Source organism: Bacteriovorax sp. PP10 (assembly GCF_035013165.1).
In the GTDB taxonomy this organism is placed as follows: domain Bacteria; phylum Bdellovibrionota; class Bacteriovoracia; order Bacteriovoracales; family Bacteriovoracaceae; genus Bacteriovorax; species Bacteriovorax antarcticus.
Genome location: NZ_JAYGJQ010000003.1, coordinates 346,030 through 525,174, shown reverse-complemented (window position 1 = coordinate 525,174; position 179,145 = coordinate 346,030). Strand labels below are relative to the sequence as shown.

Genomic DNA, 179,145 nt, shown 5'->3' with positions numbered 1-179,145 from the left:
GAACTCGGAAGTTAAGCTCTTCAGCGCCGAAGGTAGTGCCAGGGAAGCTTGGTGTGAGAAAAGGTCAATGCACCCTCTTTATTTTAGAAAAACCCCGAGCTTGTCTTGGGGTTTTTTGTTTTTGGAGCTTACAAATTTTTCATGACTAAAAAATCAAAAAACATTCACATCGGACACTGCACTTCTCCTCATGGAATTAAGGGCGAATTTTCATTTGTTATTTATAACTTTGAAGAATCGGTTCTTGAAGATGGGATGATGGTGACGTTGACTCCGAGATCTGTTGCTAGTTCTGTTCCTCAGGATGGGAAAGAGTTTCAGATTAAGAAGATTAACTTTGGTAACAAAGCTATTGCGACTCTTGTGGGAGTTGATAATAGAAATGTTGTTGAAGCTATGGTTCCGTTTGATATTTATATGGATAGAGATCTTCTTCCGGAGACTGAAGAAGGTGAATACTATTTAAATGATCTTTTGGGGCTGGAGGTTTTTGATCATCACACGAAAGCTGCGCTTGGAAGAGTTGTGGACTTTTATGATAATGGTGCTCAGGTCGTTATAAAAATCAAAACAGAGACAGAGTTTATTGAAGTCGTATTCATCGACCAGTTTGTTCCGGTGGTGGATATTGAATTAAATCGAATGGAAATTATTCCGCCGATTATGGTGGAGTAAGTTAACGAATGGGCAGGAAAGTTTATAAAGATTGTGAGCAGGATGCGAACGTTCATTACTGCCTAAACGAGTGCAGGAGCACGAGATGAAAAAAATTTGGATCATTACATTGTTTCCGAATTACTTTGATTCTTTAATCAATTTTGGGATTACTGGGTCTGCTCTTCGTGGGGAACGTGGTTCCTCTCTAGAAATCAAAACTATTCAACTTAGAAATTATACTCCGAAAGATTATAAGGGTGTCGATGATGCTCCTTATGGTGGCGGAGCGGGCATGGTTATGCGTGCGGATGTTTTGAAAGAAGCATTTATGAAAGGGATTGTGGAAGATGGTGGATACGGCGACAACTTTAAAGAGAAGTTGCATGTTGTGTTTCCAGGGCCGCGTGGAAAAACTTGGGATAATTCTTATTGTAAGGATTTTGCTGCGAGATTTTCACAAGAGGGATCGAAAGATTTAGTATTTATTTGTGGAAGATATGAAGGGATTGATGAGAGATTTTTAAACCTTTATGTTGATGAGCAAATTTCATTGGGGGATTTTATTCTTACCGGTGGAGAAATTCCTACGATGGCCATTATTGATTCTGCACTAAGATTCTTTACTGGTGTTTTGGGGAATAAGGAAAGTTCACAACAAGAGTCGTTTCAGGCGAATATGTTGGAGCATCCTCAGTATACAAGGCCAAAAGTTTTTGACGGAGTCGAGGTTCCTGAGATACTGACTTCTGGGCATCATCAGAACATTGCTAAATATCAAAAAGAAGAAAGTCTAAGGATCACTAAGATCCACAGGCCGGATCTTTTGGAAAAGGATAAAAAATGAGACTTTATTTAGGGCTGGTTCACCATCCTATTAAAAATAAGCTGGGGGAGTTGGTTACAACTTCTGTGACTAATTTAGATATTCATGACATCTCGAGATCGTGTCGTACTTTTGGGGTAAAGAAATACTTCTTAGTCACGCCATTTGATGCTCAAAGAGAGCTTGTGGACTCGATTTTAGGCCATTGGGAGCAGGATCATGCAAATGCCTTCAATCCGGATAGACAAGATGCACTAGCGATTGCTAGAGCGGTTGATTCGATCGAGACAGCTATTGCTCAGATTACTGAGATTGAAGGTCAAAGACCATTGATCGCGGTGACTGGGGCAAACTTTGAAAGTTTTGACGGGGATGTTAAAGATTTGACAAAAAAGCTCGAAGTTCTTAATATGCCTTGTTTTCTATTATTTGGAACGGGATGGGGATTACATCCAATTGCGCTTGAAAAAGCGGAATATAAATTGTCTCCGATCATTTCAAAAAACTCTGATGGGTATAACCACTTGTCAGTAAGATCAGCGGTTGCGATTTATCTAGACCGTTTGTTTGGTGAGTAAGTTTTTTTAGCATCTATTCGGTAAGAACAACAACAACGTTGGTCCTCTGGGAATAGCAAAGAAGTATAGGAGTTCAATATGAACTTAGTAGACATCGTAAATCAGGATCACTTAAATCCTAAAGTAAAAGATCTTCCAAACTTTAAGTCTGGGGATACTGTTGCTGTACACACAAAGATTACTGAAGGGACAAAATCTCGTATTCAGATTTTCGAAGGTGTTTGTATCGCTTTCAAACAAAGAGGAGACATCAATGGTCACTTCCGCGTAAGAAAAGTTTCTAACGGTACTGGAGTAGAAAGAGTTTTTCCTTTCCACTCACCAAACGTTGAAAAAGTTGTAATCATTCAAAAAGGTAAGGCACGTAAAGCTAAACTTTACTACCTACGTGAGAGATCAGGTAAATCTGCTCGTATCGCTATCGATTACGATCGTAAAGAAGACTAGTCTTAATTTAAATATTAAAGTTCGCTTTATATATTCGGCCCTTCATAATAAGATTTTTGTTATGAAGGGTTTTTTTTTGAGTAAAACATGTTTGATCTTAAATATTTTAATCTAAAAGCTGAGGCATATCCGAGTGGTTTTTTTATCGCTGGTTGTGATGAAGTTGGAAGAGGTCCACTTGCAGGGCCGGTTGTGGCAGCTTGTGCTTCGATCGAAATTAAAATATTTGATATTAAAGAAATCAGATCACTTCTTCGTAAGTGGTCTAAGCTCGGTATTACCGATTCAAAATTATTAACTGCTGAGGCACGTGCGGAAATCTTGAAGAAGATTTCAGTAGATGCGATTGGGGTTGATCAAATTCTTTCTCTCTCTCATTCAGAAAACATTCAAATCAAAATTTTAATTAAAGAAATTCACGCTCCTAAGATCGATGAGATTAATATTCTTCAAGCATCACTAGAAGCTATGAAGCTTGCTATGGTGGAGTCGTGTCCGGTGCATTTACCGGGGATGATTTTAATTGATGGGAATAAAAAATTAAAATATTCGCATGAGTTGCATGAGCAAGAAGCTGTCGTGAAAGGGGATTCAAAGTCTCTACTTATTGGGCTTGCTTCAATTGCGGCGAAAGTTTATCGCGATCAATTGATGAAGGATTTAAGTGAGAAGTATCCTGGGTATGGATGGGAGCAAAATGCTGGTTATCCGACTAAGAAACACATTGAGGCCATTGGGCTTTTAGGTGTGACTGAACTTCACCGACTAACTTTTAGTGGAGTGAAGGAAGTTTATGCAGAAAGGGGATATTCTCGAATCGAAAGCATCTAAGTATTTTCATCGTGAGTGTGTTCCGGCACTCGTTTCAAGTCTTATTCTTCGTTCTAAAAATCTGGGGCAGATTGATGTCGCCTATCTTGAAAGAGATTATAAAAAAGCGTGGGTTCTTAAAATTGTGGAGACGAAATACTCCAGGTATCCATCGCGGCTTCAGATGATGAGACTTAGGGGAACACAGGACTATTTAAGTAGACTTTTAGATATGGGAGCAATTCTTGAAGTTAAATTTTGCAAAAAAGTCGATCAGACGTTAGACTTTTAGTATGAAAAAATTAATTACCGCAACATTCGTTTGTTTCACACTTCTATTTTCTTCTGTTTCTAATGCAGCAATTGATCCTAAATTAAAAATGGTAGCAACCATGGCGGGATATGGGGTTGTTGGTGGAGCACTTCTTGGAACTGCTAGTTTAGCGTTTGGTTCTGGGGGAAGATCGATTGCAAAGGGAGCTTCGCTTGGTCTTTATGCGGGGATTATTTTTGGAAGTTATATTATCTTAAATTATGAAATGAAAAAAAGAGGGTTTGGGGCCGAGTCCAAAGGCAATTATTATCCTGAGAGTGATAGCCAGTACGATAATAACGATCAGACTAATATCGCGGTTGATATCAGTGAGTACCGCCTAGCTCAGTTTGAGAGTAAAAAAGATCCGAAAAAAGAGCCGAAGTTTTTTATGAATTTAGTACATCTTGAATTTTAATCAGAATAAATAAAAATACATTTAAGATAAAAAAAATGCTCCGTAAGGAGCATTTTTTAATTTTGGAATGTTTGTTTTCTGTTACCAAATTTTTGGTTTAGATTTTCTGTTTCGTCAGTGTCGAATTCATTTTCCATAAGCTTGAAAGCATCAAAGTTATAAAGTTTGAATACTTTTAAGAATTCAGTCTTAACGTTGGAAAGTTTGATTTGAGCTTTATTCTTATTAAGAATGTGAAGTGTCTCAACAAAAATACCAATTCCTGAAGAGCCAACAAAATCCAGCGAATTCATATCAAGCGTGATTGTGCATGTAGGATTTTTCGTTGATAAATCCGTTAGCTCCTGACGAAGTGGGATTGAGTTTTCGTAATCTAAACCACCTGACATATGTACGATGATATTACCTTGAGAGTCTGTATGGATTTGGGCCTTCATTGCCATTTTGTGCGTTCCTTTTTAAAGGTTAAATGTGCTAAAATGATTTTAGCATCAATTAGCATACGCTACTCTGGCCCATCAAAATTTGCCTCTTGTGAAGGCCGGGTAGTCCAGTAAAAATAGGGGATCTCATTTGTCGGAATTAATTCTTGTGACTTTACCTATTGGAAACATGGGCGACATCACGCTTCGAGCACTTGAAGCACTAAAGACTGGGACAACGTTTTACGCTGAAGACACCAGAGTTTTCAAAGAGCTTCTCAATAATTTAGGTATTACTTATCAAGATAAATTCATTGATTCATTTCACGATCAAAGTGTCGGGAAATTAGAAATCATTCTTTCGAAAATTAAAAATGGTGAAGTGGTGCATTTGGTTTCAGATGCAGGAAGCCCGATGGTTTCTGATCCGGCCTTCCCTCTTTTAAAAAGATTAGTTGAAGAAAAAATTGCGATTAAAACTCTTCCTGGAGTAACGGCCGTTGTGACGGCGCTAGAATTATCTGCGCTTCCTCCACATCCATTTCATTTTTGGGGATTCATTGGGCGTGGGAAAGGGGAAAAGAAAGATTTCTTCAAAGATCTCGCTGGAATTTCCGGGACACATATTTTCTTTGAATCACCTCATCGCGTATTTGAAACAATTGATTCTTTTTTTGAAGTTCAACCTGACAATACACTGGTGATTGCCAGAGAACTGACGAAAACTTATGAGTCGGTTTATAGAATCACTAAAGACGATTTAAAAACGATTCGCGATAATGTTGTTGATAAAGGTGAATTTGTTTTATTATTTCACTCAGCAAGCGAGAAGAGCTCCGCAGGTTCAAGTGAAGAAGTTGTAGCACTGACTAAAGATTATTTGGAAAATGGTGGGAGTACGAAGAAGCTTGCTAAGATTTTTTCAAAAGTTTTGGGAAGTGATACAAAAACTATCTATGACCAACTAAGCCGCTCGGTAAAATAAGTCATTATTTACCTCTATCAATAAAATCCCACACTTCTTGAAAATTGTTTAAAATAGACAGAAGAAAAGTTTTTTCAAAGAGAGTTGTATGCTGGTTAGGATTATCGGTGGTCACGGTGGAGTTTCGCCTGGGTTCAGAGCAACTTCGTATTTGATTGATGGCAAGCTACTCTTGGATGCGGGGTCAGTGGCCTCAGGAATTCAAATTGAAGAGCAGTCTAATATCGATCATATTTTAATTTCGCACGCTCACCTGGATCACATTTCTGATCTGGCCTTTTTAGCAGACAATTGTTTTGGAATGAAAGGGAAACCTTTCGAAATTTACGCCAATACTCCAGTGAAAAATGCGATCATGACTCATTTGTTAAATGATGTGATCTGGCCGGACTTTACGACGCTTCCTACGAAAGAAAATCCGACATTGCGTATTCATGATGTGAAACCACTGATGCAATTGGTGCTGGGAGATTATCGCATTATGCCGATTCCTGTGAATCATTCTACGGGGGCATTAGGATTTATTATTGAAAGAAAAAATGCTTCAGTTGTTTTTACTCAAGATACAGGGCCGACAGATGAAATCTGGAAATATGCTCATGAGGTAAAAAATTTAAAAGCGATTTTTACAGAAGTGAGTTTTCCGAACTCAATGGAAAAAGTTGCGACAGCAAGTCAGCATCATACGCCTGCGACTATGAAAGAAGAGATTAAGAAAATGCCGAAAGATGTTCCGATTTTTCTCGGGCATTTGAAACCGAATTTTCAATCGCAGCTTTTTAAAGAGATTGCGGAGATTGGGGATGAGAGAATTACTATTCTTGGGTCTGGTGATACTAGTTATGTTTTTTAGAGTTCGCAAAAAGTTCATAAAAAAAAAGCTCCAGTGGAGCTTTTTTACGTTGTATGAAAATATTAAAAAGTTGAACTTCGTATTAAGAGTTTTATGAACCGTTGGAAGACGGGCCCTGCACTTAAGGCATTCCAGGCATTAAATAAATCTGACGGCTTGGAATATTGATCGGAACAAATCTCGCCGGCGCTCTTTTTGGAGCACTAGCTGCTTCTTCTTGCGCAGGAGCTTCTTCTACAACTTTCTTCCCACCATCTTTGGCCGGACGTTTATCAACACAAGTTTTCCCATCCCATTCCCATTTAATTCCAGGACGGCCCTCGTTTTCTTTCTCAATCCAATCAGCATTATCTGCAATACAAAGTTTTTCTGCGGCAGCAAGAGAGGCATCGTCTTCAGCTGGTTTCGCTTCAACTGCAGTTGCAGCTTCACTACATGTTTCTTTAACAGAGTCCCATGAGAAAGTAGGTCCCTTGTTAATTTCACAGTCCATTTGAGCTTTTGTAACTTCAGCTTTTACTTTATCAGTACTATTGTTTGGCAGATTAGAAAGTGAAGTGCCACTATTTCCATTCTCTGCTTTTATTACAGGAGGAGTCACTGGTTCTGTTTTTGGGTCTACAGTAATAGCATCAGGCTTCGTTTTTTGCCCTTCAGTAACAGTGCCTGGTTTGTTTTTTAATTCTTCATTAGCTGTTCCTGGACCTCTAGATCCAACCGGAGGAAGATTTGGATTCTTTACAACTGGTTTTGTATCTTCACTAGTAAGAACGATTGGTTTTACTATAGGAGCTTTACCACCATTATTATTGTTTGCAGCGATAGTAGGTCCTTCACAGCTTTTGCTTGATGAATTCCATCTAAAAGGATTTCCTGGAGAGCTTTTTGACTCACAGGCCATTCTCGCTTGCTTTTCGTTAACATCACCAGGAATGGAAGGTGTTACTGCTTTCGCTGATGTGACGATTCCATTTTTTGAATCAGTTAACATTGAACTTCTAGGATTGCCGTTTTGTAGGTCAGCATTCTTTGAATCACCATTCTTAGAGTTACCGTTATGTGTTTGCGATTCATAATTGTTAAGACCAGGATTTTTTAAACCATTATGAGATAGAGCAGGTGAGTTAGAGTCAGAATCATTGCCACTTTTTTCACAAGAGTATTCTGACGAATTCCATTTGAATGGAAGACCGGCAGATATTTTTGCATCACATGCAATTTTTGATTCTAGTTTTGTTCCGGCCATTGTCGGGATTGCACTACAAGATTTATTTGCAGAATCCCATTTATATTCGTACCCATATTTCTTTTGAGCAATACACTGTTGTGCTGTCTGAGTTAGATGAGCTTCTGTTAATAGAGAAGAAGATTCTTCACATGAGTTTTTCTCAGAACTCCAGTTGAATACAGATCCTGGTTTTTTTAAGGCCACACATTGTTCAAGTGAAGACACTTTTGCAAGTTCAGCTGATGAAATTGTGTTTTTCGTATCAGAGTTTGCATTTGCAAGAACAGGGAATTCGCTACATGCATTTTTCCCAGCATCCCATTTAAATGAAGATCCTTCTTTAGTTTTAATTTCACATTGCTGAGCTGCTTGTTTTAAGGCCGCGCTTGAAAGTTGAGAAGAGTATTCACCACAAGAGTTTTTCTGTGCGTCCCAGTTGAAGACTGAACCTTCTTTCTTTAAAGCAACACATTGCTCGATTGTTGAAACTTTTGCGATATCAGCTGCAGAACACTGACCTTTTGAGTTATCCCAGCTTGAAGAAAGACCTTTTTTATTAATGGCCTCGCAAGCTGCTTTTGACTTGATGTCAGAAAGAACTAGCGAACCATTGTTGGCCTCTTTTGAACTAGAAGAAGTCATGGTCTTGTCATCATCACATTCTTTTTTATCAGAGTTCCACTTTGAACCTTTAACTTCACATTGCTGAGCTGCTTGTTTTAAGGCCGCACTTGAAAGTAGAGAAGAGAATTCACCACAAGAATTTTTCTGTGCGTCCCAGTTGAAGACTGAGCCTTCTTTCTTTAAAGCAACACATTGCTCGATTGTTGAAACTTTTGCGATATCAACTGCAGAACACTGGCCTTTTGAGTTATCCCAGCTAGAAGAAAGACCTTTTTTATTAATGGCATCGCAAGCGGCCTTTGACTTTACATCAGAAAGAACTAACGAACCATTTTGAGCTTGTTGAAGAGATTGTTTAAGTGCAGGATTTGCGAGTAGAGATGAGAACTCACCACAAGAATTTTTCTGTGTATCCCAATTGAAGACTGAACCTTCTTTCTTTAAAGCAACACATTGCTCGATTGTTGAAACTTTTGCGAGATCAACTGCTGAACACTGGCCTTTTGAGTTATCCCAGTTTGAAAGAAGACCATTTTTACCAATGGCATCGCAAGCTGCTTTTGACTTTATTTCAGGAAGAACTAATGAACCATTTTGAGTTTGTTGAACAGATTGTTTAATGGCCGCACTTGCCAGGAGAGATGAGAACTCACCACAAGAATTTTTCTGTGCGTCCCAGTTAAAAACTGATCCTGGTTTTTTCAGCGCCACACATTGTTCAAGTGTTGCAACTTTAGAAACTTCTAACTGGCCACATTGACGAGCTTGGTTATCCCAGCTGTTTGAAAAACCGTTTTTTGCAGGTTTTGCTTCACATGCTACTTTAGCTTTTAAGTCAGCGGCCGTTAAAATAGGTGAAGATTCACATGTATTTTCATTGCCATTCCATTTGTATGGAAGGTTCGCTGCTGTTTTAGCATCACAAGAAATTTTTGATTCTAGTTTTGTTCCGGCGATCGTTGGAGTTTCATCGCAAGAATTTTTTGATGAATCCCATTTGTATGAATAACCATTTTTCTTTTGAGCAACACACTGCTGAGCAGATTGTTTTAATACATTTTCAGTAAGTAGAGCAGAGAATTCACCACAAGACTTTTTCTGAGCGTCCCAGTTGAAAACAGAGCCTTCTTTTTTCAAGGCCACACACTGCTCAAGCGATGAAACGTTTGCGATTTCTACTTCATTACATTTGCTACTTTTTGTATCCCATACGAAAGCTGATCCATCTTTAAGTTGAGCTTTACACTGCTCAGGAGATGTCGCTAGATTTCCTGCCTTTGGATCCTGGAAAGAGATATCTGAACAGTTGTCAGAATCCTTCACTGAGAATGTTACGTTGGCAGCAGCACCCTTTTTAGGTTTAATTTCAAGACCACGTCCAAGACTGTCTGAAGATAAATCGAATTGTTTTCTACAAGAGTCAGCGCCCAGAATTTTTGAATTTGATTTACAGATAATTCCTGAAGTATCGAACTTGTTAGATTTTTCATCATAAGGAAGATTTCTAATGAAAACTTTCTTATCACCTGAGTTCGCTGGATCAAGTTGAGCACACCTAACAGCTGTTCCTAGATTGTCAAAAGTTTTGCTGATGAATCCTTCAAGTTTTAATTCATCCAAGCTTGTTTCTGCTTTAGCAGCAGAGTTGTTTAAGAGTTTTTCATTGGCATTGATGAAGTGAAGAACTGATTCTAAGTTGCTTACATTATCCTGGCTTAAAGTTTCGATGAAGTGACCGAAGTTACAACCCTGGATATTGGCCTGGATTTTATTGGCAAAGTCTTTACTTTTAATTGATGCCAGACATTTTGGACCTTGTGCTTTAACTTTCTTAACCCATGCGCTTAGCTGGTTTAAGTTATCGGCAACCGCAGACTGGACAGCAACATCCTGATCAATCAAAGAAGCTGTTAAGTCAGAAGGCTCTCTCAAGTCAATCTTTGAGTCTTTTTCGATTGGAGCATTCTTGATTGTATTAACCAGAATATTTAAAGGAGCGTTTTTAACTTGTTTAAGGTAGTCCGCTTTGAATAGGGCCGTGCCTTTATTTGTTTCTTCGTACTTACTTACAGAGCAAACTCTGTCTTGAGCATGAGTCAGAAGTTTTTCCAGAAGATACTTATCTCCGGCATTGATCATGAATTTTTTATCACTCGATTTGGCGTACTTTTTCTGACTGGCCTCTTCAAGAGCGTTGATGACATCTTTAATTTTTGTTTTATTGATAAAGTCTTGTGACTCAGAAGATTTATCATCGATGGCCTTCATGAAATTAACTAAAACTTCATTTGATTTAAAGCTGTCGTCATTTTCAAATTTTGCTGACTGATAAAGTTTTCCAATTTTTCGAAGAGAGTTTTGGTATTCACCAAAAAGAGCGGTCTCGAATTCACGACCTGGATAAGCTTTGTCTTTACTGTGAGGTTTTAGTTGCACCTGATATTTTTTATCTAAGTAAGCATCTTTGCCTTCATAATTTAATTCATTTTGTAGTTTGATATAGAGAGTTTTAAAATCGTTTAGTTCATTGGCAGAGAAACATTGGTTTGAGGCCGCAAAAATTGCGGTTGAACTTAGGAGAAAGACTCCTAAAGTCAAAAACTGTAAATGTTTAAAAAGTTTCTTCATTTTCACTCTTATTCTGCACTCAAACGGACCAATACCTCTGACTAATCGGCTGATGGCCATAAAACTTGAGAATTCGTATCAACTTAGTGAAAAATAGGGTTTTCAACTGCCAAAAAAAATGGCCAAATAAGGCCCTTCGAGGAAAATAGATGGCAAATCAGGATTTTAACCAGATTCAAGAGACAGAGATAATGAACTACCTAACCCAGAATTTTGGGTTCGAAGTGTTCACGCCTGGACTTGATCGCACAGATCCGGTGTACCGCCCTTTCATCGAATATTTCAAAAAAAATGGAACTCAAATCATTATCGTGGCCGGAACAAATGGAAAGGGGCAGACCGCTCACACTATTGGTTCATTGCTGACTTTAGAAAAGCAATCTTTCGGCCTTTGGACTTCTCCGCATATTCTTAGTGTTCGTGAAAGATTTTTGTTTTCCAAAGATGGAGAAGCAGCGGAAGCGAGTTATGAAGAATTAAAAGCAGGGATGAGTGAGAGTGAAAGGATTTTAAAGGAAGAGCTTCACGGGGTGAAAGTTTCTTTTTATGAGTTTCTCTTCCTGGTTTTTTTGGTTATCGCTAAGAATCGTGGGAGTCAGGATTATTTACTTTTGGAAGTGGGACTTGGTGGACGCCTTGATGCTGTTAACCATTTTGATGCAGACTGTGTTTGTATTACTTCTATTTCCAGGGATCACCAAAGCATCCTGGGCTCGCGCTACGATCAGATTTTAGCTGAGAAGATTGCGGTTTCCAGAAGAAATAAGCCATTATTTACGAATTTCGAGCTGGAATATTTAAATTCTCAGACGAAAGCGTATACCGAAAGTCATGGCGTGCAGTGGATTCCTCTCAAAGGAAGCACGCATTATTTTGAGGCCAATCAAAAAATGGCCTGGGAAGTTTTTAGATACCTAAGGCCCACGTCACTTCTTACTTTTTCTGAAGGGATTTCCAAACTTCCTCTCTATAAAGGTCGCAGAGAGATAATGACTTTTGAAGGAAAGTCTCTTATCTTTATAGGGGCCCACAATATTGATGGCGTACGTAGGATGTTGCAGAGCTATCTGGAATCTAGCGATTTGTTAGTTCCGGAAGAGTTGTTAGTGAGTTTTTCGCAAAGACCTATTGGTGAAGTTGAAGTCATGCTCAAGTCACTGGTGGAATTTTTTGGAGATAAGGCCTCTTTCAAACTCACAAGTTTTGATCACCCGAAAGCTTTAGATCCGGAGTCTATAAGACTTGCGAGTCTAAAAGTTAACAAAGGAATGTTAAATTTTGTTTTCGACTGGAAATCAGAACTCAAAAATACAAAAGCAAATACGATCTTGGTTTGCGGTTCATATTACTTCATCGGTGAAGTTCAGCGCTTTATTCGCGCTTAGTTTCTTATTATTTAATCAATCATTAACGGCACGTGAAACATTTGAGTTTGATCTTGGTCAAAAAATCAATGTGCTTTCAGATAAGGCCTTTAGAAAAACCAGCGAAAATGAATTCGAAGCAATAGGTAATGTTGTTATCACTCACTTGAAGAATTCTATTTACGGGGAAAAGGCGAGAATCAATTTCACTAGTGGTGAAACGGAAGTTTTAGGAAATGTCCGCTACATTGCGCCTGAGATGACCTTGTATGGGGCCAAACTTAATTATAACTTTCTTACAAAAAGAATTGATTTAGATAATGCCAGAGTTCTTTCTGATAACTTTATTGTGACAGGAAAAAAAATCATTCAGACCTCTCCCGATATTATTTATGCTGAAGATGCTGAGTATACAACTTGTAAAGATTGCCCTGAATCATGGAGTGTGTTTGCCAAACACATTACGATCGAAGTGGGACAGTATGTAAAAATGAAACATGCATTCATTAAAGTGAATGGTGTAACGGCAATGTATTTTCCTTATCTAATTTTTCCTATCAAGCAAAAAAGAGAAACAGGATTACTATTTCCCAATATCGGTTTTAGCTCTTCAGAAGGATTTAGATATCAGCAGCCCTTCTTCTGGGTGATTGATGATTATAAAGACATGACTTTAACTCCTTCCACTTTCGGAGACCGCGGTCTCGGTGGAGAGTTGCAGTACAGGCAGAATATAAAAGAGAAGACCTGGATTGAATTAAACACATTGCAGTTGAATGACCGCATTTATCGGCCGAATAAAATTGATAAAACATTAAGTGGGACAAAAACATACCGCCAGTTTTCAGATTTTGAAGGTCATTATGTGGGCCAGCAGAATTTTAATGGGCATATGTATTTTAATAATACATCTGACCTGGATACTACCAGAGACCTGGATTATTTTGCGAAAGACCGAATTCGCGGGACGGAAGTTGGTGGAGGAGGATTCCTTGAAGGAAGATCTTCTTTATTCTCACTTGGTGTAGAAAGTTATTATAACCAGAACATGCTTATCACTGATCCTAAAAAGTTTGATGATCAGTACGTTCAAATCCTGCCTAAAGTTTCTTTGAACTCTGTGCCTTATAATATTGTTCATACTGATTATGCCTTTTTAAAGAATATTTCAGTGGGTCTGCATGGGGACTATACAATTTTTAAACAAAATAGAGTGGATACTGACGGGCCGATTCGAAATGCCCGCAGAACTAACTTTAGTCCATATCTTGATTGGCAACTAGGGAACCTGGGTCCGGTTTTTTTCTCTCATCAATTAAAACTTGATTACCAGTCTTATCAATTGCCGACAGAAGCAGATAAAAGCTTTTCTAAGAAAGGCCTTATTTATGAAACGGAAGCGAAGATTGAATTAGAAAAAATTTACGGGCTTGCTTATGTTGAAGAAAAACCATTGGTGATTGACTCGAATACGAAGGCCGATAAGAAGCAGGCGAGTATCCTTGATATCGGAAGCACGACTCCAGTGGCACCGACAACGATTGGGACACTCCCGCAAATTCGTACGAACAATGACGAGCAGACGACCTTAGTTTATAACAACAGTTATAGACACTCTCAGGAGTTTAAATTAAAGCATTATTACCTGGGCGAGCAGACGTATAAAGGCAACAAGAAATTCCGTCAGCAGATTGAATCAGAAAATGGGCAGTTCGATTACCTGGATGCTTTAAGAGACCGTGAGCATATTACTAACCAGACGACTGCTCAGGATTCATTACCGATTAGTAATACACTTGAATTCCAGTGGAACAACGGTCTTATTAGAAAGACATCGACCAAGTTTGATCCTTACAAAGACAATCGTTACCTGAAAGACAATTTCACTTATAGCAACATTACTTATTTGGATGTGTCTCAAGGTCTTGACCTAACAGTTGATTCAGATCGTTTAGTCGACAGGCTTACCAGACTTTATATTAATACCGGTATTAGTTTAGATAGACTCACTTTTGCGATTCAGGAATTTTATTTCCATAAATCGGGAGAGCATAAATTAACGTCATCAACGACTCTTAACTTTGACCGCTTTAGTATTGCGGGAGATTTTACTTACAACTCTTTTAACTCATCAAACACCCCGATTACTAAGCTTGTTGGGTACGATTTTACATTAAACATTAACGATCTTATTACGCTGAAAAACTCTCTTGATTACAATATTGAAAGTAAGCTTATTAACCAGAGTTCATACTCTGTTTTGTATGCTCCGGTAAATAATTGCTGGAAGATTGAATTCAATTACACACGAGATTTGATCGACAAAAAATTCGGTCTACTCCTTTATATTAATTATAATGCCAGCAACTTCGCCTCAATCAATGTTAGATAAAATCATCATCATAGATTTTGAAGACAGCTTTACATACAATATTGCCAGTGTGCTTTTTCCGCTGAACTCTAGTGTCAAAGTGATTTCTCATCAGGAATTTTTTAATTTCAGGATAGGAGAGTTTCTAGAATCGAAAGAAAAACATGCATTGATTTTGGGCCCTGGCCCTGGGCATCCGGATGCTTATCAAAAATATTTTAAGCAGATTGAAACTTTTAGAAATCTTCCACAATTTTATGTGATGGGAATTTGTCTTGGGCATCAGATGTTGGGTTTGATGGATGGGAAAGTTGTAGGTCTTGCACAGGAACAAATTCACGGGCAGACGATCTTTATTGAGTTTGATGGTGTGGAAAGAGCGGTTCAACGCTATAATTCGCTGGCCGTTTATGAAGATGGATCTGAGGTCAATATCAGACGATTTGATCGTGGAATATCTTACCAGTTCCATCCAGAATCAGTAGGCACTGATTCTAATCCTTTATATTTCAAAGAGCTCCTGGATTTTCTCAAATCTTAGCTAGGCAAGATCTGATCTGTGCGAATGGAAATGAAGTTTTAAGCTATCATGGCTTATGGCCCAGAATTTAAAAATAGAAGGCATTTACGACCAAAGAACACTTAAACTTTTGAAGTCCAAAGGGATACGTGATTTTGGATTTAACTTTTCACCGATGAGCTTTAACTTTATTCAAGAGCATGTCTTTTTAAAAGAGCTTGTTCCTCTTTTAGAACCCAAAGATAAAATTCATCTGCACTTTTCGAGAATTAATGATCCGATGATTCAGAAAGTGATTTTGGATTTAGGAAAGGCCGGAGTTGGTAAAGAAAATATTTTTATCGACTGTGATGAAGGGACAGAAAAATCACAAGAGATTGGTGTTAATTATTATTTGAATTATTACCCGGAACTGACTCTTGCAGCATGTGCGAGTCCATATTTTTGCGGAATGATTTTTAATTTTTCTTTTTTTGAAGACCTGCACCGCCGTGGAATTTTAAATAATTTCATTGCCAATTTCTACACACATTTTAAGCAGCATCTGACTGAAGACAAACAAATCGTCATGAGGATTGACTGGAATGATAACGTTTTTCCGTCGCTGTTTGATTACTTCGACATCGATCTTATGAGCTTTTCAATTAACGATAAGATTGAAGTCTGCTATCGCAATGTGGATTTAAAAAAGCTCACGGTTGAGATGGAACATATCGAAAAAAATAAAAATTTAACTGATAACTTTTAAATAAATACTAGGTAAGACTACCAATGATGAACATCGTTCTTACAAATGATGATGGAGTTCATGCTCCAGGTATTAATATTCTGCGAGAATCTCTGGCAGACATTGCAAATGTAATCGTTGTGGCCCCGCTTACTGAAAGGTCGACGACTGGCCATACATTGACACTTGATACGACAGTAAGACTCCAGGAAATTTCAGAAAATATTTATGGATGTAATGGTTTCCCAGCGGATTGCTCGTTGATGGCAATCGGACATCTATTTAAAAACCCACAATCAAAATATTATGGTCAGAAAATAGACATGGTAATTTCGGGTATTAATCGAGGAGCGAATCTCGGTCAGGATGTTTATTATTCTGGAACCGTGGCCGCAGCGAGAGAGGCCGCTTTTCACGGCATTCCTTCCATAGCAGTTAGTTCGTGTATGGATTTTTTAAATACCGAAAATAAAGATCTTTACTATTATAGTGCTTCAAATTTTATTAAAACTCTTGTACAATCAAATATATCGAAAGTGATACCGCAAATGTCCCTGTTGAACATCAATGTTCCCTGGTGCAAAGAAGCGGAGATTTTAGGAACGCGAGTTACTAAAACCGGACTTAGAAAGTACTCCGAAGAGATCGAAGAACGTATCGATTTCAGGGGCAGGAAATACTATTGGATTGGCGGGATCTATAAGGGTTATGAAGACTTTTCAGATTCAGATTGCCAGGCAATAGAAGACAAAATGATCTCAGTCGCTCCAGTTAAACTCTGTGATTACGGACGATCACAGATGGAAATGATGGAAACCGTAAAAGGTTTTCTAGAAGATGTTTTACCTCGTAAATCTTAACCGATTAAAAAGGTCATAAACATTCAAGGAAGATGTTGGCATAATGACCATTACAAAAAACGCTCTACTATTTTTGTCACTAATATTTACTTTTGCCTGTGCTTCCGTTCAAAGCGGTCACTACGTGATGGTTAAAGAAACCGACACCGTTGAAACCCTTGCAAAAGAATTCAATGTTCCCAAAGAAAAAATTCAAGCTGCCAATCCAGCGAAGCCAATTAAAAGTGGTGAATGGGTTTTCATTCCACTAAAACGTGGAGTCATGGGCGATAGCGATGTTCAGCCCTTCGATCCTAATCACTTATTATCATCTGGTGAATTTTTATGGCCAGTTCCTTCAAGCAATAGAATTACATCTGGTTTCAAAATGCGTTGGGGGAGAAAACACGAAGGTGTTGATATCGGCGGACGTATTGGATCTCACATTGTAGCAGCTGCTGATGGTGTTGTTGTCTATTCTGGGGACGAGATCGGTGGGTATGGAAATATCACTGTTATCGCTCATAAGAATGGGTATTTTTCAGTTTACGCTCACGCAAAATCAAATTTCACGACACAAGGTCAGCGCGTTTACCGCGGGCAAGTTATTGCTCAGATTGGGATGACGGGAAGATCGTACGGGCCGCATTTACATTTTGAAGTAAGAAAGAATGGACAGGCGATTGATCCGACGGATTTTCTTGCTGCTAACTAGCTCGAAAAAATGCTCCAGTGGAGCATTTTTACATCGCTTGAAGATCGTATACACAGAATTATTTTTTAAGAGTTCGAGCTAGCAACCCAGCTAGTTATAAAAAAATGCTCCTTTTGGAGCATTTTTTGTTTTTACTAAATTTTCTTTTGAAGCATTTCCAGAAGCTTAATATACATAAGCGCCGTATTCTTCGCATCTTCAAGTGCGGTATGCTTAACTTCACCCATACCTAAAAAGCTCATTAGTTTCGATCCAGAAGAGCATTCAGGTGGAATCATCTTTAGATCAATTAATGTATTGGCCGTTGAAGAAAGATCCAGGTTTCTGTGGTGGAAGTGCTTTCTCATAAATTCCCACGAAAGGTCGCGAGTTAAGAAAGGCAGATCGATAGCACTCATCGATTTACCGAAAAGAATAATCTTTTCGTTTTTATCGTTTTTAAAATAGTTTTTAACTTCTTTTGAGATCAGGTAAGTCTCTAGTTCATCTTTGAAGCTGTCCATGTGTAAACCAGTCACGTGGGCCTTGTGGATCAGCATTTCATTGTGATCGATAACCCATTTATCCAGACGAGGTTTTAGTTCTTCAAATGAAGGGCATTTAATATAGTAATTTCTCGCCAGTGAGTCTTCAATTCTTTTTGTTTCCGTACAAAATGGAACCATTCCGAATTCGATCATGTAATCATTTTCGTTGAGTCCAGTTGCTTCGATATCAATAGATAAATAACGCATATAATGCCTGAGTTAAAAGGTTTAAGTTATTCTAAATGACGAAGGGGTTATTGTCTACAAATAGGAAAATATCACAGTGACTGAGTCGTGTTCTTTAAACAGATCCTCTATGTCTATTTGGCAGGATAAAATTTTTTCGCCGTTAGCAGTTAAGATGCATTTTAAACAGACGCCTTCGCCGTTGCAGCTGCTTGCTACAGGAATGCCGTTGTCTAAAAGTAGCTCCATCAAATTGGTTGTAAGGTCGTCTGTGTTGATGGGAATTGTCTTAATTACTTTTTGAGATGCTCTGCCATAAATGATCAGGTCTTTCATTCTTTACACCACAAACGTGCTGTACTGCGATCGTCACTGTATAAAACCGATTCTTGGTGTTTATCATTTTTAAATTTAGCATGGCCAAAAATATTTCCCAAGTTTTCTACGTGATAGATAGGGAAGTTCATTTCTAAGAAGAAATCCAGTTGAGCTTTTCTTCCACGATTTGATTCGTAGAGAATGCGGTCTGGGTTAGATAAAAATAAATGGCGTGAGAAACCTAATAGTTCATTAAGAGTAAAAGCAGAGTCGACCTGGTCAATTTCATAAGCTTCTAAATGCTGAAGATGCTGAACCGGGTTTCTGCCTTCGCTGGAAAATAAAACGATTTCCTGATTCTTTCCTTTGAACTCACAGATGGGAAGTGGGAAAGCTGCAGGACGGGACTTCATAAAGTAGCCCATCTTGGGATTCGTTTTGAAAGGTCTAAAAAGTGTCGTAGAACTCACGGCCAGGAAATAGTCTTCACCTTCACTCATGGCGATATAGTGAGATTTTTTTTGATCGGCACTCATGATCTCATCTCTTAAAGAAGTTTCTTTAGATAAGTCATAGTTGCAATTTGTTTCGTAGTTTTCTTTTTTTGATTTATTGGCCGTTAAACCATTTTTATCATATTCGTAGTCAGCAGTTTTAGAAAAGCCGTTCAGGTACTGCTCGACTGTGCTTTTATAACTGACGCGATTGAAAGTTTCATACTTCGTTAAGATTTCATCACCTTTAAAAAAGCGCTCTGTAAGAACATCATTTTTGGCCAGGTCTTTTCTATTTTCTTTTAAGAAATTTTCGAACTCCAGACTTACACCAATCCCTTGAGGAATGACGGCATCTAATTGAGTCGCGATAGAAAGAAGCGACTTATTAGGAACGAATTTCTGAGTTAAAAAATCCAATCCTTTTAAGAAAGGCATCTTTGTGTCGTCTGCCAGATTTTTAGGTCTGAAGTCGTAATAGTAATTTTTACCATTAAGTTTTAAATAAACCTGTAAGCGTGAGTAGGGAGAAGCTTCATCTGGACGTCTGCTCATTTCTATAAGAGCAAGCATGACTGATTTTTCAGCGAAAGTGATATTTTTATTTTCGTAGATGGTCGGGTTTAAGCTTTTATAGAATTTAAGTGAAAATTCATCTTCACTGATAAATTGCACTTTGCTATTTGCCGGGCAGTAATTTTTTTTATTGGAGATAGTCGTAACTTTTTCTTTTTTCTTTTCAGTCAGTGCTTCAAATTTACTTGTAATGAATGCACAGCTTGTAAGAGATAGTAAAAGTGCGAGTGAAAAAAATTTCATAGCTCGTTGGCCCTGTCGTCAATATAGTAAAGTCCTTCGACTTCTGCTTTCACTTCCGACTTTCCTTTGAGCTGGTCTAAAAAAAGATCATCGAGATTTAGGGCCTCAGCTTCAGCGTTTGTGGCCTGGACCAAACAAATAATCCACATTCCCGAGTGTTTTTCTCCGGCAGAAGCTGCCTGAGTCGTGAAGTTTATAACTTTGTATCCACGGTTGATAAACTCATAAAAAAGTTTATCAAAGTGCTTTTCTCTATACCCTGATGACCTCGCTGGAGGTGAGGGAATAAAGAAGGTAAAGGTCTGCATTTTATAGTCTTTTTCAGGTCTTGTGAATGACTTTAGGAGCGATAGCATACGCTTTATCATACGTGTTTCCAGCTTAGAGTTGAGGGCCTTTGAGAAGGTTTGATAGGCCGATTATCTATAATAACTCAATAAGGATTTCGGGAAAACTTTACCCACGAAATATTTTTCTACAATTTTTTAAAATCCAGTTATAATCATAAGTGTAGAGGATAGGATGTCTTCTTACTAGTGGCAGGATGCCAAAAAAAAATGGGGCCTTTGCAGGGGGCCCCTTTTTTTTGCCTAAAATCCAAAATCAAAAAAACACTTCATAAAAATTTATTCTTTTAAAAAAATTACCAATGACTAGTTAGTAAGAATGCTACTTTCAATTTTTAAATCTGAAAGAGATACACCCGGTGCCATCTTTAATACTTTAAAGCTTGTCCCTGTAGGTTTAAACACACCCATCTCAGTTACAACGATGTCGACAACTTCTTTTCCTGTAAGAGGAAGCACGCACTTCTTTAGAAGTTTAGCGACGCCGTCTTTACTGAAGTGGTTCATCATGATGATCACTTGCTTAGAGCCATTAACGAGATCCATTGCTCCGCCCATACCAGTAACTTTCTTTCCCGGGATCATCCAGTTGGCAAGACTTCTCTCGCTATCAACTTCCATCCCACCAAGAACGCAGTAGTCAATGTGTCCACCGCGGATCATTCCAAAGCTAAGCGAGCTATCAAAGAAACTAGCTCCTGGTCCGATCGCGACTGTTTCTTTACCGGCATTAATAAGAGTTGGGGAAACAGTGTCTTTTGTTGGACGACCACTTACACCGAGCACTCCATTTTCAGAGTGGATCATAATATTTAAATCGCGGGGCATTCTCTCTGCGATGACTGTCGGCATTCCGATTCCAAGATTTACAGAACTATGAGGCGTAAAAAATTGAATTACTTCATCTGCCATTTCGATATTTGTCCACGCCATTATGCACCTTCCGTAACTAAGAATTCGATATCATTTTTATAATTGCTACCCTGAAAAATTCGTTGAACGAAAATTCCTGGAAGATGAATGTCTTCTGGTGGGATTTGTCCGAGTTCAACTAACTCTTCAACTTCAACAACTGTAATTTTTGCGGCCATGGCCATAAGTGGTGAGAAGTTTCTTGCTGTTTCTTTAAACCAAAGGTTTCCGAATGTATCGCCCTTTTGAGCTTTGATAATCGCGAAGTCTGCGTGAAGGGCCGTCTCAAGAATACAAGGACGATCAAACATTTTAACGTCTTTTCCTTCAGCGATTAATGTCCCGTAACCAGTAGGTGTATAGAAAGCACGGATTCCCATTCCTGCTGCACGAATGCGCTCTGAGAATGTACCTTGAGGCACAAGTTCAACTTCAATTTGTTTGGCCAGCATCCTTTTTTCTAAATCAGGGTTGCCACCTACATACGAGCAATAAGCTTTTTTAATTTTGTCCTGAACCAGGATTTTAACCAGGCCACGCCCGGAGTTACCAATATTGTTAGAAATAACAGTCAGGTCTTTTACATCAATTGCAGTCAGGGCATCGATACAATTTTCAGCGATTCCACACAAACCAAAACCACCGCTCATAAGCGTCATGCCTGATTTGATATCGCTCAAGGCAGATGCTGCATCATTAAATACTTTGGGAGAGTTATTTTTCATTGGTCTAATTCCTTAAGGGCCAATTTAAAACGGTTCATACCTTCGATGAGTTCCGCTTCAGTTATAATAAGTGGGGGAGCAAGGACAATTCTTTTATTTTGAGTGGCCAGGTGAATTCCTTTATCAAAAAATGTTTTCCATTGGATATCAACAGTTAAATCGACTGCAGCGAGCATTCCTTTGTAGCGGATATTTTCCACCTCGGGTAAAGATCTTAATTTTTCCAGTTCTTTTTGAAATACAGCACAGATATGTTGCAGATGTTTTTGAAATTCAAAATCCTGTACAATTTCTAAAACTCCGGACATCGCTGCTATCCCTAATGGATGAGCGTAGTTGGTTAATCCACAGGCCAGGATATTACTCATATAATAATCAGCAATATTTTGACTGACCCAAACTGCTCCAAAAGGCACCATTCCACCTGTGATTCCTTTGGCAAGAGTGATGATGTCAGGCTTCACGTTATAATTCATGTAACCAAATGAAACACCTGTACGGCCAAAACCACAGATGACTTCATCCATGATTAAAAGAATCCCAAATTCTTTACAAAGCTCACTGATTCCATCCCACCATTCTTGTGTTCCAGCGTAAACTCCATTTCCACCTGTTATGGTTTCAATGATGAAGGCCGCAAAATTATCCTTGCCGTGGTCGATAATAAGCTTTCGGGTTTTTGCAATGGCATCTGGTTCAGACGGTTCTGGGATACGAACAACCCAATCTCTGCTGGGAATAAAGTGGGCCTTATTTCTCCAGTCACCAGTTGCACTTAGTGCTCCTAAAGTGGCCCCATGATAAGAAATATCTCGGGCGAGAATTAATTTCTTTTTGGAAACATCCCTGGCAATTTTAAGTGCATTTTCTACTGCTTCAGCACCGCCTGTTGCGTAAAAGATTTTTCCTTCTTTTTTATCCATATACTTCAGGAGTTCTTGAGTCGCATCGATTTTTCCTGGAAAAATTCCGCGAGGTGCACTCATGGGAATAGTGTCGAGCTGCTCCTTCATGTGACGTATAATCGTTGGATGATTGTGTCCAAAGCTTGCCTGGTAGCTTATGGAAGACATGTCAATAAGTTGATGGCCAGTTTCAGTAATGATTTTTACGCCATCAACTGAGGCGATACTAAATCTCAAAGGATTTTTTTGTTTTACCCAAGTAAAGAAAAAGGGATATTCATCCATACATTAAACCTTTTTAAAGTCGTGGCCATCAATTAAAAATTCAAATTCACGGTAATCCTCATCATGGGCAGGGCATCCTCTCCAGAAAATGTGATGTCCGCGTTTTAAATCACTGACTCCACCACCACAAGTAAATGACGGGTCCTGAGCTCCATTTTCAAAGTGCGAGCAAATTGATTTAGGGAATTCATCGTGGTCTGTAAGAAGATTTTTAAAGTCTTCCAGATCCTGAACTTTATAAGTTTTTTTCGATAGAAGCGCCCAGCGGTTATGAGTTGTTGAACTCATAGACGTTGTATCTTCTATTTTTTTTATTTCATCGCCCACACAGTGGTTCGTATGAAAAATCGATCCAACTTGTCCTTGTTGAAGAGCAGAAACTTTCTCCGCAATCGTTGGAGTGATTTCTAAATGCTCACCACCTTCTGGACTTGCGATGATGTAGTTGTGACCTGAAGTCACTGGTGCATTTAGAAGTGTTGATCTCATGGTCATGAGATTTTTTTGCTCAAGAGTTTTTCTTACCAATAACGGCCAGATCAAACCAGTCTTAGCATTGGTCGTATTGATGTTGTTCACACCAATAAGTGTATTGTCTGTACTTACACCCATAAGCCCCAGGCATCCAACAAGACTCAATACAAGCTGAGATGTATGGTTGTCGTTCGCTGGCACGTGGATTAGGCACATATAGTTTTTAGCTGAACGGTGCATATCCCATGTTTGTCCTGCAAGAACTTCTTCAGGAGTCTGAATATGAACAGTCGAGCATCCTTCTTCAGGAAGAATAATGTCTCTGAAGTCTGTGTAGTTGTTTAGCACAACCAGATCGGGGATCGTTAGTCCCGCACCTTTGGCGATTCCTTCTAATTCATCTGCTAAATGTGGTGCAAATTTTTTAGAAAGATTAAACTGCTCCATTGCAAGCTCATCCAACCTTTTTTCTAAACGTGGATTTTTAGCAAGCATCAGGTGACGTCTAATTTCTGTCAGTTCAGCGATGGCCTTTCTGAACTCTTCACCGTGGGACAGACCCCATTCCTTATTTGATTTCCCTTGTTGATAGACAATGTAGGGAAACATGCAATTTGTACTCATGATTGTAAATACTCCTTCATAGCATCGTAGCTTGGGCATACCAGGTACACCCCGTTATGTTGAATAAACATTTTGCTCATTGAGCTTGGAATCGATCCTTTAAAATAACCAAAACCATTATCGATTTTTATGACATCAATTTCATAACGAGAAAGCTTATCAACTAACTTGTCATGGAAAGCTTTTGCGGTTTCTCTGTAGTCTTCAACATTGGCCATGACGTTCTTGAAAGCATGGTAGTAACTTAGGAAGTGGAATTCATCTCCATCCCAAGTACTGATCATCATTAGTGGCTGCTCCAGGAAGTATTTGGTCGATGTGTAAGCAATCCCTGACTGCCCTGAGAAGTAAATCATTCCGGCATCTGGTGTAATCTCATGGAAACATGTGGCCATGAAGTACTTGCTAGAAAATCTAAAGAATTGAGATGCTGTTTCGTTATAAATTAAAGCAACATTATATCTCGTTGCAAGCTCACGAAGTCCTCTTAAGAATTCGTATGGCATTTTTTCCATCGTCTTCTGCAGAACCGGCTCAACCCAAACGGCCAGGTACTCAGCTGTCGCGAACTCTTTTTCAACTAGTTTTAATACTTCTCTGAAATCATTTTCAGTTGGATTAGGAAGACGTCCAACTTTAAAGTATGGATCTTTTTCATAGCTAAGTGAACGTGCCAGCATCGAGCCATTACCAAAATAGTGACCTTTGAAAGTCAGCATCTTGTTTACATTTCTTTCTTTAATAGCTGCGTCTGATTTTACCCAAATCGCTTTTGCGACTTTATCCACGCATTCAGACTGGCCTGACGTTGTGTAACCGTGGCGAAGATCTTCCGGCAGAATGCTTAAGAATTCTTTCACACCTTTTAAAAATGGCTCACTAACGAAATTAGAAAGACAAACTTTGTTAACCAGGTAAGGAAGTTGGAAATCAAAATAAGCTTTATCCAGACTCTTGATTGAAAGAGGGATGTTGATCGCGCGGCTCAAGTGAATGGCAGGTTTCTTCCAGTCAGCTTTTGTCGTGTAATAAAATACATCACGGTGAGCTTCGAAATCAGGATAGTCCTCGCGGATATAACATTGCTCAACTGAGCCTAATGATAGGTTGATGTTGATCATTGAGCTCGCCATGCGGTCTCTGTTTCTTCCTTGAATACGTTTGATTCCTTTGACAATGGCCATGGCAGAAATAGCGTATTTAAGCGCTTTTCCAAGGCCTGACTTCTGTAGGTGAGGATCAATCGTTACATCGAGCATATAAAGACAATCATGGTCGTCAAAATGCGGGTCCATGCGTACACCGCGCTCTAGTGGATACAAGTGAAGAGGACCTGCAAAAGCAATCCCCATTAATTTCTTCTTTTTATTTAATAAACCTAAACAAAGAGATGTTTTATCTAAAACGGTATGTTCAAATTTTTCGATATCAGTTTGTCTGGCCGGTTCATAAACAGCTTTTTGCATGTTGATGATTTCCTGACGGTAGTTTAAGAAGTTTGAAGCATTGATTTCAATCAGCTCAACTTGTGCGGCCTCAACACTTTTACTTACCAGAGTATTCACTTTATCAAAGACGTGTTTGATATCAAGTTTCTGTCCCAGCGCTCGGGCCAGTTTTGTTTCAATCAAAAGCATGTGCCAGTCATACTGCTCGTCAGCTGTGTATGCGTCTGTTTCAACATGAGTAGGGAGAGTGGTGTGCTCACCTAAGAAAAGCTCTCTACAAATAGCGTCTAGTCTATCGAATAAAAAGTCTAAGTCTTTAGGGCCAAAAGCTGTACTCATTCTAAAGCGAAGAGTCTGGCTTCCTGCTGGATAATATAATAGACCGTGCTTAAACCGTAGATCGACAAATTTATTCATCATTGCCGGTTCAACAACGTCGAAAGCGAAAGCTAGGCCATTCACTCGCGGGCGTCTGATGTGTTGAGAGTGCTTCTTGATAAGAGCAGTCACACGAGGAACGATATGTCTTTCAATATCAATAATGCGTGCTTGTGATTGATCTAAACTGATTGCGTGAGCGTATCCACGTAAAGTTGAAGCAACAGAGAACTCTTCACCTTTGAAAATACTTTTTGTTTCTTTGTGAGATAACACGATTCCGACTTGTGCTTTTTTTGCACAGACAACGTAGTCAGGATTAAGCTGCTCGCCATCAAGTCCTTTCATGTTGAATTGTCTGTGCCAGAAGAATTCACGTCCAAGGTGAAACCCTGTTTGAACTTCATCGTGAATTACTGGAACTTGAAATGTTTTTGCCATTAATAAAAGTGCAGTATGGAAGCGGTCAGACGAATAACAGTCTCCACCTTCACATTGCATAGGTTCAACTAAGATCGCGAAGATTTTTTTAGAAAGAAGTTGGGCGCGGACTTGCTGCAGAACTTCGACTTCTTTTTTTACCATCGGATCGGAGTTCCAGATGCTCGGGACCATGAAGTTCTTTAAGGAAGCTTCATTCCAGGTCTCTCTCCATAGCTCAGGGATGCGGACGTTCATTCTACTGTCTTCCAGCTCAGGGTACTTTACGTACTCGGCCAGGTAATTCTTCCACTCAAATGGCTCGCGCTTACTTTTATTCCAGGTTGCAGCGAGTGTCACCATCATGCGTCCGTGGAATGACCCTTCAAAAGCTAGGACTTTATTGGCTTCAGGATTCACACGTGAAAGATAACAATAACCAAGTGCCGTCTCATTTGCTTCCGCTCCTGAGTGGGTGATGGTCATATAAGTTTTTTTCCATCCCAGTTTGCGGTTGAAAAAATTAATGTATGAATTTTTTGTGTCTTTAAAATCTTTCGTCGTGGCATCGTTAGTCCAGCTCTCTAAAAATTCAGCTGCACCAAAAAAGATCGATGGATTGAATCCATGTCCCAGAGTCGCAATTTGCGAAGCTGCATCTAAAAGATAGTGAGTCGTCCCATCGACTGATTCAATCCCCATGTAGGGCCCGATGGAATGACGAAGTTTTGTAAGATAAGTTTTTTTCTCTGCGGGAATCATATTGTCGGCGTAATATTTTTTTAAAATATCATGTCCAAATTCTGAATCCTGAGCATTGATAATTGGTAATTTCATACAGGCCTCTATTTAAAGTATATTTTTTTGTACAATATCGCTGATAAATTTTAAGTACGAGTGTCCGTTGTTTTCCATCATTTTAGGAAACATCGAAATCGGTGTTGCCCCAGGAAAAGTGTTGATCTCATTTAAATAGATTTCACCTTTGTCTGTGTAGAAAAAATCAATACGCGACTGATGACGTAGCTTAAGCGCTTTAAACGTCTTGATCGCATACCCACGCATCAGTTCTATTGTTTCAGTAGAAAGATTAGGGGCGACGACTTCAGTTGTCGTTTTTGAGTTTGGATCGTATTTTTCATCGTAAGAGTAGAAGGCCGTAGGGCAGTTGATTTCGCCCGGGACACTTGCGTGAACCTTTCCTTCAAATTCGTAAGTTGAAATTTCAAGCTCACGAGCTGTCACCATTTTTTCAACTAAAACATATTCAGAGAATGTGAAAGCATTTTTAAGTGCAGCATCTAAATCTGATTTCTTAGATACCGGGTAACATCCAACACTTGAGCCTTGAGAAGCGGCCTTAACGAAAACACTACCGTGAGTATCAAAAAGTTTATGAGCTTTCGGAGCGTCTTCAATGCTCGTTAAAAATTCAAAGGGAGTGTTAGGGATATCAAGAGCATTGAACCATAGTTTAGAAGTTACTTTGTTAAAACAAATTAAACTTGCTTCAGGCCCGCATCCAAAATAGGGAAGTGAGATCAACTCTAAATAAGTTTGAATCTCTCCAGTCTCTCCCGGAGGCCCGTGGATACATGGAACCACGTAGTGAATGTCTTCTTTGGTTTTTGCGCCAACTAACTGGCGGTGAGAATTTATTTCAACTGCTTCACCTAGAGAACCATCTGCGTTCACTAGGCGAAAAGTTTTATCATTTGTTTTTGGTTTCCCAATTTCAACTTTGATGACGTTATAAAGGCCGATCTCTTTTAGGTTCTTTTCCAAGAACTTTGCCGACACCACAGAAACTTCATGTTCAGTACCACTTCCACCACATAGTAGAAGAATATTTTTTTTGCTCATTTTTTCACCCTATCCTTAGGTTATTTATAATGTCTGAGAGTCCCGTCTAACTATCTAAGTTTTTCAGGAACTCTCTCTAGGTTTAATTTCGTAAAGTATTCTTTTAGTTCAACGATTGTAAGCGACTTTGTTGCCTGTTCACCGTAAGCACGGATGTTGGCCGCTTTGTTTTCCATCTCTCTGTCACCAATAACAATCATGAAAGGAACTTTCGATTGCTGGATCTGACGAGTTTTGTATCCCATCGTCTCGTTTCTCTCATCAACTTTCACTCTGAAGCCCATGTCGCGTAATTCTTTTGCAAGTGTACGACAGTACTCAGTGTGTTTTTCATTTGATACAGGAACGATTGTCGCTTGCTCAGGAGAAAGCCAGAAAGGGAAGATCCCTGCGATGTGCTCCAGGTAAACTCCGATGAATCTCTCAAGAGATCCAAGAAGAGCTCTGTGGATAACAACCGGACGCACGTCTTTTCCTTCTTCGTTTGTGTATTTTAAGTCAAAACGATCTGGAAGTTGGAAATCCAACTGAATCGTTCCAAGCTGATGCCATCTTCCGATAGCGTCCGCGATTTGAATGTCGATTTTTGGACCGTAGAAAGCACCGTCACCAGCGTTGATGTGGTACGGGTGTCCTGTTTTATCTAGAGCGCCTTGAAGAGCAGCTTCAGCTACATCCCAAGTTGCATCGTCACCAGCTTTTGATTCCGGGCGAGTCGATAGACCGATTTTAATTTGCTTGAAACCAAAGTGGTCGTAACAAATAAAGAACATTTCCATAAGTTTGATGATCTCTTCTTGAATTCCTTCAAGAGAGATAAAGATATGGGCATCGTCCTGGCAGAATGAACGAACGCGAGTTAATCCTGCTACAGCTCCAGCACTTTCGTATCTATGAAGGCGACCGAAGTCAGCGTATCTCATAGGTAGATCGCGGTAAGAGTATTTGTAATGCTTAAACATAAGCATGTGGCACGGACAGTTCATTGGCTTTAGTGCGAACTCGCGCTTATCTACCTGAGAGAAATACATATTTTCTTTGTAGTGAGCGTAGTGACCTGATGTATGCCATAAGTCTGAGTCCAGAAGCATTGGCGTGATAACTTCATCGTAACCGTACTTCACATAAATTCTTCTCATGAAAGCAACCAGCTCGTTATAAACCGTTGTTCCTTTTGGCATGAAAAAAGGCGAAGCAGGAGCTACAGACTCAAAGTGGAAAAGTTCTTGTTCCTTTCCTAGCTTTCTGTGGTCGCGCTTTTTTGCTTCTTCTAAAAAGATCATGTGATCTTCAAGTTGTTTTTTTGTATTGAAACTTACAGCGTAAATACGTTGTAGCATTTTATTGTTTGAGTCTCCCTTCCAGTAAGCTCCAGCAGTGTGAAGTAACTTAAAGAATTTTGGAAGATGTCCTGTGTTCTCAACGTGAGGGCCACGGCAAAGGTCAACGAATTCACCTTGCTCATATAAAGAGATTTCCTGGTCAGCAGGGATCCCTGAAACCACTTCAACTTTTAACGGCTGGTTTTTCTTTTTCCAGAATTCAACAGCTTCATCACGAGAGAAAACCATTCTTTTGATTGCTAGTTTTTCATCGATAATTTCTTGCATAACTTTTTCGATCTTCTCTAGATCTTCATCTGCAATTTTTACATCAAGATCGATATCATAATAGAAGCCGTTTTCGATAACGGGTCCAATACCAAATTGTGGGTTGTGAGACTTGTAGATACGGTCTACCGCTTGGGCCATTAAGTGAGCTGTAGAGTGACGAATAGTGTCTAGATCGTATTTGGCCATTAGGGCTTCTCCAAAAATTAGAAAATTAATACCTTTTTACGCTCTATAATATCAGGCGCAGCTATACAAATCAACGACTTGAATCTTACTTTCGAAAAAATCTTACAATGGGCTTTTGACGCTGTAAGAATCGCGTGATATGACCTTGTGGCTTCCGCATACGAAGTTGGAAAAATCAGTTTATTTTTATGGAGAAAACCCCATGGTAACGAGTCAAGATTTAGGTCTTTCAGTTGGTACAAACCCCAATGAAATCACACCTTATATTGGTCTTTTAGAAGACGATGTAAAGCTTGATCAAGTCGTAACAAAAACTGCGGTTGCCAGGTCGTATTATCAGCTTGGAAAAGTGTATTATGATAAGGCCGATTTAGTAAGTGCTGACGAATCTTTCGTGAAGGCCCTTACATTTGCAGATCCAGTCGCTGACGGGTTTTCAGTACTTAAGACCTATGGGTTCCTTATCCGTATAGCGTCAGAAAAACTTGAAGACGCCAAAGCTCAAAAATATATTAATGAAAGTGAAAAGCTGATGGACGCTCTTTCGAGAACGCTGCCTACACTTTCAGCTGAATTCTTCTACAACCTTGGGGTTGTGAAAAATTATAGCGGTAACTTTGAAGAAGCTAAGACCAACTTTGAACTAGCTTACAAAAAATCAAGCGAAGAAAACGAGCCAGAACTTCTTTCTAAATGTCTGCTTTCTCTAGCAACGAACGCGTTCTACAGAAAAGATTTAGAATTATCTCTAAGATACTTAGACCAATTAAATGACCTTCTAAAGATCATTAAAAAATTCTACCTATCTGGAGCAATGTACACGTATTACGCAAAAATCTTTATCGAAATGAATGAAAACGATAAAGCGCTTAACTACTACAAGCTTGCTAACGAATATCTTCAGTCGAAAAAATGCTGGAACCTATATGGTTACATCCTTTTTGGAAAAGCGACGGCCCTTAAAAAAGCTGGAAACTTTGACGACGCTCTAAATATGTTCCACCTTGCTCAAGAGTCGATCGACACGACAATTTTCAGAAGATTAAATCATTTAATCGAAGCGGAAATTGATGATGTTAATGATTCAACAGTGGATCTTTATTTAGACCGCACAAACAGAAAAATTGTTGAAAGATCATTGGGAACAATCGATTTCAAACACAGATTCGTTCTGCTTGAAATCCTTTTCCTTCTATCTAAAAATCCTGGAACATACTTCGATAAAGAGCAACTTGCTAAGATGATCTGGAAAGATGAGTACAACCCATTAATCCACGATAAACTTATCTATACTTCTGTATCTCGTTTAAGAAAATTGATCGAGCCAACAGATGCTGATTCAAAACGTAAGTACATTATCCGTGGAAAAGATGGTTATACATTTAACCCTCTTGCAAAAATCCGCTTCCACATGGAAGTGAAAACAAACTCTGAGCGCTCAATCGGAAACGTTGATTTAAGCTCTCCTGTTTAGTTTTAAAATGTCACAAAAATATATTGTTATAGATAAAACATCCGCTCTTGAAGCGGATGTTTTATTTGTGCTCAAAGATCTAGATCTGAAGCACTTTCCGACGCCATGGGACTCTGCGTCTTGGGACCAGGTTTTCTCAGAAGGGGCCGAGCGCTTCATTTTAGTTGATCAGCGAGATGGATTAATCCCAGGTTTTGTTCTTTTTGACCTTAATGTCGTAGATTCCTTTGCTCATTTGCTTAAAATCCTGGTGAATCCTGATAATCGTGGGTTTAAAATCGGGAAAAATTTATTAAATGAAGCAATTAGGGTTTTGAAGGAGCGCGGCATTCGAACTTTTTTTCTGGAAGTGGAAGAAGAGAATATTGTCGCCCGCAATCTCTATGAGAGTATGGGCCTTAAAGTCATTCACAAAAAGAAGCATTTCTATAGCAACGGCGGCACGGCAATCATCATGACGCTCGAGGTATGAGAGCGTAAATGTTTGCATTTGATAGAAAATTTGCTATAGTCATCACGTAATGATCTTTGGTGGGCCGTTTTCTTCAAGTATTTCTTGAAACGATCTTCCTGAAGTTGTTACCTCCGAAATCGAGTATTAAAGTACAAAAGTAGTAAGGGTGGATTTTTTAATCTGCCCTTTTTTTTATATGGGATAGAAAATATGGTTCTTAAGGGCCCACGTCAGGGAATGGAATTAAAATTTTTTGATCTAACGACAAAAATTTTAAGCGAAAACAATTTAGAACTTTATGAGATGGAGTGGAATTCTTCATCGGGGAATCTGGTTGTATACGTAGTAAATCCTGAGACGAAAACGGCGGTTCTTGAAGACTGTGTAAAAGTAGACCGTGGGTTTACTCCTTATATGGAAACTGAAACTTGGATACCGGACAACTTCACATTAGAAGTTTCTTCACCAGGGATTTATAGAATTCTTACGACTGTAAAACATTTTAAAGATGTTGAAGGCCAAGAGGTTCTGCTTCACTTAATCACAAAAATTGATGAAGCAAAATATCCGGATTTTCCAAAGGCCCTTCGCAATAATTTAAAACTAAAAGCGAAGCTAGTGAGTGCATCTGAAACTGGAGTTGTGGTTGATGCTAAAGGCTCAATCATTGATATTCCTTACGAGCAGATTAAAAAAGCAAATTTAGAAACAGATATTAGTAAATATAACGCTGAATAAATAATTATAAGCAATAAACATACAAAGAGAGGAAGGTTCAAATGAATTTTTCAGAATTAGGAAGAATGATCGAAACTTTAGGAAAGGACCGCGGGATTGATAAACGCGTTGTCGTGCGTGCTATTGAGCAAGCTTTCCTTGTAACTGCAAGAAAGAAATACGGTATTCAAGGTGAATACGAAACACGTTATAATGACGCTGAAGACGAAATCGAAATCTACCAATACAAAAACGTTGTAGACGCTGTAAAAGATCCGATTATCGAAATCACAATCAATGAAGCTAGAAATCTTGATAGCGAAGTTGAAATTGGTGACCAATTAGGGATTCGTATCGAAAACCCTAACTTCACACGTGTTGACGTCCAAACTGCTCGTCAGATTATTTTCCAAAAAGTAAGAGACGCAGAAAGAGAAATTTTATTTTCTGATTTCAAACACAGAGAAGGAGAACTGGTAACAGGGATCGCTCGTCGTTATGAAAGAGGAAATGTTATTGTTGACCTTGGTAAATCTGATGCGATTTTATCTCGTAAAGAAATTATCCCAGGGGAAAACTTCAAAACTGGTGACAGAATTCAAGCTTACTTATCTGAAGTTGTAATGACTAACAGAGGGCCGGAAATTCGTTTATCAAGAACATCACCAATGTACCTTGTTAAATTATTCGAAGTTGAAGTTCCAGAAATCCTAGATGGAAACATCGAAATCAAATCTGCTGCAAGAGAGCCAGGACAACGCGCGAAAATCGCGGTGTACACATCTGATCGCGAAATCGATCCGGTTGGAGCTTGCGTTGGTATGAAAGGGTCTCGCGTACAAAACGTTGTAAACGAACTTCAAGGTGAAAAAATCGATATCGTTCGTTGGAACGCTGATATTGAAACTTTTGCAAGAGCAGCACTTGCTCCTTCAGAAATTTCAAACATCCAGGTTGATCACTCTAGCTACTCAATGGATGTAGTAGTTGAAGAAGATCAATTAAGTTTAGCAATCGGAAGACGCGGACAAAACGTTCGTTTAGCTGCGATGTTAACTGGATACAAAATCAACATCATCTCTAAAACTAAACTTCAAGAAAAAATTAAAAAGGCCGTTATCAGCCTTATGCAAATTGTTTCTGTTTCGGATGCCCGCGCTCAAATGATGGTTCAAAATGGAATCATGTCTATTGCTGATTTAGCTGCAATGGACGCTGAAGTGTTAGCTGGAATCCTAAGTGGAAATGTTGCTGATGCAACTCAAATCTTGAAAGACACTCACGACGCAATCGAGCAAGGAACAATCAATCTTGCTGACGATGAAGAAGAATTAGTTTCTGCTTCTGCGGTACCTGCTTATAAAGGTCTCCTTGATAAGCATAAAGAAGGTGAAGTGGATGAAAAAGATAAATTCTCTGAGGCGGAAAGACGTCTAAGAGAAGAGCTTGCAGCGTTTAAATTGAAGTAAGTATGTAAACGGAGTTAATAATGCCTAAAAAAGTTTTTGAATTGGCAAAAGAATTAGATATTGGACCTCTCGATCTCGTCGAGTCGTTAAAGGCAAAAGGGTTTGCTGTGAGAAATCACATGGCCGAATTGTCAGACGCTGACGTGACATCTTACCTTGCTTCGGTGAAGAAAGATGAAGAGGCCTCGAGCGACACTGCTTCTAAAAAGAAAGTAGTTCGTAAAAAGGCACCAGCTGCTGCTGCGAAAACTGTTGAGAAAAAGACAGTTGAAAGAAAAGCTGCTGCACCTGCTGAAGAAGCAGATGAAGAGAAGAAGACAACTAAGAAGGCCTCTACAGTTAAGAAAAAAGCGACAGTTATTCGTAGAAAAACTGACGAGAATACAGACGAAGAATCAGACACAATGTACGCTGACTCTGACGAAAGTGAAGAAACTCAAGTTCATGCTGCTACTGAAGTAGAAGCAGATGAAGAAGAGAATTTCGTAGCTCAGCCAGCAGAAGACGAAAGTGTAACTGAGCCGACTCCGGCAGTATCAGAAGAAGTGGCAGCATCTGCTCCTGCATCAACTGGTGGTTTAAGAGTTGTATCAAAAGCTCCTGTGAAAAAAGAGACGCCAAATGAGGCGGGAGTTATCACGAGAAAAGCTGCTGATAAAGAAGCTATTAAAGAAGCTATTAAAGAAGAAAAGAAATTATCGACTATTGACCGTCCACACAGATTCACTCCTGTGTATACGCCGTCAAAAGATCCAATGTTCAAAGAAAACCAGGCGAAGGAAGAAGCAGCTCGCGTTGCTAAAGCAGAGGCCCTAAAAGCTGCACAACCTAAGCAATTCACTGGAACTCCTGCTGAACAGGAAGATGAAAGAAAAAGAGGCGAGGAAGAAGAAAACAAGAAGCGCATGGGCGGTCTTGCTTCAATGATGACTGGGAAAAAAGCAATTGCTTCAAAAGCTCAGGCCATTACTATGTCTCGCGCTGAAGAAGAACTAAAGTCTTATACTGCACTAAGTGGTACAGGACGCCCGATTTACACTCAAATTTTAAGAAAAAAGGACTACGTGGGACCAACTCAGCAAACTGAAAGAACTGAAGTTAAGGATTCTAAACGTGTTGTTCATATTCACAAAGGTGTTGTACTTGGGGATTTAGCTCACAAGCTAAGTGTTAAGTTCAAAGATCTTCTTGATGAGTGTTTAAAACTAAACCTTTTAATTAAAGAAACAGATTATGTTGGCCCTAAACTAGCTGCTGATATCTGTGCTCTATTTAACTACCGTGTTGAAGATAAAGCGTTCAATGAAGAAAAAATCATTGGTAAAGCTGCTGTATCTGAAGACGAAAAATCGAAGTTCCCTGTTCGCCCGCCAGTGGTAGCGATCATGGGTCACGTCGATCACGGGAAGACGACTCTATTAGATACTATTAGAAAAGATAAAGTGGCTTCAGGTGAAGCTGGTGGGATCACTCAACATATTGGTGCCTACTCAGTTAAAGTTGAAGGCGATAAAACAATCACGTTCCTAGATACTCCTGGTCACGCGGCCTTCGGAGCTATGAGACAACGTGGTGCTCACGCAACTGATATTGTTGTTCTAGTTGTTGCTGCTGACGATGGGGTTATGCCTCAGACGAAAGAGTCGATTAGATTCTGTGAGAACGCTGGTGTTCCAATCATCATCGCTGTTAACAAAATGGATAAACCTGGAGTGAATCCAGATAAAGTAAAACAAGAATTAACTGAGTTCAACTTACTTCCAGAAGACTGGGGTGGGACAACTCAATACGTTCACGTGTCTGCTTTAAAATCTATGGGTATCGATGAACTTCTTGAAGCTATTTTACTTCAAGCAGAAATCCTAGATCTTCGCGCGGACGAAAAAGGCCCGGTTGAAGGTGTAGTAATCGAATCTAAAATTGAGCAAGGAAGAGGGCCTATGGCCACGATTCTAGTTCAATCAGGAACGTTAAATAAAGGTGACTACCTTGTAGTTGGAGAAACGTACGGACGTGCTAGATCGTTAAATGACCACCTAGGTGTTCAGTTAGTGTCTGCAGGACCTTCGACTCCAGTTCAGATTCTGGGCCTTGAAGATGCTCCGGCACCAGGGGATAGAATCAATATCGTGAAGTCGGAAAGAGAAGCTAAGAAAATTGCGGAAAACAGATTGAATGAAAGAAAACTTCTTCAAGCTGCTCCGGAAAAGAAAAAAGTATCTCTGGAAGATTTCTTCTCGAATGCAGCTAAAGAAGGTGAAGAGCAAAAGCTTCTTAACCTTATTATCAGATCAGATGTTCAAGGGTCATACGAAGCTATTAAGTCAGCTGTAGAATCTCTTGGAAACTCAGAAGTAGCAGTTAAAGTTGTTGCTGGTGGTGTTGGTCCAATTACGGATTCAGATGTTCAGATGGCAGCTACGGCAAATGGATTCCTAATCGGATTCAACATGAGACCAGTAACTTCAGCAAGAAAACTTGCAGAAGATAAAGGTGTTGATATTAAGAACTACTCGATCATTTATGAGCTAATCAATGACGTGAAACTTGCTCTTGAAGGTCTTCTTGACCCTGAGTTCGTGGAAGAGTTTATTGGTCGCGCAGAAGTTCGTGAAGTCTTCAACATCCCTAAAGCAGGTGTTATTGCCGGATCGTACGTTATCGACGGAAAAATTGCTCAAGGTTGTGGTATCCGTTTACTTCGTAACGGGAAAATCATGCATGACGGGAAATTATCTTCTCTTAAACGTTTCAAAGACGATGTTAAGGAAGTTAAGAACGGTTATGAATGTGGTATTTCTCTTGAAGGATTCACGAATATTAACGCTGGGGATATCTTTGAAGCTTACTTAATGGTACAGAAGAAAAGAACACTTGATGATGCAGCTGGAATGAGCCAGTCTGGGTCTAAAGAAACGAGAGCGAACCTGTAATATTATGGCCAAAAAAGACAATTTCAAAAAAATTAAATATGAAGAAAGGCTGTTGAATGAAATCAACGGCCTGCTTCGTGCTGGTACAAATGACGTGCGACTTGCAAGAGTTTCTATCACGAAAGTAGAACTGTCTCCTGACTACGGTTATGCGACTGTATCGTGGGACACATACGATTCTGGAACTCGTGGAGACGCAAAAACTGCGATCGAATCGGCCGCTGGAAGAATTAGATCTGAACTTGCGAAAGTTTTAGAAGTTCGTCACGTGCCTTCTTTAACGTTTGTTTACGACAATCAGTTTGAAGAAGAAAAAAAGATCATGGATCTTATAACTGCTTCTAAAGATAAGAACACTTCAGAAAATACTGAAGAGTAAGAATCGAATTTCAACGTGAATACAGATTACAAAGAAATCCCCTTAGTCTTTAACGTTTACAAGCCCGTCGGGCCTACGTCATTTGATGTCGTCTTTCATTTCAAAAAAAATTTAGGTTATAAGTTTGGAAAGATTGGGCACTTTGGAACTCTAGATCCATTTGCTGAAGGTGTCCTTCTCATTGGTGTTCAAGGGGCACAGAAGCTCAATGAATACGTTCATGAGTTGCTGCCAAAACGTTATCGTGCCGTTGGTGTATTTGGTGGAAAAACTAAAACCGGCGACTTCATGAGTGAAGTTGAAGAAAAAAAAGATATCGAATTAGAATTTCAAAATATGCCCATGAAGGATCTCGAAGAAAAGCTGAGTAAGCATTTTTTGGGAGAGTACTGGCAGTCTCCCCATAGTTTTTCTGCTTCGAAATTTGAAGGCAAGCGTCTTTATGAACTGGCCGTTCAAGGCAGGATGATTCAAAAAGAAAAAGTTAAAAGAGAGATTCTAGATTTTAAAATTTTGAGATTTGAATACCCTGAACTAGAGTTTGTGGTCACGGTGAGCTCTGGGACATATGTAAGAACACTCTTTGAAGAGATCTCACAGATGCTTGGCGGGCTTGGAGCGCTTAAAATTTTAGAGCGTGAAGCGATTGGTGATAACACTTCGATTAAGGCGATAAAAGAGAAAGACTGGCCCAAAAGAGGGACTGAGTTTGACCTGGAAAAATGGGGTACACCACTGGATCAGGTACTTTGTTTAAATAAAGTCAGATTAACTCCTGAGCAGGCCGCGAGGTATCTACAAGGGCATCGCTACCCTTTGACTGAACTTGAAATAGTTATGCAACCAAATCAGGCAGACGTCTCAACTCTCGATATCATGTGGATTTACAATACAGATTGGTATTTTTGCGGTCTTGCTCGAGTAAGAGATGGTGAAATTCAGGCCGTATTTAACTTAAAAGAAGCTATTGCACTTTTTATTTGATTCGGGATTTTTTGATATCTGATCCACGAAGTTCTCATTTTGCCATGTCGTGTCTCTCAAAATTAATCACTTTTTCCTAAACATTTCGCAATCATATGTTAAAATAAATTATCAATAATTGATTAATTAACTCGTTATTTGGGGAGCCTTAGTGAGTACAACATACATTGCCATGATTTTGGCGATTCTAGCTGGAATTGGATTATTAGTAGGGATCGGAGCACTTAGTTTGCTTTCTGGTGCCTTAAATTTTCTATTCGTTAAACCAAAAATTGAAATCATTAAATCGACACGCGGTGATGTTGGTTTTGCTTTCACATTCAAGTGGGATCAAGACGCTGAACCTGTAACGTTTGATAAAATTCGCGTTCGTTTATTCAACCCGTTTGGATCTCCAACTGAAGTTGATATCACTCGTGAATTCGATGGATCGAGCACTGACTTCGTACGCGATCTTGATATGGGTGACCAGTTACAAAGAATCGTAACTGCTTCTCCACTTGATAAAGCAACGATTGAAATTGAAGTGACTGCTTCAAGAGAAAGTGTAACTCATAAGCAAACTTTCAAAGCTTCAGACTTCGTAGAAAAAAGAAATACTGCGACTGAAACTGCTGATGATTTAGCTGCTAAGTTTACTGTAGAGAAAGTTAAACCTCTTTACACACTTCCAGATAGAACTTTTATTTCTCCTCCTCTTCCAAAAACTGCTAAGCAATTAAAGATGGCATCGAACCCAATGTTCGCTGGTGACTTTGCTGGTGCGGCCGCTGGTGGTGGTGCTGCAGCTCCTGCTGTTGAGAACTTTACAATTTCAAAAGTTTGGATTGAACCAGGGTGTATCGTTTGTGATGCATGCGAAGGGATCTTTCCAGAAGTATTCGAAGTAACAGATTCAACTTGTCTTATCCGTCCGGGCGCTCCGCTTAACGATGGATTAAGAGTTCAAGAGGCGGCGGAAGCTTGTCCGGTTGAAGTTATTAAGTTTACGAAAGCTTCTTAATTTTTAGATTTTAAATCAAATAGAAGGCCCTCTTTTGAGGGCCTTTTTTTTTGTCTTTTTTGTCGATTGATAGTGAAATTTTTACTCGGTAAAGTCATAGCAAACTCATAACAGAGTAGTATTTCTTAGCTATGAAAAACGCATTCCTCATCATTCTATTTTCTTTTTTAGGAGTTCAGCTCGCTATGGCGAGTGAGGTTTCTGTCGTTAATATTTTTGAACCGTTTCAAATGAAGACTCACAAGAAATTGATTAAAGAATTTGGAGTAGAGGAAACGACGGCCCTTTATAATGTATATATCGAAGAGAAAGGAATCACTGATAATTGCGAAGAGCTGATTGGTTCTTGTGATTATTACTTATGTCAGGAAAAAAAGAACAACTGTGGTGCTAAAGGATATTTTTTAGGTTTTGGTTACCAGTATTGTAGCGATAGTTTAAAGCGACTGGCCTTGGAAGTGTCACCGAGAGGAAAAAAGTGGTTGGAGACGACTGCGACTTGCCTGCAAAAAGAAATTCAAGCGATGGATGGCGAAAGTAAAAGCTGCAAAGAGATTAAGAGAGCAGCGATTAAGGGACATGATAAGTGCTATAGTGAGATTAGTTTTTGTTCGTTAAGCTTTGGTGAAATTAAAAAGATATTGAAAATGATTATGCCATCTCTGACGACGAGAGGTGTGATTAACGAAGGCGTACAAGTCCTTACTCATTGTGTTTCTCGTTAGTATTTTTCTAAAATTAGAATAAAAAAAAAGGCACTCGATTGAGTGCCTTTTTTATTTTAATTAAGCTTGAAATGTTTCGATTATCTTCGTTGTGAAGAGCTTTTTGAAAGCTTCTTCATTGTCTTTCCAGATCGATTCCAGCGTATGGCCTTCACCTAATACCGGACATTCAAAAGTTAAAACCGGAGCTTTAAATTCCTGTGGCCCAAATTCTCCAAGCGATCCTGGAGTCGGGTGAGTTAAGAAGTCTGCTTCAATTGGATACTTGTTATAGCTTGCAAGGAAGTCAGCAATCTCTTTGCATTTTCCGTTGTAGTTAATAACCGGGTACCATGAATGGAAACTTAGGATGAATCTTGGCGGATACTTTTTGAAGAGTTCTACTAAGAATTTATTTTCTGGTTCTGATAATGGAGCTGTTCCCGGGAAGTATTTTTCTTCGCGAGCTTCTGGAGTCCACTGAGCTGAAGGAAGGTTGCGGTTTAGATCAACGCCGTTTCCGTTTACACGTGTTCCTGCTTTATATCCGTCGACGTTTACAACTGGAACGAAGACTAGTGGCATATTCACTTCGTCAGTCGTTGATAGCCATTTAAAAATTTCTTTTGCTAAATGAGCACCTTCAACTTCGTCACCGTGAACTGCACCTAATACGTAGTTGTATGTTGGAGCGTCTAGTTCTGATTTGAATGCTGGGATCTTTTCACCTTTAACACTAGTTCCATGTGGTAATTCAATGAATTTCATTCGTCTTCCTATTCCTTAAAGAGGGTATATACAGCGGCCTGTCCTGGCGTTTCTTCAACTTCAATTTCTAGCTCATTAAATTCAAATTTGTATTCAGCTAAAACGGCAGCATGAAGTTCGTTTGCAATGTATGCAGCGATTCTTTCTGCAGATGTATTTTCAATCGGCAGCATCAGCACGTCTGTTTTAGGAATACTAAAAACACTCTTATCAACGCATACAATGTTATAGTTATTTTCTCTATCTTCAATAACTAAATTGGGATTGTTTTTAGGGATTAAAAGTTTATGGTCTAAAGAATCACAGATTCTTCTCACAATAGGTTTTATGTTTAAAAAATCAAAAACCATGTCATCATCAAGCTCAGGCGCGTTGCCTTTGACTTGAACGCGGTAATTGTGACCGTGAAGAGGCTCTCTCGTTCCATCTTTAAAAAGCATGAAGTGAGAAGACGCAAAGTTAAAATATTGCTTATAGACACGAATGGAAAATGCTGTTTTCATGCAAAGGTTTTAACATAAATGCTTCTAAAAGAGTATATTTTAAACTAGAATTTTCCCTATGAAAAAATCCGAAGTACTTAAAATTCTTAAAAAATTACGTCCTGTCTTTGACCAGTTTCCTGAGGCAATTGCTGCTTTGGATAAACTAGAATCATTAACCCCTGATTTGGTGGAAGTTAAGGAGGCGAAAGCTCTTAACTGGGAATCCAAATTTCCATTGCCGGATGAGATGCAAGAGCGCACGAGTGGCTACGCCGTGTTTGCTGATGGGGCCTGTAGAGGAAACCCAGGGCCGGGTGCCTGGGGAGTTATGATTCAGGATGCGAGTGGGCAAGTTATTTTAAAATCTTCGGGCGTTGATGTTCCGACGACGAATAATAAGATGGAGCTTGAAGGGGTTATTAGAGGTCTTCAAGGGCTGGTTGAAAAATGGATTGAAGACGGTGTCTCTGATCATGAAAGCCCGGTGTTCGTTTATAGTGACTCGAAGTATGTCACGGAAGGGATCTCTAGCTGGATCACTGGATGGAAAAATCGCGGTTGGAAAAAGGCCGATGGGAAAGAGCCGGAGAATATTCTTCTTTGGAAGCAGTTAGATGAATTGAAATCAAATTTTAATCACATTAAGTTCAATTGGGTGAAAGGCCATGCCGGACATCCACAGAATGAAATGTGTGATCAGATGTGCAACCTTGCTTTGGATGAAGCGGGCTTTTAAAATAATAAGGAGATTATAATGCGTTCACTTTTAACAATCTTAACATTGACGGTTTTAGCGTCTTGTTCAACTCATTCGAACTCAGTAAGTGATTCGGTTGCAAAACCAAATCCACGTGAGTATCAGGTTGGGGCCTATTTATGGCAACAAACGAGTGGTGAGTATAGAGCACTTACTTATCAAGCTTACAATATCGCTAAAGAGCGTGTTGAAAGAGACCTGGAAGACAAGCACAACAAAAAGCGTGCTGTTATTTTCGATATCGATGAAACGGTTCTTGATAACTCTTTTGGCGGGGCCATGGAGATTAGAGAAGGTCTTTCATGGAAAGAAAATCATTTTGCTGAATGGGTGAAGATGAAGCAAGCGATTGCTATCCCCGGTGCTCTTGATTTCGTAAAATTCCTGGAAGCGCGTAACGTAGAAATTTTCTATATTACAAACAGAGCGAGCGACATGTTCCAGGATACTTTTGATAACCTGAAAGCTCAGGGCTTCCCGGTAAAAAAAGAAAACCTAATGCCAATGCCGAAAGAGCATACAAAAGAGCCAAGACGTCTGGAAGTTCTTAAGAAGTATTCAGTTGTTTTATATGTGGGAGATAATCTTTCAGATTTCCCAGGTGGATATGAAAAAACGACGGTTGAAGAGCGTAACGCGTTGGTCGATAAAATGAAAGCGGACTTCGGGCAGAAGTTTATTATCCTTCCAAATCCATTGTACGGAGATTGGGAAAGGGCATTGCCTGCAAATAAATCGCGATATGAAAATTTAAAAGTTAAGCCTTAGGCTTGATCTTTAAACAAACCCGCATTAACGTATTAAAGTAAATAAATTATTCACCAATCATCATACAAAGGAATGATCACAATGAAGAAGATTTTAGTATTGGCACTTCTTGCAGCAGTTGCAGTTGGATGTTCAAAAGGGAAAGACCCTAAGACAGAAGAAGAGAAAACATTTTACTCGATCGGAACAATGTTCGGATCACGCTTAACTCAATTAAGTATGTCAGATTCAGAAATCGACGCACTTACATCTGGATTAAGAGATGCAGCTAAAGGTGAAAAACAAAAAGTTGATCCTATGGCATACCAACAAAAAATCCAAGATATGTTCAAAGCTCGTATGGAAAAACAAGCTGGAGATATCAAGAAGAAAGGTGCTGAATTCATCGATAACTTCGTAAAGAAAGAAGGGGCAACTAAAACTGCTTCTGGACTTGCTTACAAAGTAATCAAAGAAGGAACTGGACCTACTCCAAAAGAAACTGACGTAGTAAAAGTTCACTACCATGGTACTTTAATGGATGGAACTGTGTTCGATTCATCTGTAGAAAGAAAACAAGAAGTTTCATTCCCTCTTAACAGAGTTATCCGTGGATGGACTGAAGGTCTTCAAACTATGAAAGTTGGTGGGAAGTCGAAATTCGTAATCCCTTCTGAGCTAGCTTACGGTGATGCTGGTGCACCTCCGAAAATCGCTGGTGGCGCAACTTTAATTTTCGAAGTTGAACTTCTTGGAATCGAAAAAGCAGCACCAACTGCTGAAGCGGCTCCATCTGCATCTGCAGCTAAGAAAAAATAGTTTTTAAGAAAAAATAGTTTTTAAGAAATTATAAAATTATAAAAGAAGGCCTCTCTGCTAATACCAGAGGGGCCTTTTTGTTTTAGGAGACTCTAATGCTTAAGTTAACTTTTTATGTTCCGGTTGAGTTTAAAGAAGTTGTGAAAAATGCTTTGTTTGACGTTGGGGTTGGGCGCATTGGTAACTATGACAGATGCTCTTTTGAAACAGAAGGTCAGGGGCAATTTAGGGCCTTGGAGGGCGCAAATCCAACTATCGGAAAAGTTGGAGATGTAGAAAAAATTTCTGAAGTCAGGGTTGAAATGGTGATGGATGATCACATATTATCTATTGCAGTGAAGGCCTTAAAAAATTCACATCCGTACGAGACACCTGCCTACGATGTGGTAAAATGTATGGAGGCTTAATAAAGAGGACATATGAAAAAATTAGTACTCATCATGATTTTTTTATTCGCAAATATAACAGCACCAAAAATTTATGCTCAAGATGAGCAGTTCGAAAAACAAATCCAGGAAATCATGAAGGCCCGCGAAGAGATGCTCAACTCTCTTATGGACGGCAATGGCGACATGGAACAAAAGATGATGGAGATGATGAGAAGGTTCTCACAACAAGGCGGAATGCCCGGTTTTGATATCGGAGAGCTCGAAGGGCCGGTAGTCGGAGAGTATGACTGGATCGTTACTGACACTCAGAAAATTTTAAAAATAAAAGTAAAACAGATTAAAGATAAACCTCTAGATATTAAGATTGAAAAGGGGATGGTGAAGATTAAAGGTGATGTAGAGTCTACTCAAGGCACTGGTAAGAAAAAAATCGTGCGCAAAGTGAATTTTGAAAGATCGTTTTCTCTGCCTGATGATGTTGATCAAACTAGTCCTGAATTTGAAAATAAAGATGGTGAATTTTTAATTAAGTTTAAACGTCTGGCGAAAGCTGAATTTAAGAAGACAACGCCGCCTCCTGCTGTCAAAAAAGTTGATGAGCGAATTCCTGTGAGTCCTAATTCAGATGATCTAAATATCTAGCTCAGCAAGAGCTTATTAGATATTTATTCCTACTTGCATATTTTGCAAATTAGCGGATAATTGTTTAATGATCAGGTATTACCTTTTTTTACTCGCAACAATCATGGCCGTTAATGCCAGGGCCGAAAGCGTGTACTACCTGCATGAACTCAGTCGATGTGAAGTCAGTCTTTTTGAAAATAAAGAATTCAAAGTTGTTAACGGTAAGCAATTTGCGAATGTCATTTTGGATGCTCGAAGTCCTGCTAAAAATCCAGACTATATTGTATTCAAAATTCATAATCAGATTTTTGTGACTCGTGAATCATGTGTCATGAATGTCGATAAAACTAAAATCAATAATGATTTGCAGGGAAATGAATTTAAGAAGAAGCCTCGTGATATGAGTGAGGGAGAAAAATTCAAATCTTATAAATATTTTGCTGAAATTGATTTTGGTTCAATGAAAGTTTCAGACGAGGGCCCCGTGGCCAGTGACTACAATGAAGTATTTCCATCGACCTCAGCAACCAACCCGACATCATGGGGTAAGGCCGAAAACAGCAGTTATAGTTCGGGTTCATTATTAAGTTTAGGTTTTGGATTAAGGTCCAATCAAAATAGATTTTTGGCATTCAAATTAAGGTTATCAAACGGAAAAAAATCTGATGCACTCGATTTAACTGATTTAAACACTTCCATTTCAGAAAGAGGAACGTGGGTCTACGAAGACTCCTTCAAAAACTTTTATGTCGGTTATAAATTTATTTTTTTAGATGATTCCGCATGGAAGCCGATTGTGGCAGCCTATATTGGGGCCAGTCACATGAGCTCAACTCTTAGTGATAGTGTCTCCACATATGAACTTAGTTCTCTGGGAATTGCGGCATTGATCGAGGCCGGGATTGAATATCATTTAAATTCTCATTGGGGGGTTGGAATGAATTTAGGTTATGAGTATCTGGGAAAAAAAAGTCTAAAATTTCAGGATGAAAGTTCTGGGACAAATTTTACATCAAATATGAGTTACTCTAACCAGTATTTTACACTTGGGTTGAAGTACTACTTTAAATAGAGATGACTATGAAGAGTTTTATTTTTGTTTTGACGATATTATTTCTCACTATTTCTTGTAAGCAAGAAAGTAAAAATGCGTTGCCTTTTACTTATAATAAACCTGGAAACTCTCCAATTGTTCCCACTATTGCAACGTCAATGACATTGGTGTCTCCGGCAAGCACTCCAGGTTTTGATGCGACACCGGTATTCTCACTTAGTGGTGTGGTAAGTGGTGAAACAATTAAAATTTTTACTAATTCAGCATGCACTAATTTAGCGGGAAGTGCAGTGGCCTCTGCTTCATCGGTGACAATAACTTCACAAACTCTTTCAGTCGGAACATTTAATTTTTATTCAAACACTACTAATGCCTATACAACTAGTGCTTGCTCGGGTCTTTTGACCAGTTATCAATATTTGGGAATTGCACCAACGACAGCGACGAGTATGACCTTGATCTCTCCGGCGTCATCACCAGGTACTGTTGCGACTCCAGCTGTCAGACTCTTTGGTATGGTCTCGGGAGAAACTGGGAATTTATATGTGGATTCTAATTGTTCGCAGTCTTATGGAAGTGCACTAGTCAGCGGGACAACTGCGACAATTATTTCAAGTCAACTTGCTCCTGGAGTGAATCAGTTTTATACCAATAGTACAAATACGGCAGGGACAGGAACTTGTTCGGCCGCACTTTTAAGTTATAACTATCTTGGAGTTTTACCAACAAGTGCAACAGCTCTGACACTTTCCACGCCATCAACTTCTCCCAATTATGTTTCCACTCCAACATTTATGGCCTCAGGTGTGAGCAATGGAGACACTGTTAATCTTTATACGGATGCTAGTTGTTTATCTTTAGTAGGGATAGCGACATCAACAGGTGGAAGTGTTTATGTTACAAGCTCCGCTTTAAGTGTGGGTACTCATTCTTTTTATACGAACTCATCAAATCTCGTCGGATCGAGCGCATGCTCGTCTGCTCTATCGGCCTATAATTATCTTGGACCTGCACCTAGTGTTCAGATCTCATGGAATGCCAACCGTGAAAAGGCCGTGAATAAAACAGGTGGGGGATATCGGATTTACTATAGTAGAACAAGTGGTATTGATCCGGCGTCCGCCAGTTATTACGATGTCCCATACGTTGCAGGACCGACAGCACCAGTGACAAAAACACTTTCAAATCTTTTAATAGGTACGACCTATTTTAAAGTATCTGCTTACTCGAATTTAAATGCGCCAGGATCAACGTCAGGGACAATGAGTGATACCTCAACTGAATTTTCCATCACGTTACCGTAGGATATTTTATGAAGATTAAAAATTTAATATTTGTGAGTTTATTAATTTTTTCTGGAAATGTTTTTTCGGCCCATTCGAAAAATTTAAAATCCAATTTTGTCACCGGCGAGATACTGGTGAAGTATAAAGCTACAATGAGTTCTTTTGATCAGAGTGTTGCCATTGAAAGAGAAGGTGGAGTCAGGATCGGCAAGCAGATGAAAAAAGGTTGGAATAGAGTTAAGCTAAAAAAAACTCTCAACATAAAAGAGGCGATTGAAGAATTTAAGCAAGATCCTGATGTTCTTCATGCTCAACCCAATTATATTTATCATGCATTACTAGCTCCCAATGACCCTCGTTATGGGCAATTGTGGGGATTAAAAAATACCGGACAAACGATTATTTCGGCCGGTGGTCCCGACACTCCGAGACCGACAAACAATCCAGGTGTGTCCGGTAAGGATATGAATCTGGAATATGCATGGAATACTATCACGGACTGCTCCTCAGTCATCGTGGCCGTTATCGATACAGGAATTAATTATAATCAAGGTGATCTAGTAAATAATATGTGGGATGGGGGAGCGAGCTATCCAAATCACGGTTATGACTTTGTAAATAATGACAATGATCCGATGGATTCTAATGGCCATGGAACACACGTTGCAGGAACAATTGGTGCCGTTGGAAATAATGGCACTGGTAGTACCGGTGTATGCTGGAAAGTAAAATTGATGGCCATAAGAGTTTTAGATACAACGGGATCTGGAACATCGGCCGATATAATTGACGGTATTAATTTTGCGGTTGATAACGGTGCTAAAGTCATCAATATGAGTTTAGGGGGAAGTGAGTTTGGTCAATTTGAAAGTGATGCAATGACGTACGCTCTTAATCATAATGTTTTGGTCGTGGCCGCCGCAGGAAATGATGGAACAAATAACGATGACGGTTCAACACTAATTTATCCATGTGACTATGCTCAGAATAATATCGTTTGTGTTGCGGCCTTAGCTCAGGATTATTCATTGGCCTCTTTTTCTAATTATGGAATAACTCACGTGGACGTCGGAGCGCCGGGAGTTAATATTGTAAGTACATGGCCCGGAACTCACTCATCTGTGACTGATACGTTAAAAGCAGGATGGAGTTTTTCCAGCACGGCCGCTTCAGGATGGGGCTACAAAGATTTAAATTTTGGCTCACCTGTCAGTTGCCTGGTTAATCCTACTAATTATAACTACAGTACTGCGAAGTATTTAAACAATATGGATGCAAGGGCGTGGAAAAGTTTTAATCCTTCCTCTGTTGATGTTGCGACTTTAAATTTTTACTTGATGACTGACGTCGATGCTGGCGACTCTATATCAATTTATAGTAAGAGTGGCACAACTGATCCAATGGCCAGCGGAACAAAACTTGATACATTTTCAGGAACGACCTACGGTTACCGTGAGCCTTTTGAATATGAGATCACGTCATTGTTAGGAAGTCCTTTTAGTATTGGATTTAACCTTGTTACAGACAGCTCTGGTGTTGATTTAGGAGTTAACGTTTCAAATTTTTCAATTGATACTCTGGCCTACAACACGACATCTTACAATGTGATCAGCGGAACTTCGATGGCCGCTCCACATGTGGCGGGTTTAGCAGCTATGATTTACGCTTATAATCCAAGTTATACTTACAGTGACGTCGCTAATTCTATTAAACGTGGTGGCGTGGCGACGGCATCTCTTGCTGGTAAAACTTCAACAGGAAAAGCGGTGAGTGCTATTGGATCTCTTAATTATATTAATACACCAACAGGTGTCGCAGCGGTAAAAGTTCCATGAAGTTTTTTTTAATTTTATTATTTTTTAGCACTTCAGTTTTTTCTTTAGAAAGAAAAGCCCTTACAGAATATATCGTCACAGGCCCACATATGACGGCCGAAACATTAAAGAGCACTTTGAAAAAATACCCACCCGATCAATTAAGACCCTTAAGCAGAGGGAACTTTCTCATCCAATACAAAAAAGACCCGGGAGTTGCTGCCTTAAAAAAAATAGGTGGTAAGAACTTCAAAATCCAACCAAATTTCGTTTACAAATCTCTGAATAAGCCTGATTAAAGTTATTTCGTCGGATACCGACAAGACTCTAGAGAACTAATTATCTCCGAGAGGTCGTTATCAAGAAATTATCATACATAGGACTCGTGACCGTCATGGCGCTTTTTTATCAAAAGGCCTATGCCCTTCAGGAAACTTATTTCAAAGAGCAGTCTCTTGATGTTCCATACCGCGAACAGGCCGTCATTATCGGCAAAGAAGGCTTTTACCCCAATCGTATCGTTGTCTACAAGGGTGAGAAGGTTCGCTTCTTTGTAACGGCCGTAGGGATGGATTCAGCTTGTTTTAATATTCCTGATAAAAGTGTTTTTTCGAGTCCGGTAAAAGATAAAATCGCAGAGGCGGAAGTCTTCTTCGATAAAGTAGGTGTTTTTCAATTCAATTGCCCCAACAATACCTTCACCGGTAGGGTCATGGTTTTAGAGAAAGGAGCCGATAGAGATGAGACAGCAAGGCGTGGTCTTGCCTCGGATATGGTTAAAGTCTGGAAGCCGAAAGATACACCTAGTGAATGGGTGCAGATTAAGCGTTCAGAAATGAAAGAAGACTACATCGACTTAGACCACGATAGAGTACAAAAAGACGAAACACCAAAAGATCAGGAACGTGAAATGATTGGCTTTGGTGGAAGAGATCTGGCGACAGAAGATTAAGGAATAAGATGTCAGTATTTAGCGATGCAATTGACCAGTTTTTATATCCAATCAAGGAACTTCTTGAGGACGCCGGCGTATCTGAAATCATGATCAACGGGCCCAAAGAAATTTTCGTGGAAAAAAAAGGTCTCGTCTATAAAACTGATGCTCAATTTCACAATGAAGAAGCACTTGTATCAGCGATGAGAGCGATTGCTCAGTCGGTTGGTAGAAGAATTGATAAAGACAATCCTCGTCTCGATGCCCGCCTTCCCGATGGATCTCGTATCCACGTTGTTTTACCTCCAATGGCAAAAAATGGAACGACGGTTGCTATCAGAAAGTTTTCAAAAGAAAAATTAACACTGAATGATTTAATCACTTTTGGTTCATTATCAAAAGAGGCAGCAAGATTTTTAGATATCTGTATGTTCCTGGGAAAAAATATTATTGTTTCAGGTGGTACGGGTTCTGGAAAGACGACCATGTTAAACGTTTTGGGGTCGAGAATTCCAAAAACTCAACGCTTAATTATTATTGAAGATGCGGCCGAGCTACAGGTAAAAGCTGAGCACGTTGTAAACTTTGAAACCAGAAAAGCAGACTCTGAAAGAGGCGTCACTGAGATCACGATTCGTGACCTGGTTGTGTCGGCCATGAGACTTCGTCCAGATAGAATTATTGTTGGAGAGGTTCGTGGTGAAGAAGCACTAGATCTTATCCAGGTTATGAACACAGGTCACGATGGTTCAATGGGAACAGTCCATGCGAACAATCCAGTTGATGCTTGCACACGTTTAGAAACTTTATGTCTGATGGGTGATACAAAAATTCCTGCGGACGCTATTCGTAAGATGGTTGCATCTGCTATGCAAATTGTCGTTCAATGCTCGCGTTACCATGACGGGGGAAGAAGAACTTCTCACGTTTCAGAAATTACCGGTATCGATAAAAACGGAAACTACATTTCGCGCGATATTTTTAAATGGGTACAAACAGGAAAAGATCCTGAGACTGGAAAATATCTGGGAGAAATGGTGGCGTGTAATTACGTGCCGTCATTCTTTGAAGATATTATCGTCAATAAACTACCGTTTCCAAAAAGCAATTTCCTTGCTCCTGAATGGTACAATCAAAAATTAAGAGGCGATAAGGGCGAAGCAGCTTAAGAGCTTATTCGAACTCTACGTCAATTCCATCTGGACCGATTTCACACGTGATCTCAGTGGACTCTTCGTTCTTTGCTTCATGAACAATGTTTTTCAAATCTTCCACAGAAATTTCTGGGTCTAGATCGAACTCTAATGAAAGAGCATTGATGAGGTTGTGAATGATTTCATAATCGCGCAGGGTTTTGAATTGATCAAGTTTAACTGCAATTGTGAATGTATGATCTTTAGCATCTTGGACAACATCTAATTTCACTGGCTTTCCTCCTAGGGGCCCGGACGGTTATTCTATACAATATCTTTGATCGTCATTGAAGGTATTATAGCAACGACTTTCACCTTTTGATCAACTTTTTTTGCCTTTTCTAATTTTGCTTTAATTTCTGCGAATTGAGGGTGGTCTAGGGCCACTCTATAGACTGCAGTATGCCTAAGAAATTTGACAGTAAGGACCTTATCTTCTTCGGAGATGGATTTTATGACGTCCGTGAAGGAGTCGGTCAGTTCGCGCTTACTATTGGTTTCAGTGTTGATTTGAGATGAAAAAAGCAGAGAAGCGACTATCACTAATAATGATTTCATTCTTAATATTTTCCTAGTTGTGGCCATGGGGGATTGAAGAGCGAGTGCAATTTGGAGTGAGCAGATTTTTTACTTCATCGATAAAAGTTTTTACCATTAAGTTATTTTAAACCACTGTGAAAAAATGAGAAGTAATAAGTATTAATTTCCTCAAAAAAGACAGAAAGCTAAACGCTCAGGTATATTGTCTAATGTTAAACTTATTTAATATTAAGACGAAAAGCCCCTTATGAATAAGCTCATCATATTAATTTTATTTCTCTTCATAGCAGTTTCATGCTCTGGACCTCAGACTAAAACTTTTTATGAACGCACGCCGGCCGAAGAGTCGACCTATGTTACAAATTCTGCTTTAAGAGCAATTGATGATGTTCATCCTGCCTCGAAAAAAGAATCGGTAGTGATTCTTTCAAATGCAAAAATTGTTTTTGCTGATTATGGATTATTAAGAAAAGATTTTCCCGAGCTCGCCAATATTTCCAATGATGAAATAGACTGGTGGCTTCTAAGAAATACGGCCGTGATGTCTGATTCACAGGCCAAGCAAGAAGTCGTGAACACTCCGATTCTGTCATATGATAAAAAAACTGCTTACCGTCCACCTGATTATGGACGTGCTTTAGTTATTCCGGTGAATGCACCGGGAACCGAAAATCCTATTGGTCTGATTGATGCAAAAGGTGTGGGAGCATTGAAGCCTGCGCTTCAAGACCACGGCGATGGTCTGGCCACTCTTGGAGAGTGTATAAGAGAATTTGTGTATGAGAAAATGGTGAATAGAGTTTTTCAACATAGTCAGAGTGGATTAAAAACAGTCGGGACTTATGCCGTTATTGATGCCGGTTTTGATTTAAAACATGGTGATCAATCGACTTCTCCTGCGGGAATTGTTCTTCGTCAGGCCCATTCAAGATCTACGGGATACATGAGTTTAATGAATGAGACGGATTCACTAAAAGTTGAAAATGTCTTGAGACATTATGGTTTAACTTCAGCGGGAGCTTACCGTTCAGATTCGTTCGAGAGAATTAATGTTCAAGGAACAAAAGGTGGAGCAGTTTTAGATTTTGGAGGATTTTTGACCGTAGAAAAATTCACGAAAGAGGCCAGACATTTTTATGGAACTAATATTTTAATCGACCCTAAAGTGGCCGGCGGTATTCAACCTGATGCAAACGTGCGTGTTCCCTTAAATATTTGGGGGACAACAGTCAGTGGGGTTGAAGATCCTAAACTTGATAACGTTTGGCTTTGGTCTCACGACTTGGCAAGATCATTTAGAAATGGCACGGCCTCAAGACAAGATGCGAATCAGCACGTTAAAAATTTACTAGGGCCGGTATTTGAAAAACTGAGACTTGCTCCAGTTAATGGATCTTCTGATAATTGCCTTGAGTTGATTAATTCTATCATCAATTAACTTTTGATAAACCAGCTCTCAAGTGCGATAATAATCGCATGAATTTAAAACAAGAAAAAGCAGATTACATTGTTCAAAGATTAGAAGAGTTGTATCCGGAAACACCAATTCCACTGGATCACACAGATCCTTATACGCTTTTAATCGCGGTTTTACTTTCAGCTCAGTGTACTGACGTTCGTGTGAATCAAATCACTCCTAAGCTATTTAAGAGAGCTAATACGCCTCAGAAAATGGTGAAGGTTCCTGTTTCTGAAATCGAAGACATCATCAGACCGTGTGGACTAGCACCGAGGAAGTCGAAAGCGATTTCTGATTTGTCGCAAATTCTTCTTGATAAATATAACGGTGAAGTGCCACAGAGCTTTGAAGGCCTTGAAGAGCTTCCTGGTGTTGGACATAAAACAGCTTCAGTTGTTATGGCCCAAAGTTTTGGTGTGCCGGCGTTTCCAGTAGACACTCACATTCATAGACTTGCTCAAAGATGGGGTCTTACTGCCGGAAAGAATGTTGAGCAGACAGAAGAAGATTTAAAGAAAGTTTTTCCGAGAGATAAATGGAATAAGCTGCATTTGCAGATCATTTTTTACGGAAGAGAGCATTGTACGGCCAGAGGGTGCGATGGGCTTCAGTGTGATCTTTGTTCTTCACTTAATTTTCTGAGGAAGACTCCGGTTAAGACGAAGAAATAAATTCGATAAAGAGGTTTATGCTTAAAATTCAAATTGGAAATGATCAAATAACTGTTGATGACTTATTAAAAGTCAGGGCCTCTTACCCCATAACTGAAGTCGAAGCCGCTTCAAATATAAAACGATATGAACAAGAACTTAAAGAAGTTGAGAATCGTCTTTTCTTTTTGGGTCGCAATGAAGATTTATCACCATGTGCTTATGTTCAATTGATCATGAAGAATGCAGATAATGATCCCGAGTTGGCCAATGGGCATGAGATCGCTCATATCCATGATTTGCGTGTGAGGAGTGATCAGCAAAGACAAGGTATAGGATTTTCTCTGATGGATGCTTTAGAGTTTGAAGCTTTTGAATTGGGAATTAAAGTTCTTACTTTGGGAGTGGATAATTGGAATACTCAGGCCATCCAGTTTTATGATCAATTGGGGTATCGAAAATTTAAAGAAGTTTCTGGACGTTCGGATGATGAAGTTTGTTATTATATGCAAAAGCAATTGCTCGATTAGCTATTTAGTTAGCAGTTGCTCTACCACAAGTCTGCTGGCACCTCTTACCTCTTAGGCGTGCATTCCCTTAGAAATTGCCGACAGTAAATTAATAAACTGATCAAAGATTTCACGCTTTCTATAAGAATAATCCCCAGTCAAAGCAGGCTTTAAATTCTCCGCCGATTCACCAGGTTTCATATTATAAATTAAAACGCGTAAATTATTATCGTCTAACATTAAAAATGTCATATCGAGATTAAATGTTATCAATCTCATTTCATGTTTACCAGATTTTGGATTGATCCCCGCAAAAAATGTCGTCTGAAAAAGATATTCAGGATTCGTTAAACTCTCCAACACTGCTTTAGTTAGTATTTCAAAAGTCACACGCGTCCATTCCAGAGCTTTTTCTTCATTCTCCATTTGTCTTGGACTGAAAGTGCTTTTATTCATCTGATCAGTGAAATATTTAATCTCTCTTTCAATCAGAGCATCTAAAATATTATTAAATAGAACTCTGGTATTTTTTATTTCAAGATCGTTTTTAATCTCACCACTAAATATTCTTTTATTGGCATCAAACACATGATGAACCAGTCCTGTTTCCAGTTCAGCAAGTTGAAACGAAACGCCGGGATTTGTCGCCACCACTGGAGTTAAAACTAACTCTTTTGTCAGAAGACTTCCTGAGATCGACCTTTGATTGATGGCCAGGGCCATCCAAGGGTAAGAGCTCAATTTTTCCGCGTGATTTTGTGCCAGATAGAAAGATTCAAGCTTGGGGAAGGAATTTTTTTTAAAAAGATCAAAAAACATTTAATAATCCAGGCGCTTTAGCTTAACAATAATTAAAAGTAGGATTAAGATAGTCCGAGTTATGGAGAATGTGGATAAAAAAATGAGCGCGAAAACGCATAAGATAGGTGTTTTTGACTCCGGGATCGGAGGCTTCAGTGTCCTGTCGGATCTGATCAGCGCTTTTCCTGAGGCACATTTCTATTACTATAGCGACGATGCTCACGCTCCATACGGACCTAAGACTGACGAGTATATAACTAATCGAACATTTGTGATCACCGACGAGCTTATTTCTAAAGGCGCGGAGATGATTGTTGTGGCCTGCAATACAGCTACAGCGTCAAGCATTGATACACTTCGCACGCGTTATCCTGAAATGACTTTTGTTGGTGTTGAGCCTTATTTAAACGCCTATTACAAAGAAACCGGCCCTTCAAAAATGGCGGTTCTTACAACTGAGTCCACAGGAAAATCAGAGCGCTTCAAAAGATTAAAAGAGCGCCTTGACCCAAAAGGTTTTATTGACCATTATTCTCTTAAAAACTTAGCTCGCATGGTGGAAGATTTCTACCGCGATCCAAGTTATGAAAAGGAATTCGACCGTCTTTTAGACATCGAACTTGAACCACTAAAAGGCAAAAATTATACGCATGCTATTTTAGGATGCACTCACTATCCGTTAGTGAAAGATAAGATTGAATCGATACTAAAATTAAAAACGCTGAGCCCGTCACCGTATGTCGCTCAAAGAGTGCGCGACTTATCTGTGAAAGAAGGTGAAGTAAAAGCACCTGTCAGTGAGAGTTTTGATTTTTATTCCAGCAGTAAACCCGAGTGGGTAGAAAAAAACCGTCATACGTTTTTTGGCCCATTTAAAAAATAAGGATTTTTTATGTCAAAAATTAAGTCGATTAAAGCAAGGCAAATTCTCGATTCACGTGGAAACCCTACAGTTGAAGTAGACGTGTTCACAGAAGCAGGAAACATGGGAAGAGCAGCTGTTCCATCTGGGGCCTCTACAGGATCAAAAGAAGCTCTAGAGCTTAGAGACAATGATAAATCTTACTACTGTGGGAAATCAGTTTTAAAAGCTGTGAAGAATGTTAATGAAATTCTTGCACCAAAACTTCTTGGAATGGAAGTGACGTCTCAAAAAGCAATCGACACAATGATGCTTGAGATGGATGGAACGGAAAATAAATCTAAGCTGGGAGCGAACGCTCTGCTTGGAGTTTCAATGGCCGCATGTCGTGCAGGTGCTCTTGATTCAAACATGCCACTTCACCAATACCTATTCGAAAAATGTAAGGCGCCAAACGCTCACAAGAAATACATCATGCCAACTCCATTGATGAACATCATCAACGGTGGATCGCATGCTTCAAACAACCTGGACATCCAGGAGTTCATGATCGTTCCTCACATGAAGAAGTCTTTCGGTGAAAACCTTCGCGCTGGTGTTGAAGTTTTCCATGCACTTAAGAAAGTACTTACTGATTCAAATCACTCAACTAACGTTGGTGACGAAGGTGGATTCGCTCCAGACCTTAAGTCTCATGAAGAAGCTATCGAGTTGATCTTAAAGGCGATCACAAACGCTGGTTACAAACCAGGTGTGGATATCTCTCTTTCTCTAGACTCAGCAGCTTCTGAATTTTACAAAGACGGTAAATACAGTATGCAAGGAAAAGAGTTCAGTACTGCCGATATGATTAATTACTATTCAGATTTATGTGCAAAATATCCGATATATTCCATTGAAGACGGTCTTGATGAAGGGGACCACTCTGGATGGATTGATTTAACAAAAGTTCTTGGTTCAAAAGTAGTTTTAGTTGGTGACGATCTTTTCGTAACAAACAAAAAAATCTTTGAAGCGGGAATCAAGACAGGTGAAGCAAATGCCATCCTGGTTAAAGTTAACCAAATCGGAACGCTGACTGAGACGTTTGAAGCAATGGAGTTGGGATACAACAACAACTACAAAGCGATCATCTCTCACCGCTCTGGAGAAACAGGGGACTCTTTCATTGCAGATTTAGCAGTAGCAACTGGATCAGCTCATATTAAGACTGGATCAGCTAGCCGCTCTGACCGTATGGAAAAATATAACCAGCTTCTTCGCATTGAAGAGATGCTTGGTGACCAAGCTGTTTACCTTCCAGTAAAATAGTTTTTAGTCACAAGGCCCTCAATGAGAAAAGCTATTGAGGGTCTTGTGTTTACATTAAAAAAGAAACCGGTTCAACATTCAGAAAGCTCACAAGACTTCAAAGAAAGATTATTTTTTCACGACGTCGTCAATCAGACTCATGGTTTGCTTTTATTTTTAAATCAAAAAGAAATCTCTGGTGAAAATATAAACAGGGAAGAAATTCAGTTGATGCAAAAAGAAGTTAAAACTCTTCAAAGTCTTATCCGCGATCACTTCAACTACAAACATAAAAATCTTGTTCAGACATATGATTGGGTGCCGTTTAGTTATGCTAAACTTGCTTTTGAAAATTTATCACAAACATATTTTAAAGATACTCAAGTGAATGCAACTTTTACGATTGTTGGCAAAGATTCAGAAGAGGATTTGATCTACTATCCATGTTTCTATCGAATCCTAAATAACCTCATCAAGAATATCAGTGAGGCCCAGAGTCCAAATGCTGAATTCAATTTTGTCATGGATGAAGTAGGTCTAACCGTCGTTACGAGAAATCAGTTGAAGAAAAGCTCTACTGATTCTTCCGAGTCACTTACTCGGGTAATTTTAAATGAAGATAAATTGATTAAAGGTCTGGGACTGGATTCAATTCATCATCTGGCAGAAGAACACGGTGGGATTTTTGGTTTTGAGATTGAAAACAACACTTGGATCAATAAACTCTATCTTCCTACACAAAATTCTATGAGCTTGAGAAAAACCGACAAAATTGCTGCATAATAGCTTGTAGAAAATTCCAATAGCTTTTACCCTTTAAGTAAGACATTCAATCCAAAGAAGGAGTGAGCATGGAATACTTTATCGGTTTAACATTCGATCCAGGCTCTATCCATCAAAACAAGATCGAAAACTTCAGAAGACGTTTCGATTCAAAGTTTGTAAAAAATGGTCTCTTACAGTTGACTATTTTACCCCCTTTTAGCGTCGACTTCATCACCAGATCTGAAGAACAAAATTTTATTGAAGAACTTACTGAGTTACTTGAAGGTCACCTTTATGGTCTCAAAGAGATTTCGCAAATTGAATTCAACGGAATGACTTTCTCCATGGGTAAAAAAGGCGCCTTAGCATTAACTCCCAAAATTTCTCCAGATATTTTATACTGTCAGGAATCGATTTATTTTTTCTTGAAAGAATACGGTGTAAAATTCAAGAAGACTAAAAACTCCACGACTCCCATTCTTCCTATCGGCAGAGTGGATTACCCGGAACTTTTGGAGTCAGCAATCGAGACGGCCAAGATAGAGTTTTCTTCTCCTTTCGTGATGAACGCAATGAGCTTTGTGCTTTTTGAAAAAACACCCAGAGAATGGAAACACAAGAATAACCTTTATGATTTCGATACTCGAGATCATTTTTTTTTCGTGAATGAATTATATGTATAAAATTTTATCCGGTGTTTTAGTTCTTTCTCTTTCAGCTCCTCTGATGGCCGCAGGTGTACATCGTGGTGGCGCAGAATTATTAAATCCTTCAGCGTACGCTATCAATGCAAATGCCTCAATGTTTCAGACCTCTGCTTTTTACGATACAGATGGTGTTGAGACGGAACTTGTCGATGGAAATAAATACCGACTGATTGATATGGACCTGGCCGTTTCATATGGTGTGAGTAAAAGTTTAGAAATCACAGCGATGGGAAGATTCAGACAAGTTTCAAGTACAGTGAATGAAATTACAAAAGAAAATTCAGGGCCTGAGTCTCTTGGTGTCGAAGCAAAATACGCTTTTGAGACAATGGGAAATCTTCGTTATGCAGTTGGAATTCACTACCGTCAGACCCTTTATACAAATGCTAGTTATGAAAACGCCACTCTGGTTCCAGAAGACGAAATTATCTTAGGTGATTCTGGAAGTGAGTACGGTGTAGATTTATACACGACTTATATAAGCGCTCCATGGAAATTCGATGCAAGAATCGGATACAGCTCTCCTGCTAATAATTTAAGTGATGAAGTGACTTACAAACTTGAGGGGATGTACCGCTTTTCAAAGCTTGGTTTACTTGCCGGTGTTGAAGGAATTTATTCTTTAAAGAAGGATGAGTTCAGTGAGACTCCTGCCTTAAAAGCTGTCCAGGCAACTGGTGGCACAGCTCTTTTTAACAGTATAAACCGCGAGAAAGTGGCGCCTTATCTGGGGTTCAATTATGCCTTCGATAAATTCATCATGGCCGTTAAAGGTCAGACAGTGATGTCTGGAACGTCTACTGATAAGGGGAATACGATTTCATTAAACATCGGCTGGAGCTCTGACGGCGTGACTCCTGAGTCGGTTAAAGTAGACTCGTTTAAGGAGTACCAGGTAGATGGATCAGTTCTTAAAATCTCGGCCCGCTCAAATTTCATTCGTATCGACCAAGGGTTATCAACGGATGTTGAGAAAGGGATGAAGTTTGATATCTACCAGACAGATTATTTTGGCGGTAACGTTTTGGTCGCAAGTGGCATCGTTTATGAAGTTGGAGCTGATTGGTCCATTATTAAGCTCGTAAAGAAGTATAAAGACATAGAAATCAAGCCGGGGTTCGCGGCCCGCGGGTATTAGGAAGAATTTAACTATTTAAAAATAGTCAGCAAAGTGTACAATTAAACTATTATTATTAGTTTATCTCCTTAAGAGGAAATAGCATGAGAAACTTGCGTTCATTATTAATCGCGGCAGCGATGCTTACCACGACGAGTGTTTTTGCAAAAACATTTACCAGCCAATTCTCAGAGTTCGAACTTCCTAACGGATGGGACTGTGCTCTTGAAGGATCTGAGTGGGTTTGTCAGAGTGATAACAAAGATAGAAAAAAAGAGGCCATCATTATTCTAGCTGCAAAGTATAGAGGTGATCAGGACGATCTTGATAAATATCAGGCCTACTTAAAAACACCAAAAACTTTCAGCCTTCCAGGTGGAAAGACTCAAGTGTCGGAAGCAAAAGCAGTTTCTGTTAGAGAGATCAACGGGCAACGCTGGGTTGATTCACTTCACTTAGCTTCAGAAGTTCCAGGGTTCTATACAAGATACCTTGCAACTGTAAAAGATTCTCTTGGAATCGCGGTGACATTTTCAGTTGCTAAAGATCACTACGATTCATACCAGGATATTTTTGAAAAAATTATCGCGACATTAAAAGTATTCGATCAAAGGAATGCTGCTGGTGGAACATGGAAACCAAAAGATAAAGAAGGTGATTTAATTGCTGATGGAACTTATATTCCAGATGGTGGTCAAAATCCGGATATCGGAATGCAGAAAAAGAATAAAGGCGGCTCAGGTGATGAAGAGACAACAACAATCATCGGAATTATCGCTGTCGCAGCTATCGCATTCTTCTTGTTAAAGATGAGAAAGAAAAAGAAAGGTAAGAAATAAAAAAGAAGGGACCCAATCGGGTCCCTTTTTTTTTGCTATTTTAAAGTATGTTTAATTTTCTTAAATTCCGCGCATTGTAAGCGGCCCTCAAGTTGTCTTCTTCAGATCTCACTTCTTTCCAACTCGTTTCTCTCTCAGAGTTGTATCGAACTTCTTTATTATAAAATTTTTGATCTTCAAGGTAAGGTGAGTGGGTTGAGTTTGTAATCGCATTGGCCACAGACTGGGCCCCTGTGCCGTCAGTTCTTAGATCGTTGGCGATCTTAAGCTCAGTTTTAATCTCTTTTAATTCTTCACCAAGATTCGCGTTGCTCCTAATGTTTTGAGCATTGTATAGTGAGCGCAAGATATCTAATTTTTTAATTGGGTCTGACATACTTGTACATATCGGTCGGTTACTAAAAAAACTTTAGACAATAAAGTTGATTTAGTTATAATGGTAGCTTATGAACTTTAAATCTATTAATGTTCCCCTTCTTCTTAGTCACTTCAGTGGTGATGAAGAGATCCTATTGGACATGATCAACGCCTTTGAACATGCTCTTGATAATCTTATAAATCCGATTAGAGAGTCTATTAGTGCTCAAGACAGTGATCAGCTTAGAATTAATGCCCATACCTTTAAAGGCATTATGAAGAGCTTTTACGTGGATGTGGCCTCAGATGTGGCACAAGACCTGGAGCTTAGGGGAATCAATTCTAACTTTGATGGTGCTTATGAAGTTCTCAATAAACTTGAAAATCAATTGATGATAATTTTGTATGAGCTGCAGTTTTTAAAAAAAGATTTAGATCAGGCCTCTTAGAATCATTTTAATTTCACTCAAATGCGTCTTGTGTGGATTATGTCCTGCGCCTGCAATCTCATTATACTGAAAATGGGGAAGTTTCGTTTTCATATCGAGAAAATGATTTTTATATTTTTCATCTCCACTACCGACAATCCCGACAATTTTTAAATCAGCAACTTTTGCTAAAACATCCGACTGCATAAGTGGCATAGCTCCAGGAGAGAAGAACTCCAGCGAAGACTGCCATTGAGATGGATTGTGAGCGAGTTTTTTTTCAATATCCGTATGGTAGTTATGAGATTGATTGTAGTTTGAAAAAATAGGATTTTTATACCAGTTAGTAAAAAACTCTAATAAATTTAAATTAGGAGTGGCCAGCAGTTTTAAGTCAGAAGCAAAGCGCGCACTTTTGTCTTCTTTATCAGCGAGACCAAAATGAGAAGACTCTAAAATAAGTAATTCAGGTTTTAAGTACTGAGTGCTGAGTTCAAGAGCAATCCTTCCGCCCATTGAGTAGCCATAAAGCACAAGCTCCAGGTCTTTTCTTAGAAAATTAATTAAAGAGGCAATCGTTGAGAAGGCCTGCTCGCGGGATTTAAAATTCGTGACGTTTGTTTTTCCATGCCCGGGTAAATCAATAAAGAGATAGGAAATGTCCTGATGAGAATCCATGAGAGGAATCATGTCAGTGTGGTCTTCCATGAAGCCATGAAAAAACACCATTAATTTTTTAGCATTAGTTGCCGGAATATAAAGATAATGAAGCAGGTCTTGAAAATATTTTACCTGTGCCCATTGTGAAATCTCAAAACGTTTTGGTTTCATTCCATCGGCAACAAGATCTTTAGGGGCCTCATAAAAATACTTGGGAATTAAATGAGGGTGTAATTCATTTCTTAAATGTGTTTTTATATTTTCAAATGATTTAGTTGAGTCATTGGTCTGGTAAACCAAAGCAGAGGCCCATGTCCATTCAGGGTGAGCAATGGGAACGACGACGGCCATGGTGATCCATGGAAGTAGTTTTACTTTATCTTCAATGACGAGAGGGTCAATTAATTCACCGGCACTTTTATAAAGAATATCTCGTCTTTGTTTAAAAGAAAAAATTCCATTGGCATCAACTGAGCCCATATCTTTAGTATGAAAAAAACCTTCACTATCGACGGGAGCGTTGGGAGATAAAGTCGGTCCTTTGATAAGGAAGTTACTTTCAGAGTCAAGTTTAACGGTTTGTCCTTCAAGTGGAATACCGTTAAGCATAACCAGGGAAGAAGTTTCACTCATGCCATAAGTTTCATAAATTGAAATTTTTTCATTGAATGCCAAATCTTTTAATCTATTGTCCAGCGGAGCTCCGCCAATGAGAACCCCACGACAGTCAGAGAGCTTTTTCTTTTTTTCCGGGATCTGCAAAAATCTTTGAAGTTGTAGCGGCACAAGTGAAATAAATTGGTATTCATCGTTTTCATTTGTTGTGACTGAGCTGTGACTAAAAAAAGCACGCCATAAAATCATCAATCCACCAATGTGGTGATGAGGAAGATTTAAAAAAGTCGTATCGCAGGATTTCATCTCAAAAAAATTGATGATGCTTTTAGCGGAGTGATAAACATTATTTAAACTCAACCCAATGGCCTTTGAAGGCCCACTTGATCCAGAGCTTAAAATAAAAAAAGCAGGGCGGTTCATATCGACTTCTAATGGCAATGTTGAAGTTGCAGAAGGTTTAAGATCGTGGTCAGTGATGACGTTAGTAAAGGGAATATTTTTCTGATACCCCGTCACTGCTGCTGCAGGTTCTTTAGAAGAAATAATCAATAAATCTGTCTGAGTAAAACTTCCCGCAAGAAGATGCACGAAAAGATTATATGAAGACTCCATCTTTAAAGCAGAAAACTTATTTTCTGAATTTTTAAAAACTTCAATTTGGGCCATTACAGCGCCCATGAGATCTTTATAAGAATAATTTTGGTTTTGATCTTTATAAAATGTGCGGGCACCAAGACTTTCGTCTTCTAAAATGTGAGCGCAAAACTTAGCAAAGCTGAAAGGTTCCATTTAAAAAATCGATGTGAAGATTAAGCACAAAGAGGAAGTAGGCTAAGCTGAATTGGATCGGCCTCTTCTCCCGTAAGAAATCTTACTCCAACTCCAAGGAGGCGTATAGGGCCATTTTTACGGGCCAGACTAACGTTGAGCAGTCGGTAATAATTGTCTATATTAGCGAGCTTATCAAATAGAGAGTTTTCAAATTCAAACGGGATTAGGGTTTCTTCGCTGGTTGATTGTTTAAAGTCAGCGTATTTCACTTTTACAAATATCTTTTTAATTTTTTTATGTGGTTCGTCTTCAAGATGATGCTCCACTCGTTCTTTCATTTCTAAAAGAAGCTCTTCTAAATACAACTTCATTTCCTGGGGATCTGTCATATCAGTTAAAAATGTATTTTCTACACTTAAAGATTTTCTCTCCCATTCGCTGCATACTTCGCGCTCATCGATACCTTGTGAGTAATAGAAAAGATCTAGGCTAAACTTGCCAAAACTTAAGGCCAAAACTTCTGGAGGGCATTGTCTTATATCAGAGCAAGTTTTGATGCCTAGACTTTCTAAATGCTGGAGCCCTTTTTTACCGACTCCAGGAATTAACTTCACTGGTAAATCTTTTACGAATCTTTCAACTTCATGGGGCTTAATGACAAATAAACCATTGGGCTTTTTCCAGTCACTGGCAATTTTAGCCAGGAATTTATTGGGAGCGATACCAACTGAGGCCGTGAGACCAGTTGCTTTAAATATATCTGCCTGTATGCGTTTTCCAATTTCAGTAGCATTGATTTCTCCCGAGACATCTAAATACGCCTCATCAAGTGACACAGTTTCTACTTTGTCTGAATACTTCAAAAAAATATTCTGAACGATCTCAGAAGCTTTTTTATACTTTTTAAAATCAGGTGGCAGGACCACTAATTTAGGACAAAGCCTAACGGCGAAATCCGTAGGCATTGCCGATTTAACTCCGAACTTTCTAGCAATGTAATTGCTTGTGCAAAGGACACTTCTCGTTCCCGGGGCACCGCCAATTGCCAGCGGAACGTTTGTTAATTCTGGTCGATCACGCATTTCTACTTGCGCGTAGAAACAGTCCATATCAACATGGATAATTTTCTTCATAAAAATCGCTTTTAATACACCATCTACGTCGTTGCTTAGTCGTTCGGGCGTCGACGTACAAACGTACGTCTCCTTCCTCACTTCTGCGCGCCTAGTATCTGGCGCATTAAAAGCAATTTTTAAGAGAGATGGTATGGGTTAATTAGTTCTAGTAAGAGCGAAGGAGTCCTACTAAATTCCCAACAACTTTAAAATCCTCAATCGTTTCGTCGATGACGATAGGTGAGTAGTTTTTATTGGAAGGAAGTAGCTCAATCGATTTCTTCTGTTGACTGAATGTTTTTACAGTCGCTTCACCATTCACAACGGCCACTACGATCTGACCATTTCTGGCCTCTTTCGTTGACCTGCAAACAAGAACATCATTTTCTAAAATGCCGGCATCAATCATCGAATCACCTTTTACGGTAAGAGCGAAATAACGGAAGCCACCTTTTAATAAATATTTCGGGACAGAGATCATGTTTGTTGGGTTTTCAATCGCCTCAATGGGATTTCCGGCCGCAACTAAACCTAATAATGGGATCTGATCAGAGTCTGACTCCGCTGGAGTCTCTGATTTAATTTCTAAACTTCGGCGCTGATTCCATTGTGATTCAAGCAGACCTTCTTTATTTAAGTACTGAAGGTACTTTTGCACTGACCCAAAAGATTTTAGACCGAAGTGGTCTTTGATCTCTTTTTGAGTGGGTGAGTGGCCATGCTCTTTATTGTAGGCCACGATGTAATCATAAAATTCTTTCTGTTTTTTTGTAATCGCCATGAATAAAGACTAAGCGTAATCTTTGCGTAAGTCAACACCCCCGCAAAAAATAATTATTTTCCCTCTTTTTCATCCTGACTTAAGACTTCGGCCAACTGGGCCTGGGCCTGATTATAAGCACTCATGAACATCTTTTCATCGTTCCTAACTTTGTGTTGAACAGCGATGAAGTCCACATCGTGTTTAGCGAATTTTCTGATGATGTCATCGACTTTATCAGAGTCCATTCCCATATCTTTCAAAAGATCGCTGGTGAAGTTTAAGCTTGAATCAAAGACTTCACGTTTAATATGCTGAACTCCCTGATCCATCAGATCGAATGTGTGACCGCGGTTTCTTGATCGCGCATAAATTTTTACGTGAGGAAAGTGTTCTTTAAGCGTTTGAGCAGTCTTCACTGAATCGCTGACATCATCTAGAGCAATGACGAAATATTTTGCCTTGGCAACTCCGGCCGCTTCCATAATGTCTAATCTCGAAGCATCACCGTAATAAACTTTGTTACCAAATTTTCTTACGAGCTCAATTTGATTTGGATCGCGGTCAATGGCCGTGAAAGGGATTTTTTGAGTTCTTAAAATACGACCGAAGATTTGTCCGAAACGACCGAAACCTGCAATGATCACTTCAGGAGATTCATTTTGAATTTGATCGTAAGTCGGGTTTGCTTTTTCTTTGCAAACAACAGCTTCATACTTATCGTTAAGTAATAAAAGAATCGGGCTTAGCGCCATTGAGATAGAAATGACGACAGTTAAAATCGCCAGCACATCTGGATCTGCCATTTGATAAGTCAGAGCAATTCCAAAAATAACAAAAGCAAATTCTCCACCCTGGCCGACAGTTAGGGCCATGAGTTTTGAGTTGGTTCTACTTAATTTAAAGATTCTTCCAGATAAGTAGACCAGAAGCATTTTTAAAAGAATGTACCCGATAGATAAACCGATAATTAAAAGTGGTCGTGAGATAATCAGATCGAGATTTACACTCATTCCAACCCCGATGAAAAATAATCCCATCAGAAGGTTTTTAAACGGTCCTAAATCGGCCTCAAGTTCGTGGCGGTATTCTGAGTCTGCCAGCAGGACTCCGGCGATAAAAGTTCCAAGTGCGGCCGAAAGACCGATGGAAAGCATAAGAGAGGCGACACCTAAAACAATAACCAGAGTGATGGCAGTGAAGAGTTCTCTGATTCTCGTCGCACTGATAATTCTAAAGGCCGGACGAATTAAAAAGCGGCTGACCAGAACTAAACCGATGATGATCGCAATAAACATTGCCAGAGTATTTAAACTCAATCCTTGTGCCGATTCATCCTGAGATAAAGTGGGAATGATAGCAAGGGCAGGGATGGCGATTAAGTCCTGCATTAGCAAAACGGCAAATGAAGACTGGCCGTATTCTGTATCGAGCTGACTTTTATCAGTTAGTGTTTGCAGAGCAAAAGCGGTTGAAGAAAGTGAGAGACCAAAACCAATGACGGCCGCAGGAATGGTTGAGACTCCAAAGTATTTTGCGATCGCCATAAAAATCAGCGAGCAAAGAAAAATCTGTAGATTCCCCAGACCAAAAAGTCTGCGTCTCATGGACCATAATTTTTTAGGCTGAATTTCCAGACCGATGATAAATAATAAAAGAATTACACCCAGCTCAGCAAAGTGTTTAAGCATATCAGTTTCATGAATCAGTGACAGACCGAATGGGCCGACAATAATTCCTGCAACCAGATAACCCAAGATAGATCCAAGTCCGAGCTTGTGAAAAATGGGAACTAGAATGACGGCAGAGGCGATAAAAAAGAGAGCTTGATTGATAAATGAATTCATCCATCTATTAAACAGGCCCTCTTATGATTTGTCAGCGATTTTTATCTTTTTAAGGCGCGCTCAAAATGCGCAGAGTTCTTTGCAAGCTCCTGCATATAACCCAGGACATCACTTTTTTGTGGAGCTGGAAGATCCTTGAAGTGAACAATGTGCTCAACCGGCACATACCTGAATGTAAAATTGATTCTTCTGGTTTCAAAGTTTTCCACATTTAAATCAAAAAAAGTTTTTAATTTACTTTCAACTCTTTGAACGCGGTGAAATGCCTTCTCCTTATAAAGATCTCCCGCAAAAATCTGTAGCGAAGAATCTTCCAGCCATTGCTCGAATAAAACATTATTCTTTACATCTTTTTTCCCCAGAACAAACTGGAAAAAAGCACGTTCACCAAAAGATACTGAGGCCACAGGTCCTAGTTCGAAATCCTTATGATCTCCAACTCTGGCCGTATCCACTTTTTTTCCGTTCTCATCAATAGATGTACCGTAAAAGTTAATCAGACACGTATTGAGCTTCCATCCACGAGGGACTTCATTCTTTTTGAAGTGCATTTTCGTGATGCCTTCAATATTTTCCAGGATTTTTTTCAAAACCGGTGGGTAGTCTTCAGCATGGATGCAGCGATTCTGCACTCCTTTAGGAGGGTGATAGTAATTAAGGCAGGCAAACTGCCAGTTCCCCAGCCAGTAAACCGGTCTCAGGAGTTTTCTTTGCGTATCACCTTCAGGAGGTGGGTTGTTTTCGGAAAAGCGCATTTCCCAAATCGGGTACAGGGTTTTCAGCCATTCTAAAATAGCTTCTCGTTCATTTCTTTTAATGAAGGTCGGATGGTAAAACAGTCCGTCCTTTCGGATGATGGTTTTCTTGCTCATGATATAGAGTATTTAATGATGAAGTCGTTTTCTGTAAATTTATGGCCTTAATATATGTAATTTTTACCAACATTAGAAGTCCTAATTGTTCTTTTAGGTATACCTTGATAAATCCCATGGAACGAAAATGAAATCTGTGGGGGATTAAACAAATGAAGACTCTTAATCTAACGAAAGTTGCCTTGACTGTCGTAGTAGCAACTCAGCTTTTAAGCGTAGAAGCGTTTGCAGGGACTCTGTTAAAAGAAACTCTTTTAACGACGAACAAAGATGCCATTTCTGATCCTTATTTCCAGATCGAGTCGAGATCAGTTAAAGAACTTTCTGACGAAGAAGCAATGGAGTTTATCAATGACAATCCAGCTCTTGGAGTCAAAGTTTTAAACATTCCTAACATTCCACCAAAACCACCTGAATTAAATCCAGGAAACATCGCGAACGCTGGTGTTAAAGAAGCTGCAGGCGGAGTTGTTTCAGCAGGAGCTGGCGGAACAACGACTCCATCACCAACGCCAACAGGTATGCTTGATAGCGTAATCATGGTTGTTGATAAGTTAATCGCGATCGGACAAAAAATCATTCCAACAATCGAAAAAGGTAAAGCTGTTGTAACGAATACTTCAATGGCAGCTGTTTCAGTTCTTCCAAGACTTGAAACTATAGACCCGGTTGTTCACGACATGGGGAACTGGTCAATTCCAGTAACTAAGCACTACCAAATTTCTTACAAAAACGGATTAGGTTCTGAAGTTGTATCTTTCGTTTACAGTGTGACTTACCAATACGGTGGAACTTACGGTGGAAAAGGGAAATACCTTACAGGGATCAGAGCTTCAGCTCGTAACATCAACATCGCTTGGGGATTTGACTTAGATGCAAGTTCACAATTGGTTCAAATTTCAAATGTTGGAACAACTGAAGATGTTATCGCAGGTGCTACAATCGAAATCTCTTACACAGTGAAAAACTGGACGAGAACGATTACAGCAGTTAAGTCTTTCTTTGTCGCAGGGGACAATAGACTTTACAAGTTAGACTAAGACTTAAAAAAATTAAGAATCTTTACTAAGGGTCACCATTTGGTGGCCCTTTTTTTTATTTGTTTTGAAAGTTGCTGCGTGGCGCTTTCTACTGCGAAGGGCGTACATTTTAGCTGTACATAGAATTGGTAGTTGTGAAAAAATCTCCCCATATTATTTAAGGAGTTTTTAATGAAAGGTTTATCAAATAAGCGCGTTTTTATCACTGGTGCTGCTTCTGGAATCGGAAAAGCAACAGCTGAGAGATTTTATGCAGAAGGAAGTGAGCTGGTATTAATTGATATGCCCACTCTTGAACAAGCTGAGCTAGCGAGTCTATTTCCAAATCGCATGACTTACATCCAAGGTGATGTGACAAAAGCGGAGACGTTAGAAAAAATTAAAAATGAATCAGCAAAGGGAATGGATGTTTTCGTTAACAATGCTGGGATTACAAAAGATGCAACGATTTCTAAAATGACTGATGAGCAATGGGATGCCGTTATTGCTGTTAACTTAACAGCGATTTTTAAATTGTCTCGTTTAGCTTCTGAAGTGATGAAAGCTCAAGGCCGTGGTGGAGTTATTCTTAATGCAGCATCGATTGTTGCTCATTACGGAAACTTCGGACAAGCAAACTACTCAGCTTCAAAAGCTGGTGTGATCGCTCTTTCTAAAACTCTTGCAAAAGAATTAGGGAAAGATCAAATCAGAGTTAACGTTGTGGCCCCGGGATCAATCGCGACAGCAATGCTTGCGAACGTTCCAGAAAAAGTTCAGGCGATGATTGCTGATAAAGCATTATTAAAGCGCATTGGATCTTCTGAAGATGTAGCGAGTGCTTATGCATTCCTTGCTAGTGATGATGCAAGTTATATTACTGGTGCTACATTAAACGTAGATGGCGGTATGATATTAGGTTAGAACTCTTTTCCCTACTTGAAGGCAAAAAGAAAAAGGCGAGTGATCCTACAGTCATTATGATTCATGGATTACTCGCAGACCTTACAAGTTACGATGGAGCGAGTTTTTATCTCAGAGAAAAGTTTCAGTTTTTAAGATACGATTGTGCCGGACATGGGAAATCTCCTGCGGCCTTAGATGTTTATCATCTTGAAGAACACGTCCTGGATTTAGTTGAACTTATTAAAAAAAATCATTTAGAAAAAGTTATCTTACTCGGAATGAGTAATGGTGCTCGTATTGCGATGGAGTACGCCAGACGTTTTCCTGAAAAGGTTGTTGCAGTTATTGCTTGCGATACTTTTGATATTCCTACGCCAATGGTGAAAGCAAAACTTGGAAGCTGGATAGCTGCGACAGCTACTGGTGGAATGGAGTTGCGTTTTGATATCTCCACACCTTGGATCTGGGGGGAATCGGCCTTCAATGAAAAGAGCGAACATATTTTAAGTTATAGAAGTAGGCCATCAGTGATCAATGAAGCATCGGCCGTCTTTTTAATGAAAGGGGCGATGGAGACAGCAATTGATGTGAGTGAGATTCTTTGTCCGATTTTATTTCTGGTGGGGAAAGAAGATTTACTAACACCACCATTTCTTCACGAGGCCATGCAAGCGAAAGCAAAAAACTCAACACTAAAAATTGTTGAGGGTGGGCATGCATGTTTAATTGAACGTCCAACAATCATGGATAAACTAATTATCCCATGGATCGAAAAAACTATTTCTTAGTTCTGTTTGCTTTTACGCGCACTTTTGATTTTTCAAGGTTTGTTTTAGCAACAAAAATAATCATCACACCTGCAGAAGCAAAGACGAAAGCAGCTAAGTCTAAAAAGTTCATAAGAATCTCCTCATTAAGTCAGTGCTTACTTATCGGGTTTAAAATCAAATTACTTTACTCGAGCGGCTTCCTCGGTTAACTGAGTGAACAATTTGTCCTCATCGCTCGGGCGAAGGCCTAGTGACCATTCTCCTTTCGGGTACATGACTGCGGCGATTCCACGTTCGCACTCGCCAAGGCAAGTCGAAGCAGAGACGCGTACTTCATTTTTAGAGAAGAGTTCGCGGGCGCGGGTCTTAAGATTTTTTCTCATTTTATAGGCCTCATCCGGACTTGATTCAGATCCGTCGGGGCGATTGTATGTGCAGCTGGTGCAGACAAATAAATGCGCTTTTAATTCACTCATGGCGTCCTCCATTATGAGGGGTAATTTCTCTCATAGTGTTTTCTTATTCTTATAATATCGCTATCATCATAGAGATACAATATTTTCATTTTTATAGAGGTAATCCATGGGACTCGGGCAGAGACAAAAGGCCTTAGAGATCAATTTGAATAATCGCATCTACGGCACGTTTGCCGAGATCGGTGCTGGACAGGAAGTGGCCAGACATTTTTTCCGTTCAGGCGGAGCTGCTGGGACGATTGCAAAAAGTATTTCAGCTTACGACATGACGATGAGTGATGCCATTTACGGAAAAGAAAAATCAGGGCGCTATGTGTGTGAAGAGCGCTTACAAAAAATGATTGATATCGAATACGATATTCTTATTTCACGTTTAGCAGACGTGAGATCTGCTGAGACAACTTTTTTTGCTTTCGCTGATACAGTGTCGGCAAAATCTTTTAAAGGCACTGGTGAAAACCATGGATGGCTGGGAATTAAATTTCAACACGAGCCTGGGGCAAAACCTTCGCAAGTGATTATGCACGTGAGTATGCTTGATGCTGAAAATGTTCAGCAGCAAGAGGCGATTGGCTACCTTGGTGTAAACTTAGTGTACGCCGCTTATTATATGGCCCAGGACAGAGAAAAATTTATCGCTAGTCTGATGGATGGTCTGACAACTTCAAGAATTAAAATTGATATGATTCAGGTTGAAGGAGAAGCTTTCCGCGGAGTGGATAGCCGACTGCTTTGCTTGGAGTTGGTTAAGTTAAAATTATGTGAAGCCGTTATTTTCGATGTTGATGGATCAGTTCTTCAGGCATCAGAAGTTTTATACAAGAAAAACGTTTTAGTTGTCCGCGGAGGTTATAGACCGCCGACAAATTTGAGTCTTGATATGCTTGAGTGTGGACTTAGAAAGTTCAAAGCTTCATTGGAGAAATCAGAGCAGGAAAACATTATCGTGATCCCGGAAATCTCAATGACGATGCTGCTTGACCGCGGAATGGTCGACAATGAAGACTTCTTAGCTCGCGTTGACCTGTTGTCAGCTCTTGGACAAAAAGTTTTAATTTCCAATTCAGAGTCGTACAGCGACTTGAATTCTTTTTTCACAAAGTACGCAAAAAAGAAAATTGCCTTCGTTATGGCCGCTTACAATCTTGAAGAAATCTTAAATAAATCCCGCTATGAAGGGAACCGATGTGGGTTAGGATTAATAGGATCAATAGGAAGATTGCTCGAGCCAAATACTAGACTCTTTATTTACCCTGCGGTTGATGAAGAAAATAGTGTGATTCAGACAACAGAATCCATTCTGGCCAGCGATGAGATGACATTTCTTTTAATGTACTTAAAAGAGAATCAGTTAATTGAAGACATTCAGGACTTTAATCCGGAAGTTATTTCGATTTGGTCAAGAAGAGTGCTTAAGATGATTCAAGATGGTGCCGAAGGGTGGGAAAAATTCGTTCCTGAGTCGGTAGCTAAGACAGTAAAAACAAAATGTTTATTTGGAGCTAAATGTGATATCTAAAAATAGTATTCTTGTATGTGCCCTTCTTCTGGTTGTTTCTCCTAAAGCTTTTTCTTGGGGAAAGACTGGTCACCGCGTGGTGGCCGAAATTGCTCAAAGACATTTAGACCAGGCTTCCAAAAAAGGAATCAAAGACCTTTTAGGTGAAGATGATCTTGCTCGCATTGCTAATTACCCTGATGAAATCAGATCAGACCGCAAATACGACTACACAGGTTCATGGCACTATGCCAGCATCCCGAATGATAAAACGTATTTCGATCAAAAAAGAAATAAAGACGGCGATGTTATTGAAGCGCTATTTCGTATGGACGAAACGCTAAGAGATCCAAAAAAATCAAAAGACGATAAGGCCTTTGCTTTAAAGTTTTTAGTGCACTTAATGGGTGATATGCACCAGCCACTTCACGTAGGTATTGCCGAAGACCGTGGTGGAAACACTGTGCGTGTAAAATGGTTTAAAGCAGAATCAAACCTGCATACGATCTGGGATGAAAGCGTAATTGATTTCCAACAACTTTCATATACTGAGTACACAGCATTTTTAAATCACTATACAAAAGACGAATTAAAAGAAATTCCGAAAGGGAATTTTATCGACTGGGCGAAAGAATCACAGGATTTAAGATCGGTGGTTTACGATACAGGTGGAAGTGAGAACTTAAGCTACGAGTATGGGTTTAAAGCAAAACCAGTGATCGAGGAGCGCCTTCGTAAAGCGGGACTTCGCCTTGCTACTGTTTTAAACAATATTTTTAAGAAGACAAAAGAAGATAAGAGTTTTGTTGAGCTAAGACAAAAAGTTAAAGACAATATTTAATTTATGATAGGTGGCATATGTCTATAGATAAAAAATTACAACGTGATGTTTTAATTATTGATGATGAAAAAGATATTTGTGAAATATTAAAAGTCTATTGCGAGAACATGGGGTGTTTTAAAAACATTGTTATGGCCCACGATGGGATTACGGCAACTCAGAAACTGCGCAACCAAAAATTTGCGCTTGTTTGCCTTGATATCTCTCTGCCGAAAAAAAGTGGATATGATCTTATTGGCGACGTCGAAGCAGGTAATATTAATTCAAAAGATAATATTTTAGTCGTTTCAGGGACATTGGAAAAAGACCTGATCGCAAAAATTTTGGCCAGTGGAGTAAAAAACTTCATGGTGAAGCCTTTTGATGAAAAGCAATTTCAAGAAAAAGTATTAAGGATCTTAAGCACTACAAAAACGGAAAAATAATATGACAGCATCTAGAGAATCTATCAAGCTTTTGCCCGGGGATTTTCTTTTACACGAAGGAGCGGAGAGTACAGAAATGTATTATCTTCAATCCGGCACGCTGGCCGTATTAAAAAGAAAAGGTGAGGCCGTTCAACAAATTGGAACGATCATCTCTGGCGAGTTAGTGGGAGAGATGTCTTTCTTAGATAAAGAACCCCGCTCGGCCAGTGTGAAAGCACTCACTGAATGCGTTTTAGTGGTTGTTCCACTCGATAAGCTTGAAGCAACTCTAGATGCTCAACCAAAGTGGTTTACGGCGCTTTTACATACGCTCACAGATCGTCTTCGCAAAGCGAATGCACGCATTAGAATCTAAAATGTTATATTGAAATTTTTTTCGATTTTTAATCTTTCACTATCGGGGAATGGATTGTTATCTACTGATAGGTGATTGAGTTCTGTCAGCTCTTTTAGCCTTAAAGGAAGCCCGTGAAGTTTATTGCTCTCCATGTTTAAGCGACGAAGCTTAAGCAGGCGATAAAGACTCTCAGGGATATCATCCACCACATTGTGACCTAAATCCAGGTAATGGAGATGAGGAGTATCATTGAAAAATGTTTCAAGGGATTTTGCCGTTAAATAATTTCTTCCAAGAATCAATTGTTTTAAACTCGATTTTACAGAAAGATTCGGCAGGTGATTCAAACGATTATTTTTCAAACTTAAATAAGTCAGATTCGGAAGCTCGAAAACTTCTTTGGGAATTACTGAAATCTTTGTTGAGATCAAACTTAGTTTTTTTAGTTTGGAAAGGATGCTGATATCTTCAGGAAAATAAGTAAAGTTCCCGCCAATGATTTCGAGCTCAGTCAGGTCCCATAGGTTTAACAACTCTATTGGAAACTGTGATTCGTCTTCATTGCATTTCATCACGATGCGTTTTTCGTAACGGGATTCAAACATTATTTAAAGATCCTGGACATATTTGTTATGTGAATCAACTAAAATACATTTTGGTGTAATTGCTCTATCACTTAAAGCGTAACTGAAAATGATAACTTCTTCACCTTTTTTTATTAATAGTGCTGCAGCACCATTGATGCAGATCATTCCTGTTCCGCGCGTGCCTGCAATAACGTATGTTTCCAGGCGATTTCCGCTGGTGTTACTCACAACGGTAACCTTTTGTCCCGGCCATAGATCAATGCGATCCAACAGGTCCTGGTCAATTGTAATGCTGCCGATATAAGCAATATCTGCTTCTGTCACTGTCGCTTTATGAATTTTGCTTTGTAATAGTTCTCTTAACATAAATATTTAAAACCCTAATTGTCTTTTGGCCCAGGAATTCCCAGGAAGTATAAAATAGAAGTCATAGGCCCGTGGCTTAAGTGTTGCTGAGCTTCTTTTCTCACAACATCTTTAGCGTGAAAGGCAATCCCAAGTCCTGCAGTTGCCAGCATTGGTAGATCATTGGCACCATCGCCAATGGCCACTACTTGTTCAAGTGAAATATTTTCTTGTTGAGCAATCAGCTTCACAAGAATTGCTTTTTGATTAGCATTAACGATTGTTCCTGTGACAAATCCTGTAAGCTCGCCGTCTTTAATTTCCAGCTCGTTTGCAAAAGAGTAGTCCAGTCCCAGTTTCTTTTTTAGAGCGTCGGCAAAGAAGGTAAATCCCCCAGAGATAAGGGCGACTTTATACCCTAAAACTTTAATCGTTTTAATAAACTCTTCCACACCTGGAGTCAGGGGAAGATTTTCTAAAACGTCTTGCATGCGCTCGACTTTTAAACCTTTCAGTTTTGATACGCGCAGCTTTAGTGATTCATCGAAATCAATTTCACCATTCATCGCTCGGTGAGTGATCTCTTTGACTTCAGCTCCCACACCACATAACTCAGCTAATTCATCAATAACTTCTGCTTGAATTAAAGTTGAGTCCATATCGAAAACGATCATGCGCTTATTTCTTCTAAAGACGTTGTCTTTTAAGAAAGCGACATCGATTTTGTGTTTAGTAGACGCTTGCATAAGTTCAGACTTAAGCGCCTTCGTATCTAAATCTTTTGGAATAGATGTTGAAATTTCCATTGAAGAAAATTCTTTCGGGCTGACTTTGTCGATGCGTTCAATGTTGATTTTATAATTCGCCAGAATCGATGCTAAATCTGCAACGAAGCTCGCTGTCACTTTCTGAGGAGAAACACAAGTCACGATAAATTTATCGCCTTCCATTTCCAGCGTTTTAATTTTTTCTTCAACCACTTTATAGCCGAGAGTTAATCCCATCATATTGGCTTCGAATAAAAGATCTTTTAAAACGTTTCCGTTTTGTGAGTTCACTTCAGAGTTAAATCCTAGAACGAAACTTAAAGAAAGTAGTCCATGAGTTACGGCCTGTCCCATGTCCAGTACGTCGACGTTGTACTCACTGATGATTCTCATGAGTCTTGCCGTGATCCCCGGCCCATCTGGTCCACTTACAGTGACGAGAATAGTTTTTCCATTAAGTAGTTGGTTCACTTACATTCCTTTCTGTTGAGCGCGCACGTCTCTTTTCTCTTCTTAGTTTTTGAATTTTACGAATTAATCCAAACGAGTATTCTCCCGCTGAATATAGGGAGAAAATTGAGGCCAGGAAAATCAAGACCGTTCCAAGCATCGTCATGTTGACGCCAAGGAAGACATCATTGGCCATTAGGAAGGGGATACCAACCATCTGTGTAGCCGTTTTCCATTTACCTAGTGTTCCGACGGGAACGCTGATACCCTTTTCCATCGCGAGCAATCTAAGTGCTGTAATGTACATTTCTCTTAGAACTAAGATCAAAACAACCAGTACATGCACACGATTCATCGCCTGAAGCATGATGAGTGCAGAGATTACCAGGAATTTATCTGCAATTGGATCCAAGAAAGATCCGAAAACAGTCACGATATTTTTTTTTCTGGCGATAAAGCCATCAAGAAAATCAGTAATAGAGGCCGCAACGAAAGTCCACGCGGCAACATAGTTGAGAAGTTTAGTGTGCGCCAGTGCCCAATCATATTGAACCTGCACAGCGTACATGGAAAAAATGATAATAGGGATCAGGACCACTCTGAACATAGTTAAGCGATTTGGAAGGTTATCTATTTCCCACTCATTACTCATTTTTTTCCTTCTTATATTAAATGTAACTTTATTTTAACCTAAGAGTAGTAAAGCTTACTAGGAGAAAAAATTGGAAAGACACTTAAGTTTAATTAAAACCGATTACCAGGAACTTGAAAAAAGAGTTTTTCCGCGTTTTCCTTTTGGTTTTATGATTTTTAAAGAAGAATCGGGCAACAAAATGGTCTTTGAGGTCAAAGATATCTCACTTACTGGGATGCAGCTTTGTTTCAAAGACGGAACTCATGACTATAAAGTCGGTTCAACAATTAGCGGCGAACTTCACTGGCGTGCTGCGACTGTAAAAATTAAAGCAAAAATCCAATGGGTGCGTGAAGCGGCATTGGGACTTTCGTTTGATTCGAGCATTAGCTTTGAAGAAAAAATGAGATCATTTTTATCATTTGATAATATTGTTGCGCATATTAAACCGCTGCATAATACAAATATTACGATGGATCTTCCCAACAATTTAAAATACTGGCTGAAGTCAGATGGTGTTTTAGATTTATTTGTCTGGGAGCATTCTTCACAGGGGATTTCACGTTTTCAGGTCATGATGATGGAGCATTTCATCGAGTGGGAAGAAGGTGTGGGCCTTAAAACTGGAAAAATTATTACGCAAAGAGATCTTGATACGCCGCTATCACAGGAAGATGAATTTATTTTTCAAATTGATGAGACGGTTGTCAGTGATAAAGTTGAGATGGCCTTGGGCGTTGTCAGATTAATTTCTGAAGACCACCTGCCTCTTGATGCAAAAGAATTTCTTATCTACAAATTAGGCGGATAAACACCGTCATCCAAATTGCAAAACAGTCCAATGGACTGTTTTGTTTTTCTTTGCTTCCTCGAAGAACCCTCTTATAATCCTAGTAGCTTTATCCTTTTATTTAATTTATTTGGAGATCTCTCAATGAATCGAAACCTTGCTTTGGAATTTGTCCGTGTAACTGAAATGGCCGCTATCGCTTCTGCCCGCCTAATGGGTCGTGGAGATGAAAAAGCTGCTGACCAGGCCGCAGTAGATGCGATGAGAGCGATGCTTGATTCAGTTGAATGTGATGCCACAGTTGTTATCGGTGAAGGTGAAAGAGATGAAGCACCAATGTTATATATTGGTGAAAAAGTTGGTTCCGGAAAAGGTCCTGAGTTAGAAATCGCTCTTGATCCATTAGAAGGCACAACAGTGTGTGCGACTGGTGGATACAATTCTATTTCAGTTATGGCGATTGCAGAAAAAGGAAACTTCCTGCACGCTCCAGATACATACATGCAAAAAATTGCTTGCGGCCCTGAAGGAAAAGGTCTGCTTGATATCAATGAAACACCAAAAGAAAATTTAAGACGTCTTGCTGAAGCGAAAAAATGTCGTATTGCTGATTTAACAGCAATCGTTTTAGATCGCCCACGCCATAAAGAACTTATTCAGCAAATCAGAGATGCTGGTGCACGTATTCAATTGATCGGAGACGGCGACGTTTCTGCGGCGATTGCTTGTTGTGACCCTGAGTCTGGTGTGGATATTTTATTTGGTATCGGTGGAGCACCAGAAGGTGTTCTGGCAGCAGCAGCGATGAAATGTATGGGAGGAGACTTCCAGGGAATTCTTCAGTGGAGACACGATGAAGAAATCGCTCGCGCTAAAGCAATGGGAATTACAGATCTTAAAAAAGTTTTCATGTTAGATGATCTTGCTCGCGGGAACGTGATGTTTGTTGCTACTGGTGTAACATCAGGGAACTTCCTTAAAGGCGTAAGATTTAAACCATGGGGAGCGATTACTCATTCAATCGTAATGAGATCGAGCTCGGGAACTGTAAGACATATCGAAGCGGAACACCACTTTGATACTAAGCCTCGTTACTAATTTTTGTTTCATATAATTTAGGGAGAAATTAAGATGGCAACTGCTACAAGAACTGAAATCGTCGATGTGGATATTAATAAACTTTACGATGTAATCGTAGACTACGCGAAATACGCTGACTTCGTTGACGGTGTAAGCAGTACAAAAGTTATCAGCCAGTCTGAAACAAGTGCCAAAGTAGAATACTCAGTAAACATGATTAAGAGTTTCAAGTATACGTTAGCGACAACTCAGGTTCGTCCGACGAAAGTTTCATGGGTACTTGATTCTGGGGATCTTTTCAAAAAGAACGACGGTCAGTGGTTAATGAAAGATTTAGGTGGTGGAAAAACTGAAGTGACTTACACTCTTGAAGTGGATTTCAAAATGTTTGCCCCTAATTCAATCCTGACTGCTTTAACTCAAAAGAATCTTCCAGTCATGATGGAGTCTTTTTTTAAGCGTGCTAAATCTTCTAAATAGGAAATACTCAAATGAGTGAAAAAGAGAATAAAAGTTCTGGTATCGAAGGCATCATTAAAAAGGTGGTTTCAGTAGGTGTTGGCGCTGCTTTCATGACTGAAGAGTCGGTGAAAAAAATTCTTGAAGATTTACCTCTTCCCAAAGAAATCCTAACGGGCCTGGTACAAAATGCCAAAGGTGCTAAAGAAGATTTCACGAACGGGATTAGAGAAGAGCTTCGCAACTACCTTACTAAAGTTGATGCTTCTAAAATCGCAACTGACATCCTTGACCGCTACGACGTAGAAGTTGAAGCGAAATTTAAATTCAAGAAAAAAAGCGATTCCGCACTAGAGAAGAATGAATAAAAACGAATTAGAAGAAAGACTGAATCTTGTAAAAAATGATCTTAATGGGGCCGTGCTTGTCGCGGTCTCTAAATACTCTCCGGTTGAAGATGTGGCCATGGCCTACTCGCTTGGACAACTGGACTTCGGTGAAAACCGCGTCTCTGAACTAACTGCGAAAGCGGGAAGTTTCCAATTCAATCAAAGACAAAATGTGCGCTGGCATTTTATCGGGACACTTCAAACCAATAAAGTAAAAGAGCTGTTAAAAACCCCCAATCTTTGGGCGATTCATTCAGTGAGTTCAAAAAAACTGCTGGAAGAGATTATTCGTCGTGAAAGTGAAATCACTGAGCCTGAACTCAATTTATTTTTTCAATTGAATACATCAAGAGAAGAAGAAAAAAGTGGGTTTGATACGGTTGCAGAGATCGCTGAGGCCATTGAACTCTTGCTTGCTAAGAAGAAATCAAATCTGGTTTGTTACGGACTTATGACGATGGGCTCGATTCGTGAAGAGAACTTTGAAGAGGCCGCTCGTAAGTCATTTAAAGAATTAAAAGTCGCGCGCGATTATTTGGCCGAGAGATTCAGTCTGCCTAATCTGAAATTATCAATGGGAATGAGCCAGGATTATAAAATTGCTCTTGAAGAAGGGGCCGATTTTATAAGAGTTGGATCTCTCCTGTTCAAAGAATAGGTCAAATCAACCAATCTATATAAAAACACGTTTATAGACTATTCTACTATAGGAGAGTCTATATGATGATAAGGTTATTAGTTCGAAGTCTATTGCTAAGTTCAATGTTGTCTTTTCAAGCGATGGCGGCCTCAACTAGACCTATCGTTAAATTAAGTTCAGAAACAGAATCCTATTTTAATTCAAGAATTAAATCATGCCCTGGGTATAGCGCTCTAAATGCCAACATCGCTAAATATTATGAAGGATTTAAAAAAGATTTAAATTCAGATACGACAGATAACTACAACACATTGATGTTTTCAAATACTGTCAGTGATATGAAATGTGACACTGGTTTTCTAACTGAATTTGTAAAACTGGTGAACAAAGACATCATTGAACTCCATAAGTTTAAGCTCGCTCGCTGGAGACAGGATATTATCGACTTTGGTAAGAAAGGTTTATCTGCGAGTGCTCAGATTGCCAAATACAATGAGTATATTCAACTGAGCTCACTGAAAGATGTGATCAAAGATCCGGAAGTCGAAAAGTTTATTCGTGAAGCTAAAATCGCGAGTGATAAAAGAAAACTCACATGCACTGATGTCATCAACGTTAAATCACCCCTTGCTTTAGACAAACCAAAAAATCAGGATTCAATTGGCTGGTGTTATGCTTATGCGGCCAGTGATATTATTGCTCATGCAACAGGAGTCGATGTTTCTGCTGTTTATATGGCCAATGATTACAATGATAATTTTATGAGAAATTTAACAGGCGAGGATGAAGGCGGTTATATCAATCAGGTTTTAGATAAGGCCATCAGTAAAGGCGTTTGCCTGGAAAAAGATGTTCCTTCCACTGATTTTACTTATTCAAGACAAGGTTACGACATTAAAAAACTTATGACTGCATTGGAAACTTTTAGTAAGTCATATAAGAATGCTTCAGAGGCCGAAAAGAAAATTCTTATTGAAAACATTTGCTCTCAGGCCGATTTAAAAGATGGGCTTAAGTATATTTTTCCGAATAAGAGTACTGGCGAAATTGGAAAAATTCTGGATAACCTGGGATCAAACGCTTACAGAAAGTTGAGTTTGAGTTGTTCAAAAATTATTCCTCCCGGACTTAAAAATTTAAAAGTAAAATCTGATCACGGTAGTTCAACGTTTGAGACAATGGATAAGCAGTTAGAAAACGGAAATATTGTCGGGATTCATTATAATGCCGGAGTGTTTGCAGATTACAGAGACAAGTTTTCAAGCATGAATCATGCTTCTACAATTGTAGGAAGAAGATTTAATCCTAAAACTAATAGCTGTGATTACCTGATTAGAAATTCATATGGAAAGTCTTGTCAGAAAATGAACGAAGATTACGAATGTGTAAATGGTCACATATGGATTGCAGAAGACTATCTAAAATACAGTAATACACTTAAGAGCATTATCTATGTTGAAAAAAAATAAAGTACTCTTTGGAATCTTTTGCTGTGTAATGAGTGCCCAGATTCAGGCGATCGAATGTGGAAGCTTCAATACAAAGTTTATTGAAAAGAATAAAACCATCATTAAAAAAGAAAAGCTCTGCTTAAGAGTGAACGGTAAAGCAACGAGCGCTTCATCTCCTGATTGCCAGATGACGGACTCAAAAAAATGCCCATTTTCTGCCTTAAAAAAAGGCCCTGACTATAAAACATTTATAAGTGAAGTAGGATCCCCAGGCTTTAATCTTTGCCATAGTATTGGCGGGCTTCCTCAGCTTTATGAGATTGAAGTGAACTCGAAATGGCAGGCCTATGAGAGATGCTTCTGGAAGGATTCAAAAGAATTTGTCGATATCGACTACTTAGTCCTGTATTACTCGTCCCTTTAAGACCCCTCAATCTATAAAATTTTCATGACTTAGCATTCCCTAACCAAACCTTGATATATCTACTTTTTAGATACTAGAGCTATCCGTATTCTATGAGAAGAAAACGAGAGACTTTGCTATAGTGCAAGAAACGATATTAGAGAGGGAATTATGAGTCAGAGAAAAGTGCCGGAACTTAGTCTTCTAAGCTACGTAAATGGAAGTCAAAGCGACAAGATTAAATTCGTCGACGACCTAACTCTTGGTCTTAAAGATTACGGTTTTATTATTTTAAAAGACCACACTATCGAGCAAGCAAAGATTGATCACGCTTACGATATGGTAAAAGAATTCTTCAAGCTTCCTCTTGAAACAAAACAAAAATACCAAGGCAACAACGGCGGACAAAGAGGATACACTCCTTTTAAAACTGAACACGCTAAAAATAACAAGAACCCAGACCTAAAAGAATTCTGGCATGTGGGTCGCGAACTTCTTGCAACAAGTGCATACAAAGGTGTTTACCCTGAAAACGTATGGCCTTCAGAAATCACTCAATTAAGACAAACGTTCATGGAACTTTACGAAGCAATGGATGCAACATCTATCCAACTTCTAGAAGCAATCGGAAAAGGTCTTGATCTACCAAGTGACTATTTCACAAAAATGGTTCACGACGGGAACTCAATCATCAGAATGATTCACTACCCACCAACTAAAGGTGAAGATACAAAAAATTCTGTAAGAGCAGCAGCTCACGAAGATATTAACTTAATCACAATGCTTGTAGGAGCAACGGATTCAGGATTACAGCTTCTAGAGCGTGATGGATCTTGGCTTGACGTAGAGTCTCGTCCAGGTGAAATCGTTGTGGATACAGGGGATATGATGGCGAGGATCACGAATAATGTTCTTCCATCGACTACTCACAGAGTAATCAATCCAGGTGACGATGGATCTGCAAGATTCTCGATGCCATTTTTCGTTCACCCACATTCGAAAGCATTACTTGAATGCATTCCTTCATGTGTTGGTGCTGGTGGAAGAACTCCAGATCCAGCGATTACAGCTGGGGATTTCCTTACTCAAAGATTAAGAGAAATTGGATTAATTAAGTAGTTCTTAGAATCTCAAACCGATACTTGCTTTCATATTCAAAATATTAGTCGATTGTTCAGTGCCATCAGCAAATTGTTCGGTGGCACTTAACGATTCAACAGACCCTTCAAATATCAGCGCCATCGACTTCGTAAAAGGCATTAGATAGCCCACGCGTGCCTCAGGCAGTAGTGTGACAGTCCCTGAAGCTTTATCACCATCAACTGTCGTCTCAGAGCGACCGACACCAGCAGCAAGAGTAAGATAAAAGTTATCTTTATCCTTAGAAAAATTTACGAAGTGGTATGTGGCCGCAACAGTGGCCATAACTCTATTAGTAGGAATATCAAGTTGAGGGTCTTCAAGTCTATAAACTTCGTTATCGATTCTTGCTCCAACACTCATTTCAAATTCAGGCATAAAGCGATAGTTGTAATCAACCGCAAAGTTGTAACCTGTACGGCTTGTATTCTTTTCGTCTGCCACTGAAGAAGAAGACTGAGTCAGACCTTTATTGTAGCTGGCCTTAATCGTAAAATTGTTAAGCGTTCTGAATTTTTTGTAAACTTCATTGTAGTTAATTGTCGGAGTTAGATTTGGATCACTGATAAGTTCCAATGCCACATTTCCATAGACAGTAGAGTTTGAGCTTACGATATCTTCTTTATTAAATGGAACGGTGATTGTGGCATCAACAGGCACCCATAAAGAGTAGCTGCGGTTCACTTCAGAGGCCTTGCAAACGATACTGACGTTGTCGTTAGCAAAAATAATTTCCTGTCCTTTAATCACTCCATCTTTGATCCCTTTTGCGACCACAAACGATTTTCTATTTTTAGAAACCGTCTGAATAACCGTCAATTCTTCTTTGGCATAAAGAAGGTTTGTTGGAGCTAGAGTCATGAGTCCAAGGAGAAACAGGCAACCAAAGTGTTTTTTCATAAGGCAAGTTTAACATATCCCTTGCCAATAAAAAGACACACTTTTTTGACCACCCCTATAGGGGAAAGAAGCGGAAGAGTCGGATATTTCAAAGCTTTTGACTATGGGGAATAAAGTTACCCGACAGCAGAGGTAAGATATAAAATAGTAAAGGTCATAGGAAGATGTTCGATAAGAATCGTAGGGAGTACTCACTAATGTCTTCAACGAAGAGTTTTATTAACACTTTTATGCTAGCGATTGCAACACTTGCAATCACTTCTTGCGTGCCTAAGGCAACGGAGAAGAAAGCTGCGTGTGGAGTTAATCAAGCGTTTAGTTCGGTGAGCAGAAGTTGTTATTCGATTGAAGAGTTGAGAACGAAGCCAGTAGGGACAACTGCTACTGTCTCTATGGATGAAGAAATTTCTAAAACAATTACTCTTGCATATACTGATGGAAATAAAGATAAGGCAGTGTCTTGTAAAATAATTCCAACATCGACAAGTTTAGAAATGATTGCACCTTCAGTTGCTGACGGTGGATTATTCAGGAAAGCCGATGAAGTTTATTTGAATGCAAGTAATATAGCTACTGCATTAGGTGGACCTTTACTTGTATCTGAAGTGGCGATGAGAACAGCACTAGATAAAGCTAAAGCTAGTCAGTATTATCCAACTGTGGCCGCTCAGTTAGTTGTGTTTAAAACGCAAGCGACTTCCATTATAGGAGCAGGTCTGGGAATCACAAATAATGTGGTGGTTCTGAGTAATTACATGGCAGGACAAGAAAACTTGTTGGCATTTACACCAATGATGACGAACATGAGTAATCGTTGTGAATGTTCTGGTGGAGTTTGTTCGACTTTAGCGATTCCGAAAGCAAATAAATCAGGGACCACAGGGTTTTCTTATACGGTTACTGATGTTGATGGTGAAGGAGCTGCAAAGGCAACTGTGGTTACTGTCGCTGCGATGTCGAAGTCGACTGCACATCTGAAGCCGGTTGCTCAATCCGGATTCTATAATTTATATGAAAGTAATACTTCAACTGCGACAGCTTATAATATTACGATACCTGCAGCTGCTGACATAACTGGTGTTAACTCTGCCATGAAATATTATTTTGATACAAGCGATCCATCCATTGCAACAAAGGTTGGCGATGTCGGTTGGACAGCGAAAGGTAAGATTACCGGTTGTATGGATTTGCAAGGTTCGGGTGGCCTAACAGATAGGACTTGTATTTATACTCCTGCGAATCCTGATAAAACTCTGAATGGGGATCTGTTTGATATCAATACTCCTGTAAAAGCTGTAACTCCTCTTGGTGCTGTTGGTAATTTAAGGTTTACTGCGGTGGCAGAAGGTACTGCTGCTAACAGTTTTACTGTTCAATTTTTTGATTTACGCGATAAAAACCTTTTAACTAATAACATATATGTTGATGATTCATATATAACAGCTCCTCAAATTTACGGGCTAGTTGGTGGCGCTGAAGAAGCATTTATAAGAGTTGCAGGAAATGCAATTAAGATTTTTATCAATCCAGCTGAAACAACAGAGACTCAAATTCAAGATTTAGTCAATAATCATAAGCAAGCAAGTCTTATGGTTCGTGCTAGTGGTGCGATGAGTGTGGCACCAGCAACAACTGCTTCACCTATACCATTAAGTGGTGGAGTTGATGCTTACGATAAAGTTCCATTTTATGTGAATAATCTTCTTACAAATTCAGCTAATAAATCTTTTCTATCATTCAAAATTAATCAAGTGGATGATGTACCGGCAATGGATTATTTAATACTTGCTGAAAAAACAGTGGACGAAGATTTAACACCAATTTTAGTAAATTTAGCTTCTCCTGCAACTTATACAGATTCTGATACAGATTTAGTTGCACCTTTCAATTATACAAATATTTGTGAAGTAACTACTATTGATGTACTTCATCCAGGGACAAATTTTGTTGCCTATGGTTGTACATGTGCACTGAATGTATGTACAGCATCTCTTACTCCAACTCCAAATGCTTCAAGTACAGCGCCATTTACTTTTCAATACCGTATTGGAAGTGTTAGTGCTGGTGTTACTCAGTACACACCGTATAGAGATTTTAAATTAACAATTACACCGATTAATGATGCTCCTGAAATTAGTGCAACAGCAATTACAACACTTACTCCAGCAACTCCTTTATCAACAATAGCGCAACCACAGATAATCAATGAAGGATCATCTGGAACTCTTACCGTATATGTCGGACCTGGTGGAAGCGGATACGAATCACAAAACGTAACATTAGCTGCTACAAGTTCAGACCCAATTCTATTTCCTTCGGGAAGTATTGTCATTGCAGATGCAGCTCCACTTGGTACAGGTAAAAAACTTGTTACATTTACTCCTAAATCAGATCAGTCTGGAACTGCAACAATTACATTTACTGCAACTGATAATGGAAATCCTACCGCTCCGAATGTTAATGTTTTTTCTACAACTTATATAGTTAAAGTTAAGGCCATTAATAATCCACCTTATTTCCGTTCAGCTATTACAAAAGTAGAAACAAACGAAGGTGGAGCAGTTCAAAGTGATGGATTCGTCATTGATGAAGATGTCGGAAGCTCTACAGACGAAAATGCACAATACGTAACAATTGAGTCACTAGTTTCAGATAATACAAATGTTCTTCCTATTAGTGCGATTAGAATTTTCTATGATTTAAATGATAATGGAGTAGAAGATTCTGGTGAGGAAAGATGTGCTGTCAATCAAGCTGGATGTCTATTTACTACTAAATTGGAAGCTGCAAATACAGATGATGTAAAATCTCATAAGTTTTATTTAAAGCTGGATCCAGTAGATGGTATTTCTGGAAATGCAAACGTTACAATGACTCTTTCAGATCACATTGATACAACTGCTGTCACAGGGGATCCTTTATATCTTACTGACAATACTTATGGGCCACTTACTACATCTGTTGTGACTAATTTTTCTTTTATTGTTCATCCAACAGCAGCACTTCATGGTGGATGGAATAATATTTCTTCAGTCGGTCTTAAAACAGATAAAAATGGAGCACCGGTAGCAGTATCAGAAATTCAATGTAACTACAATAAGGCCCCTGCAACAGGAGTGGTCGAAGATTTAAAGGCATGTTCAGGAGCAAGCTGTACCCAAGCATATAGTCCGACAGGAACAATTGTTCCAGATGCGGCGAATGTAATTTTTTGGGATTCGACAGCTAAGCGTTGTTATAGAAGTACAGGTACAACTGCATTTTCTTGGGTAGACTTTAATACTTCATGTCCTATTTCAAGAACACCAACAGATACTGGTATTTGCTCAGGCAATAACTGTATTAATATTTCTGCAATTCCAAAAGCTACTGGGCTATTTAGATACGATACAGCAACGAATACTTGTTATGTAAGTAACGGAACAACAAGCATTAGTGATTGGGATGTTAAGTATGTACCAGCAAAAGTAACACTTGCATGGAAGCCATTTATTATGGTTGGTTCAGGAGCTGATAGTAACGTTCAAACTGCAGGATGGAATGTTTATCGTCGTGAAGCAGGAACAGACTATAATTTTAAAGGTGGTCATTTAAAGAGCACGACTGCAGGCTCAACTGCAAATTTTACTATTCCAGATCCAAGTATCAGGACTTTTACGGATACAACTGCGATTGCTGGAAAAGTTTATTACTACGTTGTTCGACCTGTCGACAATTTAAGATTATTTCCAACTTATACACCTGAAATTTTTTCAGAAGCTAGAGTTATTGCTTCTCCTCAAAATTATACGTTTGTTCATAGATGGATGATTAACCAAGAAATTTGTAACAGTATGAATATGACTGCTACAACAACTCCTAATAGTATTGATCAAAGTCATAATTTCCGCTGCCCTTATGCTGGTCCAGGTGAAGCAACTGTAACCGTTGGTGCAGTGACAACTGCTTTAGGATATTATGATTATGGAAGAGATGTTCTGGTTGATACACAAGAACTAGGTTGTCCTTACGCTAAGGCGCCAAAATGTTCTGCTAATGGATGTATCGGTATCGGAGCTCCAACAGATACAGGGGATTTATTATCAGGTGATTTATACTACGATCGTAGTTCTGGTTCATGTTATGCATATGATTTAGGAGTTTTTACTAATGTGCAAAGTGCAGGTCTTGCAGTTATTAAGGTTCTCGTTGATAAGTTTAATACTGCTTTAAATGCACCACTTGTAAATGTTGGTCAGTCTCGAGCTGTTGATATTTGTGCCGCAAGAACATCTCCAGTACTTTACAGAAATGATGGAATGACTGTAGCAGTTGATCTAGGTACGCATCCAATTCTTCCAAGTAAAAAAGATTATAATGCTTATGCAGCACAAAGATCAGATATCACAGATCCAGAAGTTACAGAATTAGAGCAAGGTTATTCTTTAAATATTCAATCCCGTTGTAATGGTAGTGCGGCCAGTGGACTTGAAACCGCATTTACTGATTCATCAATTCCATCTACTAGTTTTATCTATTCAATCCCTGGGACTTTTTCATCAGGAATTAGATCACTTTATACAGGATCAATTGCATGGGGAAGTAGTAAAGGAACAGAATCTTGTATTTCTAGATATGGAATTCAAGATTTATATGGGAACGTTGCTGAGTGGACTAGTGATAGAATGACTTGTCCTCTGGGAACACATTCGTGTACATCGTCAGGTAGTGGTTCAAGCTTTGAATACGTATTTGATTCACAAGCATATGGTTTAGATAATATTACTGGACCTTACAATGATAGTGATGGGATTGTTGGTCCAAGTGCTACAGATGCGGATCTTACCAGCTGGATTTTTGGTGATCAATTTTTTACAGCTTCAAAGTATTCGTTTCCTGTCGGTTTACCTATTAGTTCTAATATTACTACAGATAATGCTTCTAAGCTTTCTCCAGCAATAGCTTATCTTTTAGATATTGGTCCTTCTTCTGGGATAACAACAAATAAGTTACATGAAGATGGATTTATTCCTAATATGGCTGCTGTACGTAGCAGTTCTACTGTAATCGCTGCTGTAACTTATAATGGTATTGGTGGGCTTGCCGTTGGTGGTAGTTACCTTTCTGGAAACTTAGCAGGAAGATATACAACTGAAGTGATCCCTGTAGATAATCAACGTAAAGATGTAGGCTTAAGATGTATTATTCCAGTTAAGTCTTACAATACTGGGGATACACAATACAATTATCCTGAAGCTCTTTAATTCATTTGCCCCCTCAAATTTTCTCCGCTAAAATTTCTTTATTAAAACAAAGGAAGTTTTTTTATGTTTCAAAGCTTAGGCCTTCTGGTCATCTCAAACCTTTTCATGACTTTTGCATGGTATGGTCACCTTAAATCAAACCAACACTCAAAACTATGGATCGTAATCCTGGTCTCATGGGGAATCGCATTCTTCGAATACTGCTTCCAGGTCCCAGCTAACCGCATAGGGATTCAATTCCTGACCCTAGGTCAGTTAAAGGTCATGCAAGAAATCATCACAATGACAGTCTTTGCGGCCTTCTCAATCCTATATATGAAAGTCCCGCTAACAAAAAACTTTCTCTATGCAAGTGTATGCTTAGTCCTTGCAGCGTTCTTTATTTTTAAAGATCAAATGCACGCTTAACTTAAAAGGAATTTAAGATGGGAAAAATTATTAGTTTTATCAATCAAAAAGGCGGAGTCGGAAAAACGACGATGGCCTTCAATTCTGCTTTTGCTCTTGCTCAGAAAGGTAAAAAAGTTTTGACGATTGATCTTGATCCTCAAGCGAATCTAACACTTTTATTCGAAGCACGTAACACATACAACCTTCATCATCTTTTAGTAAACTCAATCAAAGAACTAAAGATGATCCACGTCCCAGCAATGCTCTCTGAAATCCTTCATTACTCAAAAGGTAATGCGGTTGTAGACTTAATTCCTGGTGGACAAGAGCTTTCAGGTTTCGACTTAACAGTCGCTTCAATCAATGCTCCAAGACAACTAGTCCTAAAAAAATTCCTAGAAATTAACGACCTAAAAAATCGCTACGACTACATCATCATCGATTGCCCACCAACACTGGGGCTTCTGGTAATCAACGCCCTTTGCGCAAGCGACGGTGTCATCATTCCTTTCAAGGCCGACGACTTTTCTGCAAAAGGTCTAGATCATTTTTATCAAGTACTCGAAGATATCGCAGATATGGGAATCGTTGCGGCCCCTGAAGTCGTTTTACATGTGCCCAATTTAGTTGATCTTCGCAGAAAACAAGAAAATGACGATTTGACAAAAATTATCGAGAAGGTCGACAATGCTGTAGGGGAAGGAAAAGTCTTTTCTCCGTTTCTTAATAAAGCAGGTCTGGTAAAATCATTATCAGGGCGTAAATCGGTTTTCGAATTTAAGACCAATGAATTTCTAGATCTACGCGAGAAATTTATGGGAATAGCCGATAAGATCGAGGAGTGGGCAAATGTCAGACAGTAAAAAAAGTTCTAATCCACTATATGTCGTAAGAAACAATGGAGTTGATGTGGAAGCAGCAAATAGCATTATCGATTTAATTTTGAAGAAGACGGGGATTGATCAGATGATTCCTATTCTTGAAAATATTATGGCGATTTTACTTTCTCAGGTGAACTCGTATCCGATGTTTATGGAAGTGAAGAAAATTTTTGATGCGATTTTTGAGAAGGCGATTGAGATTATGTTTCAAGCTCAGCAGGTTATCAATTCTATGCAAAAGAAGAACGCGTAATTTTAATGGACAGTTGTAAGTAGAGCATCTGGAACAAAGATCCTTTTTGTCCCATTTGAAGTTTTACTAGCAACTTCTGCCATTTCTAAATCAGTTGTAAGCAGTATTGGTATTTTTGAACATAAGAACATATTGAGAATCATAGCATCGTTTGATGCAATTCCGTAACTGCCCATTAGTGAAACGGCTTCCTCCCACTGCGGTACCGTAAGCATCAAATCATTTTCATTATTAGTTCGTATTGAAATGAAATTAAGGTCAAAGACTTCTTTTGTACTCGTCCAAATAGGTTTAAGACGAGCATTTAAATAGTCTTTGCAAAATAAATCCCATCCATCTCCCTTGTCCCAATCAAAAGCAGACAGTAGTTGGCGAAATCTTTTTATTTGACCAATATCAATCTTGATAGATTTTTCTTCAACTACTTTCCTACGGTATGATGTTCGATGTAATTTAAGTTTTTCTAACAAAGTTCCATTGAGTTCAGTATTAAAGTCTTCTAAGAAATCAATAAGGCATTCTGCTATTAAAACACGTCTATGATTTTCTAAAAATTCTGCTCTGACATTAACATTTGTATAGGGCAGGACATTTGATCTGGATATGATATTAAATATTAATTCTGACTCAGTATTAAAAGAGTCCAATGGGTAAGTGGCAGAAAATAAAACTGTTGTATCAACAAAGCATCCAATGCTTTTTTCTTTTTTTATAAAATTTGATAATTCAGAAAATGGACGAATCATGTTGTTATATCTCAAGGTCTTTATTTGGTTTTGCAACCTGCTTTATTTTTGCATCTTTTCTTGTTTCTTTTTTTCCAAACACCTCTAACAATTCTTTTCGTTGCTTAGGCGTGAGTGGAGTATTGACGATTTTGTAATACATTTCTCTAAAACGAGCGACAGATCCTGGTTTTAAATACTTTAATGGTTGATTTGGTTTAACTTCTTCATCTTCATAATCTTCATACATAAATACCTCCATATTATCTAAGCAAGATAACATGGTTTCGGGACACGGTACGTTGTTGATATTATTGGATATTTTATTAGAGTAATCTAAAAATGAAGATCGAAACGTCATTTTTATAAAAAGCGAATAAGTAACATGTTTATTATTGTGATTTTTTTGTGAAAATAAAAAAGAACTTATCTAGAGATCGTTTAAACGAATCTTGATATCACACTTGGTGATATCAAGATTGTCAGCATTTCAATTATTAAAAATTAGATTCATCACCACACATTACAAGAATAAAATTATGACCATCGTAGCTTCCTGGAACTCCAGATGGGTAAACTTCTTCTAATGAAGCTGTCGAGAAAAGCTCGATATGCCCAGCTCCAAGATCAACTTTAGTAAGCTTCACAACTTTACCAGTTTTTGTTTCTGTAAGCTTTTTAACAAGCTCACCTTTTTTATTTGTAGAAAGAGATAAAGTGTAAAGTTCATCACTTAATTTCTCTCCGCTTTTAATATATTTTTGAGTTCCTAGTTCTCTTGTTTCACCTTTGAAAAGATGTCCAAGGCCACCAGCGTAGTTAGCGTTACAAGCTGTGTCCGCGAAAGTTGCAGTTGAAACTAGTAATGTAGCAAGTACAAGAAGTGACTTCATATGATTCTCCTTAGAGTGGTTATGAAGTAACTATGACATTATTTTATTTATTTTGAAGAGGGTTTGTAATTTCTACTTAGCGAGAGCGGATTCGGCGTGTTTTTACTGTTGGAGTAGGTTCAGGAATAGAGTTATCAACACTCCAATCGATCTTTTCAAGGGTCGTAGTAGGCTTTTCTTGGGGTCTAACAACAGAGGCCTGACCAGTAGCTACTTCGTCAGAAATAACGTCAGTTACGGCATCGGCATTCGCCATCTGAAGCTCTTCAGTTTTGAATTGGCTCGTTTCCAGAGCGCGCAACTCGGCCTCGAAATCAGGCAGGGGAGCAATCGAGCTGAATGCGTTACTTGAGAAAATGAATGTCAGAAACAACATAGTTTTTAACATTCCATTATTTTTTCACACATTTGGATTATTTAAAAGGGCCAATGGAAATCATTCATGCTATTTAAATATCTATGACTTATATTCCAGATGAAGACCTATTTCTTCATGCTTACCACTACGATTTACCTCCGGAATTGATCGCTCAGCGTCCGGTAGACGGTATTGACCGCCATCAGTCGCGTTTGATGGTTTATGACGTGAAAACGGACACGGTCACTCACGACCACTTTTTTAACCTCCCAAAGTACCTTCCAGAGAACTCATTGATCGTTTTTAACCAGTCGAAGGTCTTTCCTTCAAGGCTGCTTGGAAATAAGGCCAGTGGTGGAAAGGCGGAGCTTTTCTTTTTATCTCACGAAAAAAATGGGGAAGGATTCTATCCTTGTCTGTTGAAGACGAGATCGAAAAAAAGCATCGGTGATGAGTTTATCTTTGCGGATGGATTAAAAGTTCAAGTGGGAAGTTTAAATAACGATGGAACGTTCGGTGTAAAAGCTGACTTGCCTTCTCAGTATGAAAATCTTCTTTCTTACCTCGAAAAAAACGCTCTGATTCCTATTCCTCCTTACATTAGAAAAGGGGAAAGTGATGATGAAGATAAAAAGAACTATCAAACAGTTTATTCAAAAGAAACTGGATCAGTTGCAGCTCCAACAGCGGGTCTGCATTTTACCAATGAACTTTTGGGAAAACTAAAAGACCATAAAATCGACCAGGCCTTTGTTACATTACACGTAGGTCTTGGAACTTTTAAACCGGTCACAGTTGATCATTTAAAAGACCACGTTATGCACTCGGAAGAGTATTTTGTGGATAGCGAAAATTTAAATAAAATTCAACGTTCTAAAAACATTTTTGCTGTAGGGACGACGAGTCTTCGCGTTCTTGAGTCGAGTTATGGAAAGGATATCAAGGCAGGCGAGCACTATAAAACACAGATTTTCCTGCACCCAGGAATTGATGTGAAGAGTGTTTCAGGGCTTATCACGAATTTTCACCTCCCCGAATCAACCCTTCTTATGCTAGTGTCGGCGCTGGTCGGCAGAAAGAAAACGCTCGAATTGTACGAGCTAGCTGTGAAAGAGAGATACCGCTTTTTCTCTTACGGTGATGCCATGCTGATTTTAAGGTAATAAAAAATGTCAGAAAAAAAGATCTTCACAAAAATAGCTCAATCAAAAAAGGCACGCGCAGGAGTCATTAAAACAGCTCATGGCGATATTGAAACTCCGATTTTTATGCCGGTAGGAACACGTGCGAGTGTAAAATGCATGTGGCAGGAAGACCTAGAAGAAATGAACGCTCAGATTATTCTTGGGAATACTTATCATTTATATCTTCGCCCGGGTCACGAGCTGGTAGAAAAAGTTGGTGGTGGGCTTCATGGATTCATGAAGTGGGATAAACCGATTTTAACTGACAGTGGTGGATACCAGGTATTTTCTCTTTCAAGCATGAATAAAGTGACTGAAGAAGGTGTAACATTCTCGTCTCACCTTGATGGATCAAAACACTTAATTTCCCCAGAGAAATCGATGGAAATTCAACGTGCACTTGGTTCTGATATCGTGATGAACTTCGATGAGTGTCCGGCACTTCCAGCGACAAAAGAACGTTTAAGAGAAAGCATGGAGCTGACTCTTCGTTGGGCCCAAAGATGTCGCGACTATAATTTAAAACCACATCAAAATCTTTTCGGGATTATTCAAGGTGGCCTTCACCACGATCTTCGTACTGAATGTATGGAGAGATTAAATGAAATGGGCTTTGAAGGAATGGCACTTGGTGGTCTATCTGTCGGAGAGAAAAACGAAGAGATGGTGAATTTCCTAGATAACTTCGTTCACACAATGCCAGAAGATAAACCACGCTACTTAATGGGTGTTGGTAAGCCACTGGACGTCTTAAACGGGATCAAGGCAGGCATCGACATGTTCGATTGCGTGCTACCGACAAGAAACGCCAGAAATGGGCAATTTTTAACTCGTGGCGGACCGCTTAATATTAAAAAAGAACGCTTCAAAGAAGATTTATTACCGCCAGACCCGGAGTGTAATTGCAAAGTTTGTAAAAAACATAGCCGTTCGTATATTCGCCATCTGTACACAGTGGGAGAGTATTTAGCTGGGAATATGATCACGTATCACAATTTGTTTTTCTATTTGCAAATGACTCATGATGCAAGAGAAGCAATAAAGCTCGATAAGTTTGACGAGTTTTACACTAAGTTTTATAACTCTTATCAATCAAATATGTGGAACTAAGAAAGTTTCCAACGTTACAAGGAATGACAATGTTAAAATCTCTTTTAGCTACTGTACTAATGTCTTCAACTTCTGCTTTTGCTCAAGTAGCAGGCGCACCAGCTGCAGCAGCTCCAGCTCAAAACCCTCTAATGCAATTTCTTCCATTAGTAGTTGTATTCGTGATTTTCTACTTCCTTATGATCAGACCTCAAAAAAAGAAATATGATCAGGAACAAGCTTTACTAAAAGAGCTTTCTAAAGGGGACGAAGTTTACACAAAATCAGGCCTAATCGGGACAATTTACGGAATGACTGATACAGTAGTAACACTAGAAGTTTCTGAAGGTCTTCGTTTGAAAGTTTTAAAAGGTCAAATCGCTGGTCTTTATAAAACTCTTACAGAAACAGCAAAAAAATAATTAAATTGGAGTTTGTATGTTTGGATTAGGTGCTGGCGAATTATTACTTATTTTTGTAATCGCAATTTTATTCTTAGGGCCAAAAAAGATTCCTGAACTTGCTAAAGGCCTAGGTCAAGCAGTGCGTGAATTCCAAAAAGCTCGCGATGAGATGATGAACGAAATTAACAAAACGCCTCCAGCTGCAAGTCAAACAACGGCCGAAGTTTCAAAAAAAGCTGACGTTGAAGTGACTGCCGTGAAAGTTGAATCTGCTACTGATACTCCTGAATCTCCTAAGCAATCATAAAATCGTTCTTGTAATACCATAAATTAATCAACTATACTTTCTGGAACATCCAGAAAGTATAGTTACTTTTGCATATAAAAAAGGGAGTTTTTTAATGAAAACCAGCTGGTGGGTACGTTTCAGCGTGCTACTCGTTCTTATTGCCGCTTCGGTAATCGTGTTATTACCAACAGTCATGAAATTTGATGAAAACGGACATTATCCGGTTAAATCAAAAATCAATCTAGGTCTAGACCTTCAAGGTGGTCTTTACATGGTTCTTGGAATTGATTTCAAGAAAGTTTACCGTGATGAAGTTCAGACTTACGTAAGAAAAATCGAAACTCTAATGAGAGACCAAGAAATTGGGATGACAATTGGATCGATGGACGACGCTGATGTTAATGACCCAAAACAATCTTTTACTCTTAACAAAGCTTCAGACATGGACGCTGCTAAGAAAAAAATTAAAGAAATGTTTGGTAATACTATCCGTATCACTCAAGAAGATGGAGCTCGCCTTCAAATCGGTCTTGCTCACTCTGTGAAAACTTCTATTGAAGAGCAATCAGTTGGGAAGTCGATTGAAGTTATCAGAAACCGTATCGATGAATTCGGGGTTACAGAACCAGAAATTATCGCTCAAGGTGTTGATAGAATCGTTGTTCAGCTTCCAGGTGTTCGCGATATCGAAAGAGCTAAAGAACTTATCGGGAAAACTGCTAAGCTTGAATTCAAGATCGTAAACGATACAGTTCCTCCAGCAACTCTTCAAACTTGGATGGAAAAATCTAAGGCAGCAGGGATCACTTACAAAAAAGGTGAGAGATTCTCTGACTATATTAAGAAGATGAACGAATTCCTTGCAAAAGATCTTCCAGAAGGTCATGAGCTTGCTTTCGAAAAATCTAGTACTCACGATGAGTCTTTAAACATCCCGTATGTTATTGAAGCAACTCCTCGTATTACAGGTGACGATCTAGCGGACGCTCGCGTTCAAATCGACCCACAAAAAAATCAACCATACGTTTCTATGGAATTTAAATCTTCAGGATCAAAAAGATTCGAAGACACTACTGGTGCAAATATCGGTAAGAGAATGGCCGTAGTTCTTGATGGTAACGTTTACTCAGCTCCAATGATCCAGGCGAAAATCGCTGGTGGACACGCTCAGATCACTTTAGGTGGTGGAGCAAACTTCAACAAAGTTATGTCAGAAGCTCGTGACCTTGCTCTAATTCTTCGTGCTGGTGCACTACCAGTTCAGTTAGATTTCTTAGAACAAAGAACAGTTGGACCTAACCTTGGTAACGACTCAATTCAAAGTGCAAAATTCGCATCAATCGTTGGATGTATTTTAGTATTCATCTTCGCAGTTGTTTACTACAGATTCTCTGGTGTGATCGCGATCGTTACACTTCTTCTTAACGTTCTTTTCACTGTAGCTATCTTAGTTGCAATGGAAGCGACGCTTACACTTCCGGGTATTGCAGGTATTGCTCTAACGGTTGGTATGGCCATCGATACGAACATTATTATCTTTGAGAAAATCAGAGATGAAATCAGAAAAGGTCTTTCAAGCTTCAAAGCTTACGAGATGGGATTTGATTCAGCTCTTTGGACAATCCTTGATGCCCACATTACTCAAGCAGCAGCAGGTTTCTGTCTTCTGAACTTTGGTACAGGTCCAATCAGAGGGTTCGCTGTTACTTTACTTGTTGGTATCGCGGTAACTGTTTACACGGCTTATTACGTGTCTCACATCCTATATGAACTATATATGGAGAAGACAGGTACAAAGGCACTTAGTATTTAATTTAAGTTTAATGTTGGAGTAGTTTATATGATGGAATTAATTAAACACGGGACGACGATCGATTTCATGGGAAAACGTAAATACGTTATGACTTTCTCATTGGTAATCACGCTTCTTGCCCTATATGGTATTTTTTATAAAATGGAATACGGTGTAGACTTTAGAGGGGGAGCTGAAATTCAAACTAAGTTTGAAAGAAACATCCACCTTGACGACCTACGCGGAGCACTTGATAAAGGTGGATTCCACGGAGTAAGTGTTCAGACTATCGGTGAAGAAAAAGACAACGAAGTTCTGATTAAAGTTCAGGCCGATGAAGGGTCTTTAAACGCAATCACTGAAAACGTTTCAAAAGTTTTAACAACATCTTTTGCAGATAATAAAGTTGAAGTTAGAAAAGTAGATATCGTTGGTCCAAAAGCGGGTAGTGAACTAAGAATGTCTGCTGTTAAGGCGATGTTCTGGGCGATTCTATCGATCATGGTGTACATGGCGATCAGATTCGACTTCCGTTATGCTCCAGGGGTAATGGTTTCTCTTACTCACGATATTATCATCGTGACAGGGGTTCTAGCTTTCGTTGGAACTGAATTCTCACTTCACACTGTTGCCGCACTTCTTGCGATCATTGGTTACTCAGTTAACGATACTGTTATCGTTTACGACCGTATCCGTGAGCACGAAGAAGGTGGAGATAAGAACAAATCTCTTAAGCAACACATTAACGACGCCGTTAACGATACACTTTCTAGAACAATCCTTACGTCTGTAGCGACTCTTTTCGTTGCAGCTTCAATGTACTTCTTCGGTGGTGCTGCGATTAAAGATTTCTTCTTAGCAATGTCAATCGGGATCATTTTCGGGACTTACTCATCAGTATACGTAGCAGCTTCAACAACTCTATTTATCGATGGTTTAGCGAAAAAATCAAAAAAGACGAATGCAACACAAGCTACAGTTTAATTTTTTAAAACTAGTTTTAATCATGGGCCTTCTAATTTTAGAAGGCCCTTGTTTTGCCCAGACTCCAGACCAAGAGCGCGTTGGATCTGAAAACCCTACGACCAATCCCACTATTATCGATGCTGAGAAACCAACTGAGTCACCTCAGGAAGAACACGACACTCAGGATTTAGAAAAACTTCTAAAACGCTACAATACCGATTCAGAAAAAATCTTAAAAGACGCCGACAAACTTCATAATGATACAAACACTAATGAAGTGAAAGAAAGCGAGATTGAAAGTATGCCAAGGTCGGAAGTGACTGAGGTTCATGCCCCTCGTGATGCTTTTGAAGAAGTGATTGATACGGGATTGAAGTCGAGACATAAACCGAAAGTTATCTCAAGTGACATTTCTAATTCTGTCCGTATGGCCCTTGAGCCTCTTCAGAAGTTAAGTGAAAAAGACTTACTAAAGCGATTAGATGAAAGCACAAAAGAGTCTGTAGCAAGACCCTACATGGATCAGTTCCCCAACATTACGATATTTGCAGTTCGTCTGATCAAAGATAAAGAAAGTATTCCATCAATGGCCAAAATCCTTGAAGATAAGGACCGTCTGATCTGGTTTGTGGGGGCGATGCTCTCTACTATACTGTTTGGTTTCATCTTGAAGAAAGTCATGCACAGAGAGGGGAGATCCTTCTTAAAAGCGGTCTTATACTTCTTTATCAGAATGTACATCGTCTTCGCCGTCAGAGTGGCGATTGTGTATTACTTCTATAGCGTAGAGTTCACTCCCGCTGCCAAAGTCTTTAAAGCTACATTTATGTAAATTAACTCTTAGGAACGCAACCGATGCGCTTGTCGCTGGTTTGTACGTTGGTTGGCTGCCCTGTAGGCACGTTGCCGTTAAGTGTGTTTGGAGCTCTTACCGTAAAGAGTTTTCTACCCCCTTCAGTAAGTGGATCCGCAGTTGTACTTGTCGGCCAGTAGTAGTAGATCGTTTTTGTGTTCATTGAAGCTGTATTAGCTCTAATCTTCAATCCATTTTCAATGTAGAACCCATAACTCTTAAGTGTCGACTCACGAACGAACATCGTTCCGTAAAGTGTCTTAGGAGTTGATCCATCAAGGAATGTCTCGGCCTGTTTTTCTGCCAGGTAAATCCCTTCAGTCTGATCCATGTACTCGCCTAATAGGTTTAGCAGTGGTTGATTACCAGTAAACTCAGTAGGTCCAGGACAGTATGTTTTCCCAGTTCCAGTTTCTGTAAATGGAACCATGATATACCCAAGAGGTATAGTTGTACTTGTAGTTGTCGTTGCAGTCGAAGGACGATTTGGATAACTCACAAGTCTGAATAGATCGATATCCACGCCATTCATATTATATTCAGCAGACAAGCGGTCAGATAAAATTTTATTGATCGTTAATTTATTATTGTTCACCGGTAGAGCAACAAAGCGAGTGTCGGACTTATCCCACATTGCAAATGATGTTGGAATCAATTCCATACGAGGGTAAAGAGCAGAGTCTGCACCTGGATGAAGCTGTTCATCATGACAAACAATTTGTGATTGATTGCTACCAACACTTGGTGCAACCGGTGCCGGGTCTTCGTTAGAAGCGAAGTAGTAGAAGATTCTGGCAAAAGTTGTTCTGATAATATTTCCAGAAGCATCAACTTTCCCACCGTAAGTCATACAAGTGTATTGGCTGATTGGAGTTGTTTTTAAAGCACCTAGAACATCGTTTGAATCCGTTTTTTGAACTTGTCTGTTGATCTGGAATTCTTTTGATTGAGCACCAGAACCAGTTTTTGTTTCAACCAGTTTTAAGATCCATGTGCGGTTAACCGCAAGTGATAAAATGTTTACGTTGAATGAGTTTGATCCGGCCGTTGTGTTAGCAGGAAGAGTGATTGTGTTTAGCCCGTCAGTTGCTACAACTGAACAATTTGGATTTGTATCATCATCAGCTAGCTGAACAGTACACCAGTTATGAAGGTTTCCAAGTTTAGTGTTCAATGCGATTTCTGTACCCATGAGTGTATTAACATAAAGGATGGGTTGATCACTTGGTGTCTTTAATGCACAAAATGCATCACAGTTATTAATGATGTCTGATTTTCCATTAATACATGAACAGAAGTCACTCTTAATATCAATCGCATTTGTTGGTCGTGTTTCAACTGTTACATCCGGCATACAAAGATTTGCAGAGCCGTTAACAATAGTAAGAAGGGCCGTATTACCGTCAGTCACCAGGTCAGTTTTTACTTTTGCTAACTCGGCAGTCGTCGCAAGGTGAAATCCTGCTACAGTCGCAGAGCCTGCTGAACATGAACTCGTACAAGTGTCATAAGGAGAGGTGTAGTTTAAGTAAGTCGCTCCACAACCTTCTTCATTTCCATCTACGACAGAAAAGTCTTTAACAACTCCACGCTTTTTCGCTACTGATGCATCACCAATACACGAAGACGCTACTACCATCATTGCGGCAATAGAAAGAGTTGATAAAATAGTGTGCAGGCCTTTTATCTTAAACATGGGATTTTCTGGTTCTCCTACTTACTTAATCGACTTCTTATAGTGAAACTTTAATCCTTTTATATCGTTACTCTTATTTTAAAGCGGTTCATGACAGGGTCTGAGAGTATTTCGATGCTGAATTTTTTAGCAGTTATTTCTGGTGTTTATAGGCGCTATAATAAGAAGTTATTTATTTTGAATTGCCATTATTTAGAGGCAAAGGATTATGACAAGAATCTTACTTCACAGGCAGTAGAGGAGAGATAGTGTCTAAACTTTTGACAGTGGTGTTTGTAGCATTGTGCTCTTTGATGAGTAGAGAAATCGCCTGCCAGTTTAGCGGCCCGACACTTTCTTCATCAATAATAAGATGGTGGAATTTATTTTTTAATTTTGTTTTTTCAGATGAATTTGAAAACTCATAAATAGACCAATTGGTTAAATTGTTCACATCAATTATTGAGCGAAGCCCTGCAGGACTCACCAATTCATCATCAGGATCTATAATGATTAATGTCGGAGTATCACTCCCTTTGATACCGGATTTTTTCACCGAATCAATTGAATCAAACATTGAGTTGTAGGCAATCATCGGTGTGCCCTTACAGTTGGCCCTGTAGTCTTCTTCATTAAAGCTAGGGACAAGATATTTTGGTCCAAAAACATTGAGCATTTTAACCATATAACTCTTCATCGTTATCGCCGCCGCTGGAGCAAAATAAATTATGTGATCATACTTTACATCGGCTTCAGGGAAATTATTCATCAGATCCATATTAAGTACGCCACCTAAAGAGTAGCCTACATAATTTAAGGGAAGACCGAGAAGATCTGCTCTTTGTCTTGCTTCACAATATCCATTGAAAATGTCTTGAATCCAATCCGGCCTGGTAACATTTTTAAATTCCTCTTCATTTCCTCTATGGCCTTTTAATGAAATTCTTAAAACCTCAGAACCATCATCAGATAATAGTTTTCCAATAGAGTCCATTTTTTCAGGCGCGAAATTTAATCCATGAACAAGAAGTGAAACCGAAATTGGTTTTGCTTTAGCGGAAGGAATCCATTTATTAAATTTACTTGATTCAAATTTTTCAGGGCATTTAAGTTTTAATTCTTCACCGGCCGCTGTGAAACATCCAAAGCTAGTGAGAATAAAAATAAGAAAAAAAGAAAAGCGGTGATTCATTCGTTGCCCTAAGCTTCGCGTTCAATGCTTTTCGTAAACGTAGGCCTTAATCTTAAGTGCTATAAAGATAATATGTTTTAAATAATGTTTATCGGCCGTATAGATCTTGTTCGTGTTGCGTCTTCGCAGATTACTGCGCATTTTTACTTAAAATACAAACATTTCCTAGTTGCTTAAATAATTTTAGCAACTTAGACTAGTAGTATGCGCTTAAGATTAGCTAACTAAAGTTTTTCGAGACTCTAACCGATAGAGATCACACAAAGTTAAAAAAAATCCTGAAGGAGATACGGCCATGACGAAGGCAGATTTAATTGCAGCTCTTGAAAAACAAGCGAACCTTACTCACAAGCAAGCTGAAACAATTATCAATATCACTTTTGATAGCATGATTAAGGCCCTATATGAGGACGAGAGAATCGAAATCAGAGGTTTCGGATCATTCGCTAATAGAAATTATAAAGCGTACGAAGGACGTAATCCTAAGACTGGGAAAATCGTAAAAGTACCACCGAAGAAAGTTCCATTCTTTAAAGTTGGTAAGGAACTTAAAGAGATGGTTGATGAAGGTAAAGATAAGTACGTGATCCGCGAAGCTTAATAGCGAAAAAATGCGAAGCATTTTTACTTGTTAATTAAGAGTTCGCTATTACTAATACCTTATAAATACATTGACAAAATAAGGGATTTTTTGCAAAATCCCTTTAATCATTTTTCATTGGAGACGTGCCAGAGCAGTCCAATGGAACGGTTTGCAAAACCGTAAAGCCGGCGGTGCGAATCCGCCCGTCTCCTCCAAATGGAAAAATGTTAAGTTGATGTATCGGCTGCTCTACTTCAAAAACTCTCTCTTATTAAACGCTTAGGTTTCAATGGCTTAAGCAAGATCCAAAAAGTCATTCTGTCTCTAACTGTCTCACACTTTCACTGATGGGCTTAATTGTGCTTACTTTTGTGCTTACAAAAAATCTTATGAATTTTAGTAAGCACAATGTGTAGTTTTAGCCGTTTTTTACTACCTACACGCGTGTAGCCTGAGATTTTTATTAGGCTATACGCTGTGTGGTTTTTAACAACGTTTTAAACACATCAGGAGAGTTACATGAACGAAAATTTATTGAAAAGAAATCGTAAAATTGAATTAAGTAAAGAGGCCATTGCACTAAAGAAGATGAGGGAGTTTCGTTCTAAGTCAGTTCGAGATGTAGGAGACCTATTAAAAATCTCCTTCACAACTGTAAGTCATATGGAAAATGGTAGGGCCGTGATTCATGAAGGTTACTTAGAAAAATTTTTAGCTGTGCTTGAATTTAGCCTGGAAGACTTTAATTGTTTTGTTCAAGGAAAATTTAAAGATGAAGGCTTACGTTTAAAGTGCTTGAGGCTTGTTGAAGAAATTGAGCCATCTAAGCTTGAAAAACTGTATGCCATTATCAATGTAATTTAATACTGGAATAAATATATGACTATCGTTAAAAAATTAGAAGATATTTTGGAAGAGAAAAATTTAAGTGTGGCCGGTTGAGATTTAACTACCGTTCTTTAGAAGTTAAATCTCAACTAACTTAGGACAGAGGTTTAGAAAAGGCTGAGTTCTTATATGGCTCCACTTTTTACGTCAGCTGTTACTGTGTTACGAAGGCTGAATTTTATGAACAAAATTAATGCTATTAGCACAGCAATAGCTGAAAAGATGACCATCATTCCAAAGTTTGAAGTATTCCCTAGTATTGAAGCAACTAGAAATAATACTAGTGTTGCCATACTTGTAGTTGAGTTAGCTATGCCATTTACCTCACCGCGTTTATCCTTGGGGATTAATAGTTGGCGTAATTCTGTTTCACCGATACTAAATCCATAAAGACCTATGCGAGAAAAAAGAATTAATACTAAGAAGATGTAAATATTATCTAAATAATAAAAACTAATAACTGATGCTAGAATACATATAAATTGAAATTGGATAAATATTTTACTAGTACTAACCAGACCCTTCTTTTCTTTTATAATGGAAAATAAAAAAGTTGGAATCAATCCAAAAAATGCCCCCAAGCCTCTAAATAGACCGATAGTCATTTCAGATACTCTAGCACCATCTTTCAAGTAGCTTGTTAAAAGAACACCGTGAGGGCTTAAAGCTGATAACCATAGAAATGCATAAGAAACTATAACTAGAGCATAAGGTTTGTTTTTTAATTTTTTCATTGATTCAAAGAAAACCGTTAAAAAATTAATTGAGGGTACAGGGACCGAAATTTTTTCTTTGTAGGAAGCTGAGTTCTGAGTTGCCTTTAATAAATAATATTCAGGCATAAAAGTTAAAAGATTTAAGATAGCTACGATTGTAAATCCCCAGAAATCAGTCTTGTCTGAGAAAAGAGAAAAGACTAATCCAGTGAATATTGGAGCAGTTACTTCAGTTAATAAATCAAGTCTTTTAAGCCTACTATTAAATGTAGTTAATTCACTCTCAGGCAACACATCTACAGCAAGATCAAATCCTACAGATATATCCATTAAAGAAGATCCTAAATTTGAAATAGCACTGAAGATTGAAAGTAAGAAAAGGATTAAAACATATTGGGGTAAACTGAAATTTGCACCCTCGGTCTGACCTATGAACAAAGATATAATAGCAAGCCACATAAATATCATTGCAATTGTTTGAGATCCAATACCTAATTTATAGATGTTGATTCTTTTATTGTTATCAATTCTTCTGGCTACAGATGGTCCAATTAAAATTTGAGCTAGTTTTGAAAATAAGTATACTAGAGCAATTAACTGCATTTTTCCCGGAAAGATCTGGATAAGTACAAGTGGAACTGCAAAATCCCATGCTTGATCTCCAAAACGAGTCAAAAACCTACTGAGTAAAATCTTAAATTGCATTGACATCCTAACCCCCTGGGGGGGATAATAAACTAATGAATGAAATAAAACAACATGCTTCTCATAAAGGAATTATCTTGAGACTTAAAAAAGCTCATGGTCATTTGGCAAAAGTAATCCAGATGATGGAAAATCAAGAGAAATGCTTGAAAGTATCTCAACAACTATATGCTGTTGAAAAGGCAATTACTCAGGCTAAGAAAGCTGTTATTCACGATCACATTGAGCATTGCTTGGAAGAAAGTAACGGCAAAAGTAAAAAGAATGATTTAAATGAATTTAAAGAAATAACAAAATACCTTTAGGATCTTTTTTGATTTTAACTTTAAAAAAAATCAACTGCATCGTTATTTCATGCTTCATGATTGTTGTGATGTCTTGTTCTTTTTTTATATCTGTTAAATACTTTTCAGATGATTTAGCGACTTTAGAATCCCATAATGTCTTTCTTGCTTCCCATTTAAATTACCATGAAAGAGATAGCCATCATAAAGATCTTGATTCAGAAGACGAAGTATCTATTGGCCATTCTCACACGCACAGACATAGTGAAGGTGAGGAAGAGCATACTCACAAACATGTTAATGTTGTTACATTTTCAGAAGTGATTCTTTTTCAGTCAAATTCACTTTTTATTCTTTCTCTCGATATTTTTCAATCAATTCCTAAGACATATGCTCATCTTTTTTCGGATTCATATACTTTAGAAATCCTCAGACCACCTATCTATTCTTAGATTTTATTAAATTAAATTTTATTTATCTAAGGAGAATAGATGAAACTTCTACTATCAGCATTTTTAATGCTGGCGAGTCCCAATATTTGGGCCCATGGTATATCTGCCGCCGATAAGCAAGCTATGCTTGAAGGTGGATACCTAAAATACATGTGGCTTGGTACAACTCACATGCTTACTGGCTATGATCATTTACTATTTATTTTTGGAGTTATTTTCTTTTTATCAACTTTCAAAGATATTGTTAAATTCATAAGTGTTTTTACTTTTGGTCATTGTATAACTTTAGTGTTTGCAACATTTTACAAAATCACTGCAAATTATTATCTGATTGATGCAGTTATCGCGATGAGTGTTATGTACAAAGGCTTCGAAAACATTGATGGATTTAAAAAGTATTTCCATTGGCAACCACCAAGTTTGTTAAAAATGGTTTTTGCCTTTGGATTAATACATGGATTTGGTCTTTCGACACGACTTCAGCAATTGCCATTAGGAGATGATAAGCAATCTATGTTGTTTAGAATTCTCTCATTTAATGTTGGAGTTGAACTCGGCCAGATTATAGCATTGACTGTAATGCTTATCTTTTTAAAAGGATGGAGAAAGACTTCTTCATTCCAGAAATTCGCTTATGCTGCCAATATTGCATTAATTGCTGGAGGTATTTATCTCTTCAATATGCAAATGCATGGATATTGGCATAGCTCTGATCCAGCTGCATTTCCACTAAATCAAGATGATCACACTCATATTCATACTGACTGGAAAGCTGAAGAGATGAATACACATTAACAATTAATTCTTAAGGAGAATTTATGAAATCATTACTACTATTATCTGTACTAGTTTTCTCACATTCAATTTTTGCAAGTGGAAATCATTATCACCCAAAAAAGATTTTAAAATGTTCTGGTGAATGTATGGAATCACAAATTAAAAAAGTTGTTCCAGAGGCATTAGATGTGTTAGTTAAGGCCAAAGAAGTTAAAGAGCAATGGAAGTCAATTCCTATAGAGCAAATTGAAAAAAGAAAATTCGCAAAAGGGGATGAGTGGGTTGTGATTCTTTTTAATAAGGATGAATCTGATACAGCAAGACAACGTCTCTATATGTTTATCTCTCTCGATGGTTGGCTAAATGGTGCTAACAATTCAGGGAACTAGTATGACAAAATTTATATATCACTTTTTAAATTCTGTAGCATTCGCTTCTCCAGGAAGCGGTCATTCGCACGCTGATGAGGATGCATTGGCCTCTAAGATTATTGGTATAGTTGTTATCCTCGTTATTTCAGGTATTGGATTTTTGTTCATATCTAAAAAGAAGAAGTAGTTAGATCTTTACTCCGACCAGGATTGATCTTGGTCGGTTTAATTTTTTTGCTACGTTTTTTCAATAATAAAGACATTAGGATCATTACCAATTTTCATGTGAATTCGAGTTTCTTTTTGATAGAATCTGTTTACACAACAATATCTTGATAATAAAAAGGCTAAAGCAAAATAAAATGTTTTAGCCTTTTGACTTATTGAACGTTAATAACTCCACTAGTTATATTAATTCCACAAATAAAATTAACTTTACCTTTTTTAGTTTACCAATATTTGTTGTCACGGTTTTATTCAAAGTAATTTCCTTTTTTATTTTTTTGCGCTGAGAAAAATCTACTGCAATCTAAAAACCATGATTGAAATTACGAAAGAAAAAGTTAACTTAACCAAAGATATTATGGATCGAACATTTTTCGAATTTAGAATTGGACTGAAAGATGCCTTATCCTTAAATGAAGCGTAGATGAGTATCTAGAAGCTAGAGAAGTTTTAATTGAGCATCAACTCGAGTATATCCTTAGCGTTGAAGAAGCAAACGCGTCCACTTTAACTAATTATAATAGATATTGCAGGTGTTTAGGGGATGTCACAATTCCTTTAAGTGTGTCGTATTCCTTATGTTGATACCCGTGGGGGGTATGTGCAAGGAGAAATAAAATGTATGAATTTAATGTAGAAGGAATGACCTGTAGTAGTTGTGTGAATAGTATTAGAAACGCTGTGAAGTCCTTAGATGCAAATGCTGAGGTAAACGTGGATCTAAAGAGTCAGAAGGTTAAAGTACACAGCGAAAAGAAAAAGTCTGAAATCGCATCAATTATTGAAGAAGCTGGTTACTCAGTACTTGATTCTTAAAAACTGATAAAAAGAAGGTAAAAATGAATACTGCAAATATTGAAGCCAATGTAAAAATTAATGGAATGACCTGTGCCAGCTGTGTGAACAGGATTGAATCACAAGTCAAAAAAGTCGAAGGTGTTATTGACGTAAATGTAAGTTTGGCAACTGAAACGGCAAAACTGACTTTAAGAGATAATACTTCCATTAAAGCTTCTTTATCAGCTATAGAAAAAAGCGGGTATGAAGTTGCTACAAAGGAAAAAGAATTTGCAGTGGAAGGTATGACCTGCGCTAGTTGCGTGAACCGTATTGAATCTGTATTGCTAAAAGAGCAAGGTGTGATCAGCGCTTCAGTCAATCTTGCTACCGAAAAAGCAAAGATAAAATATGTCGATGGCTTGCTTAATGAAGAAGATCTCATTCGAATAATTGCTAAAGCTGGATATAAAGCATCTAGGCCTAAAACTAATATCAATGAAGAAGTTGATGAAAAAGAAAAGTTATTAAAGAAAGAATTTTTTAAATTATTAATCGCGACCTTGCTTTCAGCTCCATTAGTTCTTCCGATGATTTTTGAGCCTTTCGGATATGATTTCATGCTTAAGGGATGGCCCCAATTAATTTTGGCGACACCTGTTCAATTTTGGCTTGGAGCTCGATTTTATAAAGCTGCATGGAAAGCCGTTAAAGCACGTTCTGGAAATATGGATTTGCTGGTTTCACTCGGTACATCTGCCGCTTATGGATTAAGCTTGTATCATTTATTTCTGTACGGGGAGCATGCCGGCCATGAAGGATTAGGACCACTTTACTTTGAAAGTTCAGCGGTTGTTATTACTTTGGTGCTTTTAGGAAAATATCTTGAATCAAAGGCCAAGCAACAAACATCGGCTGCAATAAAAGCACTACAATCGCTAAGACCGGATATCGCCAGAGTAAAACGTGGAATTAACAATGAAGTTGAAATGTCGATTGATGACTTAAATCTCGGAGACATCGTTGTCGTACGTCCGGGAGAAAAAATACCGGTTGATGGAATTATTATAGCGGGCTCAACACAAGTTGATGAATCATTTATTACAGGTGAAAGTTTACCCGTCGTAAAAAATATTAAAGACGCTGTCACTGGCGGCTCAGTCAATGTTGATGGACTAATTGAAATTGAAACATCAGCCCTAGGCGCGGAAACAACCCTCGCTAGAATTATCCGACTTGTAGAAAACGCTCAATCAGCGAAGGCCCCAATTCAACGTTTAGTTGATAAAGTAAGCGCGGTGTTTGTTCCAATCGTCATAGTTATAGCGTTACTGACTATTCTCGGGTGGGGATTGTACTCCGGCAATTGGGAGCAGGCGCTGATTAACGGAGTCGCTGTTTTAGTCATCGCATGTCCATGTGCTCTTGGATTGGCAACCCCAACATCAATCATGGTTGGGACAGGATTAGCCGCGAAGGTCGGAATTCTTATTAAAGATGCTGAAGCACTTGAAGTGGCCCATTCTGTAACTGTCGTAGCATTTGATAAGACTGGGACTTTAACGGTCGGAAAACCGGAGTTAGCGAAAATACTTACGCACGAAAAATCCGAATACGAGCTTGTAAGAATTGCTAGTTCAATTCAAAGTGGGAGTGAACACCCATTAGCAAAAGCCGTTATTGAAAAGGCGGCAATGATGAATTTAGCGTTTGATCCGAGTAATGATGTTAAAGCACTTGCTGGTAGAGGATTGGAAGGAACTGTTGATGGAGACAAACATATCATTGGAACTAAAAGATTAATGCAGGAAAAATCAATCGACGTTTCTATTTTTACTGATGCTGCAACTCTTTATGAACTTGATGGCCACACAGTTTCATACGTTGCGAATGAAAAACAAAATAAAGTTATAGGACTTCTGGCATTCTCAGATCAAATTAAGGGCACAGCTAGGGAGACAATCAGACAATTGAATGCGTTAAATATAAGAACAGTGATGATTACCGGTGACAATAGCGGAGCGGCCAAAAAAGTGGCCAACGCTTTAAATATTTCAGAATTTCGTGCAGAAGTTTTGCCACAAGATAAATCCAAAATTATCGAAGAGCTAAAAAGTACAGGTGAGATTGTCGCAATGGTTGGGGATGGCATCAATGATGCTCCGGCGTTGGCAGCTGCTCATGTCGGAATTGCAATGTCTACTGGTACTGACGTGGCAATGCATACTGCCGGAATAACACTTATGAGAGGTAACCCACTCCTTATTCCTGATGCCTTGGAGATTTCTAGAAGAACTTATCAAAAGATTAAGCAAAACCTGTTTTGGGCGTTTATTTACAATATAGTTGGTATCCCATTAGCGGCATTTGGATTATTAAGTCCAGTGATTGCAGGAGCGGCCATGGCCTTTAGTAGTGTCAGCGTAGTGACTAATGCACTGATGCTTAGAAACTGGAAACCAAAAAGTAAGTAGTAAGAAGGACATGTCGAAAGGATTGCAGTGTTACGATCTCTACATCATGTCTTTAGTTTCAGTTTGATCTCTAGCTAAAACTATTGTCAGTGATACAAATCAAAGCAAGTTGTCACGTTTTTGACTTAGCCAACGTATATAGAGTAATTTAGAGTAGAGCTTAAACAAGGAGAGGATTCGTGCGATCAAAAATTATCAAAAATACATTTCTAATGGCATTTTTAGTTACTGTTTTACCAACGAATCTTTATGCATTTCATACAATTACTGAAATTTTAAATAATAATAAACTCATAATTTGTAAAGATTATGATCAAGTGAAAACAGATCAAAAAGTTGAGGTCTATACAAGAAAATTTTCGAATAATAGGAGAGGTACAGAGCTTGAGAAAACTGAAGAATTCATTCTCCCTAAAGCAGGACAACAGATAACTCTTCATCACAACGAGCTTCATTCAACAAGTAAATTTTTCCCAACCACGCACACTGAGATCCTAGGGACAGCTACAGTTGTCAATACCAAAATCGCAGGAGAGGCGAGAGTCGTTAAACAAGTTTCAAAGAACAAGCGAGAGACTGTTGAAAGAAAGACTGAGATTATAACTGAACAAGACGAAGCAAAAATTTTAAAAAACTGCTTTGTTGCCGTGCTTGACAAGGAAATTAAACTTAAAGATGTAACGAGTATTTCATTCTAAAAGGTAAATAGCACAGGGAAGTGCTATTTATTACTAAAAATGTTGTATATTTCATCTGGCGAAAGTGAAATTTTTTCCATTGAGTTGATTTGATTACTCAATAATCTGACCGTGCAAAATTTTCCAGCAGGACACACTCCCATACATTCAGAAAATTGCAGTAAAGTTTTTGTAGATGAGTTAGCTAGCTTTAAAATTTTATTTATTTTGTCATTTGATCGATCATTGCCAAACTGTTCGCCGCAATCTTTACATAAAATTAATACATCCATAATCACCATCTTGTTCAAAAAAGAAATGATATCACATTTAGATATTGTTCTGAAGTGTATTTCTATAAAGTTGATATCGTAATTTTAAAAATCGAAGCTGAATTTAGCACCAACTATCATAGTGATAAGAGCTTAGACTTATTTTTTATATGGCTAAAGCATAAGAATTAGAGAATATGATTTAAATCATAAGTTTATAAATATATTTTAATTAGCATTTTCATCCTAGATCCCTGATAATCTCAATTGATTTTAAAGTAAGCATAAACTTAGGAGTTATTTATGAAAGCAAAATTATTGACAAGTATTTCAGCAATTACACTTATGGGATTGACCTCGATTTCAGTTCTTTCACAAGAAGTCGTTGATCAATCTCACCAAGATCATCATCCTGATTCAAAGACAATGCCTAACAAAAATATTGATATGAAAATGAATAGCAAAGAAATGAACGGTATGAAATTTGAAGGAAAAGATGGAGTAATGAATAAGGAAGAAATGACTAAAATGAACCTAATGATGAAAGATTGCATGAAAATTCATAATGATGCCAAAATGTGCGATCAAAAATTAATGAAAAAAGAAAAGAGTAAAAAAAATTAGGTCTCACAAGTCTTTCTGGTGAATTAAAAAGGTAGCACACAGAACTTTAGTAAATCATTTTTTATAACAATTTAGGAATATATCGATGAGGGAAATAAGTTAATAATAACTTGCTTGGCGTCTTTTCACATTGTCGATTAGTGCATGATCAAGCATTTATTCGAATCAGCTTTGTGATTTAATAATTTATTAGCGATCCAAGAGATAGAGGACAAAACCTACTGTCCAGAATATCGAGGGGACTAATAACATCCATTTAAAATCGGAGTGCAGTGAAAAATTAATAGCACTCATTAATAAAACAGACAATGCGCCAGATAAAGCGATGGCCCATGACGTACCTTTCAATCGTTGCGGTATAGCAATAGAAGCAAGAAAAAGAATGAGCACACCAGTACTCGCCATAAATCCGCCCATAACGATGAACACTTTTTTCAACCAACTCTCAAGACCAGGTAGAGCTGTCTGAATTTCAGTGAGGGACGCTCCCATGAAACGCGGGTCTTCCGGCAAAAGTGGAGGCCTGAAGGCAATAAAATAAAATCCCAGACCAACTAGCCAGACTCCGCTGGTACTAAACATCCATCTTGAGGCGTGGCATTTTTTTCTAACTACGTTCATGGTCTTAATGTCCTTGGTGGAGACTAAAGGTATCAAAGTTCTATGAATAATATAACTGCCGCTGGTTATACTTACATAGATTTTCCCATTAAAGTAAATCTGAAAACTGACTCTTTATGGTGGCAATGTTATCGATCGTGATGTGAAGGGTCTTCACTCCATTGAAGACAGGTAACACTCACTAAGGCGATTGTAATGCCCGCCCATTGAATCATTGTTACTCGTTCGTCGAAAATAAACAGACCCAATAAGAGAGATGTTGGTGGACCGAGCATTGTTAGAGCAGTAAGTGAAGTCACGTCGATTCTCTTTAAAAGCCAGTTCCAAATAAAAGATCCTCCGGCCGAACTAATGACGGCCAAATAGATTAAACTCCAAAGTGCTTTGTCTGTTGGTCTAAAATAATATGGTCTCTCGAAAATTATCGCGGCAACAACTAGTGGGATGGAGCCGAGAAGAAATTGCCAAGTAGTGAGAGTCAAGGCGTGCATTTGACCGCTCAATCGTTTGGCCACAAGACTACTGATAGCAAGTCCTACGGATGCAAGTAATGCGATCAGAGAGCCTCCTAGTGTGCCTACACCTTCACTTTTTCCAACGATGACAAGTAGAAGACCTAAAAATCCAATGCCTAGACACATCCATCGCCATAAAGTTTGTTTTTCATTCAGGAAAATAACGGCTAAAGGCGCGATTAAAATCGCCTGGGAGTTACCTAGAATACTTGCGATTACCGATCCTTCAATAGGTACACTTCCGAACATTCCCCACAAAGCTAAAGAAGTTCCCGTCAATGCACTGACTGCAAGCCACGGCCAAGTATTACTAGGAGGTTTTAAGCAACCTCCTAGCGTTGATAAGATCAATAAAACAATCCCTGCAAGAAGTGCACGGATCGCGGCGAATGTCAGTGGTTCATTACCAAGTGAAGATAATTTTATCGTGACGAAACAAGTGCTCCAAATCAGGACGACACCAATACCAAGTGATATGGTTGTAGCGCGCGATTGAAATCGTGCCTTCACCCTCACTCAGTCCAATCGTTTCAGATTGTCTTTAACTCCACCTAAATCGAGTGCTGGGTTAGGAGGTATTGTTAGGATATAATTTTTCATTTTTTGTGTACCGATCAAATTCCATTTTTTATTTTTTGAAAATCAAACAACCATATAATACTGAGCAAGATCAAGGCCATTTGGCATACTCCCTGCAGGTATGAAGTTCATTCGTGTTTATGTATCTACTTTATTTAAGACATGGATGATGTTGAGACAAAGTGCCTCAGTAGTGGGACTTTTTTGAGCAAGAAGATTTTTGATGAATTTAGAATATTAAAGGAACTCTCGTATGTGGCCAGATATTAGATAGGAGATGAAATGGAAATACATAAGCATGATCAAGGAGCAAATCAAAATTACGAATCCTGGTTTAAAAGGCATCGCTGGATAAGCTATGTAGCACTTGTCGTTATAGCCTATTATTTGCTCACAGAACATCGTGAGCATATCATTTCGTATCTTCCATATTTTATATTCGCATCCTGCCTTCTGATGCATGTTTTCATGCATGGTGGGCACCATCATCATAACAATAGACAAAAACCAACAGAGGAAAATAAATCATGAACCACTCGGCGGGATCAGCTTATGGGCTTTGGGGCATCGCCCTTATCAATGCACTTATTTTTATTTTCTTTGCTTTTGGTTTTTTTAAACCACATAGCAAGAGAGACTGGCGAACATTTAGTACATTCTCCGCTTTTATTGTTGCACTCTTTGCAGAGATGTATGGGTTTCCATTAACAATTTATCTTCTATCGGGATGGCTTTCCAAGCAATATCCACAAATCGATTTTTTCACTCACGATAGTGGGCACTTGCTACATACATTACTTGGTCTCAAAGGAGATCCTCACTTTAATATTCTCCATATCGTGAGCACTATATTCATCGTTGCAGGGTTTTGGCTTCTATCAACATCATGGCAGGTACTCTATAAGGCGCAAAAGGCAGGCACACTTGCCACGAACGGTCCCTATCAACATGTACGCCATCCACAATATGTTGGCTTCGTATTAGTTATGATTGGATTTTTATTTCAGTGGCCGACCTTGGTGACTCTAATTATGTTTCCTATCTTGGTTTGGACTTATGTTCGACTTTCTATTAGAGAAGAAAAGGACGTTGAGCTTGAGTTTGGAGATGCTTACAGAAAATATGCACAAGTGACTCCACGATTTTTTCCACATCTAGGAGAGCTCAAGGGATCACATAAAACCCTTGAGCCAAAACATTAACGAAGATTATATTCTTAAATCTTAGTGGATTTTAACCTCAACGCATTTACGATTACGGATACAGAGCTTAAACTCATTGCGGCCGCAGCTATCATGGGATTTAAAAGAATTCCAAAAAAAGGATAGAGAACACCGGCCGCGACGGGGACGCCAATAACGTTATATATAAAAGCAAAAAAAAGATTTTGTTTGATATTTTTAAGGGTGGATTCGCTCAATGAGCGGGCCCTGACTATTCCCATGAGATCTCCTTTTAACAAAGTCACTCCAGCACTATTCATCGCAACGTCAGTTCCTGTACCCATTGCAATGCCAACTTGAGCTTGTGCCAGTGCTGGTGCATCGTTGATTCCATCTCCGGCCATCGCTACAAACTTCCCTTCTTTCTGCATAGTTTTTATAATCTCAGCTTTCTTTTGAGGCAATACATCCGCGAAAAAAGAATCAACTCCAATTTTTCTCATAACTGCTTGTGCTGTTTTTGCATTATCTCCAGTAATCATAACAATTTTTATTCCAAGATCTTGGAGAGTTTTAATAGCAATTTGGCTGGTCTCTTTTATTGGGTCGATGACACCCAGAAACCCCGCAAATTTATTATCAATAGCTACGAACATAACTGTCTGGCCATCCTCTCGAAGTAAATCCATTTCTTTTTCAAAGTTTTGATAGTTAATAGAAAGATCTTCCATTAAGGCCTTATTTCCAACGGCAATTTTTTGATTACCTATTTGAGCGAGAAGTCCTTTACCGGTAATAGAAGAAAATCCCGTAACTTCAACAAGAGCAACTTTTTTTTCCATCGCTCCTGCCACGATGGCCGTTGCAAGTGGATGCTCACTTGCTTTTTCAAGACTAGCAGCAAGGGAAAGTAGTTCATTGTCGCTCAAAGTACCTACACTTTTAACTATAATCAGTTTTGGTTTTCCAACTGTCAGTGTTCCGGTTTTATCAACCACAAGAGTGTCAACTTTCCTCATTTGTTCAATGGCCTCTGCATTTTTGAAGAGAACTCCCATGCTTGCTCCACGTCCAGTTGCAACCATGATTGACATTGGTGTTGCAAGCCCCAGAGCGCAAGGGCATGCGATGATAAGTACTGCAACTGCATTAACAATGGCGTGTGCTAGTTTTGGATCAGGACCAACTAGGCCCCAAATAATTCCTGTAATAATTGCGATAAGGATAACAATTGGAACAAAGTATCCTGATACGGTGTCGGCGAGTTTTTGAATTGGTGCACGAGAGCGTTGTGCCTCTGAGACCATTTGAACAATTTGGGCAAGCAGAGTGTCCTTTCCAATTTTTTCTGCTTTCATTATGAAACTACCAGTGGCATTCATGGTAGCTCCCAACACTTTTGCACCAGGTGTTTTTTCTACTGGTACCGGCTCACCCGATACCATTGATTCATCGACAGATGATTGCCCGGATATAACAACACCGTCCACTGGAATTTTTTCTCCCGGCCTGACACGAAGCTGATCGTTAATAGCAACTTGCTCAAGAGGAATATCAACTTCCGCTCCATCACCATTAATTCGCCTTGCTGTTTTAGGTGAAAGTCCTAATAAAGATTTAATGGCAGCACTTGTCCGGTCTCGAGCTTTTAGTTCTAAAACTTGTCCAAGTAGGATAAGTGTAACGATCACTGCTGCTGCTTCAAAATAGAGTCCGACTTCTCCAGTCATGGAATCTTTAAATGAATCTGGAAAAATTTTAGGAAAAAAAACAGCAATTAAGCTATATCCATAGGCCACACCGGTTCCGAGTCCAATTAGAGTAAACATATTCAAACTTTTGTTTTTTAGAGACTGCCAAAATTTAACGAAGAAGGGCCATCCACCCCATAAAACGACAGGGGTAGCGAGAATAACTTCTATCCATTTCATATTTTGGATTAAACCAGCTTGATGAATAAAATGTCGTCCACCCATTGTTATAAAAAGAAGTGGCAAACTTAAAACAGCGCTGACGAAGAATCTTTTAAGCATCGAAAGATATTCTGTATTATCTTCCTCACCGTTTTGGATTTCTACTGGTTCGAGTACCATCCCACAGATAGGACAATTACCTGGGCCAACTTGGCGAATCTGGGAGTGCATGGGGCAAGTGTATTCTAAATTACTTTGTGAAACTGATTTATGGTGAATATGATTATGAGGTAGATGAGCTTCCATTTAAATTCCTAAATAAGTGCAAACTTGCAGTGATTTTTAATTTTATAGAATAATATTTATAAAACTATGATGTACATCACAATTTGCAACTAATAATTCAATAGTGAGATGCCATTGTTTTCTAATTATCCTTGAATAATGGAAACACAGAACTTCTTTATTTCATTCCTATTATTCAAAATTGCTAAAATTATTTTTTCATATTGTTCATCAAGTCTTTACATTTATTCATACTCATTCCTTTTTCACATTTCTCCATAATTTCTTTATGGCACATTTTATCGTCTTCTTGCTTTGCCATGCATTCTTTCATCATCGTATGCATTTTATTCATATCCATATTTTTGGTTTCCATTCCATTCATTTTATTCATTTTATTCATTTCTTTGTCAGCGGAAAATGTAATGGATGAGAACAGTATCGCAAGTGCAAAAGCAAGCTTCAAGTGTAGGTGGTTTAAATTTCCTATTTTCATTTTATCTCCAATTTTGATCCATTCATTAGGAAAGGATAGTTAGTGTTTCATATTTATTTCATTCGATGATTTCATCTCAGGTAATTTAATTGCAATATTGGATGATGAGGTAGCAGTCGGCGTATATCGTGAATAACTAATTCCATTAGGCTTGATCCCGGTAGGAGTAGATGCCACAATTTTGAGTGTTTTAAGATCAAGGATCGCAATCGTGTTTTCATACATGTTAGTGATGTATGCAAATCGACTTAAGGATTCAATCACAACACCGTGTGCTCCCTTGCCTGTATTTACAGTTTTTACAACAGTAAACGTTTTAATATCGACAATGCTAGTAGTTGTACTTGGGTTTTGTTCAGTTCCTTGATTGGCCACTAATATATATTTATTATTTGGACTAACAAAAACTTGAATTGGCCCTACACCTACAGCTACTTTTGCGATTGTTTTTTTACTAGAAACATCAATTTTTGCTAAAACATTCTCTGCATTTAATGAAACATATGCATACTTTCCATCAGGTGAAAACCCTACTTGCACGGGTTTTTTTCCAACTTCAATGTCAGCAATTTTTTTATTTGAAGCTGTTTCAATAACACTAATTGTTGTACCACTTGCATTCGCGACATAGATCCATTTGCCATCAGGACTAGTGCGCAATCCATGCGGTTGCTTACCAGTAGGGATTGTTGAAATTGCCTTCATTGTCCTTACATCGATTATCGAGACAGAATTATCTTCGCCGTTTGTCACGTAAACACTTTTTCCATCTGGTGAAATGATTATGTGTGCAGGCATTTTCCCTGTGGCCACAACTCCTTTGAGAGCATATGTCTTAACATCGACGGCGATTGCTAAGGCCTTATGACCACTGACTATCCAAACGGTTTTATTATCCGGTGAGACTTGCAGATTATGAGGGCTTTCAATTTCCGTAAGTGTAGTGAGTACTTTATTATTTCTAGCATTAATAATTGTTATACTATTGTCATCTTCGTTCGCTACCCACACGCTGCCTTCGATACTCTTATCATTTGCAAGCGCATTTACGATTGTGAATACAACTACAAAAATAATAAAGTTTTTTAGTTTTTGTATGACTAGTAAATTAATTTTCCTATATTTCATCACAGTATCTCCATATAAAAACAAAATTGTAAAATTGACTTTGTTGAATTGTAATTTGGTTTGCCAAGTAACTTCTTGGACTAAGACTTGCAATATTGAAACCAACAAAACTTAATATAGGAGATAATTATGCAAGTTCAACAAACGGAAACGAATTCAAAAAAACAAAAAAATCCTGAAATGGATCAATGTATTCAAAATTGTCTTAGTTGTTTTAAAATTTGCGAGGAAACATTAACAAGATGTTTTACGGAAATAGGGCATAAGGATTCTAATCATCTCGCACTATTGAAGTCATGCGCAGAAATTTGCAATACTTCGGCAAAGTTTATGATGCTGAATTCAAAGTTTCATTCAGATGTTTGTGGTGTGTGCTCTAAAGTTTGCACTGAATGTGCTGATAGTTGTGAAGCACTTGGCGATTCAAGCATGAAAGAATGTATTGAGGCTTGTCGAAAATGTGCAGATAGCTGTGCTGAGATGGCTAAAATGCCCCATTAATAATTTTTAAGCTAGGAAGGTAATACCTACCTAGCTTTGGTTTTTTACACTCTCTGCTTTGCAATTATTTTTCTAACTTAAGAGGGACGTTGTAAACAGCATCACGGGCCTTGTTATTATTTCTTACTGCACTAATTGAAATTTTATCAACATTCTTCAATCCCTCGCTAGGTTTCTCACAAACGAAGTAATCTTTTTCTTTAGTACAACTTACTTGGGTTGTCTTATTACCTTTATATGTGATCGTTACAGATGAGTTAGCTACAGTCGGATTCTTAAAACTCATATCGATTAAGTAGACATTCATTTGAAGGCCTTTATCAACTAATTCTGTATGAAAAGCACCAGGCATATTTATAAATCCTCCATGAGGACCATGTTTATTCATACCATGTGCAAATAAATTATTGGAAACGAGAAGAATAGAAAGAAATGTCACAATTTTGAATCTCATAGCGTATTCCTTTTAATATTGACACCCCAGGGGGGTATTGTAATGATTTCGATACCTTTATTAAGAATACGCACAGATGGAGAATTTTGTGACCAAATTGAAGAAAACTGTATCTAAATTAAGTCCAGCTAAAAAAGAGTGCCTGCATAAGCTCCATCCAGATCATAAAAAAGAGGCAGTTAGACTTAAGAGAGTCAATGGACAAATCACAGGCATTATAAAAATGATTGAAGATCGTAAATACTGCCCTGATATCTTAATTCAAGTAAGAGCAGCAAAGGCAGCACTCCAGGCCGTTGAGCAATCAATTTTAAAAACTCATCTAGACAGTTGTGTAAGTGAAGCTATTCATCATAAAGATGAAAATAAGGCCAAAGAAAAAATAAGCGAACTCATTCAACTTATCGAACGCCATAAATAATTAAGGATAATATGTTAAATTCAATTATTAAATTTTCTTTAAAGAATAGACTTGTCGTTGTTTTCTTATCAGTAGCAATTCTAATTTATGGTGGCTTCATCGTTGCTCACTTACCTGTAGACGTGTTTCCTGATTTAAACCGACCTTCAGTGAATATTATGACAGAGGCTGAAGGAATGGCCCCTGAAGAAGTAGAAACCTTAATTACACTTCCTTTAGAAAATGCACTAAACGGTCTTCCCGGTGTTAACCGAGTACGATCAACTTCAGGTGTAGGACTTTCAGTCATTTATGTCGAATTTGAGTGGGGGACTGATATTTTTAAGAATAGGCAACTTGTCTCTGAAAAATTGATTGAGGCAAAGGAGCATTTCCCATCAACTGTAACACCAGTGATGGGACCGATATCATCTATCATGGGTGAAATTCAGTTGATTGGACTGTCTCTGGATGTAGAATCAGGTGAAAAACTCACGCCCGTTGACTTAAGAACCTATGCTGATTGGGTTATAAAGCCGCGCTTATTAAGCATTGCAGGTGTCTCTCAAGTCATTTCCATCGGTGGTGGAGTCAAACAATATCAAATTAAAATTTCAGCGGATAAATTAAATTTTTACCAATTAAATTTAGATGATGTAGAAAAAAATCTTAATCAAATTAGTCAAAATACAACAGGTGGGTATTTAAATAAAGAAGGGCAAGAGTATTTAATAAGGAATTTGGCCAGAGCTGAAAATGTTGTAGACATAGAATTGACTGTTGTCGGAACTCACCTAGGAAAAAGTGTTCTTGTAAAAGATATTGCTAAGGTTGAAATTGATTCTCAAATCAAAAGAGGAGATGCAGGGATTAATGGAGGACCAGGGGTTATTCTAAGTATTGCCAAGCAACCGGGTGCTAGCACAATTGATTTAACTGAAAATATAGATACAGTTCTAAATAGTATTCAAAAAACTTTGCCAAAAGGAATTAAGCTTCATCCGCACTTATTTAAGCAGGCCGATTTTATTAAAAATTCAATTACAAATGTTGAAGAGGCATTAAGAGATGCAGGAATTTTTATTATTATCGTACTGATACTCTTTTTGATGAACGTAAGAACAACGATCATTACTTTGACTGCAATTCCATTATCTTTCGTGGTCACATTTATTGTTTTAAAGTTTTTTGGCCTTTCAATTAATACAATGACACTTGGTGGTTTGGCGATTGCCATTGGAGAGCTAGTTGATGATGCTATCATTGATGTTGAGAACGTTTTAAGGCGATTAAAAGAAAATAAAAATGCAGAACAAAAAAAGAATGTTCTGACAGTCATATATGAAGCCTCTTCAGAAGTTAGAAACTCTATTGTTTTTGCAACAGTCATTGTTGTTTTAGTAATGATTCCATTATTTTTCCTTGGCGGATTAGAAGGGCGATTATTCATTCCATTGGGGATTTCTTATATTGTTTCGCTAATAGCTTCACTATTTGTTTCTCTTACAGTTACTCCGGTATTATGTTCATTTTTTCTAGGGAAGTCGGATGTACTTGAAAAACCAGATGGCTTTTTAGTCAGATTTCTAAAAAAATATGATAGAAAAATTCTAGATAAAACACTTGATAGGCCATGGACTGTTTTATCTTCACTGGCCATTATGCTTCTCCTTTCACTTGCATTAGTGCCGCAACTTGGAAAAGATTTTCTTCCCAAGTTTAACGAAGGAACGGCAGTTGTCGGACTCCTTGCCCAACCTGGAATTTCATTAGAAGAATCAAATGCAATCGGACAAAGAGCAGAAAAATTAATTTTATCTGTGCCTGAAGTGAGTTCAGTTTCTCGTAGAACAGGGAGAGCAGAGCAAGATGAACATGCTGAAGGGGTTCATTCTTCAGAGCTGGATGTTGATTTTAAAAAGAAAGAAGATTCAAAAATAGCAATAAGAGAAAAAGAAGTAGTTTTAAATGATATCAGAGCGAAATTAAAAACAATTGATGGTGTCGTTTTTAACATCGGTCAACCAATATCGCATAGATTGGATCATTTACTTTCAGGAGTGAGAGCAGCTATCGCCATCAAAATTTACGGTCCAGATTTAAACACTTTAAGAAAAAAAGGATATGAGGTGAAAACTCTACTCGAAGATGTAAATGGATTGGTTGATTTGCAAGTTGAGCAACAAGTTTTAATACCTCAGATTAAAATTCAGCTTAAGCGTGATATGGCAAAAAAATATAATTTACCCGTAGGTGAAGTTACAGACGGGCTTGAGAAAGCATTAAAGGGGGAGGTTGTAGCTCAGCTATTTGATGGCAATAAATATTTTAATATCTTCATGCGTTTTGATGATGCTTCTCGTTCAGATATTCAAAAAATTGAAAATACGGTTATTAAAATTCTCCCAGACGGATCAAAAATTAGAGTCGCTCAAGTCGCAGAGGTCTATGAGGCCACAGGGCCTAACGTTATTAATCGTGAAAATGCTCAAAGGAGAATTGTTATTTCTGCTAACACGTCAAATGTAGATGTTGAAACAGTTGTAAGTGCAATTGAGATGAAATTAAAGAATCTTAAATTAAAAGAAGGATATTTTATAAACTACGATGGTCAACTTGAATCTCAAAAGAAAGGTATGCAGTTATTAATGCTTTTGAGTGCTTTAGCGGTAATAGGTGTCTTTGTAGTTTTATATATGCAATTCAAATCATCAATGATTGCACTACAGGTTATGATCAATATTCCTTTAGCTCTAATTGGAAGTATCATCGCTGTATATCTAACAGACAAAACCTTTTCGCTGGCCAGCTTAGTGGCCTTTGTAACTCTATGTGGGATTGCGAGTAGGAATGGTATTATGATGATTACTCACTATATTCATCTCGTGAAATATGAAGGGGAAACTTTCAATAAGGAAATGATTATTCGAGGTTCATTAGAAAGACTAGTGCCAGTACTTATGACGGCTTTAACTGCAATACTAGCTCTTATACCAATCATAATGGCACGTGGAGAGCCAGGAAAAGAAATCCTTTATCCATTATCAGTGGTGATTGTTGGCGGCCTACTTAGTTCAACACTATTGGATATCATTGTTACACCAGTTATTTTTTATAATTTCGGTAAAAAAGCTTTAGAAATAAACACACAAGGAGATTCAGATGAGTTTTAAAAAAATGGCATTAGTTACTATTTTAACTTTAACTACCTTATCGCTTTATGCACATGAAGGGCATGATGCTGGAATGGCCAAAAGTTTACATGGTGGTATTGTAAAGAAATCTAAAAATGTTTTTGTGGAAGTTGTTCAAGACGAAGGTATAGAGATATATATTACAGATCATGAGTATAAAAACTTGGTCTCACCCAAATTTCCAGTAACTGCTTATGCTGATGTTAAGGGAAAGAAAATACCTTTAAAACTTGAATCTCATGCAACAAATTTAACTGTGACAACTGATTTAAAAAAAGAGAAACATTTCAAGTTAAATGTAGTCGTTAAATTTAATGGCAAAGACGAGGAAGTTACTTTTCCTCTTGAGAACTAATACCTAAAAAGGAATACATATGATTATAGATTACGATCAAATTGCAAAGCTTGTTGAGTCTAACCTCGAAGTAAGAGTTAGGGAGGAGTCCGTTAAATCCTCCAAAGTACGCATTAGTTCTGTTGCATCGACATTTATTCCAGAAGTCTCTTTATATGCTCAAGGTGAAGACTCAGAATTGAAAAAAGTTCATGAGTCTCCGACAGCAGGTGTGTTTGCTAATCTTAATCTTTTTAATGGTTTTAGGGATGTTGAGAAAAATAAAATAAATAATCTTAGCTATGAGACCAATAAATTAGAATTTAAGAAATCATATAACGAAGATGTTTTCAGAGCTAAAAAATACTACCTTGAAGCTTTGAGAATTTTGGAAGACATAAAAATCTTAGCAGAGCATGAAAAAATTAATAAAAACAATAGAGAGCTTATATTAAAAAAAGTTGCAAGTGGGCTAAGTCCTAAATCAGAAGAGCTTATTTTTAAAAAGATAGAATTATCGTTAAAAGAGCAGAGAGTGAAAGAAGATAATGCCTTGAAAATTGTTTATAGCAATTTAAGAACCATTTTTTCTTTAGATCGGAATGAACAAATTGAAGTTGTAGGTGATTTAGATATCTCAAAGTTTAACTATAGAGTTCCTACTAAAAAAATCGATCTTGCGATTGTCGAATCGAATGAATCGCTTTTGAATGCTGAGAAAAAAGTGAGTGGATTATGGAGAATGCCTAGAGTAAACCTATACGCTGAAAAGTCTTTTACGAATCATGTAAATGGTGAATTTTTAGATGAGGGTGATGAAGAACAAGTGATAGGCTTAAGGGTAACACTTCCAATTTTTAGTGAAAAGAATGTTGACTCAATAGAAGATCAAACGAAAAAGATTGAATACCAAGCGGCAGTGCTGAAGAAGAAAAGCCAAATACGAGAGCTTGAATCAGCAGATGAAAAAATTGAAATTCAATTGGATCATTTAAAAAGCATGATTGAAATATCTAAAGGAAAAGTTGAACTTTCCAAGGAGATTATGGAGAAAACATTCTCTGAATTTAGACTTGGTTTAAAGGAAGCTCTTTCATTAAATGAAGCGACAGCTGATTATTTAGAGGCAAGAAAAGATCTCATTGAGCATAAAGTAGAGTATATTTTGAGTGTGGAAGAATCTAAAGTGAACTCAATAGATTAATTAATATAAGACTCAGGCCAGAAGGGGCAATTGAATAATATTTCATTGCCCCTCTTATAATTATTTCACAATAATTTTACCATTACTTTCTCTTCCACCGTGAACACCGCATTTAATTGTAAAAGTACCCGCCTTATCAAAGCGAATTATTTTGGTTACTGCTTTTCCACTATCGGCCATTATTGAAATACCGATTTGGGGAATACTCAGTAAAAACATTTTTCCAGCGGTTGCTTTTAAGTTAAGTTTAATAAATTGACCAGCAGGCACGTCAAAGTTTAAGGGAGTGCAGCTGCCATCATCTCTTCCTTCTAGTGTTAAAATTAATTTTGGCTCAAGTAATAGTTCTCGAATATTGGATGGAAGTTTTTCACCGCGATCATAGGCAGTTTTTCCTTGATTGTCTTTCAAACCTAACTTTGCATCACTTCCAACTAAGACGCGAATTAAGTTCGAGTCACGATTTTCTGCTGCGATCATGAGTGCTGTTGTCCCATTGTTATCTTGAATATTTAAATCAGCTTCAAGTAAGGCCATGTCTTTGACGATATCTTTGCGGCCAGATCTAACTGCTTTGTGTATAGCTGCTTCACCTGTTGTACTTTCTTGAGTATCAATATATGCGCCATTAGAGGCAAGTGAGTTGAAGAGATGACGACTCTTCACTGAGCGCCAAGAATCAGGATCTAGCTCGGTAGTTGCTGCGCAGGTAGAAAGGTTGTCTGCTACAGACATCATAAGTGGAGTGCAGCCATCGGTATCTGTTGCATTGATATCAGCTTCACATCCTAAAGCTTGCTCAACCAAATCAGGTTGCTTCTTTTGTGAGGCAGAAAATAAAATATTTTGAATTTCATCTGTCGATTTTCCTGTACAAAAATCTTCGTAATCATTTTTTCCTAATACCTGACATTTAATTGTTTTAGTTTCCGTTTTAAGTGGTTGGCGAACGAGATCCCATCTTTTACATTTATGCTTTTTTACAAATTCATCGTTTTCATCTCTTGGGATGGTAGGAGATTCATATTTGTCGCAAAAGAACTTTTTTGCATACTTATATTGACGAATAACCAATTTACCTTTGATTGTTTGTTTTTGTGTGATTCCTGATCCATTTGGAAATGTAAGCCTAAAACCCTCAATTGGGCCATCGTCTTTCTCTGGTCCATCAAATCCAGGTTCTATATTGCTTTTGTAAACGAGACCAGGTCCTAACGATAATGGATAAGCTCTAAAGTAGGTGTCTGGTATTTGTGGACGTCGAACAATATTTTCAACTGTGTAGTTTGAAGAATTTGTTTTTTCAAGTGGCCTCATTTCTAATTGGACTAAATTGTCTTCGCTTTGACATAGGAAAATAGGAGATGCTTTTGCGCTATTGGCCAGAGTACCAATAAATAGGATTGATAAGAGAGTAATAATTTTCATAAATTTTCCTAAGCTAAAAAGTTGTATTATCTTAAGTGAAACACAAGGCCTCTGTAGAAATTTAAAGATCTTTCTTTTTCAAAAGCGATATTGCATTTTTTTTCTTCATTGCTCCATAAATCAAGTAATTCATAGCCGATTGATTCTAGGCCTTGAATAAAGTCATCTTCATTTCTAATGTAATAGGGACAAAATGAAGTTCCAATGCTCTGAAGTGTTATCGTGCTGAGAGAATTGTGCAAAGGGAGCATGTTGATAATTAATATTTTAGGACGTTTTTTTAATCCACTGAGTTTATTATGAAGTTCCCAATCTAAATATTGAAGAGATCCACTTGCGAGAAAAAGATCTTGATCTTCTAAATCTTGAATATCTGTAACAAAATTTAAATCTTTAGCGTTTTTTTGCTCTGAGTAGATTCTGCCTTCTTCAACTACACTCTGAACGTCACACACTGTCCAGTTCTCGATATTAGTAAAATCTAGAATTTTTGAAAATGAATAGTAGTGAATTCCGATATGCCCACCAAAATCAAAAACTTTCTTAATATCTAATTTAAATTTATCCATCCAAAATAAAACGGGATAATCAGTGGAGTATATCTTACGAGTTCTTTCTTTATAAAGTCCGGCTGCTTCTGTATTGTCGTAACCAACAGGTTTTGTTTTTGGAGATGAAAGTCTGGCTTCCTCAAATGATCTGTAAACACCTCTAAAGTAATTAACATTGATATCTGAGGAAAACTTGCTCTCAAAGAGTATTTTTCTTAAGTCTAAAATAATAGGTAAGCTTTTCAAATTCTGTAACATTTTTAATTCTCCAATCGTAATATTGTTTAAAGATAGAAATGGACTAAAAGTGAATAAAGATCAGATTTTGTTTTTAAATTAATGATTTCTTCTTTTTGCCAAGCCGTAATAATTTCAAAGTGTGGACGTGGAAAAAGTTGCAGACCACTGCCATAAGCTGATTTCTTAGAACTGACTGAGCGTGGATTTAAATTACTTAAATCATAATTTAAAAAACCAATAATACCTTTTACTGGTTCATAATTAACTTTATTTGAAGTAACAAAACCATCTTGTTTTTGGTTGAGACTTTTTATTGTTTTATTTTGTAGGTCGAACTCATGCATTGAGAAGAATTGAGGATGATAAGAAAAAATCCCCCATATCCCGTAGACATTTCTTCGTGATAGATTATCTGCCCCATTATAAAGGCTGAGTCCTAGCTTTTGCTTGTCGTAAAGAAAGTAACTTGCTGATAGTGAGATTCCTTTCTCTTTTGCTAATGAAAATTTATCTTTAAAGTTGCCTTTAAAGGCAGTTGCAAAAAGATTTAGAGCTTCTCCCTGATATGAATATTCAAAATTATAAGACTCCGAATCAAATCCAAAGTTTAAAAGGCGGCGGACATAAAGCTGGTGGTTGGGATCATTTAGACCATAAAATTTGAGAAATTTTCCGGCCCTTAGTTGATGATTTGACGTTATTCTATAAATTCCATAATGTCTGCGACTGAAAAGTCTGGAATCGCTATCAAGACCTTTTCTGATTTCCTGCCTTCCTATAGATCCAACTACTGCCCAATCGGGGGCATTATAAGCTATATCAGCGTCAGCTTGCATAAGAATAGCTCTTGCTTCGTCGGCCTGATCGTCTTTTCTATAGGCCTGTAATCCGCGGATATAGGCGCCAACTAAAATTTGATCACTTTTCGAAATTTTTGGAAAAGCATTATAAGCAAAATACTGTTCTTGTTTTGCCCCCCAGGTGCTAAGGGCAGCCTTTGACAATTCTCGGCCATATGGAGTCAATAATCCTCCGCCAGAAGGACTTAAGTGGCATGTCGTACAGTTTACGTATCCATGTCTTGAAAGTTCACTGTAAGAAAAAGCTTTTGGCGTAAATAGAATAAATATTGAGAAAGTTAAAAATTTCATTATTTAATACTTACTACCATTGGCAGTTTCACAATAATGCTGACATTTTCAGCAACTGTTATGCCTGCAAAAGAAGGTATGTTGATTAGGTAATCAGAAAGCTTAATTTGTAATTCTGAAATGGTATTTATAGATAAATCTTTTTTAAAAGGAGGAAATAAAATTTTTCCAGCTACTGATTTTTTTACATTGTGAAGAGTTAGTTCACCTGAAAAATCGAGTCTAAGTTCTTTACTATTTTTCCAGTATTCTATTGGAATATTTAAGTTTTGAATTTCTAGTTGAGCAAATTTATTTTCAGCTTTGTCCGTTTGAAGGTAATTCTCCTTCATGTGCTCATCTCGCATTTCCATGCCAGTTTCAAATGAATTAAGATCAACCTTTAATATTGCTTGAAGCTTGTTGTTTTCAATTTTTATATCTCCATCAACTTTAGCCTTTTCTCCTTTAATCTTTATGGCACTTGGACTTCCCGTTGCTAAAAACTCCACAGTCGAATTTTTTGTATCAACTGTTATTTTCTCTGCTTGTGCTAGCAAAGTCGTTGAATATATCAAGGCTATACAAATACAGGTTGATTTTAAATGCTTCATTTTTTTAATCCTTTGCGCCTTTGGCGATCCAATCTTTAACAATTTCTATTTCTTCTGGTTTTAGTGCCGCAAATCCTGACTTAGGTGGCGGCATTAGCTTTCTCGCTGCTGGTAATGTGACAAGTACAAGCCCACTTTCATCGGGCTCGCCTGGGACAATGATCCCATAAGGCGAGTCAATCATTTCTTCTGGGCTGTTAAGAGTAACTCTTTCTGCCTCGTTGCCAGGCGAATGACAGATTAAACATTTTTTTTGTAAAATATTCTGTTGAATAGATTTAAATGTAGGTTTTAATGGTTCTGTTTGAACTGGTGGTTGCGTGCTTCCATCTAACGCCGTTTCAGGGCCTCCTGCTTGTATCCAGGTGGCCAGTAGAATTAAATCTGCTTCTGTAAGCTTTGGGTAAGGTGATTTTGGCATTGATCGATCTTTTATAGTGCTTTGCTTGATTTTTTCAAGATGACCTAGAACTGATGAATAAGATTCAAGATTCACACCACCAGAGTCACCGTGACATGATATGCATTTTTGAGAAAAAACCTGCTGATTGACCATTTGATATGAAACTTTTTCCAGCATGGCCGGGTTAAATATAACTTCGAAATTAGTTTTCTTTTCATTTCGATAGCTGCAACTATAGAGACCTAAAAAAATCCCATAGATGAAAATTAATTTAAGTCTCTCGCGAATCATAATAAGCCTATTCGTTAACAATATTAGTAAACTCTACTGAACCATTTTCATTTAGATTAACTTCAAGTTTTTGTGTTGTTGCAGTTGAAGTCATTTCAATTCTAGCTACTTTAATTCCTTGAGCGTTCGAAACTTGCATTAAAGTAAGAGATTTTAGACCGACCTGAAATGGCCTTAATTCAATATGCTCTGAAGTATGTTCTTCAACGTAGTGAAGTGATTGCTCAATTAAAGAAATAGCATCTTTATCACCCCATTCAGGAGTTGAGTCAGATTCAGTTCCTTCCTTAATAACTTGAGTAATTGCTTTTCCGTTAGCATCCATCATCATTTCAACTTTTTTCGTTGTACCATCGGCCCCAGCGTACTGTGCAGCAGTAACTTGAAATGATGGATCAGTTGGTTTTGCTGGACTAAGAATTACAAGATCTAGAGTTTTTAATTTTTTAAGAAATGATTCATCAACTTTTCCTAGAGTAATTAAGCGCTCAAGGCGGTGACAGCCTAGCTCTACGACTTTTGCATTTCCAACTGCAGCAAAAGATGTAGATGTAGCAAAAGCCGAAACAGCAAGGGAAAGAAGGATTTTTTTTAAATTTTTCATGTTTGCTCCTATTTAGTTTATTAATTTTGAATCTGATTCGAATGAAAAAAATCAATTATTTGTTAATTATTCTGACTACAGTTTATTGTTTTAAATGCTTCTGGATCTTGTGCCATACGTCCCATGCGAAGTGCTTCTCCTCTTAATTTTCCCAATGGAACTTTATCTGAAGTGATCATGTCAGAGACAATGTCATGTAACATATGATTATTATCAAATGCCGCAGGAATTTTAGGAAAAAGTTTTGCAAATGTTGGAGCTTCAACTGCTGTTTCAGGCATCATGTCGAAATCGGCAGAGTCGGGAAGATTAGAGATCAATTGTTTGAATTGTGCTACTGTATTTGCCACAGATACATCTCTTTCCATCTTTGTAGGTAGCAAAAGATCTTCATACAATCTAATTTGAAACCAATGATAGCTCCAGATTAAAAGATTGAAACTTGGAAATGTCCTTCTAAAAGATTTTGAAAAATAATGTCCATCCATGAACAACATTGACTTACATTCATCTGTTATAAGGATTGGTTTATTAGATTTATATTTTTCATAAATTTGATTAACTCTTTCAATCATTTTAGGTCCGCGATCTTCCGAAGTCGCAAGTACGTCCAAAACAAACTGATGAAGCATGTGTGACCAGTCAAATAAATTAATGATCAAAGGGAATTTATACACATAGCTTGGAGCGATATCTGCTTCATCAACTTTTATATATGGTGGATTTTCTAGGATACTAAAAATTTTCGACAATAACTCTTTTTCTAATTCTTTAGGATTGGTAATATTTCCTTTCTTTAGAATTAGAGTCTCGTAAACAAGCGCATGGCCATAATCAAATGCAAAAAGTAATCTTTGAGCTTCTGGATATACCTCACCTAATCTATAGGCTTCTGGTGGAGAAGGGTGCCAAACAACTTCTGCATTCAGAACATGCGAAAATAAAAAAAACAAAACAAAGAATATCTTTTTCATATAAGTCCTATTTAACAAGAACAGAATGAAATTCATTCCATCTATAACGAATTTTTGATTCAACTGGTAACATTATTGTGGGGTCTTTTATTTCAAAATAGAGATACGTATCCCAAGCTTCTTCTTTGCCACCAGTAGTTGGAAATCCTGGGTTAATAGGGCCAACACAAGAATAGTCATTAGCAACTAGATAGACTTTCATAATAAATTGAGGGAAACGTGGGTCAATATTTCCTGAGTTACGATTATCTTGACCGCTTATAAAAATACAAGTTAATGGAATTTCCTCACCATTGATCATTGCGTGTGAACCATCTTTTAGCATAACTCTATCCCAAAATTGACGATAAAATTTTGTAGGTTCATTTCCCAAGGGGAGATCACCAATTACAGGGTTTTTATAGACGGGATCAGCAAACTCTAGTTGATATGAATAAGATTGATCTGTGCCAATCATGGGAACTTTAAATTCAGCTGTGTTTCTAATCTTTAAGGTCAAATCACGATAAAATTGAAGCTCATTTTGAGTTATGTTTGGTGCGACCTCTGAATAAACATTTGAGGTTGTTATGACGAGTAAAAATAAGAAAATTCTGTAACTTAATTTCATAATTTAACCTTTTGATTTTGAGCCATAAACAAGTTTATTGATTTCATTAATTTTTTCTTGAATTTCATTTGAATTATTTGAAGCGAAGGCTTCTTGGACACAACTTTTCAAATGGGCTTCAAAAATAGCAGATTCAATAGTTTTTACCCCAGCACTTATTGCTTTCAGCTGATTAATAATATCTATGCAATAGCGCCCTTCTTTAATCATTTTCTCTATACCGTCAACTTGACCTCTGACACGCGCCAGCTGCTTAAGATGATTAGTGTGATCAGGGTGTGCATGATGATTATGCATTTCTTTACTACTCTTTTTAGTGATAACTTTTTTCTTACTCATTATTATTGTCTCTCTTATTAATATCTTAAGTTTACCTTATACCCTAGGGGGGGTAGGGTTGCAATGAGTTTGTAGCTTTTACACAAAAGAGTTATGCGAAGTCAATAAAATGGTTAAAGTATTATACGATCATCGAAATTTAAGCAGTTATAAATAAGGTTAATAAAATGCAAAAAGCCGCTCTTCTATTATTTGTTTTTTTAATTTCTCATTCCGTTGTTGCTAAAACAGTTAAGTATGAACTTATAGCTTCTAAAGAGAAAATCAATCTTAGTGGTAAAAAAATAGTTGATTTTTCAATTATGATTAACAAATCAATTCCAGCACCTACACTTGAATTTACTGAAGGAGACGATGCCGAAATCACGTTGCAAAATAACCTGCCTGATGATGAGGTCTCCTTACATTGGCATGGTATTTTATTAGACCCTCTTATGGATGGTGTGCCTTATGTAAATACACCTCCAATTAAACCAGGCGAAAAATTTATTTTTAAATTTAGAGTCAGACAACATGGCACATTTTGGTACCATTCCCACACTAATGTTCAAGAGCAAAAGGGAGTGTATGGGGCGATTGTTATTCATCCTAAAGTTGAAACTAAAATATATGATAAAGATTTAGTTCTTGTTTTAAGTGATTGGAGCGATGAAAATCCTTCGGACATTTTAAAAAATCTCAAGAAAGATGGTGATTATTACACTTATAAAAAAGGGACCATGAGATCATGGTTAGGGGCCATCAAGGCAAAATCGTTAACATCTTATTTAAGTAATGAGTGGAATCGAATGGGAGGAATGGATTTCTCTGATGTGGGTTATGATACTTTCTTAATTAATGGAAAGAATAATTCACAAGCGGAAAACATTCTACCTGGAGACAGGGTTCGTATTCGATTAGTAAATGCAGCAGCTTCAACTTATTTCTATGTTACTTTGGGGAATCGACCCATGAATGTGATATCTGCTGATGGGTCAGATATTAAACCTAAATTATCCAATGAAATTTTTATTGGTATGGCTGAAACTTATGATGTTTCTTTTACAGTTCCTAGGGATGGAAATTTTGAACTTAAAGCAACTTCAATGGATGGTTTAGGAGCTACCTCTATTTGGCTGGGAAAAGGTGAGAAAGTTTATTCACCTGTAAGATCACAACCAGATATGTATATGGCGATGAGTGGTTCAATGGGCCCAATGGATCATTCAATGATGAACATGGATGGAGCTCCTATGGATCATTCAAAGATGAACATGGATGCAACAGCGCCTATGGATCATTCAAAGATGAACATGGATGCAACAGCGCCTATGGATCATTCAAAGATGAACATGGATACAACAGCGCCCATGGATCATTCAAAAATGAATATGGAAGAATCTCCTATGAATAATTCAACGAAAAGAAAAGAAGAGGTAGTGAATACTTTAACTTCAAAAGATTTAGAATCACCTCAGAAAACTTCTTTTGCGACTAATCTCATCAGGAAAGATATTACCTTGGCCTTAGATGGAGACATGAATCGTTATGTTTGGTTTATCAATGGTAAGGCAATAAACGAAGAAAGAACGCTAACAATAAATGAAAATGAAGTAATACGTTTTACCTTTATAAATAATACAATGATGAATCATCCGATGCATCTTCATGGACATTTTTTTAGAGTTTTAAATAAGTTTGGGGACAATTCTCCACTCAAGCATACTATTGATGTTCCACCATTTGAGAATAGAACTATTGAGTTTTTAGCTAATGAGCCAGGGGAGTGGATGTTGCATTGTCATAACCTGTATCATTTAAAAACAGGTATGGCACGAGTTGTAAAGTATTCTACATTTGTACCTAGTAATGAGATAAAAGATTACCAGAAACATGACCCGCATCTTCATGACCATTTATATCATAGAGGATCTTTCGAAGTTTCTACTGGCCATAGTGAATTTGAATTAAACCTAATGAATACACGTAATGATATTGAGTTAAGGGCAGAAGTCAGGAAAGAATCTTCATGGGAAACAGAAGGTGATTTGTTCTATAAAAGATGGTTAAATAATTATTCAAAATTTATTTTAGGTGGAAGTCTTTTTGATAAAGAGTTATATGGCAATGTTGGATTCAGTTATACGTTACCTTTCTTGCTAGATACAACCTTACTAGTGGATAACAATAAAGAGTTTCGACTTGATTTGAGTAAGAAATTTCAATGGAGTAAATATATATTTTCAGATGTTGATTTTACCTTCAGACAAGAGAAGAAAACGGAATTTGAAATTACTTTAATGTACCAACGGGCATGGTCTTGGTCTGTTGGATTAATGCTGACAGAAAGCAAAGCAGGAATTGGAGCACAATTTAAATTTTAGTCATAGATAAGGACTTCAGGTAAGGAGTACTTACATTTGTACATGTGTGATGGACTTAATAATTGTTTTAGTAAGAATAATAATTGTAGCAATTCATAATTGTCTGAAAAAATTGCATTTAATCATGCATAGTAGTAAATACTTAAGCATTAACTTTTAAAGTCGATTGATTTTTTATTGCTACCTGAGCCATCGCCAAGGTTTCTAGTTTGCATTTGATTTATCTTTGTAATTTATAACTAAAAATACAGATATTAAGAATGCTCCCATTGAAATCCACCAAGCTGCATTTGCGTGTAAATTATCTATCCAAGAGCTACTTATAAAATAACTAATAGCAATCATCGCCTCAACAGAAAAATTCATCATAGATAGACCTGTCGATCTGATCTCGTCCGGAAAAGAATCATGTTGAATCGCTTGAGTTGCGGGAAGAAAAATTCCTCGTGCTCCGGCCATTATCCAAACGCCTATTAAAGCGACGAAGACATTACTTGTAAGGGCACATATAGAGGCACCTACGGCCATAATTAAGAGGGAGGCATGAATTCGAGGCATATATGATGAAGGTTTCACTTTTTTTGAATAATAATGATTAACAGCATATCTTGATAAATATGAACCAGTAGCTAAAACGGAAAACCATAGATCACTTCCGCCTAATGTTTTTATCCATGGAAGCCACAAAATACCCAGAATCGTTTCTACTTGATTCAGCATTCTTATTGGTAGAAGAATTTTTAAATCTTTATTCGATCCAATGTATTTTAAACCTGAAATGGCCTGATTAATAAATTCGGAAAGTTTCTTGTGAGTTTTATTAATAATTTCTTCGTGGATACTTACTGCAACAATAAAGACAGCAATCAAATATATTATCCCTGCTACTGAAAAAGAGAAAAGGCCCAACCATTTTGATAAAAAGCCAACAGAAGCACTAGCTAGAATATAACTGGCAACGGATGTCTTCTCTATAATTGAAAAATACTTGCTTGAATTGAATTTATCCTTTTCTTGATCTTTTGCCGAAGCATACAAAAGAGCAGATAAGGCACCAGAAATAAAACTTGAACCAATTCCATAAAGGATGAAACACGAAATCACTATTAAAGTGCTGTCTTTAGCTAGCAAAAATAAGAAAAGAGATAAGGCTTGGATTATTCCGCCAATTATCGAAGATTTTTTAGCACCAAATAAATCGGCCCAAATACCTGTAGGGATTTCAAACAAAGCAAGAACGACATAAAGAAACCCAAAACCAAGTGAGATGGTTTTAAAGCTTATTCCAGCGTTATAAAGGACCGGAGAAGCGGCGATACTAAACAGCATCGCCCCGTAGCCTCTTAATCCAAGTATTAATCTTGCTTTATTTGTTGAATCCATTAACTAGTACTCATTCAAAATTAAGCACGAGCTAGAGTCAATATCTAAAATGCCTTCGTAAGATATATTTTCAATTACAACATTACATCCAATTGAATGATTTTCTGGATCATGGCCACCTCCACCACCTGTTGTATCTGATGGATCAATAATAACATGGTTAGCTGTAGGGTCGTTTCCACCACCACCGCTAAATTTAGTAGAATAAGATTGACCAATATTTTTTGAAATAAAAGCCATCCCGACAGGATCATTGCCTCCAATTTTGGCGAAGGCATTATTAGAATTTTGAATACTTGAAAGAGTAAAAGTCAGGGTGAATATTGCTAACATCCAGAACATATCATAAAACTTGAATCTTCTAAATTTCATGCCTTTCGATGTCAGTTTGTCATTCTCGTTGGCAAATTGTTTCGCTTTAAGTTTTACCTCTTTTAACATTTCTTGAATTTCTTTACTTTGTTCATCTGTAAAGAAAGCATCAATTGAGAAATACGTTTTATCTCTCCAATACTCTTTTTTACCTGTTTGCTCTTTCATTAGGCTAAAAACTTTTGCATCTTTTTTAGCTTCAAGATCACCATCGTAGCGGTAATCAGAGTAATTGATATAATTATGAGGAAAATTTGAATAAAATTTACTGTCATCAGTTCTATGAATGAGACCGACTTTTAAGAATCTCTCCATAACTGATTCAGCTTTTTTGGGCTCAGTCTCAACAAATTGTCTTTTAATTTCACCTAGTGAAAGTGGCTGCATTCTTGTTGCATAAAAAAGTGTCAAAGAATATTCGTCAGAGTGAATTTCTTCAATTTGCTCGGGAGATAGACGAACACTTGGTACGTCTTTTACTTCCTTTTGAGTGAAGGCCGATGGAGTTGGCGATTGTTCTTGTTCGTAGTTTTTTTCTTCTTTCATATATACCTCAGTGTAGTTGTCTATTCTTTATAGTTTTAGTCTCTAGTGTTGATTTTTGAATTGGCCTAGGTCTTTGATCAAATTTAGTGAATGCCGCAAGATTTGAAACTAAGTCTTGCAATTGAATCTTTTTAATTTCATCAGAGTCTTTAGCCGTATAGTAAACGGATGCCTCAAGCATGGTTAAAATTCTCTTATAATCTTCAAAAGGAATTTCACGAAGAGCTTCTACAATTTTAATTTCTTCATTGTAGATAAAGCTTTCATTGTTTCCCGTTAAACTATCCACTGGAGTACCAAGTGCTCTTGCTATTCTTACAAGTTCACTTGTCGTGATTCCTCTATTTCCTAATTCGATTTTTGATATGGCCGTGCGAGGAAGTTCTGCATCTATATCTAAATCGGATTGCTTCATCTGTTTTGCAAGACGAGCTTTCCTTATACGTTCCCCAATTTGGATATGTTCAATGTTCATGGCGCTCAAATTAGCTAATTTAGCGAAAAAAAGTCAACCAAAATAATTTGACGGTCAAAAGATTAATTTATAGAACAAGGGGGAGAGATGAATTAAGGACTTAACTAGTAAGAGAGCTATTAAATGGAAGATATTCAATTCGCTAAATTAGCTAATAAGCAAGAGGGTACTAATGCTTGCGCTGTGCGAAGTAAGCTTATAAAAGAGGCTTTAGAGTTCTTAGTCAGAGAGTTTAATATTGAGTTTGGGGACTTTAGAGTTTTTGTAAGACAAGGACAGGCCTCAGAACGAATTGAAATCAACAAGTCTCTCAAATTTAATTTAAAAACTCACTAAGAGTTATTTTACATTTACAACCTACCTGAAAAGCATCAGGCGGTTTTTTAAACGGCAAAATTTATTTGTCACTAGGAAAACTTTAATGATGCTACCTAATTTTTTAAAACTAATAACATTCAAAATTGTTCGGCCAATAATGGCCTTAATCACCATTGGAGATTTTATGGATTATTTTCTATCGAGAAAACTCAAGAGAATTCGACTTGAATTTCAAGAGTTGCTTGGAATGCTGTCAATCAAAGAACTTGTGACAAATGTTTCATTCACTAACAACTATCAACAGCTTCATCAAGCAATGTTGAAAATTTAAGGAGCAAAAGATGAAAAAAATTATTCAGAAGATTGAAGAGACTTTAAGTGCGATTCACCCCACGGAACTTAGAAAAAATCCTAAGGCCTCTGCAAAGGCCTTAGAGATTAAGAAAATGATTACGGAACTAAAAGATCATGTGAATAGAAAATCAAGTGATTCAGTAAATCAAGGGGTACTTTCATATATAAACCCGAAAGAACTTTTAGAAAACTAGAATCTTAAAAAAAATATGGAGAATATTATGAAAAAGCTAAAAGTTATTTTGGCAGGGGCATCTATTTTATTTTTTGGATCATGTGCATTCAAAAATGAAGACAGTGCTAGCACAACAACTCAAACAAGTACAACAGTAGAACTTAAAATTGATCCGAATGGTGATAGCGACGGTGATGGAGTTATAGATCAAGAAGAATTAAATGTAGGACGAAATCCTTTCTTAGCAGATTTACCAGATTTGAAAGTTCGTTTCTTGCAAAACTATAAAATTGAAATTTCTTATCATAAGATTGGTAGTGATAAAGTTGTAAGTTTTGTCGTTGATACAAAGGTTAATGATACTGATCCTGACTATAAGTTCAGGGTAGGGAAAGTATTTGCGCGCTCGCATGCTCTTAGAGCGGCTGCGAGTTTCGGACGCTTTTCAAGTCACTCATCAGGAAAGATCGAAGAAAAAGATTATTCCTGGGTAAGTTATCCTGAGCTAGATCCAAAGTTCTTCAACCAAAAAGCCTTAGAGTTCAGGACAATTCTTGATAGTGGAATTGAGGTGGATAATATTAAGATCACTCTATCAAATCAGGCGAGATTAATGGAGTCACCATTATTCAAAGAGATTAAGGATTTAAAACTTAATTTCTATTATCTGAATCATAATACTGAAAATTATGAAATATTAAGTTCGACTTTAGTTGAGAGGCATTTTCAAGGGGGAGTGTATGAAACATTCGACGTAGTAATTGAAAACGCTCCATTAAGTCTTTTAAAGGACAGTTTCTTTAAACGTGGTGAATTCATTATTTCAGAAGTGGATGACTACGTAATTCCAGACAAGGGAACAAGTTATAAAACTCTTTTGGCATCTGTACGAGCAAAGTCATTGCCGGTACTTCTTGAAACTCCTCTCGAAGAAAAACTTTATTATGTTGCCAGCACAAGTGAGGGAATTAGTTTTCAAAATATATTAAAAACAGTTTTTGATCGTAATTATAAAATTGAAAATGATCAGTTGTTAAAAATAGGTCAATTCGAAAACAATCTAGGCACATTTACCCATCTTAGGGAAGTTCAGGACAAGGATAAACTCGGAAATTGGTTTGTTATGACTAACGAACTTAAAAAAAATTACCTTGATCATAGCTTTATTAATCAAGATCGAATTGTCTTGGCCTACATCACAGGTAGCGATCTTTCTGAGCAACAGCAAGAGAGTATTTATTCTTACCGTGAAAAAGTTGATTCAAATAAAAATGAGTCAATCATTCCAATTGGCAACGTAACTCCAAATTCAAGAATTGATATTCAATTAAAACCATTAAGTAGATTTGGAAGAGAGATTACTAAAGTTACAGAGAATTTTAGTCGTCCTGGTGGTTCTTGTGGAAATAACTGTATTCAGCTCGCGATGAACTGCTCATGGCTTGTAAATACTTTCAAAGATTACAATGAGCCGTTTAATTTTTCACCAGACTTAACTGGTGAAGGAGAGAAGCTCGACCTAGTAGTTAACGGCGAAGCTTTTTCTGTTAAAGATCTTCTAAAAGAAAAGAAGATTTCAATTTATAAGACAGAGATCGGAACTCATTTAACGATTCAGGACATCAATAAGATTAAAGAATTAAACGATTTTGATGAAAACTCATTATCTTTAAGAGTGAGGGCCTTTGTTGGTAATGATTTTTTTGGAGTGAAGCTAGTCGATATGGGAGGATTTTGGCGAGGAGTTGGCGGATGCCCATTTAATACGCCTGCTGTCGCTGAAAAATACAAAACTCAAATTTCTAAAGAGACTCGTGAGATTGGAGAAATATCTTGGCTCATTAATGATCTCGCTAATAGAGGCTATGCATACAAATTTAGTCTGATTGATTCAGGGGCCTATTACCAAGAGATTTCTTTTGGCGTGAGTAGCGTGATTCAGAATTTTTATAATTAAAACATTTTCTTAATAGTAACCGTAATCAAGGAGCATTATGAAGCAAATAAAATATTTGCCACTAGCACTACCCTTTGTCTTTTCTAATTGGGCCATGGCCGCCTCATTAAAAGGTACGGCCGATGGACTTGGTAATGAAGCCGTGAAGATTGGTTTATCTCTCGGTATTTTTGCTCTAGCCGTTGCCGGAACCTATCTGGCACTTGGAAAGCAAGAGGGAGGACAAAAGGTCACACTCGCCGTCATTGGAATTTTAGTTGTGCTTTTAGCACCAACAATTGTGACGACGTTAAGAGGAATTTCTGGTGGAGGTATTGGATGATTTTTTATTACCCGAAATATTTAAAGTCCTCGCCTCAGTTTATTGGTCTGACAATCATAGACTTAATAATTCTAGTGGGAGGATTACTCATTTCACTGATTTTTAACTTTGAAACACTCACAACATTGAGTTTGATAATTGCTCTAGTTGGAGGTTTCAAGCTTCTTTCGCTCAAATTTCCAAGAGGATACTTCTCTTTATATTTTTTAAAGAGAAGAACTCTTTCTTGGAGAGATGATTATCTAAAAGTTACTCATGGATTATTAATATGATTTTTCCTATCTACGAATGTAATGGAAATGAGCTGACTTCTCTTAAGGGAGAAGTCTCTCGCTTCTTTGAGGTTCTTACTCCTGACTTATCACAAATGCCGAGTGATCAGATCGATCATTTTTATCATAAGTTTCAAAGTGAGCTGAAGAATTTCAGGGAAGAGTGCTTCTATAAGCTCTATTACATCAATGATCAGCTTTTCTTGAATACTAATGACCTGAGTATTGAATCTTTAGCGGATGGGCTAATAGCGGCCCTTGATCCGCTAAAACTATGGCTTGGGGACACTGATGTCTTTGAAGATATCGAAATTTACGATGACTACTTTCTTTTAGGGACAGAATATTGTCGCTTACTTAATTTTTACGAGCTTCCTTCTAAAATTGATTGGAGATTCTTAGAGCAATTTGGCGATTCGGTTATTCATCTTAAGAAGCTTGACCCATTAAAAGCAAAGAAGAAGCTCAATTTTAAAAGAAAGATGCACTTTTCGCTGACATTGGAGAATTTAAGAAATATCGAATCGGAGAAGGCCTTTGGCCAATCAGAAGATTTGCTCGAAAAGATCATGACAGGTGAGGAAGCTGTCTTTCAATTTGAAGGATGGTTTGTTGCCAGAGGTAGAACTAAGTTAGAACTTGATAGTAAAACTCAGAAAATTAAGCGAAGAGCAAAGCTTTTAGACTTAGAGTTATTAACTGAAGTTAGAAGTCTCGCTTATTTTTTTAATGCCACTATGCCTGGAGTAAGACCTACATTCACAAGAGGCCACCTTGCGCCTAATAGCTTTGTTTCAGGGATGCTCCCACTTCCCACAGAGATATTAATGGAGAATGGGTTTCTTTTAAATACACCATCAGGAAGATCAGTGACGTTTGATCTCTTCTGTCAAAAGTCGACTAATTTTAACCTCCTTGTGACAGGGGCGACTGGGCAAGGAAAGTCGATGGTTGCCAATAAAGTTCTTAAGGAGGAGTTGCCTCTAGGGACTAAGGCTATTGTTTTAGATTTGGGTAATTCATTTAAGAAGACTGTTTCTTATTATGAGGGAGTGAGCTTCTCGGAGAAGTTTAATCCTTTAGAAATTCAGAATTCGGCCTATTTGAAAGCATTTGTCTTAAGTGTTGTGGGAAAGGGATATTTTACAAAACAAGATGAGGGTAGACTCTTTGAGTTTCTAAAAGCTCATGAGAATGAGACCTATGGAGATTTTGATCAGTTTCTCTTATGCCTAGAAGGTGAGTTTAGAGGAATTAGTTATTTCTTTAGTGAAGTTAAGGAATACTTCACTAATGAGAAAAGAAAGGTAAGTAATCTCACTTATTGCGATCTAAGTCTTTACCCTGAATCTATTAAAGCTCCATTAATTATTTATTTGATAGAGCATTTTAAGCATCTTGAAGGAAAGAAGGTCTTTATCTTTGATGAAGTATGGGGATTGTTACTCGAAAATGCTGATTATATCGCTCATTGCTTTAGAACATTTAGAAAGCACTTTGCCTCGGCAGTCGCAATTTCTCAAAACCTCGAAGACTTTTTAACAACAGAGCTTGGAAGAGTCATTTATCAGAACAGTTGCCACAAGTTTTTGTTTCGACAAGATGTTGAAACTGAACTGCTAGATAGCCATTCTAGCGAATTATTAAATCAAGTCTCATCTGAAAAAGGAATTTATGGTGAGTTTTTGGTCATCACAGACACGGTTAAAAAAATCGTTCGTTATTTTCCAACTCTTTTTGAATTTGAATTATTTAACACTGATAAATGGGAAGTTTTAAAGTTTGAGAAGTTCTTTGAAGAGAGGAAGGGGATTTTAGATTTCCAGAGTATTTTTGATCGTTATGTCTTTTTAAAACATGGAGAGCTTCAATGAAATATTTATTAATTATAAGTACGTTCTTATATTCCTTTTCAACCTTTGCTTTGGGGCCTGATACGGCATTGATGATTCAACTTGTATCAACAACGGCAAGTCAACTCAATGAACTTGAAAGATTAGTCTCTAATACAGAGAAATATACAAAGCGAATGCGTGAATATAACGAATTGTACGAAGATCAAAACTTTAGAGCGCAAAGAGTTCTTTATCTGGCCGAATCAATGGCATCCAAAAAGAATATTGAAGGATTGGGTGATCTCAATAACTCAATTCGTGATCTTAAATACACCATGGAAGAGTTGCGTGAGCGAATGAGGGATTATGGAAAAATTAAAGAAGATGAAAAGAAAACTGAAGTTTATGTGACGGAAAACAAAAAACTCAATGAACTTTCAGAGAAACAGGCAAAGATACAAGTTGCTCATTCAATTAATGCGAAAACATCTGGTCGAGCAGATCAGTTGACGGCACAGAATACTGCATTGATGTATGAAAACCAATTAAAGATGGAAGAGATCCAATTAGAAATGCTTAAGACGCAAAAAACGGCGAATCGCTTGAAGGCAGAAGAATTAGAAGATAAGCGAATTGATGAAATGAATCGACTGAAATTTTATGGTCAGTCTTCAAATGGATTCCCATCAAAAAGTACTAGGAATAATCAGTGAGGATAGCTATTCAGAACATGCTTTTGATTGAAGACCCAAGTGTATTGATTATCAAAGATGCAATGACAAGAATTGCAGGATGGTTTGTACTGCCTGCATTTGTCATTGCTCTTGCTTGGGAATACTTTAATGAATTCAAATTTTTTGAAGTTGTGAAGAAACTAGTTCTAGTTCTTGTCTTTATTAGTGCATTTTATTCGATTCACAAAGAAGGTGTGGAGTTAAGTCTTAAGTATAGTGATGAACTATTAAGAGAAATTTCGCCTAGGAATGTGTTTCTTAGAAAGTGGAGCGAAGTTAAGATCAAGCCCAATGAAGAGAAAACTTCTCAGAAAACAGGTTGGAATGTCGTTGAAAGTTTTATCATTCCGAATCTTAATGATTTGATTGGAACAGCGTTGTTCTTGATGAGTAAGTTGTCAATATGGATTTTGAAGCTGATTTATTCAACTGTTTATCATTTGACTTATATCTTTGCTCCTTTGACGGCAGTTCTATATTTCTTTCCTATTAGTAGAGGTTCAATAAACGGAAGTATTCTATCAAGTTTTTGGTGCATGCTTTTACCTTTTGTTTTGGTTGCGATCCTCGCTCTTGTTGGAAATTCAATGCAGGCTTCAGCAAATCAAGGAGATTTCATTTTTTCAAGTATGGATCAGATTCTTTGGTTGTTTGGTGTCACGCTTCTAATTGCTTCTACACCAATAATTACTTTTGGACTTTTAAAAGGTGGAGGAGTTGCGATGTCTGGTTCTGCCGTTGGAGCATTAATGACAAATTCTGCCACGAAGTTCTTAAATGCTGTTCCTGGAGTGAGTCGACAAACTGGGAGAATAGGAGAACAGGCCATGAACTTGGGTAGGTATGGAGCAGATAAAATATCGAATGGCATTAACCGAGGCCATAAGGAGTTAAGCAGTCTTCCTAAAACTCCTAATCATATTAATAAAAATAATATGGATGGCATGAAGCCTGTAGGTGATCATTACGACAAGAGTTCTCTTGAAAAGGATGATTTACAAAAGGGAAATAGTGCTAAAAGTGGTATGAGTTCACAAATTAAGCAGAATTCAAATGCAAGTAATGATTTACCAAAAACAAGGAAGGAGTCAGGCTTTAATTCTCAATCATCGAGCGTAGACAATAAAGGAGAGAGCAAGTTAGCAAAGGGACTTTCTCGTATTATTTCTATCAATGAAAATATAAGAACTTCGGCTGTCAGTCAGCCTCGATCTTTTGTAAATACGCAAAAAATTCAAAAAGAGGCTAGTTCTCCAATGAACACTACGATGAAACCAATTGAGAAATCGAAGAACTTTCAAGAGCGTTCTATTAAAGAATCAATGCCTAAGAATTCCAACCGATCTAAAAGAAATAATAGCTTCAAAAGAACTCAGACTAGAGACAGGTTAAACTTTAGGAGGGAGTTATGAAATTAGAAAGTTTTGAAAATGCTGTTCAAATTGAGCTTCGTTTTCTTAGAAAAGCGATCATCGGAGTAGGTTCTGGATTTATTATCATGTTTGTTTTGGTTCTTTTGAGTAAACAAAATTATTTCGTTCAAGGTGGAGAATTTGTAAAAGAAAGAGCACTCGCAAGCTGGGTCTGTAGTGAAGCGTTTATGAGTATTGTCACTCATAAACCATCAACTGATCTATTGACTGACGAAATTGTTAGCTCTCTTAAAAAATCAGACTTCAATGTAGAGGTAGATGAATTATTGGCAGTTCAAATGATTGAAGAAAATAAGTGTCGTCTGATTAGTAAAACGGGGCAAGTCGTCAGGTCATTTTTAGTTGATCTTGTCGGATCAAAGAAAAATCTATTTTTTTATAAACTTTCAGAGATTAACGAAATTAGTATCTCGCACGATGAATTAGAAGAAACAGCAAAGGAGGGGAAATGAGTTTTTATATATTAGCGAATCAAATTACTTCAATTTTCTTATCACTCAATTTCCTTACTACGTTAAGTTTTGGTGACGATATTCGCTCTTATCTTTACGGTGGCAATAAAGACGAAGTATTCATAGAATTAGCAAACAACAATAAGACATTAGTCATCAAGGCAAAAAAGAAAGAGCTTGATACTAATATGTTGGTTGTAACTTCAAAGAATAAATATTATTTCCACATTAAGTTTGATGAGAAAAATCCCCATCAATTTATTGAAATCTATGATGGAGAGATTAACTCCGCATTCAAAAAGATTTTAGATAAAAGTTCTTATGAGATTTTGCAAGGAGGAAGCTCACTTCTTTTTGTGAATAAGACTAACAAGCCAATATTGGTTAATGAACAATTAGTTCAAAGCAAGGAGTATTTCTCTCTCGGCGTTCCCATCATTGTTAATGGTGAACGCATTCTAAACTAAGAGGAGATGATTCATGCTTATTTTATTATCACTATTAATTAGTGTAGGAGACAGCTATGCAAAAATTACGCTTAAAGAGGATAAATTGGCCCAAATTAGGCCGATTCAGAACGCTCGCAGGAAAAAGGTTGTTCATTCAAAGGCCGATGATCTTTTAAAAAAGATTCACGATCAAAATGAAAAGCTGAATGCTCTTTTGAACTCTCAAGAAACTCGCCCTGTAATATGGGATGGCTCAAAGAAAATTGAAACTACAAAGATTTATAAAGGTCTTCTTTTAAACTCTATTGTTTCGACAAATTTAGAATCCCCTTTAATAGTTCAGGTCTTTGCAGGTCAAGAGCTTCCAACAGGAACTAAATTTGCCTGTAAGGGAGTTACTAACAATAAAAGGGTTCTTGCTTATTGTGACCGAATGATCACTCCAACCAAGGAGGTTGTGGTTAAGGTTCAAGTTCTTAACACGGACGGAACAGCTGGATTAAGAGGTGAGTACAACGATGGGAAGGACAGTTATATCGCTGGAGCAGTAGTTTCTTCATTCGGTAAAGGACTTCTCACTGCAAGCACCTCAAAGCTTGCGACTCCACTTGGGGCCTTTAATGAAATTAACGATAAAAATAAAGTTTTAGAAGGACTCGCTAGCTCAGCTCAAACTTCGTCAGATGTCTTGTTAGATGAAATGAAATCACAAGAACCAAAAGTCTTCATCGAGGCAGGAAAACCTGTTCTCATTTATTTTATGGAGGGATTAGATGCGTATTAAGCCACTTTCTATGATTTTAACATTGGTCTTAATGACCTCAAGCTGTTCGAGCTTAAGAGGTTCTCTTGTTACAGGTAGCTTAATTGGTGGCTCTTTAGGAGGGATGGGAGGAGTTGTCTTTTCTCCAAATAAAACGTCGAAGGCTGGAAACGCTTTGGTTTTTGGAGCAATTGGAGCAGGGATTGGTGCGCTCTTAGGTCATTATTTCTATTCAAGTGATCCAGAGAATCGAGATTTAAAACAGATGCTTTTGGATAACGACAACGAAAGAGGCCGAAAAAGGGAAGTACCACTTTTTGATTTCAATCCTGACTTAAAGAATATTAAACCTGATGTGAGCTTTAAACCAGTCAAGAAGTACGAAGTCCCACTTGAGAAGCTTCCAAAAGATTTAGAAGGGAAAGTCAAAAAGCAGTTTTTACTTGAATACGAAACTGAAGGCAAAACTATTCAGTATGAAGGGAGGACGATAGAGATCGCACCATTTAAAGCTTGGGAGCATGTCTATGAGTAGTGCTTCTAAAAGAGCGGATGGATTAGATTTAGTCTCTCCGTTGGTAGAAGTCATTCATGAACTCTTCGGACAATTTTTTAAGCTTTTAGGGGAGCTGTTAAAAATTGCCTATAGAAGAATTACCAAAGAAGAGGGGGAACTTAAAAAAATTGAGCGAAGTCATTTAAAGAATAAGAAGCAATCTAAAAAACAAATAGAGATTGGTTATTCAAGCAATCAAAAAAAATGCTTAAAACTATCTGATATTGATTTTGGAAAGCATAACTTTATTGTGGGAGCTGCTGGCTTTGGTAAAACAAACCTAATCTCAATTTTACAAGAGCATTCGCTAGAACAGGGAAAGCCTGTGATCTTCTTTGATCCAAAAGGCGATCTTGAAGCACTTTTAACGTTTAAGAAGCTTTGTGAAATCTACAAACGTAAGTGTTACATTTTTTCAGAGCACTACTCCGATGTAGTTAAGCTTAATCCTGTAAAAGAAGGAAGCATAAATCAAGTCGTTGATAGGATCATGTGCGCTTTTGATTGGTCAGAACAGTTTTATAAGGACATAGCTCAAAAAACATTGAGAGACATTCTTTTTGAATTGCAGGCCAAGAAGACTCCTTACAGTTTGAGAAATATTTTAGAACAGCTTCAGGACAATCATAAATCAGATAAGACTCTTGGTCTTGAAATGAAGCTTCAGACTTTTGTAGATTCCGACTTTGGGAAGCTTTTAGAAGAAGATGAAGACACGCTGACATTTTCTAAAGTGAGAAAAGAAAAGTCTTGCTTGTATATTGGACTTTCTACTCAAGGTTACGGTGAAACCGCTATGGCTCTTGGGAAGATATTCCTGGGTGAACTTCTCTATAATTCTTACTGGCAATTAACACAGTCAGCGAACTCGCATGAGTCAATAAAGAATTCTATTTCAGTTTTCTTTGATGAGTTTGGAGCAATTGTTACTCCGCGTTTTATTGAGCTTCAGAATAAGTGTAGAGGAGCAGGGATACAGCTTTATATGGCAGTTCAGTCATCATCGGATATTGATCGAGTTGATCCAGAGCTTACTCTACAGATCATTGAAAATGCCTCGAATCTTTTTATTTTGAAACAAAGGCTTGATTCAGCGGCTTCGCTCTTCTCGAGTGCAATTGGGACGATTATTACTAAAAAGCATACACACGTAATGGAGGATGGAGAGACTCAATCAAAGGGATCAGAGCGCGAAGGGAATGAGAATTTAGTTCACCCAGACATCATTAAAAATCTAAGAGTAGGGCAATGTATTTTATTAAGGCACAGTCCTACCAAGATCGATCTCCTCAATATTAGAAATAGGAAGATTGAAATAGATGAAGGGAAGGCCTCAACTCAGACTGCGCCCTTAGAAATAAAACAATCAAAAGTGAACTTAAGACGAGGTAGGGCTTAATGAATGAAGTAAAGGGACTACACCTAGATTATTTGAGCAACCTTTTAAGTTGGAGAATTCTTGATCTGAAAAAATTAATGGAGGTTTCTAGTTATGATAGAGGATACAAGAATTTTGCAAAGATTATCCAGAGGCTTGAAGCAAAAAAGCTTCTTGATAAATATTCACCATCAGGTAGTAAAAAGAAATACGTCTATTTGACAGCGGAAGGAGAAAAGCTACTCTCAAGTGAGAATCGATTTTATCGTCCTGCCCAAAATTCAATTTATCATGACCTTTTAATGAGTGAGCTTTGTTATGAGTTCTTAAAGTTTGATTGTTTTGATGAGGCAATCTTAGAGCATCTTATTCATAATAAAAAAGAATTCTTAAAATTATTAGGGCCTATTCCAGACGCTATTCTAAAAGGAAAAATAGGAAAACAGAATTTTAGGATTGCGCTAGAGCTTGAACTTACTCAGAAAAGTCAGGATCGAGTTTTTAACAAAATCTCTCAGTATATGGTCAGTAACTACGATTACATCGTTTATTTATTCAATCAAAAAAACACCTTTCATAACTATATGGAGATGTTGAATGAAAAATATGGTGAGCGTGTTTTTAAAAAGGTTTTGCTTTTTGTTGTTGATGAAGGGGCGATCACAAAAGAAAAACTTCTCGATTTAAATGGAGTTTTTGAAGGTGACAAGATCATTTTGAGTGATGTTTTTCGGTAGGAGAATGTATTTAGAAAGAATGACGAAAGTAACTGGAAAATGTCGACAATAACATAATTATCCTTGCCAACCCCAAGTTAATGCTTAGGAATTCGCCCACCCAAAATTGACTCCCTCTCTCTCACGTAGTTTTGAGATGGAGTCAATTTTGGGTGGGCTCAGAGAGATAGAGAATAGGGTTGATAGGGAGTTAGTAATAAGGAGAATGGTAATGGAAGAAGTAAAAAAAGAGAGAAGGGGAAGAAAGAAAATAAAGATGGAGGAAGTAGAAAAAGAGAAACAGAGTAAGTTCTTTGTTGATCTAAGTAAAGAGTCAGAAGTGTTAGGTAATATTTTATTAATGCTAGAACAGGTAAATAACAAGTCGTATGGAAGAGAAATTACTTTTAAGGATTTAGCTATTTATTCTGTGCCTAAGCTTTCTATTAAAGATTTAGAAAAAGTTCAAGACAGCGTCCTCACTGATATGGAACGAGTTCAGAAACTATTAGATGAGTACAATAGCAAAAATTCAACTCATTTAAGCATGGGAGAATTCTTGGTTAAGAAAATGAATATTCTTAAAGAGGAGAAAAAAAATTAGGTAGTTCTATTTTTAAATAATTTGTGCAGGGCCGTATGTGCTTCAAATGTTTAACTAAGGAATTACATGGGAAATATTAAAAATGAAAAGACTTACAATTCGACCACACACTTGTATAATAAAGACTCTGGGGAGGAATCCTCAGATTTGCTCTTTAACAATTTAATATGGCTAACCACAAAAGAAGCATCAGTTTATCTAAGAAAGTCTGTAAATGCCCTTCATACCCTCGTTTCACGAGGTCACATAAAGGCGAGAAAGTTTAGAAACCGTTTGTACTTTAATAAAAAGGAACTTGCTTATCTCATTGAGACCTCCCAATTTCGTGGAGGTTATTAATGGCAATTTCAAAATACATTGAAGATGGAAATGAGTTCTGGAAAGTCTATGTTCATGTTCGCAGTAGTGCGGATAGGAATCGTAGAGTACAAAAAACTATCACTGGACTAAAATCTGAATCTGAAGCAAGACGAGAAGAGAAAAAAATTATTCAAAAAATATCTAAAGATGTTCAACAACAAGATAATAAAGGTCTTGGTTGGGGAACAGTTGTTGATCTTTGGGCCGAAGAAGTCAAAATGGGCTATTTACTTAATGTCTCTGAAAAGTGTGCTGATGAATACCTCAGCATTATTAATAAGTGGACTAAAGATTGGAGTGATCTTTTTGCTGGCGATATTACTCGCGCAGAAGGTCGAGATTTAATTATCAAACTTCAAAATGCCAATTTATCTAAGGCCTATCAAAAAAAGATTAAGAACATTATTAACAATGTCTATGAATGGGGCATTGAGTACAAACACATTAAAGGTCGAGTTGATGGCCCACTCAAAGGTTTAATTGTAAAAGTTGATGAAGAGAAACCACCTGAGATTTTAACCCTTGAAGAAATTAAAAAATTTCTTATGAGTGCCAAAATTCTAGGTAGCAAATGGTTTTATCTTTGGTCTGCTGCAATTTTGACTGGTATGAGAAGTGGAGAGCTTCATGCTTTATCGTGGTCCAGAATTGATCTTGAAAAAGATTTAATTATGGTTCATGAATCCTATGATTCAACCAAAAAATGTATTGGGCCGACTAAGGGGCGATACTGGCGAACAGTTCCAATCAACTCAAGTTTGAAGAGTCTTCTTCTAGAGTTGAGACAAAAACCAGAATCTCATATAAGTCCTTTTGTCTTTCCAAGATTTAAGGAATGGGACAATGGGGATCAAGCTGTGCCGCTTAAAACCTTTTTGAAGTCTATCAATATAAAGCCAATTAAGTTTCATGCGCTCAGGGCCTGCTTTGCAACTCAAATGCTAGCAAATGGAGTTCCCGCGGCAGTTGTTATGAAAATTGGAGGATGGAAAAAATCATCGACAATGGACATTTATTTAAGACTCGCAGGAGTCGAGACTAAGGGAGCAACTGATAGTCTAGGGTTTATGCCTAATGAAATTAGCTTTGGTGATAATGTCGTGAGTATTTTTTCTGGGAGGTCTATGAATGATTAGTAATGATCAGGACATCTTAGAAATTGAAAATATGATCTATATAATAAGAGGTAACAGGGTGATGCTAGATAATGACCTAGCTAAGCTTTACGGAGTAGAGACTAGAGCTTTGAATCAGGCGGTGAAAAGAAATTTAGACCGCTTCCCAGAAGACTTTATGTTCACACTTTCTCATGAAGAATTTGATTCGGTTAAAATTAGCTCACAAGCTTATTCGATTTTAAAATACCGACCAAATGCTTTTACAGAGAATGGTGTAGCAATGCTCTCAAGCGTTCTAAGCAGCAAAAAGGCCATTCACATCAATATTTTGATTATTAGGACATTTACTAAACTGCGAAGTTTTTTATCCATGGAATCAGCACTTCATGAGCGTATTGGAGAGTTTGAAGAGAGTTCAACAAAGCTCTTCAAGATTGTTTTTGAGAGACTTGATTCACTAGAAGAAGACATCACACCGAAGTTACCTGTAAATCGTAAAAAAATTGGCCTTAAAAGAAATTAAAGATCACCGATTGTGATCTTTAATTGTAAGTATCTGAATAATTCAAGTTAAAGGTCACAAATCGTGACCTTTAACTATTCTCTTCTCATCTCACCAAATTTTGTCGGGCATGCCGTATATCTACCACACAGTTGTGTGGTTCTGTGCTTAATTGGGCTTAAAAATCCAATAACCTCATGGAATCATTCGGGTTCGAAAGAATCCTCCATGAGAATGATTCACCACAATTCTTATAATCATCCATATTCGTCGTTGCTTCTCTCTCATACTCGGTCACGTACCGGTTGTACGCTCCCTCATATTCGATCTACCAAGCTCTAGGAGTAATTCCCGGAGGCAAGAAAAAGACTCCTCCCTTGAACATAATCTCAATGGTTTTTTTAGCGGTTTTACGAAGGTCTCTTCCGGCCGGAGAGCCGTTGTCGACAACAAAGCGTCCGTTGTCTCCAGCAATCATGTATGTGTGGCCTGGAGATGTTGCTTGTTCATGCATCATGATGGCACCAGTTGGCGGAGAGAATTTGCTTAGCTCCCATGGAATCCATTCTGCTTTGTGAAGTGAGTTTGCAAGATTTACAACGGCAGCTGTTTTGTTCCAGATGAGATAGTTATCTTTTGAATTATTGAAGTCTTCAGTAAAATCGTATCCAGATCGCATGTAGGCCTGGCGGATCATTTCAGACATAAATTCTGCACAGGGGACATTTGGAAAGCCATGACGGACAGCTGTTGATTTAACGGCCATCGTCCAGGCCCCTTTTGGTTGAGTTTCGCCAGTTTGTTCAAAGAGAGTAGTATGTTTGTTTGCAAGATCAACTGTCGTAAAAAGATAATCCGTTGGTGTTTTATCTTCGCGACTTGCGGCCCTTTTTAATTCTTCGTAGACAGCACTCCATTTGACTCTATCACGAGAACTTATTTCATCGTCTGTGAGAATATGGTTCAGGCGATTGCCAAAACGTTTTGTGAAGTAATTCGTGTAAGAGTACTTTGCTTTTCCTGATTCAGTAAATATTGATAAGTAGTCAGCGTTTAGTGCTCCAGGAATAAGTGCCTGGAAAAATTCCTGGTTATTGGCCTCTTGAAGACTTTTTGTAATAAATAGACCATCGATTGTAGCATTAAGTTTTTTAATTCTTGATTCTGGAAATGAATTAACATTCTCAGGTGTCACACTTATGATTGTAACTCCTGAAAAAAATCCCGTGCTCGATCGTTGAACGACTCCCTTTGAATCACGATAGTCGTAGAATACATTTTGGTTGTCTTTTAGAAATTGAATCAAAGTTCCCTTGGGAAGTTCCGCCGCAATTTCTAGAATATTATTTTTTAAGTAGCGAATATTTTCTTTATTCTCAAGAATTATTTTTTGGAATTCTTGAGAAAATGAAGTGCAGGGTAAAGCAGTCATCATGATTGCAAAGAGCAATAGAAGAGCTTTAGGCATGGAATTTCCTCACAAAGGGGTGTTATTCAATGTTAGCTGCGCTTATGAAAAATTCTATGAGGGGTAAATTATACCATTAAGACAGTTAGGGTTTTTAAGGTTTTATTATGGTCAAAGTTAATTCAGGCAACCTACGACTAAAGCATCAGCAACGTGCTCCAGAATCCCAAATGTACTCTTATACCCGGCCGTCGCACAAAACTTATTAACTGCAGAGTTACAAGCAACACTATTAACATCTGAATCACTACAAGCTGAATGAAAGGTCTTCATGTGACTTAATGTTGTATAAATTGAATATCCACGTGGAGCTTTAAGACAAACAAGCTTCACATTCGTTCCATCAAATTCACTTGGACCAAATCCGCCACCAGCATATCCATTGGTATTACAATACTGATTGATCGCAGAGTTGCAAAAATCACTGGCAAGTCCAGAACATCTTGATTGAATTTTTTTAAGAGAAGCTAGAGTTGTAGTCAAAAGCTTTGAAGCGTTTTCTTGAATACAGGTAATATTCACGACACCATTGTTTTGATCAGTTGGTCCATATCCACCGCTGGCATAGCCCTGGTTGATGCAATAACGTGAGATAGCAGCACGACAGTTTATAGTGTGAGTAGAGCTGGCGTTACAACCTGCTAAGAAATTTTCCAGTACGTCTATATTCAGGTTAACCACTTCAATATTATTTTGAGGATTTGGCACTGGATTGACTGATTTTACATTTGTCGTAAATGATAAACTTTTAACATCAAATGGGTATCTCCTATATCCAGTAGCTACTGTATTTGTAGGAGCAGGTGAGCCTACAAGGAATGGTGGAATCATCATCCCCATCATGAAGGATTCTCCGGATGGATCATAAAAAATTCGACTGTACTCTTCTGGGTTAAAAGCTAATTGTGGAGAGTTTAGCACTTCAGAATTAAAAACATGCTCACCTAATGGAGTAGATGATCTATAAATTTGTAAGCGGTAGCAACCAAACACCGGTGAGATTGGAGTCGTGCAACCTGTTCCACCAACGGCAGCTGGCATGATGATTTTATTATCCACCACCATTACCTGAAATCCGTCGGCCACATTGTTAGACATAGGGTCAGCTGTATTAGGTCCTAGTACTTCGGTATTAAGTGAATCATAAGCAGGCACAGGAATATTTCCACTTCTCACACCCCAGATTTTTCTTTGAGTTGTTAATTCTTGAACGAGTTGCATCCCTCGGGTTGCAAGATCAAAGAATTTATCAACACCATTGATTGGTTTTAAGTGGACGGCCGTCCAGTACATATAAAGGGAGCCATTAAACTCCAGAAGCTTTGGAACTGAAGCAGAATAGATGTCGGAAGATATCTTCACACCTTTTACTGGAACAGATAATCGAGTCAGGTCAATACCGCTAGCAATTGTGAATGGGGCAAGACAAGCAGATACAGTTGCTGTGAAAACTGAACCGGCCCCATGGCATTCAAAGGCCACCCAGTATTCATTATTATATTTGATAACGTAAGGATCATAGGCCGTGGTGATTGTAATACTTAGGGCATCGACTTTTGCAGGGGGAGAAATAATCGTCTTTTGAAAGTTCAAAATATTATTCGTCCAGTCCATTTTAAAAAGCGCAAGCTGCCAGCTTGTTCCATCGCAAAGATTACTTCCCGATGTGATAAGCATTCTTCCAACGAAATAATCCTTGTTATCAGGCAACTGAGAAAAAGCTCCTGAGTTACATAGGCCCATGCCGTCTTTGATGACTTGGACAGTTGTTGCAAGGGCAGGGTTTAGGGCCATATAGTTAGCGGGCATTAGTGGATCTGAGTCTGCTGTTGTATCAACTGAAGTCGTAGAATTCATCTTAGCTGCCTTTACTGTGTTTTGATTGGCGGCCACGCAAGATGAGAGAATGAGAATAAGGGAAATGATTTTCAGAACATGCTTCATAGTTGATCCACTTGCTCGGTCAATCGGGATGGAAGACCACTCAAGTGTATCGACTTATTATAAGATTTCTTTAGATCTTGAGTATAGTGTTCAGCACACTTTTTTACTCGAAGTTTCCTTGGGGGACTTATTGCGATTAGATATCATTCAATCCAGCTGGAAGTAGCGCTTTAGCGACAGCAATTGTATCTAGAAACTCTCTTAGGATGATGATCTTTCCATTTTTGCTTACGATTCTCGCAGCATAATGCTGTTTATAAACTCTTCCCAACGAAGGCACCATTGCATCCACAGAATACTCAGCGAATGCTTCGTCAGGCGTTGCTCCATTGTAAATGATGATGTTTTGAAATTTAAAATCGGGGATGGTCTTTTTTAAATTGACCAGTAGTTCACCGATATTTTTTTTACCACTATACCTCTCAGGCATGCCAATACTTTTTAAATAAGGAAATTCGATCACACCTTCCTCGGCAAATACATCTAATGAAACAGAAGTGTCATGATGAAAATTATCGAGGTATGTTTGCATCAACTCACGTGCAGATTTCATATTAATCCTTTTTAATAAGGTTTAATCCTGCAAGAGGTCCGTCAAGTTGTTGTAGTCTTCCCCCGTATTCAAGTGATCCTAAGTCAACAGGGATAAATTTAAGATCTTTTAGAATACTGGAAAAAGTAGATTTTGCAGAATCGTCATCTCCAGAAATGAAAAGAATTGTTTCATTTTTCGCTGGAACTTCTTTGATCCATTCCATGTGTACAGTATTAAGTGCCTTAATAACTTTTGCTTTAACTAAATCTTTGACAATTACACTTGATACCTGCCCATTGAGTTCTGCCCTTTTAAAATCTGGGCCATAAGTTTCGAAATGGTTTGTGGCATCAATAAGAATTTGGTCAGTACGTAGTTCAATATTTTCAAGAACACTAGAAACTTCAGTCCATGGAATACATAGTACTAAAACATCTGCTCTTAAAACTTCTTCCAATTCTGCAGCTTTCGCATACTCGCCAAGTTCTTTGACGATAGATTTTAATTTATCTTTATTGCGTGAATTTAGAAGAACGTTATATTTGGCATGAGTAAGGTGTCTTGCAAAAGTCTGAGCGACATTTCCGGCACCGATAAATCCAATAATCATATAGACTCCTTGTGAAGAAGATCTGCTTCGATCGGGTAGTCGATATAGCCTTTTGCTCCTCCGCTATAAAAAGTAGCTTGATCGGGAGATCGCAAAGGGATATTTTTTTCGAATTTTTTAGGCAGATCTGGATTTGCAATAAAAGGTACGCCATAGGCGATCAGGTCTGCATTACCATCTTGAAGAACTCGTTCGCCTGATTCTTTTGTATATCCTCCTCCTACAATCAAAGTTCCTTTGTAAAGTGGGCGGAAGTAAGCTGCGACATCTTTATACATCGCTGCTGGAGTACCTGAGACATCTTGCTGAGGCCCTAAGATATGGAGATAGGCCAATGGCAATTTATTAATTTCACTCACTAAGTATTTATATGTTTCTTCTGTAGTGTCGTTGAAATCGAAAATACCTGATTTGGTAGCAGGACTTATTTTAAATCCGACTTTACCAGGTCCCCAAATATCAATTATCTTTCTTAGTACATCAAGAGCAAAACGTGATCTGTTTTCTACAGATCCACCATACTGATCAGTACGTTTATTAGATGACGAATTTAAAAATGATGGAATAAGAAATACATGTGCCCCATGAACTTCAACTCCGTCGAAACCGGCGCTCTTTGCGCGAATCGCTGCAATTGCATAATCTAAAATCGTTTTTTCAATATCTTCAAGAGACATCTCTAGAGGAGTCTCGGTCATTTTAAAACCATCTGGAGTAAAGACACGTTCTTGTGGGTTAATGGCAGAAGGACCTTTTGGTAGAGCATTATTAAGAAGGTCAGGATGTGAAACAGCTCCGCTGTGACCTAATTGTAAAAATATTTTTCCACCGGCCTCATGAACTGCTTCCGTTACTTTTTTCCATCCATTTTTTTGAGCATCATTAAATATTCCAGGTACATTTATGAATGAAATGGCCTCCGGACTCACCCATGTACCTTCAGTGATTATTAATCCTGCGCTTGCTCGTTGTTTGTAGTATTCGGCGCTGATTGACTCTGGAACTAAGTCTTTATTTTCGGCCCTTCCACGAGTCATAGGGGCCATCACGATTCTATTTGATAAAGGAATGTTTCGGATTGAATATGGTTCCAGCAATTTTGATTTCATTAAAAACTCCTATTGTGATAGTAATTGTCACATTAAAGGTCCAAAAAAAAGTTATTGAGTAATTTCGTTAGTTATTTTATCTAAAGTTATCTTAGAGAGTTCTTTTTCCATGGCCTTTTGAACATTTCCGAGAGTTGATTCTAATTGGCCTTTGATATTGCAACTTATTGTACAGCTTTTCTGTACAGGATAAGTGTGAATATTAAAAATTTGTGGTGCTTCTATCGCTTGATAGATATCAAGTAGGGTAATGGACTTCGGTGATTTTGCCAAAGAACAGGCCCCATTTTTTCCTCTTGTAGATTCGACAAGGCCTGCTTTAACAAGCTTTGAAATAACTTTGCGAACAAAACTTGGTTCTGCATTTACGCTTGAAGCAAGAGAGCTTGAAGTCACATCATTTCCATAGTGAGCAGCTAAGCCTACTAGAATATGGATCCCTGTTGAAAATTGCACATTTGTTGAACTCATAATGTGATAATAATTGATACATTAAGAAAATGCAAGTATAAAATGCTTAAGAGGAATTTTAAACTCAATATTGTCGAACCATTATTATTAATATTCAATGTTTGCATATCAAAGTTTAATTTATTTAATTTAAGTTATATTTAGAATGAGGTTTGGTACAAAAATCATTATGGAATTAAGAATAATAAATCTAAAATCTATCACTAAGCTTACTCAGGTGGCGCTTTATTCAGCGATGATAATTCCAAAAGGCAAGGGTGTATGTAAAGTGGACTCTGGGACTTATCCTTTTGAAGGGCCATCTATTTTGTTTCTTACTCCATTTCAAAAGTTAAACTTTACGGAAGTTGATGTTGAAGATGTTAAGCTTCTTCAGTTTCATGGTGATTTTTATTGTATTGAATTACATCAACCAGAAGTTGCTTGCAACGGCCTTCTTTTTAATAATGTTTATTTGTCTCCATTTATAAAGCTTTCGACTTCTGAATTACTAAAGAGCCGCGAGTTATTTTCATCAATTGAAAACGAATTAAAAAATCCTGATAAATCGATATTAACTTCTTACCTGCAGTTATTTCTGGCCATCGCAAGTCGTATTAAGAGAGCCGAGGTAGGTGATAAACTTGTATCACCAGGAAAAGATGTCAAGATGGAAGAATTCAAAGAACTCATAGATCGACATTTTTTATCAAAACGACGTCCAAGCGATTATGCAAAGTTATTAAACCTTCAAATGGATTCTCTGACTAAAAGAAGTAAAAAGTATTTTACAAAAAGTCCTTCTCAGCTGATTCATGAGCGCATAATCATAGAAGCGAGGAGAGAGCTTCATTTGACTAGAAAAAGTGTAAAGGCCATTGCTTTCACGCTTGAGTTTAAAGACGAGCATTACTTTAGCCGCTTTTTTAAAAAAGAGGTGGGGTTGTCCCCTCAAATGTTCCGTCAAAAGGCCGGAATCTCGATCATTGCTGATTTGTCCATCTGAATTCCAATCCTGTCCATGGATGAATTTATTTAATCCCATATACTACATTTACAACAACTAAAGTTGATAACTTTTAAAAGGAGTTTTTATGTTGAACTGGAATGAGTATCTTGCACAAATTAAAGCTAGAATTGGAAAAATTAGTAAGAGTAATCCTGATGTCATTAAAGGCTATATGTCACTCGTGAATGCCAAGACCGAAAATTCAAAGCTTGATCCTAAAACTAAGGAATTAATCGCTCTGGCCGTGGCCATAACTACTCGATGTGATGGATGTATCGTTTCTCATGTTGACGCTGCTAAAAAGCATGGAGCAACTCAAGAAGAAGTTATGGAAGCTTTAAGTGTAGCGATTGCAGTCAATACTGGTGCAGCTTTAATTTATACAGCAAGAACAATGGATGCTTTCGAAGCGTTAAAGTAAAATGATAATTTGCTGACTTGTCCATTCGAAATGCCGTTAAGTCCATGGTTAGCAGTTCTCATTATTGATAACATCTTCTTGCCTACATATTTAGCTAGCTGGAGGGTATATGAGGATATTTATTATAAGAGGACTGCTTTTATTTATATTAGGTGAAGCCAATATTCTGAATGCTAAAGAATTACAAATTGAGACAAGTGAGATTTATCCTTTTGGGCATATCGACGAAAAAGGAAATAATGCTGGTCTCATTTATGAAATTAGCAATCGAATTGCCGAAAATGCTGGTTTTACTTATAAAAATAAAATCATTCCATTTCCACGCACAATACTTGATTTAAAAAATGGAAATGCAGATTTTGTTATTAGATATACAAATGAAGAAATGCTTAAAGTTGCTATTCAGGTTGCACCGACAGTTGGATTCTCCACAATTATCTTATCTAACTTTGGAGTAAATTATAAAAGCTTGGATGATTTGCATGGAAAGACGGTTGGAGTTATAAGAGGTGGTGTTTTTGATGATCGTTTTTTTGCTGATAATCTCATAATAAAGTTTGAGGTGAGAGATTACGAGCAAATGTTTAGTATGTTGTTAGCAAAACGTATTGATGCAGCGATCGGAATTGATATTGGCCTATATTCTACAGCTAGAAAACTTAAAATTTCTAAGTCTCTATTAGGCACGCCGCTTTATTTACAAAAAAAGTATTTTATTCTTAATTACTCAAAGAAAAATGTAGATGAAAAAACAATTAAGATTTTAAAGCAAACAATTAATAAAATGCGCGAAAAAGGTGATTTTGAAAGAATTGAAAAAAAATATAGGGCATTGATATAAAAATATATATTACAAATTTGAAAATGAATTATGATTAGTTAAGGATATAAAATACATAAGCAGGATGGGATGTATGGATGAAAAAAAAGATGGTTCAAAAAACAGTGAATTAATTAAGTTATTTTCAAAGTCAGACAATCTGAAGAGAAATATTTCTAATTTTAAGAATCCTAAAGCTAAATTCAGTATGAAGAAAGTAGGGAGAAGTAGAAATCAGAAAGGTCAAAAGAGTTATTAGTGAAAATGTGATTTAAGATAATTGAGTTTTTGCCCAATTGATTATAATTCTTTGATCACTAAGAAGATTTTCTTTTGTATATGATGAAAGATTTTTTAGGTCTTGGAAGTTATCGATATCAAAATTCTCATCTAAAAAAGAGAAGTTGGAATTTCCCAAGGACTTGATCAGGTCGGCAGAGGTATGTTCTGTTGAGTAGGCCACTGAGTTCCAGGTGCTACTGCTAATTTCATTTTTTCCACCAAATAAATAGAATCCACCATCTTCAGTTTTACCAAGAACATAGGGTGATGCTGAATTTATTAATTTCTGTGCATTTAAAATTAATTCATAATTCAAGTGAGGGAGATCGGCCCCTATTAAAAAGACAGAATCATGCTTTTTTTGAAGTTCGGCATAAACTGTATCGAGCCTTTGTCCTAAATCTCCTGTGCCCTGGGAAACGGTTTTAAAGCTATCCCATAGCGGATGCGATAACTGCTCAGGCTCAGCTACGGCCCAATAAGCTTCAATTGATCCTTCACTTTTTGATATAGCTTCCATGACTACTGTTTCAGTGGCCTTTAATGATAGCTTGAAGAATTCTTCGGCCTTATCTTTTCCAATATGAGCAGCAAGCCTGCTTTTGACTGTAGAGACACCTGGAGTTTTTACAAAAATTGCGACGGCCGTCGTTGGCCTCTTTTTATTTTTTTGAGTAAAACACTTAAGCCATTCAGGAGCAGCTTGTTTATAAGTTAAGAAGAGATGGCGTGTAGTTGTTTTAAACCATCCATTTTTTTGATACTTTCTTGCGCTGGTGTAGAGAGTGGTCTCTGCTGGCAGAACCTCAACCTGTCTTTGATGGGCCTTCCAGATGAGTAAATGATCTTCCCCGTAAGGTGCATTTTGATTAAATTGCCCAAGAGAAAAAAAAGTACTCTTGGCCATGAAAAACCCCTGGTCTCCAAAAGGCATTTTTAAAAGGTGAGATCGCAGATAGGTACCCAGGTTGTTTAAGTTCATATAAGATGGGCCATCTTGTAAGAATTTCAAATCAAAATAATAAATGGCTTCATTATTTTCGAGAATTTTTTCTTCTATTTTTTGTAATGAATTATTTGTCAGTTGAGAGTCTGCGTGAAGAAACCAAAGAAATTTTCTTGTTGCTAATTGAGCACCATAATTTAATTGTCTGGCACGGCCTTGCTCACAGAATTCAAATCGGACACGTGTCGTTTTAGATTTCATATTTTTAAAATCAGGTCCGACAAGAATAATTTCAAATTTTCCTTCGAAAGAAAGCAGTTTATTAACTAAGTCTTCCCAGCAATGGTCCTGAGATTTTACAGGGATGATGACACTTAAATTATCCATTTATAGTAAGGCCCCACCGCATGAACTTCCGGCACCAGCTGTGCAACCGTAGCAATGATCTGCCAGCGCAATGTTTTTATTTTTAAACTCTTCAAACATTTTGATATCCCATAGGGTTGTTATTTTAGAGTCAATTGGAATCTCTAACATTTGATTAAAGTCGCAGTCGTAAATTTGTCCATCCCATCCAATGGAAATAAGTGATTTGCACATCACAGAGTTCGCTGCATGAGGATTAAAGTTGTTAACCAGCAATTCCATATATTCGTTATATTTTCCCTGACGAATAAGATCATCAAGAAAGCGTTTAATAGGCATGTTAGTAATTGTATAAAGTTGATTGAACTCAATATTAAAAAGATGTTTTAGTTCTCTTTTGTAATCGCTTTCAAGTTTTTCTTGTCCACCTGGAAGAAAAGCTCCGCCTGGATTGTAAACAAGATCGAGCATCAACCCAGATCCAACGATTCCAAATCCTAATGAGTTTAAAAGTTTTAGCGCTTCAATACTTTTATCAAAAACTCCACGGCCTCTTTGTTTATCAACGTTAGTTTTTGAATAACAAGGCATAGAAGCGATGATGTGAACTTTTTGGTCTTTTAAGAATTGCGGGATATCTTCAAAACCTTTTTCATAAAAAATAGTTAAATTACAACGATCAATAACTTCAAGATTCATTGAGCGTGCAGCAATAACTAATTTTTTGAAGTAAGGATTCATTTCAGGTGCACCACCTGTAAGGTCGATAGTTTTTAATTCCGGAGAATGGGCCATTAATTCGATAATACGATCGATTGTTTTTTCGGTCATATTTTCGGTTCTCGTGGGCCCTGCTTCCACATGACAGTGGTGACAAGCTTGATTACAAAGTTTTCCAAGATTGATCTGTAAAGTATCAATAGACACTCTTTTAAGCTTTATATTGTGCTCATTAAGTTTTTTATGGAAAGCGATTACATTGCTCATTAAACCTTCTCCGACGAGGTAAATACAATTTCTGCAATTTCTGAATTAATCATAAATCTATTAGGTGGTCCCCAGAATCCAGTTCCACTATGGACATAGAGATTCATTCCTTCATGAACGTTAAGTCCGCGTACATAAGGTTGAATCAGGTAAACCAGGATACTCCACGGAAAACCCTGGCCGCCGTGAGTATGGCCTGAGAGTTGAGTGTGAAAGCCTTCTTTACAGGCCTTAAAACAACTTTTTGGCTGGTGAGCGAGCAAGATCTTATAAGCTTCTTTTGGAATACCGAAAGCAGCCTTTTTTGGATCGGAGGCGTTATCCTTATCGAGTTTATCTGCTGAAGGATCATTAACTCCGGCCAGATAAAAATCTGTATTGTTATAATTTAATTTTACATTTTCATTTATTAAAGGATTTAGTCCTGAGGTACGGGCCCATTCAATCCATTCATTCGCATACCAATAGTATTCGTGATTGCCAGTAATATAATAAACACCCAGGCGTGCTTTTAAATTTAAGAATGGGGCCATGTCGTCTTTTAAAAATTTAACTTCACCGTCAATTGAATCACCAGTGATTGCGATAATGTCAGGATTAAGAGCATTGACCTCTTTCACCAGTATTTCACAAAAGTCTTTTTTTAAAGTCGGGCCGATATGCATATCTGAGAGCTGAACAATTTTAAGGCCATTTAAATTTTTATGATCAGGAGGGAGCGGTATGTTCACTTTTACAATTTTTGGTTCGAAAGAGTTATGAAAACCTACACCTGTGACAAGAGTTGCACTTCCAAGCCCGGTTAGAATCAAATTTTTCTTTAAAAAATTTCTTCTTGAGTTGTCGCTTTCTGGGACATTCGGTTTTCCCATCCATTTTTCGGCAAGGTTTGATATATCGAGAATGATGCACATGATGACCACAAGGCCGATAAGACCAAGAAGGACATAGCTCAAGTTCATCAAAAAATAAAATGAGGAACCATGAATAAAAGAATTTTGAAGGCGATAAATAAATCTAAAAAATGCACAGTAGATAAAAAGAATATCAAAAACATAAAGCCAAATATTTTTAATTTTAAAAACATCAGCAATATTTCTTTTAATCGTATTACGGATATAAAACCACAATACAATGGAAAGCAGGCCGGAGAGAATGGTAGGTAGGATTGTCATTTATTTATTATAGTGAATATTTTGGGGGAATGAATTAAAATTACTTTATGGAAAATAGTATCAATCATCAGGTGATAATCATCGGCGCAGGGCCCGCGGGGCTTGCTTTAGGGCTGTATTTACAAAAAAATAATGTTGATTATTTGATTTTAGAGCAACACTCTAGCGCCGGATCTACCTGGGATCAAATGCCTGATCATCTTTCTCTGATATCTTTATGGCATTCCAATTGTCTTACTAAAGAAGATTTATCATTGAGCTCGCGAGTGAAAGCTCATTCTGCTAAAGAATTTGCTGAGTATCTTAAGGGGTTTGCTAAAAAGCACATGCTTAAAATTAAAACCAATACAAAGGTTTTAGATATTAAAAAAACGAATAACTTATTTGCTATCACTACAGATAATGAGCAGTACACTTCAGAAATCCTGGTTGATTGCAGAGGGTATTTTAATTATCCCTTTACGCCAACAATCCCAATATCCGGCAATGCACCAAAAATGTTGCATTTTAAGGACTATAAAAATTGTGCACAATTTGAGAACGATAAGAAAATCCTCATTGTTGGAAAACGCCTTTCAGCTGGACAACTTCTGCGCGAGTTTGCAGCGACTGGTAAGCATGAATTATATTTATCTGTGAGAAGCGAAGTGAAATTTAGTTCGCATCCTTTGATTTATAACTTCTTCTTAAGGAATTTAAATATCTTTGAAGGAATTATTAAAGGATTAAAAATTAATACAAAGGCCGAGATCGAAGTTCCAATGCACTATGATGCCAAAAAGGTTGTTGAGCAAGAAACCACAGTGAAGGGCGATATCGTAAAAATAGAGAATAAAAATGTCTACTTCACTGATGGATCTGTTGAGAGTGTTGATGTGATTATTTTTGCAACCGGGTTCAAACCGCATGCAGTAAATTTTAAAAATGATTTTGAATCAATTGAGACTTCAGGATTATTTTATCTGGGAAGAAATGCTCAGCGAACTTTCACAAGTCGCTTCATCAGAGGGATTCGCGAAGACGCTCCCATTTTAGGCCAGTTAATTTTAGGCAGGCTCGCATCCATAACTAAAGACCAATAAGAATAGGCACCCATCGGAAATAAAAAGAGCATCAAGATCGCTCTATCAACTAAGCTTGCAAGTAGAGCTGTCTCAAACTGAATTCCATATTGTTGGGCAATGTAAGCAGTTACCATCTCTTTTACGCCGATATTACCAGGAAGAACCTGGAAAAAAGATGAGGCCAGTAAAATGAGACTTATTTCAAATGAATCAAAGGCCTTTATTTCAATTCCGATTGCTTTAAAAGATAAATACACTTTTAAAGGATGAAGTAACATCATCCCTAACCATGAAAGAGTAGAGACAGTCATGAGTTTTTTATCTGTCAGATACTTGTTGGGTGAATATTTGCGATCCATTTTAAATATCTTCATGATGAAATTAGATGCAAAAAGAAAGGCCAGTGAAACAACTGTTAGTATGATGAACATTGTTTCAAGAGCTGTGAAGATCACTGCATGTTTGCTTAATAAAAAGTGACAGTAGACTGCACCAACGACACCTAATAAAATAAAACCAGGCATAGACATAGCGAGACCCATTGAAACGAGTTCTCGTTTAGATAAGTCATATTTTTTGTTGATAAATAACAAGCGGGCCGCTGAGCCACCAGAAGCAGGAAGTATATAATTAAGCAGATCGGCCAGTGTACACAGGCCATACCATTCTTTGAACTTAAGATTAATATTGTGTCTTTGTAGTGGGTAGGTTTGAGTTAGTCCCAATAGAAAATAATTGCATGCATGCATACCAATCAATAATAGGATAACGCTAATATCGATATTTTGAATTCGATCGAATGAAGAGCTATTCTTGTAAACATACAGGCCCATACCTCCCAGCATTGATGCTGAAAGAAGCAGGATGATAACATGGTATAGCGTTTTTTTAGTTGAACTCATTATCTCACCAAAACCTTAGGTTTAATTATTTTCAACCAGCGGTAATAGATATTACTTAGGGTAAAGACCCACCCAAATTTCCAGCTTAGATTGTTGATGTCGGTATGAATTCTTTCAAGAGACTTATTTCTTGTTGTGTAAACTTGAATATTAAGAGGATTTTTATTTTTATCAATAAAGCCTTTCGTAAACATTCCTTTAAGGAATGATTTGGGAGTCGTGTTGATAATAGAATGCTGAGGAATACTGATTCCTATTCCTTTTTCAAAAATTTGCAGTAGTCCCTGATGACAAGTAGGAGTTCTTTTATTTTTTATAGTCGTAAGGTATTGTTGGAAATTGCGTAAGTCTTCTTTTGGAATGTTTTTAATTCTGATAAAGAGTGCTGCTCTGATATTATCAACCCTTGATGGTTGGAGCTTGCAAGGATTAATACTAAACCTAGGATGGAATTCGATATTTCCGCAAATAATGAAGCAATGATAGTTGGTAGGCGATAATCCGATGATCAATTCATTTTCAATTTCTAGGCGATCTCCAAAAAACCAGATACCATCATTTGAGCCATCTATTTTAGTGACTTCATGAGATACGTTAATCAGGTCGTTTTGAGTTATCATCATAAAATTATAATGTTCCTACTTTAAAAACTTTCTCCATTAGTCTGTCGACAATGTTTGGTAGTCTTTTTGAAGGATCAAACTTATATCCTTTGGCCAGTTTTCTTAAATCCACAAAAAATAGATTTCCCTTTGCTCCTCTTGCTAGGACCCTTTCATCAGTAAATTTAGCAAGGAACTTTTCTTCAGGGCGAACAGTAGTTCTTTCTCCAGCATAAGAAAGTTCTGAGAAGTATTTTTTAGAAATAGCACTTCTGCAAACTTCACTTCTTCCTTTTTCAGAATAGATTCGGTAAGTGTCTTTCATCCAGTGACCAGTGATCGTATTGACCGCAGGGTAAGGAGCAGGATTTCCCCATCCAATTCTTTTTTTATTTCCATTAGTATTTGAAAACCATGGAAAAATACTTCTTAAAAAACATACGAATTCAAGATACTCAACTCTATCGTAGTTTCTATTTCTAAAAATTGTGACAGGTTCACGCTTTTCTTCGTGTACAAAATTTTTGAATGATTCTTGAAATTCTTTATTACTAAAATGGGTGATGGCATCTTGAAAATCATTGAAGATTAAAAATCCGCCATTGTAATGAACGCAGCCATGAATATAATTAATTGCCGGTGGCATACGATCAGGACGACCTTTAGGGAACTCTGCGCTTTTTGCTGAATTCTCAACCATTTTGCGCATAAAGTTTCCAACATCGCAAACAATCGAGTCATCTGTCGGGCCATTTTCGAAAACTTCACTTCTGATTGATTGGAAAACAATATTTTGTTTCCAGATAGGTTCCAGGTTTTCAGGATTAATCCCTGTCACCATTGGATGATCTTTTTCTAGTAATCCACCTTTCATTGGTCTAAGCCAAACGATATTAAAAACGTTAAGAATACCCCACGTATTATGGACAGTTAAACGCATCCATATAAAACATGTCTTAATTAAATTCATTAATTTTAGTAGTGTTTGCATGCCGGCCTCTATAACCATAAGTGTATTTTTATGTATTATATAGAGTCTCGGGTCTCCAATGAGAGCACTTGTAATCTTTACATGTAGAGGAGATTAACTGTCTTGAAATAGTTCAGTGAAGAGGTTGTTTTTGAAGTTAGATATAGTCTCTTTTTCAACAAGATACTTCAGATATTCGATTGTTATAGTCTCGGCCCCGGCAACCCCGGTAAAGATGACTCCAACCCCTGGTGACTTAAGCATTGTCCCTCGTGCCCAGATATTGATATCGGTCCAGCCAGTCGGAAATACGAAAGAGCGAGGCACCCTGCCGGCACTGATTAAGAGTGAGCTGGAGCTGGCGTGTGGGTTTTGGTCAAATTTAAGAAAGATGTTTTTTAAAGTACTAGGTTTTAGAAAAGCACAAGTCGCTAAAGTGCCAAAAATGAACTTAGCTGCTTTATCCATTTTATGTGAATTGATAATGTACTTAACTTTTTCCATGAATTTAGGATCATGAATTTCCTGTCTCTTACCTACGATCCAGACGGTTGTAAGAATATTTTGAAGTGAGTAGCGAATTTTTAAAAGTGGGCGCAAAGTTTTAGGGATATAAACCATGATTGGAGTTTCAAAATCACCACGACTTTTTAAGCTGGAATCAAGGGCCTTAAAGCACTTAAAAGTTAAGTGTTCCGTCATTGAGATATTCGTTTTTCTGCAGGCCGTGCGCATTTTTTCTTGTTGATCAGCAGTTAATTGAAATGTCTGTGATGTGACAAAACGAGAAGTTTTTTCTGGATGATCGATTAATGATCCCATTTGGTATTGGCGTTGTTTTTTTAATGGTCTTAGTTGGGCATAGATATGACCTAAGAACCATTTAATTCCCATATATTTCCATAACGAGCGGTAGCGAAAGACCTTATCTTTTTTGGCTTCCTGACGTATTTCCATTCCGTTCATCACTCTGAAAATTTCTTCCATTAAGTTAAACTGTCCCGCGGCATCACATAAAGTATGGTGGACATTAAAAAGAAGAATGTTTTTTTGATCTTGGGTTTTCCCAATGAGAAATCGGAAAGCAGGAGACTTTGATAGATCAAATTTCTTCTGACAGAATTGGTCGATAGAGTCCTGGTCTAAGACTTCGTCCCTAAGCTCGACAACTTGATGAGAGTTGAAATCAGCAGACGTACTATAGAATCGTTTAAAGCTGAAATGTGTTTCTTCGATATAAGATCTTAAAAGAGGGATTTCTAAAATGGCCTTATCGATGGCAGTTCTCATTAGTTCAAGTTGAATATCGCCCTTAAACTCCACTACAATCTGACTGTTATATGCAATGTGCTCAGACTCATGAGCAAGCATGAACTTCTCTAAAGAGTTCAAAGGGATTGATCTTGAATGTTTACTAAAGAGTGACATGTCAGGAGGCTAACATGAAATAGTGTTGCAAAAATTTGTTGTGCACTTTTTTTAGGTATGTCCAAATTTTATACAGTTAAGGAAATTAAATAGTTGAATAATTCAGTTTTTAAAACTCAAGGGAAAGAGTTGCCATAAAATTCTCTTAGTAGAATAGAGGGGCATAAAATATAATTAATTATCAATATACCTAAAAGGATGATTTATGAAGTTAATCTCATTACTTGCTTTAATGTTTTTAAGCACTCAAGTCTTTGCAGAACTAGCACCTTTAAAATTTGGGGTAGGACTATTCCAGCCAGACAAAGAAAAAAACGATGCGACTTATAAGCCGCTAGCGGATTACCTGGCAAAAGAATTAAAACGTCCGGTTGAGTTGAAGACTGTAGATACATGGGAAGGATTGGCGAAATCACTGGCCGCTGGTGAAACAGATATCGCTCTTATGGGGCCATGGGGTTATGTCCTTGCTAATAATGAAGCTAATGCTTCTGCTATTGCGACGATTTTATACGATGGGAAGCCTGAGTACTTTGCCATTATAGTAACTCATCCAAATTCTGGAATCACGAAAACAGAACAACTTAAAGGAAAGAGTTTTGCTTTTGGTGATAAAGGATCAACTTCAGGATATTTGATTCCATTTCACTATTTCCACAAAACTTTCAGCGTAAAAGAACCGGAAGATTTTTTCTCAAAAGTTCTTTATACAAAACACCAGGCGATTGAAACTCAGGTTACAGCAGGTGAGCTTGATGCCGGAGCTGATTATAATAGAAACCGTAATTCGATGATCGAGCAAGGGCTAATTGATGAGAAAAAATCAGTGATCATCTGGACATCTGAGCCTCTACCTAACGATGCAATGGCCGTAAGTTCTGAACTGGCAAAAGATAAAAAACTGGTAGCATCAATTCAAAAAGCGCTTTTATCAATTGGAGCGGCCTTAAAAACTAATCCAGGATTACTACCTGCTCATTACACAGGATTCGTAAAAAAGGATAATGCTTTTTATAAACCGATTAGAGATGCTGGTCTTGCGACTGGTAAATTAGTGCCAAAAAAATAATTAATGCAAACATTTAAAAAAATGATTGAAAATATGCAGATAAAATCCAAAACCTTCTGGTTGTCCGGATTTTATCTGTTTATTGTTATCCTCTGTATATTTAGTTTTAATGTTGAAAGCGATTTATCTTTCGGGCGCAGGCCCTGGAATAATCTTGTCAGGACTTTTAAAGAGTTGGCACAACCGAGTTTTCTTAGAGTCTGGACAGGCAATGAAAATTACGAATTCAAAAATGATGAAGGGGTCGTCTTAAGAAGTGAAAATCAAAAAGAATTAGAAAAGTCATTTCTTGGTGCTTTAATGAGGGCCGGATGGATGACTTTTAAAATAGCTACGCTGGGCTCAGCGCTGGCCGCGGTCACTGGATTTTTACTTTCATGGCCGGCATCTAAAAAACTTAATTTTCCTAAACCTGTTTTTTACTTATCCAATATCATTATTAATTTCTTCCGCTCAATTCACTCATTAGTTTTTGGATTAATGTTAGTGGGGATTGTTGGTCTTGGCCCGATGGCCGGTATTTTAGCGATAGCACTTCATTCAACTGGAAGTTATGGAAAATTATTTTTGGAGTCGATTGACTCACTTGATTTGGTTGAGGCCGATGCCCTTAGATTAAGTGGTGCCGGGCGAATTCAGATTTTCTTTCATGCCATCTGGCCGGAACTACTCCCTCAATTTTTATCCACTCATCTTTATGTCTGGGAATATAATATGCGTGACTCTGCCGTTCTAGGTTTGGTTGGAGCAGGTGGATTAGGTTTACTTTTAAGTGATGCAGTCTCTCTTTTTCAGTGGCAGAGGCTCTCAACTATACTTCTTTTCCTTTTTATTCTTGTAAGTGGATTCAGCTTAATTAGTAATAAAATCCGTGAAGGATTACTCGCATGATGGATGCTTCAATTCTTGATTTTAAGAACGTCTCTTTAATTCTTCCTTCGGGAAAAACAGTCCTAGACCGAGTCAATCTCAATTTAGAGAATCATCAATCAATGACTATTATCGGCCATAATGGTGCCGGTAAATCAAGTCTCTTGAAACTGATTGTTGGAGATAAGTTTTGCACAGAAGGTGAGCTTCATATCCTGGGGCATTCTTTAAAACAGCAGACAGAGAAAAAATCAATTCAAAAAATGCGTTCTGAAATTGGTTTCATCCATCAGGGTCTTCATTTAGTCGGAAGAAAAAATGCCATTGAAAATGTTTTGATGGGAAGACTTCCTCATAACCAATCAATAAAGACTTGGTTTGGAATTTTCAATTCCAGTGATTATGATATGGCCTATGAAGCTTTAAAAGAAGTGAAGATGAGTGATAAGGCCTTAATGAGAGCAGATAAGCTTTCAGGTGGGGAAAGACAAAAGGTGGCGATAGCCAGAGCTCTGGCCCAGTCGCCAAAGATTCTTTTGGCAGATGAGCCGACAGCAGCACTTGATCCAAAAGCAGCAAGTGAAGTGGCAGAATTATTAAGACAGCTGGTAGAAAATAAAAAATTAAGTTTGATTACAGTCGTGCATTCATTGGATTTAATAAATAAGCTTTCTCATCGAGTTGTGATTATGAAGCAGGGGCAGATTCTTTTTGATGGAGATAGACAGAATATTTCTCCAACTGAAGTGAATGAATTTTACAACACATAGGATTGATAATGAAAACTCTAGAAGTAAAAGTAGAAAATGCTGAAACAATTATTCTTTGTGGTGGACCTTACAGTAATTTCTCTTCTCTTGAGGCCTTTATTGAAAAAACAAAAGATTATCAATACCGTTTTTGTCTGGGAGATATCGGTGGATTTGGCCCTTATCCCGATAGGTCTATTGAGCTTTTAAAACACAACAACATAACATGCCTGCAAGGAAACTATGACCAGACCGTAGGAAACGGAGAAGCTGATTGCGGATGTGGTTATATTGATCCACTTGATCGCAAGTTTGCACAGGTCAGTTTTGATTACACTCTAAAGAATACCAGTTCCTCTAATCGTTCATGGCTAAGCTCTCTTCCTCAACATATTTTATTAAAGTGGGCGGATAAAAAAATTCTTTTATGCCATGGCTCTCCAGATGAGATGAATGAATTTGTTTTTGAATCAGAGACATCAGATGACAAAATTAATTTCTGGTTAAAAAAATATGATGTTGATGCTATTTGTGTAACTCATTCAGGTATTCCCTGGATTAAGACTACAGCACAAGGGCAATGGGTTAACGTCGGAGTTCTAGGTCGTCCGGCCCATGAAGGCCTGGGACGTGTTTTTTATGCAAGTGCGAGTCTTTTAGATGGAAGACTCGAGTTTAGTCTATGCCCGCTGGATTATGACCCTACAGCTGTTATTAATGCTATGAGATCAGAAGGACTTCCTGAAGAGTTTAGCCAGTCACTCCTTATTGGAGAGTGGACGACATGTTCTGCGATTCTTCCTGATCATGAAAGGGTTTTAAGAAAGAGACTATAATCGTCAGATATTGACACCTTCAGTTTCCACTAAATAATTTCGATAAGTTCTTATGGATGTAAGGACATAAATTGAATAAAAAACTTATCAAAATATTCATTCCATTTTTTCTGATTATCTTTGTGATGATCTTTTCTATAAATGACTTACAAGAATCATCTCATGTAAACAGAGGCCCTGCTGCTTTTTCATCACAGGCATGCAAAGAGATGATAAAAGATCTATTAAATAAAAGTGTTGAAATCGTTAAAGTTGCCAGTCATTCTGTCACAGATAAAATTGCAGAACTTAACTATGCCACAAGATTAAAATATCTAGAATTCTTAGGGCATCATCAATTCCAATCGAATAAACTAAATTACAAATACGCTGAGCTTGTTAATAATTCATTGAAGAAGAAAGTTATTACCGATGAGGAAGCGGAAAGTTTAGTGAGCAGGTTAAAAGCGAAAGGTTTTAATCAGATCTATATGGAAAACCAAAAGGCCTATCCATACATTATCGACTCCCTTGCTTCAACTGCACAAATTGAAGAGGCCTCTCTCAAATTAAAAATAGAATTGAGGAGTCAGTTTAAGAAAGAATTAGAAGGGATGGAAATTTCTAAAAGAGAGCTTGAAAGTCTGAGTCTCATTCAAAATGAAATGAATACTGAAGAAGATCTAAGTCGAGCAATCTCTTACATCGATTTTTCAAAAACGTTCAAACAAAGCGAGCGACCTGAATGCTTAAACGATTTGCAGTATCTTTATTCCGGAAACGAACAATCATCTTATCTGAAGACTTTCGATAAAAACCAAAAAAAGATTCAGAAGTATGCTTTAAAAAAAGGGAAGGCCCAGGGACAGATCTATCAAAAGCTACTTTATAGTTGTCAGGCCAAAGGATCAACTCTTGAAAAGTCTGCTACTAATAAACGCTTTTTCCAAACTGTTATTGGCCTGGAGCTGACTATCAGCTCAGGGACTTATCTTTTTGTTCATAGAGACGAAGAAAAAACAGACGATTGGTATAAGAAGTTTATGGTTGAAATTTTATTGAAACTTGGAATTGCCGGGGCCAGGTCGGGGATTACAACTATGTCGGGAACTGAGTGGTATAAAAAAGCACTTCAGGATTACGCTTTAGGTGTGGTTAATGACGTGGGTCCAGCTCTTGGTTATTCGGCAGCTTTTAGTCCAAGCAAGAAAGAGTTGAAAGAAAAACTTGATCAGATGATGGAAGATCCAGAGTTTAAAGAAAAAGTAAAAAGATTAGAAGAAATTTTAAAAGAAGATGGATTACTTGATAAATATAAAGCCCAGGTCACCAATGCTAGCGGTGAAACGATAAGTGTTGACTCAATTAAATCCAATGAAGAGGCCAAAGACCTTTTAATGGATGCCCTTGCCCAAGATATCTACGAAGACCAGCAAGGAGAGTGGATTCAGACAGGTGATGTCGGCCTTGATCGTTATATCTTTAACCGTATGTGGGGAGTTCAGTCTTCAGTGCGTAATATTGTTGTGAATCTGATGATCTATAGAACTCTATGTATGGGAAAAATAAATCCTAAAGAGGCCTATTTGACTGCTATTGGTATCTATTCAGCGAATAAATTAATATCGGAACCGCTTTATCAATCTCTGCGGGAAAAAGCGATTAATCAGTAATAGTGATCTGTATTAAATCATTGCCATTTTGAAGACAAGAAACTTAAAATATTGGATATGAAATATATTTTAGTTTTAATTTTTCTGGGAATTAATATTTCTTTTGCGCAAGATCTGGTTGATCCCCTTGCTAAAGATAAAGAGAGTTATTTCAAATTGCTCTCGACTAAATACGTCCTTATTCCACATAGAGGCACTTACCTTTTGCCCATCGTTTACAATACCAGACCACATGAAGATCTATACAGCGAAATAAAAAAGTCTGCCAACGGCGACCATGGTGACTTTTATAAAAAAGAAGAACTTGAGTTTCAGATTAGTTTTATGATTCCTATTCAAAGAAAGGTGCTTGGAACTAATTTTGATTTCAATGTGGCCTATACACACCATGCCTGGTGGCAGCTGTATAATAAAGCATACTCAAGACCTTTTAGAGAGACTAATTATATGCCTGAGATGTTTCTTAGGTATGTTGATCCATCGACCAGCAGGTTTGGCGGGTTTGATTTAATGGCGGCAGATTTTGGGTTTATTCATCAGTCGAATGGGCAAATACAGATTCTCTCAAGAAGCTGGAACAGAGTTTACGCGAGAGCATTTTTCCAAAACCATGGCTTCCAGATTTTCACAACAGCGTGGTACCGAATTCCTGAAACTGTTAAAGATGATGAGAACAGAGATATTTATAGATACATGGGGTATGGAGAGTTAGAAATTGCAAAATCATTTGGAGGTCATACAGTGAACCTTAAAACTCCAATTGGCTCACGTCACTTGAGTGTAGATTTCAAATACTCTTATCCATGGAAAGATAACTTGAGATGGTATGCCAGCGTGCAAACAGGTTATGGCCATTCGTTGATTGAGTACAATCGCTCAACTCAAAGATTTGGAGTGGGGTTTGTATTGGATAGCTTTATTGATAGAAGTATTCAGTGAAATAAGGAAAGCAGCAATTATAACGTTTCCATTTTAAAATTTACAATACGTTTCCCCGGCCCAGTAACGGACTCGATGAGTTTATCGTTAACATAAAATCTGAATTGATATTTCTCACGGCTGACTTCTTCGCCTGCACGATATGTTTTATTTTGCTCGCCCGTATAATAATGTGCAAAGTTTTGTTCATTGCCGTCATCACCAGCACCATCATTACCTTCACGAAGAAAAAACATCGAAGCAAATGGATACTTTTTTATTCCAAATGAATCCAGGTCAATACGCCCATCTTTTAATAAGGTTTGGCGAATAGAGTCCCATTCTTGGTAGAAATAAGTTGCTTTGATCGGAATATGAATAGTGAGTGGAGCACTTGAAGTCTCGAAGTGCATACGTATCGCATCTTTAACTGCGAGTGCGTGACATCCATTTAATGTATCTGTGCTTCCAAAAAATCCACCGACGATTGTGACTTCGTTTGATGATATCGATAAATTATGTTCTCCGCCTTCAGAGAAGACTTCATAGTCAGGAGATCGATCAGCTGTATACCAACGTTGATATCCTTCTTCACTTTGATCGCTCACTAGATAAATCACAGGATGACCTTTTGCTTTGAACTCTCCAACTAGTTGGTCAATCCCTACAGCAGCGGACTTGTCTTGATCAAATTCTGTTGTTGCATGAGTGACAATGAGAACGTGTTGGTTTGAAATTGAGTTAAGGTTTTCCAGAGCAGCTTGCGGCCTAAGTTGATACTCAGATGAAGGATAACGAGTCGGGGCGTGCTGGCAACCAACTATTAAAATTAAGAGAATGATTGAAACGATAGATTTCATAGCTTCTTATCGGCTGAGAACTGGCTAAGCTTAGCCTCATTAAAGAGGCTTTCGTAGGCTTAAGGTATTGCAATCGCTCTATCGTAAGTCTATGGAACCTTTCATACTATAATATCGATCTTTGCTTTCTTATACTTATTTTTATTCTTATAGTAATATTATTTAAGGTTTTATTTTAGAATCCGAATTTTAATCCATGCTATGGACGAAAAGGAGTTTTATGAGATTCGTAATTTGTATTCTTCTATTATTAACTTCAAGTTGTGCCACAAATTCTTCTAATGAAAAAATTCTCTTTGTAGAAAAGCCTAAAGCTGATTGTGTCAAAGTTGCAAGTCTGAGCACTATTGGTTTCAGCTTGATTCCTCCTGTGGCCACTGCTATTGCGAAGACAATGTTAGAGAAAAAAGCAGAAGAGTATAAGGCCAATACTATTCAGATAAATAAAGAGACAGGCATGTTTCAGGTTGAAATTGAGGCCACTGGATATCGTTGTAGTGCAAGTTAGATAAATTTCTTTGTTAAGATTTATCACGGAAGTATTATGGAAAATTATAAATTATTACTTTTAACTTTAATTTTTTGGAATGTTCCTCTGGTTGGGAAGGAGAAAGTTCTCAATTACAGTAAAGTTATGGTTGATAGATTAGAAGAAGTTTGTGAGCGAAATCATATTGTCGCAGGTGTCAATTCGATGAAGAAATGTTCCGAGTTTACTTATGAATTAAAGAAAGATGAAAAGAGTTATTTTAATAAATATGAAAAACTTTGTGCTGAAAATAATAAAAATGCTTGTTACTTAATTGCGAAGGCAAAACTAGCTAGAAAATCTAAAGATAGTTTAGATAGATTTATACATACTGAATGTATGGATAAAAATAATTTAACTGCTTGTCTGGAAGGGCAAGATGATAAACACACATATAATAAATATTTGGTTCGAGCCTGTCAGTTAGATGAGTTTAGAAGTTGTTATCTTATTGGTGAAGAAGCACTTAATAATAGAGAATACATTCTCGCGAGAGAGTTTTTAGAGAAAGCATGTGGAGGAAAAGATTATCGCGCATGTTTTAAATTGGTTAGAGATGTCGAAAGGGAATCCGAAAGTGCTAGGTTAGTACTGTATCAAAAAATTTGTGATGGTAAATTTGAGAGGCTATGTGCCGCAGAAGGGAAGACAATAACAATCAGATTTGAGAATCACCCAAATGAAGATTGGTGTGGTCATAGTGCATGGGCCAATCGTGACAGAAGAGATTTTTCAACCTGCGATAGCATTAAGTATATATCGTGCAATGCTGTTGTCGAAGAAGAATTACTTAAAGGGAATTTGAAAAAAGCAGGGGATTTGGCAAAAAGAGGCTGTGATAAAAATGAAGCGAATTCATGTACACTTTTGGGCATTGTTGAAGGTAAAAAAGGTAACAAAAAATCCTCAGAAGAAATACTAAACCAAGCTTGCTATAAAGGATTTGCTCAAAGAGCATGTGACTTGATCCCAAATTATAAAGATCCTCATAATTATAATCCAATCACTAGATAGTGATTTAGATCTCGGGGCAAAGCCTAGTATAAGGGTAAGAAAGATGGTGATTTTCTAGTTTGTGCCGCGTAAATGGCATCTATTGAGGTATGCTTACTTAAGTTTTAAGCCCCTATAGTTTTTACAATGGCCGCCTTCAATTTCCAGAGATATGTAATGATAGGAGATCATTAATATTGAGAGGATTGAGAGTGAACTTAAGACACAGATTGGCCAATTTCAAAAAGGAAGTAACGCCTCTTTTAGAGCTTGTAACCAACGACATTTATCTTGAATCAATCTGGCTCGGCAATATGGCGATGCTTGAAGATATCGCTGCAAAATATATTTTAAACAATATCACTGAGGCCACTCCGTCCGCATCGTTAAGAAATATTATTGAACATGTTAAAGATGAACAAAGACATGCGAAGCTTTTACAGGAGATGCGTCCTGTAACAATTTATCCAGAATCCAAATATTACATTATTGAAGAAGAGTGGAGAAAAATCTCAGAAGGATTTATCCTTGGATTTTTTAATAGCACTTTGCTTCGTGAAGTGAATCATAGACACGCGGCCTACGTTCACGGTGCTCAAACTATTGAGCGTTTTCCTTTTAGGGTTTATAGTCTCTATTTTTCAATGACTAATTTGCCTAAAGTTAAGGCCGGACTTCCGGGAATTATAGCGGACGAGAACGGGCATATTGAATTAGGTAAAAGTATGTATGCAGAGCTTGATCCAAGCGAGCGTATGTCACTTACAAAACTTTATCGTTTGGAAGAAGAATTGTGTTTGATGATGTTAAAGCGCATGAACCTGGCCCTTCGTCAGATTATGAATCTTTATGAACCAGAATTAAATTCAGAATTTGAATTTAAGCTTACACAAAATAGTCAATTAGAAGTTGCATGGAACTATGCTTTGAGTTGTGGTGAAGATCATTTTTGCGCTGATAGGGCCCAGCATTTAAAAGAGGCGAACACGCTTCAGCGAACTTCTTTAAGAAATGAACCAAAGTTTCGTGAACTAGAAAAAACTCTGACTAAGACTCTGAATAAGTATATTTTGAAAGCGAAAGAAACTGGAGTTTCAGAGTCGCTTATTCAACACCGTTTTGATGATCATTATAAAAGAATGATTTATAACACTAACAATGTTCCTCTACACCATGCTTATTTCCGCATCCTGGAAGATCATCCAAGTGGAGAATCAAATGCTGTAGGAGCGAGCTTAGAGGCCGCACTATGGGCCGAGTTAAATTTAGAAATTTCACAAAATGGTTTAATATGAAAACGGCCTTCGTTTTTCCCGGGCTTAATGGCCTTTTACGCCAAAAAGATCGTGAGAGATATCTTGAGTTACCTCATGTCATAAAACGTCTGCAACAGGCCGAAGGAGCGCTTCTGCGTGACCTTGGAATGAAGACTGACTTAATGGGCATGGTTAAAACAAATACAGATGAAATCTACCGCATTGATAACATCAGCCTTGCTGCCGTTGTTATTTCTTCTATTCAAGTAGGGGTTGTCGATCATTTACGTGAGCACTTTCCTAATCCAGACTGGATGGTTGGTGTTTCTCTCGGGGATATCGCCCGCACCGTTTCTTCTGGCGCTTATGATTTTGAAGTAGCAGTTGTCTCGCACGTGAAATTCACTCACAAAATTGATGGGATTGATAAATTAGGTGGAAACATTGGAGTGGCGACGACACTTCAGAAACCTTTCAATAGCGATGATTTTGAATGGTTTGAAAATCAAGGCGTCGACGTTTCTGTTTTGACTTCACGATTTTTAAATGTCGGTGCTTTATTTAGTTCTCTGGAAAATGTCCGTGAAAGAGCAAAGGAGAGAGGATGGCGAATCATGCCTATCATCGATTACCCAGCTCACTCTCGTTATATCAAACCTTACGTAGACGCTTCGAGAGAGGAGTTTATGAATGTTAAAACGATGGTTCCACAAGTTCCCATCTTCTCGACATTAAGCTGTAAGATGCTAGTGGATCCTGAAGAAATTAAGGAAGAGTTTTTAGAAACAATTATTA

At 37.8% G+C, this 179,145-nt stretch carries 194 protein-coding genes and 1 tRNA gene (1 of these 195 only partly in view); 124 read left to right on the top strand and 71 right to left on the bottom strand.

The features are described from left to right. Nucleotides 1–141 precede the first annotated feature (141 nt). From rimM to SHI21_RS20350, 7 genes are all read left to right on the top strand, one after another. Nucleotides 142–675: a ribosome maturation factor RimM gene (rimM, locus tag SHI21_RS20380; protein WP_323579086.1), complete on the top strand. Its 534-nt coding sequence runs from the start codon at nt 142–144 to the stop codon at nt 673–675. A gap of 85 nt (nt 676–760) precedes the next feature. Beyond that, nucleotides 761–1,501 (top strand): tRNA (guanosine(37)-N1)-methyltransferase TrmD, encoded by a 741-nt coding sequence (trmD, locus tag SHI21_RS20375; protein ID WP_323579085.1) that lies wholly within the window; start codon nt 761–763, stop codon nt 1,499–1,501. Beyond that, nucleotides 1,498–2,058: an RNA methyltransferase gene (locus SHI21_RS20370; protein WP_323579083.1), complete on the top strand. Its 561-nt coding sequence runs from the start codon at nt 1,498–1,500 to the stop codon at nt 2,056–2,058. Before trmD ends, SHI21_RS20370 begins: the two co-directional genes overlap by 4 nt. A gap of 78 nt (nt 2,059–2,136) precedes the next feature. Then, nucleotides 2,137–2,505, top strand: coding sequence for a 50S ribosomal protein L19 (rplS, locus tag SHI21_RS20365; protein ID WP_323579082.1), 369 nt, complete (start codon nt 2,137–2,139; stop codon nt 2,503–2,505). 87 nt (nt 2,506–2,592) lie between these two features. Next, nucleotides 2,593–3,336: a ribonuclease HII gene (locus SHI21_RS20360; protein ID WP_323579081.1), complete on the top strand. Its 744-nt coding sequence runs from the start codon at nt 2,593–2,595 to the stop codon at nt 3,334–3,336. Continuing rightward, nucleotides 3,299–3,607: a hypothetical protein gene (locus tag SHI21_RS20355; protein WP_323579080.1), complete on the top strand. Its 309-nt coding sequence runs from the start codon at nt 3,299–3,301 to the stop codon at nt 3,605–3,607. The genes SHI21_RS20360 and SHI21_RS20355 overlap by 38 nt, the downstream gene beginning before the upstream one ends. Nucleotide 3,608: 1 nt before the next feature. Further along, complete coding sequence (locus SHI21_RS20350) at nt 3,609–4,046, top strand: hypothetical protein (RefSeq protein WP_323579079.1); 438 nt, start codon at nt 3,609–3,611, stop codon at nt 4,044–4,046. A 56-nt stretch (nt 4,047–4,102) separates the two neighbouring features. On the opposite strand, the gene SHI21_RS20345 is transcribed toward SHI21_RS20350, so the two are convergent. After that, a complete protein-coding gene (locus SHI21_RS20345) occupies nt 4,103–4,489 on the bottom strand; it encodes an STAS domain-containing protein (protein WP_323579077.1) in 387 nt (128 codons plus the stop codon). A gap of 130 nt (nt 4,490–4,619) precedes the next feature. Here SHI21_RS20345 and rsmI point away from each other — a divergent pair, with 130 nt between their 5' ends. Together rsmI and SHI21_RS20335 are read left to right on the top strand one after the other, a co-directional pair. Further along, the gene (rsmI, locus tag SHI21_RS20340; protein ID WP_323579076.1) at nt 4,620–5,453 is read left to right on the top strand and encodes a 16S rRNA (cytidine(1402)-2'-O)-methyltransferase; all 834 of its coding nucleotides are present in this window, start codon (nt 4,620–4,622) and stop codon (nt 5,451–5,453) included. Nucleotides 5,454–5,541: 88 nt separating this feature from the next. Further along, on the top strand, nt 5,542–6,306 hold the full coding sequence (locus SHI21_RS20335) for a 3',5'-cyclic-nucleotide phosphodiesterase (protein WP_323579074.1): 765 nt from the start codon (nt 5,542–5,544) through the stop codon (nt 6,304–6,306). 121 nt (nt 6,307–6,427) lie between these two features. Here the strand turns inward: SHI21_RS20335 and SHI21_RS20330 are convergent, their stop codons facing one another. Continuing rightward, nucleotides 6,428–10,786, bottom strand: coding sequence for a hypothetical protein (locus SHI21_RS20330; RefSeq protein ID WP_323579073.1), 4,359 nt, complete (start codon nt 10,784–10,786; stop codon nt 6,428–6,430). A 191-nt stretch (nt 10,787–10,977) separates the two neighbouring features. Here SHI21_RS20330 and SHI21_RS20325 point away from each other — a divergent pair, with 191 nt between their 5' ends. Genes SHI21_RS20325 through SHI21_RS20300 form a run of 6 tightly spaced genes read left to right on the top strand, consistent with a single transcriptional unit; the run spans nt 10,978 to nt 17,322 of the window. After that, a complete protein-coding gene (locus tag SHI21_RS20325) occupies nt 10,978–12,171 on the top strand; it encodes a folylpolyglutamate synthase/dihydrofolate synthase family protein (RefSeq protein WP_323579071.1) in 1,194 nt (397 codons plus the stop codon). Then, nucleotides 12,143–14,542, top strand: a complete 2,400-nt coding sequence (locus tag SHI21_RS20320) for an LPS-assembly protein LptD (protein WP_323579070.1) — start codon at nt 12,143–12,145, stop codon at nt 14,540–14,542. The genes SHI21_RS20325 and SHI21_RS20320 overlap by 29 nt, the downstream gene beginning before the upstream one ends. Continuing rightward, complete coding sequence (locus SHI21_RS20315; protein WP_323579069.1) at nt 14,508–15,062, top strand: aminodeoxychorismate/anthranilate synthase component II; 555 nt, start codon at nt 14,508–14,510, stop codon at nt 15,060–15,062. Before SHI21_RS20320 ends, SHI21_RS20315 begins: the two co-directional genes overlap by 35 nt. Nucleotides 15,063–15,117: 55 nt before the next feature. Next, nucleotides 15,118–15,789, top strand: a complete 672-nt coding sequence (locus SHI21_RS20310) for a hypothetical protein (protein ID WP_323579068.1) — start codon at nt 15,118–15,120, stop codon at nt 15,787–15,789. Nucleotides 15,790–15,812: 23 nt separating this feature from the next. Next, the gene (gene surE, locus SHI21_RS20305) at nt 15,813–16,628 is read left to right on the top strand and encodes a 5'/3'-nucleotidase SurE (RefSeq protein WP_323579066.1); all 816 of its coding nucleotides are present in this window, start codon (nt 15,813–15,815) and stop codon (nt 16,626–16,628) included. A 43-nt stretch (nt 16,629–16,671) separates the two neighbouring features. Then, on the top strand, nt 16,672–17,322 hold the full coding sequence (locus tag SHI21_RS20300) for a M23 family metallopeptidase (RefSeq protein ID WP_323579065.1): 651 nt from the start codon (nt 16,672–16,674) through the stop codon (nt 17,320–17,322). Between the two features lie 134 nt (nt 17,323–17,456). Here the strand turns inward: SHI21_RS20300 and SHI21_RS20295 are convergent, their stop codons facing one another. From SHI21_RS20295 to thrS, 11 genes are all read right to left on the bottom strand, one after another. After that, nucleotides 17,457–18,056 carry an exonuclease domain-containing protein gene (locus SHI21_RS20295; RefSeq protein WP_323579064.1) on the bottom strand — a complete coding sequence of 200 codons (600 nt, stop codon included), beginning with the start codon at nt 18,054–18,056 and terminating at the stop codon, nt 17,457–17,459. Between the two features lie 54 nt (nt 18,057–18,110). Continuing rightward, entirely contained in the window at nt 18,111–18,371 is a 261-nt protein-coding gene (locus SHI21_RS20290) for a hypothetical protein (protein WP_323579062.1), read from the bottom strand. Then, complete coding sequence (locus tag SHI21_RS20285) at nt 18,368–19,666, bottom strand: hypothetical protein (protein WP_323579060.1); 1,299 nt, start codon at nt 19,664–19,666, stop codon at nt 18,368–18,370. Before SHI21_RS20285 ends, SHI21_RS20290 begins: the two co-directional genes overlap by 4 nt. Then, entirely contained in the window at nt 19,663–20,034 is a 372-nt protein-coding gene (locus SHI21_RS20280; RefSeq protein WP_323579059.1) for a hypothetical protein, read from the bottom strand. Before SHI21_RS20280 ends, SHI21_RS20285 begins: the two co-directional genes overlap by 4 nt. A gap of 285 nt (nt 20,035–20,319) precedes the next feature. Further along, nucleotides 20,320–20,946 carry a 3-oxoacid CoA-transferase subunit B gene (locus SHI21_RS20275; protein WP_323579058.1) on the bottom strand — a complete coding sequence of 209 codons (627 nt, stop codon included), beginning with the start codon at nt 20,944–20,946 and terminating at the stop codon, nt 20,320–20,322. Continuing rightward, entirely contained in the window at nt 20,946–21,650 is a 705-nt protein-coding gene (locus tag SHI21_RS20270) for a CoA transferase subunit A (protein ID WP_323579057.1), read from the bottom strand. The genes SHI21_RS20275 and SHI21_RS20270 overlap by 1 nt, the downstream gene beginning before the upstream one ends. After that, on the bottom strand, nt 21,647–22,840 hold the full coding sequence (locus tag SHI21_RS20265; RefSeq protein WP_323579056.1) for an aspartate aminotransferase family protein: 1,194 nt from the start codon (nt 22,838–22,840) through the stop codon (nt 21,647–21,649). Before SHI21_RS20265 ends, SHI21_RS20270 begins: the two co-directional genes overlap by 4 nt. Nucleotides 22,841–22,843: 3 nt before the next feature. Then, complete coding sequence (locus SHI21_RS20260) at nt 22,844–23,938, bottom strand: C45 family peptidase (protein WP_323579055.1); 1,095 nt, start codon at nt 23,936–23,938, stop codon at nt 22,844–22,846. Then, nucleotides 23,935–27,021 carry an aminotransferase class III-fold pyridoxal phosphate-dependent enzyme gene (locus SHI21_RS20255; protein ID WP_323579054.1) on the bottom strand — a complete coding sequence of 1,029 codons (3,087 nt, stop codon included), beginning with the start codon at nt 27,019–27,021 and terminating at the stop codon, nt 23,935–23,937. The genes SHI21_RS20260 and SHI21_RS20255 overlap by 4 nt, the downstream gene beginning before the upstream one ends. A gap of 12 nt (nt 27,022–27,033) precedes the next feature. Beyond that, nucleotides 27,034–28,047, bottom strand: coding sequence for a D-alanine--D-alanine ligase (locus SHI21_RS20250; RefSeq protein WP_323579053.1), 1,014 nt, complete (start codon nt 28,045–28,047; stop codon nt 27,034–27,036). A 50-nt stretch (nt 28,048–28,097) separates the two neighbouring features. Then, nucleotides 28,098–29,846: a threonine--tRNA ligase gene (thrS, locus tag SHI21_RS20245; RefSeq protein WP_323579052.1), complete on the bottom strand. Its 1,749-nt coding sequence runs from the start codon at nt 29,844–29,846 to the stop codon at nt 28,098–28,100. Nucleotides 29,847–30,048: 202 nt separating this feature from the next. Here thrS and SHI21_RS20240 point away from each other — a divergent pair, with 202 nt between their 5' ends. The 9 genes from SHI21_RS20240 (at nt 30,049) to SHI21_RS20200 (ending at nt 39,984) form a co-directional block, all read left to right on the top strand. Beyond that, on the top strand, nt 30,049–31,320 hold the full coding sequence (locus SHI21_RS20240) for a winged helix-turn-helix domain-containing protein (protein WP_323579051.1): 1,272 nt from the start codon (nt 30,049–30,051) through the stop codon (nt 31,318–31,320). 7 nt (nt 31,321–31,327) lie between these two features. Beyond that, a complete protein-coding gene (locus tag SHI21_RS20235; RefSeq protein ID WP_323579050.1) occupies nt 31,328–31,792 on the top strand; it encodes a GNAT family N-acetyltransferase in 465 nt (154 codons plus the stop codon). Between the two features lie 192 nt (nt 31,793–31,984). After that, nucleotides 31,985–32,512 (top strand): ribosome maturation factor RimP, encoded by a 528-nt coding sequence (locus SHI21_RS20230; protein WP_323579048.1) that lies wholly within the window; start codon nt 31,985–31,987, stop codon nt 32,510–32,512. Nucleotides 32,513–32,553: 41 nt separating this feature from the next. Continuing rightward, the gene (nusA, locus tag SHI21_RS20225; protein WP_323579046.1) at nt 32,554–33,960 is read left to right on the top strand and encodes a transcription termination factor NusA; all 1,407 of its coding nucleotides are present in this window, start codon (nt 32,554–32,556) and stop codon (nt 33,958–33,960) included. 20 nt (nt 33,961–33,980) lie between these two features. Further along, the gene (gene infB, locus SHI21_RS20220; RefSeq protein ID WP_323579044.1) at nt 33,981–36,893 is read left to right on the top strand and encodes a translation initiation factor IF-2; all 2,913 of its coding nucleotides are present in this window, start codon (nt 33,981–33,983) and stop codon (nt 36,891–36,893) included. A gap of 4 nt (nt 36,894–36,897) precedes the next feature. Continuing rightward, entirely contained in the window at nt 36,898–37,272 is a 375-nt protein-coding gene (gene rbfA, locus SHI21_RS20215) for a 30S ribosome-binding factor RbfA (RefSeq protein WP_323579043.1), read from the top strand. Between the two features lie 15 nt (nt 37,273–37,287). Then, on the top strand, nt 37,288–38,256 hold the full coding sequence (locus SHI21_RS20210) for a tRNA pseudouridine synthase B (protein ID WP_323579041.1): 969 nt from the start codon (nt 37,288–37,290) through the stop codon (nt 38,254–38,256). 151 nt (nt 38,257–38,407) lie between these two features. Next, nucleotides 38,408–39,259, top strand: a complete 852-nt coding sequence (locus SHI21_RS20205; protein ID WP_323579040.1) for a ferredoxin — start codon at nt 38,408–38,410, stop codon at nt 39,257–39,259. Between the two features lie 131 nt (nt 39,260–39,390). Further along, nucleotides 39,391–39,984 (top strand): hypothetical protein, encoded by a 594-nt coding sequence (locus SHI21_RS20200; RefSeq protein ID WP_323579039.1) that lies wholly within the window; start codon nt 39,391–39,393, stop codon nt 39,982–39,984. A 60-nt stretch (nt 39,985–40,044) separates the two neighbouring features. On the opposite strand, the gene SHI21_RS20195 is transcribed toward SHI21_RS20200, so the two are convergent. Then, nucleotides 40,045–40,731: a M14 family zinc carboxypeptidase gene (locus SHI21_RS20195; RefSeq protein WP_323579038.1), complete on the bottom strand. Its 687-nt coding sequence runs from the start codon at nt 40,729–40,731 to the stop codon at nt 40,045–40,047. 8 nt (nt 40,732–40,739) lie between these two features. Further along, the gene (locus SHI21_RS20190) at nt 40,740–41,234 is read right to left on the bottom strand and encodes a 6-pyruvoyl trahydropterin synthase family protein (RefSeq protein WP_323579036.1); all 495 of its coding nucleotides are present in this window, start codon (nt 41,232–41,234) and stop codon (nt 40,740–40,742) included. Between the two features lie 58 nt (nt 41,235–41,292). Here SHI21_RS20190 and SHI21_RS20185 point away from each other — a divergent pair, with 58 nt between their 5' ends. From SHI21_RS20185 to SHI21_RS20135, 11 genes are all read left to right on the top strand, one after another. Then, entirely contained in the window at nt 41,293–41,952 is a 660-nt protein-coding gene (locus tag SHI21_RS20185; protein WP_323579035.1) for a ribonuclease H family protein, read from the top strand. Nucleotides 41,953–41,970: 18 nt separating this feature from the next. Next, nucleotides 41,971–42,741, top strand: coding sequence for a 5'-nucleotidase, lipoprotein e(P4) family (locus tag SHI21_RS20180; RefSeq protein WP_323579033.1), 771 nt, complete (start codon nt 41,971–41,973; stop codon nt 42,739–42,741). An 81-nt stretch (nt 42,742–42,822) separates the two neighbouring features. Beyond that, nucleotides 42,823–43,539: an FKBP-type peptidyl-prolyl cis-trans isomerase gene (locus tag SHI21_RS20175; RefSeq protein WP_323579032.1), complete on the top strand. Its 717-nt coding sequence runs from the start codon at nt 42,823–42,825 to the stop codon at nt 43,537–43,539. A 95-nt stretch (nt 43,540–43,634) separates the two neighbouring features. Then, entirely contained in the window at nt 43,635–43,946 is a 312-nt protein-coding gene (locus tag SHI21_RS20170; RefSeq protein WP_323579030.1) for a YqfO family protein, read from the top strand. 12 nt (nt 43,947–43,958) lie between these two features. After that, entirely contained in the window at nt 43,959–44,570 is a 612-nt protein-coding gene (locus tag SHI21_RS20165) for an Hsp20 family protein (protein WP_323579029.1), read from the top strand. Between the two features lie 67 nt (nt 44,571–44,637). Then, nucleotides 44,638–45,624 (top strand): outer membrane protein, encoded by a 987-nt coding sequence (locus tag SHI21_RS20160; protein ID WP_323579027.1) that lies wholly within the window; start codon nt 44,638–44,640, stop codon nt 45,622–45,624. Nucleotides 45,625–45,632: 8 nt separating this feature from the next. Continuing rightward, the gene (locus tag SHI21_RS20155) at nt 45,633–46,910 is read left to right on the top strand and encodes a hypothetical protein (protein WP_323579026.1); all 1,278 of its coding nucleotides are present in this window, start codon (nt 45,633–45,635) and stop codon (nt 46,908–46,910) included. Between the two features lie 8 nt (nt 46,911–46,918). Beyond that, on the top strand, nt 46,919–48,727 hold the full coding sequence (locus SHI21_RS20150; protein WP_323579024.1) for a S8 family peptidase: 1,809 nt from the start codon (nt 46,919–46,921) through the stop codon (nt 48,725–48,727). Next, entirely contained in the window at nt 48,724–49,005 is a 282-nt protein-coding gene (locus SHI21_RS20145) for a hypothetical protein (RefSeq protein WP_323579022.1), read from the top strand. Before SHI21_RS20150 ends, SHI21_RS20145 begins: the two co-directional genes overlap by 4 nt. A gap of 95 nt (nt 49,006–49,100) precedes the next feature. Next, nucleotides 49,101–49,658: a hypothetical protein gene (locus tag SHI21_RS20140; RefSeq protein ID WP_323579020.1), complete on the top strand. Its 558-nt coding sequence runs from the start codon at nt 49,101–49,103 to the stop codon at nt 49,656–49,658. Between the two features lie 8 nt (nt 49,659–49,666). Beyond that, the gene (locus SHI21_RS20135) at nt 49,667–50,809 is read left to right on the top strand and encodes a CpaF family protein (protein ID WP_323579019.1); all 1,143 of its coding nucleotides are present in this window, start codon (nt 49,667–49,669) and stop codon (nt 50,807–50,809) included. Between the two features lie 4 nt (nt 50,810–50,813). On the opposite strand, the gene SHI21_RS20130 is transcribed toward SHI21_RS20135, so the two are convergent. Together SHI21_RS20130 and SHI21_RS20125 are read right to left on the bottom strand one after the other, a co-directional pair. Beyond that, the gene (locus SHI21_RS20130; protein WP_323579016.1) at nt 50,814–51,065 is read right to left on the bottom strand and encodes a hypothetical protein; all 252 of its coding nucleotides are present in this window, start codon (nt 51,063–51,065) and stop codon (nt 50,814–50,816) included. A 32-nt stretch (nt 51,066–51,097) separates the two neighbouring features. Next, the gene (locus SHI21_RS20125; protein ID WP_323579015.1) at nt 51,098–51,391 is read right to left on the bottom strand and encodes a hypothetical protein; all 294 of its coding nucleotides are present in this window, start codon (nt 51,389–51,391) and stop codon (nt 51,098–51,100) included. Nucleotides 51,392–51,620: 229 nt separating this feature from the next. Between SHI21_RS20125 and SHI21_RS20120 the strand changes: the two genes are divergently transcribed. The 3 genes from SHI21_RS20120 to SHI21_RS20110 are packed head-to-tail and all read left to right on the top strand — an operon-like array spanning nt 51,621 to nt 54,012. Beyond that, entirely contained in the window at nt 51,621–52,811 is a 1,191-nt protein-coding gene (locus tag SHI21_RS20120; RefSeq protein ID WP_323579014.1) for a hypothetical protein, read from the top strand. Between the two features lie 38 nt (nt 52,812–52,849). Then, nucleotides 52,850–53,503 carry an endonuclease III gene (gene nth, locus SHI21_RS20115; protein ID WP_323579013.1) on the top strand — a complete coding sequence of 218 codons (654 nt, stop codon included), beginning with the start codon at nt 52,850–52,852 and terminating at the stop codon, nt 53,501–53,503. A 17-nt stretch (nt 53,504–53,520) separates the two neighbouring features. Continuing rightward, the gene (locus SHI21_RS20110; RefSeq protein ID WP_323579011.1) at nt 53,521–54,012 is read left to right on the top strand and encodes a GNAT family N-acetyltransferase; all 492 of its coding nucleotides are present in this window, start codon (nt 53,521–53,523) and stop codon (nt 54,010–54,012) included. A gap of 51 nt (nt 54,013–54,063) precedes the next feature. Here the strand turns inward: SHI21_RS20110 and SHI21_RS20105 are convergent, their stop codons facing one another. After that, a complete protein-coding gene (locus SHI21_RS20105) occupies nt 54,064–54,810 on the bottom strand; it encodes a hypothetical protein (protein ID WP_323579009.1) in 747 nt (248 codons plus the stop codon). Between the two features lie 82 nt (nt 54,811–54,892). Between SHI21_RS20105 and murI the strand changes: the two genes are divergently transcribed. From murI to SHI21_RS20075, 6 genes are all read left to right on the top strand, one after another. Continuing rightward, nucleotides 54,893–55,675, top strand: a complete 783-nt coding sequence (gene murI / locus SHI21_RS20100; protein WP_323579008.1) for a glutamate racemase — start codon at nt 54,893–54,895, stop codon at nt 55,673–55,675. Nucleotides 55,676–55,684: 9 nt separating this feature from the next. Next, nucleotides 55,685–56,965, top strand: coding sequence for a phosphopyruvate hydratase (gene eno, locus SHI21_RS20095; RefSeq protein WP_323579006.1), 1,281 nt, complete (start codon nt 55,685–55,687; stop codon nt 56,963–56,965). A 45-nt stretch (nt 56,966–57,010) separates the two neighbouring features. Then, nucleotides 57,011–57,727 (top strand): GHKL domain-containing protein, encoded by a 717-nt coding sequence (locus SHI21_RS20090; RefSeq protein ID WP_323579005.1) that lies wholly within the window; start codon nt 57,011–57,013, stop codon nt 57,725–57,727. Nucleotides 57,728–57,795: 68 nt separating this feature from the next. Further along, complete coding sequence (locus SHI21_RS20085) at nt 57,796–58,392, top strand: hypothetical protein (RefSeq protein WP_323579003.1); 597 nt, start codon at nt 57,796–57,798, stop codon at nt 58,390–58,392. Further along, nucleotides 58,385–59,554 (top strand): hypothetical protein, encoded by a 1,170-nt coding sequence (locus SHI21_RS20080; RefSeq protein ID WP_323579001.1) that lies wholly within the window; start codon nt 58,385–58,387, stop codon nt 59,552–59,554. Before SHI21_RS20085 ends, SHI21_RS20080 begins: the two co-directional genes overlap by 8 nt. A gap of 83 nt (nt 59,555–59,637) precedes the next feature. Then, nucleotides 59,638–60,372 carry a hypothetical protein gene (locus tag SHI21_RS20075; protein WP_323579000.1) on the top strand — a complete coding sequence of 245 codons (735 nt, stop codon included), beginning with the start codon at nt 59,638–59,640 and terminating at the stop codon, nt 60,370–60,372. A gap of 40 nt (nt 60,373–60,412) precedes the next feature. Here the strand turns inward: SHI21_RS20075 and SHI21_RS20070 are convergent, their stop codons facing one another. Next, nucleotides 60,413–60,748, bottom strand: coding sequence for a hypothetical protein (locus SHI21_RS20070; protein WP_323578999.1), 336 nt, complete (start codon nt 60,746–60,748; stop codon nt 60,413–60,415). Nucleotides 60,749–60,818: 70 nt separating this feature from the next. Between SHI21_RS20070 and SHI21_RS20065 the strand changes: the two genes are divergently transcribed. Beyond that, nucleotides 60,819–61,178: an Hpt domain-containing protein gene (locus SHI21_RS20065; RefSeq protein ID WP_323578998.1), complete on the top strand. Its 360-nt coding sequence runs from the start codon at nt 60,819–60,821 to the stop codon at nt 61,176–61,178. Here SHI21_RS20065 and SHI21_RS20060 read toward each other — a convergent pair. From SHI21_RS20060 to SHI21_RS20040, 5 genes are all read right to left on the bottom strand, one after another. Beyond that, nucleotides 61,161–63,224, bottom strand: a complete 2,064-nt coding sequence (locus tag SHI21_RS20060; protein ID WP_323578996.1) for an alpha/beta fold hydrolase — start codon at nt 63,222–63,224, stop codon at nt 61,161–61,163. The genes SHI21_RS20065 and SHI21_RS20060 overlap by 18 nt on opposite strands. 20 nt (nt 63,225–63,244) lie before the next feature. Further along, on the bottom strand, nt 63,245–64,339 hold the full coding sequence (dinB, locus tag SHI21_RS20055; protein WP_323578995.1) for a DNA polymerase IV: 1,095 nt from the start codon (nt 64,337–64,339) through the stop codon (nt 63,245–63,247). Nucleotides 64,340–64,487: 148 nt separating this feature from the next. Beyond that, a complete protein-coding gene (gene lexA / locus SHI21_RS20050) occupies nt 64,488–65,102 on the bottom strand; it encodes a transcriptional repressor LexA (RefSeq protein WP_323578993.1) in 615 nt (204 codons plus the stop codon). Nucleotides 65,103–65,155: 53 nt separating this feature from the next. Continuing rightward, nucleotides 65,156–66,928: a monovalent cation:proton antiporter-2 (CPA2) family protein gene (locus SHI21_RS20045; protein ID WP_323578990.1), complete on the bottom strand. Its 1,773-nt coding sequence runs from the start codon at nt 66,926–66,928 to the stop codon at nt 65,156–65,158. Between the two features lie 41 nt (nt 66,929–66,969). Then, nucleotides 66,970–67,800, bottom strand: coding sequence for an alpha-ketoglutarate-dependent dioxygenase AlkB (locus SHI21_RS20040; RefSeq protein WP_323578988.1), 831 nt, complete (start codon nt 67,798–67,800; stop codon nt 66,970–66,972). Nucleotides 67,801–67,952: 152 nt separating this feature from the next. Here SHI21_RS20040 and SHI21_RS20035 point away from each other — a divergent pair, with 152 nt between their 5' ends. The 3 genes from SHI21_RS20035 to SHI21_RS20025 all read left to right on the top strand — a co-directional run bounded on the left by SHI21_RS20035 (nt 67,953) and on the right by SHI21_RS20025 (nt 70,513). Continuing rightward, nucleotides 67,953–68,840 carry a hypothetical protein gene (locus tag SHI21_RS20035; protein ID WP_323578987.1) on the top strand — a complete coding sequence of 296 codons (888 nt, stop codon included), beginning with the start codon at nt 67,953–67,955 and terminating at the stop codon, nt 68,838–68,840. Between the two features lie 171 nt (nt 68,841–69,011). Further along, nucleotides 69,012–69,743: an SDR family oxidoreductase gene (locus SHI21_RS20030; RefSeq protein ID WP_323578985.1), complete on the top strand. Its 732-nt coding sequence runs from the start codon at nt 69,012–69,014 to the stop codon at nt 69,741–69,743. After that, nucleotides 69,710–70,513, top strand: coding sequence for an alpha/beta fold hydrolase (locus tag SHI21_RS20025; protein WP_323579089.1), 804 nt, complete (start codon nt 69,710–69,712; stop codon nt 70,511–70,513). Before SHI21_RS20030 ends, SHI21_RS20025 begins: the two co-directional genes overlap by 34 nt. Here SHI21_RS20025 and SHI21_RS20020 read toward each other — a convergent pair. Beyond that, nucleotides 70,503–70,625 carry a hypothetical protein gene (locus SHI21_RS20020; protein ID WP_323578983.1) on the bottom strand — a complete coding sequence of 41 codons (123 nt, stop codon included), beginning with the start codon at nt 70,623–70,625 and terminating at the stop codon, nt 70,503–70,505. The genes SHI21_RS20025 and SHI21_RS20020 overlap by 11 nt on opposite strands. A 49-nt stretch (nt 70,626–70,674) precedes the next feature. Next, the gene (locus tag SHI21_RS20015; RefSeq protein WP_323578982.1) at nt 70,675–70,971 is read right to left on the bottom strand and encodes a (2Fe-2S) ferredoxin domain-containing protein; all 297 of its coding nucleotides are present in this window, start codon (nt 70,969–70,971) and stop codon (nt 70,675–70,677) included. A 106-nt stretch (nt 70,972–71,077) separates the two neighbouring features. Between SHI21_RS20015 and SHI21_RS20010 the strand changes: the two genes are divergently transcribed. The 4 genes from SHI21_RS20010 to SHI21_RS19995 are packed head-to-tail and all read left to right on the top strand — an operon-like array spanning nt 71,078 to nt 74,093. After that, on the top strand, nt 71,078–72,490 hold the full coding sequence (locus tag SHI21_RS20010) for a hypothetical protein (protein ID WP_323578981.1): 1,413 nt from the start codon (nt 71,078–71,080) through the stop codon (nt 72,488–72,490). Next, the gene (locus SHI21_RS20005; protein ID WP_323578979.1) at nt 72,480–73,310 is read left to right on the top strand and encodes a S1/P1 nuclease; all 831 of its coding nucleotides are present in this window, start codon (nt 72,480–72,482) and stop codon (nt 73,308–73,310) included. Before SHI21_RS20010 ends, SHI21_RS20005 begins: the two co-directional genes overlap by 11 nt. A 17-nt stretch (nt 73,311–73,327) precedes the next feature. Then, nucleotides 73,328–73,735 (top strand): response regulator, encoded by a 408-nt coding sequence (locus tag SHI21_RS20000; protein WP_323578977.1) that lies wholly within the window; start codon nt 73,328–73,330, stop codon nt 73,733–73,735. A 1-nt stretch (nt 73,736) separates the two neighbouring features. After that, nucleotides 73,737–74,093: a Crp/Fnr family transcriptional regulator gene (locus tag SHI21_RS19995; RefSeq protein WP_323578976.1), complete on the top strand. Its 357-nt coding sequence runs from the start codon at nt 73,737–73,739 to the stop codon at nt 74,091–74,093. Here the strand turns inward: SHI21_RS19995 and SHI21_RS19990 are convergent. Genes SHI21_RS19990 through pgsA form a run of 4 tightly spaced genes read right to left on the bottom strand, consistent with a single transcriptional unit; the run spans nt 74,090 to nt 76,876 of the window. Then, the gene (locus tag SHI21_RS19990) at nt 74,090–74,680 is read right to left on the bottom strand and encodes a leucine-rich repeat domain-containing protein (protein WP_323578975.1); all 591 of its coding nucleotides are present in this window, start codon (nt 74,678–74,680) and stop codon (nt 74,090–74,092) included. The two genes, SHI21_RS19995 and SHI21_RS19990, sit on opposite strands and share 4 nt — an antisense overlap. Nucleotides 74,681–74,683: 3 nt before the next feature. Beyond that, on the bottom strand, nt 74,684–75,028 hold the full coding sequence (gene panD, locus SHI21_RS19985) for an aspartate 1-decarboxylase (protein ID WP_323578973.1): 345 nt from the start codon (nt 75,026–75,028) through the stop codon (nt 74,684–74,686). Nucleotides 75,029–75,042: 14 nt separating this feature from the next. Beyond that, nucleotides 75,043–76,245 (bottom strand): phosphoserine phosphatase SerB, encoded by a 1,203-nt coding sequence (serB, locus tag SHI21_RS19980; protein WP_323578972.1) that lies wholly within the window; start codon nt 76,243–76,245, stop codon nt 75,043–75,045. After that, nucleotides 76,229–76,876, bottom strand: coding sequence for a CDP-diacylglycerol--glycerol-3-phosphate 3-phosphatidyltransferase (gene pgsA, locus SHI21_RS19975; RefSeq protein ID WP_323578970.1), 648 nt, complete (start codon nt 76,874–76,876; stop codon nt 76,229–76,231). Before pgsA ends, serB begins: the two co-directional genes overlap by 17 nt. A 70-nt stretch (nt 76,877–76,946) precedes the next feature. Between pgsA and SHI21_RS19970 the strand changes: the two genes are divergently transcribed. The 8 genes from SHI21_RS19970 (at nt 76,947) to SHI21_RS19935 (ending at nt 83,189) form a co-directional block, all read left to right on the top strand. Then, nucleotides 76,947–77,669, top strand: a complete 723-nt coding sequence (locus SHI21_RS19970) for a PilZ domain-containing protein (protein ID WP_323578969.1) — start codon at nt 76,947–76,949, stop codon at nt 77,667–77,669. A 123-nt stretch (nt 77,670–77,792) separates the two neighbouring features. Continuing rightward, on the top strand, nt 77,793–78,746 hold the full coding sequence (gene glpX / locus SHI21_RS19965; protein ID WP_323578967.1) for a class II fructose-bisphosphatase: 954 nt from the start codon (nt 77,793–77,795) through the stop codon (nt 78,744–78,746). A gap of 33 nt (nt 78,747–78,779) precedes the next feature. Next, the gene (locus tag SHI21_RS19960; RefSeq protein WP_323578964.1) at nt 78,780–79,208 is read left to right on the top strand and encodes a type II toxin-antitoxin system RatA family toxin; all 429 of its coding nucleotides are present in this window, start codon (nt 78,780–78,782) and stop codon (nt 79,206–79,208) included. Between the two features lie 11 nt (nt 79,209–79,219). Further along, nucleotides 79,220–79,555 (top strand): hypothetical protein, encoded by a 336-nt coding sequence (locus SHI21_RS19955; RefSeq protein WP_323578962.1) that lies wholly within the window; start codon nt 79,220–79,222, stop codon nt 79,553–79,555. Beyond that, on the top strand, nt 79,548–80,234 hold the full coding sequence (locus tag SHI21_RS19950; protein ID WP_323578961.1) for a YggS family pyridoxal phosphate-dependent enzyme: 687 nt from the start codon (nt 79,548–79,550) through the stop codon (nt 80,232–80,234). The genes SHI21_RS19955 and SHI21_RS19950 overlap by 8 nt, the downstream gene beginning before the upstream one ends. A 62-nt stretch (nt 80,235–80,296) precedes the next feature. Next, nucleotides 80,297–81,685, top strand: a complete 1,389-nt coding sequence (locus SHI21_RS19945; RefSeq protein WP_323578959.1) for a C1 family peptidase — start codon at nt 80,297–80,299, stop codon at nt 81,683–81,685. Beyond that, nucleotides 81,669–82,091, top strand: a complete 423-nt coding sequence (locus SHI21_RS19940; RefSeq protein ID WP_323578958.1) for a hypothetical protein — start codon at nt 81,669–81,671, stop codon at nt 82,089–82,091. The genes SHI21_RS19945 and SHI21_RS19940 overlap by 17 nt, the downstream gene beginning before the upstream one ends. Nucleotides 82,092–82,241: 150 nt before the next feature. Continuing rightward, a complete protein-coding gene (locus SHI21_RS19935; protein ID WP_323578956.1) occupies nt 82,242–83,189 on the top strand; it encodes an isopenicillin N synthase family dioxygenase in 948 nt (315 codons plus the stop codon). A gap of 3 nt (nt 83,190–83,192) precedes the next feature. Here SHI21_RS19935 and SHI21_RS19930 read toward each other — a convergent pair whose 3' ends face one another. Then, nucleotides 83,193–84,110 carry a hypothetical protein gene (locus SHI21_RS19930; RefSeq protein ID WP_323578954.1) on the bottom strand — a complete coding sequence of 306 codons (918 nt, stop codon included), beginning with the start codon at nt 84,108–84,110 and terminating at the stop codon, nt 83,193–83,195. A gap of 197 nt (nt 84,111–84,307) precedes the next feature. Here SHI21_RS19930 and SHI21_RS19925 point away from each other — a divergent pair, with 197 nt between their 5' ends. From SHI21_RS19925 to SHI21_RS19910, 4 genes are all read left to right on the top strand, one after another. Further along, nucleotides 84,308–89,353, top strand: a complete 5,046-nt coding sequence (locus SHI21_RS19925; protein WP_323578952.1) for an Ig-like domain-containing protein — start codon at nt 84,308–84,310, stop codon at nt 89,351–89,353. Between the two features lie 63 nt (nt 89,354–89,416). Beyond that, entirely contained in the window at nt 89,417–89,761 is a 345-nt protein-coding gene (locus SHI21_RS19920; RefSeq protein WP_323578950.1) for a DMT family protein, read from the top strand. 17 nt (nt 89,762–89,778) lie between these two features. Then, nucleotides 89,779–90,606 (top strand): ParA family protein, encoded by an 828-nt coding sequence (locus SHI21_RS19915; protein WP_323578949.1) that lies wholly within the window; start codon nt 89,779–89,781, stop codon nt 90,604–90,606. Continuing rightward, complete coding sequence (locus SHI21_RS19910) at nt 90,593–90,877, top strand: hypothetical protein (RefSeq protein WP_323578947.1); 285 nt, start codon at nt 90,593–90,595, stop codon at nt 90,875–90,877. The genes SHI21_RS19915 and SHI21_RS19910 overlap by 14 nt, the downstream gene beginning before the upstream one ends. Nucleotides 90,878–90,879: 2 nt before the next feature. Here the strand turns inward: SHI21_RS19910 and SHI21_RS19905 are convergent, their stop codons facing one another. The 4 genes from SHI21_RS19905 to SHI21_RS19890 all read right to left on the bottom strand — a co-directional run bounded on the left by SHI21_RS19905 (nt 90,880) and on the right by SHI21_RS19890 (nt 92,883). Then, a complete protein-coding gene (locus SHI21_RS19905) occupies nt 90,880–91,623 on the bottom strand; it encodes a hypothetical protein (RefSeq protein WP_323578945.1) in 744 nt (247 codons plus the stop codon). 4 nt (nt 91,624–91,627) lie between these two features. After that, on the bottom strand, nt 91,628–91,852 hold the full coding sequence (locus SHI21_RS19900) for a hypothetical protein (RefSeq protein WP_323578944.1): 225 nt from the start codon (nt 91,850–91,852) through the stop codon (nt 91,628–91,630). A 247-nt stretch (nt 91,853–92,099) separates the two neighbouring features. Further along, complete coding sequence (locus SHI21_RS19895; RefSeq protein WP_323578942.1) at nt 92,100–92,495, bottom strand: hypothetical protein; 396 nt, start codon at nt 92,493–92,495, stop codon at nt 92,100–92,102. 76 nt (nt 92,496–92,571) lie between these two features. Beyond that, nucleotides 92,572–92,883, bottom strand: a complete 312-nt coding sequence (locus SHI21_RS19890) for a hypothetical protein (protein ID WP_323578941.1) — start codon at nt 92,881–92,883, stop codon at nt 92,572–92,574. A gap of 71 nt (nt 92,884–92,954) precedes the next feature. Between SHI21_RS19890 and queA the strand changes: the two genes are divergently transcribed. From queA to SHI21_RS19855, 7 genes are all read left to right on the top strand, one after another. After that, nucleotides 92,955–94,016, top strand: coding sequence for a tRNA preQ1(34) S-adenosylmethionine ribosyltransferase-isomerase QueA (gene queA, locus SHI21_RS19885; RefSeq protein WP_323578939.1), 1,062 nt, complete (start codon nt 92,955–92,957; stop codon nt 94,014–94,016). Between the two features lie 6 nt (nt 94,017–94,022). Further along, complete coding sequence (tgt, locus tag SHI21_RS19880) at nt 94,023–95,147, top strand: tRNA guanosine(34) transglycosylase Tgt (RefSeq protein ID WP_323578937.1); 1,125 nt, start codon at nt 94,023–94,025, stop codon at nt 95,145–95,147. Nucleotides 95,148–95,176: 29 nt separating this feature from the next. Further along, nucleotides 95,177–95,548 carry a preprotein translocase subunit YajC gene (gene yajC / locus SHI21_RS19875; protein ID WP_323578936.1) on the top strand — a complete coding sequence of 124 codons (372 nt, stop codon included), beginning with the start codon at nt 95,177–95,179 and terminating at the stop codon, nt 95,546–95,548. Between the two features lie 16 nt (nt 95,549–95,564). After that, nucleotides 95,565–95,837 carry a Sec-independent protein translocase subunit TatA/TatB gene (locus SHI21_RS19870; RefSeq protein ID WP_323578934.1) on the top strand — a complete coding sequence of 91 codons (273 nt, stop codon included), beginning with the start codon at nt 95,565–95,567 and terminating at the stop codon, nt 95,835–95,837. A 94-nt stretch (nt 95,838–95,931) separates the two neighbouring features. After that, nucleotides 95,932–97,632 carry a protein translocase subunit SecD gene (gene secD, locus SHI21_RS19865; protein WP_323578932.1) on the top strand — a complete coding sequence of 567 codons (1,701 nt, stop codon included), beginning with the start codon at nt 95,932–95,934 and terminating at the stop codon, nt 97,630–97,632. Between the two features lie 27 nt (nt 97,633–97,659). After that, the gene (gene secF / locus SHI21_RS19860; RefSeq protein ID WP_323578930.1) at nt 97,660–98,595 is read left to right on the top strand and encodes a protein translocase subunit SecF; all 936 of its coding nucleotides are present in this window, start codon (nt 97,660–97,662) and stop codon (nt 98,593–98,595) included. After that, on the top strand, nt 98,573–99,409 hold the full coding sequence (locus SHI21_RS19855; RefSeq protein ID WP_323578928.1) for a hypothetical protein: 837 nt from the start codon (nt 98,573–98,575) through the stop codon (nt 99,407–99,409). Before secF ends, SHI21_RS19855 begins: the two co-directional genes overlap by 23 nt. Before the next feature lies 1 nt (nt 99,410). Here SHI21_RS19855 and SHI21_RS19850 read toward each other — a convergent pair whose 3' ends face one another. Further along, the gene (locus SHI21_RS19850; protein ID WP_323578926.1) at nt 99,411–101,126 is read right to left on the bottom strand and encodes a hypothetical protein; all 1,716 of its coding nucleotides are present in this window, start codon (nt 101,124–101,126) and stop codon (nt 99,411–99,413) included. A 220-nt stretch (nt 101,127–101,346) separates the two neighbouring features. Beyond that, nucleotides 101,347–102,297, bottom strand: a complete 951-nt coding sequence (locus tag SHI21_RS19845; RefSeq protein WP_323578924.1) for an alpha/beta hydrolase — start codon at nt 102,295–102,297, stop codon at nt 101,347–101,349. A gap of 295 nt (nt 102,298–102,592) precedes the next feature. Between SHI21_RS19845 and SHI21_RS19840 the strand changes: the two genes are divergently transcribed. The 3 genes from SHI21_RS19840 to SHI21_RS19830 all read left to right on the top strand — a co-directional run bounded on the left by SHI21_RS19840 (nt 102,593) and on the right by SHI21_RS19830 (nt 103,744). Further along, a complete protein-coding gene (locus SHI21_RS19840; RefSeq protein WP_102243728.1) occupies nt 102,593–102,898 on the top strand; it encodes an HU family DNA-binding protein in 306 nt (101 codons plus the stop codon). Nucleotides 102,899–103,017: 119 nt separating this feature from the next. Next, nucleotides 103,018–103,095, top strand: a tRNA-Cys gene (locus SHI21_RS19835). Nucleotides 103,096–103,399: 304 nt separating this feature from the next. Next, complete coding sequence (locus SHI21_RS19830; RefSeq protein WP_323578919.1) at nt 103,400–103,744, top strand: helix-turn-helix domain-containing protein; 345 nt, start codon at nt 103,400–103,402, stop codon at nt 103,742–103,744. 149 nt (nt 103,745–103,893) lie between these two features. On the opposite strand, the gene SHI21_RS19825 is transcribed toward SHI21_RS19830, so the two are convergent. Next, nucleotides 103,894–105,195, bottom strand: coding sequence for an MFS transporter (locus tag SHI21_RS19825; protein ID WP_323578918.1), 1,302 nt, complete (start codon nt 105,193–105,195; stop codon nt 103,894–103,896). A gap of 29 nt (nt 105,196–105,224) precedes the next feature. Between SHI21_RS19825 and SHI21_RS19820 the strand changes: the two genes are divergently transcribed. The 8 genes from SHI21_RS19820 to SHI21_RS19785 all read left to right on the top strand — a co-directional run bounded on the left by SHI21_RS19820 (nt 105,225) and on the right by SHI21_RS19785 (nt 111,247). Further along, on the top strand, nt 105,225–105,494 hold the full coding sequence (locus SHI21_RS19820; protein WP_323578916.1) for a metal-sensing transcriptional repressor: 270 nt from the start codon (nt 105,225–105,227) through the stop codon (nt 105,492–105,494). Between the two features lie 8 nt (nt 105,495–105,502). Then, nucleotides 105,503–105,925, top strand: a complete 423-nt coding sequence (locus tag SHI21_RS19815) for a hypothetical protein (protein WP_323578915.1) — start codon at nt 105,503–105,505, stop codon at nt 105,923–105,925. A 39-nt stretch (nt 105,926–105,964) separates the two neighbouring features. Continuing rightward, entirely contained in the window at nt 105,965–106,720 is a 756-nt protein-coding gene (locus SHI21_RS19810; RefSeq protein WP_323578913.1) for a HupE/UreJ family protein, read from the top strand. Between the two features lie 23 nt (nt 106,721–106,743). Then, on the top strand, nt 106,744–107,091 hold the full coding sequence (locus SHI21_RS19805; RefSeq protein ID WP_323578911.1) for a DUF6488 family protein: 348 nt from the start codon (nt 106,744–106,746) through the stop codon (nt 107,089–107,091). A gap of 1 nt (nt 107,092) precedes the next feature. Beyond that, the gene (locus SHI21_RS19800) at nt 107,093–107,260 is read left to right on the top strand and encodes a hypothetical protein (protein WP_323578910.1); all 168 of its coding nucleotides are present in this window, start codon (nt 107,093–107,095) and stop codon (nt 107,258–107,260) included. A 656-nt stretch (nt 107,261–107,916) separates the two neighbouring features. Continuing rightward, nucleotides 107,917–108,114 (top strand): heavy-metal-associated domain-containing protein, encoded by a 198-nt coding sequence (locus SHI21_RS19795; RefSeq protein WP_323578908.1) that lies wholly within the window; start codon nt 107,917–107,919, stop codon nt 108,112–108,114. A gap of 23 nt (nt 108,115–108,137) precedes the next feature. Beyond that, entirely contained in the window at nt 108,138–110,549 is a 2,412-nt protein-coding gene (locus tag SHI21_RS19790) for a heavy metal translocating P-type ATPase (RefSeq protein ID WP_323578906.1), read from the top strand. 179 nt (nt 110,550–110,728) lie between these two features. Beyond that, nucleotides 110,729–111,247, top strand: a complete 519-nt coding sequence (locus SHI21_RS19785) for a hypothetical protein (protein WP_323578905.1) — start codon at nt 110,729–110,731, stop codon at nt 111,245–111,247. Between the two features lie 23 nt (nt 111,248–111,270). Here the strand turns inward: SHI21_RS19785 and SHI21_RS19780 are convergent, their stop codons facing one another. After that, the gene (locus SHI21_RS19780) at nt 111,271–111,519 is read right to left on the bottom strand and encodes a hypothetical protein (RefSeq protein ID WP_323578903.1); all 249 of its coding nucleotides are present in this window, start codon (nt 111,517–111,519) and stop codon (nt 111,271–111,273) included. A gap of 282 nt (nt 111,520–111,801) precedes the next feature. Between SHI21_RS19780 and SHI21_RS19775 the strand changes: the two genes are divergently transcribed. Beyond that, entirely contained in the window at nt 111,802–112,122 is a 321-nt protein-coding gene (locus SHI21_RS19775) for a hypothetical protein (protein WP_323578901.1), read from the top strand. 189 nt (nt 112,123–112,311) lie between these two features. On the opposite strand, the gene SHI21_RS19770 is transcribed toward SHI21_RS19775, so the two are convergent. Continuing rightward, nucleotides 112,312–112,743, bottom strand: a complete 432-nt coding sequence (locus tag SHI21_RS19770; RefSeq protein WP_323578900.1) for a hypothetical protein — start codon at nt 112,741–112,743, stop codon at nt 112,312–112,314. Between the two features lie 128 nt (nt 112,744–112,871). Continuing rightward, nucleotides 112,872–113,768: a DMT family transporter gene (locus tag SHI21_RS19765; RefSeq protein WP_323578899.1), complete on the bottom strand. Its 897-nt coding sequence runs from the start codon at nt 113,766–113,768 to the stop codon at nt 112,872–112,874. Nucleotides 113,769–114,119: 351 nt separating this feature from the next. On the opposite strand from SHI21_RS19765, the gene SHI21_RS20720 reads away from it, so the two are divergent. Beyond that, nucleotides 114,120–114,368 (top strand): DUF2933 domain-containing protein, encoded by a 249-nt coding sequence (locus tag SHI21_RS20720; RefSeq protein WP_410198836.1) that lies wholly within the window; start codon nt 114,120–114,122, stop codon nt 114,366–114,368. Further along, nucleotides 114,365–115,039: a methyltransferase family protein gene (locus SHI21_RS19760; protein WP_323578897.1), complete on the top strand. Its 675-nt coding sequence runs from the start codon at nt 114,365–114,367 to the stop codon at nt 115,037–115,039. The genes SHI21_RS20720 and SHI21_RS19760 overlap by 4 nt, the downstream gene beginning before the upstream one ends. Nucleotides 115,040–115,053: 14 nt before the next feature. On the opposite strand, the gene SHI21_RS19755 is transcribed toward SHI21_RS19760, so the two are convergent. From SHI21_RS19755 to SHI21_RS19745, 3 genes are all read right to left on the bottom strand, one after another. Beyond that, nucleotides 115,054–117,219, bottom strand: a complete 2,166-nt coding sequence (locus tag SHI21_RS19755; protein ID WP_323578895.1) for a copper-transporting P-type ATPase — start codon at nt 117,217–117,219, stop codon at nt 115,054–115,056. 190 nt (nt 117,220–117,409) lie between these two features. Continuing rightward, nucleotides 117,410–117,694: a hypothetical protein gene (locus SHI21_RS19750; protein ID WP_323578894.1), complete on the bottom strand. Its 285-nt coding sequence runs from the start codon at nt 117,692–117,694 to the stop codon at nt 117,410–117,412. Between the two features lie 39 nt (nt 117,695–117,733). After that, nucleotides 117,734–118,822: a YVTN family beta-propeller repeat protein gene (locus SHI21_RS19745; RefSeq protein WP_323578893.1), complete on the bottom strand. Its 1,089-nt coding sequence runs from the start codon at nt 118,820–118,822 to the stop codon at nt 117,734–117,736. A gap of 129 nt (nt 118,823–118,951) precedes the next feature. Between SHI21_RS19745 and SHI21_RS19740 the strand changes: the two genes are divergently transcribed. Then, the gene (locus SHI21_RS19740) at nt 118,952–119,323 is read left to right on the top strand and encodes a four-helix bundle copper-binding protein (RefSeq protein WP_323578892.1); all 372 of its coding nucleotides are present in this window, start codon (nt 118,952–118,954) and stop codon (nt 119,321–119,323) included. A 64-nt stretch (nt 119,324–119,387) separates the two neighbouring features. Here SHI21_RS19740 and SHI21_RS19735 read toward each other — a convergent pair whose 3' ends face one another. Then, complete coding sequence (locus SHI21_RS19735) at nt 119,388–119,777, bottom strand: hypothetical protein (RefSeq protein WP_323578891.1); 390 nt, start codon at nt 119,775–119,777, stop codon at nt 119,388–119,390. An 88-nt stretch (nt 119,778–119,865) separates the two neighbouring features. Between SHI21_RS19735 and SHI21_RS19730 the strand changes: the two genes are divergently transcribed. Genes SHI21_RS19730 through SHI21_RS19715 form a run of 4 tightly spaced genes read left to right on the top strand, consistent with a single transcriptional unit; the run spans nt 119,866 to nt 124,909 of the window. After that, nucleotides 119,866–120,198, top strand: coding sequence for a metal-sensitive transcriptional regulator (locus SHI21_RS19730; protein WP_323578890.1), 333 nt, complete (start codon nt 119,866–119,868; stop codon nt 120,196–120,198). Nucleotides 120,199–120,209: 11 nt separating this feature from the next. Continuing rightward, nucleotides 120,210–123,350, top strand: a complete 3,141-nt coding sequence (locus SHI21_RS19725; RefSeq protein ID WP_323578889.1) for an efflux RND transporter permease subunit — start codon at nt 120,210–120,212, stop codon at nt 123,348–123,350. After that, nucleotides 123,340–123,726, top strand: a complete 387-nt coding sequence (locus SHI21_RS19720; protein WP_323578888.1) for a hypothetical protein — start codon at nt 123,340–123,342, stop codon at nt 123,724–123,726. The genes SHI21_RS19725 and SHI21_RS19720 overlap by 11 nt, the downstream gene beginning before the upstream one ends. A 19-nt stretch (nt 123,727–123,745) precedes the next feature. Further along, a complete protein-coding gene (locus tag SHI21_RS19715; RefSeq protein ID WP_323578886.1) occupies nt 123,746–124,909 on the top strand; it encodes a TolC family protein in 1,164 nt (387 codons plus the stop codon). A gap of 60 nt (nt 124,910–124,969) precedes the next feature. On the opposite strand, the gene SHI21_RS19710 is transcribed toward SHI21_RS19715, so the two are convergent. The 9 genes from SHI21_RS19710 to SHI21_RS19670 all read right to left on the bottom strand — a co-directional run bounded on the left by SHI21_RS19710 (nt 124,970) and on the right by SHI21_RS19670 (nt 132,093). Beyond that, nucleotides 124,970–126,337: an ankyrin repeat domain-containing protein gene (locus SHI21_RS19710; protein WP_323578885.1), complete on the bottom strand. Its 1,368-nt coding sequence runs from the start codon at nt 126,335–126,337 to the stop codon at nt 124,970–124,972. A 26-nt stretch (nt 126,338–126,363) separates the two neighbouring features. Further along, nucleotides 126,364–127,146, bottom strand: coding sequence for a methyltransferase, TIGR04325 family (locus tag SHI21_RS19705; RefSeq protein ID WP_323578884.1), 783 nt, complete (start codon nt 127,144–127,146; stop codon nt 126,364–126,366). A gap of 26 nt (nt 127,147–127,172) precedes the next feature. Next, nucleotides 127,173–128,279 carry a hypothetical protein gene (locus tag SHI21_RS19700; RefSeq protein WP_323578883.1) on the bottom strand — a complete coding sequence of 369 codons (1,107 nt, stop codon included), beginning with the start codon at nt 128,277–128,279 and terminating at the stop codon, nt 127,173–127,175. Continuing rightward, nucleotides 128,279–128,872 carry a YceI family protein gene (locus SHI21_RS19695; protein WP_323578882.1) on the bottom strand — a complete coding sequence of 198 codons (594 nt, stop codon included), beginning with the start codon at nt 128,870–128,872 and terminating at the stop codon, nt 128,279–128,281. The genes SHI21_RS19700 and SHI21_RS19695 overlap by 1 nt, the downstream gene beginning before the upstream one ends. A gap of 4 nt (nt 128,873–128,876) precedes the next feature. Continuing rightward, nucleotides 128,877–129,566: a c-type cytochrome domain-containing protein gene (locus tag SHI21_RS19690; RefSeq protein ID WP_323578880.1), complete on the bottom strand. Its 690-nt coding sequence runs from the start codon at nt 129,564–129,566 to the stop codon at nt 128,877–128,879. 7 nt (nt 129,567–129,573) lie between these two features. Continuing rightward, nucleotides 129,574–130,170 carry a hypothetical protein gene (locus tag SHI21_RS19685; RefSeq protein ID WP_323578879.1) on the bottom strand — a complete coding sequence of 199 codons (597 nt, stop codon included), beginning with the start codon at nt 130,168–130,170 and terminating at the stop codon, nt 129,574–129,576. Nucleotides 130,171–130,232: 62 nt separating this feature from the next. After that, nucleotides 130,233–131,144 (bottom strand): hypothetical protein, encoded by a 912-nt coding sequence (locus tag SHI21_RS19680; RefSeq protein WP_323578878.1) that lies wholly within the window; start codon nt 131,142–131,144, stop codon nt 130,233–130,235. Nucleotides 131,145–131,151: 7 nt separating this feature from the next. Next, entirely contained in the window at nt 131,152–131,754 is a 603-nt protein-coding gene (locus tag SHI21_RS19675) for a hypothetical protein (RefSeq protein ID WP_323578876.1), read from the bottom strand. A 3-nt stretch (nt 131,755–131,757) separates the two neighbouring features. Further along, a complete protein-coding gene (locus SHI21_RS19670; protein WP_323578875.1) occupies nt 131,758–132,093 on the bottom strand; it encodes a metal-sensitive transcriptional regulator in 336 nt (111 codons plus the stop codon). Between the two features lie 167 nt (nt 132,094–132,260). Between SHI21_RS19670 and SHI21_RS19665 the strand changes: the two genes are divergently transcribed. After that, nucleotides 132,261–134,456 (top strand): multicopper oxidase family protein, encoded by a 2,196-nt coding sequence (locus SHI21_RS19665; RefSeq protein WP_323578874.1) that lies wholly within the window; start codon nt 132,261–132,263, stop codon nt 134,454–134,456. Between the two features lie 204 nt (nt 134,457–134,660). On the opposite strand, the gene SHI21_RS19660 is transcribed toward SHI21_RS19665, so the two are convergent. From SHI21_RS19660 to SHI21_RS19650, 3 genes are read right to left on the bottom strand one after another with little or no spacing between them, the layout of a single operon-like run. Then, nucleotides 134,661–135,839 (bottom strand): MFS transporter, encoded by a 1,179-nt coding sequence (locus tag SHI21_RS19660; RefSeq protein ID WP_323578873.1) that lies wholly within the window; start codon nt 135,837–135,839, stop codon nt 134,661–134,663. A gap of 3 nt (nt 135,840–135,842) precedes the next feature. Beyond that, the gene (locus SHI21_RS19655) at nt 135,843–136,757 is read right to left on the bottom strand and encodes a hypothetical protein (protein ID WP_323578872.1); all 915 of its coding nucleotides are present in this window, start codon (nt 136,755–136,757) and stop codon (nt 135,843–135,845) included. Nucleotides 136,758–136,764: 7 nt separating this feature from the next. Continuing rightward, nucleotides 136,765–137,232: a helix-turn-helix domain-containing protein gene (locus tag SHI21_RS19650; RefSeq protein WP_323578870.1), complete on the bottom strand. Its 468-nt coding sequence runs from the start codon at nt 137,230–137,232 to the stop codon at nt 136,765–136,767. A gap of 123 nt (nt 137,233–137,355) precedes the next feature. On the opposite strand from SHI21_RS19650, the gene SHI21_RS19645 reads away from it, so the two are divergent. The 18 genes from SHI21_RS19645 (at nt 137,356) to SHI21_RS19565 (ending at nt 151,551) form a co-directional block, all read left to right on the top strand. Continuing rightward, a complete protein-coding gene (locus SHI21_RS19645) occupies nt 137,356–137,568 on the top strand; it encodes a hypothetical protein (RefSeq protein WP_323578869.1) in 213 nt (70 codons plus the stop codon). A 166-nt stretch (nt 137,569–137,734) separates the two neighbouring features. Then, nucleotides 137,735–137,881, top strand: coding sequence for a hypothetical protein (locus tag SHI21_RS19640; RefSeq protein WP_323578868.1), 147 nt, complete (start codon nt 137,735–137,737; stop codon nt 137,879–137,881). Nucleotides 137,882–137,891: 10 nt separating this feature from the next. Then, nucleotides 137,892–138,098, top strand: a complete 207-nt coding sequence (locus SHI21_RS19635; RefSeq protein WP_323578866.1) for a hypothetical protein — start codon at nt 137,892–137,894, stop codon at nt 138,096–138,098. Nucleotides 138,099–138,125: 27 nt separating this feature from the next. Next, nucleotides 138,126–140,036, top strand: a complete 1,911-nt coding sequence (locus SHI21_RS19630) for a hypothetical protein (protein WP_323578865.1) — start codon at nt 138,126–138,128, stop codon at nt 140,034–140,036. Nucleotides 140,037–140,073: 37 nt separating this feature from the next. After that, nucleotides 140,074–140,358, top strand: a complete 285-nt coding sequence (locus SHI21_RS19625) for a hypothetical protein (protein ID WP_323578863.1) — start codon at nt 140,074–140,076, stop codon at nt 140,356–140,358. Between the two features lie 268 nt (nt 140,359–140,626). Continuing rightward, nucleotides 140,627–142,504: a VirB4 family type IV secretion system protein gene (locus tag SHI21_RS19620; protein WP_323578862.1), complete on the top strand. Its 1,878-nt coding sequence runs from the start codon at nt 140,627–140,629 to the stop codon at nt 142,502–142,504. After that, a complete protein-coding gene (locus tag SHI21_RS19615; protein WP_323578860.1) occupies nt 142,501–143,178 on the top strand; it encodes a hypothetical protein in 678 nt (225 codons plus the stop codon). The genes SHI21_RS19620 and SHI21_RS19615 overlap by 4 nt, the downstream gene beginning before the upstream one ends. A 17-nt stretch (nt 143,179–143,195) precedes the next feature. After that, nucleotides 143,196–144,611 (top strand): hypothetical protein, encoded by a 1,416-nt coding sequence (locus SHI21_RS19610; RefSeq protein ID WP_323578858.1) that lies wholly within the window; start codon nt 143,196–143,198, stop codon nt 144,609–144,611. Further along, entirely contained in the window at nt 144,608–145,084 is a 477-nt protein-coding gene (locus tag SHI21_RS19605) for a hypothetical protein (protein WP_323578857.1), read from the top strand. The genes SHI21_RS19610 and SHI21_RS19605 overlap by 4 nt, the downstream gene beginning before the upstream one ends. Next, nucleotides 145,081–145,551, top strand: a complete 471-nt coding sequence (locus SHI21_RS19600) for a TrbG/VirB9 family P-type conjugative transfer protein (protein ID WP_323578855.1) — start codon at nt 145,081–145,083, stop codon at nt 145,549–145,551. The genes SHI21_RS19605 and SHI21_RS19600 overlap by 4 nt, the downstream gene beginning before the upstream one ends. 13 nt (nt 145,552–145,564) lie before the next feature. Beyond that, on the top strand, nt 145,565–146,317 hold the full coding sequence (locus SHI21_RS19595) for a TrbI/VirB10 family protein (protein ID WP_323578854.1): 753 nt from the start codon (nt 145,565–145,567) through the stop codon (nt 146,315–146,317). Continuing rightward, a complete protein-coding gene (locus SHI21_RS19590; RefSeq protein ID WP_323578853.1) occupies nt 146,307–146,831 on the top strand; it encodes a hypothetical protein in 525 nt (174 codons plus the stop codon). Before SHI21_RS19595 ends, SHI21_RS19590 begins: the two co-directional genes overlap by 11 nt. Continuing rightward, nucleotides 146,824–148,251: a type IV secretory system conjugative DNA transfer family protein gene (locus SHI21_RS19585; RefSeq protein WP_323578852.1), complete on the top strand. Its 1,428-nt coding sequence runs from the start codon at nt 146,824–146,826 to the stop codon at nt 148,249–148,251. The genes SHI21_RS19590 and SHI21_RS19585 overlap by 8 nt, the downstream gene beginning before the upstream one ends. Then, entirely contained in the window at nt 148,251–148,967 is a 717-nt protein-coding gene (locus SHI21_RS19580) for a MarR family winged helix-turn-helix transcriptional regulator (protein WP_323578851.1), read from the top strand. The genes SHI21_RS19585 and SHI21_RS19580 overlap by 1 nt, the downstream gene beginning before the upstream one ends. A 211-nt stretch (nt 148,968–149,178) precedes the next feature. Continuing rightward, the gene (locus tag SHI21_RS19575; protein WP_323578850.1) at nt 149,179–149,550 is read left to right on the top strand and encodes a hypothetical protein; all 372 of its coding nucleotides are present in this window, start codon (nt 149,179–149,181) and stop codon (nt 149,548–149,550) included. Nucleotides 149,551–149,616: 66 nt separating this feature from the next. Further along, a complete protein-coding gene (locus SHI21_RS20715; RefSeq protein ID WP_410198835.1) occupies nt 149,617–149,889 on the top strand; it encodes a helix-turn-helix domain-containing protein in 273 nt (90 codons plus the stop codon). Beyond that, nucleotides 149,889–151,046, top strand: coding sequence for a tyrosine-type recombinase/integrase (locus SHI21_RS19570; protein ID WP_323578848.1), 1,158 nt, complete (start codon nt 149,889–149,891; stop codon nt 151,044–151,046). The genes SHI21_RS20715 and SHI21_RS19570 overlap by 1 nt, the downstream gene beginning before the upstream one ends. Then, nucleotides 151,039–151,551 (top strand): ORF6N domain-containing protein, encoded by a 513-nt coding sequence (locus SHI21_RS19565; RefSeq protein WP_323578847.1) that lies wholly within the window; start codon nt 151,039–151,041, stop codon nt 151,549–151,551. The genes SHI21_RS19570 and SHI21_RS19565 overlap by 8 nt, the downstream gene beginning before the upstream one ends. 307 nt (nt 151,552–151,858) lie before the next feature. Here SHI21_RS19565 and SHI21_RS19560 read toward each other — a convergent pair whose 3' ends face one another. The 6 genes from SHI21_RS19560 to SHI21_RS19535 form a co-directional block, all read right to left on the bottom strand. Then, nucleotides 151,859–152,998 carry a hypothetical protein gene (locus SHI21_RS19560; RefSeq protein ID WP_323578845.1) on the bottom strand — a complete coding sequence of 380 codons (1,140 nt, stop codon included), beginning with the start codon at nt 152,996–152,998 and terminating at the stop codon, nt 151,859–151,861. 117 nt (nt 152,999–153,115) lie between these two features. Further along, nucleotides 153,116–154,942: a hypothetical protein gene (locus SHI21_RS19555; RefSeq protein ID WP_323578844.1), complete on the bottom strand. Its 1,827-nt coding sequence runs from the start codon at nt 154,940–154,942 to the stop codon at nt 153,116–153,118. A gap of 136 nt (nt 154,943–155,078) precedes the next feature. Beyond that, a complete protein-coding gene (locus tag SHI21_RS19550) occupies nt 155,079–155,495 on the bottom strand; it encodes a nuclear transport factor 2 family protein (RefSeq protein WP_323578842.1) in 417 nt (138 codons plus the stop codon). A gap of 1 nt (nt 155,496) precedes the next feature. Then, nucleotides 155,497–156,087 carry an NADPH-dependent F420 reductase gene (locus SHI21_RS19545; protein WP_323578841.1) on the bottom strand — a complete coding sequence of 197 codons (591 nt, stop codon included), beginning with the start codon at nt 156,085–156,087 and terminating at the stop codon, nt 155,497–155,499. After that, complete coding sequence (locus SHI21_RS19540) at nt 156,084–157,196, bottom strand: alkene reductase (protein WP_323578840.1); 1,113 nt, start codon at nt 157,194–157,196, stop codon at nt 156,084–156,086. The genes SHI21_RS19545 and SHI21_RS19540 overlap by 4 nt, the downstream gene beginning before the upstream one ends. A gap of 51 nt (nt 157,197–157,247) precedes the next feature. Continuing rightward, nucleotides 157,248–157,667: an Rrf2 family transcriptional regulator gene (locus SHI21_RS19535; protein WP_323578839.1), complete on the bottom strand. Its 420-nt coding sequence runs from the start codon at nt 157,665–157,667 to the stop codon at nt 157,248–157,250. Nucleotides 157,668–157,836: 169 nt separating this feature from the next. Here SHI21_RS19535 and SHI21_RS19530 point away from each other — a divergent pair, with 169 nt between their 5' ends. From SHI21_RS19530 to SHI21_RS19515, 4 genes are all read left to right on the top strand, one after another. Next, complete coding sequence (locus SHI21_RS19530; protein ID WP_323578838.1) at nt 157,837–158,652, top strand: helix-turn-helix domain-containing protein; 816 nt, start codon at nt 157,837–157,839, stop codon at nt 158,650–158,652. Between the two features lie 88 nt (nt 158,653–158,740). Beyond that, nucleotides 158,741–159,076: a carboxymuconolactone decarboxylase family protein gene (locus SHI21_RS19525; protein WP_323578837.1), complete on the top strand. Its 336-nt coding sequence runs from the start codon at nt 158,741–158,743 to the stop codon at nt 159,074–159,076. Between the two features lie 109 nt (nt 159,077–159,185). Further along, a complete protein-coding gene (locus SHI21_RS19520; RefSeq protein ID WP_323578836.1) occupies nt 159,186–159,917 on the top strand; it encodes a substrate-binding periplasmic protein in 732 nt (243 codons plus the stop codon). A gap of 73 nt (nt 159,918–159,990) precedes the next feature. After that, the gene (locus SHI21_RS19515; RefSeq protein WP_323578834.1) at nt 159,991–160,155 is read left to right on the top strand and encodes a hypothetical protein; all 165 of its coding nucleotides are present in this window, start codon (nt 159,991–159,993) and stop codon (nt 160,153–160,155) included. A gap of 12 nt (nt 160,156–160,167) precedes the next feature. Here SHI21_RS19515 and SHI21_RS19510 read toward each other — a convergent pair whose 3' ends face one another. The 3 genes from SHI21_RS19510 to SHI21_RS19500 are packed head-to-tail and all read right to left on the bottom strand — an operon-like array spanning nt 160,168 to nt 163,652. Beyond that, a complete protein-coding gene (locus tag SHI21_RS19510; protein WP_323578833.1) occupies nt 160,168–161,511 on the bottom strand; it encodes a DUF2064 domain-containing protein in 1,344 nt (447 codons plus the stop codon). Beyond that, on the bottom strand, nt 161,512–162,477 hold the full coding sequence (arsS, locus tag SHI21_RS19505) for an arsenosugar biosynthesis radical SAM (seleno)protein ArsS (RefSeq protein ID WP_323578832.1): 966 nt from the start codon (nt 162,475–162,477) through the stop codon (nt 161,512–161,514). After that, a complete protein-coding gene (locus SHI21_RS19500) occupies nt 162,477–163,652 on the bottom strand; it encodes a metallophosphoesterase (protein WP_323578830.1) in 1,176 nt (391 codons plus the stop codon). The genes arsS and SHI21_RS19500 overlap by 1 nt, the downstream gene beginning before the upstream one ends. Before the next feature lie 47 nt (nt 163,653–163,699). Here SHI21_RS19500 and SHI21_RS19495 point away from each other — a divergent pair, with 47 nt between their 5' ends. Further along, nucleotides 163,700–164,734, top strand: a complete 1,035-nt coding sequence (locus SHI21_RS19495) for an NAD(P)-binding domain-containing protein (RefSeq protein WP_323578829.1) — start codon at nt 163,700–163,702, stop codon at nt 164,732–164,734. On the opposite strand, the gene SHI21_RS19490 is transcribed toward SHI21_RS19495, so the two are convergent. From SHI21_RS19490 to SHI21_RS19475, 4 genes are all read right to left on the bottom strand, one after another. Beyond that, a complete protein-coding gene (locus SHI21_RS19490; protein WP_323578828.1) occupies nt 164,629–165,618 on the bottom strand; it encodes a lysylphosphatidylglycerol synthase transmembrane domain-containing protein in 990 nt (329 codons plus the stop codon). The two genes, SHI21_RS19495 and SHI21_RS19490, sit on opposite strands and share 106 nt — an antisense overlap. Further along, entirely contained in the window at nt 165,618–166,241 is a 624-nt protein-coding gene (locus tag SHI21_RS19485) for a hypothetical protein (protein ID WP_323578827.1), read from the bottom strand. Before SHI21_RS19485 ends, SHI21_RS19490 begins: the two co-directional genes overlap by 1 nt. 4 nt (nt 166,242–166,245) lie before the next feature. Then, the gene (locus SHI21_RS19480; protein ID WP_323578825.1) at nt 166,246–167,211 is read right to left on the bottom strand and encodes a hypothetical protein; all 966 of its coding nucleotides are present in this window, start codon (nt 167,209–167,211) and stop codon (nt 166,246–166,248) included. Nucleotides 167,212–167,304: 93 nt separating this feature from the next. Next, a complete protein-coding gene (locus tag SHI21_RS19475) occupies nt 167,305–168,618 on the bottom strand; it encodes a condensation domain-containing protein (RefSeq protein WP_323578824.1) in 1,314 nt (437 codons plus the stop codon). A gap of 205 nt (nt 168,619–168,823) precedes the next feature. Between SHI21_RS19475 and SHI21_RS19470 the strand changes: the two genes are divergently transcribed. The 6 genes from SHI21_RS19470 to SHI21_RS19445 all read left to right on the top strand — a co-directional run bounded on the left by SHI21_RS19470 (nt 168,824) and on the right by SHI21_RS19445 (nt 174,733). Continuing rightward, nucleotides 168,824–169,687, top strand: coding sequence for a phosphate/phosphite/phosphonate ABC transporter substrate-binding protein (locus SHI21_RS19470; RefSeq protein ID WP_323578819.1), 864 nt, complete (start codon nt 168,824–168,826; stop codon nt 169,685–169,687). 3 nt (nt 169,688–169,690) lie between these two features. Next, complete coding sequence (gene phnE / locus SHI21_RS19465; protein WP_323578818.1) at nt 169,691–170,578, top strand: phosphonate ABC transporter, permease protein PhnE; 888 nt, start codon at nt 169,691–169,693, stop codon at nt 170,576–170,578. Continuing rightward, entirely contained in the window at nt 170,575–171,327 is a 753-nt protein-coding gene (locus SHI21_RS19460) for a phosphonate ABC transporter ATP-binding protein (protein WP_323578815.1), read from the top strand. Before phnE ends, SHI21_RS19460 begins: the two co-directional genes overlap by 4 nt. A gap of 8 nt (nt 171,328–171,335) precedes the next feature. Next, complete coding sequence (locus SHI21_RS19455) at nt 171,336–172,142, top strand: metallophosphoesterase family protein (protein ID WP_323578814.1); 807 nt, start codon at nt 171,336–171,338, stop codon at nt 172,140–172,142. 71 nt (nt 172,143–172,213) lie between these two features. Further along, complete coding sequence (locus SHI21_RS19450; protein ID WP_323578813.1) at nt 172,214–173,794, top strand: hypothetical protein; 1,581 nt, start codon at nt 172,214–172,216, stop codon at nt 173,792–173,794. Nucleotides 173,795–173,851: 57 nt separating this feature from the next. Next, nucleotides 173,852–174,733, top strand: coding sequence for a phospholipase A (locus SHI21_RS19445; RefSeq protein WP_323578812.1), 882 nt, complete (start codon nt 173,852–173,854; stop codon nt 174,731–174,733). A 17-nt stretch (nt 174,734–174,750) separates the two neighbouring features. Here SHI21_RS19445 and SHI21_RS19440 read toward each other — a convergent pair whose 3' ends face one another. Then, nucleotides 174,751–175,572: a hypothetical protein gene (locus tag SHI21_RS19440; protein WP_323578811.1), complete on the bottom strand. Its 822-nt coding sequence runs from the start codon at nt 175,570–175,572 to the stop codon at nt 174,751–174,753. A gap of 220 nt (nt 175,573–175,792) precedes the next feature. Between SHI21_RS19440 and SHI21_RS19435 the strand changes: the two genes are divergently transcribed. The 4 genes from SHI21_RS19435 to SHI21_RS19420 all read left to right on the top strand — a co-directional run. Beyond that, entirely contained in the window at nt 175,793–176,080 is a 288-nt protein-coding gene (locus tag SHI21_RS19435) for a hypothetical protein (RefSeq protein WP_323578810.1), read from the top strand. A gap of 36 nt (nt 176,081–176,116) precedes the next feature. After that, nucleotides 176,117–177,115, top strand: coding sequence for a hypothetical protein (locus tag SHI21_RS19430; RefSeq protein ID WP_323578809.1), 999 nt, complete (start codon nt 176,117–176,119; stop codon nt 177,113–177,115). 191 nt (nt 177,116–177,306) lie between these two features. After that, entirely contained in the window at nt 177,307–178,389 is a 1,083-nt protein-coding gene (locus SHI21_RS19425) for a hypothetical protein (RefSeq protein ID WP_323578807.1), read from the top strand. Further along, nucleotides 178,386–179,145, top strand: partial view of an acyltransferase domain-containing protein gene (locus SHI21_RS19420; RefSeq protein ID WP_323578806.1) — the 5' portion only. It continues 164 nt past the right edge of the window; the window shows 760 of its 924 coding nt (coding positions 1–760); the start codon lies at nt 178,386–178,388; the stop codon falls past the right edge of the window. Before SHI21_RS19425 ends, SHI21_RS19420 begins: the two co-directional genes overlap by 4 nt.

Excerpts from the sequence above, each read along its gene's own strand:
- yajC (WP_323578936.1), top strand. The coding sequence starts at position 95,177 with ATGTTAAAATCTCTTTTAGCTACTGTACTAATGTCTTCAACTTCTGCT.
- SHI21_RS20075 (WP_323579000.1), top strand. The coding sequence starts at position 59,638 with ATGAGAAACTTGCGTTCATTATTAATCGCGGCAGCGATGCTTACCACG.
- SHI21_RS19580 (WP_323578851.1), top strand. The coding sequence starts at position 148,251 with ATGAATGAAGTAAAGGGACTACACCTAGATTATTTGAGCAACCTTTTA.
- infB (WP_323579044.1), top strand. The coding sequence starts at position 33,981 with ATGCCTAAAAAAGTTTTTGAATTGGCAAAAGAATTAGATATTGGACCT.
- SHI21_RS20280 (WP_323579059.1), bottom strand. The coding sequence starts at position 20,034 with ATGATAAAGCGTATGCTATCGCTCCTAAAGTCATTCACAAGACCTGAA.
- SHI21_RS19470 (WP_323578819.1), top strand. The coding sequence starts at position 168,824 with ATGAAGTTAATCTCATTACTTGCTTTAATGTTTTTAAGCACTCAAGTC.
- SHI21_RS20255 (WP_323579054.1), bottom strand. The coding sequence starts at position 27,021 with ATGAAATTACCAATTATCAATGCTCAGGATTCAGAATTTGGACATGAT.
- SHI21_RS19855 (WP_323578928.1), top strand. The coding sequence starts at position 98,573 with ATGCAACACAAGCTACAGTTTAATTTTTTAAAACTAGTTTTAATCATG.
- SHI21_RS20150 (WP_323579024.1), top strand. The coding sequence starts at position 46,919 with ATGAAGATTAAAAATTTAATATTTGTGAGTTTATTAATTTTTTCTGGA.
- SHI21_RS19515 (WP_323578834.1), top strand. The coding sequence starts at position 159,991 with ATGGATGAAAAAAAAGATGGTTCAAAAAACAGTGAATTAATTAAGTTA.
- arsS (WP_323578832.1), bottom strand. The coding sequence starts at position 162,477 with ATGAGCAATGTAATCGCTTTCCATAAAAAACTTAATGAGCACAATATA.
- trmD (WP_323579085.1), top strand. The coding sequence starts at position 761 with ATGAAAAAAATTTGGATCATTACATTGTTTCCGAATTACTTTGATTCT.
- SHI21_RS20250 (WP_323579053.1), bottom strand. The coding sequence starts at position 28,047 with ATGAGCAAAAAAAATATTCTTCTACTATGTGGTGGAAGTGGTACTGAA.
- SHI21_RS19870 (WP_323578934.1), top strand. The coding sequence starts at position 95,565 with ATGTTTGGATTAGGTGCTGGCGAATTATTACTTATTTTTGTAATCGCA.
- SHI21_RS19950 (WP_323578961.1), top strand. The coding sequence starts at position 79,548 with ATGAATAAAAACGAATTAGAAGAAAGACTGAATCTTGTAAAAAATGAT.
- SHI21_RS19820 (WP_323578916.1), top strand. The coding sequence starts at position 105,225 with ATGAATGAAATAAAACAACATGCTTCTCATAAAGGAATTATCTTGAGA.
- SHI21_RS19605 (WP_323578857.1), top strand. The coding sequence starts at position 144,608 with ATGAAATTAGAAAGTTTTGAAAATGCTGTTCAAATTGAGCTTCGTTTT.
- SHI21_RS19790 (WP_323578906.1), top strand. The coding sequence starts at position 108,138 with ATGAATACTGCAAATATTGAAGCCAATGTAAAAATTAATGGAATGACC.
- SHI21_RS20310 (WP_323579068.1), top strand. The coding sequence starts at position 15,118 with ATGGCCCAGAATTTAAAAATAGAAGGCATTTACGACCAAAGAACACTT.
- SHI21_RS20035 (WP_323578987.1), top strand. The coding sequence starts at position 67,953 with ATGAAGACTCTTAATCTAACGAAAGTTGCCTTGACTGTCGTAGTAGCA.
- SHI21_RS19930 (WP_323578954.1), bottom strand. The coding sequence starts at position 84,110 with ATGAAAAAACACTTTGGTTGCCTGTTTCTCCTTGGACTCATGACTCTA.
- SHI21_RS19935 (WP_323578956.1), top strand. The coding sequence starts at position 82,242 with ATGAGTCAGAGAAAAGTGCCGGAACTTAGTCTTCTAAGCTACGTAAAT.
- SHI21_RS19565 (WP_323578847.1), top strand. The coding sequence starts at position 151,039 with ATGATTAGTAATGATCAGGACATCTTAGAAATTGAAAATATGATCTAT.
- SHI21_RS20110 (WP_323579011.1), top strand. The coding sequence starts at position 53,521 with ATGCTTAAAATTCAAATTGGAAATGATCAAATAACTGTTGATGACTTA.
- SHI21_RS19560 (WP_323578845.1), bottom strand. The coding sequence starts at position 152,998 with ATGCCTAAAGCTCTTCTATTGCTCTTTGCAATCATGATGACTGCTTTA.
- SHI21_RS20015 (WP_323578982.1), bottom strand. The coding sequence starts at position 70,971 with ATGAGTGAATTAAAAGCGCATTTATTTGTCTGCACCAGCTGCACATAC.
- nth (WP_323579013.1), top strand. The coding sequence starts at position 52,850 with ATGAATTTAAAACAAGAAAAAGCAGATTACATTGTTCAAAGATTAGAA.
- SHI21_RS20000 (WP_323578977.1), top strand. The coding sequence starts at position 73,328 with ATGTCTATAGATAAAAAATTACAACGTGATGTTTTAATTATTGATGAT.
- panD (WP_323578973.1), bottom strand. The coding sequence starts at position 75,028 with ATGTTAAGAGAACTATTACAAAGCAAAATTCATAAAGCGACAGTGACA.
- SHI21_RS19640 (WP_323578868.1), top strand. The coding sequence starts at position 137,735 with ATGGATTATTTTCTATCGAGAAAACTCAAGAGAATTCGACTTGAATTT.
- SHI21_RS20160 (WP_323579027.1), top strand. The coding sequence starts at position 44,638 with ATGATCAGGTATTACCTTTTTTTACTCGCAACAATCATGGCCGTTAAT.
- SHI21_RS20040 (WP_323578988.1), bottom strand. The coding sequence starts at position 67,800 with ATGAGCAAGAAAACCATCATCCGAAAGGACGGACTGTTTTACCATCCG.
- SHI21_RS20185 (WP_323579035.1), top strand. The coding sequence starts at position 41,293 with ATGAAAAAATCCGAAGTACTTAAAATTCTTAAAAAATTACGTCCTGTC.
- SHI21_RS20370 (WP_323579083.1), top strand. The coding sequence starts at position 1,498 with ATGAGACTTTATTTAGGGCTGGTTCACCATCCTATTAAAAATAAGCTG.
- SHI21_RS19780 (WP_323578903.1), bottom strand. The coding sequence starts at position 111,519 with ATGGATGTATTAATTTTATGTAAAGATTGCGGCGAACAGTTTGGCAAT.
- SHI21_RS19535 (WP_323578839.1), bottom strand. The coding sequence starts at position 157,667 with ATGAGTTCAACAAATGTGCAATTTTCAACAGGGATCCATATTCTAGTA.
- SHI21_RS20010 (WP_323578981.1), top strand. The coding sequence starts at position 71,078 with ATGGGACTCGGGCAGAGACAAAAGGCCTTAGAGATCAATTTGAATAAT.
- eno (WP_323579006.1), top strand. The coding sequence starts at position 55,685 with ATGTCAAAAATTAAGTCGATTAAAGCAAGGCAAATTCTCGATTCACGT.
- SHI21_RS19510 (WP_323578833.1), bottom strand. The coding sequence starts at position 161,511 with ATGGATAATTTAAGTGTCATCATCCCTGTAAAATCTCAGGACCATTGC.
- SHI21_RS19500 (WP_323578830.1), bottom strand. The coding sequence starts at position 163,652 with ATGACAATCCTACCTACCATTCTCTCCGGCCTGCTTTCCATTGTATTG.
- SHI21_RS19920 (WP_323578950.1), top strand. The coding sequence starts at position 89,417 with ATGTTTCAAAGCTTAGGCCTTCTGGTCATCTCAAACCTTTTCATGACT.
- SHI21_RS19800 (WP_323578910.1), top strand. The coding sequence starts at position 107,093 with ATGACAAAATTTATATATCACTTTTTAAATTCTGTAGCATTCGCTTCT.
- thrS (WP_323579052.1), bottom strand. The coding sequence starts at position 29,846 with ATGGCCAAATACGATCTAGACACTATTCGTCACTCTACAGCTCACTTA.
- SHI21_RS20235 (WP_323579050.1), top strand. The coding sequence starts at position 31,328 with ATGTCACAAAAATATATTGTTATAGATAAAACATCCGCTCTTGAAGCG.
- SHI21_RS20180 (WP_323579033.1), top strand. The coding sequence starts at position 41,971 with ATGCGTTCACTTTTAACAATCTTAACATTGACGGTTTTAGCGTCTTGT.
- SHI21_RS19760 (WP_323578897.1), top strand. The coding sequence starts at position 114,365 with ATGAACCACTCGGCGGGATCAGCTTATGGGCTTTGGGGCATCGCCCTT.
- rbfA (WP_323579043.1), top strand. The coding sequence starts at position 36,898 with ATGGCCAAAAAAGACAATTTCAAAAAAATTAAATATGAAGAAAGGCTG.
- SHI21_RS19485 (WP_323578827.1), bottom strand. The coding sequence starts at position 166,241 with ATGATGATAACTCAAAACGACCTGATTAACGTATCTCATGAAGTCACT.
- SHI21_RS20070 (WP_323578999.1), bottom strand. The coding sequence starts at position 60,748 with ATGTCAGACCCAATTAAAAAATTAGATATCTTGCGCTCACTATACAAT.
- phnE (WP_323578818.1), top strand. The coding sequence starts at position 169,691 with ATGCAAACATTTAAAAAAATGATTGAAAATATGCAGATAAAATCCAAA.
- SHI21_RS20085 (WP_323579003.1), top strand. The coding sequence starts at position 57,796 with ATGGAATACTTTATCGGTTTAACATTCGATCCAGGCTCTATCCATCAA.
- SHI21_RS20355 (WP_323579080.1), top strand. The coding sequence starts at position 3,299 with ATGCAGAAAGGGGATATTCTCGAATCGAAAGCATCTAAGTATTTTCAT.
- murI (WP_323579008.1), top strand. The coding sequence starts at position 54,893 with ATGAGCGCGAAAACGCATAAGATAGGTGTTTTTGACTCCGGGATCGGA.
- SHI21_RS19960 (WP_323578964.1), top strand. The coding sequence starts at position 78,780 with ATGGCAACTGCTACAAGAACTGAAATCGTCGATGTGGATATTAATAAA.
- SHI21_RS19735 (WP_323578891.1), bottom strand. The coding sequence starts at position 119,777 with ATGAGATTCAAAATTGTGACATTTCTTTCTATTCTTCTCGTTTCCAAT.
- SHI21_RS19675 (WP_323578876.1), bottom strand. The coding sequence starts at position 131,754 with ATGAAATTAAGTTACAGAATTTTCTTATTTTTACTCGTCATAACAACC.
- SHI21_RS19695 (WP_323578882.1), bottom strand. The coding sequence starts at position 128,872 with ATGAAGCATTTAAAATCAACCTGTATTTGTATAGCCTTGATATATTCA.
- SHI21_RS19690 (WP_323578880.1), bottom strand. The coding sequence starts at position 129,566 with ATGATTCGCGAGAGACTTAAATTAATTTTCATCTATGGGATTTTTTTA.
- SHI21_RS20230 (WP_323579048.1), top strand. The coding sequence starts at position 31,985 with ATGGTTCTTAAGGGCCCACGTCAGGGAATGGAATTAAAATTTTTTGAT.
- rplS (WP_323579082.1), top strand. The coding sequence starts at position 2,137 with ATGAACTTAGTAGACATCGTAAATCAGGATCACTTAAATCCTAAAGTA.
- SHI21_RS19910 (WP_323578947.1), top strand. The coding sequence starts at position 90,593 with ATGTCAGACAGTAAAAAAAGTTCTAATCCACTATATGTCGTAAGAAAC.
- SHI21_RS20260 (WP_323579055.1), bottom strand. The coding sequence starts at position 23,938 with ATGAGTACAAATTGCATGTTTCCCTACATTGTCTATCAACAAGGGAAA.
- SHI21_RS20020 (WP_323578983.1), bottom strand. The coding sequence starts at position 70,625 with ATGAACTTTTTAGACTTAGCTGCTTTCGTCTTTGCTTCTGCAGGTGTG.
- SHI21_RS20145 (WP_323579022.1), top strand. The coding sequence starts at position 48,724 with ATGAAGTTTTTTTTAATTTTATTATTTTTTAGCACTTCAGTTTTTTCT.
- SHI21_RS19825 (WP_323578918.1), bottom strand. The coding sequence starts at position 105,195 with ATGTCAATGCAATTTAAGATTTTACTCAGTAGGTTTTTGACTCGTTTT.
- SHI21_RS20200 (WP_323579039.1), top strand. The coding sequence starts at position 39,391 with ATGAAAAACGCATTCCTCATCATTCTATTTTCTTTTTTAGGAGTTCAG.
- SHI21_RS19460 (WP_323578815.1), top strand. The coding sequence starts at position 170,575 with ATGATGGATGCTTCAATTCTTGATTTTAAGAACGTCTCTTTAATTCTT.
- SHI21_RS19700 (WP_323578883.1), bottom strand. The coding sequence starts at position 128,279 with ATGAAATTTTTAACTTTCTCAATATTTATTCTATTTACGCCAAAAGCT.
- SHI21_RS19705 (WP_323578884.1), bottom strand. The coding sequence starts at position 127,146 with ATGTTACAGAATTTGAAAAGCTTACCTATTATTTTAGACTTAAGAAAA.
- SHI21_RS20720 (WP_410198836.1), top strand. The coding sequence starts at position 114,120 with ATGGAAATACATAAGCATGATCAAGGAGCAAATCAAAATTACGAATCC.
- SHI21_RS19585 (WP_323578852.1), top strand. The coding sequence starts at position 146,824 with ATGAGTAGTGCTTCTAAAAGAGCGGATGGATTAGATTTAGTCTCTCCG.
- SHI21_RS20195 (WP_323579038.1), bottom strand. The coding sequence starts at position 40,731 with ATGAAATTCATTGAATTACCACATGGAACTAGTGTTAAAGGTGAAAAG.
- SHI21_RS19625 (WP_323578863.1), top strand. The coding sequence starts at position 140,074 with ATGAAGCAAATAAAATATTTGCCACTAGCACTACCCTTTGTCTTTTCT.
- SHI21_RS20190 (WP_323579036.1), bottom strand. The coding sequence starts at position 41,234 with ATGAAAACAGCATTTTCCATTCGTGTCTATAAGCAATATTTTAACTTT.
- SHI21_RS19945 (WP_323578959.1), top strand. The coding sequence starts at position 80,297 with ATGATGATAAGGTTATTAGTTCGAAGTCTATTGCTAAGTTCAATGTTG.
- SHI21_RS19750 (WP_323578894.1), bottom strand. The coding sequence starts at position 117,694 with ATGAAAATAGGAAATTTAAACCACCTACACTTGAAGCTTGCTTTTGCA.
- SHI21_RS19955 (WP_323578962.1), top strand. The coding sequence starts at position 79,220 with ATGAGTGAAAAAGAGAATAAAAGTTCTGGTATCGAAGGCATCATTAAA.
- SHI21_RS19645 (WP_323578869.1), top strand. The coding sequence starts at position 137,356 with ATGGAAGATATTCAATTCGCTAAATTAGCTAATAAGCAAGAGGGTACT.
- rimM (WP_323579086.1), top strand. The coding sequence starts at position 142 with ATGACTAAAAAATCAAAAAACATTCACATCGGACACTGCACTTCTCCT.
- SHI21_RS19550 (WP_323578842.1), bottom strand. The coding sequence starts at position 155,495 with ATGAAATCTGCACGTGAGTTGATGCAAACATACCTCGATAATTTTCAT.
- SHI21_RS19900 (WP_323578944.1), bottom strand. The coding sequence starts at position 91,852 with ATGTATGAAGATTATGAAGATGAAGAAGTTAAACCAAATCAACCATTA.
- SHI21_RS19905 (WP_323578945.1), bottom strand. The coding sequence starts at position 91,623 with ATGATTCGTCCATTTTCTGAATTATCAAATTTTATAAAAAAAGAAAAA.
- SHI21_RS19895 (WP_323578942.1), bottom strand. The coding sequence starts at position 92,495 with ATGAAGTCACTTCTTGTACTTGCTACATTACTAGTTTCAACTGCAACT.
- SHI21_RS19915 (WP_323578949.1), top strand. The coding sequence starts at position 89,779 with ATGGGAAAAATTATTAGTTTTATCAATCAAAAAGGCGGAGTCGGAAAA.
- SHI21_RS19650 (WP_323578870.1), bottom strand. The coding sequence starts at position 137,232 with ATGAACATTGAACATATCCAAATTGGGGAACGTATAAGGAAAGCTCGT.
- SHI21_RS20065 (WP_323578998.1), top strand. The coding sequence starts at position 60,819 with ATGAACTTTAAATCTATTAATGTTCCCCTTCTTCTTAGTCACTTCAGT.
- SHI21_RS19480 (WP_323578825.1), bottom strand. The coding sequence starts at position 167,211 with ATGCAAACACTACTAAAATTAATGAATTTAATTAAGACATGTTTTATA.
- SHI21_RS19725 (WP_323578889.1), top strand. The coding sequence starts at position 120,210 with ATGTTAAATTCAATTATTAAATTTTCTTTAAAGAATAGACTTGTCGTT.
- SHI21_RS19925 (WP_323578952.1), top strand. The coding sequence starts at position 84,308 with ATGTCTTCAACGAAGAGTTTTATTAACACTTTTATGCTAGCGATTGCA.
- SHI21_RS19530 (WP_323578838.1), top strand. The coding sequence starts at position 157,837 with ATGGAATTAAGAATAATAAATCTAAAATCTATCACTAAGCTTACTCAG.
- SHI21_RS19600 (WP_323578855.1), top strand. The coding sequence starts at position 145,081 with ATGAGTTTTTATATATTAGCGAATCAAATTACTTCAATTTTCTTATCA.
- SHI21_RS20325 (WP_323579071.1), top strand. The coding sequence starts at position 10,978 with ATGAACTACCTAACCCAGAATTTTGGGTTCGAAGTGTTCACGCCTGGA.
- SHI21_RS20175 (WP_323579032.1), top strand. The coding sequence starts at position 42,823 with ATGAAGAAGATTTTAGTATTGGCACTTCTTGCAGCAGTTGCAGTTGGA.
- SHI21_RS20295 (WP_323579064.1), bottom strand. The coding sequence starts at position 18,056 with ATGCGTTATTTATCTATTGATATCGAAGCAACTGGACTCAACGAAAAT.
- tgt (WP_323578937.1), top strand. The coding sequence starts at position 94,023 with ATGTCAGAAAAAAAGATCTTCACAAAAATAGCTCAATCAAAAAAGGCA.
- SHI21_RS19555 (WP_323578844.1), bottom strand. The coding sequence starts at position 154,942 with ATGAAGCATGTTCTGAAAATCATTTCCCTTATTCTCATTCTCTCATCT.
- SHI21_RS19940 (WP_323578958.1), top strand. The coding sequence starts at position 81,669 with ATGTTGAAAAAAAATAAAGTACTCTTTGGAATCTTTTGCTGTGTAATG.
- SHI21_RS20080 (WP_323579001.1), top strand. The coding sequence starts at position 58,385 with ATGTATAAAATTTTATCCGGTGTTTTAGTTCTTTCTCTTTCAGCTCCT.
- SHI21_RS19665 (WP_323578874.1), top strand. The coding sequence starts at position 132,261 with ATGCAAAAAGCCGCTCTTCTATTATTTGTTTTTTTAATTTCTCATTCC.
- SHI21_RS19495 (WP_323578829.1), top strand. The coding sequence starts at position 163,700 with ATGGAAAATAGTATCAATCATCAGGTGATAATCATCGGCGCAGGGCCC.
- SHI21_RS20335 (WP_323579074.1), top strand. The coding sequence starts at position 5,542 with ATGCTGGTTAGGATTATCGGTGGTCACGGTGGAGTTTCGCCTGGGTTC.
- SHI21_RS19525 (WP_323578837.1), top strand. The coding sequence starts at position 158,741 with ATGTTGAACTGGAATGAGTATCTTGCACAAATTAAAGCTAGAATTGGA.
- SHI21_RS19595 (WP_323578854.1), top strand. The coding sequence starts at position 145,565 with ATGCTTATTTTATTATCACTATTAATTAGTGTAGGAGACAGCTATGCA.
- SHI21_RS19670 (WP_323578875.1), bottom strand. The coding sequence starts at position 132,093 with ATGAGTAAGAAAAAAGTTATCACTAAAAAGAGTAGTAAAGAAATGCAT.
- SHI21_RS19635 (WP_323578866.1), top strand. The coding sequence starts at position 137,892 with ATGAAAAAAATTATTCAGAAGATTGAAGAGACTTTAAGTGCGATTCAC.
- SHI21_RS20140 (WP_323579020.1), top strand. The coding sequence starts at position 49,101 with ATGGCGCTTTTTTATCAAAAGGCCTATGCCCTTCAGGAAACTTATTTC.
- SHI21_RS20135 (WP_323579019.1), top strand. The coding sequence starts at position 49,667 with ATGTCAGTATTTAGCGATGCAATTGACCAGTTTTTATATCCAATCAAG.
- SHI21_RS19445 (WP_323578812.1), top strand. The coding sequence starts at position 173,852 with ATGAAATATATTTTAGTTTTAATTTTTCTGGGAATTAATATTTCTTTT.
- lexA (WP_323578993.1), bottom strand. The coding sequence starts at position 65,102 with ATGGCGATTACAAAAAAACAGAAAGAATTTTATGATTACATCGTGGCC.
- SHI21_RS19430 (WP_323578809.1), top strand. The coding sequence starts at position 176,117 with ATGGAAAATTATAAATTATTACTTTTAACTTTAATTTTTTGGAATGTT.
- SHI21_RS19810 (WP_323578913.1), top strand. The coding sequence starts at position 105,965 with ATGAAACTTCTACTATCAGCATTTTTAATGCTGGCGAGTCCCAATATT.
- SHI21_RS20290 (WP_323579062.1), bottom strand. The coding sequence starts at position 18,371 with ATGAAAGACCTGATCATTTATGGCAGAGCATCTCAAAAAGTAATTAAG.
- SHI21_RS19775 (WP_323578901.1), top strand. The coding sequence starts at position 111,802 with ATGAAAGCAAAATTATTGACAAGTATTTCAGCAATTACACTTATGGGA.
- SHI21_RS19610 (WP_323578858.1), top strand. The coding sequence starts at position 143,196 with ATGCTTTTGATTGAAGACCCAAGTGTATTGATTATCAAAGATGCAATG.
- SHI21_RS19475 (WP_323578824.1), bottom strand. The coding sequence starts at position 168,618 with ATGTCACTCTTTAGTAAACATTCAAGATCAATCCCTTTGAACTCTTTA.
- SHI21_RS20125 (WP_323579015.1), bottom strand. The coding sequence starts at position 51,391 with ATGAAATCATTATTAGTGATAGTCGCTTCTCTGCTTTTTTCATCTCAA.
- SHI21_RS19545 (WP_323578841.1), bottom strand. The coding sequence starts at position 156,087 with ATGATTATTGGATTTATCGGTGCCGGAAATGTCGCTCAGACTTTTGCA.
- SHI21_RS20105 (WP_323579009.1), bottom strand. The coding sequence starts at position 54,810 with ATGTTTTTTGATCTTTTTAAAAAAAATTCCTTCCCCAAGCTTGAATCT.
- SHI21_RS20060 (WP_323578996.1), bottom strand. The coding sequence starts at position 63,224 with ATGGAACCTTTCAGCTTTGCTAAGTTTTGCGCTCACATTTTAGAAGAC.
- SHI21_RS20315 (WP_323579069.1), top strand. The coding sequence starts at position 14,508 with ATGCCAGCAACTTCGCCTCAATCAATGTTAGATAAAATCATCATCATA.
- SHI21_RS19620 (WP_323578862.1), top strand. The coding sequence starts at position 140,627 with ATGATTTTTCCTATCTACGAATGTAATGGAAATGAGCTGACTTCTCTT.
- SHI21_RS19845 (WP_323578924.1), bottom strand. The coding sequence starts at position 102,297 with ATGAATCACCGCTTTTCTTTTTTTCTTATTTTTATTCTCACTAGCTTT.
- SHI21_RS19540 (WP_323578840.1), bottom strand. The coding sequence starts at position 157,196 with ATGAAATCAAAATTGCTGGAACCATATTCAATCCGAAACATTCCTTTA.
- SHI21_RS20045 (WP_323578990.1), bottom strand. The coding sequence starts at position 66,928 with ATGAATTCATTTATCAATCAAGCTCTCTTTTTTATCGCCTCTGCCGTC.
- SHI21_RS20350 (WP_323579079.1), top strand. The coding sequence starts at position 3,609 with ATGAAAAAATTAATTACCGCAACATTCGTTTGTTTCACACTTCTATTT.
- SHI21_RS20285 (WP_323579060.1), bottom strand. The coding sequence starts at position 19,666 with ATGAAATTTTTTTCACTCGCACTTTTACTATCTCTTACAAGCTGTGCA.
- secD (WP_323578932.1), top strand. The coding sequence starts at position 95,932 with ATGAAAACCAGCTGGTGGGTACGTTTCAGCGTGCTACTCGTTCTTATT.
- SHI21_RS20330 (WP_323579073.1), bottom strand. The coding sequence starts at position 10,786 with ATGAAGAAACTTTTTAAACATTTACAGTTTTTGACTTTAGGAGTCTTT.
- SHI21_RS20715 (WP_410198835.1), top strand. The coding sequence starts at position 149,617 with ATGGGAAATATTAAAAATGAAAAGACTTACAATTCGACCACACACTTG.
- SHI21_RS19805 (WP_323578911.1), top strand. The coding sequence starts at position 106,744 with ATGAAATCATTACTACTATTATCTGTACTAGTTTTCTCACATTCAATT.
- glpX (WP_323578967.1), top strand. The coding sequence starts at position 77,793 with ATGAATCGAAACCTTGCTTTGGAATTTGTCCGTGTAACTGAAATGGCC.
- SHI21_RS19745 (WP_323578893.1), bottom strand. The coding sequence starts at position 118,822 with ATGAAATATAGGAAAATTAATTTACTAGTCATACAAAAACTAAAAAAC.
- SHI21_RS20265 (WP_323579056.1), bottom strand. The coding sequence starts at position 22,840 with ATGGATGAATATCCCTTTTTCTTTACTTGGGTAAAACAAAAAAATCCT.
- SHI21_RS19710 (WP_323578885.1), bottom strand. The coding sequence starts at position 126,337 with ATGAAAATTATTACTCTCTTATCAATCCTATTTATTGGTACTCTGGCC.
- SHI21_RS20345 (WP_323579077.1), bottom strand. The coding sequence starts at position 4,489 with ATGGCAATGAAGGCCCAAATCCATACAGACTCTCAAGGTAATATCATC.
- SHI21_RS19795 (WP_323578908.1), top strand. The coding sequence starts at position 107,917 with ATGTATGAATTTAATGTAGAAGGAATGACCTGTAGTAGTTGTGTGAAT.
- SHI21_RS19615 (WP_323578860.1), top strand. The coding sequence starts at position 142,501 with ATGAAATATTTATTAATTATAAGTACGTTCTTATATTCCTTTTCAACC.
- SHI21_RS19990 (WP_323578975.1), bottom strand. The coding sequence starts at position 74,680 with ATGTTTGAATCCCGTTACGAAAAACGCATCGTGATGAAATGCAATGAA.
- SHI21_RS19435 (WP_323578810.1), top strand. The coding sequence starts at position 175,793 with ATGAGATTCGTAATTTGTATTCTTCTATTATTAACTTCAAGTTGTGCC.
- SHI21_RS19995 (WP_323578976.1), top strand. The coding sequence starts at position 73,737 with ATGACAGCATCTAGAGAATCTATCAAGCTTTTGCCCGGGGATTTTCTT.
- SHI21_RS19520 (WP_323578836.1), top strand. The coding sequence starts at position 159,186 with ATGAGGATATTTATTATAAGAGGACTGCTTTTATTTATATTAGGTGAA.
- SHI21_RS19720 (WP_323578888.1), top strand. The coding sequence starts at position 123,340 with ATGAGTTTTAAAAAAATGGCATTAGTTACTATTTTAACTTTAACTACC.
- SHI21_RS19685 (WP_323578879.1), bottom strand. The coding sequence starts at position 130,170 with ATGAAAAATTTAAAAAAAATCCTTCTTTCCCTTGCTGTTTCGGCTTTT.
- SHI21_RS20300 (WP_323579065.1), top strand. The coding sequence starts at position 16,672 with ATGACCATTACAAAAAACGCTCTACTATTTTTGTCACTAATATTTACT.
- SHI21_RS20170 (WP_323579030.1), top strand. The coding sequence starts at position 43,635 with ATGCTTAAGTTAACTTTTTATGTTCCGGTTGAGTTTAAAGAAGTTGTG.
- SHI21_RS19755 (WP_323578895.1), bottom strand. The coding sequence starts at position 117,219 with ATGGAAGCTCATCTACCTCATAATCATATTCACCATAAATCAGTTTCA.
- SHI21_RS20155 (WP_323579026.1), top strand. The coding sequence starts at position 45,633 with ATGAAGAGTTTTATTTTTGTTTTGACGATATTATTTCTCACTATTTCT.
- surE (WP_323579066.1), top strand. The coding sequence starts at position 15,813 with ATGATGAACATCGTTCTTACAAATGATGATGGAGTTCATGCTCCAGGT.
- SHI21_RS20360 (WP_323579081.1), top strand. The coding sequence starts at position 2,593 with ATGTTTGATCTTAAATATTTTAATCTAAAAGCTGAGGCATATCCGAGT.
- SHI21_RS19660 (WP_323578873.1), bottom strand. The coding sequence starts at position 135,839 with ATGGATTCAACAAATAAAGCAAGATTAATACTTGGATTAAGAGGCTAC.
- SHI21_RS19740 (WP_323578892.1), top strand. The coding sequence starts at position 118,952 with ATGCAAGTTCAACAAACGGAAACGAATTCAAAAAAACAAAAAAATCCT.
- SHI21_RS19770 (WP_323578900.1), bottom strand. The coding sequence starts at position 112,743 with ATGAACGTAGTTAGAAAAAAATGCCACGCCTCAAGATGGATGTTTAGT.
- SHI21_RS20275 (WP_323579058.1), bottom strand. The coding sequence starts at position 20,946 with ATGGCGTGGACAAATATCGAAATGGCAGATGAAGTAATTCAATTTTTT.
- pgsA (WP_323578970.1), bottom strand. The coding sequence starts at position 76,876 with ATGAGTAATGAGTGGGAAATAGATAACCTTCCAAATCGCTTAACTATG.
- SHI21_RS20240 (WP_323579051.1), top strand. The coding sequence starts at position 30,049 with ATGGTAACGAGTCAAGATTTAGGTCTTTCAGTTGGTACAAACCCCAAT.
- SHI21_RS19715 (WP_323578886.1), top strand. The coding sequence starts at position 123,746 with ATGATTATAGATTACGATCAAATTGCAAAGCTTGTTGAGTCTAACCTC.
- SHI21_RS19655 (WP_323578872.1), bottom strand. The coding sequence starts at position 136,757 with ATGAAAGAAGAAAAAAACTACGAACAAGAACAATCGCCAACTCCATCG.
- SHI21_RS19890 (WP_323578941.1), bottom strand. The coding sequence starts at position 92,883 with ATGTTAAAAACTATGTTGTTTCTGACATTCATTTTCTCAAGTAACGCA.
- SHI21_RS20270 (WP_323579057.1), bottom strand. The coding sequence starts at position 21,650 with ATGAAAAATAACTCTCCCAAAGTATTTAATGATGCAGCATCTGCCTTG.
- secF (WP_323578930.1), top strand. The coding sequence starts at position 97,660 with ATGATGGAATTAATTAAACACGGGACGACGATCGATTTCATGGGAAAA.
- SHI21_RS19570 (WP_323578848.1), top strand. The coding sequence starts at position 149,889 with ATGGCAATTTCAAAATACATTGAAGATGGAAATGAGTTCTGGAAAGTC.
- SHI21_RS19575 (WP_323578850.1), top strand. The coding sequence starts at position 149,179 with ATGGAAGAAGTAAAAAAAGAGAGAAGGGGAAGAAAGAAAATAAAGATG.
- SHI21_RS20165 (WP_323579029.1), top strand. The coding sequence starts at position 43,959 with ATGAAAAAATTAGTACTCATCATGATTTTTTTATTCGCAAATATAACA.
- SHI21_RS19840 (WP_102243728.1), top strand. The coding sequence starts at position 102,593 with ATGACGAAGGCAGATTTAATTGCAGCTCTTGAAAAACAAGCGAACCTT.
- dinB (WP_323578995.1), bottom strand. The coding sequence starts at position 64,339 with ATGAAGAAAATTATCCATGTTGATATGGACTGTTTCTACGCGCAAGTA.
- SHI21_RS19440 (WP_323578811.1), bottom strand. The coding sequence starts at position 175,572 with ATGAAATCTATCGTTTCAATCATTCTCTTAATTTTAATAGTTGGTTGC.
- nusA (WP_323579046.1), top strand. The coding sequence starts at position 32,554 with ATGAATTTTTCAGAATTAGGAAGAATGATCGAAACTTTAGGAAAGGAC.
- SHI21_RS19680 (WP_323578878.1), bottom strand. The coding sequence starts at position 131,144 with ATGAAAAAGATATTCTTTGTTTTGTTTTTTTTATTTTCGCATGTTCTG.
- SHI21_RS20120 (WP_323579014.1), top strand. The coding sequence starts at position 51,621 with ATGAATAAGCTCATCATATTAATTTTATTTCTCTTCATAGCAGTTTCA.
- SHI21_RS20030 (WP_323578985.1), top strand. The coding sequence starts at position 69,012 with ATGAAAGGTTTATCAAATAAGCGCGTTTTTATCACTGGTGCTGCTTCT.
- queA (WP_323578939.1), top strand. The coding sequence starts at position 92,955 with ATGACTTATATTCCAGATGAAGACCTATTTCTTCATGCTTACCACTAC.
- SHI21_RS19850 (WP_323578926.1), bottom strand. The coding sequence starts at position 101,126 with ATGTTTAAGATAAAAGGCCTGCACACTATTTTATCAACTCTTTCTATT.
- SHI21_RS19490 (WP_323578828.1), bottom strand. The coding sequence starts at position 165,618 with ATGAGTTCAACTAAAAAAACGCTATACCATGTTATCATCCTGCTTCTT.
- SHI21_RS19830 (WP_323578919.1), top strand. The coding sequence starts at position 103,400 with ATGAACGAAAATTTATTGAAAAGAAATCGTAAAATTGAATTAAGTAAA.
- SHI21_RS19630 (WP_323578865.1), top strand. The coding sequence starts at position 138,126 with ATGAAAAAGCTAAAAGTTATTTTGGCAGGGGCATCTATTTTATTTTTT.
- SHI21_RS19590 (WP_323578853.1), top strand. The coding sequence starts at position 146,307 with ATGCGTATTAAGCCACTTTCTATGATTTTAACATTGGTCTTAATGACC.
- SHI21_RS19455 (WP_323578814.1), top strand. The coding sequence starts at position 171,336 with ATGAAAACTCTAGAAGTAAAAGTAGAAAATGCTGAAACAATTATTCTT.